General features: G+C 56.7%; 229 protein-coding genes, 1 tRNA gene and 2 pseudogenes (2 of these 232 cut by a window edge). 103 read left to right on the top strand and 129 right to left on the bottom strand.

Annotation, left to right across the window (positions count from 1 at the left end; translation table 11 throughout):
* The 3 genes in view from ilvC to QOY30_RS04140 are tightly spaced (at most 35 nt apart) and all read right to left on the bottom strand, a layout consistent with a single transcriptional unit that may run on beyond the window.
* A protein-coding gene (gene ilvC, locus QOY30_RS04150; RefSeq protein WP_283743370.1) for a ketol-acid reductoisomerase crosses the window boundary here: on the bottom strand, positions 1–929 show its 5' portion. Its footprint begins 88 nt before the window's first position; the window shows 929 of its 1,017 coding nt (coding positions 1–929); it begins with the start codon at positions 927–929; the stop codon falls past the left edge of the window.
* Positions 930–964: 35 nt separating this feature from the next.
* Positions 965–1,456 (bottom strand): acetolactate synthase small subunit, encoded by a 492-nt coding sequence (gene ilvN / locus QOY30_RS04145; RefSeq protein ID WP_283743369.1) that lies wholly within the window; start codon positions 1,454–1,456, stop codon positions 965–967.
* A complete protein-coding gene (locus QOY30_RS04140) occupies positions 1,456–3,162 on the bottom strand; it encodes an acetolactate synthase 3 catalytic subunit (protein ID WP_283743368.1) in 1,707 nt (568 codons plus the stop codon). The genes ilvN and QOY30_RS04140 overlap by 1 nt, the downstream gene beginning before the upstream one ends.
* A 154-nt stretch (positions 3,163–3,316) precedes the next feature.
* Between QOY30_RS04140 and QOY30_RS04135 the strand changes: the two genes are divergently transcribed.
* From QOY30_RS04135 to QOY30_RS04125, 3 genes are all read left to right on the top strand, one after another.
* A complete protein-coding gene (locus tag QOY30_RS04135) occupies positions 3,317–3,886 on the top strand; it encodes an RNA polymerase sigma factor (RefSeq protein ID WP_283746026.1) in 570 nt (189 codons plus the stop codon).
* Positions 3,883–4,218, top strand: a complete 336-nt coding sequence (locus QOY30_RS04130) for a DUF3619 family protein (protein WP_283743367.1) — start codon at positions 3,883–3,885, stop codon at positions 4,216–4,218. Before QOY30_RS04135 ends, QOY30_RS04130 begins: the two co-directional genes overlap by 4 nt.
* 108 nt (positions 4,219–4,326) lie before the next feature.
* Positions 4,327–4,626, top strand: a complete 300-nt coding sequence (locus QOY30_RS04125; protein ID WP_283743366.1) for a DUF3106 domain-containing protein — start codon at positions 4,327–4,329, stop codon at positions 4,624–4,626.
* A gap of 37 nt (positions 4,627–4,663) precedes the next feature.
* Here the strand turns inward: QOY30_RS04125 and lptG are convergent, their stop codons facing one another.
* Together lptG and lptF are read right to left on the bottom strand one after the other, a co-directional pair.
* Entirely contained in the window at positions 4,664–5,740 is a 1,077-nt protein-coding gene (gene lptG / locus QOY30_RS04120) for an LPS export ABC transporter permease LptG (RefSeq protein ID WP_283743365.1), read from the bottom strand.
* Positions 5,737–6,822: an LPS export ABC transporter permease LptF gene (lptF, locus tag QOY30_RS04115; RefSeq protein WP_283743364.1), complete on the bottom strand. Its 1,086-nt coding sequence runs from the start codon at positions 6,820–6,822 to the stop codon at positions 5,737–5,739. The genes lptG and lptF overlap by 4 nt, the downstream gene beginning before the upstream one ends.
* 82 nt (positions 6,823–6,904) lie before the next feature.
* On the opposite strand from lptF, the gene QOY30_RS04110 reads away from it, so the two are divergent.
* From QOY30_RS04110 to QOY30_RS04095, 4 genes are all read left to right on the top strand, one after another.
* On the top strand, positions 6,905–8,392 hold the full coding sequence (locus tag QOY30_RS04110) for a leucyl aminopeptidase (RefSeq protein WP_283743363.1): 1,488 nt from the start codon (positions 6,905–6,907) through the stop codon (positions 8,390–8,392).
* Positions 8,389–8,811 carry a DNA polymerase III subunit chi gene (locus QOY30_RS04105; protein WP_283743362.1) on the top strand — a complete coding sequence of 141 codons (423 nt, stop codon included), beginning with the start codon at positions 8,389–8,391 and terminating at the stop codon, positions 8,809–8,811. Before QOY30_RS04110 ends, QOY30_RS04105 begins: the two co-directional genes overlap by 4 nt.
* Before the next feature lie 3 nt (positions 8,812–8,814).
* Complete coding sequence (locus QOY30_RS04100) at positions 8,815–9,096, top strand: hypothetical protein (protein WP_283743361.1); 282 nt, start codon at positions 8,815–8,817, stop codon at positions 9,094–9,096.
* A gap of 83 nt (positions 9,097–9,179) precedes the next feature.
* Positions 9,180–12,035, top strand: a complete 2,856-nt coding sequence (locus tag QOY30_RS04095; RefSeq protein WP_283743360.1) for a valine--tRNA ligase — start codon at positions 9,180–9,182, stop codon at positions 12,033–12,035.
* A gap of 185 nt (positions 12,036–12,220) precedes the next feature.
* On the opposite strand, the gene QOY30_RS04090 is transcribed toward QOY30_RS04095, so the two are convergent.
* Genes QOY30_RS04090 through QOY30_RS04080 form a run of 3 tightly spaced genes read right to left on the bottom strand, consistent with a single transcriptional unit; the run spans position 12,221 to position 14,089 of the window.
* Complete coding sequence (locus QOY30_RS04090) at positions 12,221–12,448, bottom strand: sulfurtransferase TusA family protein (protein WP_283746025.1); 228 nt, start codon at positions 12,446–12,448, stop codon at positions 12,221–12,223.
* 5 nt (positions 12,449–12,453) lie between these two features.
* A complete protein-coding gene (locus QOY30_RS04085) occupies positions 12,454–12,771 on the bottom strand; it encodes a rhodanese-like domain-containing protein (protein ID WP_283743359.1) in 318 nt (105 codons plus the stop codon).
* A 25-nt stretch (positions 12,772–12,796) separates the two neighbouring features.
* The gene (locus QOY30_RS04080; RefSeq protein ID WP_283743358.1) at positions 12,797–14,089 is read right to left on the bottom strand and encodes a serine/threonine-protein kinase; all 1,293 of its coding nucleotides are present in this window, start codon (positions 14,087–14,089) and stop codon (positions 12,797–12,799) included.
* Positions 14,090–14,215: 126 nt separating this feature from the next.
* Here QOY30_RS04080 and QOY30_RS04075 point away from each other — a divergent pair, with 126 nt between their 5' ends.
* The 5 genes from QOY30_RS04075 (at position 14,216) to QOY30_RS04055 (ending at position 18,760) form a co-directional block, all read left to right on the top strand.
* Positions 14,216–15,637, top strand: a complete 1,422-nt coding sequence (locus QOY30_RS04075) for a M48 family metalloprotease (RefSeq protein WP_283743357.1) — start codon at positions 14,216–14,218, stop codon at positions 15,635–15,637.
* 174 nt (positions 15,638–15,811) lie between these two features.
* The gene (locus tag QOY30_RS04070) at positions 15,812–16,666 is read left to right on the top strand and encodes an FAD-binding oxidoreductase (RefSeq protein ID WP_283743356.1); all 855 of its coding nucleotides are present in this window, start codon (positions 15,812–15,814) and stop codon (positions 16,664–16,666) included.
* Positions 16,667–16,738: 72 nt separating this feature from the next.
* Complete coding sequence (locus tag QOY30_RS04065; RefSeq protein ID WP_283743355.1) at positions 16,739–17,041, top strand: hypothetical protein; 303 nt, start codon at positions 16,739–16,741, stop codon at positions 17,039–17,041.
* A gap of 110 nt (positions 17,042–17,151) precedes the next feature.
* Positions 17,152–18,078: a patatin-like phospholipase family protein gene (locus QOY30_RS04060; RefSeq protein WP_283743354.1), complete on the top strand. Its 927-nt coding sequence runs from the start codon at positions 17,152–17,154 to the stop codon at positions 18,076–18,078.
* A 49-nt stretch (positions 18,079–18,127) separates the two neighbouring features.
* Positions 18,128–18,760, top strand: coding sequence for a 3'-5' exonuclease (locus tag QOY30_RS04055; protein WP_283743353.1), 633 nt, complete (start codon positions 18,128–18,130; stop codon positions 18,758–18,760).
* A gap of 120 nt (positions 18,761–18,880) precedes the next feature.
* Here QOY30_RS04055 and QOY30_RS04050 read toward each other — a convergent pair whose 3' ends face one another.
* Positions 18,881–19,042, bottom strand: a complete 162-nt coding sequence (locus tag QOY30_RS04050) for a hypothetical protein (protein ID WP_283743352.1) — start codon at positions 19,040–19,042, stop codon at positions 18,881–18,883.
* Positions 19,043–19,070: 28 nt separating this feature from the next.
* Positions 19,071–20,528: an NAD(P)/FAD-dependent oxidoreductase gene (locus QOY30_RS04045; RefSeq protein WP_283743351.1), complete on the bottom strand. Its 1,458-nt coding sequence runs from the start codon at positions 20,526–20,528 to the stop codon at positions 19,071–19,073.
* Between the two features lie 938 nt (positions 20,529–21,466).
* Between QOY30_RS04045 and QOY30_RS04040 the strand changes: the two genes are divergently transcribed.
* The 3 genes from QOY30_RS04040 (at position 21,467) to QOY30_RS04030 (ending at position 22,712) form a co-directional block, all read left to right on the top strand.
* Entirely contained in the window at positions 21,467–21,685 is a 219-nt protein-coding gene (locus tag QOY30_RS04040) for an AbrB/MazE/SpoVT family DNA-binding domain-containing protein (protein ID WP_283743350.1), read from the top strand.
* Positions 21,685–22,080, top strand: coding sequence for a type II toxin-antitoxin system VapC family toxin (locus QOY30_RS04035; RefSeq protein ID WP_283743349.1), 396 nt, complete (start codon positions 21,685–21,687; stop codon positions 22,078–22,080). Before QOY30_RS04040 ends, QOY30_RS04035 begins: the two co-directional genes overlap by 1 nt.
* Positions 22,081–22,370: 290 nt before the next feature.
* Entirely contained in the window at positions 22,371–22,712 is a 342-nt protein-coding gene (locus tag QOY30_RS04030; RefSeq protein WP_283743348.1) for a hypothetical protein, read from the top strand.
* A 302-nt stretch (positions 22,713–23,014) separates the two neighbouring features.
* Here the strand turns inward: QOY30_RS04030 and QOY30_RS04025 are convergent, their stop codons facing one another.
* Entirely contained in the window at positions 23,015–24,934 is a 1,920-nt protein-coding gene (locus QOY30_RS04025; protein WP_283743347.1) for an AMP-dependent synthetase/ligase, read from the bottom strand.
* Positions 24,935–25,396: 462 nt separating this feature from the next.
* Between QOY30_RS04025 and pstS the strand changes: the two genes are divergently transcribed.
* The 4 genes from pstS (at position 25,397) to QOY30_RS18080 (ending at position 27,666) form a co-directional block, all read left to right on the top strand.
* The gene (gene pstS / locus QOY30_RS04020; RefSeq protein ID WP_283743346.1) at positions 25,397–26,443 is read left to right on the top strand and encodes a phosphate ABC transporter substrate-binding protein PstS; all 1,047 of its coding nucleotides are present in this window, start codon (positions 25,397–25,399) and stop codon (positions 26,441–26,443) included.
* Positions 26,444–26,954: 511 nt separating this feature from the next.
* Positions 26,955–27,125, top strand: coding sequence for a hypothetical protein (locus tag QOY30_RS04015; protein WP_283743345.1), 171 nt, complete (start codon positions 26,955–26,957; stop codon positions 27,123–27,125).
* 213 nt (positions 27,126–27,338) lie between these two features.
* Positions 27,339–27,434, top strand: a complete 96-nt coding sequence (locus QOY30_RS18085) for a diguanylate cyclase domain-containing protein (RefSeq protein WP_502958704.1) — start codon at positions 27,339–27,341, stop codon at positions 27,432–27,434.
* Positions 27,394–27,666: a diguanylate cyclase gene (locus QOY30_RS18080; RefSeq protein ID WP_502958703.1), complete on the top strand. Its 273-nt coding sequence runs from the start codon at positions 27,394–27,396 to the stop codon at positions 27,664–27,666. The genes QOY30_RS18085 and QOY30_RS18080 overlap by 41 nt, the downstream gene beginning before the upstream one ends.
* Positions 27,667–27,964: 298 nt before the next feature.
* On the opposite strand, the gene QOY30_RS04010 is transcribed toward QOY30_RS18080, so the two are convergent.
* From QOY30_RS04010 to QOY30_RS04000, 3 genes are read right to left on the bottom strand one after another with little or no spacing between them, the layout of a single operon-like run.
* On the bottom strand, positions 27,965–28,399 hold the full coding sequence (locus QOY30_RS04010) for a hypothetical protein (protein ID WP_283743344.1): 435 nt from the start codon (positions 28,397–28,399) through the stop codon (positions 27,965–27,967).
* Positions 28,400–28,431: 32 nt separating this feature from the next.
* The gene (locus QOY30_RS04005) at positions 28,432–29,085 is read right to left on the bottom strand and encodes a HEAT repeat domain-containing protein (protein ID WP_283743343.1); all 654 of its coding nucleotides are present in this window, start codon (positions 29,083–29,085) and stop codon (positions 28,432–28,434) included.
* Between the two features lie 14 nt (positions 29,086–29,099).
* Complete coding sequence (locus QOY30_RS04000) at positions 29,100–29,519, bottom strand: secondary thiamine-phosphate synthase enzyme YjbQ (RefSeq protein WP_283743342.1); 420 nt, start codon at positions 29,517–29,519, stop codon at positions 29,100–29,102.
* 158 nt (positions 29,520–29,677) lie between these two features.
* Between QOY30_RS04000 and QOY30_RS03995 the strand changes: the two genes are divergently transcribed.
* From QOY30_RS03995 to QOY30_RS03975, 5 genes are all read left to right on the top strand, one after another.
* On the top strand, positions 29,678–30,022 hold the full coding sequence (locus QOY30_RS03995; protein ID WP_283743341.1) for a HopJ type III effector protein: 345 nt from the start codon (positions 29,678–29,680) through the stop codon (positions 30,020–30,022).
* Positions 30,023–30,119: 97 nt separating this feature from the next.
* Positions 30,120–31,532, top strand: a complete 1,413-nt coding sequence (locus QOY30_RS03990) for an MATE family efflux transporter (RefSeq protein WP_283743340.1) — start codon at positions 30,120–30,122, stop codon at positions 31,530–31,532.
* A 298-nt stretch (positions 31,533–31,830) separates the two neighbouring features.
* Positions 31,831–32,643, top strand: coding sequence for a DUF6279 family lipoprotein (locus QOY30_RS03985; protein WP_283743339.1), 813 nt, complete (start codon positions 31,831–31,833; stop codon positions 32,641–32,643).
* 129 nt (positions 32,644–32,772) lie between these two features.
* On the top strand, positions 32,773–33,048 hold the full coding sequence (locus QOY30_RS03980; RefSeq protein ID WP_283743338.1) for a segregation and condensation protein A: 276 nt from the start codon (positions 32,773–32,775) through the stop codon (positions 33,046–33,048).
* A gap of 517 nt (positions 33,049–33,565) precedes the next feature.
* Complete coding sequence (locus QOY30_RS03975; RefSeq protein WP_283743337.1) at positions 33,566–33,979, top strand: hypothetical protein; 414 nt, start codon at positions 33,566–33,568, stop codon at positions 33,977–33,979.
* Between the two features lie 163 nt (positions 33,980–34,142).
* Here the strand turns inward: QOY30_RS03975 and QOY30_RS03970 are convergent, their stop codons facing one another.
* Positions 34,143–37,184: a putative bifunctional diguanylate cyclase/phosphodiesterase gene (locus tag QOY30_RS03970; protein ID WP_283743336.1), complete on the bottom strand. Its 3,042-nt coding sequence runs from the start codon at positions 37,182–37,184 to the stop codon at positions 34,143–34,145.
* Positions 37,185–37,190: 6 nt separating this feature from the next.
* On the bottom strand, positions 37,191–38,369 hold the full coding sequence (gene torT / locus QOY30_RS03965) for a TMAO reductase system periplasmic protein TorT (protein WP_283743335.1): 1,179 nt from the start codon (positions 38,367–38,369) through the stop codon (positions 37,191–37,193).
* A gap of 389 nt (positions 38,370–38,758) precedes the next feature.
* Here torT and QOY30_RS03960 point away from each other — a divergent pair, with 389 nt between their 5' ends.
* The 14 genes from QOY30_RS03960 (at position 38,759) to QOY30_RS03895 (ending at position 50,391) form a co-directional block, all read left to right on the top strand.
* Positions 38,759–39,640: a radical SAM protein gene (locus QOY30_RS03960; protein WP_283743334.1), complete on the top strand. Its 882-nt coding sequence runs from the start codon at positions 38,759–38,761 to the stop codon at positions 39,638–39,640.
* 124 nt (positions 39,641–39,764) lie between these two features.
* Positions 39,765–39,923, top strand: a complete 159-nt coding sequence (locus tag QOY30_RS03955; protein ID WP_283743333.1) for a hypothetical protein — start codon at positions 39,765–39,767, stop codon at positions 39,921–39,923.
* Between the two features lie 67 nt (positions 39,924–39,990).
* Entirely contained in the window at positions 39,991–40,212 is a 222-nt protein-coding gene (locus QOY30_RS03950; protein ID WP_283743332.1) for an addiction module protein, read from the top strand.
* Positions 40,209–40,502, top strand: a complete 294-nt coding sequence (locus tag QOY30_RS03945) for a type II toxin-antitoxin system RelE/ParE family toxin (protein ID WP_283743331.1) — start codon at positions 40,209–40,211, stop codon at positions 40,500–40,502. The genes QOY30_RS03950 and QOY30_RS03945 overlap by 4 nt, the downstream gene beginning before the upstream one ends.
* A 56-nt stretch (positions 40,503–40,558) precedes the next feature.
* Positions 40,559–40,804 (top strand): hypothetical protein, encoded by a 246-nt coding sequence (locus tag QOY30_RS03940; RefSeq protein ID WP_283743330.1) that lies wholly within the window; start codon positions 40,559–40,561, stop codon positions 40,802–40,804.
* Positions 40,805–40,812: 8 nt separating this feature from the next.
* Positions 40,813–43,005 (top strand): site-specific recombinase, encoded by a 2,193-nt coding sequence (locus QOY30_RS03935; protein WP_283743329.1) that lies wholly within the window; start codon positions 40,813–40,815, stop codon positions 43,003–43,005.
* A 167-nt stretch (positions 43,006–43,172) separates the two neighbouring features.
* Positions 43,173–43,328, top strand: a complete 156-nt coding sequence (locus tag QOY30_RS03930; protein ID WP_283746024.1) for a helix-turn-helix domain-containing protein — start codon at positions 43,173–43,175, stop codon at positions 43,326–43,328.
* A 302-nt stretch (positions 43,329–43,630) separates the two neighbouring features.
* On the top strand, positions 43,631–44,059 hold the full coding sequence (locus tag QOY30_RS03925; protein ID WP_283743328.1) for a hypothetical protein: 429 nt from the start codon (positions 43,631–43,633) through the stop codon (positions 44,057–44,059).
* Between the two features lie 2 nt (positions 44,060–44,061).
* The gene (locus tag QOY30_RS03920) at positions 44,062–45,066 is read left to right on the top strand and encodes an ABC-three component system protein (RefSeq protein ID WP_283743327.1); all 1,005 of its coding nucleotides are present in this window, start codon (positions 44,062–44,064) and stop codon (positions 45,064–45,066) included.
* A complete protein-coding gene (locus tag QOY30_RS03915; RefSeq protein WP_283743326.1) occupies positions 45,054–45,563 on the top strand; it encodes an ABC-three component system middle component 2 in 510 nt (169 codons plus the stop codon). The genes QOY30_RS03920 and QOY30_RS03915 overlap by 13 nt, the downstream gene beginning before the upstream one ends.
* Entirely contained in the window at positions 45,563–47,428 is a 1,866-nt protein-coding gene (locus QOY30_RS03910) for a coiled-coil domain-containing protein (RefSeq protein WP_283743325.1), read from the top strand. Before QOY30_RS03915 ends, QOY30_RS03910 begins: the two co-directional genes overlap by 1 nt.
* Positions 47,429–47,578: 150 nt before the next feature.
* Positions 47,579–48,466, top strand: a complete 888-nt coding sequence (locus QOY30_RS03905) for a metallophosphoesterase family protein (RefSeq protein WP_283743324.1) — start codon at positions 47,579–47,581, stop codon at positions 48,464–48,466.
* A gap of 230 nt (positions 48,467–48,696) precedes the next feature.
* Entirely contained in the window at positions 48,697–49,197 is a 501-nt protein-coding gene (locus QOY30_RS03900; protein ID WP_283743323.1) for a hypothetical protein, read from the top strand.
* A 504-nt stretch (positions 49,198–49,701) separates the two neighbouring features.
* The gene (locus QOY30_RS03895) at positions 49,702–50,391 is read left to right on the top strand and encodes a glutathione S-transferase family protein (protein ID WP_283743322.1); all 690 of its coding nucleotides are present in this window, start codon (positions 49,702–49,704) and stop codon (positions 50,389–50,391) included.
* A 112-nt stretch (positions 50,392–50,503) separates the two neighbouring features.
* Here QOY30_RS03895 and QOY30_RS03890 read toward each other — a convergent pair whose 3' ends face one another.
* From QOY30_RS03890 to QOY30_RS03865, 6 genes and pseudogenes are all read right to left on the bottom strand, one after another.
* On the bottom strand, positions 50,504–50,848 hold the full coding sequence (locus QOY30_RS03890; RefSeq protein ID WP_283743321.1) for an HVO_A0114 family putative DNA-binding protein: 345 nt from the start codon (positions 50,846–50,848) through the stop codon (positions 50,504–50,506).
* Positions 50,829–51,014 (bottom strand): annotated as a pseudogene (locus QOY30_RS03885) (toxin-antitoxin system TumE family protein); the annotation flags it as partial. The gene QOY30_RS03890 and the pseudogene QOY30_RS03885, both read right to left, overlap by 20 nt.
* A 225-nt stretch (positions 51,015–51,239) precedes the next feature.
* Positions 51,240–53,435 (bottom strand): catalase/peroxidase HPI, encoded by a 2,196-nt coding sequence (gene katG / locus QOY30_RS03880; protein WP_283743320.1) that lies wholly within the window; start codon positions 53,433–53,435, stop codon positions 51,240–51,242.
* Between the two features lie 402 nt (positions 53,436–53,837).
* On the bottom strand, positions 53,838–54,227 hold the full coding sequence (locus QOY30_RS03875) for a S24 family peptidase (protein WP_283743319.1): 390 nt from the start codon (positions 54,225–54,227) through the stop codon (positions 53,838–53,840).
* A gap of 215 nt (positions 54,228–54,442) precedes the next feature.
* Positions 54,443–55,873 (bottom strand): AsmA family protein, encoded by a 1,431-nt coding sequence (locus QOY30_RS03870; RefSeq protein ID WP_283743318.1) that lies wholly within the window; start codon positions 55,871–55,873, stop codon positions 54,443–54,445.
* Between the two features lie 19 nt (positions 55,874–55,892).
* On the bottom strand, positions 55,893–56,570 hold the full coding sequence (locus QOY30_RS03865; protein ID WP_283743317.1) for an OmpA family protein: 678 nt from the start codon (positions 56,568–56,570) through the stop codon (positions 55,893–55,895).
* A 263-nt stretch (positions 56,571–56,833) separates the two neighbouring features.
* Between QOY30_RS03865 and QOY30_RS03860 the strand changes: the two genes are divergently transcribed.
* Positions 56,834–58,246, top strand: a complete 1,413-nt coding sequence (locus tag QOY30_RS03860; protein WP_283743316.1) for a PAS domain S-box protein — start codon at positions 56,834–56,836, stop codon at positions 58,244–58,246.
* Positions 58,247–58,382: 136 nt separating this feature from the next.
* Here the strand turns inward: QOY30_RS03860 and QOY30_RS03855 are convergent, their stop codons facing one another.
* On the bottom strand, positions 58,383–59,714 hold the full coding sequence (locus QOY30_RS03855) for an outer membrane beta-barrel protein (protein WP_283743315.1): 1,332 nt from the start codon (positions 59,712–59,714) through the stop codon (positions 58,383–58,385).
* A gap of 259 nt (positions 59,715–59,973) precedes the next feature.
* Here QOY30_RS03855 and QOY30_RS03850 point away from each other — a divergent pair, with 259 nt between their 5' ends.
* The gene (locus QOY30_RS03850; RefSeq protein WP_502958681.1) at positions 59,974–61,095 is read left to right on the top strand and encodes an RNA methyltransferase; all 1,122 of its coding nucleotides are present in this window, start codon (positions 59,974–59,976) and stop codon (positions 61,093–61,095) included.
* Positions 61,096–61,113: 18 nt separating this feature from the next.
* On the opposite strand, the gene QOY30_RS03845 is transcribed toward QOY30_RS03850, so the two are convergent.
* The 3 genes from QOY30_RS03845 to clpB all read right to left on the bottom strand — a co-directional run bounded on the left by QOY30_RS03845 (position 61,114) and on the right by clpB (position 64,705).
* Entirely contained in the window at positions 61,114–61,383 is a 270-nt protein-coding gene (locus QOY30_RS03845; RefSeq protein ID WP_283743314.1) for a biotin/lipoyl-containing protein, read from the bottom strand.
* Positions 61,384–61,668: 285 nt separating this feature from the next.
* Positions 61,669–61,971: a hypothetical protein gene (locus QOY30_RS03840; protein ID WP_283743313.1), complete on the bottom strand. Its 303-nt coding sequence runs from the start codon at positions 61,969–61,971 to the stop codon at positions 61,669–61,671.
* 148 nt (positions 61,972–62,119) lie between these two features.
* Positions 62,120–64,705 carry an ATP-dependent chaperone ClpB gene (gene clpB, locus QOY30_RS03835; protein ID WP_283743312.1) on the bottom strand — a complete coding sequence of 862 codons (2,586 nt, stop codon included), beginning with the start codon at positions 64,703–64,705 and terminating at the stop codon, positions 62,120–62,122.
* Between the two features lie 312 nt (positions 64,706–65,017).
* Between clpB and nadC the strand changes: the two genes are divergently transcribed.
* The 3 genes from nadC to QOY30_RS03820 all read left to right on the top strand — a co-directional run bounded on the left by nadC (position 65,018) and on the right by QOY30_RS03820 (position 67,174).
* Positions 65,018–65,863, top strand: coding sequence for a carboxylating nicotinate-nucleotide diphosphorylase (gene nadC, locus QOY30_RS03830; protein WP_283743311.1), 846 nt, complete (start codon positions 65,018–65,020; stop codon positions 65,861–65,863).
* Positions 65,864–65,985: 122 nt separating this feature from the next.
* Positions 65,986–66,420, top strand: a complete 435-nt coding sequence (gene trxC, locus QOY30_RS03825) for a thioredoxin TrxC (RefSeq protein WP_283743310.1) — start codon at positions 65,986–65,988, stop codon at positions 66,418–66,420.
* Positions 66,421–66,430: 10 nt separating this feature from the next.
* Entirely contained in the window at positions 66,431–67,174 is a 744-nt protein-coding gene (locus tag QOY30_RS03820; protein WP_283743309.1) for a class I SAM-dependent methyltransferase, read from the top strand.
* On the opposite strand, the gene QOY30_RS03815 is transcribed toward QOY30_RS03820, so the two are convergent.
* The 19 genes from QOY30_RS03815 to QOY30_RS03725 form a co-directional block, all read right to left on the bottom strand.
* The gene (locus QOY30_RS03815; RefSeq protein WP_283743308.1) at positions 67,175–67,780 is read right to left on the bottom strand and encodes an SAM-dependent methyltransferase; all 606 of its coding nucleotides are present in this window, start codon (positions 67,778–67,780) and stop codon (positions 67,175–67,177) included.
* A 35-nt stretch (positions 67,781–67,815) separates the two neighbouring features.
* Positions 67,816–69,051 carry a glycolate oxidase subunit GlcF gene (gene glcF / locus QOY30_RS03810; RefSeq protein WP_283743307.1) on the bottom strand — a complete coding sequence of 412 codons (1,236 nt, stop codon included), beginning with the start codon at positions 69,049–69,051 and terminating at the stop codon, positions 67,816–67,818.
* A gap of 5 nt (positions 69,052–69,056) precedes the next feature.
* A complete protein-coding gene (glcE, locus tag QOY30_RS03805) occupies positions 69,057–70,148 on the bottom strand; it encodes a glycolate oxidase subunit GlcE (protein ID WP_349496677.1) in 1,092 nt (363 codons plus the stop codon).
* A gap of 12 nt (positions 70,149–70,160) precedes the next feature.
* On the bottom strand, positions 70,161–71,615 hold the full coding sequence (locus tag QOY30_RS03800; RefSeq protein ID WP_283743306.1) for an FAD-linked oxidase C-terminal domain-containing protein: 1,455 nt from the start codon (positions 71,613–71,615) through the stop codon (positions 70,161–70,163).
* A 19-nt stretch (positions 71,616–71,634) separates the two neighbouring features.
* Positions 71,635–73,227, bottom strand: coding sequence for a malate synthase A (gene aceB / locus QOY30_RS03795; RefSeq protein WP_283743305.1), 1,593 nt, complete (start codon positions 73,225–73,227; stop codon positions 71,635–71,637).
* Positions 73,228–73,251: 24 nt separating this feature from the next.
* Positions 73,252–74,199, bottom strand: coding sequence for a D-2-hydroxyacid dehydrogenase (locus QOY30_RS03790; RefSeq protein WP_349496676.1), 948 nt, complete (start codon positions 74,197–74,199; stop codon positions 73,252–73,254).
* 4 nt (positions 74,200–74,203) lie between these two features.
* Positions 74,204–75,085, bottom strand: coding sequence for a 2-hydroxy-3-oxopropionate reductase (locus QOY30_RS03785; protein WP_283746020.1), 882 nt, complete (start codon positions 75,083–75,085; stop codon positions 74,204–74,206).
* A 37-nt stretch (positions 75,086–75,122) separates the two neighbouring features.
* Complete coding sequence (locus QOY30_RS03780; protein ID WP_283743304.1) at positions 75,123–76,076, bottom strand: AEC family transporter; 954 nt, start codon at positions 76,074–76,076, stop codon at positions 75,123–75,125.
* A gap of 23 nt (positions 76,077–76,099) precedes the next feature.
* Positions 76,100–77,602 (bottom strand): CoA-acylating methylmalonate-semialdehyde dehydrogenase, encoded by a 1,503-nt coding sequence (locus tag QOY30_RS03775; protein WP_283743303.1) that lies wholly within the window; start codon positions 77,600–77,602, stop codon positions 76,100–76,102.
* Between the two features lie 202 nt (positions 77,603–77,804).
* Complete coding sequence (locus QOY30_RS03770) at positions 77,805–78,527, bottom strand: ABC transporter ATP-binding protein (RefSeq protein WP_283743302.1); 723 nt, start codon at positions 78,525–78,527, stop codon at positions 77,805–77,807.
* 10 nt (positions 78,528–78,537) lie between these two features.
* On the bottom strand, positions 78,538–80,481 hold the full coding sequence (locus tag QOY30_RS03765; RefSeq protein WP_283743301.1) for a branched-chain amino acid ABC transporter ATP-binding protein/permease: 1,944 nt from the start codon (positions 80,479–80,481) through the stop codon (positions 78,538–78,540).
* A gap of 1 nt (position 80,482) precedes the next feature.
* A complete protein-coding gene (locus tag QOY30_RS03760) occupies positions 80,483–81,355 on the bottom strand; it encodes a branched-chain amino acid ABC transporter permease (RefSeq protein WP_283743300.1) in 873 nt (290 codons plus the stop codon).
* A gap of 85 nt (positions 81,356–81,440) precedes the next feature.
* Positions 81,441–82,658, bottom strand: coding sequence for an ABC transporter substrate-binding protein (locus QOY30_RS03755; protein ID WP_283743299.1), 1,218 nt, complete (start codon positions 82,656–82,658; stop codon positions 81,441–81,443).
* Between the two features lie 188 nt (positions 82,659–82,846).
* A complete protein-coding gene (locus tag QOY30_RS03750) occupies positions 82,847–84,385 on the bottom strand; it encodes an acyl--CoA ligase (RefSeq protein WP_283743298.1) in 1,539 nt (512 codons plus the stop codon).
* A 40-nt stretch (positions 84,386–84,425) separates the two neighbouring features.
* Complete coding sequence (locus QOY30_RS03745; protein WP_283743297.1) at positions 84,426–85,439, bottom strand: 2-dehydropantoate 2-reductase; 1,014 nt, start codon at positions 85,437–85,439, stop codon at positions 84,426–84,428.
* Between the two features lie 34 nt (positions 85,440–85,473).
* On the bottom strand, positions 85,474–86,256 hold the full coding sequence (locus tag QOY30_RS03740; protein WP_283743296.1) for a fumarylacetoacetate hydrolase family protein: 783 nt from the start codon (positions 86,254–86,256) through the stop codon (positions 85,474–85,476).
* A gap of 21 nt (positions 86,257–86,277) precedes the next feature.
* A complete protein-coding gene (locus tag QOY30_RS03735; protein WP_283743295.1) occupies positions 86,278–87,738 on the bottom strand; it encodes an MFS transporter in 1,461 nt (486 codons plus the stop codon).
* A gap of 36 nt (positions 87,739–87,774) precedes the next feature.
* Positions 87,775–89,142: a four-carbon acid sugar kinase family protein gene (locus QOY30_RS03730; RefSeq protein WP_283743294.1), complete on the bottom strand. Its 1,368-nt coding sequence runs from the start codon at positions 89,140–89,142 to the stop codon at positions 87,775–87,777.
* A 51-nt stretch (positions 89,143–89,193) separates the two neighbouring features.
* Positions 89,194–91,401 carry a phosphoketolase family protein gene (locus QOY30_RS03725; protein ID WP_283743293.1) on the bottom strand — a complete coding sequence of 736 codons (2,208 nt, stop codon included), beginning with the start codon at positions 91,399–91,401 and terminating at the stop codon, positions 89,194–89,196.
* 167 nt (positions 91,402–91,568) lie between these two features.
* Between QOY30_RS03725 and QOY30_RS18075 the strand changes: the two are divergent.
* The 3 genes and pseudogenes from QOY30_RS18075 to QOY30_RS03710 all read left to right on the top strand — a co-directional run.
* Positions 91,569–91,964 (top strand): annotated as a pseudogene (locus QOY30_RS18075) (IclR family transcriptional regulator); the annotation flags it as partial.
* 37 nt (positions 91,965–92,001) lie between these two features.
* Positions 92,002–92,328, top strand: coding sequence for an IclR family transcriptional regulator domain-containing protein (locus tag QOY30_RS03715; RefSeq protein ID WP_349496674.1), 327 nt, complete (start codon positions 92,002–92,004; stop codon positions 92,326–92,328).
* Between the two features lie 51 nt (positions 92,329–92,379).
* The gene (locus tag QOY30_RS03710) at positions 92,380–93,561 is read left to right on the top strand and encodes a pyridoxal-phosphate-dependent aminotransferase family protein (RefSeq protein WP_283743292.1); all 1,182 of its coding nucleotides are present in this window, start codon (positions 92,380–92,382) and stop codon (positions 93,559–93,561) included.
* A 36-nt stretch (positions 93,562–93,597) separates the two neighbouring features.
* On the opposite strand, the gene QOY30_RS03705 is transcribed toward QOY30_RS03710, so the two are convergent.
* From QOY30_RS03705 to QOY30_RS03680, 6 genes are all read right to left on the bottom strand, one after another.
* On the bottom strand, positions 93,598–94,872 hold the full coding sequence (locus QOY30_RS03705) for a glycerate kinase type-2 family protein (protein ID WP_283743291.1): 1,275 nt from the start codon (positions 94,870–94,872) through the stop codon (positions 93,598–93,600).
* 123 nt (positions 94,873–94,995) lie between these two features.
* Complete coding sequence (locus QOY30_RS03700; protein WP_283743290.1) at positions 94,996–95,901, bottom strand: AEC family transporter; 906 nt, start codon at positions 95,899–95,901, stop codon at positions 94,996–94,998.
* 24 nt (positions 95,902–95,925) lie between these two features.
* Positions 95,926–97,359, bottom strand: coding sequence for a threonine synthase (gene thrC / locus QOY30_RS03695; RefSeq protein WP_283743289.1), 1,434 nt, complete (start codon positions 97,357–97,359; stop codon positions 95,926–95,928).
* A 165-nt stretch (positions 97,360–97,524) separates the two neighbouring features.
* The gene (locus QOY30_RS03690; protein WP_283743288.1) at positions 97,525–98,838 is read right to left on the bottom strand and encodes a homoserine dehydrogenase; all 1,314 of its coding nucleotides are present in this window, start codon (positions 98,836–98,838) and stop codon (positions 97,525–97,527) included.
* On the bottom strand, positions 98,835–99,272 hold the full coding sequence (locus tag QOY30_RS03685) for a GNAT family N-acetyltransferase (RefSeq protein WP_283743287.1): 438 nt from the start codon (positions 99,270–99,272) through the stop codon (positions 98,835–98,837). The genes QOY30_RS03690 and QOY30_RS03685 overlap by 4 nt, the downstream gene beginning before the upstream one ends.
* Positions 99,269–100,495 carry a pyridoxal phosphate-dependent aminotransferase gene (locus QOY30_RS03680; protein ID WP_283746018.1) on the bottom strand — a complete coding sequence of 409 codons (1,227 nt, stop codon included), beginning with the start codon at positions 100,493–100,495 and terminating at the stop codon, positions 99,269–99,271. The genes QOY30_RS03685 and QOY30_RS03680 overlap by 4 nt, the downstream gene beginning before the upstream one ends.
* A 149-nt stretch (positions 100,496–100,644) precedes the next feature.
* Between QOY30_RS03680 and QOY30_RS03675 the strand changes: the two genes are divergently transcribed.
* Genes QOY30_RS03675 through queD form a run of 5 tightly spaced genes read left to right on the top strand, consistent with a single transcriptional unit; the run spans position 100,645 to position 105,475 of the window.
* Positions 100,645–101,013, top strand: a complete 369-nt coding sequence (locus QOY30_RS03675; protein WP_283743286.1) for an Mth938-like domain-containing protein — start codon at positions 100,645–100,647, stop codon at positions 101,011–101,013.
* A 9-nt stretch (positions 101,014–101,022) separates the two neighbouring features.
* The gene (locus QOY30_RS03670; RefSeq protein WP_283743285.1) at positions 101,023–101,940 is read left to right on the top strand and encodes an AAA family ATPase; all 918 of its coding nucleotides are present in this window, start codon (positions 101,023–101,025) and stop codon (positions 101,938–101,940) included.
* Between the two features lie 35 nt (positions 101,941–101,975).
* Positions 101,976–103,073 (top strand): DUF58 domain-containing protein, encoded by a 1,098-nt coding sequence (locus QOY30_RS03665; RefSeq protein WP_283743284.1) that lies wholly within the window; start codon positions 101,976–101,978, stop codon positions 103,071–103,073.
* Positions 103,070–105,004 carry a transglutaminase TgpA family protein gene (locus tag QOY30_RS03660; RefSeq protein ID WP_283743283.1) on the top strand — a complete coding sequence of 645 codons (1,935 nt, stop codon included), beginning with the start codon at positions 103,070–103,072 and terminating at the stop codon, positions 105,002–105,004. Before QOY30_RS03665 ends, QOY30_RS03660 begins: the two co-directional genes overlap by 4 nt.
* 30 nt (positions 105,005–105,034) lie before the next feature.
* Positions 105,035–105,475, top strand: a complete 441-nt coding sequence (gene queD / locus QOY30_RS03655; RefSeq protein ID WP_283743282.1) for a 6-carboxytetrahydropterin synthase QueD — start codon at positions 105,035–105,037, stop codon at positions 105,473–105,475.
* Between the two features lie 3 nt (positions 105,476–105,478).
* Here queD and QOY30_RS03650 read toward each other — a convergent pair whose 3' ends face one another.
* From QOY30_RS03650 to ispD, 7 genes are all read right to left on the bottom strand, one after another.
* Positions 105,479–106,447 (bottom strand): GGDEF domain-containing response regulator, encoded by a 969-nt coding sequence (locus tag QOY30_RS03650; protein ID WP_283743281.1) that lies wholly within the window; start codon positions 106,445–106,447, stop codon positions 105,479–105,481.
* A 77-nt stretch (positions 106,448–106,524) separates the two neighbouring features.
* Positions 106,525–109,764 (bottom strand): PAS domain S-box protein, encoded by a 3,240-nt coding sequence (locus tag QOY30_RS03645; protein ID WP_283743280.1) that lies wholly within the window; start codon positions 109,762–109,764, stop codon positions 106,525–106,527.
* Positions 109,761–110,567 (bottom strand): uracil-DNA glycosylase, encoded by an 807-nt coding sequence (locus QOY30_RS03640; RefSeq protein WP_283743279.1) that lies wholly within the window; start codon positions 110,565–110,567, stop codon positions 109,761–109,763. The genes QOY30_RS03645 and QOY30_RS03640 overlap by 4 nt, the downstream gene beginning before the upstream one ends.
* The gene (gene rimI / locus QOY30_RS03635; protein WP_283743278.1) at positions 110,564–111,001 is read right to left on the bottom strand and encodes a ribosomal protein S18-alanine N-acetyltransferase; all 438 of its coding nucleotides are present in this window, start codon (positions 110,999–111,001) and stop codon (positions 110,564–110,566) included. Before rimI ends, QOY30_RS03640 begins: the two co-directional genes overlap by 4 nt.
* Positions 111,001–111,714 carry a tRNA (adenosine(37)-N6)-threonylcarbamoyltransferase complex dimerization subunit type 1 TsaB gene (gene tsaB / locus QOY30_RS03630; protein WP_283743277.1) on the bottom strand — a complete coding sequence of 238 codons (714 nt, stop codon included), beginning with the start codon at positions 111,712–111,714 and terminating at the stop codon, positions 111,001–111,003. The genes rimI and tsaB overlap by 1 nt, the downstream gene beginning before the upstream one ends.
* Positions 111,714–112,184 (bottom strand): 2-C-methyl-D-erythritol 2,4-cyclodiphosphate synthase, encoded by a 471-nt coding sequence (ispF, locus tag QOY30_RS03625; protein ID WP_283743276.1) that lies wholly within the window; start codon positions 112,182–112,184, stop codon positions 111,714–111,716. The genes tsaB and ispF overlap by 1 nt, the downstream gene beginning before the upstream one ends.
* A gap of 161 nt (positions 112,185–112,345) precedes the next feature.
* Positions 112,346–113,026 carry a 2-C-methyl-D-erythritol 4-phosphate cytidylyltransferase gene (gene ispD, locus QOY30_RS03620; RefSeq protein WP_283743275.1) on the bottom strand — a complete coding sequence of 227 codons (681 nt, stop codon included), beginning with the start codon at positions 113,024–113,026 and terminating at the stop codon, positions 112,346–112,348.
* A 70-nt stretch (positions 113,027–113,096) separates the two neighbouring features.
* Between ispD and mfd the strand changes: the two genes are divergently transcribed.
* Positions 113,097–116,636: a transcription-repair coupling factor gene (mfd, locus tag QOY30_RS03615; RefSeq protein WP_283743274.1), complete on the top strand. Its 3,540-nt coding sequence runs from the start codon at positions 113,097–113,099 to the stop codon at positions 116,634–116,636.
* A gap of 415 nt (positions 116,637–117,051) precedes the next feature.
* On the opposite strand, the gene QOY30_RS03610 is transcribed toward mfd, so the two are convergent.
* The 5 genes from QOY30_RS03610 to QOY30_RS03590 all read right to left on the bottom strand — a co-directional run bounded on the left by QOY30_RS03610 (position 117,052) and on the right by QOY30_RS03590 (position 119,916).
* Positions 117,052–118,047 carry a toll/interleukin-1 receptor domain-containing protein gene (locus QOY30_RS03610; RefSeq protein WP_283743273.1) on the bottom strand — a complete coding sequence of 332 codons (996 nt, stop codon included), beginning with the start codon at positions 118,045–118,047 and terminating at the stop codon, positions 117,052–117,054.
* A gap of 67 nt (positions 118,048–118,114) precedes the next feature.
* The gene (locus tag QOY30_RS03605) at positions 118,115–118,324 is read right to left on the bottom strand and encodes a hypothetical protein (RefSeq protein ID WP_283743272.1); all 210 of its coding nucleotides are present in this window, start codon (positions 118,322–118,324) and stop codon (positions 118,115–118,117) included.
* A gap of 56 nt (positions 118,325–118,380) precedes the next feature.
* Positions 118,381–118,731, bottom strand: a complete 351-nt coding sequence (locus QOY30_RS03600; RefSeq protein ID WP_283743271.1) for a DUF5615 family PIN-like protein — start codon at positions 118,729–118,731, stop codon at positions 118,381–118,383.
* The gene (locus tag QOY30_RS03595) at positions 118,728–118,952 is read right to left on the bottom strand and encodes a DUF433 domain-containing protein (RefSeq protein ID WP_283743270.1); all 225 of its coding nucleotides are present in this window, start codon (positions 118,950–118,952) and stop codon (positions 118,728–118,730) included. Before QOY30_RS03595 ends, QOY30_RS03600 begins: the two co-directional genes overlap by 4 nt.
* Positions 118,953–119,067: 115 nt before the next feature.
* Positions 119,068–119,916, bottom strand: coding sequence for an SDR family oxidoreductase (locus QOY30_RS03590; protein WP_283743269.1), 849 nt, complete (start codon positions 119,914–119,916; stop codon positions 119,068–119,070).
* Between the two features lie 93 nt (positions 119,917–120,009).
* Here QOY30_RS03590 and QOY30_RS03585 point away from each other — a divergent pair, with 93 nt between their 5' ends.
* On the top strand, positions 120,010–120,399 hold the full coding sequence (locus QOY30_RS03585; protein WP_502958680.1) for a winged helix-turn-helix transcriptional regulator: 390 nt from the start codon (positions 120,010–120,012) through the stop codon (positions 120,397–120,399).
* A gap of 174 nt (positions 120,400–120,573) precedes the next feature.
* Here QOY30_RS03585 and QOY30_RS03580 read toward each other — a convergent pair whose 3' ends face one another.
* Both QOY30_RS03580 and QOY30_RS03575 read right to left on the bottom strand, forming a co-directional pair.
* Entirely contained in the window at positions 120,574–121,737 is a 1,164-nt protein-coding gene (locus QOY30_RS03580; protein ID WP_283743268.1) for a MalY/PatB family protein, read from the bottom strand.
* Between the two features lie 62 nt (positions 121,738–121,799).
* Complete coding sequence (locus tag QOY30_RS03575) at positions 121,800–122,255, bottom strand: cytochrome C (protein WP_283743267.1); 456 nt, start codon at positions 122,253–122,255, stop codon at positions 121,800–121,802.
* Between the two features lie 265 nt (positions 122,256–122,520).
* On the opposite strand from QOY30_RS03575, the gene serB reads away from it, so the two are divergent.
* The 3 genes from serB (at position 122,521) to QOY30_RS03560 (ending at position 127,677) form a co-directional block, all read left to right on the top strand.
* Positions 122,521–123,357: a phosphoserine phosphatase SerB gene (gene serB, locus QOY30_RS03570; RefSeq protein ID WP_283743266.1), complete on the top strand. Its 837-nt coding sequence runs from the start codon at positions 122,521–122,523 to the stop codon at positions 123,355–123,357.
* Positions 123,358–123,439: 82 nt separating this feature from the next.
* Positions 123,440–124,006: a hypothetical protein gene (locus QOY30_RS03565; protein WP_283743265.1), complete on the top strand. Its 567-nt coding sequence runs from the start codon at positions 123,440–123,442 to the stop codon at positions 124,004–124,006.
* 848 nt (positions 124,007–124,854) lie between these two features.
* Positions 124,855–127,677 carry an adenosylcobalamin-dependent ribonucleoside-diphosphate reductase gene (locus tag QOY30_RS03560; protein WP_349496702.1) on the top strand — a complete coding sequence of 941 codons (2,823 nt, stop codon included), beginning with the start codon at positions 124,855–124,857 and terminating at the stop codon, positions 127,675–127,677.
* Between the two features lie 217 nt (positions 127,678–127,894).
* Here QOY30_RS03560 and QOY30_RS03555 read toward each other — a convergent pair whose 3' ends face one another.
* Genes QOY30_RS03555 through QOY30_RS03545 form a run of 3 tightly spaced genes read right to left on the bottom strand, consistent with a single transcriptional unit; the run spans position 127,895 to position 133,640 of the window.
* Entirely contained in the window at positions 127,895–131,164 is a 3,270-nt protein-coding gene (locus QOY30_RS03555) for an efflux RND transporter permease subunit (RefSeq protein ID WP_283743263.1), read from the bottom strand.
* Complete coding sequence (locus QOY30_RS03550) at positions 131,161–132,237, bottom strand: efflux RND transporter periplasmic adaptor subunit (protein WP_283743262.1); 1,077 nt, start codon at positions 132,235–132,237, stop codon at positions 131,161–131,163. Before QOY30_RS03550 ends, QOY30_RS03555 begins: the two co-directional genes overlap by 4 nt.
* A 26-nt stretch (positions 132,238–132,263) precedes the next feature.
* On the bottom strand, positions 132,264–133,640 hold the full coding sequence (locus QOY30_RS03545) for a TolC family protein (RefSeq protein ID WP_283743261.1): 1,377 nt from the start codon (positions 133,638–133,640) through the stop codon (positions 132,264–132,266).
* 871 nt (positions 133,641–134,511) lie between these two features.
* Here QOY30_RS03545 and QOY30_RS03540 point away from each other — a divergent pair.
* Both QOY30_RS03540 and QOY30_RS03535 read left to right on the top strand, forming a co-directional pair.
* Positions 134,512–134,730: a hypothetical protein gene (locus tag QOY30_RS03540; protein ID WP_283743260.1), complete on the top strand. Its 219-nt coding sequence runs from the start codon at positions 134,512–134,514 to the stop codon at positions 134,728–134,730.
* A gap of 51 nt (positions 134,731–134,781) precedes the next feature.
* On the top strand, positions 134,782–135,225 hold the full coding sequence (locus QOY30_RS03535; RefSeq protein ID WP_283743259.1) for a Spy/CpxP family protein refolding chaperone: 444 nt from the start codon (positions 134,782–134,784) through the stop codon (positions 135,223–135,225).
* A gap of 24 nt (positions 135,226–135,249) precedes the next feature.
* Here QOY30_RS03535 and QOY30_RS03530 read toward each other — a convergent pair whose 3' ends face one another.
* Positions 135,250–136,869, bottom strand: a complete 1,620-nt coding sequence (locus QOY30_RS03530; RefSeq protein WP_283743258.1) for an OpgD/OpgG family glucan biosynthesis protein — start codon at positions 136,867–136,869, stop codon at positions 135,250–135,252.
* Positions 136,870–136,918: 49 nt separating this feature from the next.
* Complete coding sequence (gene mdoH, locus QOY30_RS03525; RefSeq protein WP_283743257.1) at positions 136,919–138,820, bottom strand: glucans biosynthesis glucosyltransferase MdoH; 1,902 nt, start codon at positions 138,818–138,820, stop codon at positions 136,919–136,921.
* A 388-nt stretch (positions 138,821–139,208) separates the two neighbouring features.
* On the opposite strand from mdoH, the gene QOY30_RS03520 reads away from it, so the two are divergent.
* Genes QOY30_RS03520 through QOY30_RS03510 form a run of 3 tightly spaced genes read left to right on the top strand, consistent with a single transcriptional unit; the run spans position 139,209 to position 141,824 of the window.
* On the top strand, positions 139,209–140,180 hold the full coding sequence (locus QOY30_RS03520; protein WP_283743256.1) for an ABC transporter substrate-binding protein: 972 nt from the start codon (positions 139,209–139,211) through the stop codon (positions 140,178–140,180).
* A gap of 16 nt (positions 140,181–140,196) precedes the next feature.
* Positions 140,197–141,027 (top strand): ABC transporter permease, encoded by an 831-nt coding sequence (locus QOY30_RS03515; protein ID WP_283743255.1) that lies wholly within the window; start codon positions 140,197–140,199, stop codon positions 141,025–141,027.
* A gap of 2 nt (positions 141,028–141,029) precedes the next feature.
* Positions 141,030–141,824, top strand: a complete 795-nt coding sequence (locus QOY30_RS03510) for an ABC transporter ATP-binding protein (protein WP_283743254.1) — start codon at positions 141,030–141,032, stop codon at positions 141,822–141,824.
* 30 nt (positions 141,825–141,854) lie between these two features.
* Here the strand turns inward: QOY30_RS03510 and QOY30_RS03505 are convergent, their stop codons facing one another.
* Positions 141,855–142,751 carry an AEC family transporter gene (locus tag QOY30_RS03505; RefSeq protein ID WP_283743253.1) on the bottom strand — a complete coding sequence of 299 codons (897 nt, stop codon included), beginning with the start codon at positions 142,749–142,751 and terminating at the stop codon, positions 141,855–141,857.
* Between the two features lie 15 nt (positions 142,752–142,766).
* On the bottom strand, positions 142,767–144,131 hold the full coding sequence (locus QOY30_RS03500) for a DEAD/DEAH box helicase (protein WP_283743252.1): 1,365 nt from the start codon (positions 144,129–144,131) through the stop codon (positions 142,767–142,769).
* 121 nt (positions 144,132–144,252) lie between these two features.
* Between QOY30_RS03500 and QOY30_RS03495 the strand changes: the two genes are divergently transcribed.
* The 4 genes from QOY30_RS03495 to QOY30_RS03480 all read left to right on the top strand — a co-directional run bounded on the left by QOY30_RS03495 (position 144,253) and on the right by QOY30_RS03480 (position 146,765).
* A complete protein-coding gene (locus tag QOY30_RS03495; protein WP_283743251.1) occupies positions 144,253–145,506 on the top strand; it encodes a TIGR03862 family flavoprotein in 1,254 nt (417 codons plus the stop codon).
* Between the two features lie 67 nt (positions 145,507–145,573).
* The gene (locus QOY30_RS03490; RefSeq protein WP_283743250.1) at positions 145,574–146,089 is read left to right on the top strand and encodes a cytochrome b; all 516 of its coding nucleotides are present in this window, start codon (positions 145,574–145,576) and stop codon (positions 146,087–146,089) included.
* A 66-nt stretch (positions 146,090–146,155) separates the two neighbouring features.
* On the top strand, positions 146,156–146,530 hold the full coding sequence (locus QOY30_RS03485) for a SirB2 family protein (protein ID WP_283743249.1): 375 nt from the start codon (positions 146,156–146,158) through the stop codon (positions 146,528–146,530).
* 10 nt (positions 146,531–146,540) lie between these two features.
* Positions 146,541–146,765 (top strand): DUF2798 domain-containing protein, encoded by a 225-nt coding sequence (locus QOY30_RS03480; RefSeq protein WP_283743248.1) that lies wholly within the window; start codon positions 146,541–146,543, stop codon positions 146,763–146,765.
* On the opposite strand, the gene QOY30_RS03475 is transcribed toward QOY30_RS03480, so the two are convergent.
* The 11 genes from QOY30_RS03475 to QOY30_RS03425 form a co-directional block, all read right to left on the bottom strand.
* Positions 146,766–147,269 (bottom strand): disulfide bond formation protein B, encoded by a 504-nt coding sequence (locus QOY30_RS03475; protein WP_283743247.1) that lies wholly within the window; start codon positions 147,267–147,269, stop codon positions 146,766–146,768.
* Position 147,270: 1 nt separating this feature from the next.
* Positions 147,271–147,465, bottom strand: a complete 195-nt coding sequence (iscX, locus tag QOY30_RS03470) for a Fe-S cluster assembly protein IscX (protein WP_283743246.1) — start codon at positions 147,463–147,465, stop codon at positions 147,271–147,273.
* Between the two features lie 142 nt (positions 147,466–147,607).
* Positions 147,608–147,952 (bottom strand): ISC system 2Fe-2S type ferredoxin, encoded by a 345-nt coding sequence (gene fdx, locus QOY30_RS03465; protein ID WP_283743245.1) that lies wholly within the window; start codon positions 147,950–147,952, stop codon positions 147,608–147,610.
* 1 nt (position 147,953) lies between these two features.
* Positions 147,954–149,822: a Fe-S protein assembly chaperone HscA gene (hscA, locus tag QOY30_RS03460; protein ID WP_283743244.1), complete on the bottom strand. Its 1,869-nt coding sequence runs from the start codon at positions 149,820–149,822 to the stop codon at positions 147,954–147,956.
* Between the two features lie 2 nt (positions 149,823–149,824).
* On the bottom strand, positions 149,825–150,367 hold the full coding sequence (hscB, locus tag QOY30_RS03455) for a Fe-S protein assembly co-chaperone HscB (protein ID WP_283743243.1): 543 nt from the start codon (positions 150,365–150,367) through the stop codon (positions 149,825–149,827).
* A complete protein-coding gene (gene iscA / locus QOY30_RS03450) occupies positions 150,367–150,690 on the bottom strand; it encodes an iron-sulfur cluster assembly protein IscA (RefSeq protein ID WP_283743242.1) in 324 nt (107 codons plus the stop codon). The genes hscB and iscA overlap by 1 nt, the downstream gene beginning before the upstream one ends.
* Positions 150,691–150,704: 14 nt before the next feature.
* Entirely contained in the window at positions 150,705–151,121 is a 417-nt protein-coding gene (gene iscU / locus QOY30_RS03445; protein WP_283743241.1) for a Fe-S cluster assembly scaffold IscU, read from the bottom strand.
* 89 nt (positions 151,122–151,210) lie between these two features.
* Entirely contained in the window at positions 151,211–152,425 is a 1,215-nt protein-coding gene (locus QOY30_RS03440; RefSeq protein WP_283743240.1) for an IscS subfamily cysteine desulfurase, read from the bottom strand.
* A 125-nt stretch (positions 152,426–152,550) separates the two neighbouring features.
* Positions 152,551–153,024, bottom strand: coding sequence for a Fe-S cluster assembly transcription factor (locus tag QOY30_RS03435; RefSeq protein WP_283743239.1), 474 nt, complete (start codon positions 153,022–153,024; stop codon positions 152,551–152,553).
* A gap of 97 nt (positions 153,025–153,121) precedes the next feature.
* A complete protein-coding gene (gene cysE, locus QOY30_RS03430) occupies positions 153,122–153,853 on the bottom strand; it encodes a serine O-acetyltransferase (RefSeq protein ID WP_283743238.1) in 732 nt (243 codons plus the stop codon).
* The gene (locus QOY30_RS03425; RefSeq protein WP_283743237.1) at positions 153,837–154,574 is read right to left on the bottom strand and encodes an RNA methyltransferase; all 738 of its coding nucleotides are present in this window, start codon (positions 154,572–154,574) and stop codon (positions 153,837–153,839) included. Before QOY30_RS03425 ends, cysE begins: the two co-directional genes overlap by 17 nt.
* A 212-nt stretch (positions 154,575–154,786) precedes the next feature.
* Here QOY30_RS03425 and QOY30_RS03420 point away from each other — a divergent pair, with 212 nt between their 5' ends.
* From QOY30_RS03420 to QOY30_RS03385, 8 genes are all read left to right on the top strand, one after another.
* Entirely contained in the window at positions 154,787–155,584 is a 798-nt protein-coding gene (locus QOY30_RS03420) for an inositol monophosphatase family protein (protein WP_283743236.1), read from the top strand.
* 27 nt (positions 155,585–155,611) lie between these two features.
* Positions 155,612–156,646, top strand: a complete 1,035-nt coding sequence (locus QOY30_RS03415; RefSeq protein WP_283743235.1) for an inorganic phosphate transporter — start codon at positions 155,612–155,614, stop codon at positions 156,644–156,646.
* 9 nt (positions 156,647–156,655) lie between these two features.
* Positions 156,656–157,297, top strand: coding sequence for a DUF47 domain-containing protein (locus QOY30_RS03410; protein WP_283743234.1), 642 nt, complete (start codon positions 156,656–156,658; stop codon positions 157,295–157,297).
* Between the two features lie 29 nt (positions 157,298–157,326).
* Positions 157,327–159,822 (top strand): DNA mismatch repair protein MutS, encoded by a 2,496-nt coding sequence (gene mutS / locus QOY30_RS03405; RefSeq protein WP_283743233.1) that lies wholly within the window; start codon positions 157,327–157,329, stop codon positions 159,820–159,822.
* Between the two features lie 54 nt (positions 159,823–159,876).
* Positions 159,877–160,908, top strand: a complete 1,032-nt coding sequence (locus QOY30_RS03400) for a hypothetical protein (RefSeq protein WP_283743232.1) — start codon at positions 159,877–159,879, stop codon at positions 160,906–160,908.
* 92 nt (positions 160,909–161,000) lie between these two features.
* Positions 161,001–161,255, top strand: a complete 255-nt coding sequence (locus tag QOY30_RS03395) for an AbrB/MazE/SpoVT family DNA-binding domain-containing protein (RefSeq protein WP_283743231.1) — start codon at positions 161,001–161,003, stop codon at positions 161,253–161,255.
* Positions 161,256–161,257: 2 nt separating this feature from the next.
* The gene (locus tag QOY30_RS03390; protein ID WP_283743230.1) at positions 161,258–161,554 is read left to right on the top strand and encodes a type II toxin-antitoxin system RelE/ParE family toxin; all 297 of its coding nucleotides are present in this window, start codon (positions 161,258–161,260) and stop codon (positions 161,552–161,554) included.
* 37 nt (positions 161,555–161,591) lie between these two features.
* Positions 161,592–162,017: a helix-turn-helix domain-containing protein gene (locus QOY30_RS03385; RefSeq protein ID WP_283743229.1), complete on the top strand. Its 426-nt coding sequence runs from the start codon at positions 161,592–161,594 to the stop codon at positions 162,015–162,017.
* A gap of 325 nt (positions 162,018–162,342) precedes the next feature.
* On the opposite strand, the gene QOY30_RS03380 is transcribed toward QOY30_RS03385, so the two are convergent.
* Positions 162,343–162,663, bottom strand: a complete 321-nt coding sequence (locus QOY30_RS03380; protein ID WP_283743228.1) for a DUF3301 domain-containing protein — start codon at positions 162,661–162,663, stop codon at positions 162,343–162,345.
* A 38-nt stretch (positions 162,664–162,701) separates the two neighbouring features.
* Positions 162,702–162,926, bottom strand: coding sequence for a DUF1653 domain-containing protein (locus tag QOY30_RS03375; protein WP_283743227.1), 225 nt, complete (start codon positions 162,924–162,926; stop codon positions 162,702–162,704).
* A gap of 183 nt (positions 162,927–163,109) precedes the next feature.
* Between QOY30_RS03375 and QOY30_RS03370 the strand changes: the two genes are divergently transcribed.
* The 10 genes from QOY30_RS03370 (at position 163,110) to QOY30_RS03325 (ending at position 168,838) form a co-directional block, all read left to right on the top strand.
* Positions 163,110–163,400, top strand: coding sequence for a nucleotidyltransferase family protein (locus QOY30_RS03370; RefSeq protein ID WP_283743226.1), 291 nt, complete (start codon positions 163,110–163,112; stop codon positions 163,398–163,400).
* Positions 163,397–163,759 (top strand): HepT-like ribonuclease domain-containing protein, encoded by a 363-nt coding sequence (locus QOY30_RS03365; RefSeq protein WP_283743225.1) that lies wholly within the window; start codon positions 163,397–163,399, stop codon positions 163,757–163,759. The genes QOY30_RS03370 and QOY30_RS03365 overlap by 4 nt, the downstream gene beginning before the upstream one ends.
* 78 nt (positions 163,760–163,837) lie before the next feature.
* The gene (locus QOY30_RS03360) at positions 163,838–164,371 is read left to right on the top strand and encodes a DUF1697 domain-containing protein (protein ID WP_283743224.1); all 534 of its coding nucleotides are present in this window, start codon (positions 163,838–163,840) and stop codon (positions 164,369–164,371) included.
* 295 nt (positions 164,372–164,666) lie between these two features.
* Complete coding sequence (locus QOY30_RS03355) at positions 164,667–164,891, top strand: hypothetical protein (protein WP_283743223.1); 225 nt, start codon at positions 164,667–164,669, stop codon at positions 164,889–164,891.
* Positions 164,892–165,008: 117 nt separating this feature from the next.
* Entirely contained in the window at positions 165,009–165,602 is a 594-nt protein-coding gene (locus QOY30_RS03350) for a 2OG-Fe(II) oxygenase (protein ID WP_283743222.1), read from the top strand.
* A gap of 125 nt (positions 165,603–165,727) precedes the next feature.
* Complete coding sequence (locus QOY30_RS03345; protein WP_283743221.1) at positions 165,728–166,309, top strand: DJ-1/PfpI family protein; 582 nt, start codon at positions 165,728–165,730, stop codon at positions 166,307–166,309.
* Positions 166,310–166,395: 86 nt separating this feature from the next.
* Positions 166,396–166,776, top strand: a complete 381-nt coding sequence (locus QOY30_RS03340; protein ID WP_283743220.1) for a ribbon-helix-helix domain-containing protein — start codon at positions 166,396–166,398, stop codon at positions 166,774–166,776.
* A 175-nt stretch (positions 166,777–166,951) separates the two neighbouring features.
* Positions 166,952–167,212 (top strand): hypothetical protein, encoded by a 261-nt coding sequence (locus QOY30_RS03335; RefSeq protein ID WP_283743219.1) that lies wholly within the window; start codon positions 166,952–166,954, stop codon positions 167,210–167,212.
* A 187-nt stretch (positions 167,213–167,399) separates the two neighbouring features.
* Positions 167,400–167,882, top strand: coding sequence for a C-GCAxxG-C-C family protein (locus tag QOY30_RS03330; protein WP_283743218.1), 483 nt, complete (start codon positions 167,400–167,402; stop codon positions 167,880–167,882).
* Positions 167,882–168,838, top strand: a complete 957-nt coding sequence (locus QOY30_RS03325; RefSeq protein ID WP_283743217.1) for a PDC sensor domain-containing protein — start codon at positions 167,882–167,884, stop codon at positions 168,836–168,838. The genes QOY30_RS03330 and QOY30_RS03325 overlap by 1 nt, the downstream gene beginning before the upstream one ends.
* A 27-nt stretch (positions 168,839–168,865) precedes the next feature.
* Here the strand turns inward: QOY30_RS03325 and QOY30_RS03320 are convergent, their stop codons facing one another.
* Together QOY30_RS03320 and QOY30_RS03315 are read right to left on the bottom strand one after the other, a co-directional pair.
* Complete coding sequence (locus tag QOY30_RS03320) at positions 168,866–169,531, bottom strand: hypothetical protein (protein WP_283743216.1); 666 nt, start codon at positions 169,529–169,531, stop codon at positions 168,866–168,868.
* Between the two features lie 89 nt (positions 169,532–169,620).
* The gene (locus tag QOY30_RS03315; RefSeq protein WP_283743215.1) at positions 169,621–170,433 is read right to left on the bottom strand and encodes a hypothetical protein; all 813 of its coding nucleotides are present in this window, start codon (positions 170,431–170,433) and stop codon (positions 169,621–169,623) included.
* A gap of 193 nt (positions 170,434–170,626) precedes the next feature.
* Between QOY30_RS03315 and QOY30_RS03310 the strand changes: the two genes are divergently transcribed.
* From QOY30_RS03310 to QOY30_RS03295, 4 genes are all read left to right on the top strand, one after another.
* A complete protein-coding gene (locus tag QOY30_RS03310) occupies positions 170,627–171,532 on the top strand; it encodes a hypothetical protein (protein WP_283743214.1) in 906 nt (301 codons plus the stop codon).
* 191 nt (positions 171,533–171,723) lie between these two features.
* On the top strand, positions 171,724–172,902 hold the full coding sequence (locus tag QOY30_RS03305; RefSeq protein ID WP_283743213.1) for an NAD(P)/FAD-dependent oxidoreductase: 1,179 nt from the start codon (positions 171,724–171,726) through the stop codon (positions 172,900–172,902).
* Positions 172,903–173,028: 126 nt separating this feature from the next.
* The gene (locus QOY30_RS03300; RefSeq protein ID WP_283743212.1) at positions 173,029–174,102 is read left to right on the top strand and encodes a glycosyltransferase family protein; all 1,074 of its coding nucleotides are present in this window, start codon (positions 173,029–173,031) and stop codon (positions 174,100–174,102) included.
* Between the two features lie 59 nt (positions 174,103–174,161).
* Positions 174,162–174,584, top strand: coding sequence for a hypothetical protein (locus tag QOY30_RS03295; protein ID WP_283743211.1), 423 nt, complete (start codon positions 174,162–174,164; stop codon positions 174,582–174,584).
* Positions 174,585–174,599: 15 nt separating this feature from the next.
* Here QOY30_RS03295 and QOY30_RS03290 read toward each other — a convergent pair whose 3' ends face one another.
* Together QOY30_RS03290 and QOY30_RS03285 are read right to left on the bottom strand one after the other, a co-directional pair.
* Entirely contained in the window at positions 174,600–175,085 is a 486-nt protein-coding gene (locus QOY30_RS03290; protein WP_283743210.1) for an FKBP-type peptidyl-prolyl cis-trans isomerase, read from the bottom strand.
* The gene (locus QOY30_RS03285) at positions 175,082–175,564 is read right to left on the bottom strand and encodes a peroxiredoxin (protein ID WP_283743209.1); all 483 of its coding nucleotides are present in this window, start codon (positions 175,562–175,564) and stop codon (positions 175,082–175,084) included. The genes QOY30_RS03290 and QOY30_RS03285 overlap by 4 nt, the downstream gene beginning before the upstream one ends.
* A gap of 75 nt (positions 175,565–175,639) precedes the next feature.
* Here QOY30_RS03285 and QOY30_RS03280 point away from each other — a divergent pair, with 75 nt between their 5' ends.
* The 3 genes from QOY30_RS03280 to QOY30_RS03270 all read left to right on the top strand — a co-directional run bounded on the left by QOY30_RS03280 (position 175,640) and on the right by QOY30_RS03270 (position 177,664).
* Positions 175,640–176,773: a cupin domain-containing protein gene (locus tag QOY30_RS03280; RefSeq protein ID WP_283743207.1), complete on the top strand. Its 1,134-nt coding sequence runs from the start codon at positions 175,640–175,642 to the stop codon at positions 176,771–176,773.
* A gap of 14 nt (positions 176,774–176,787) precedes the next feature.
* Positions 176,788–177,279: a DUF7931 domain-containing protein gene (locus tag QOY30_RS03275; RefSeq protein ID WP_283743206.1), complete on the top strand. Its 492-nt coding sequence runs from the start codon at positions 176,788–176,790 to the stop codon at positions 177,277–177,279.
* A gap of 187 nt (positions 177,280–177,466) precedes the next feature.
* Positions 177,467–177,664: a hypothetical protein gene (locus tag QOY30_RS03270; protein WP_283743205.1), complete on the top strand. Its 198-nt coding sequence runs from the start codon at positions 177,467–177,469 to the stop codon at positions 177,662–177,664.
* Between the two features lie 10 nt (positions 177,665–177,674).
* Here the strand turns inward: QOY30_RS03270 and QOY30_RS03265 are convergent, their stop codons facing one another.
* The 3 genes from QOY30_RS03265 to dapA are packed head-to-tail and all read right to left on the bottom strand — an operon-like array spanning position 177,675 to position 179,972.
* Positions 177,675–178,439, bottom strand: a complete 765-nt coding sequence (locus QOY30_RS03265; RefSeq protein WP_283743204.1) for an MBL fold metallo-hydrolase — start codon at positions 178,437–178,439, stop codon at positions 177,675–177,677.
* Positions 178,417–179,085, bottom strand: a complete 669-nt coding sequence (gene bamC, locus QOY30_RS03260; RefSeq protein ID WP_283743203.1) for an NlpB/DapX family lipoprotein — start codon at positions 179,083–179,085, stop codon at positions 178,417–178,419. Before bamC ends, QOY30_RS03265 begins: the two co-directional genes overlap by 23 nt.
* Before the next feature lie 11 nt (positions 179,086–179,096).
* Complete coding sequence (gene dapA, locus QOY30_RS03255) at positions 179,097–179,972, bottom strand: 4-hydroxy-tetrahydrodipicolinate synthase (protein WP_283743202.1); 876 nt, start codon at positions 179,970–179,972, stop codon at positions 179,097–179,099.
* Positions 179,973–180,081: 109 nt separating this feature from the next.
* On the opposite strand from dapA, the gene QOY30_RS03250 reads away from it, so the two are divergent.
* Positions 180,082–180,315 carry a FeoA family protein gene (locus tag QOY30_RS03250; RefSeq protein WP_283743201.1) on the top strand — a complete coding sequence of 78 codons (234 nt, stop codon included), beginning with the start codon at positions 180,082–180,084 and terminating at the stop codon, positions 180,313–180,315.
* Positions 180,312–182,099, top strand: coding sequence for a ferrous iron transport protein B (gene feoB, locus QOY30_RS03245; RefSeq protein ID WP_283743200.1), 1,788 nt, complete (start codon positions 180,312–180,314; stop codon positions 182,097–182,099). The genes QOY30_RS03250 and feoB overlap by 4 nt, the downstream gene beginning before the upstream one ends.
* Positions 182,100–182,115: 16 nt before the next feature.
* Here the strand turns inward: feoB and QOY30_RS03240 are convergent, their stop codons facing one another.
* The 3 genes from QOY30_RS03240 to QOY30_RS03230 form a co-directional block, all read right to left on the bottom strand.
* Positions 182,116–182,415: a hypothetical protein gene (locus tag QOY30_RS03240; protein ID WP_283743199.1), complete on the bottom strand. Its 300-nt coding sequence runs from the start codon at positions 182,413–182,415 to the stop codon at positions 182,116–182,118.
* A 16-nt stretch (positions 182,416–182,431) separates the two neighbouring features.
* Positions 182,432–182,998, bottom strand: coding sequence for a YfaZ family outer membrane protein (locus tag QOY30_RS03235; RefSeq protein ID WP_283743198.1), 567 nt, complete (start codon positions 182,996–182,998; stop codon positions 182,432–182,434).
* 38 nt (positions 182,999–183,036) lie between these two features.
* Positions 183,037–183,126 (bottom strand) — tRNA-Ser (locus QOY30_RS03230).
* Between the two features lie 198 nt (positions 183,127–183,324).
* Between QOY30_RS03230 and QOY30_RS03225 the strand changes: the two genes are divergently transcribed.
* Complete coding sequence (locus QOY30_RS03225; RefSeq protein ID WP_283743197.1) at positions 183,325–184,014, top strand: Bax inhibitor-1/YccA family protein; 690 nt, start codon at positions 183,325–183,327, stop codon at positions 184,012–184,014.
* Positions 184,015–184,085: 71 nt separating this feature from the next.
* Here QOY30_RS03225 and QOY30_RS03220 read toward each other — a convergent pair whose 3' ends face one another.
* From QOY30_RS03220 to QOY30_RS03210, 3 genes are read right to left on the bottom strand one after another with little or no spacing between them, the layout of a single operon-like run.
* Positions 184,086–185,717: an acetate--CoA ligase gene (locus tag QOY30_RS03220; protein ID WP_283743196.1), complete on the bottom strand. Its 1,632-nt coding sequence runs from the start codon at positions 185,715–185,717 to the stop codon at positions 184,086–184,088.
* Positions 185,718–185,725: 8 nt separating this feature from the next.
* Positions 185,726–186,871, bottom strand: a complete 1,146-nt coding sequence (locus tag QOY30_RS03215; RefSeq protein ID WP_283743195.1) for an HpcH/HpaI aldolase/citrate lyase family protein — start codon at positions 186,869–186,871, stop codon at positions 185,726–185,728.
* A 53-nt stretch (positions 186,872–186,924) separates the two neighbouring features.
* Positions 186,925–187,698: a GntR family transcriptional regulator gene (locus QOY30_RS03210; RefSeq protein ID WP_283743194.1), complete on the bottom strand. Its 774-nt coding sequence runs from the start codon at positions 187,696–187,698 to the stop codon at positions 186,925–186,927.
* A 141-nt stretch (positions 187,699–187,839) separates the two neighbouring features.
* Between QOY30_RS03210 and QOY30_RS03205 the strand changes: the two genes are divergently transcribed.
* From QOY30_RS03205 to QOY30_RS03195, 3 genes are read left to right on the top strand one after another with little or no spacing between them, the layout of a single operon-like run.
* Positions 187,840–188,721, top strand: a complete 882-nt coding sequence (locus QOY30_RS03205) for an HpcH/HpaI aldolase/citrate lyase family protein (RefSeq protein ID WP_283743193.1) — start codon at positions 187,840–187,842, stop codon at positions 188,719–188,721.
* Positions 188,714–189,796, top strand: coding sequence for a MaoC family dehydratase (locus QOY30_RS03200; RefSeq protein WP_283743192.1), 1,083 nt, complete (start codon positions 188,714–188,716; stop codon positions 189,794–189,796). The genes QOY30_RS03205 and QOY30_RS03200 overlap by 8 nt, the downstream gene beginning before the upstream one ends.
* Before the next feature lie 10 nt (positions 189,797–189,806).
* Positions 189,807–190,799, top strand: a complete 993-nt coding sequence (locus QOY30_RS03195; protein WP_283743191.1) for an HpcH/HpaI aldolase/citrate lyase family protein — start codon at positions 189,807–189,809, stop codon at positions 190,797–190,799.
* A 45-nt stretch (positions 190,800–190,844) separates the two neighbouring features.
* Here the strand turns inward: QOY30_RS03195 and QOY30_RS03190 are convergent, their stop codons facing one another.
* From QOY30_RS03190 to QOY30_RS03070, 25 genes are all read right to left on the bottom strand, one after another.
* Complete coding sequence (locus QOY30_RS03190) at positions 190,845–193,028, bottom strand: TonB-dependent receptor (protein ID WP_283743190.1); 2,184 nt, start codon at positions 193,026–193,028, stop codon at positions 190,845–190,847.
* 90 nt (positions 193,029–193,118) lie between these two features.
* Positions 193,119–193,934: a HoxN/HupN/NixA family nickel/cobalt transporter gene (locus tag QOY30_RS03185; protein WP_283743189.1), complete on the bottom strand. Its 816-nt coding sequence runs from the start codon at positions 193,932–193,934 to the stop codon at positions 193,119–193,121.
* 217 nt (positions 193,935–194,151) lie between these two features.
* Positions 194,152–195,495 (bottom strand): ATP-binding protein, encoded by a 1,344-nt coding sequence (locus QOY30_RS03180; RefSeq protein ID WP_283743188.1) that lies wholly within the window; start codon positions 195,493–195,495, stop codon positions 194,152–194,154.
* Between the two features lie 11 nt (positions 195,496–195,506).
* On the bottom strand, positions 195,507–195,950 hold the full coding sequence (nikR, locus tag QOY30_RS03175; RefSeq protein WP_283743187.1) for a nickel-responsive transcriptional regulator NikR: 444 nt from the start codon (positions 195,948–195,950) through the stop codon (positions 195,507–195,509).
* A gap of 12 nt (positions 195,951–195,962) precedes the next feature.
* Positions 195,963–197,411, bottom strand: a complete 1,449-nt coding sequence (locus QOY30_RS03170) for a nickel-dependent hydrogenase large subunit (protein WP_283743186.1) — start codon at positions 197,409–197,411, stop codon at positions 195,963–195,965.
* Entirely contained in the window at positions 197,408–198,427 is a 1,020-nt protein-coding gene (locus tag QOY30_RS03165; protein ID WP_283743185.1) for an NADH-quinone oxidoreductase subunit B family protein, read from the bottom strand. The genes QOY30_RS03170 and QOY30_RS03165 overlap by 4 nt, the downstream gene beginning before the upstream one ends.
* A 105-nt stretch (positions 198,428–198,532) precedes the next feature.
* The gene (locus tag QOY30_RS03160; RefSeq protein ID WP_283743184.1) at positions 198,533–199,981 is read right to left on the bottom strand and encodes a sigma-54-dependent transcriptional regulator; all 1,449 of its coding nucleotides are present in this window, start codon (positions 199,979–199,981) and stop codon (positions 198,533–198,535) included.
* A 47-nt stretch (positions 199,982–200,028) separates the two neighbouring features.
* Complete coding sequence (locus tag QOY30_RS03155) at positions 200,029–201,735, bottom strand: hydrogenase maturation protein (protein ID WP_283743183.1); 1,707 nt, start codon at positions 201,733–201,735, stop codon at positions 200,029–200,031.
* Complete coding sequence (hypE, locus tag QOY30_RS03150) at positions 201,735–202,787, bottom strand: hydrogenase expression/formation protein HypE (protein WP_283743182.1); 1,053 nt, start codon at positions 202,785–202,787, stop codon at positions 201,735–201,737. Before hypE ends, QOY30_RS03155 begins: the two co-directional genes overlap by 1 nt.
* Positions 202,788–202,857: 70 nt before the next feature.
* Positions 202,858–203,997, bottom strand: coding sequence for a hydrogenase formation protein HypD (hypD, locus tag QOY30_RS03145; protein WP_283746016.1), 1,140 nt, complete (start codon positions 203,995–203,997; stop codon positions 202,858–202,860).
* Between the two features lie 36 nt (positions 203,998–204,033).
* Entirely contained in the window at positions 204,034–204,282 is a 249-nt protein-coding gene (locus tag QOY30_RS03140; RefSeq protein WP_283743181.1) for a HypC/HybG/HupF family hydrogenase formation chaperone, read from the bottom strand.
* A gap of 3 nt (positions 204,283–204,285) precedes the next feature.
* Positions 204,286–206,655 (bottom strand): carbamoyltransferase HypF, encoded by a 2,370-nt coding sequence (gene hypF / locus QOY30_RS03135; RefSeq protein WP_283743180.1) that lies wholly within the window; start codon positions 206,653–206,655, stop codon positions 204,286–204,288.
* The gene (gene hypB / locus QOY30_RS18070) at positions 206,595–207,716 is read right to left on the bottom strand and encodes a hydrogenase nickel incorporation protein HypB (protein ID WP_502958679.1); all 1,122 of its coding nucleotides are present in this window, start codon (positions 207,714–207,716) and stop codon (positions 206,595–206,597) included. Before hypB ends, hypF begins: the two co-directional genes overlap by 61 nt.
* A gap of 11 nt (positions 207,717–207,727) precedes the next feature.
* Positions 207,728–208,069, bottom strand: a complete 342-nt coding sequence (gene hypA, locus QOY30_RS03125) for a hydrogenase maturation nickel metallochaperone HypA (protein WP_283743179.1) — start codon at positions 208,067–208,069, stop codon at positions 207,728–207,730.
* A complete protein-coding gene (locus QOY30_RS03120; protein ID WP_283743178.1) occupies positions 208,062–209,144 on the bottom strand; it encodes a nickel-dependent hydrogenase large subunit in 1,083 nt (360 codons plus the stop codon). Before QOY30_RS03120 ends, hypA begins: the two co-directional genes overlap by 8 nt.
* Positions 209,145–209,146: 2 nt before the next feature.
* Entirely contained in the window at positions 209,147–209,671 is a 525-nt protein-coding gene (hybE, locus tag QOY30_RS03115) for a [NiFe]-hydrogenase assembly chaperone HybE (protein ID WP_283743177.1), read from the bottom strand.
* Positions 209,668–209,880 (bottom strand): rubredoxin, encoded by a 213-nt coding sequence (locus QOY30_RS03110; RefSeq protein ID WP_349496701.1) that lies wholly within the window; start codon positions 209,878–209,880, stop codon positions 209,668–209,670. Before QOY30_RS03110 ends, hybE begins: the two co-directional genes overlap by 4 nt.
* A gap of 213 nt (positions 209,881–210,093) precedes the next feature.
* Positions 210,094–210,801: a hydrogenase expression/formation protein gene (locus QOY30_RS03105; protein ID WP_502958678.1), complete on the bottom strand. Its 708-nt coding sequence runs from the start codon at positions 210,799–210,801 to the stop codon at positions 210,094–210,096.
* Between the two features lie 203 nt (positions 210,802–211,004).
* Entirely contained in the window at positions 211,005–211,472 is a 468-nt protein-coding gene (locus QOY30_RS03100; RefSeq protein WP_283743175.1) for a thioredoxin domain-containing protein, read from the bottom strand.
* 3 nt (positions 211,473–211,475) lie between these two features.
* On the bottom strand, positions 211,476–211,778 hold the full coding sequence (hypC, locus tag QOY30_RS03095) for a HypC/HybG/HupF family hydrogenase formation chaperone (RefSeq protein ID WP_283743174.1): 303 nt from the start codon (positions 211,776–211,778) through the stop codon (positions 211,476–211,478).
* A gap of 9 nt (positions 211,779–211,787) precedes the next feature.
* Positions 211,788–212,399: a HyaD/HybD family hydrogenase maturation endopeptidase gene (locus tag QOY30_RS03090; protein ID WP_283743173.1), complete on the bottom strand. Its 612-nt coding sequence runs from the start codon at positions 212,397–212,399 to the stop codon at positions 211,788–211,790.
* A gap of 147 nt (positions 212,400–212,546) precedes the next feature.
* On the bottom strand, positions 212,547–212,909 hold the full coding sequence (locus QOY30_RS03085; protein WP_283743172.1) for a HigA family addiction module antitoxin: 363 nt from the start codon (positions 212,907–212,909) through the stop codon (positions 212,547–212,549).
* Positions 212,910–212,922: 13 nt separating this feature from the next.
* Positions 212,923–213,627, bottom strand: coding sequence for a Ni/Fe-hydrogenase, b-type cytochrome subunit (gene cybH / locus QOY30_RS03080; protein WP_283743171.1), 705 nt, complete (start codon positions 213,625–213,627; stop codon positions 212,923–212,925).
* Positions 213,628–213,648: 21 nt separating this feature from the next.
* Complete coding sequence (locus tag QOY30_RS03075) at positions 213,649–215,505, bottom strand: nickel-dependent hydrogenase large subunit (RefSeq protein WP_283743170.1); 1,857 nt, start codon at positions 215,503–215,505, stop codon at positions 213,649–213,651.
* A gap of 2 nt (positions 215,506–215,507) precedes the next feature.
* Complete coding sequence (locus tag QOY30_RS03070; RefSeq protein WP_283743169.1) at positions 215,508–216,596, bottom strand: hydrogenase small subunit; 1,089 nt, start codon at positions 216,594–216,596, stop codon at positions 215,508–215,510.
* A gap of 504 nt (positions 216,597–217,100) precedes the next feature.
* On the opposite strand from QOY30_RS03070, the gene QOY30_RS03065 reads away from it, so the two are divergent.
* The gene (locus tag QOY30_RS03065; protein WP_283743168.1) at positions 217,101–218,714 is read left to right on the top strand and encodes a methyl-accepting chemotaxis protein; all 1,614 of its coding nucleotides are present in this window, start codon (positions 217,101–217,103) and stop codon (positions 218,712–218,714) included.
* Positions 218,715–218,959: 245 nt separating this feature from the next.
* Complete coding sequence (locus tag QOY30_RS03060) at positions 218,960–220,786, top strand: phosphoenolpyruvate carboxykinase (GTP) (RefSeq protein WP_283743167.1); 1,827 nt, start codon at positions 218,960–218,962, stop codon at positions 220,784–220,786.
* Between the two features lie 679 nt (positions 220,787–221,465).
* Here QOY30_RS03060 and QOY30_RS03055 read toward each other — a convergent pair.
* Together QOY30_RS03055 and rhuM are read right to left on the bottom strand one after the other, a co-directional pair.
* Entirely contained in the window at positions 221,466–222,218 is a 753-nt protein-coding gene (locus QOY30_RS03055) for a metallophosphoesterase (protein ID WP_283743166.1), read from the bottom strand.
* Positions 222,219–222,239: 21 nt separating this feature from the next.
* On the bottom strand, positions 222,240–222,605 hold the full coding sequence (rhuM, locus tag QOY30_RS03050) for a RhuM family protein (RefSeq protein WP_283743165.1): 366 nt from the start codon (positions 222,603–222,605) through the stop codon (positions 222,240–222,242).
* A gap of 211 nt (positions 222,606–222,816) precedes the next feature.
* Between rhuM and QOY30_RS03045 the strand changes: the two genes are divergently transcribed.
* The 5 genes from QOY30_RS03045 (at position 222,817) to QOY30_RS03025 (ending at position 224,620) form a co-directional block, all read left to right on the top strand.
* A complete protein-coding gene (locus QOY30_RS03045) occupies positions 222,817–223,275 on the top strand; it encodes a hypothetical protein (RefSeq protein ID WP_283743164.1) in 459 nt (152 codons plus the stop codon).
* Between the two features lie 130 nt (positions 223,276–223,405).
* The gene (locus tag QOY30_RS03040; RefSeq protein ID WP_283743163.1) at positions 223,406–223,615 is read left to right on the top strand and encodes a SlyX family protein; all 210 of its coding nucleotides are present in this window, start codon (positions 223,406–223,408) and stop codon (positions 223,613–223,615) included.
* Between the two features lie 171 nt (positions 223,616–223,786).
* On the top strand, positions 223,787–224,047 hold the full coding sequence (locus QOY30_RS03035; RefSeq protein WP_283743162.1) for a type II toxin-antitoxin system Phd/YefM family antitoxin: 261 nt from the start codon (positions 223,787–223,789) through the stop codon (positions 224,045–224,047).
* A gap of 172 nt (positions 224,048–224,219) precedes the next feature.
* Complete coding sequence (locus tag QOY30_RS03030; protein WP_283743161.1) at positions 224,220–224,495, top strand: type II toxin-antitoxin system RelE/ParE family toxin; 276 nt, start codon at positions 224,220–224,222, stop codon at positions 224,493–224,495.
* Positions 224,492–224,620 carry a SlyX family protein gene (locus QOY30_RS03025; protein WP_349496673.1) on the top strand — a complete coding sequence of 43 codons (129 nt, stop codon included), beginning with the start codon at positions 224,492–224,494 and terminating at the stop codon, positions 224,618–224,620. Before QOY30_RS03030 ends, QOY30_RS03025 begins: the two co-directional genes overlap by 4 nt.
* A gap of 57 nt (positions 224,621–224,677) precedes the next feature.
* On the opposite strand, the gene QOY30_RS03020 is transcribed toward QOY30_RS03025, so the two are convergent.
* The 4 genes from QOY30_RS03020 to QOY30_RS03005 form a co-directional block, all read right to left on the bottom strand.
* Positions 224,678–225,568 carry a hypothetical protein gene (locus tag QOY30_RS03020; protein ID WP_283743160.1) on the bottom strand — a complete coding sequence of 297 codons (891 nt, stop codon included), beginning with the start codon at positions 225,566–225,568 and terminating at the stop codon, positions 224,678–224,680.
* A 98-nt stretch (positions 225,569–225,666) separates the two neighbouring features.
* Positions 225,667–226,548, bottom strand: a complete 882-nt coding sequence (locus QOY30_RS03015; RefSeq protein WP_283743159.1) for a restriction endonuclease — start codon at positions 226,546–226,548, stop codon at positions 225,667–225,669.
* A gap of 14 nt (positions 226,549–226,562) precedes the next feature.
* Positions 226,563–229,709, bottom strand: coding sequence for a type I restriction endonuclease subunit R (locus QOY30_RS03010; protein WP_283743158.1), 3,147 nt, complete (start codon positions 229,707–229,709; stop codon positions 226,563–226,565).
* A protein-coding gene (locus QOY30_RS03005; RefSeq protein ID WP_283743157.1) for an RNA/DNA-binding domain-containing protein crosses the window boundary here: on the bottom strand, positions 229,702–230,686 show its 3' end. The gene runs 998 nt beyond the window's last position; the window shows 985 of its 1,983 coding nt (coding positions 999–1,983); the start codon falls outside the window, past its right edge; its stop codon occupies positions 229,702–229,704. The genes QOY30_RS03010 and QOY30_RS03005 overlap by 8 nt, the downstream gene beginning before the upstream one ends.

The following is a 230,686-nucleotide window of genomic DNA, read 5'->3' as shown; positions in this document are numbered from 1 at the left end:
ACTGCGTTCAAACGGCGGCGCGCTGTCATCTCCGGATAGTTGGTGCGGCCTTCCAGGATGAACTGCTTCGCATAGGAACCGTTCTGGATGTTGTTCAGGCATTCTTTCATCGCGGCACGGGCCTGGTCTCCGATCACGCGATGACCGGTGACGTATTCGCCGTATTCCGCGTTGTTCGAGATGGAGTAGTTCATGTTGGCGATGCCGCCTTCGTACATCAGGTCGACGATCAGCTTCAGTTCATGCAGGCATTCGAAGTAGGCCATTTCGGGTGCATATCCCGCTTCGGTCAGCGTTTCGAAACCGGCCTTCACCAGTTCCACGGCGCCGCCGCACAGCACGGCCTGTTCGCCGAACAGGTCGGTCTCGGTCTCCTCGCGGAAGTTGGTCTCGATCACGCCGCCCTTGGTGCCGCCGTTGGCTGCAGCATAAGACAGCGCGATGTCCTTCGCTTTTCCGCTCTTGTCCTGATACACAGCGATCAGGGTCGGTACACCGCCGCCCTTCAGGTATTCGGAACGCACGGTGTGGCCGGGACCTTTCGGGGCAATCATGATCACGTCGATATCGGCACGCGGTACGACCTGGTTGTAGTGCACGTTGAAACCATGAGCAAAGGCCAGCGCAGCACCGGCTTTCATGTTCGGCGCCACTTCGCTGTTGTAGACATCCGGAATGTTCTCGTCAGGCAACAGCATCATCACTACATCAGCACTCTTCACTGCCGCAGCCACTTCGGAAACCTTCAAACCGGCGCCTTCGGCCTTTTTCCAGGAAGCACCGTTTTTGCGCAGAGCAACAGTCACGTTGACACCTGATTCTTTCAGGTTCTGTGCGTGGGCGTGACCTTGAGAGCCATAGCCGATGATGGTTACTTGCTTGCCCTTGATCAGGGAAAGGTCTGCGTCTTTGTCGTAATAAACTTTCATGTTGGCCTCGTTGAAAAAATCAGTGAATTAAATCGTTAAAGTTTCAAAATGCGATCGCCGCGTCCGATACCGGATGCACCGGTACGCACCGTTTCCAGGATCAGGCTATGGTCGATCGCCTGCAGGAAGCTGTCCAGCTTTGAGCCGGATCCGGTCAGCTCGATGGTGTAGGTCTTGTCCGAGACATCGATGATGCGGCCGCGGAAGATGTCGGCGACACGCTTCAGTTCCTCGCGCGCCTCACCCATTGCATGCACCTTGACCAGCATCAATTCGCGCTCGATGTGATCGCCGTCGTTCAAGTCCATCACCGAAACCACATCGACCAGTTTATTGAGCTGCTTGTTGATCTGTTCGATCACTTCGTCGGAGCCGCTGGTAACGATGGTCATGCGCGACATGGTCGGATCTTCCGTCGGCGCCACATTGAGCGACTCGATGTTATAGCCGCGCGCCGAAAACAGTCCGGCAACGCGCGACAGGGCGCCGGCTTCGTTCTCCATCAGCAAAGAGATAATATGTCTCATTACAGGTCCTCCGCCAGAATCACTTCGGACAAGCCCTTGCCGCCGGGAACCATCGGATAGACGTTTTCCGTCATGTCGGTGCGGAAGTCCAGGAACACCAGCTCATCCTTGCGTGCGAACGCTTCCTTCAGCGCGCCTTCCACATCGGAAGGCTTTTCCACGAGGATGCCGGCATGCCCGTAGGCTTCGGCCAATTTCACAAAATCCGGTAGCGCATCCATGTAGGAATGCGAATAGCGGTTGCCGTGGAAGAACTCCTGCCACTGGCGCACCATGCCCAGATAGCGGTTATTCAATGCAATGATCTTGATGGGCAACTTGTATTGCTTGCAGGTGGACAGTTCCTGGATGTTCATCTGGATGCTGCCTTCGCCCGTCACGCAGGCCACGGTCGATCCCGGATGCGCCAGCTGCACCCCCATCGCGGCCGGCAAGCCAAAGCCCATCGTTCCGAGACCGCCGGAGTTGATCCAGCGGCGCGGATGATTGAACTTGTAGTACTGCGCGGCCCACATCTGGTGCTGTCCCACGTCTGAAGTCACGAAGGCGTCACCGTGCGTGAGCTTGTGCAGCTGCTCGATCACGTATTGCGGTTTGATGACTTCGCTCGAATTCTTGTATGCGAGCGAATTTGCGCTGCGCCACTCTTCGATCTGTTTCCACCAGTCTTTCAGCGCAGCCGCATCGGGCTTTTGCTTGCTGCTGTTCAACACGGAGAGCAGATCGGCAAGCACATGGGCGACATCGCCAACGATAGGCACGTCCACCTTCACGCGCTTGGAGATGGAAGCCGGATCGATGTCGATATGGATGATCTTGCGCGGCACGGAATTGAAATGTGCCACGTTGCCGATCACTCGATCGTCAAAACGCGCGCCCACCGCCAGCAGCACATCGCAATTCTGCATGCCGAGGTTGGCTTCATAAGTACCGTGCATGCCCAGCATGCCGACGAATTGTTTGTCGTTAGCCGGATAGCCGCCCAGGCCCATCAGTGTATTGGTGCAGGGCGCGCCGATCAGACGCACCAGTTCCGTCAATTGTTTGGAGGCATCCGACAGAATCACTCCGCCGCCCGCATACACCATCGGGCGCTTGGCTTCCAGCAACAGTTGTGCTGCGCGCTTGATCTGGCCGATGTCGCCGTGGGTCTGGGGGTTGTACGAGCGGATATTGACCGTGGCGGGATAGGAATATTCCGTCTTGTGCTGTGACACGTCTTTGGGAATGTCGACCAATACCGGTCCGGGACGACCGCTCTTTGCCAGATAGAAGGCTTTCTTCATCGTGCTGGCGATATCCTTCACATCCTTGACCAAAAAGTTGTGTTTCACGCAGGGACGGGTGATGCCGACTGTATCGACTTCCTGAAAAGCATCTTCACCGATATAACTGGTCGGCACTTGACCGCTGATCACGACCATCGGGATGGAATCCATATAGGCTGTGGCGATGCCGGTGACGGCATTGGTCACGCCCGGACCGGAAGTCACCAGCGCCACGCCGACCTTGTCGGTAGAACGGGCATAGCCGTCGGCAGCGTGCACGGCCGCCTGCTCGTGGCGTACCAGCACGTGTTTGACCCGTTCCTGCTTGAACAGCTCATCGTAGATGAAAAGCACCGCGCCGCCAGGATAGCCAAAAACGTATTCGACCCCTTCTTCCTGCAAACAGCGGATGGTTATTTCTGCGCCTGTCAGTTCCATGAACACGCTACCTTGATAAATCAAATGAAAGACCGCGCAAGATAATGGCTGGCTGCGTTTTGGTCAACCCCTGCAACGCATCAGGAACGGCAAAATCCCTATTTGACGCGGGAATTTGCTAGTATCAGCGCCGAACATCCAGGAGCCACCGAAACTGTCCACACCACAGCAACTTTCCGAATTCCTCGTCCAAGTCGAACGGCGCGCCTATAAACAGGCGCAATATGCCGTGCGCGACGAGCATGTGGCGCTGGACATCGTGCAGGACGCGATGATGAAGCTCGCCGAGCGCTACGGTGACCATCCGGCCGAAGAATTCCCCATGCTGTTCCAGCGCATCCTGCAGAACACCATACGCGACTATTATCGCCGCCAGAAGGTGCGCTCATTCTGGACGACGCTGATGTCTTCGCTCAACCCGCAAAGCGACGGGGAGGATTTCGATCCGCTCGACACCTTGCAGGATGAAGATAATGCCAGCCAGCCGGCGCTTCCGGACGCGGCATTGGCGCAATCCCAGCTTATCGCGGTGATCGAAGAGGCGATGGGCAAATTGCCGGCTCGTCAACGCGAAGCCTTCCTGCTGCGTTACTGGGAGGAAATGGACACTGCGGAGACTGCAGCGGTCATGGGTTGTTCCGAAGGCAGCGTCAAAACACACTGCTCACGCGCCACCCACGCGCTTTCCGCAATACTTAAAGAACGGGGGATAGACCTATCATGAACACCAAATTATCCAACAAGGAAATCGGAAGCCTGCTGAACCGGTCTGCACAGCAACTAGATCGTTCCACCCTGGACGAACTCCGGACAGCGCGCCATCATGCACTGCAAAATCAGCGGGTTGCCTCCCCTGTCTGGGTAAGCCGGAACGGCTTGCTGCACGGGCAGCTGCGACTTTCCCCACGTGCGCTCAATTGGTTCATTGTTGGCGTCGTCGCGTCCCTGCTGGTGATCAACCTGACCTACTGGGAACGCACGTACGAACACGACCACAGCGATATTGATATCGCCATATTGACGGATGACATGCCCGTTGACGCGTTTGTCGACTAGCCGCTCACGGACATCCCGATGCCTGCTTTGCTTCGATATTGTCTTGCTGCACTGATTTTTGTTGCCGCCTGCTTGCCGATGTCTGCCCATGCCAAACCATGGGAGACGATGAATGCACAACAAAAAGAAGCACTTGCCCCATTGTCCGGCACCTGGGGTTCATTGTCGGAACAGCAACAAACCAATTTTCTGGCGTATGCCCAGCGCTATCCCAAGCTCAATGCACAGCAGCAACAGCGGCTGCATTCTCGTCTGGAAGCATGGAGCAAGCTGACTCCGGAGCAACGCAAGCGCGCCAGGGAAAAATACAAGGCATACAAGAAGCTTCCTGCCGAAAAGCGCGAGGCCGTGAAAAAGATGGTTCGCGACCGGCAAGCAGCCAGCGGCGTCCCGCCGACCCCGCCCTAATACAATATCCGAACGAGGCCAGGCATGTGCGCAGCACTCACCTGCGCTCGGTGCGCCACAGCATCCCCATAGCCAGAGCCAGATACAGCCAACTCATCGCCGTGGCGCTCAATACGGGCGACCAATCATTCAAAGCTCCGACGTTGGCGAACAGCCTGCCGATGAAGTGAAAACTCAAGCCCAGCAAGATACCCATGAATATCTTGCCGCTGATTCCTCCCTCGCGACGCTGATAGGCGGAAAACGGCAAGGCCAGTAACATCATCACCAGCACCGCAAACGGGTAAACCAGCTTATTCCACATGGCGATTTCGTAACGTGCTGTTTTTTGATGGTTCTCGCGCAAATGTCCGGTGTATTGATACAAATTCCAGGCCGACATTTGTTCAGGCACGACCAGCAACACACTCAGGATGTCGGGATTCAGGGTGGAACGCCATTCGGCGAGCGGGCGGTTGTCAACGGAGGCGCCCTGCTTGTCAAAGCGGGTCTGCCTCACACCGTCCAATTGCCAGCGCGTCTCTTCCTGATACAAAGCACGCTCCGCCGTTGTGATACTGCGCAGATGATATTGCTCATCGAACTCGTAAATACTCACGTCCAGCAGAGAAGTGTCCGGCAGCACGCTCTTAACATTGATGAAGCTATGTTCGTCTTTCGCCCATACTCCCGATCTGAACTCTTTCACCGAAACTTTTGCATTCTGAGCTTTCATCCGCAATTGTTGCGCCATGCGTTCACTCGGCGGAGCCACTATTTCACCGCAAACAAAAGACAGTACCACGAGAGGAAGGCCGATTTTGAGCAGCGCGACCATCATCTGCTTGAGCGACACACCGGAACAGCGATATACAGTCAATTCGGAATTGGCCGCCATTTGCACCATGGCGAAAATGGTGCCGATCAGCACCGCCACGGGAAACAGTTCATAGATATGTCCGGGAATGGTGAGAATCACGAATAACAGCACATAACCCAGGCGATAGTCGCCGCGTCCCATCGAGCTCAATTCGTTGATCAGGTCGAGCAGGGCGAACAGCATGATGAGTGCCGCAAATACCAGCGCGATACTGGAATATATCTCTCGCCTGAGATAGCGGGTGAGCAGTCTCATTTTCTAAGCCTCCGCCAGGAAGAGGCCGAGGACCGATGGTAAAAAAATATCAGCATCACCGCGAACATCAGCAGGTGTATTCCCAACATACCTGCGGCCACGCTGATATTGCCGCGCCCGACCCAGGAGTTGGTCACGCTGATCATGTTGTTGTAGAACATGTAGATCACCATCGCGGAAATCAGATTGAGCGAGCGTCCCGCACGCGGATTGACATAACTCAGGGGAATGGCCAGCATGGCCAAAATCAAGGCGCTGAGCGGCAAACCGATGCGCCACTCCAGCTCCGACATATTCCATGAGGTCGGGTTCCGCAACAGGAACATCGTGGGGTATGCCTTCAGGTTGGGCAATTCCTGATGCAACTCGGCAGGTTCGATACGCATGGCGTATCGCTCAAATTCGACAACCTTGAAATCCGCCTGACCTGGAATTCCTTCATAACGGGTACCGTTGAGCATGATCAGGAATCGGTCGCCGTTCGGGGCGGTTTCCTGATAACCCTCTTTCGCAACCATCGTGCCTTCCTTGCCGTTCTGCGTGGACTGCACAAAGATATTGCCCACGCGCTTTTTCTGCGCGTCCACATCTTCCAGGAAAAACACGCGATCAGATTGCTTGGATTCGCGAAATGCACCCGGCGTGGCGGCAGACACATCGTCGCGGCTATCCAGCCTGCGTTTGAATTCGTCCGCCTTGGACATTGCCCACGGAGACAACACCAGACTGAGTAGCGAAATGACGATCGCAACCGGAATGGCATAGCCCAACACCGGTCGTATCCAGCGCGTCAACCCGATACCCGAAGTGAACCACACCACCATCTCGCTGTCGCGGTAACTGCGCGACAGCGTCAACAATATCGACAGGAACAAACTGATTGAAAGCAGCACCGGCAGGTAATTGAGTGAAGTGAAGCCCAGCATTGCCAGAATCCCGTCCACCGCCAGCGCCCCGCTGACCGACTCGCCCAACAGGCGGATCAGCTGGGTAAACACGACGATACCCAGCAAAATGGAGGACACCAGCAATCCCGTACTCGCGAACTCGCGCACCAGCGACCAATAAAAGATACCATGCACGCGAGGCTTCTTTGACTTTTGCGGCAGGGATTGCGGATAATCCGTCATCGGAGACAGTTCTGAGATTAATGAGGAGAGGCGCGTGGAATTTAGCATAAAACAAGGCAGTCCGGAAAAACTGAAGAGCGGCTGCGTCGTAGTCGGTGTATTCGACGGCGGAAAATTATCCATTGCGGCACAAGCGCTCGACAAAGCTGCCAAACACGCACTCAGCGATGTCATTGCGCGCGGCGACATGAACGGCAAAGCTGCCTCTACCCTGCTGCTGCAAAAATTGCCCGGTGTTGCTGCCGACCGCGTACTGCTGGTTGGGTTGGGCAAGGCCGCTGAACTCAACAACAAAGCCATCTCGGAAATTCTGCGTGCGACCTTCGGCGCATTGAGTGGCTCGCCCGCCAAAGACGCCGTGCTATACCTTATCGACGAAGGCGTCGGCAAAGATGCGGCTTGGGTCATCAAGCAAGCCGTATTCGCCGCCGCCGAACAAACGTTCCGCGCCGACAGCCTGAAGAGCAAACCATCCAAGCCCGCTACGCTGAAAGACATCACCTTTGCCTCGCTGGAAAAACCCAGCGCAACATTAAAGACCGTGCTCGACCAGGCAGCCGCCACCGCCCACGGCATGGATCTCGCCAAGACGCTCGGCAACCTTCCCGGCAACATCTGCACCCCGACCTACCTCGCCGCCAAGGCTCTGGCACTGGGCAAATCGCACAAGAGCATCAAGACCACCGTGCTGGAAGAGAAGGACATGCAGAAACTGGGCATGGGCTCTTTCCTCTCCGTCACGCGCGGCAGCGAACAACCCGCCAAGCTGATCACCCTGGAATACTTCGGTGCAGCGAAAACGCAGATGCCCATCGTACTTGTCGGCAAGGGCATCACCTTCGACACCGGCGGCATCTCGCTCAAACCTGGTGCCGAGATGGACGAGATGAAATACGACATGTGCGGTGCGGCCAGCGTGCTCGGCACCCTGCAGGCCGTTGCCGAGATGGGCTTGAAGCTCAACGTGGTCGGCGTGATCCCGACCTGCGAGAACATGCCTTCCGGCAAGGCCACCAAGCCGGGCGACATCGTCACCTCCATGTCCGGCCAGACCATTGAGATATTGAACACCGATGCCGAAGGCCGTCTCATTTTGTGCGACGCACTGACCTATTCGAAGAAGTTCAATCCCGACACCGTGATCGACATCGCCACCCTCACCGGCGCCTGCGTGATCGCCCTGGGCCATGTCGCCAGCGGCATGTTCAGCAACGAAGACAAACTGGCACAGGAACTGCTCGCCGCGGGCGAACAGTCGCACGACCGCGTCTGGCAGCTGCCGCTGTGGGAAGACTACCAGCCGCTACTGGACAGCAACTTCGCCGACATGGCGAACATCGGCGGTCGTGCCGGCGGCACGATCACCGCCGCCTGCTTCCTGGCGCGCTTCACCAAGGATTACCGCTGGGCGCATCTGGATATTGCCGGTACCGCATGGTTGTCGGGCAAGCAAAAAGGCTCAACCGGTCGCCCGGTGCCGCTGCTCACGCAATATTTGATCAACCGCACGGCGCCGAAGTGACCAAGATTGATTTCTACACCGGCTCGGAAGACAGGCTGCGCACCGCCTGCCAACTGAGCCACAAAGCCATGCAGAACGGCCTGCGCGTGCTTTTGCACGCGCCGGACGAGGACACCGCCGACAAACTCGACAAATTGCTGTGGCATTACCCTCCTACCGCCTTCATGCCGCACTGCCACAGCCATGAAGCGGATGCAGCCACCATGCCTGTGGTCATCGGGCGCGATGAGACCTTCCCGCACTCAGAGCTGCTCATCAGCCTGCACAACGAGTGCCTGCCGTTCTTCAGCCGCTTCGAACGCGTCATCGAGATCGTCAGCCTGGACGATGCCGACGCAAAGCTGGGACGAGAACGCTATGTCTTCTACAAGGATCGCGGTTACGAACTGCGCCACTTTGATCTACGCAAAACGAATTGACCCATGGCAAAATCCAAACGCACATCAGATGTCCCCATCCTGACCGAAACGGTCGATAGCTCTCCCCTTGATCTGCCCACGCTTACCGATGCAATCGAGGAGCACATCACCACCCTTTCTGCCAAGGAATGCCAGCGTCTGGCGGAAAAACTGTTTCCTGACCTTGAGTCGGCCTTCCTCGATGCAATCAGCTCAACCCCCGATGCCAATTGGGACGCAGCTATGCAGCAAGTCAGGAAAGCACTTCCAAAACTCATCCGCAAAGCCGCGCAAGAATCCCTGTAGCACTGCGTACTGCTCCTTCGAGCACCGTCGATGCCTGTATAATCACGCCCTCCTTGAACCACGCATTCCCCGAAAAGACCGCAATGGAACTCGCAAAAAGTTTTGACCCGAAAGACATCGAAGCGCGCTGGTACCCGACCTGGGAGAACGCCGGCTACTTCAAGGCCGGACTCGACACCGCAAAACAGGAGAATTTCTGCATCCTGCTGCCGCCGCCCAACGTCACCGGCACGCTGCATATGGGACACGGCTTCAACCAGACACTGATGGATGCGCTCACGCGTTACCACCGCATGAAAGGCGACAACACGCTGTGGCAACCGGGCACCGACCACGCGGGCATCGCCACGCAGATCGTGGTCGAGCGCCAGCTTGATGCGCAAAAGATTTCGCGCCATGACTTGGGCCGCGAGAAGTTCATCGAGAAAGTGTGGGAGTGGAAGGAATATTCCGGCAACACCATCACCAAACAGATGCGCCGCCTCGGCACCTCCCCCGACTGGTCGCGCGAGCGCTTCACCATGGATCCCGCGCTGAATAAAACAGTCACCGAAACCTTCGTTCGCCTGTTCAACGAAGGCCTGATCTATCGCGGCAAGCGCCTGGTGAACTGGGATCCAAAACTGCACACCGCCGTATCCGACCTGGAAGTGGTGCAGGAAGAGGAAGACGGTTTCATGTACCACATCCAGTATCCGCTGACTGACGGTTCTGGCCATCTGGTCGTCGCCACCACCCGCCCCGAGACGATGCTCGGCGACGTTGCGGTGATGGTGCATCCAGAGGACGAGCGCTACAAGCACCTTATCGGCAAGCAGGTCACGCTGCCCCTGTGCGACCGCACCATTCCGGTCATCGCCGACGAATACGTGGACAAGGAATTCGGCACCGGCGTTGTGAAGGTCACGCCTGCGCACGACTTCAACGACTATGCAGTGGGGCAGCGCCATGCGCTTCCGATGATCTCCATCCTCACGCTGGACGCGAAGATCAACGAGCACGCGCCGAAGCAATACCAGGGCATGGATCGCTTCGCGGCACGCAAGCAGATCTGCGCCGACCTCGAAGTTGCCGGCTTATTCATCAAGGCCGACAAGCACAAACTCAAGGTACCGCGCGGCGACCGCACCGGCGTGGTGATCGAGCCTATGCTGACCGACCAATGGTTCGTGGCAATGAGCAAGGCTGGCCCTGAAGGCAGGTCCATCACCGAGCAGGCGCTGGAATGCGTGGCTTCCGGCGAGATCAAGTTCCACCCCGAGAACTGGGTCAACACCTACAACCAATGGCTGAACAACATCCAGGACTGGTGCATCTCGCGCCAACTGTGGTGGGGTCACCAGATTCCCGCCTGGTACGGCGTCAATGGCGAAGTGTTCGTGGCGCATGACGAAGCCGAAGCGCGCACGCTGGCCGACAAGGCCGGTTACGCCGGACAGCTGGACCGCGACAACGACGTGCTTGACACCTGGTTCTCGTCCGCGCTATGGCCGTTCTCCACGCTCGATTGGGAAGAAGGAAAATCCTTCGAACAGCAGAACCAGTTCGTCAAGCAATACCTGCCCTCCTCCGTGCTGGTCACCGGCTTCGACATCATCTTCTTCTGGGTGGCACGCATGGTGATGATGACCAAACACATCACTGGCAAGATCCCGTTCAAGGATGTGTACGTGCACGGCCTGATCCGCGATGCGGAAGGCCAGAAGATGTCCAAATCCAAGGGCAACGTGCTCGACCCGATCGACCTGATTGACGGCATCGGCATCGAAGATTTGGTGATGAAACGCACCATGGGACTCATGAACCCCAAGGATGCCGAGAAAATCGAGAAGCGCACACGCAAGGAGTTTCCGGAAGGCATTCCCGCTTTCGGCACCGATGCCTTGCGTTTCACTTTCGCGTCGCTCGCTTCACCCGGGCGCGACATCAAGTTCGACATGCAGCGCTGCGAAGGCTATCGCAACTTCTGCAACAAGCTGTGGAACGCCACGCGCTTTGTGCTGATGAATTGCGAAGGAAAGGATGTAGGGCAGGATGAATCGCTGCCTCTAGAATTTTCTGATGTTGACCGTTGGGTAATCGAAAAACTTCAACAAACCACATCCGAGATGGCATTGCACTTTGCCGACTACCGCTTCGACATGGCCGCGCGCGCAGTGTACGAACTGGTGTGGAACACATACTGCGACTGGTATGTAGAGCTAGCCAAGGTGCAGATGGCCAATGGCAACGAAGCGCAACAGCGTGCTACGCGTCGTACGCTGGTACGCGTACTGGAAACTATCCTGCGTCTGGCACATCCGATCATTCCATTCATCACTGAAGAGCTGTGGCATTCTGTCGCTCCTCTCGCCAATCAGCATGGTAATACCATCATGCTAGCAAGCTATCCGGAACCAAGAGAACGCAGAGGTGGAGCTCGAAGCCATGACGAAATGCCTAGTTGGCTAAATGACATTCGCTCACAGCAAGAAAGCGACGAGTCAATGCGCAAAGTTGATCTGTTACGAGACATCATTACTAGCTGTCGCAGCTTGAGAAGCTCAATGAATATTTCTCCTGCGCAAAAAGTCCCTTTGCTGGTTAATAGCAATGATGAAGGCGTTTATGAGAAATACACCCCATATCTACTGGCACTAGCAAAACTCAGCGAAGTCAAGATACTAGATTCATTACCACAATCCACATCACCAGTTTCAGCTGTTGGAAACTCTATGCTGATGCTGAAAGTGGAAATCGACGTAGCAGCCGAACGCGAACGCCTGGACAAGGAAATCGCACGCCTCTCCAACGAGATCACCAAGGCGAACGCCAAACTCGGCAACGAAAGTTTCGTCGCGCGTGCACCGGCAGCGGTAGTCGATCAGGAAAAGAAACGTCTGGAAGAGTTCGGTGCGACGCTGGTGCAGTTGCAGGCGCAGCGCAAGAAGCTGGGCTAATCACTGTAGGGAGGTCACGTTTTTGGTGCCCAAGCGGACAGCCAAGACACCCAGCCCGCAGACCAATCAGTACGCCAATCTTCAGGCGTACATCATGTAAATCGCCTATTGACGGCAGTTTTGACGAATACCGCCTGAAGAACGCCATCAGACGAGCTTATACGGCGGGGGGTATTTGACAGCGTTCAGCGGCGGCGGATCAGGAAGATGAATTCGCCGCCGGCTTCAGTCGACGAGAGCAATTCGTTCCCCGTCTTTTTGCAGAAATCCACGAAGTCCTTGGGCGAACCCTTGTCGGTCGCGACTATCTTCAGCACCTGTCCCGCGCTCATCCCAGACAGCGATTTCTTGGCACGCAGGATAGGCATCGGGCAGGCCATTTGCCGCACATCCAGTTCGACATCGAAGGCGATGCCGCTCACGCGACGATTTCTCCGCCCGACTGCGCCCAGGCCATGATGCCGCCCTGCAGGTTGTAGACGTCCCCCAGCCCCTGTGCCGCGGCAAATGCGGCAGCCTGCGCGGAACGTCCGCCCACCTGGCAATAGAATACCGTGGTCTTCTTTGTATCCAGGTCCTGCAAACGCAGCGGCAACAGATGCAGCGGCAGACAGATCGCGCCTTTGATACGGCCGCGCGCAATCTCGGCATCGGTGCGCACATCCACCAGCTGTGCCTTGCCGCTGGCGATCAGATTCGGTAATTCGGTTACGGTGATATTTTTAAACTCAGCCACTTCTACGTTCTCCACTTCAAAAAAATCATTGTTCATCCCCATGGTCGCTCAGCAGCCGCGCGATGCGCGTGTTCGCCATGGACAACCGTCTCACCAATATCGCCAGAAATGCCTCGCTGAACTGGTAACGGCAGCTCGCCGTTGCGCGTGCCAGCATCTCGGGATCGACTTCGATCAGCGACACCTCGGTCTTGGTGATCACGTCGGTAGTGCGCCGCGCATTCTTGCCGGAAAGGTGCGCCATCTCGCCGAAGCAATCGCCCTTGTGCAGCAGGCTCAACAACCTGCCCTGCTTGACCACGCGCACCGAACCGTTGGCGATGACAAAGAAGCGATGCCCTTCCTCGCCCTCGTGAATGATCGATTCGTCCTTGTCCACCCTGTGCCATTCGCTGATACGCAACACCTCCCACAGCTCGACATCGCTGAAGTTCCTGAAGAAATTCAAGTCGCGCAAGGTGTCGAACTTTTCGGTATCGAAGATTTCTTCCTGCTGCGGCACGTTGTGGGTGATGAACGCCACCAGGTCGCGCGCGAACTCGTCCCAGGTCTGGTAGCGATGTTCCTTTTCCTTGCACATGGCACGCAGCACGATGGCATCCAGTTCGGCAGGTATCTCCGGGCGATAGGTGCTGGGCGGCGGCGGGTCAATGTTCATGATCTGGTAAATCATGCTGTAGCTGTTGGCCGCTTCGAACGGCAGCTTGCCGGTGAGCAGCCTGTACATGGTCACGCCCAGCGAATAAATATCGGTCTGGTGGGTCAGCGGCTGTTCCTTGATCTGCTCCGGAGACATATAGGCCGGCGATCCCACTCCGCTTACCTGTGTGCTCTGCTGGTTATCAATGACCGCCGCACCGAAGTCGGATATCTTGATATCGCTCTCGCCACTGATAAGGATGTTGGCTGGCTTGATATCGCGATGGGTAACCCCCTGATACTGCGCATATTCAAGCGCCTTGCAGCATTTATAGATGATCTCGGCGATGCGCCCCAGATCCATCAGGTGATCGACCTCGCCGTATTTCTCCAGCGTCTCGCCTTCGACGTATTCCATCACCATATAGTTCACGTCGCCTTCCATCATGGCATCGAAAATTTTTACAATATGGGGATGAGACAGCTTCCCGGCAAGGGATGCTTCGGTGAGAAGAAGCTTGCGATAGGCTTTGGCGCGAGTCCTGTCGTGCAAGACATTAAGGTTGAATACCTTGAGCGCGACTTGCTGCTGGTTGAACGGGTCGAGCGCGAGATAAACGGTGCTGGTTGCACCGCGTCCCAGTTCCTTAACGATCTCGTATTTGCCGACCTTGTCCATAAACCTGAAAACCTTTAGAGGCGCGCATTTTGCGTGCCGGACAGCGCGCTGTCCAGAAAGCACACATTTTACAAGGGATTGCAGTCCGTCATGGAACTCAAAAGGGTCAGTGTTATCATATGGTTCATGAAAACGTCCCTTCTTTCCGTACTCTTCACGTTGCCACTCATTGCTTACGCTGACGGTCTGCCGGACCTGGGCGATGTGTCGCAGGAAATAATTTCTCCTCAAATCGAGCGCCAGATCGGCGAACAGAGCATGTTCCAGATTCGCGCCAGCAATACTTATCTGGACGATCCGGAGATCTCCGATTACCTCAATCACCTTGGCGGGCGGCTTGTGGCAAACAGTACCGAACCCGGGGATTCGTTCGAATTCTTCGCCATCAACGACGATGCCATCAACGCCTTTGCATTGCCCGGCGGCTTTGTCGGCGTCAACACCGGGCTGATACTGCTGGCGCAAGACGAGTCAGAACTGGCTTCGGTATTGGGCCACGAAGTCTCGCACGTCACCCAGCATCACTACGCGCGTATGGTCTACGGCCAGCGTTACGATTCGCTTGCCGCGCTGGCCACGCTTGCGGTGGCCATTCTTGCCGCACGCAACAGTCCGGATGCCGCAACCGCCGGTATCGTCGGCGCCCAGGCGGGGACAATACAGCACCAGCTCAACTTTACGCGCCAGAACGAAAGGGAAGCCGACCGCTTCGGGCTCGCCACCCTCGAAAAATCGGGCTTCGACACGCGCGCCATGCCCGCTTTTTTCGAGCGCATGCAGAAAGCCACGCAGCTTGTGGAAGGAAATACGCCCTCCTATCTGCGCACCCACCCGGTCACCCATGAACGTATCGCCGAGGTGGAAAACCGGGTGGAACAAATCCCCTACCATCTGGTACCGGACAGTCTGGATTTCCAGCTGATGCGCTCGCGCATCATCGCCATTCAGAAGCCGCCGCAGGAAGCCGTTGCCTTCTTCGACGAAGCCCTGGGCGCAAAAAGATTCGGCAATCCGATCGCGCACCGTTACGGTCTGGTATTGGCTTTGCTGCGCAACAACCAGCCGCAACGCGCGGAACAGGAATTCGCCATTTTGCAAAAGCAGGCTCCCGTCAACGCAACCATCGAAACGCTGGGTGGACGGATCATACAACTGGAAAAACCGGACAAGGATGTCATTGCCTACTATAGTACCGAACTGAAGAATTTCCCCGAACACCATGCGTTGATCTACGACTATGCAGAAGTGCTGCTGCAGGACCAGCGTTACACCGAAGCACTGAAACTGCTGGACGACCAGGTCAATCGCGACGGCAACGACCCGAAACTTTACGATCTGGAAGCGCGTGCCTATGCCGCGCTGGGCAGGCGCCAGGAAGAGCATCACATGCTGGCCTATCTTCATATCCTGCACGGCGACCTGGCCGGCACGATCGAGCAGCTTGAACTGGCCAAGCAGGCAGGCAACGATTATTACCAGCTCTCCACCATCGAGACCGAGCTCAAGCAGTACCGCGAAATCGCCGCCGCTTACAACAAGAAAAAGTAGGCTGCGACCGGATTCAAGCGTTGAGCGAAAACTGATGGTCTTGGTCGATGCATGACTGATTCGTTACGCCCCAATTGGCGCAACGCCCTAAATGCCCGAGGGCAAACGATCCCGGTGTGCGCGACAGAGCGCGCCTGCCGGCCGGCAATGTTCAATCACTTGAAGGAGAAAGCAATGTTGAATCCAGTTACAGACGGGGCGGGCGACTCAATGATCTATACCGCAAAGCTAGTGAGCTCAAAGCGCATCACGCCGGAAGCTTCGCGGGAAGAAGTCAGGCAAATGGTGTTCAAAACGAATGATCCTTACTTCGACAGCAGGGTGGGCAGTTGCATCCGCGTCCTCGCCCCAGGCCAATACGGCAACCCCTATCACACGCGGCTTTATTCGATTGCCGACACAGACCAGTCCGACGCCGGAGCGCAATTCGAGATTTGCGTTCGCCGCTGTTTCTACATGGACGACGCCAGTGGCGAAGAGTATGGGGGGGTCGCTTCAAACTACCTGTGCAACATGCAACCCGGAAGCGACATCAAATTTTCCGGCCCGGTCGGCTATCCTTTCGTCGTCCCGAAGAATATGGATGCCAACCTGCTGATGATCGGCATGGGTACCGGCATCGCGCCGTTCAGGGGGCTGATCCGCATGATCTACGAACAGTACGGAGGCTGGAAAGGCAAAGTGCGCTTGTTTCATGGCGCGCGTACCGGACTGGAAATGCTTTACCTGAATGATGCCAACAACGATCTGGGCAACTATTTCGACCAGCCGACGTTCAAGGCCTTCCAGGCGGTGAGCCCTCGCCCCGCCTTCAATGCGCCGATCGCCTTGAATCAGGCTATCGAACAAAATGCAGCCGAAGTTTGGGAAATAGTGAACAGCCCGGACAGCCGCGTCTATGTGGCAGGCATGACGCAGATGCTCGGCATGATCGACAATGCAATGACCGGCATCGTCGGTTCCGAGGCGTGGATGACAAAACGCAACGAGTTGGCCACCGAAGGCCGCTGGCTGGAGGTTCTCTACTAACTTGCGCATAGTGCAAAGGTTGCTTGTTCAAACAACTGATCGATATGCACGGAGTAGCGGAGCAATGAAATCGTGACGAGCGCATGGTTCACCAAAAATCTCGGCGATGCGATGTTGGCTGGAGAAGCGTCGTCACAACTCGAAGCGCTCTTCTTGTCAACATACGAAAAATCCGGCAGCTCGGGCAAAATTGCGATTTTCATGCGGCACGAATCGGAAGGGCACCTCCATTGCGAGGTCAAAGTCTACTTCTCGCCCGACGCGGTTGCATTGGCGAAAGCGGTGGATGCCGATCCTTGTGCAAGGCCCTCGCGGGACGGACTGAGTTTGCTTGTCGGTGCTGAAGATGCCTGGCAGGCGCTCTTTCCTGACTGAAGGGACCGCTTCAAAATGGTCCCCAAATGACATGCGCCTGATGTACCGGAACTTGTTTGAACCGGTAGCATCAGCTTTTTTGGCCGAATACCTACCCTTAAATTGAAACCATGAAGATAAATGCATTCGCAGTCCTTTTGTTGCTCGTCACAACAGCTTGTACCAGCCCCAAAATAACGCCACCTCCGCCCGTGGTGGAGCGCCAGCCCGCCAGGATCGCGATCGCATTGGGCGGCGGCGCGGCACGGGGTTTCGCCCACATCGGCGTGATCAAGGCGCTGGAGGCACAGGGCATCTCCGCCGACATCGTCGTGGGCACCAGTGCCGGCTCTGTCGTCGGTGCACTCTATGCGGGAGGACTCAACGGCTTTCAAATTCAGGAACTGTCGATGAACATGAATGAAGACCAGGTTCTCGACGGTTCGGGCATGTATCAATGCGTTGTCGAAACGGTGATCTCCAATAAAAGGGGATGCATCAAGGGGCAAGCGCTGCAGGACTACATCAACAGGAACGTACACGGCCTGCCTATGGAAAAGCTCGGCAAGACCTTTGCTGCTGTTGCCACCAACCTGCGCACCGGTGAGATGGTCGTGTTCCGCTCCGGCAATACCGGCATGGCAGTCCGCGCCTCGTCTTCAGTGCCGGTGTTTTTCGAGCCCGTCACCATCAACGGACAGGAATACGTGGACGGCGGACTGGTCGCGCCCGTACCGGCAAGTGTAGCTCGTTCATTGGGTGCGGATTTTGTCATCGCCGTCGACATTTCAGATCGTCCAGAAGACAAAAGCACGTCAGGCATCACCGATATTCTGTGGCAAACCTTTTCCATTTTTGTGCAGACCATCAATCGCCACGAGCAATCCAGCGCGGATATCGTCATCTGGCCCGTTACCTCCGGCCTGCCCTCGACCGACATAAGTGGCCGCAACAAGGCCGTACTCGAGGGCGAAAAAGCGGTCGCGGCCATCTTGCCGGAACTGAAGGCGAAACTGGCAAAACTCAATGAGACACGCCATGTGGCAGGGATGCCCTAACTGAGCGAAAGAAAGCAGTTTCGCAATTCAAATACCCCGCTCTCTCCCTATGAAAAAAGTCGCCCCGACCAAGCCCGAGATCTCGCTGCTGGAACCGTTTGACGGTCTCACGCTGGAACGCATCCATGTCCCGATGAGCGCTGAAGAGTTTGCCGCAGCCACTGCCGAAATCAAGGCTGCGGGCATCGTTGGCTTCGATACGGAATCCAGGCCAACGTTTGTCACGGGCGATATCAGTGAAGGGCCGCACGTTGTGCAGTTTTCCCTGCACAACAAGGCCTACCTGTTTCAGGTGCACCGAACCGAGGGACTGCCGTACCTGATCGAGCTGTTGCAATCGGCTCAGATCATCAAGGTTGGCTTCGGACTTAAATCGGATAGCGGACAGATCTTTTCAAAACTGGGCGTCAAGTTTGGCGGGGTGGTGGATCTCAATACGGTGTTCCGCATGAACGGCTACCAGAAAGAAATCGGCGTCCGTACCGCAGTGGGATTGGTCTTCAATCAGCGCTTTGCCAAGTCGAAGAAGGCCACGACCTCCAATTGGTCGCAGCCTCAACTCACCCCGCAGCAAATGCTCTACGCGGCAAACGATGCCTACGCGGCGCTCAAAGTGCTGGCGGCACTCAACCTGCCCCGCGAGGATTTGCCCATCATGGGTTTGCGGGCTGAGTCTGATTGATGAAAAAAGCCCGGCGAACCGGGCTTTCACTTTGCTGCTTTCCGAAATCAACAGATCGTGCAGACCTCTGCTCTATCCAGGTCGGCTGCCAAAACTGATTCCAGAATATTGCGACTGTCCTTAATGATGCGATTTGGCAATCAGCTTGAGCATCTTGATGTTGATGGCCACAAACCGGTATAGCTGCCAGATCAGGCACGTCCGCATAAAACGGGTAAATCCGGTTGGCGCCGGCGGATAGTAGGCCTGTTGGTAAGGTTCTCTGTTGGTGATGTTGCCCATGTTCGATTCCTTGTAAATGTATGGTAGATCAATCCGGTATAAACGACCAGCCCGGACGCAGCTTGGCTTGATAGATGAAGGCATGATGCAGCAGGTACTTCATCCAGTGGCCTGCCAGGCCGATTTCGCCGAAGGTCAGGTTGATGTCGCGACCGAATTCCGGATATTTCTCGTAGTCCGGTACAACCGGAAATACGGTCATGGCTGCCGCGGTTCCCTTGAAAATGTGCGATCCGGTGGAAGCAACGCACGCTGCGCCCATTTCAGCCATTGAGGCGGTGTGGGTGGGCTTCTCGGCACCATTCAGCATGTCTCGAATACTCATGGCCACGGCTTTGGCCATGGCGGCCGAGGGCATGCCGGTTCGCGGCGCCGTAGGATTGATTGCGGTTCCATTGGCACTTTGCATCGGCTTGCTGATCAGGTGGGGTGGCGCGAAAGCGATACCGACCGCGAAGATATTGCGATATGCCGGTGTCTGGTAAGTCCTGGGCCAATCCTTTGCACTCCATTCCATGAACGGGCGCTGGGTGTAGTCGGCATCCACCTTCATGAAACCGTTGGGCGCGAACACCTGGCTGGTGATGTCTTCGTCAGCCTTGTTGAACGCTTTCAATCCCACGCCTGCAAAGGGAGGGATCAGCATGGAGAAGTCGAATCCCAGTTCATGGAACTGGCCGTCCATCGTTTCATAATGAATCTTCCCTGCTTCGACTTTCTTGACGTGCGCGCGGGTGATCCATTCGATGCCGCGCTCAACCATCAGCGATTCGGCGAAGGTCTTGCCGTTGGTGATGTATCCGCCGCGCTTGATATGCACGCCGCCCATACCGAAATCGCCCAGCTCATATTCGTTGCTGAGCCAGACGATGCGCGCCTTGTCGCGAACGCCGGCCTCGCGCAGTACATGGTCCACGTTGTAGATATACTCGAACGCGGCGCCCTGGCAGGTGCACATCCCGTGTCCGGTGCCGATTACGATGGTTTTGCGTTCACCCTTGCGCATCGCATCGATGCAGGCCTGCAGTTTATGGTTGGCTTCCTGTGCATGGCCAACCGTGCAAACGGAAACAGTGTGCCCGTGGTCGGGCCCCAGACCTTCGGTAGCGCCAAAATTCAGCTTGGGTCCGGTGGCGTTCACCAGAAAATCGTAAGTGATCTTTTCCTGCACACCGGTCTTGGCCGGATTGGTGTACTCAACCGTGACAAAAGGCATGGCATTTTCCGCATTGCCTTCCGGATGGATCGACAGCGCCTTGGCTTGGCGAAAATCCACATTGGTTTTGCCGTACAACTCGGCGAGGTCAAAAGTGACATCTTTCTCGGTCATCTGGCCCACACCCACCCAGATATTGGAGGGTATCCAGTTCCACTTTGAATTTGGCGAAACCACAACGATTTCGTGCTGCTTGCCTACCCATTTATTGAGGTATCTGGCGGCGGTATGCCCGGCTATACCCGCGCCCAGAATTACGATTCGCGACATTTTCTCTCCTTCTGCAATTCTCCAAATTCAAACAAGCAACTACTTGAATTTGTAACTTTAAGATGTTGTGTTACGGGTCAAGGAATTCAAAAACATGCAGCCCATCCGACGCAAGATCACAATCACCGTGGCCGCTGAAAAGACCAAGCTGATGCCCTACAGCCGAACTGTTTGGCAATAGCCGCAACCGTGATTGTTTTTATCCAGAGGATGACCAACAAAAAACTGTCCGTAGACCCACCGCGCTGATGCTGTATTTCTCTTACAGAGAACATCATAATATAAGCGTATTCTAATAATCAACCATTATCCAGACAACGCCCAGGCATTGGAGTAGCATAAAAGTGCAGTTTCTTCCTTAACCACTAATAAGGAGTCGAATCATGCCCAAGACACATCATTCCAGCAGGGACATCAAGAAGAAGCCTTTGTTATCGCCAAAGGAAAAAAGAATGGCCAAAAATGCGAAAAAGCATAGCCACGATACGCAGCCTCTAATCACTCCCGTTACCACGCATTGATCGTCAGAGTTTGGCGTAAGACAACAACGTTGAAGGGTCGGCATCGCAATAGTTTCGGCAGTTAACCGCCACCGAGATTAAATCCGGTGCTGGCCTTTTCAATTTCAGGTATCCGTAATCTGCGGTTGAGTTTGGTCAAGAGCCATTCAGCATGCAATTTTGCGTTCGTGTTGATTTGCTACGATTATGAATCGTCTCAGTTGTGCCATCGTAACTTCACATATATCAAATTGAACGAGCGGTATTGATTGCGCAACGGACATAGCCGAGTAACATGTTGGACATCCCGTAGTCGGCCAGAAACAACCGGTCGCGAATCTTCTCCATTGCAGACGTTCAGATACGGCATTTCTTGCCAATTGCATTTTTATTGCATCCTTACTAGAATTCGATATGTAAGGATTAAAGGAGTTTGAGATGACAACCGATGCAACACTTACCAGCAAGGGCCAAACGACAATTCCAAAGGAAATCCGGGATAGGCTTCACATGAAGGCCGGAGACCGAATGACCTTCACGTTGATGCCTGATTCTACCGTCGTCATGCGAGTGAAAAGCAAAAGCGCTGCCGACCTGGCAGGCATGCTGCACAAGAAGGGACGGAAGCCTGTTCCTATTGAGCAATTGTCACGCTAATGCTTGGAATTGACACCAACGTCCTCGTTCGTTTTTTGGTTCGAGACGACGAAACCCAGTTTGAGAAGGCTCGCAAGCTGATCAGGCGTGAAGTTGCGGCAGGTCGCAGCGTTTTCGTAAACCAATTTGTTCTCATGGAAACCGAATGGGTGTTACGTAGCCGATATACCGTACCCAAGAATCAGATCATCGAAGCCATTTCCGGCTTGCTCGATGCGACCGATATTCAATTTGAAAATGAGCCGACCGTTGAGAAGGCTCTTTTCATGTGGAAAGATACAAATGCCGACTTTGCTGATTGCCTGATTGGCGCAAAGAATCGACATCTAGGATGTCGATCAACAGCGACCTTCGACGTAAAGGCTTCTCATTTGCCAGGCTTTATTGCTGCCTAACATATGGCCCCGCTTCCCGCAGTACAAGAGACGCTCGCACGTATGATGGTCGCAAGGCAAAAATCGGCCAATTTCGGCCCTTCAGTAATCCAGTCTAAACAGGTAGTCAACAAATCGCGATGCATGCAATACAACAAGGTAGTGCTAGAACGGTTTTCCTTGTCTTAGTGGCATGCGCAGCCTTGTTCGTTTGGTTTACGAGCCTTGGATTGCCGGAGGTTGCGGCATCACATTTTGTGGGCTCTGGTGCTGCGAACGGATTTATGACGCGGGGTTCTTACGAGAGTTTCATGCTGCTGTTTGTCGTTGTCCTTCCCCTGGTGCTTGTCTTTGTTCCAACCATCAGTTTAAACAACCCTAAAGCCGGTATCAGGCTACCAAACAAAGAGTACTGGTTAGCTCCTGAAAGACAGGCAGAAACTATAGAGTTTCTGCGGCAGCACATGGCCCGGTTCGGTTCTATGTTGGTTGTATTTCTCTGCTATATACATTGGCTGGTTATTCGAGCCAACACCCTAGTGCCACCGCGAATGCCGGCCTCATGGGTTATCGGCGGGATCGTTGTCTTCGTGATTAGCGCCCTGATATGGACAAACATGCTGCTTCGACATTTTAAAAATGTGCCTCGTTAACAACTGTTGTGTATCTTGCTTTCCACAAAAAAGGAAGAACGCTTTTCGTGAAGTAGTCATATCTCCTATGAGTAGAACTGCAACCGTTCGCTGCTAAGATAGGCAAAGGTCGCTGTGGCCGATTGTGTTGAAAGACTCTTTTTTCGCATCCCTCGAAAATTTTTCGAACTGCAGCAGCATTTGTAAATCGCGCTTGCTTGTCCATAGTGATGCAGCTTATTGGTTCATGGTTGAGTTTAAGTGTGGCTACCCGATTTGACGAAGTGACTGTCAGATTAAGTCGCGACTACTACAATTAAACTTTAGTCATTGTCTTTCACTTGCCATTTTTTCAAAGCTTCCACATTCATTTTGTTAATAATGCTTTTTGCTTCAGATGTGTATAAAAATTCCAGTTCAGACTTAAAGTACTCAGTAATTTTTCCGCGCACCATTTTCATGGTCGAGTTAAGCAATTGATTTTGCGGCGTGAATGCTTCAGGCAAGATGACAATGGTGGAGGGAAGCCAGCGCTCTGGAAATGAATATGCAAACTTACCCCCTGATTTATAGGCATCCACTTCATGCTGGATAATTCTTAGGGCTTCATTCAATGCTTCATCCGTTCCGGGTTGCAAACCGCGTTTTTCAATTTCACGATTAATTGCAGGCATGTTGGGTACAATCATTCCGGAGGTGTATGCATTCTGGTTATTGAAAAGCATACATTGATCAATGTACGGCGATTGTTCAATCAAGGCTTCTTCGATTCCTTCAGGACTGTATTTTTCGCCGTCGCTTCCTATCAGCAGACTTTTAAACCGGCCCAGAACATGCAGGAAACCGTCGCTATCCATAAAACCCCTGTCGCCGGTGTATAGCCACCCATCCCTAAGTGTTTCAGCTGTCGATTTAGGGTTATTCCAGTATCCAAGCATCACGTTATCGCCTCTTACAACGATTTCTCCTATCTCGCCTTGTGGTAGCTGATTGTTATCCGGATCGCAGATTTTCAGGTCAAGATTTTTGACCAATCGCCCGGACGTGCCGAATTTGATCGCATCGGGCACATTGGAGGAAATGCAGGGGGCCGCTTCGGATAAGCCATAACCTTGGCACATCGGGATTCCAAGGGCATAGAAAAACCGTTGCAATTCAACATCAAGTAAGGCGCCGCCACCAATAAACAATTCGAGTTTGTTTCCAAAGCTTTCGCGAATTTTACTGAACAGGATTTTATCGTATAGCCACAATAGTGGTTTATAAACGGCCACTGCACCGGGGTTCCGCTTCCATCCTGACCCGTGGTATTCGTAGGCTATTTTCAGGGCGTGTTTGAAGAGTATTTCTACAGCCGGTCCTTTCTTCCTGATTTCGGCCTCAATACCTTTCCTGAAATTTCTTGCAACAGCTGGAACGCTCATCAGAATATTTGGCTGAATTTCCTTTATATTTTTTGGGATGTTTTTCAGGGTTTCCGCAGATGTCTTACCTATTTCAAGCGATGCAACACTTGCCCCGTTGTACATGAAACAATACAAACAGACGGTATGTGCAAACGCGTGATCCCAGGGGAGAAATGCCAGTGTTTTACAGTCTTCCTGAACGCTCATTAAGGTGTCTGCCTGTAACACATTCGCCACATAATTCAGGTGCGAGAGCATTATTCCTTTTGGATCGGATGTCGTTCCTGAGGTGTATGAAATATTGGCAACATCGTTGGGTTGAATATTTTGGCAAATGGCCTCAAACTTTTCTTTGCTTGTCTTTAGGAATTCAACGCCTAAATCCAAAACCTGATCGTAAGAATAGTCATTCAAGCCTGAAGATTCTTTTCCGTCCAAGTAAATTACTATCTCGAGATCAGGCAACTCGCTCCGGATTTCTTCTACTTTTGCAGTCTGACCTTTTGAAACGATAATTATTTTGCATCCTGAATGCAGCAATCTGAATTTGAATTCAGCAATTGAATCGAGCTTAACCGACAATGGAACATTAATACCGCCGGCATAAAGAATTCCTAGTTCTGAAATAATCCACGCATTGCGGCCCTCTGAAATCAATCCTACACGATCACCTTTCTGAAGACCAAGAGCCGTTAATCCCGCACCAAACTTATATACGAAATCATATGTTTGCTTATACGTAGTTCCCTCATATTTACCGTTTTGCTTTTCCCACAGGTAAATGTTGTTTGAAAATTTTGCAACACTGGCTTCAAACAGTTTGGTAATTGTTTTCATAGCGTAAAGATCAGAATTCAAAGGTACGCTCTTCGTAGGTTGCCAGTACATGACTGGACAAAATGGAACGGGACGCAGGAAATATCTCGGTTAGATTGTTTGAATTATATTGAGAAGGTATTTCTGTCAGGTTACAACGAGTCACTTCTCGGCCAGACAAGGAGACGCTGATAATTTCCGAAACGGTCCTCGGTTGAATCTGCCGGAAGGCGCGCTATTCATTTTGTTGTACTCACGCTTTTAACCCACAATGGTTAATTCGGCTTTCCAGAAATCGAACATTCCGACCGTATAGAGACTTTCCTTGCGTCATATTTCTCCACACCCTGGCAGAACACTGTCCAATAAGTCCAATATATTCTTGCTATTCAATGAGTAGTAATTCTGCAATGAAATTGCAATAGGATGTACTTCGTTAACAAAGAGCATCCAAACGAACCATCACTGCTAGAGAAACCCAAAATGAGCATCCTGAAACGTATCCTTGTCAGCATCGGTCTGTACTCCACTCTATTGTCTGCTGTCGTTGCATACGCAATCGACATCAACGGCGCAGGTGCAACCTTCCCCTCTCCGATCTACTCCAAGTGGGCAGAAGGCTACTCGAAACAAAGCGGAACCGGCTTGAATTACCAATCCATCGGATCCGGTGGCGGTATCAAACAGATCCAGGCCAAAATCGTGGACTTCGGTGCAAGCGATGCACCGATGAACCCGAGTGAATTAACGGTCTCAGGACTGACCCAATTCCCAACCGTGATCGGCGGCGTAGTTCCAGTCGTCAATATTGATGGCGTCGACCCCGGCCAATTGAAGCTGGACGACAAAATACTGGCCGACATCTTCCAAGGCAAAATCACTAAATGGAATGACAGGCGTATCATTGCAGATAATCCAAGTCTCGCTTTACCGAATGAAACTATCAACGTGATGTACCGCCAAGATGGTTCCGGCACAACATTCATCTTTACCACCTATCTCTCCCAAATCAGCCCGGACTGGAAGAATAGCGTAGGAGCAGGCAAGGCCGTGAAATGGCCCGTCGGCACCGGTGGCATGGGGAACGATATCGTCGCTTCTTATGTGGGCCGCATTAAAAATTCTATCGGATATGTGGAATATGCCTACGTTTTACAGAATAAGATGGCTTACACCCAACTGAGGAATCGCGACGGTTATTTCGTTTCGCCTACCGATGCAAGTTTCAAGGCTGCCGCTGCTAATGCCCAATGGGATGCCAACAAAGGGTTCTATGAAATTCTGACCAACGAACCGGGCACCGATAGCTGGCCTATCACTGGCGCCACCTTTATCCTAGTCTACAAATCTGCGGAAAAAGCTGAAAGAACGAAGGAAGTGTTGAAATTCTTCGACTGGGCATTTGCCAACGGCGACAAGCTGGCTTCCGAGCTGAATTACGTGCCACTGCCAGCCAAACTTAAGACCATGATCTACAGCGCATGGAAATCTCAAGTAAAAGACACATCCGGCAAAGCACTTTGGAATTAAGGTGCGGACACTATTGATTCGGCAATAATATATTGGACTTATTGGACAGTCTTTTGACAAAGCGTGCATGGAAATAAGATGCAAGGAAACTCCCGATGCATCTGTTATGTTCTCAATCCTTATTCACGCGGTGAATCAAGGTTTAGATTATGAAGAAATGCGCAAAGGGCAGAATATGCAGATAAACCCTTAGATTCACGTACCTCCTTGAATTACGTAATCCGCAGTTATTCGCAATTATGTGCCCTCAATAGGAGAATCCTATGGTAGGCAAAATTAAGGCCGCGCGTGATCTAGCCATCAAAAGACGGTATATATATCCATCGTAAAGATGTAACAAACCAGGGCTAGATTTTTATGCCTGCCAGTAGCGTATCGTTCACTTTTGCTGGCTGGAATTATTCAGTGAATTGGTATTGTCCTTTTTCGTATTGATTGCGCTATTGGGTTCACAAGGGGAAGATTGAATTATCTGTGCCGGTTGTATTTTTTTATTCTGAAGGAAAACGCCATGAGTAGTCAGATACAAGACATTTGGAGTCGTTTTGACGAGCTGATTAAGAATGCTGAAACGCCCGAGGCGCGAATGATCGGTGAAACAACTAAACTACAAACCATGTTGTTGAATCTTCGACTTGCGCCGATTGAACATTTACTTGAAAAAATTCCCGGAAAGGGATGATAGAAATATCAGCCAAACTGCGGAGATCATCATCAATTCCTGTATCAAAGACAACGGGAAAGCGACTCTTTGGCTGATATTGTTGAATACATTTTTGTTTTTTTAAAATAGGGGAATAGAAGTTTCTGATCATGAAAATGAGTGGCGTACTTCTTTCTAAAAGCAACTGTATAAAGGAGTTATTCATGCAAGATATATATGTAGCACGATCAGATATTAACTGCGCTTGCAAATCTTGTACAAGATAACATTAAGCACAAAGATTATTTTGGTCGCTTCGGAGGGGAAGAATTCATCATTATTGCTTAGCGATACTTCTCACTCGAAATGCCTTAGCATGGCAAGCAATCTTCTTTCCATAATTGAGGAAGCTGAGTTGGCTAATGATGGCGAATCAAGAATATCAATCACTATCAGCATCGGACTCACTGAAGTGAATAGAAATGAAAAGTTCGAGGACGTCTACAAGCGGGTAGACAAGCTTCTTTACACGGCAAAGCAGAATGGTCGAAATCGCATTGAGTGTGATCTAATAATTTGATGACATTGAAATCCCCTGACGGTCTGCTTCGGGTCGTAGAAGTGAATATCAGCATTGCATTTTCACTGCCCGATAGACTCTGTCGTCACAGACTGCATTGGGTTAGGAAGAGTCTTTCAAACTCACCAATTTTCATCGAATTGAACGTCCCCTACTTGACGTGAAGCGGCCCCTCAGATTCTCCACCTCAAAGGTCAGGTGTGGGTTGCGATTTGAGATGCTCATCACAAATCTAAATCAACCGCAAATTACGGATACCCTTAATTTTGAATTTGCACAGATCAGCCAGACACAATAATCAGCTATGCCGCCCCTTGTAGCATAGTGCCGCGGCATGAACGACTTGCGAATACGGAATCTCCGCCAGGTCATCCCAGTTCCGGATCGCGCTTTCCAACAACGCGTCCACATTGGCTACCTCGTCGTTGTCATTCAGGACGAACTGCAATCCTTTCAATCCGCCGCATTGAACGCGCATTTCCTGTGCATGCGACAAAACATCGTCGTCATGCACCTTTCCCAGCGCAAAGGCAAAGCTATGCCGCAAATGGACGTGCAATTCCGTACAGCGCGAAAGGCTGGCCGCATTCTGGCAAGTGACGACTTCACGCTCGGCGATCTGCACCCGATCCGAGCGCTCGCAGCCAACGCAGCGGGTCAGCACAGACTTCCCGAACGTACAGGGCCGCTCAATCGCCTCGGCCAGCTTCTGTCGGAAAGCACTCTCGTCCATGAGTTCTGGTTATCCCCGGTTCAGGGTTTGCATTACGATTTCGCGTGTTTCTTCGCCAGCTTTTCCATCGCCTCTTCGGCTATTTCCTGCACTTCTTCATGGGCATCCTTGAGGCAGGCTTCAACATAAGGGCGGGCGGTAACGCTGCCGGTGAGGCCGAGCAGATAGCACGCATCGGCACGCACGCGATGGTCGGAGTGGAAAGTCAATTCGGCCAGTTGCGGCAACAGTGCCTGCAGTTCAGGCATATTGGCATAGGCTTCCAGCAGTGCGCTGACGCCGAGACGCACCGAGATATTGGCTTCGGGGTTGGTAACGATAGCGAGCAGCGGCTTCAGGCGCTGCGTATCCCCGGAGATGAATGCCACGGCCTGCTTGTAGCCGCCTTCTTTCAGCAGATGCTCGACGTAATGCGCAGTCCCTTCGTCCCCGCTCGCCCACTCGGCCCATTGCCTGAGTTCGGCCATGCTTTGCGCGCCGGTGAGCGTGAAAGAACCCAGGCGCAACCACGGGGCGCCGCGCACGTCATATTCCGCAGCCTGCTCGGGATGCGCCGCGATATTGACTACCGTCAGTTTTCCAACCTGCGACTGCTTCACCAGTTCGCTCAACGCCTGCAACACGGAAGGACAATGCGTGCAGACCGGAGTGATAAAAAGCAGGGCATCTGGGGGCGTAGGGGACATGGCTGATCCTTAAGTTATTCACCTTGCACAGTGACTATGATACGCCGACTGCCGCCGTGGTTCCTGTGTTCGCACAGGTATATCCCTTGCCATGTCCCCAGTTTTAGCCGCCCGTCGCTGACCGGGATGTTCAGACTGCTGCCCAGCAAGCTGGACTTGATATGCGCGGGCAGGTCGTCCGTACCCTCGTCCTGGTGACGGTAATAGTGTTCATCCTCCGGCACCGCGCGGTTGAAGTAGCTCTCGAAATCCTGACGCACTGTGGGGTCGGCGTTCTCGTTGATGGTCAGCGATGCGGAGGTGTGCAGGATGAAAACGTTCATCAGGCCGATCCTGACATTACCCAGTTCGGGCAGTTCGCGCAGCACCTCATCGGTGACCAGATGGAAGCCGCGCGGCTTCGGTTTCAGGTGTATCTCTCTTTGCAGCCACATGGTGATCGAGCGTCCGGATTGAAGGTCATCGCATTATCTCAAACTTCAGCTGCCATGCCGGATACCGGTACGTGCGCCCGGAACAATCAGGAAGATAGCGCATGACGGTATACTGACAATAGAATACCTGTTTCCTTTCAATTATCCCGTTACCGCTCATGAAACAATTCCTGCAGACTCTTGAAACCGCACCCGACGGCATCAATTTCAACGCCACCATCTCGGTGATCGATGCGCATTACGATTTCACCCCCACCGCGTTCCGCAATGGCGACCTGCAAAATGAAGCCGGACAGAACAACGGTTCCTGCAAGGTCTTCTCTTTCGCCAGGCTGCATCGCCTGACGGCAGAGCAGACCCTGCATTGCTTCGGCGCCTATTACCGCGAAGATGTGCTCAAGCATCCGCAAGGCACCGACCATCAGAACATCCGCAATTTCATCAAGACCGGCTGGGAAGGGATAGTTTTTCAGGGCGATGCGCTGACGCTGAAGAAACGATAAGCTGTAATGATAAATCGATGCTGAGGGGTTTAATCCTGCACCGCGACATCCATGAAAACGCCGGGCAAGTTCCCTCTCCCAGTGGGAGAGGGGTAGGGTGAGGGATGACTCCTTGAATACTCACCCTATCGCCATAGTTCTCTCCATAACCAATAACCCCGACATGCACCCCGCCTCCTCGACCCGCGAACTGATCCACCTCGGCTGGCCCATGCTGGTCGCGCAGCTGGCGATGATGGCCAATGCCGTCATCGACACTGCGATGGCCGGGCGACTGACCGTCATCGACCTGGCCGCAGTCGGCATCGCCGCATCCATCATGGCCACCATCCTGATGTCGCTGATCAGCGTGCTGCTTGCCGTGCCGCCCATCATCGCCCACTTGCACGGTGCGGGACAGCGCGCCGAGATCGGGCGCGAGATACACCAGGGCATCTGGATATCGCTAGCGCTCGCACTCGTGGCGATCCTGCTACTGCGTTTTCCCGGGCCGATCATTGCCATCTCGCATTTGCAGCCCGCAGTGGAAACCAAAGTGCGCGCCTATCTGGCCGCGTCGGCCTGGGGCGTGCCCGCTGCCTTCGCCCTGCGCTTGTTCTTCGGCCTTTCGACGGGAATCAAGCGCCCGCGTCCGGTGATGTTCTTCAACCTGCTGTCGCTGGCGATCAAGGTGCCGCTGAACGCGCTGTTCATGTTCGGCCTGTTCGGCTTTCCGGAGATGGGCTCAACGGGTTGCGCGGTGGCGACGGCGCTGGATGCCTGGCTGATGGCCGCCTTCGCTTGGGGCTGGTGCCTGAACAACCCGCGATACGCGGAGTTCGGGTTGCGCAGACGCATCACCGCACCGGACTTCGCCGCCATACGCGAATTCCTCAAGCTCGGCCTCCCCATCGGCCTGACGTTCATCGCGGATGTGACCGCGTTCACCTTCATGGCGCTGTTCATCGCGCGCCTGGGCCCCGTCGTTTCCGGCGCGCACCAGATCGCCGCGAATCTCGCGGCACTGGCATTCATGATCCCGCTCTCGCTGGGCAATGCCACCTCGGTGCTGGTCGGCCAGGCACTCGGCGCCGGACAACCGCAGCGCGCCCGCCACATCTGCTGGGAAGCGATACGCTTCGGCATGTCGATCGCGATCGTGCTGTGCCTGACACTCTGGCTGGGCGCGCCGTACATCGCCGCGTTCTACACCAACGACCTTCAGGTACAGGCGATCGCGATCCCGCTGATCGTGATGGTCGGCCTCTACCATCTGGGCGACGCGATGCAAGCCATCACCGTTAATGCCCTGCGCGGCTATAAGAAGTCAGTGGTGCCGATGGTGATCTACACCATCACGCTCTGGGTGCCGGGTCTGGGCGGCGGCATCGCGCTGGGGCTCACGAATTTCTTCGGCCCCGCCCGCGGTGCACCCGGATTCTGGCTCGCCGCGATAGCCAGCATCTGGCTGGTCGGCGGCATGATGGCGCTTTACCTGAATTCCACTTCCAGAAAACATTGCGCCCGTTAGGGCTGCCGGTTTCGCCGCGGTGTCGGCGACAGGAGTACAGTGTTACCAGCAAGATGGAATCGCGACCACGCACGATCTGCGGCATGCTGCCCTAAAACAGACCAACGCTCACCCGTCCAATTCGAAAATGAATATCTGCAAATTATTGATCGGGCACTGTGAAGTATTAACACCGTTCGGGCTGAGCCTGTCGAAGCCCATTCACCTTTCGACAAGCTCAAGGCGAACGGACTTCAGACTTTACCGTGCCGGATCAATATTCATCATTCTCGTCCTGCTCTGCTGCAGCGGTTGCAGCATGGTTACCCTTGGCTACAATCACGCCGACTGGATACTGCGCTACTGGATCAACGGTTACACCTCGTTCAGCACTTCACAGAAAGAACAGATCCATCTCGAGGTCGACAACTACTTGCGCTGGCATCGCAAGAACGCACTGCCGGGATACATCGCGTTCCTGCAGGATGTGGATGCGACGGTCAATCGGGAATCAGGCATGACGGTCGCCGACGTCATGCGCCTGAGAGCCGAAAGCGGAAGGCTATATCAATTGACCATGGAACCGATGATCCGGCCCGCCGCACACATCCTGAGCACATTGGACAGAGACCAGATAACGGAGCTTGCGTACACGCTTGCAGAACGAAGCCGCAAACAAAGACAAAAGATGCTTGATGGCAGCGACCAGGAGATGCTAAATGACCGTGCGGAGAGACATGTGGAACTCGTGGAGAAAATGGTCGGCAACCTGAGCTCCGCGCAGGAAAAGGCGATCACCGAGATGAGCCTGCACATACCGTTTGCCTCAAGAGCCTACATCGAGCAGCGGGAAGCCAAACAGGCCAGTTTGATTGCCCTGTTAAGAGACAAGGCCGGCGAAGACAGGATCGCCGCATTGTTCCGGCAATGGCTCGTCACGCCTGAAACGTCCAGAACACCGCAACAGCAGCAAGCCATCGCCGCTTACGAAAACGCCATGAATGAAATGACAGTCCGGATAGCGGCAACGCTCACAACGCGGCAGAAGCAACACCTGTCTGAAGAAATAGCGTCCTACATCGACGATTTCAGGAAACTCAATTCGAAAGTTGAAACCGCAAGCATCAAATGACGCATCGATCTGCCTCTGTGCACTCCAAGCGTCAATCCACACGACGACAATTGCCCGAAAAAATAATTTGGACCCAACCCCGTCAATTCCAGTAAAGTTATTTCCTGCAATTCACTCCGGTATATATCCATGAACACAGAAGAGTTAAGCAAAGAACAACAGATCCTGCGCCTGATGCGGAAGACACTGGGCAATGTTGTCAGAGACGTCACACCGCTCGGCGGACGTGCCAACCCGCTGACGGATAGCACCATCCAGGACATCAAGGATTGTTTCGGCCTGATCTCGGAACGGGAAAAAGAACTGGCCGAGAAACTCAACTTCGACCAGGCCAAACCCTACTACGCGGATGGCGAGCAACCGAACTCGAACGTCATCAGCTTCGTGAAACCATCCAAAGAGTAGGTCAAATTTCGTTTCCTCTCCCGCAGGCGGGATAACCAGCGACCAGGCTGCAGTTGTTTGCAAACTAGTCGTATGGTTATAACCAATGACTTGGCAGCCTGCTGCCTTATTGATCCGGCACGCTTTGAACCTAATTGCCGTTCGTGCTGCACCCGCAAGGGGTAGGCCGTGGCTGTAAGGGGCATTCGCCCCAACAGCACACGCACAGCCTGTCGAAGCACAAGAATCCATTCACATTTCGACAAGGCCTTTAGTCCTGAGCTCAGTCGAAGGGTCAATGCGTACGGATTCTCGGATAAAGAGTGCCGGATCAATAGTCAGATGGCTAATAGTTTCATCAGTAGTTTCATCAGAGGGCCGGGTGTGGGACGCCTGGCTGCAACTTCAACCAGTCAGCTTCCGCGCCCCGTATCACAGCAAACGGCATGGCGAGCCTCAGCATTCCTGCGCTTTCGCTCCCCTTATATCAATTAGTTATTTTGATGTAACAAACAAGTATTTCCACGACATATGACACATGGCTAGACTTTGCAGCAAGTTGAATGACTCAACTGCTCAACCACAAAAAGGAAGGTGTCATATGTCCACGCTGAAAGACAGATTCGAAAATGTACCCGATAACTGGAAGGTTCTGCGCCTCGCGGCGGGAGACACACCGCACGGCGTCAAGCTGCCGGTCGGGCCGGTGCTGGTGCCGCTGGCGGTATGGCGCGCACGCCGCGCCGAGCTGATCCGCCGCGAGTACGACCATGGCTGGCCGCTCGGCGTCTGGCTGGGTGCCGAGGAAAGCGCAGCGGCCATCGAGCACGACATCGATGACTTCACCGTCATCGGCGTCGAGCCCGACAAGAACGGCAGCCGTTACCTCGGCGTGTGGCAGGCGCTCGAAAATTTCGGCTATCGCGGTGCGCTCACTGCCACGCCGGCGTAACGGGACGACCATGGCGCGGGCAAACTGCCCCGCACCGCCGTTTACGGTTGCAACTTACGCTGATGAAACGGTGCACAAGGAGGCGGGGCAAAGCCCAAGGAGAAGGTGCCGCTCTATACCTGTACCCATGGGAAGAAGAACGGCGGTGTCGATACCGCCGCCTTCAAACCCCTACCTCAGGTACGGCAATCTGCTTCAGCAAGACTTCAAATTGATCGACAGGTTCTGCCTTGCCAAACAGGCACCCCTGAAAATTGGAGCAACCGATTTTCATGAGCAATTGCCTCTGCTCTTCGGTTTCAACGCCCTCGGCGATGACGTTCAGATTCAGATTTTGCGCCATGGCAATGATGGTGCTGACGATGATCTTGTCGTTACTGTCCACGGTGATGTCGCGCACGAATGAACGATCGATCTTGAGTTGATCGAGCGGCAGCCTTTTCAGGTACTGCAAGGATGAATATCCGGTACCGAAGTCGTCGAGCGACAAGCGGACACCGATTTTCTTTATTTCGCTCATGGTGACAATGGTGTCCTCGATGTTCTCCAGCAACAGGCTTTCCGTCAGCTCCAGCTTGAGCAACCTCGGATCGACGGCATGGCGTTGCACCAGGGATCGGATCTGCGCAACGAAATCAGGCTGGCGAAATTGTTTGGCGCTCACGTTCACTGCAAGAATGAGGCTGCGAGTGAGCGCATCCCCCTCCCACGCCTTGAGCTGGATGCAAGCGGTATCCAGCACCCATTGCCCTATGGGCAGAATCAGCCCGATTTCTTCAGCCAGCGGAATGAATTCGGCAGGAGCGACCAATCCGCGCTCCGGGTGCGCCCAGCGGATCAATGCCTCGGCGCCCAATGTCCGATGCAGGCTGTCGACCTGTATCTGGTAATACAAGCGGAATTGTCCGTTCTTCAGCGCGAGCCGCAACTGTGATTCGATAGCCGCGCGGGCATCTATCGTTCTCTGCATCTGCGGATCAAAGAAGTGCAGGGTGTTGCGCCCGAACTTCTTGGATTCATACATGGCGATGTCGGCTTGCCTGAGCAACTCGTCTATCGATTGCGGCCTGTCATCAAATAGCGTGATGCCGATACTGGGTGTGCAGCTGCTACCGCGCAAGGAAGCATCATATGGCACGTTGAGAGCGGCGAGAATCTTGTTACCGACTGTCTCCGCATGCGCTGCAGCCTCCATTGCATCCATGCTCAGGTCTTCCAGCATGACCACAAATTCATCGCCCCCGATGCGCGCGACCGTATCGCCATTCCTCACGCAACCCTCCAGACGTCGCGCAACCTGTTGCAGCAGCAAGTCGCCGCTATCGTGCCCGAGTGTGTCATTGATGGCCTTGAAATTATCAAGGTCGATGAACAGCAGTGCACCGGCCTTGCTATTCCGCGCGCTGGCAGCCAAGGCATGTTTGAGCCTGTCCATGAGCAGACGCCTGTTGGGCAACTGCGTGAGCGGATCGTTGGTTGCCAGTGACTGCAATTGCTGATTCAGTTCCTCCAGCTGGTCATTTGCATGTTTCAGTTCCGCCCGGGAATTATTTAACTCGGTGATATCCCGCCCCACACCCAGCACCGAAGTCACATTGCCTGAAATATCCCGTTCCGCTGTCAGCCGGATGTGGCTATAAATCACCTTCCCATCCTTGCGCGGCCACTTCAATTCGAACTGCGCATTGTTTCCCGTCGAAAAAACCTCCCTGATCCTGGCTTCATAGATCTCGAAATTTTCCCCACCCGGAACCTCCGAGGGCCTCTTGTTCAACAGTGATGCCGCACCTCCCTCGGTGATACGTCCGAAAGCAGGGTTGACATAGACGCGACGGCAGTCTCTGTTGTAGCGGGCAATGGTATCGGGAGAGTTCTCTATCATCGAGCGCAGGTCCTGCTCGCTGCTTGCCAGCGCCGCAGTCCTTTCCTCCACCGTGCGCTCAAGAGATGCGTTGATTTCGTTGATCTGCTGAATCTTCTGGTTGATGGCGTCGTTCATCGCAATAAAGCTCTGCGTGAGGTCGCCCAACTCATCCCCCCTCGCCTTCTCCTTTTCCAACTGCCCGAGCTCGTTGCTCAAATTTCCGGACGCGTCCCCGGCCACGCTCCGGAAAATCCGGCTCAGCGTCGTCAGCGGCTTCGAAATGGAGGTGGCGAAGTACCAGGCAACTGCAAAAATGAACAGCAGGCTGATCGCTGCGATCAAGCCCAGTGTCTTGACCATCTCCCAGGTGTTTTTCTCGACGATGCTTTTGGAATAAAGCGCGGCAATGGACCCGACGATTTTGTCATCCTCGTAAAGCGACATCAGACTCTGGTAATAGCCCTCGCCATCTACCGTTATCTCGTTCAACAATTTCCCGGGTGCTGCGGAACCTTGCTTTGCATTGCTCCAGTCCGGATTCCGGTACACGGGCAAGCTGCCAACACTGAAACCCTGCGGAATAAACACATTGATGCGGGTATCGGTCAACCGGGAGAGCTGGTCGACGAAGGACTGGTCGAACGGATGCTCCATGACAACCAGGCCAAGTTGCTTCAACCTCTGCTTCCCGCTGGAGGCATCGAACGCCTCACCCATGACAGGAACGTAGCTCTCTATCACCAGCATTCCGTTCTTGACGGCGTAATGCATGCTCTCCTGCCGTGGCAGCGGCCCTTCAAATTGAAGACCGATCTTGGGCGTGGACGTTGTTGCGCGCAGATTCTGCCTGCTCAGCTCTTCGCCATCCCTCAAGGTGGCTGCCTGAATCACAGTCGCACGCGAGTGCTCGACAAAGCCTACCTGCTTGCTGTTGCGGTCGAACAGGGCAAACGAGATCAGACGGCCTGATGAGTCGTAAATCGCGATGCGCGAAAGCTGCGCGACCCGCCCTATCTTGTAAGTATCCTTCACCAGTTGCTGGTAAGTGCTGAACAGCGTCTCGCGATCGATGCCCAACTGTGCATATTGCGCGAGGTACCAGATGGTCGACCCGAGATTTTTCTGGTTCGCCAGTTGGCGCGACGCAGTCAAGAGATTCTCTTTGCGATTGGCCAGCTCTTCTTCTATCACGCTGGATGCCTTGCGCAGATGAGCATAGGACTGATCCATATTCTGCTGGCGGACCACCAACGAAACAGTCAGCAAGGTAACCAGCGCCACCGCGACGCTGACGGCCACTGCGCTGAGCAGCAGCTTGTCTTTTAGCCGTTTGAATTTCATCGTCTGCTACTTGCCTTTCCGCGGAGCATAGGAAAGGACGGGCCTGAAACCCGCGGGAGCGGTGGTCGTATCGAACGGGTATGTCGCCTGGTTGCCATAGTCGACCAGTCCCAGTTTTACCAGGATGGTATGCGGCCGCTCTTTGCTTCTTCCCTCCAGGAAGCTCACCACAGCATTGGTGACTACGCGTGCCTGGCTGACACCCTTGGTATCGACAGAGGCGACGATTTCCTTGTTGCGGATAAGTCCGGCGATCTCACGGGTCAGGTCATAGGCAACGATCCGTATCCTCTTATTAAGGCCCGCGAGCTTCAGCGGCAGAATCGCCGCGGGTGCGCAGCCGGTGCAGCCAAGAATGTAATCGAGTTTTTTGCCGTGTTCGGCAAGCAGCTGTTCCGCCAATCGCGATTGCTCGATCCTGTCGCTGTCACCGTACTTGATATCGACGATATTGACCTTGATCGCAGCTTTGGCTGCCGCGTCGCGCGTACCTGCAACTTCACCCTTGACCCATCCCGCATCCGACGGACCGGGCAGCAAGGCGATATTGATCTCCTTCAGCCCGCGCCGTTGTGCGTCGCGAACGACCCATTCCGTGGCGTCGACACCCATACTCTTCAGCGAGGTGGTCACCTTGATCGTCAGGTCGTCGCTGGTGCTGTCGTTCGCCAGCTCGAACACCGGAATGCCCAGTCTGCGCGCTTTGGCAATTGAGGCGTTATTCGCCGTCAGGCTGAGCGGAGAAATGACAATGGCGTCGTATTTCGCCGCGATGACATCGTCCATCTTGCGCAACTGTCCAATCATGTCGTCGTAGCCGTTTGCCGGAAAAATATCCACCGCGACACCCAGCCGTCTGGCTTCACTGATCACGCCATAATCGCAACCCACCCAGTACGGATCCTTGATGTGCGGAAACAGGAAGGCGATACGCCAGGGTTTGTTTGCCCTGTCAGTCATTGCATAGCGGTCGTCTACCACGCGCCCGCTCGCCAGTGCCTCGTCCGCCGTGCCATCGGGTTTGACAGGAGGGTAAATGGAGAAAACCGGAATGGGTTCAAAAGCGCCGGCAGCCGGTGCCGGTGCAGTGTCGGCCGATGCGCGAACCGCGAGTGCGCAGAACAACAACGCGACCATGAAAAATTGCCGTGAGCAACTGCTGCCGAGATCGCTAATGATATTCATTGCGCACACCGTTTTGGTTTTGGATGCTCTAATAACATGTATGGTGCCTATGGATTATATTTGCAAAGGGCAAAGCGCCGCAGGCTTATTAGGGAAACGCAGATTAAGTCCGTTCGCCCTGAGCCTGTCGAAGGGTCGACCAGATAACATATTGAATGTTAATCGTCCTCCATTCATGGTTCGACAAGCTCACCACGAACGGAGGACTTAATCTGCGTTTCCTTAGACTCATATTTATCCGGTGACTGGTACGCGTCAAATGTGCCTGCCACTCGACACATACGCAATTGGTTTTGTTAATACCCCTATTTTTGCAAAGAGATAATTTCCAGCATGAATCGGCCTTGTCGGCATTGCATTAAAAGGGAATAACCCCGTTACAATTCAGCATGAACCTCCACTACGACATGCCGCTGTACCGCCCGCCCTCCGAAGGCGACAACCTGATCATCCAGGCCACGCTGGGCTGCAGCTTCAACCAGTGCAGTTTCTGTGCCATGTATCGCAGCAAGGATTATGTCGAACGCCCGCTGCATGCCGTGTTTGCCGATATCCGCCGTGCCGCCGCCGACTGGCCCGATGCGCAGCGCGTGTTTCTGGCCGATGGCGATGCGCTCGCTCTCCCGACCGAACACCTGCTCGCCATCCTGCGCGAACTGGCGGCAGCGCTGCCTCGGCTGACGCGCGTTTCCTGCTATGCCACGCCCGGCAACATCCAGCGCAAGTGCGCCGAAGAACTGGCCCTGTTGCGCGAACACAAACTGAGCCTGCTCTACTTCGGTCTCGAATCCGGCTCCGACCTCGTCCTGAAAAAGATCACCAAGGGCGCCACGCAACGGCGCATGGCCGAAGTGCTGCACAAGGCACACGCCAGCGGCATGAAAGTCTCCGCCACCGTCATCCTCGGGCTGGGCGGCACGCAGCACAGCGACGAACACATAGACGGCACCATCGCCCTGCTCAACAGCGCGCCCGTGACTTACCTTTCCACGCTGCAACTGTATCTGGACGAAAGTATCGCGGAAGAATTCCGCCGCAAATACGGCGAGCCGTTCGAGATGCCGGACGACCTGGCGATATTGAAGGAACAGGAAAGACTCATCAGCGGCCTCAACCCGCCGCAACCGGTCATCTTCCGTTCCAACCATGCCTCCAATGCGCTGGCGCTCGCCGGAAATCTGCCGAAGGACAAGGAAAAACTGCTGCTGCAACTGCGCGAAGCGATGGCCGGACATCGGCCGCTGCGGCCGGTTTATATGCGCGGGCTTTGAGGCTGTGTTGCCTTAATTCAACCTGGAAGAATCCTTACCCCGCACGGGCTCTGAGCACCCGAAACTGATATAATTCGCAGCAACGAAACTCGCCAAACAGGCGAGATGCTTTGGGGAGTAAACGATGAAAGTCAGCGCCAACCTGAACCAGAAAATCTCCCAAGCTGTCCGGACCTCAATGCAGATCGAAGGCTGCAAGCCGGTACAATCCGATGTGGTCAAAAAGCAGGCGCAAGCCCTGATGGAACAGCACCGTGTCCAGGCATCAGGTCATCGCAAGTAATAATTGGCCCTAGAATAACCGGAGTCTGTCCCCAATAATTTTGGACAGCCATATGAAAGGAAACATGATGAACAGAATCGACGTTCCTATTGCACAGCTTTCATTCACCCAAAAATTGGATTTAATGGAAATGCTGTGGTCAGACATGGCCGGCAACGAAAAGAATCTGGAGTCTCCGGCATGGCATGGAGCGATCCTTAATGATCGCGAAGCTGCCCTGAATGCAGGCAAGGTAACCGTTTCAAATTGGGAAGAAGCCAAAGAAAGAATCAAGAAAAACGTCGCATGAGGATAAAAGTCCTCAGTGCCGCAGAGAACGATCTCGTAGAAGGTCACCACTTCTACGAAGCACAAGCAGACGGCCTCGGCGCTTATTTTCTGGACACGCTCTACTCCGATATTGACTCACTGGCCTACTTTGCGGGAATACACCGCGTAGTGCTGGGCTACCACCGGCTTCTCTCCAAACGTTTCCCATTCGCTGTTTATTATCGTGTCGCTAACGATGAAGTCATTGTATTCGCTGTGCTTGATTGCCGCAGAAATCCAAGCTGGATAAGGAAGAAGCTATCCAAGTGATGCATGGATTTGCTGTGATCCCCCTTTAGAAAAGGAGGACTAAGGGGGATTTGAAAATGCAGAACGTATTCCATCGCCCTCTCAACAGCGCCCCCGTCACCTGTCTCTCCACGCCGTGCCGGTCATCTTCCGCCATGCCTCCGATGCTGGTGCGCGCCGGAAATCTGTCTGGGGCAAATAAAGACTGCTCTTGCAACTTCGTGAAGCGAGGGCTGTCCACCATCCGCTTCGGTCATATCACATGCACGTATTCGATACTGGCCGCCGAGCCGGAGTGGCCCATTCCTCATCACGTAAAGTAAAAATACTTATGGAAGCATTGCTGCAACGCCATCTTCAAGACGATGTCGATGAGATCACGCTGATCGCCGGACTCGTATCAAAGATCCGCCCCAGAAAATCCGCAGACGCGTCTTATGCGGAACACATGATAGGCGCGCTTTGCCACATACTCGGGCGGCGGCCGGACTTGCGCGCCTCGCTGCGCGGTGCGGTGCTCAAGTTGCTGGGCGCCCACAAACCGGTCTCGCTGTATGTGGAATCGGGAATACTCCCCAGTACCGGATTCTTCACGGAGCTGTACCGGCGGGTGAGCCACAAGATACTGCCGGAGGCGATCGACTCCCAATACCTGAAAGACCTCTTCGCGCTAGTCTTCACCCGCGATGACGACGAAGTCTGGGTCAACGCGGTGCCGGATGCCCGCTGGCTGGAACTGCTGGCGGCGCTGCGCTTCGACGAGCTATTGATCGGGCACGCTTTGAACCTAATTGCCGTTCGTGCTGAGCCTGAAGGAACTACTAGCCATTCCACTAGGTTGTCAAAAGACGACAACCAAGTGGCTGGTTATGTCGAAGCACGAGAATCCATTCACATTTCGACAAGCTCAATGCGAACGGATTCTCGGATACAGAGTGCCGGATCAATAGCTGCAGAGACTAGCCTACCCTCACCGGTTCGCGGCATCGTGGATGCGGTGCTGGTGCTGTCCTATCGGATCTCTTCCATCGGCCTGGAGCCGGAGCTGATACGCAACGAACCCTCGCTTGAGGAATTCGCTTCGCCCTTCCTCACCCAGAACGATGAAGTCGGCGAATATCTGGAGCAGTTCTCGCTTGCATGGGCGGACGCTTCGCTTGAGTTTCAGGACGAACGGCACATCCTGGTATTGCTGGACCAGTGCGCGCAGATCATCCAGAAGATCCGGCGCACCGCATCCCGTTCCGGCACCAGCATCAGCCTGACATTCCTGTTGCAGCGGCTGACCCAGCAGCTGGAGCGCATGGAACGGCTGCTTGCGATTCTCGCCGCACTGCGCGAGGACAAAAGCGGTGAGCGAGCACTCCCCCTGTTGGTGGGCTTGTTCAAGACCCTGGTCAGCGGCGAATGCCACAAGAACGACGTGAGGCAACACTGGCGGGAAAGTCTGGAGCTGCTTGCCTTGCGCGTGACGGAAAACGCCAGCCGCACCGGCGAGCATTACATCACCAGCACGCGATCGGAATATTTTGCGCTGCTGAAATCGGCCATGGGTGCGGGGCTGATCATCGCTTTCATGGCGGTGCTCAAGCTGCAACTCTCAAAGGAACACCTGCCACCGCTGACCGAGGCGCTGCTGTTCAGCCTGAATTACGGCCTGGGCTTCATGCTGATCCACATCCTGCACTTCACCGTCGCCACCAAGCAGCCCGCGATGACGGCCTCGGCCATCGCCGCCAGCATCGGCGAGCACGGCGGCAACAGCCGCGACATGGAGAGCCTGACCAGCATCATCGCGCAGACATTGCGCAGCCAGTTGGCAGCGATCCTCGGCAACGTGCTGGTTGTGATACCGATGGCCATGCTGATCGCCTGGGGGGTGATGCAAGCGACAGGTGTGCATTTCATCTCGCCCGAAAAAGCCCATCACCTGATGGAAGATATCGACCCGATCCACAGCCTGGCGGTCTTTTATGCCGCGATCGCCGGTGTATGCCTGTTCCTGTCCGGGCTGATCGCGGGCCACCACGACAACCTCGCCATGTACAACCGCATCCCGCAGCGACTGAAGCAACTGCGCTGGCTGGAGCGACTACTGGGCAAGGCACGCTTGTCGAGGGTCGCCGACTATGTGGAAAACAACCTGGGCGCATTGGCGGGAAACTTCTACTTCGGCTGCATGCTGGGCGGCATGACTGCGATCGGCGTACTGTTCGGCCTGCCGGTGGACATCCGGCACATCACATTCTCTTCCGCTTATCTGGGCTTCTCGCTGATCGGGCTGGATTTCGCGATGCAACCGCAAGAACTGTGGCTCGGCGTGCTGGGCATCGCGCTGATCGGCTTGACCAATCTGGTGGTCAGCTTCACCCTGGCGCTCAGCGTGGCGATGAAAGCGCGCAAGGTCACTTTTACGCAAAGGCGAGCCTTGCTGCAAAGCCTGGGCAGGCGATTCCGGCAGAGGCCGGGAGAATTCTTGCTGCCGCCTAAAGCGAAAAAGACCGACGATTCTGACACCCATTGAGAATGGGTTGACTTCGGATGAGTGATTACTGATTCGGCACTCATTATCCAAAAATCCGTTCGCATTGAGCTTGTCGAAATGTGAATGGACTCTTGTGCTTTGACGGGCCCGGCACGAAAGGCTATGAGCTTCGAAGCGTGCCAAATCAATGGGGATGAAACGATGAAATATGTGCACAGGCTGACGCCGCTCAAGTGCTAGGCATTTCGCAATCGCGCGTCTCCGACCTGATACGCGGCCAGTTTGAGAAATTCAGTCTGGACATGCTGATCACGCTGGCGACCAGAGCGGGAAAGAAAGTTGAGTTGAAGATGGCGGCTTGATAGAGCTTCACATTAATTTTACATAGAAGAAACAGTGCGCCAGCAAGCGCTTATCTATTTCCCTTCCGTTCGCATTGACACACCCCGCCTCGCTCAAATAAAGTCTGCCCCACTTGCACTGCGGAAGGGTGGCGGCGCAGCCGCCGGGTACCCACCGGCGTACCCCTTGCGGGTGAATCTGCACCACGCACATCGCGCCGCACGTACGGAGCGAGGCTCACAGCAGAATCCCCAGAAGCGAGGCTGGCGCAAGACAAGCACCCGCACGACGGGCGACCGGCATTCGAATTGAAGGGGAAGACTTGTCTCACGCATCCAGCGAACAACCTGCGCTCAATCACAACGCTAGCCCCCTCAAACCGGGCGGCAGCATCGCCATCACCACTTGGACACCCGTAGACCAATCGCCCGCCACGCAAACCAAGTTCGGCGCACTGCGCGCCATCAAGCCCGACCTGCCGAAACCGCAACGCGGCGTCACAAAAGCATTCCCCGTCGGCAGCACTGGCGACTTCTGGGACAACATGGTCAGGGGCAGCGCACCGATTCAGATGATGAAGAAATCAATCATGTCCGTTCGTGGTGAGCCTGTCGAACCACATTCCGAAAACATGAGCGAAGCTCTATGGCGCGAGAAGGAGAAGCTTGCGCTGGCTTGGCTGGAAGAGACACTGCCTACGCTGAAGAGGCCGCTGACTTCGGATGCTTGGTTGGGGATGGGGGTGAAATAAACATGGCAAAGAAAAACTATGATCGAGATGTATTGGCTCTTGACGATACGCAGTTGGAGCTGTTTGTACTTGATTGGGTCAAAGCGAAAACCTCTGGCTATTTTGAAACAACTCGTTTTTCAGGTGCAGGCGATATGGGGCGCGATATCGTTGGGTTTCGTACAAAAGAGAGGCACGAGGGCAATTGGGACAACTACCAGTGCAAGCAATATGCAAAGCCCCTTCCAACTGACACTGCGGTTTGCGAAATTGGGAAAATTCTCTATTACGCTTACCTTAAAGAATTTACTGCGCCAGAGCGGTACTATTTTGTCGTACCACGTGGTGTAAACCGCAACTTAGAGACTCTTATATTCAATCCAAACAAATTCAAAACAAAACTCATTTCCGAGTGGGATCAATATTGCGCAGATAACATCGTAGAAAATACAAAGATCGTGCTTGACCAACAATTGAATAAATTTATTGGGAGCTATGACTTCTCATCCATCCATAGGCTCAAGTTAGATGACATTCTGTCTGATCCAGCAGCGAAACCCGTGCTTTATAAATGGTTTGGTGCCGATCCCGGCCCCGCGCCCAAAGGCGCCACCCCAAGCAGCATTGATAACCGAGAGTTACCCTATATTAACCAGCTTATTGATGCCTATGGCCAACGAGAAGGTTTCCCATTTGCGAATCACGAGGATGTCACAAAACATGGTAAGCATAGCCAGCATCTATCTATGCAGAGAGAGCGTTTTTACGATGCTGACGCATTCAAACGTTTTTATCGAGACAACACTGACCACGTTACGCTAGAGAACTTCGAGAGCGATATCTACCACGGAATTATTGATACATGCGAGGCGAAACATACTGATGCGCTGGGTTGCGTAAATGCCGTAATGAGCCAAGCAGCGCAATTAGCGCCTTCTGGTCCTTTAGCCCAACATGCGCGCATTCCGGTAAAACAAGGGATTTGTCATCACTTTGCCAACGATGGGAAAGTCAAATGGAAAAAATAAACTCTCGCGACATGTTGCCCCATATGCCACTGTTTAACAGTCCCATTGAAACCGGCATTCGCACACTAGTAATTTTGAACGCTTCATACCCTATTTCCCTTGATCTGACTCAATTGACTTGGCTCGATCACCTTGTTGTCCATACAGGGGATATTGACGGGCCTGAGAGTCTCCACCCAAATCTACCTCAAAGAAATGGAGAAATACTTGTCCGACGAAGTCTTGTAGAGCAGGGGATTACACTCATGCGCAGACTGCATCTGGTATCTACCGAAGTAAATGAACGTGGTGTTACATACTTTGCTACGGATGAGGCCTACCCGCTCGTTGATTTGATGAAAACAGAGTATGCAGCAAAGCTGAAGGTGCGCGCCACTTGGCTTGCCGACCATGTACTACCACGAGGAGATAAGGCATTGCATGACCTGATCGCAGATAAGCTAGGGCGTTGGAATATTGAGTTCCAAGATGAACAAGCAATGATGGGGAGACAATAATGAACACGCCCAGCCTAACCATTCGACACCTAACCTTCACTGGTCCTAATGTAGCTCCTGCAACACTCAATTTTAGCAACGGTCTAAATCTGGTTTATGGAGCGTCAAACACTGGCAAGTCATTTACTGTGAAAGCCATCGACTTTATGCTGGGAGCAGCAAAAGAACTGCCAGAGATTCCAGAACGTGAAGGTTATGACCAAGTTTGGTTTGGATTCACCTTCAACAACTCAGAGAATTTCACTCTATCAAGATCAGTGAGTGGAGGTGGATTCAAACTCTATAAAGGACTTATCAAATCAACAGATGAAGCAAAGGATCCAGAATTATTGGCTCCAACACAGCAAACAAAAAGTGCAAAAAGCCTCCCTCACTTCCTACTCGAGAAACTCAGCTTCTCGGATAAGCGACTAGCCAAAGATGCCAATGGCAACACGGACCCGATAAGCTTCCGAGACATTGCAGCGATTTCCCTAACTGACGAGACAACAATTCAAAGCGAACAGTCACCCGTAGAAAGCGGGCAACATATCACTAGGACTAAGGAGAGGAGCGTGTTTAAGCTGCTTTTAACAGGCTTGGACGATAGCGCCATAGTGCCTCTACAAGACGGTAAAACATTTAATACTTCAAAGGCCGTTCGCATTGAAGTTATAAATGAAATGCTTAACGGCATCGAATCAAAACTTGCAGACTATCCTGATGTTACTGATTTGCCGTCACAGTATGAAAGGCTCTCTTCAACATTAGATAAACTCGAATCGGAATTCGACAACGTACAGGGCACCGTTCGCAACCTACTAGATGAACGAAGATTTCTATCTACTGAACTTCCAAGAATTGGGCAGAGAACAGAAGAGATTAATATCCACCTTGGTCGTTTTGCTCAACTAGAAAGCGTTTATCAGTCTGACATTGCTCGCCTTCTTGCGCTTGAAGAAGCAAGCTTTTTGCTTTCACTAGATAATGAAAAAGATTGCTCATTATGCGGCGCGCCAGCCAGCGCGCAGAAGCATAAGAATGACCACGAAGATATTTCCGCAATTCGTAATGGCGCAGATATTGAAATAGCTAAAATTGAAAAGCAGCGACAGGAAATCAAATTAGTCATTACAAACTTGCTTGCAGAAGAACGGGCGCTTAAAGAACAATACCCTCAACTAAGCCAGCGACTCGACGAGGTTGAACGAGAAATCAACCAGCTAAACCCGCGAGCCAACGATAGCAGACTTACGATTAGGGAAATCATTGACACACGCGATCAAGTAAAAAATGGACTCTCTCTTCTGGAACACAAGAACAACCTATTAGCGAAGATAGAAGAGTTTAACAGCCTTAAAAAACCTTCCAAAGATGACAAGCCAAATCTAAAAACACCTGACACAGCAACTCATCAACTTGCTTTAACTATAAGCAAAGTACTTAAGGCTTGGAAATTCCCGGGAGACTGCCATGTGAGTTTCGATGACAAAGCGCATGACATCAAAATTGATGGGAAGTTACGAAGCAACAACGGCAAGGGTGTGAGAGCCATTACACATGCTGCCTTCAAAGTAGCCCTTCTCATTTATTGTCGAGAAAATAGTCTCCCTCATCCTGGCTTCATTATCTTGGATTCACCCTTAATTACGTATCGCGACCCGATAAAAAATCCCAAAGCCGGCGCACTCGCGGAGGATGAAAAGAGAATTGCCGCAAGTCCTCTTAAGCAATCGTTTTTTGAACATCTGTCTTCCATTAGCCACTGGGGTCAATTCATCATTCTTGAAAATATCGACCCACCTGCCGGAATTGAAACAATTGCCCATGTCGAGGTCTTTTACGGCAATACCGGAAGCGGACGTAATGGGCTACTGCAAAACTGAGCAAATGGATTTAAACGGGCTAGGCTCGAATTAGTTTTCAGGAAAAGATGCGGAGAGAGATGATATGGGAAAAGATGATTAGAACGAAAAACAATTCGAGCTTGGGTCCTTTAATCCTTTTCTTATGTACAAGGGAAAATTGGGAGCGCAGTGAACAGCTTTAGAATTTCCCATCTTTCTGACTTGCATCTAACGGCGAAGGACAACGCTGCACGCTCAGAACCCAAGCTCTTCGATGCACTCACCGGCATGAATGCCAACTTCCGAAAGATTGTCGCATCAAAGGTGATCCAGGAATCTGATCTGGTACTGGTGACGGGCGATGTCACCGATCGTGGCGATATTGATACATGGAAATTTTTCTGGGACACAGTAGAAAAGGCCAATATCAAAGATCGGGTGCACGTGGTGCCTGGCAACCACGATGTCTGCTGTTTGGGTGCGCGTCTTCCAAAAACAGGTACACAGTACCGAGAAGAGGACATGGCAAAGGTTCACAAGGGGCTGCTGATGGGTGGCCAGCCGACCAGGTTTCCGTGGGCCTATAGTCCTGATCCTCGCGTCGTGGTGTTTGGACTTAACTCGAATAATCTGGGAAATTTCACCGCAGCCACCAATGCCATGGGTGATATTGGATACTATCAACTAAAGGACTTGGCGAGCATGTTACACAAGCATCGGGATGTGCCTGTGAAAATCATTGCCATGCACCACAGCCCGAATATCCCTGAAGAGGAAACGGCGATCAAACGTGGGCAGCGCCCTTTTTCGCAGCTCGATCGTATTGGGCATCAGGTGCCGGAGTCGCAAAGGCGGATGCTCAATCTGCTTTGCGTCACGCACAAGGTTCGGCTGCTGTTACACGGACATCTGCATATGTCGGAGGATCGTCGTATCACTGGCGTGCGATATATTGGTGCTGCCGCTTCGACCGAGCCACAACACAGCCCCCAAGGCCCGATCTTGCAATTTCCCACCTATCAAGTGTCCGCTAAAACACATCGAGTATCCTGCAACAGGGCGGTAGTGCTGATATGAGGAATCAGAGGGGTCTGCATCGGAAATAATTAGCACTGTAGGTCGGGTTAGCAACAGCGTAACCCGACAGCATTGAGGAGTGCCGGCAGCGTCGGGTTAGGCTGCGCTAACCCGACCTACGGAGCTTGGAAACTGTGGCAAAGGCTACCGGTTACCCGCCTTAACCAGCCCGCATCCATTACACTCTCGCCCTCAAGTCCGGACGCACGCTAACTCTGCAAAGGTTCACCATGTACCCCGTTTACGACGACGATGCCGCCCTGCTGTTGTCCCTCACCATTGCGGCCAAGCGTCGCCCGGCCGCGCTGGACGAGATCATCACCGCGCTGGCCATGGCCCAACACGGCGAGATTCCGGCCAAGTCCAAACTGGTGGACGCGTTTGCGCGCATGGGTGTTTGTGGCCTGATCGTCGAGGCAGAGGGTGGCTATACCCTCTCTGCCGAGGGGCAGGCGATGATGACGGGGCAGCGCGCCAAGGACGACAGCGCCACGCGGCTGGCCCACATCAAGCAACAGCTCTCCAACTTTGATCCCAAGGAAAAGCACCCAAGCATTCAGGTCACCCAGGAGCAGTTGCTGGCGGCGATTCAGAGCTACAAGGCGGCTCAACACAGCCATCAGGGGAAGAACATACAGACCGACAAGCCCAAGTCGAAGCGCAGCTGGATTCCGACCAAGGATCTGGTGCAGGGCAAACAGCACCTTCCCTCCAAACGCCGCAAACCGTAAGTCTGCAAGTAAAAATTGGGGACGGATTTATTTCTTAGCTAAGGAAACGCCGATTAAGTCCGTTCGCCCTGAGCCTGTCGAAGGGTTCGATGGGTAACACGCTGAATGTTAGGCGTCCACCGTTCATGGTTCGACAAGCTCACCACGAACGGAGGAGCCCCGTAGGTCGGGTTAGCGTAGCGGTGCGTGTGTTGTTGGGGCTTTAGCCCCGTAGTGTCAATTCCACACGCAGCTTGCTGCGTAGTGGATTGCCTGCCTTTGGTACAACCACGGCCTACCCCTTGCGGGTGTAACCCGACAGCATGAGACGCACGCAGCAGCAACGTCGGGTTACGCTGTCGCTAACCCGACCTACGGAGCTGACTGGATTCCGGCCTGACCGAAGGTCAGCCTGCCCAGAGCTTGTCGAAGGGCCGGAATGACGAGGCAACAGGTTTCTTGTTGTCGCCAAATATGGAAACCCCAATAATAGATTCTTCGGGATATATGGAAAGGCATAGCAATATGTACGAACTCTTCATCGCCAACAAAAATTATTCCTCGTGGTCGTTGCGCCCGTGGGTGCTGATGCGTGAGCTTTCCATTCCGTTCACCGAGACGCTTATTCCTTTTGGCAATTTGCCAGATGGGACGACCATCGCCGATGTGTCGCCGTCGGGCAGGGTTCCCTGCCTGAAAGACGGGCAGCTGCGCGTGTGGGATTCGCTTTCCATCGTTGAATATCTGGCCGAACGGCACGAGCATGTGTGGCCTTCGAGTGCGGCTACGCGCGCATACGCGCGTAGCGCTGCCGCGGAGATGCACTCCGGCTTCTTTGAGCTGAGGCAACGCTGCGGCATGAATTGCGGCATCTGCGCCCCGCTGGTCGATATTGCCGCGCCGCTTGCGCTTGAGCTGGAGCGCCTGAATGCGCTGTGGCTGAAAGGGCTGGAAAAGTTTGGCGGCCCGTTTTTGGCCGGGCCGCAATTCACGGCGGTTGATGCCTTCTATGCCCCGGTCGCCTTCCGCGTGCAGACCTATGGCCTGCAATTGAAGCCGGCTGCGATGCAGTATGTAGCGCGCCTGCTGGAACTGGAGGCTATGAGGGAATGGTACGCGGCGGCGCTGAAGGAACCTTGGCGTGAAGAGCAGTATGAGGCGGCGGTGCGCGGCATTTTGGTTGAGGATCGCCGGAGCGTTCCGCAATCGGCATGACGCACCCAAGTTAGTGGGGCAAGCGTGTGCTGCGCGCCGCTCGTTCCTTCGACAAGCTCAGGACGAACGGAATTGAAGGGCCGGGGCGAACAGCGACTCCCCTTAAATTGTTTCAAGCCGCCTTGAGCATGAAGTCCACATGGATGGCATCGTAGGGAAAGATGATCATTCCATCGTCTGTTTTTGACAGCAGCCCGGCGTTAAGCAATGCGGTCACATCGCCATGAACCGCTTTGACGTCACGCTCCACACGCCGTGCCGCTTCGCGGATGGACATGGCTCCGGCGCCGGTCATTACGTTCAGCAGTTCCCAACGCTTGCCCGACAGCACTTTGAACAGCAATTCGGGCGATTCGAAGCTGACGCGCGGCGCGGAAGATTTGCCGCTCTTCCAGGTCTGGGTGAAATCGCCCAGCGTGTCGGCCAATGGCCGGATATCAATCGTTACTGTTTTCATCGCGCCACCTTTTGACTTCCTCGAAAAAATCCGCCACCAGTTTGTCGACCGAGACGAAACGGTATTTCATTTCCTTGCCGCGCACATGCTTGTGATCGCCCTTGCCTGCTTCGTTGTCATAGCGCAGCACACATTCGCCCGCGACCACAAATGCCAGCCGGTATTTATAGCACTGTAGGTCGGGTTAGCGTAGCGTAACCCGACATCATAGACAGGAGCAGCGATAGCGTCGGGTTACGCCCGCAAGGGGTAGGCCGTGGTTGTACCAAAGGCAGGCAATCCACTAAGGGGCTAAAGCCCCTACAACACACGCACCGCTATCGCTAACCCGACCTACGGATTCCGGGATACCCCGATGCAAGTAGAAGCTGCGCAACCCTACCCATTGAGTTCACGCAATGTCGAACCGATCCAGGTTCATCACCTTGCTCCACGCCGCCACGAAGTCGCGCACGAACGCCTGTTGCGAATCGCTGCAGGCATAGACTTCCGCGAGTGCCCTTAGCTGCGAGTTCGAACCGAAGACGAGATCGACGATGGTGCCTGTCCATTTGAGTTCGCCCGTCGCCCTGTCGCGTCCCTCCAGCACGCCTTCGGCTGTGGCGGATTTCTGCCATGCCGTTTTCATGTCGAGCAGGTTCACGAAGAAATCATTGGTCAGTGTTTCGGGGCGCTTGGTAAATACGCCGTGTTTGGATTGGCCGACGTTCGCATTCAGGGCGCGCAGGCCGCCGATCAGGACGGTCATCTCGGGGGCGGTCAGCGTCAGCAGCTGTGCCTTGTCCAGCAGCAGCTCGGCCGCCGATGCTTCGAGTCCCTTGCGGACGTAATTGCGGAATCCGTCTGCGATCGGCTCCAGCACGGCGAACGAGTGCACATCGGTCTGCTCCTGCGAGGCATCCATGCGCCCCGGTGCGAAGGGAACCTTCACGTCGTGGCCGGCCTTCTTCGCAGCCGCCTCGACGGCTGCGCAGCCGCCCAGCACGATCAGGTCTGCAAGCGAAACTTTCTTGCCGCCGGACTGGGCACTGTTGAACGCGCCCTGGATACCTTCCAGCGTCTTGAGCACCTTTGCCAGCTGGGCAGGCTGGTTGGCTTCCCAATCTTTCTGCGGTGCCAGGCGTATGCGCGCGCCGTTCGCACCGCCGCGCTTGTCGGAGCCGCGGAACGTGGACGCCGATGCCCAGGCGGTGGAAACCAGTTCCGGAACGGACAGGCCCGAGGCCAGTATCTTGCCCTTGAGGGCGGCGATGTCCTGTGCATCGATCAACGCATGGTCGACGGCGGGGATGGGGTCTTGCCAGAGGAGTTGTTCCGCAGGCACTTCCGGGCCGAGATAGCGCGCACGAGGCCCCATGTCGCGGTGCGTGAGCTTGAACCATGCCCGTGCAAACACGTCCGCGAACTGATCCGGGTTCTCGTAGAAGCGCCGCGAGATCTTTTCGTAGGCAGGGTCGAATCGCAATGCGAGGTCGGTGGTCAACATGGCGGGCGCGTGACGCTTGGCGGGGTCGTGGGCATCGGGGATCGTATCGGCGCCCACGCCACCCTTGGGCCGCCACTGGTGCGCACCGGCCGGGCTCTTCGTCAGCTCCCATTCGTAGCCGAACAGGTTCCAGAAGAAGTTGTTGCTCCATTTCGTCGGCGTGCTGGTCCAGGTGACTTCCAGGCCGCTGGAGATCGTGTCGCCGCCTTTGCCTGTGCCAAAGCTGCTCTTCCAGCCCATGCCTTGTTCCTCGATGCCGGCCGCTTCCGGCACAGGGCCAACCAGTGCCGCATCGCCTGCGCCGTGGGTTTTGCCGAAGGTGTGGCCGCCGGCGATGAGCGCAACTGTCTCTTCGTCGTCCATCGCCATGCGGGCGAAGGTCTCGCGGATATCCCGCGCGGCAGCGAGCGGATCGGGGTTGCCGTTCGGGCCTTCCGGGTTCACGTAGATCAGGCCCATCTGCACCGCGGCGAGCGGATTTTCCAGGTTGCGGTCGCCGCTGTAGCGCTCGTCGGCCAGCCACTTGCCCTCGGCTCCCCAGTAGATGTCTTCTTCCGGTTCCCAGATGTCCTCGCGCCCGCCGGCGAAACCGAAAGTCTTGAACCCCATCGATTCCAGCGCGACGTTACCGGTGAGGATCATCAGGTCGGCCCAGGAGATCTTGCGGCCATACTTCTGCTTGATCGGCCACAGCAGCCTGCGCGCCTTGTCGAGGTTGACGTTGTCGGGCCAGCTGTTGAGGGGAGCAAAACGCTGGTTGCCTCTCCCCGCGCCGCCGCGACCGTCGCCGGTGCGGTAGGTGCCCGCGCTATGCCAAGCCATGCGTATGAACAAAGGGCCGTAATGGCCGAAGTCGGCCGGCCACCAGTCCTGCGAATCGGTCATCAGCGCCAGCAGATCCTTCTTCACGGCCTTCAGGTCGAGGCTCTTGAACTCCTCGGCGTAGTTGAACTTCTCGCCCATGGGATCGGACAGCGGGGAGTGCTGGTGCAGCATGTTCACCTTCAGTTGATCGGGCCACCAGTCTGTGTTCGATCTGGCTCCGGCGACCGCGCTTGTGCGCGCATGGCCGGGGAATGGGCACTTGGATTCGGTTGTCATGATCATCTCCTTTGGTTGTTTGAGATAACTGCACGGCCAGCATACGGCGCGAGTGCCGATAGATCCAATTTATTATAGATATCTTGTTGATAGGTTAAATATATTGACCTGATCCACCCTCTTCTCCGCGAAAAATCTTGGGCCGTCGCAGGCCAAGCACGAAGTTGTGATGCGTTGTGCGCCCGTTTCAGGCAAGGGCCACGACTGCTTCGGAAATGAAAAACCGGCCCCATCCCGTTTGAATTCTCAGAGGGTCTATTGATCCGGCCCGCTTTGAACCTCATTACCGTTCGTGCTGAGCCTGTCGAAGCACAAGAATCCGTTCACATTTCGACAAGGCCTTTAGTCCTGAGCCCAGTCGAAGGGTCAATGCGAACGGATTCTTGGATAATGAATGCCGGATCAATAATGCGGCACGTAATATTTGACTGACTTGCGCGAACCGGGCTTCTTCTTGTGGGTGACCACGCCTTTGATCGTCTCCGGACCTGCGATCGCAATATCGGGATAGGCAGGGTTGAGCGCATGCAGCCACCAGCCGCCCCGGTCGTCGCGCTTGAGCTGACGAAAGATGAATTCCCCGTCTGCCGATCCGATCACGAACATGCCATCCGTTGCGGGCGCGCCCGTTTCGATGACCAAAATCTCGCCCTCGATGAACTCCGGCGCCATGGCGTAGCCCAGCACCATCAGCGCAACGATCTCGCTGCCTGAACAACTGCTGTCGGTCATGCCGTTTTCCTGTATGGGGGCGGCAATGACGGGGATGTTGATAGGTTTGCGCGTTTGCATGAGCAGAGTTCCCGAGTGGAATGGTTGGATGATAGCGCCAATTCGCCGACGGATGAACACACTCACGCCTTCGGCCCGGGATGCACTGCCCCGATGGAGTCAGCTGCATAACATTGTCACGCAAGGGGGATCGCCTCGATTCCGGACGTGCGGCTTCCCTGCACTTTGGGTACCCATATCAAAGACGTGGTGCACATGCGAAATGAGGCCGCCAATCAATGCGGCGCCGCAACCGAGCCGGCGTAGATCACATCGCACGCCCCACCGGGCAAGAGATCCCTGCCCTTTTTGAGCAGCTTGATCGCCGGTCCGGCAAGGGATCTGAATATGTTCGGTTGCTCCACCACCGGCTTCACAAAGGGACCGCTGATTTTTTGCCGCACTTCGGCGCAGCCCCCGGAATCGATCAGCGCCAGGGTCACATCAACAAAACGCGCATTGGCGATGTCGAGCCCGCCCAACAGCGCCATGCGGTGCCCGCTGGTTGCCATCGCCACATCCTGCGCATGCATCACGCCGTGTTCGACTTTCCAATGGGAGACGAAGGTGCGAATGGCGCTGGTGCCTCCCGAGCCTTTAAGGACGTTCGCAAAGTTGTACCCTTTGGTGACCGCCAGACCGACAGGCCCGGCAAAGAAAAAGGCGCCCACGTCCACGAGGTTAAAGTTCTGGCTGGACTCGAACCGGGTGAACTCCAACTCGAGATCGTGGCCGACAAGCGTGAGGTTCTCGCCCCGGAGTACGACCTCCCCGCTCGCGCTCTGCTTCATCTGCTGTGCGGTCTTGCCCTGCAGCGACAGATTCATCGAGAAATCCATCGGCCCATCCGCGATCTTTTCCGGTGACTGGGTCTTGAGCAGTTCTTCGATGCGGAACTGCGCCAGCGCAAAGCGAACGTGGTAGAGCGGGTATGCGCCGGAATAGTCCGCACGCATGCTCCCGGAACCTTGCCCGCCAAAGATTCCCAGCGTGACCGGCTTGAGATCGAAGACGCCGTTCTTCGCATCGGCCGAAAGTTTCAGGTCGGATACGGTGTAGTCCCTGGACCGAGTCTTGCCGCAGTGAATATCTGCCGTGAAGGAGATATCCTTCCTGATGTCTGTGCCGCCGCCCGCGAGCAGCAGATCGCGCAGATCCAGGCTGCAATCTCCGGCATCGAATCCCCCTCCGGATCGTTTGTCCGCATAGAAGATCGTCCCGCCCGAAAGTGATAACTTCGGCAAGGCCACGGCCGGCAACGTTGCACCGGCTGCCTGCGGGCTTTCGAAGTCGTATCTGCCGTCGGCGCCCAGCTCGATGGTGAGTTTGGGACGTATCAGCGAGATATTCGTAATGCGGAATTCATCCCGGAGCAACGGAAGCAGTTCGAGCCCGAGCCTGACTTTTTCCGCGACGAGAATCTCTTTGCCGCGGTTATGGATGTGTACATCATCCATCGTGAGCAGCATGCCCGGAAAGAAGCCGATGCCGAGCCGGCCGCCAATGCTGACTTCCATGCCCAACGCTTCCGATGCTGCCGCTTGCAGGCGGAGCTTGTAGGCATTGGCATCCACAAAGAAAATCATGGCAACGGCGATGCAGGCGAGCAACGCAACGAAGCCGCCACTGGATAAAAGAAGGATCTTTACGGATTTTGATATCGCCATGATCCAGTCGTTCAGACCGCTATTGCTTCGCCACGATCTCAAAAAGCACGCGCATGTTGGCCTTTGCTTCCGGCGAGTTGATGTTGCCGGGCGACACTTCATACAAGGCCGGTTTTGTTCTGCCGTATCCGATGACCGAGATCCTTTCGGCCTTGAGACCTTTTTCAACCAGATAGGCCCTGACCGCGTTGGCCCTGTCTTCGCTCAGTTTCTGATTGACCTCTTCCGTGCCTTCAGCGGAGGTATAGCCCGCCATGCGGACGTCCATTTTCGGGTTGTCCTTCAGGAACTGGATATCCTTGTCCAGGAGCGCCTTGGCTTCAGGGGTAAGCGTGGATTGATCGAACGCGAAATGCGTGTCTCCCAATGCGACCAATTTTTCGTCCGCTTTGGGATCAAGCACGAGCATGACGAGCTTCAGTTCGGACAGGCTCTTTTGCGACAGCTCCATTTTGGGCGCCGGTCTGAACAGCATGACCAGAAGGATCGCGATAATGACGCAGATCAAACCCGCGATGAGCGCAAGCAAGTTCGGTCCGCGCTTCTTGAAAACCAGCGGCGGATGCTTCCTCGTCAGCCGTTCCGCTTCGAGCCAATCGACATAATCGTTGCCGTCCTTGAAGCCGTGTTTTTTGTAGAGCTCATAGGCCACGTTCTCGATTTCCTTGTTGTCCTCGTTCAGTTCCTTTTGAAGCATTTTGTCGCCTCTCTCTCTTCGTGATGCAATGGGCATGTAATTCGGTAGCACTTGCCACGGCGGATGCTTTGCACCGGTCAGACTCGGATTCTGGAAGACATGGCTTCCATGTTCTGTGCGTTGTCGAACCTATTTGGCGTGCAAATGAGCGGGATAGCTTGGCTTTGCTTTTTGAGCCAAGTAGGATGCGCAGGCGCGCCCTGCAACCGGGTTCGCACTTTTGCGTGAACGGCAACTTGATCTGTGTTTTATGAAGGACACAAATGGTAAACACCAGCAGCGAACATCGCCCAGGGCGGGTTCTGAAATATTCGGCAACAGCGCTTGTATTGGTGCTGCTTGCTTACGCCGCCTTCCTTGTCTCGCAGTCCTGGCGAGTAGCCAAATCCGGGCAGGCCAGCCAGTTGTCGACGATTGCCGCCCTGAGCGGGAACTCGATCGATATCTACTTTACCCAACTGCAAATCGGCATGCAGAACCTGGGCGCGGATCTGGCCGTCACGCACAAGAAGCCCGATCTCGACCGCGCATTTGCATTGGTCAGGCGATTTCAGAATCTGCACACCGAACTGGACAACGTCATGCTGATCCGTGGTGATGGCCAGATATTGTTGACCGGGACAACGCCTAACGGGCCGGATCTACCTACGCTCGCCGGTGATCCGGTATTCAAGCAGATTCGCGACGAGCTGCTACAAGGCTCACCCTTCGTCATCAGCCAACCCGTGACAGGGCACATAGACACAAGCTGGGTTGTTTCTGCGCGCTATGCCGTGACTGACGAGGCCGGAAAACTGGCCTATATCATCAGTGCCAACCTGCCCGTCGACATGATGCAACGCTACTGGATAGATTCGATCACGCCCAGGATCACCGCGCTGGGTCTGGTGCGCGATGACGGGTATCTGGTGAGCAGCTATCCAGAACCGGATGCCTCCAGCCGGGACAAGATGTATGGCAAGCCGGTCGAGGGGGCAATGGCTGACTATCTGCGCGCACACAACCACCCGCAGCAAGGGCTGGTCGAAATACGCAACAGCGACGGCAAGACAACGGGCTTGCTGGTGATGCGCCGCCTGCAGCACTATCCGCTCACGCTGTTTGTCGAGATGCCCGTGACAGAGATCAGGGCTGCATGGTGGCACGATATGCATGCACCCTACTTCCTGATGGCGCTGGTGCTGGCATGCACCTTCGCTTTTTACAGCATGAGGTTCCAGCGCCGCGCATGGTCCGTGGAAAAGCGCCGCGAGGAACTGCGTCACCACTACGAACACGCCTTGCGCGAACGGAGCCAGAACGAGATATTCATGTTCGATACCGATACATTGCAGGTCACCTACGCAAACGATGCTGCGCGGGAAAAGCTCGGCTACACGCTGGAGCAACTCCAGAAGACGACCTTGCCCGGATTGCAGCCGGAACCGGGCATCGAAACCTTCGGGACGATGCTCGAACAATTGCGCCGTGGCGAACGGGAGTCGATCACCTACCAGACCGTCCAGGCTCGCGTGAATGGCAGCACCTATCCGGTGGAAGTCACCCTGCAATTGCTCACGGCTGAAGATGGCATCGGAAGACTGCTCGCCATCGTCCACGACCTCACCGCACTCAAACAGGCAGAGGAAAACATCCGCAAGTTCAATGCACCCGTTGAACGGCGCGATAGCAGGTAGAGAAAAATTGCCATTGAAAAAGCCCGGCAGTGCCGGGCTTTTTCAGTTTGTCGTCTTCCATTCATGGTTCGATGCACCTTGCTGCGCAAGGCATTTACCACAAACGGATTCAAGCTTTACTCATGCCAAGCTGCAATCAAAACTTGTAAATCGCAGCCAACCCGACTTCAGTGACATTGCCGGTCATCCCGCCGCTTTCGGTATAGGTATCAAACCCGCCGCGTATGCCTATGCTTCTGGTCAGATCATACTGAACCTTGCCCCCCACGACCAAGCCACTGGAGCTCCCCGACTTCGCGCCAGCGCCCAAGCTGTTGATCTTGTAGCTGGACGAGTGCACTCCAAGATTCCCGAGGAGCGACAAATCGCTGCTCAAGCTATAGGTATATTGCCCAGCAACACTGACGGAAGACAGGTCAAAAGTTCCGGTGGTTCCGGGATAGGTCGCAGATAACAAGGTATTGGCATTGGCATTCCGGTAAAGCGAGTTATAAGCAAGCTCTACGCCCCAACTCGAATTGAGTTTGTACCCCGCCAGCAAGCCAAAAGAAGACGAGTTGTTTATGTCGGTAATTTTTCCTGTCTCTCCCATGCTTACGCCAAGTGAAAACCTGGACCAGGAAGATTCGCCCTGTCGCTGCGACGTCGCAGATGGCGCAACGGTGGTCGAGCTTGCTTCGGCCTTGTCCTTTGCCTTGATCTCAGGCTTGCTTGCGGCAGCTGCAGTGGATGGTGCCGGCGCCTCAGGGGCATTTTTTGCATTCGCTTTCTCGTTCTGCTTTGCCGCTGCGTTTTGCATCACCTCTACAGCACGGGCATTTCCCTGTGCCGCTGATTTTGCGAACCACTCATACGCCTGCTTTTCGTCTTTCTGGACGCCTTGCCCATTGTTATAGAAAGCACCCACGTTGAATTGGGCCATGTCATTGCCCTGCTGGGCCAGGGCGAGGAATTTCGAAAATGCAGCGTTGTAATCCTTTTGGGCCAATGCCGCGTTTGCTTCCGTCATAAGAGTCTTCTCATCTGGAGCCGCCGGTGCCTGCTGCGAAGGTACCTGTGCTTGGGCCGGTGCGGATGCCGGTTTGGGCTGAATCTTGTTCAGTTCGTTTTTCGCGCTCTCGTTTCCTTTTGCCGCTGCGTTTTGCAGGATCTGCAGAGCACGGGCATTCCCCTGTGCCGCCGATTTTGCGAACCATTCATAGGCCTGTTTTTCGTCTTTCAGAACGCCTTGTCCATTCAAATAGAAAGCACCCAGGTTGAATTGGGCTGTTGCGTTTCCATGTTCTGCCAAGACAGAGAATTTGGAAAATGCGGTGGTGTAATCTTTTTGGACCAGAGCGGCATTTGCTTCCTTTGCCAAGGAACTGTCGTCTGCTTGCGCATAGCCGCTGACAAGAAGCAGCGCCAAGCATAAAGCGGCGGGCAATTTTGCGGTGTATCTGAATTGCATGCGATGTGTATCTGACACGATATCCCCTTTGTCGTTTATCGTGCGCGGTAGTTCGTTCCATTCGGCGAGCGCACATGACTGACTATTAAACCACGGTCACGAACCCGACACGCACAGTACGTATCCATCTACAGGCTGTCAATAGATGTAATGGCCTAGATATATTGCCAATCTCTCTGCGGCAGTTTCTTGCGTGAGCATGGCGCGCCTGCCATACGCATGAATCAGGCTTGGGTTAAAATTCGGCCTGCTTCTTCGCAATTATTCAGAACCCATCTTGATCCCCGCCTCTCACTCCCCGATGCGCATCTCCCACCTCCGCCAGCGTCTGCACGATCTCGGCGCCAAGCCGTGCCACGAGGATCGTTTGCTGCGCGGTTGGAGCCAGGTGTGCTCGTACGACAGAACGCACAGCCCAGCAGAATCTTTCTTTCCGCTCGCGCTGCGAAATGAGTTGCCCGCCATCGAGGCGGAGTTGAATGGGCTTGCTCACCTGCGCAGCGAACATCCTGCCAACTGTCATGGTAGCCATGACAGTTCCCCCTCCCCAACCCTCCCCCGCAATGCGGGAGAGGGGGCAAACGTCGCGCTACGCGCATCTTCCCATAACGAAGGCGTCGCACGATTGCTGGTGGAACTGGCCGATGGCCAGATGGTGGAAAGCGTGTTGCTGCCGCGCGGCGGTCTGTGCATTTCGACGCAGGTGGGTTGCGCTGTGGGCTGTGTCTTCTGCATGAGCGGTCGCAACGGCTTGCTGCGGCAGCTCGGCAGTGCCGAGATCGTCGCCCAGGTGGTGCTCGCGCGCAAACGCCGCGCGGTAAGCAAGGTGGTATTCATGGGCATGGGCGAACCGGCCCACAATCTCGACAATGTGCTGGAGGCTATTCAGCTGCTGGGCACGCAGGGCAATATCGGGCACAAGAATCTGGTGTTCTCCACGGTGGGGGATCTGCGGGTGTTTGAGCGGTTGCCTGTGGAGAAAGTAAAACCTGCACTCGCCCTGTCGCTGCACACCACCGATGCTGCTCTGCGCGCAAAACTGCTGCCACAGGCACCGCAGATTGCGATCGAAGAGTTGGTGGAACGCGCCGAGGTGTATGCACGCGCGACCGGGTATCCGGTGCAATATCAATGGACATTGATCGAAGGGATGAACGACAACGATGCGGAACTGCAGCGCATCGCCGAGCTCCTTTCGGGCAAATACGCCATCATGAATTTCATTCCCTTCAACGAAGTCGACGGACTGACTTATCGCCGCCCTTCGACCGCACGGATTGCGGCGATGGCGCAACGGCTGAACGGCCAAGGCATCTATTCGAGAGTAAGAGATTCGGCGGGACAGGAAATCGAGGGGGCTTGCGGGCAGTTGCGTGCCAGGGCGGTGAAAGCAAAATAGTCACCGCCTGATCATTATTCAGGCGACTTCGATCAGGGCGATAACTTCGCCTTGGTCTATGGGGTCGAATTCCTGCACGCACACCTCGGTGATGGTTCCTTCGTAAGGCGACGGGATGTCGATCGCGACCTTGCCGGTTTCCAGAACGATGATGGTGTCGTCCCGCTTCACTTTGTCCCCCGGTGATACCAGCACGCTTTGCACGACGATATCGCCGTTGGCGCAGTTTCCGCAGGCGGTCCAGCATTCCGGATACTTCGGCATCTTGATCACGACCGGCGATCCCATCACATCTCTCCATTCCATCTCAGGGACAAAGCGCATCCCCTGCCGTTGCAGTCTACCTGAACAGGGGTTGGCCGAATATCCACTGGTGACTGCCCATGACTCAATTGAAAATCCCCACCGTGTATACGCGTCGAATCGCCCGTCATCGACTGGTCGGGAAACTGCGGCAATCAAGAACGGCGAATGAACTATCACCAGAGCGGTGATTAGCCGGAGCGCCAGACGGCTAACGGAAGGGTGGGTGCGGGTTCCCGGCTGAACTGAAAGATTTGCCGACCTTCATCGTCATTTCACATCCCGCGGCTCGACCACACGTATTACTTCCCCCTCGAATACCTCGTCATTGCTGGCCTTTGCCTCGCGCGCAACCTCGGGCCGGGAAAAATCGCGCATGTGTTTCCGCAGCTCACGCGTTTTCCACCACACATATGCCCAGACCATCGTGCCGATGATCGCGATAACCGCAAGCAACACAGCCGAAAACATCAACGCAAAAACAACCGTTGCCACCGTCAGGATCAATGCCACCAGTTTGCGCAACGGGCTGCGGGAATTTGACGGTGGGTTCAATACGTATTTGATCTGCATTTTTGTTAATCCGGGTGTTTGCAATTAGAAAATAAAACGGGGTGCGCTGGCGCACCCCACAACTCGTCGCACCGGCGAAGGCCGGTGTCCAGCGATATAAATACACTGGATTCCGGCCTTCGCCAAAATGACGAATGGGGCGAACGGCTTAACCCTTATCGAACTTCATCACCCCGCCCTTGCAGTCCACCTTGATGGTGTCCTTGGCGGCAAAACGGCCTTCCAGTATCTGCTTGGCCAGCGGGTTTTCCAGTTGCGCCTGGATGGCGCGCTTCAACGGACGCGCACCGTACACCGGGTCGAAGCCCGCATTGGCGATCTCCGCCAGTGCGGCATCGCTGATGGTCAGCTTCATCTCCATCGCGGCCAGGCGTTTTTCCAGATACTGCAGCTGGATGCGCGCGATGGACTTGATGTTCGTCTCGTCCAGCGCGTGGAACACCACGACCTCGTCGATACGGTTGATGAACTCCGGGCGGAAGTAGTTCTTCACCTCGGACATCACCGCCAACTTGATCACTTGGTAGTCGTCGCCGGACATCTGCTGGATCATCTGCGAACCCAGGTTGGAAGTCATCACGATCACGGTGTTCTTGAAGTCCACGGTACGGCCCTGGCCGTCGGTCATGCGTCCGTCGTCCAGCGCCTGCAGCAGGACATTGAACACATCCGGGTGCGCCTTCTCCACCTCATCCAGCAGGATGACGCTGTACGGTTTGCGGCGCACCGCCTCGGTCAAGCCGCCGCCTTCCTCATAGCCGACATAGCCGGGCGGCGCACCGATCAGGCGCGCGACGGAATGCTTCTCCATGTATTCGCTCATGTCGATGCGGATCAGATGATCCTCGGAGTCGAACATGAAACCGGCCAGCGCCTTGCACAGCTCGGTCTTGCCCACGCCGGTGGGACCCAGGAACAGGAATGAGCCATACGGACGGTTCGGATCGGACAGACCGGAACGCGAACGGCGGATCGCATCTGACACGAGGCGCACTGCCTCGTCCTGACCCACGACGCGCTCGTGCAGCTTGTCTTCCATTTGCAGCAGCTTGTCGCGCTCGCCCGTCATCATCTTGCTCACGGGAATGCCGGTGGCACGGCTCACCACTTCCGCGATCTCTTCCGCACCAACCTGGGTGCGCAGCAACCGGTTCTTGCTCGCGCCACCTTCGGCTTCGCGCTGTGCGGCTTCCTTCAGTTTCGCTTCCAGTTGCGGCAACTTGCCGTATTGGATCTCGGCCACTTTTTCCAGCTTGCCTTCGCGCTGCAACCTGACGATCTCGGCACGCGCGTTCTCGATCTCTTCCTTCACGTTGGCCGCACCTTGGGCTGCGCCCTTTTCCGCCTTCCAGATTTCTTCGAGGTCGGCATACTCGCGCTCCAGCAATTTGATCTCGTTCTCGATCAGGGCGAAACGCTTTTTCGAGCCTTCGTCCTTTTCCTTTTTCACCGCCTCGCGCTCGATCTTCAACTGGATCATGCGGCGTTCGAGCTTGTCCATCACCTCCGGCTTGGAATCGATTTCCATTTTCATGCGCGATGCGGCTTCATCGATGAGGTCAATGGCCTTGTCCGGCAGGAAGCGGTCGGTGATGTAGCGGTGCGACAATTCCGCCGCGGCAACGATGGCGGGGTCGGTGATCACCACACCGTGGTGCACTTCATATTTCTCTTTCAATCCGCGCAGGATGGCGATGGTCGATTCGACGGAAGGTTCGTCCACCAGCACCTTCTGGAAACGGCGTTCCAGTGCGGCATCCTTTTCGATGTATTTGCGGTATTCGTCCAGCGTGGTTGCGCCAACGCAATGCAACTCGCCGCGCGCCAAGGCGGGCTTGAGCATATTGCCCGCATCCATCGCGCCCTCCGCCTTGCCTGCGCCGACCATGGTGTGCAACTCGTCGATGAAGACAATGATCTTCCCTTCTTCCTGGGCAATCTCTTTCAGCACGTTCTTCAGGCGCTCTTCGAATTCGCCCCGATATTTCGCTCCGGCCAGCAAAGCGGCCATATCCAGGCTCAACACTTTTTTGTTTCTGAGCGAATCCGGCACTTCACCGTTAATGATGCGCTGCGCCAGACCTTCGACGATGGCGGTTTTGCCCACACCGGGTTCGCCGATCAGTACGGGGTTGTTCTTGGTGCGGCGCTGCAGCACCTGGATGGCGCGACGGATCTCGTCGTCGCGTCCGATCACGGGGTCGAGCTTGCCCTGGCGGGCGCGTTCGGTCAGGTCTACGCAGTATTTTTTCAGCGACTCGCGCTGGCCTTCGGCCTCTTGCGAACCGACGGACTCACCCCCGCGCACCGCGTTAATGGCCGTTTCCAGCGGTCCGCGCGTCACGCCGTGCTGCTTGAGCAAGCGCCCGCACTCGCCTTTGTCGCCGGTGAGAGCCAGCAGAAACATCTCGGAAGCGATGAACTGGTCACCGCGCTTCTGCGCTTCCTTGTCGGTGAGGTTGAACAGGTTGCTCAGATCTCGCCCGACCTGCACCTCGCCGCCGGTGCCCTCCACCTTGGGCAGACGCGACACAGCATCGTTGAGCGCGGTTTTCAGCGCGTTGACGTTGCCGCCCGCGCGGGCCAGCAGCGAAGCTGCCCCGCTGTCGGCGTCGTTGAGCAAGGCCAGCAGCAGGTGCTGCGGCTCGATGAACTGGTTGTCGCCGCCCACGGCCAGGCTCTGGGCATCGGACAGGGCCTGTTGCAGTTTGGTGGTGAATTTTTCAAAACGCATGGTGCACTCCTCAAAAAGACCTTCGCATAACTACTGATCGAACTACTAGCCATCTGACTAAGTTGGCAAACTACGCCAACCAAGTCATTGGTTATGCGCTTGGTGATACTTCGTCGGAGAATGGCTCAAAATCCTCATGTATAAGGCATACATTCCGGTTTCTCACCACTCTCCGCCTCGTCTGACCTGCGCTCGTAACGTTGTGCGAAGGTCTTTTGGAATATCTGACTAGCGGATAAATGGGGTATGCCGCGGCAATTTCAACCCCCTGCTCCTTCCCTTATACTACGCCCCCATTCACGGATATGTACCATGCCCCACACACCACTCGCACACACCATCCGCGCCAACGTCATCGCAGCCTTGACTGAGGACGGCTATGACAACGACCTCACCGCGCAACTGATCCCGGAACACATGCAGGCGCACGCTACCGTCATCACGCGCGAAGCAGCCGTGCTGTGCGGCACGTTGTGGTTCGAGGAGTGCTTCCTCACTCTCGATCCGGACTGCAAGATCGGCTGGAAGGCACAAGAAGGCGCCAACATTGAGGCGAACCAGGTCCTGTGCGAGATTCACGGCAATGCGCGGGCGATGCTCACCGCCGAGCGACCGGCACTGAATTTCCTGCAGACCCTGTCGGCCGTCGCCACGCTGACTCGACGCTACGTCGAAGCGACAAGCAACACGCAGGCCAGGATCATGGATACGCGCAAGACGCTGCCCGGCCTGCGACTGGCACAGAAACATGCGGTGAGAGTGGGTGGCGGGCATAACCAGCGCATCGGTTTATTCGACGGCGTGCTGATCAAGGAGAACCACATCGCGGCAGCTGGCGGTGTCGGCGAAGTACTGGAGCACGCGTTCCGGATCATCCCGCCCGGCGTGTCTATCCAGATCGAGGTGGAAACGTTGGCACAGCTGGATGAGGCGCTGAACGCGGGGGCACGACTTGTTTTGCTCGACAATTTCTCGATGGCCGACATGCGCCTCGCGGTGAACCATGCCGCGAAGCGAGCCGAGCTGGAAGCTTCCGGCGGCATCACGCTGGAGAACGTACACCTGGTAGCGGAAACCGGGGTGGATCGCATCTCGATCGGCGCGCTGACCAAGGACGTCAAAGCGATCGATCTGTCGATGCGGATAGCGCTGCCCTGAGTCCGTATTCTTGATACCGCCCTGCACGTTCACCATAATTATTTTGTGGCTAATGGATCGGCCGGGTTGAAATTTCGCGACACACTCCGTATATTAGAACTTTCTAATTTACTGAGATCATCATGAGCGACTCCAAACATATTGTCTGCCCGCATTGCGACGCAGTGAACCGCGTTCCTGCCGAAAAGCTTTCCGAACAACCCACCTGCGGCAAATGCAAACAGGCCTTGTTCACCGCACACCCGCTTGAACTGACCGAGCAAAATTTCATGCTGCACATCTCGCGCAACGATATTCCGGTGCTGGTGGACTTCTGGGCGCCGTGGTGCGGCCCCTGCCGCATGATGGCGCCTGCCTATGAAAAGGCTGCACAACGCCTGGAGCCGGAACTGCGCGTCGCCAAACTGAACACGGAAGAAGCGCAGCAGATCGCAGCGCAATACAATATCCAGAGCATTCCGACACTGGCGCTGTTCAGGGGTGGAAAAGAGATCGCACGCAAGTCCGGAGCGATGGACGCGGCACTGATCGAGTCGTGGATAAAATCAAAGTCCTGAATCGAGAACGATGAGTCGGGACCATTTCACTCCGGTTGCCGGACAATATGCCGCGTTCAGGCCGTCATATCCGGATGAATTGTTCGACTGGCTCGCGGGCATCGCGCCGCAACGCAAGATGGCATGGGATTGCGGTGCCGGTAGCGGGCAGGCGACTGTCGCGCTGGCCTCGCGTTTCGCACAAGTGTTGGCGACCGACATCAGCAGCGCGCAATTGGCTTCCGCCCCTGCACTCGCCAACGTCGAGTATCGCGCAACGTCGGCCGAGGCCAGCGGTTTGCCCGATCACTCCGTAGATATCGTCACCGTCGCGCAAGCATTGCACTGGTTCGACCTGCCCGGGTTCTATGGCGAGACACAACGCGTATTGAAACCGCTCGGCATCATCGCGGCCTGGGGCTATAACCGCTTGCGGGTCGATCATCCCGGACTGCAACAGGTGCTGGATCGCTTCTACGACGAAACAATAGGCGCTTACTGGCCGCCCGAGCGCAAACATGTGGAGAATGGATACCGCGATCTTTCATTCCCGTTTTCACGCATTGCCGCTCCGGCATTTTCCTTGCACAAGGAGTGGACGCACGAACACTTGCTCGGCTACCTGCGCAGCTGGTCGGCGGTGGGAAGGTTCCAGACCGCAAACGGCTTCGACCCGGTCAGCGTACTTGCCGAAGAGATCGGTCGGCACTGGCAAGAGGGACAAACATACCAGATCGAGTGGCCGCTGTTCATGCATGCGGGCCGGGCAGACTGATCAGCGGTGCTTGCGTGCCACCAGGTCGATCAATGCCGACATGCCGCTGTGTCCCGAGCCTTCGCTGATGATGTCGTCGTGCTCGCGCAGGTGCAGTATCTGCATGTCGTCGAAAGCGCTGCGCAACAGGGCTTCGGTATAGAGGTTCTCGGCTTGCGACGGCCCGCCGGTGCGGTAGTGCAACTGGCGCGGCGTATAGCCCTGCAGCAATAGCAGCCCTCCCGGTTTGAGGCAGCGCTTGATGTGCGCGAACATCTGCTCGCGCAGGTCGGGCGGGGCGAACTGGATGAAGATCGCCGCGACCATGTCGAAGCGGTTCTCGCCCCAGGCCCATTGCGCCAGGTCGACCTGCTCGAACTTCACCGTGACACCGCGTTCTCGCGCGAGCTTCGCGGCCTTTTCCTGTGCAACAGACGAAGAGTCCACCGACAGCACATCCAGCCCGTGCCCCGCCAGCCACACGCCGTTGCGCCCTTCGCCGTCGGCCACGGCGAGACAGGACATTCCCGGCTTCAGCAGACTTTGCTGAGAGACCAGGAAGGCATTCGGCTCGGTACCAAAATGATAATCATCACCGGCATATCGTTCGTTCCAGATACTGGACATGAGCAACCTCCAACTTTAAGTCATTTTGTTTTAATTCATCTTGCAGCAGATGCCAGCGCATCGTCCAGCAACTCTATCCAGTGACGCACCGGCATGTCGGTGCCACTTTGCAGATGGGTCTGGCAGCCGATGTTGGCACTGGCTATCTGCGCGGGCTTTCCGCTTTGTAGCGCATCCAGCTTGTTGTGCAGCAATTGCTGCGACAGCTCTTTCTGCAGGATCGAATAGGTTCCCGCCGAGCCGCAGCACAGGTGCTTGTCCGGCACCGCAGTCAGCTCATAACCGGCCCTGGTCAGCAATTGCTCAATCACGCCGACGATGCGTTGTCCGTGCTGCAGGGTACAGGGTGCATGGAACGCCACCTTGCCGCGCTGGCCCGGTGTGAGCAGGTTCAACAGACCGTCCTTCTCGGCGGCGAGTATCTCGCTCAGGTCGCGCGTCAGTCCCGAGACGCGTTCCGCGTTCGCGGCATACGCCGGGTCGTTGCGCAGCAGGTGCCCGTATTCCTTGACCATCGCGCCGCAGCCGCTGGCGGTCATGACGATCGCTTCCGCGCCCTGTTCCACAAGGGGATACCACGCGTCGATGTTGCGGCGCATATAGTCCAGGCCGTCCTCATGCGCATTCAGGTGATAGCTGACCGCACCGCAGCAACCGGCTTTTTCGGCGCTGACCAGCGAGATGCCCAGCCTGTCGAGCACGCGCGCTGCCGCGGCATTGGTGTTGGGCGCCAGCCCGGGTTGCACGCAACCTTCCAGTACCAGCATGGTGCGGGCATGGCGCGCCGTCGGACGCGCTGTCGCCTTCTGTGCAACGGGAATGCTCCTGGCCACGCCGCCCGGCAGCATTGGGCGCATCAGTCGTCCGACTGCCAGCAGGGAATTGAAAACGGCCGTGCGCGGCAACACCCTGCGCAGCAACCCGCGCTGGATGCGTTGCCCGATGCTGCGCTCCGTCTTTTCTTCGGCGTAGGCGCGGCCGATGTCCACCAGGCGACCATACTGCACACCGGATGGGCAGGTCGTTTCGCAGGAGCGGCAGGTGAGACAGCGGTCCAGATGCAGCATGGTCTTTTCCGTCACTGCCGCACCTTCGAGCATTTCCTTGATCAGGTAGATGCGTCCGCGCGGACTGTCCAGCTCGTTGCCCAGCAGTTGGTAAGTGGGACAGGTAGCTGTGCAGAATCCGCAATGCACGCAGGCACGCAGGATGGACTCCGCCTCCTGTCCGTCGGCAGTGTGTTTGAATGCGTCGAGAAGATTGGTTTGCATGGCGCTTAGAACTCCGAGTACATGCGACCGGGATTGAAGATGCCGTGCGGATCGAAGGATTGCTTCAAACGCTGGTGCAACTGCAACAAGGAAGGCGACAAGGGATGGAACGGTTCGACACCGGGTACGGCGCCGCGGAACACGGCGGCCTGCCCGCCGAGCGCGGCCGCTGCCTGACGGATGTCCGCAGCAGGAGCATCGCTCGCCAGCCAGCGTAGTGCGCCGCCCCACTCGATCAGTTGCCGTCCCGGCAGGTTCGTAACCGCTGCGGTGGATGGCAACGACAAACGCCACAACGCGTATCCTTGCTTGCCGGTGTCGGCCTGAAAGAATGCATGCTGCTGTTCGCGCACGCTGCGCCAGAAATCGTCGGCATCCGCCACGACTTCGCCGCCGAGTTTCTGCCGCACCGAGCGTATCGCAGCGGCGGCACCCGACAGGCGCACGCTGAGCACGCCGTCGTGATGGCAGGTCGCGGACAGCGAAAGCGGTTGTGCCGCCCAGCGGTTCATCGCCTCGATCGCCTCGTGCTCTGTCATCTGGAACCGCAGGCTCAGTTCCTCGACCGGTATCGGCAGGACTTTCAGCGAAACGTCCAGCAACAGGCCCAGCGTGCCGAACGAACCGGGCATCAGGCGCGACACGTCGTAACCCGCGACGTTCTTCATGACCTGGCCGCCGAAGTTCAGCACTTCGCCCTTGCCGTCTATCATGCGCACGCCCAGCACGTAGTCGCGCACCGCGCCGGTATAGGGACGGCGCGGTCCGGACAGACCGGCGGCAATGCAACCGCCCAGCGTCGCACCCGGCCCGAAATGTGGCGCTTCGAACGCCAGCATCTGCCGTTTGGCCGCCAGCACTGCCTCGACTTCCGCCAGCGGCGTACCGGCGCGTGCCGTGATGACCAGCTCGGTGGGTTCGTAGGAGACGATGCCGCGATATTGCGTCGCGTCCAGTACATCGCCCTGCGTGGTGCGACCGTAGAATGTTTTGCTGCCCGAACCGGCGATGCGCAGCGGGCGGCGATCGCGACCGGCAGCCAGCACGGTCTGCCTCAATTGCTCGATGATGTTCTGCATGGTTTTATCTGTCTTCACAAAAACGGCTGCTCAAAAACGCGGCAGGTCGGGGAACGGGACCTGGCCGTGATGCACATGCTGCGCGCCGAATTCGGCACAGCGGTGCGCGGTGGGGATCAGCTTGCCCGGATTGAGCAGGCCGGACGGGTCGAATGCCAGCTTCACCTCGCGGAACCGCTGCAACTCATCCGGTGTAAATTGCGCGCACATCTGGTTGATCTTCTCGATGCCCACGCCGTGCTCGCCGGTAATCGTGCCGCCCACTTCCACGCACAGTTCCAGTATCTTGCCTCCGAGTTCCTCGGCGCGGTGGAGTTCGCCGGGCTGGTTGGCATCGTAGAGGATCAGCGGATGCAGGTTGCCGTCTCCGGCATGGAACACATTGCCTACGCGCAGACCGTATTCGCGCGACAAGTCCTCGATGCTGTTCAGCACATGCGTCAGTTCGCGGCGCGGGATGGTGCCGTCCATGCAGTAGTAATCGGGCGAGATGCGGCCGGCGGCCGGGAATGCGGCCTTGCGCCCGGCCCACAACCTGAGCCTGTCCGCCTCATTCTCCGAGGTGCGCAACGAGATCGCGCCGCAGCGCGTGAATATCGCCTCCATCCTGGCGATTTCCTCGGCGACCTCTTCGGGCGTGCCGTCCGATTCGCACAGCAGGATGGCTTCGGCGTCGAGCGGGTAGCCGGCGTGGACGAAGTCCTCCACGGCCCTGGTCATGAGTTTGTCCATCATTTCCAGGCCGGCCGGGATGATGCCGGCCGCGATGATTTCGCCCACGGCGACACCCGCTTCCGCCACGGTGGCGAACGCCGCCATCACCACGCGCGCGAGTTCGGGTTTGGGCAGCAGCTTGACCGTCACCTCGGTGATCACGCCCAGCATGCCTTCGCTGCCGGTAAACAGCGCCAGCAAATCGTAGCCGGAAGAGTCCAGCCCTTCCGAGCCGAGTTCCAGCAATTCGCCGTCCATGGTGTAGGCACGCACCTTGAGCACGTTGTGCACGGTGAGGCCGTATTTCAGGCAGTGCACGCCGCCCGCGTTCTCCGCCACGTTGCCGCCGATGGAACAGGCGATCTGGCTGGACGGGTCGGGTGCGTAATACAGGCCATGCGGCGCGGCCGCTTCGGAGATCGCAAGGTTGCGCACACCGGGCTGGACCCGTGCGATACGCGCGACGGGATCGACGGCCAGGATGCGCTTGAATTTCGACAGACTGAGCAGCACACCGTCCACGAGCGGCAACGCACCGCCCGACAGTCCGGTGCCGGAACCGCGCGCGACCACCGGCACGTTTTCGCGGCGGCACAGCAGCAATATCTTGCGCACCTGTTCTTCAGTCTCGGGCAGTACAACCGCCAGCGGTATCTCGCGATAGGCCGACAACCCGTCGCACTCGAAGGGCTTGAGGTCTTCCAGTTCGAACAATACCGAATCCGCCGGCAGGATGTCCTGCAACTGTCTTATCAGTTCTGGTTTTTTCATTTTCTCGTTGCCGCCGGGTTCATTCCATGACTTCGTAGCAATGGTTGGTCAGGAATTCGACGATGGGTTGCTTCGCGATCAACTGATCGAACACTGTCACAGCCTGTTGATAGTCACCCGGGATGAAGCGCTTCTCCTTCACACCGGCAATGATCCCGGAAAATACGCCCGGCATCATCAGGCGCACCATGTCCAGCGTCACCTTGCGCCCGTCGTCCAGCACACCGTGCGGGCTGTGTATCCACTGCCACACTTGCGAGCGCGAGATTTCGGCGGTGGCCGCATCTTCCATCAGGTTGTGTATCGGCACACAGCCGGTGCCGGCGAGCCAGGCGCCGAGATAGCACAGCGCCACCTCGATGTTGATGCGCACGCCAGCCTCGGTGATCGGGCCTTGCGGCTCGAAGCGCAACAGGTCTGCCGCCGTCGTGTGCACGTCGGGGCGCTCCTTGTGCAACTGGTTCGGCGTGGGCATCAAGCGGTCGAATACCTCCTTCGCCACCGGCACCAGGCCCGGATGCGCGACCCAGGTGCCGTCGTGGCCGTCGCTCGCTTCGCGTTCCTTGTCGGCGCGCACCTTGGCGAGCGCAATCGCATTCGCATCGGGGTCGGACTTGATCGGTATCTGCGCCGCCATGCCTCCCATAGCGTGTGCGCCGCGGCGATGGCAGGTCTTGATCAAAAGCAGCGAATAGGCGCGCATGAAGGGAGAGGTCATGCCCACGAGGCCGCGATCGGCAAGAATGAAGTCCGGTCGCGCCCCGAATTTCTTGATGCAACTGAAGATGTAATCCCAGCGGCCGCAATTGAGGCCGGCGGAATGCTCGCGCAATTCATAGAGGAACTCGTCCATCTCGAAAGCGGCGAGTATCGTCTCGATCAATGCAGTCGCCTTGACCGTGCCGCGCGGGATGCCCAGTTGTTCCTGCGCATGGACGAAGACATCGTTCCACAAACGTGCTTCGAGATGGCTTTCCATCTTGGGCAGGTAGAAGTAAGGCGCGCTGCCGCGGGCCAGCAGCGCTTTTGCGTTGTGGAAGAAATACAGACCGAAGTCGAACAGGCTGGCGGACACGGGATGCCCATCCACCGTCACATGCTTCTCGATCATGTGCCAGCCGCGCGGACGCAGAAACAGCACCGCCGTTTTTTCGTTCAGCTGGTATGTCTTGCCGTCCGGATTGACGTGCTTGATGGTGCGGGTGACCGCATCGCGCAGATTGATCTGCGCCTCGATCACGTTGCTCCAGGTCGGAGTCATGGAATCTTCCAGGTCCGCCATGTACACATTCGCACCGGCGTTGAGGCCGTTGATGAGCATCTTGCGCTCGGCCGGGCCGGTGATCTCGACGCGCCTGTCCTGCAACTCGTCCGGCACGGGCGCAATGGTCCAATCACCGCTGCGCACGGCGGCGGTCCCGGCCAGAAAGTCGGGGTTCTTGCCTGCATCGAGTTCGGCCTGACGCCGTACCCGGTTCTGCAGCAGCGACTGCCGCACCGGCCCGAACTTGCGCGCCAGTCCGGCGATGAAGGTGAGTGCTTCCGGAGTCAGGATGCTGCTTTGCTCGGAAACGGCCTTGGTGTTGATTTCTATTCCTGCAGGGTAAGTCATGATGGTTCTCCTTAAAACGATGTTTCAAGCGACACGGTTGTCGGGTGTACCGGCCACGAACGCTTCGATGTTTGAGATGAGCTGGTCGGCAAGGGCCTGCATCGCAGCCCGGCCCGACCAGGCAATATGCGGGGTCATGATGAAATTGGGCATATCCAGATCCAGCAGCGGATGCCCTGCTGTCGGCGGTTCCTTGCCCAGTACGTCGAATCCGGCACCTGCTATGCGGCCCGAGCGCAGCGCCTCCAGCAATGCGGCTTCATCCACCAGGCCGCCCCGCGCCGTATTGATCAGCAGGGCCTGGGGTTTCATGCAGGCAAACTCGTCCGTGCCAATCAAGTGGCGGGTCTGCTCTTTCAGCGGCAAGTGCAAAGTGATCGCGTCGCTTTCGCACAGCACCCTGTCGAACGCGGTGTAACCCGGCCTGACTGCGGCGGCATTTTTATGCTCGGCGAACAATACCTTCATGCCGAATGCCGTTGCGATCTGCCCCACCGCATTGCCGATCGCGCCGCGACCGATGATGCCGAGGGTGGTGCCGTGCAGATCGTAGACCGGATGCGTGAACAGGCAGAACTGTGCAGATTTCTGCCACGCCCCGTTGCGCACGTCGGAACGGAACGCCAGCAGGTTGCGGCGCAGCGCCAGCAGCAACATGAACACGTGCTCGGGCACGGTGTGTACCGAATAGTTGCGGATGTTCGACACCACGATGCCGCGCTCGCGGCAATAGTCGATATCGACATTGTCGGTGCCGGTGGCGGAGATCGCGACCATCTTCAGCTTCGGCAACTGTTCCAGCGAATCGCGGCGCAGCGGCACCTTGTTGGTGATCGCGATGGTCGCATCCTGCAGCCGCGCCACGACCTGTTCGGCCGTCGTGGCCGGATATGATTTCCATGTGTGCGCAAAAGCAGGCGGACGCACGTCTGCAATGATGGTTGCCGAATCGAGGAACACGATTTTTTCCATGATCTTATTTACCGCCCATGCCGGACATGCGTTCGATGACCTTCACCACGGCTGCCGAATCCAGGTTGGCGTCGCCGGTGCCCATCAGTGCGTTGAGGTGCTGGGTAACCAGCGCGGCGGCGGGCAACGCCACGCCCAGCTGGTGCGCCGTTTCCATGACGATGCGCATGTCCTTCTGGTGCAGGCCGACCTTGAAGCCGGGTTTGAAATCGTTGTCCAGCATGCGTTTGCCGTGCACTTCCATGATCTTGCTGCCGGCGAATCCGCCCATCAGCGCCTCGCGCACCTTGGCCGGGTCGGCGCCGTTCTTGCGCGCGAAGGTCAGCGCTTCCGCCACCGCCTCTATGGTCACCGCCACCACGATCTGGTTGCACGCTTTCGCCACTTGTCCCGCGCCGTTGTCGCCGATGTGCACGATGTTCTTGCCCATGCATTCGAACAGCGGTTTGATGCGTTCGAATATCAGGGGCTTGCCGCCCACCATGATGGACAGGGTGCCGTTGATCGCGCCGGTCTCGCCGCCGGAAACCGGCGCGTCCAGCATCTCGACGCGCTGCCTCGCGAGCCGTTCGGCGATGGATTTGGTGGCCGTGGGCGAGATGGTGCTCATGTCGACAATCACGGTGCCGGGGCGCGCCTGCATGGCGATGCCCTGCTCGCCGAAGATCACACTTTCGACATCCGGCGTGTCTGCCACGATGGTGAAAATCACGTCGGAATGCTTTGCCACTTCTGCCGGCGAGGCGCAGGCGGTCGCACCCGCCGCAACCAGCGTCTGCGCGGCGGCGGGGCGGCGCGCATAGACCCACAACTTGTGCCCGCCCTTCATGAGATTGAGTGCCATGGGGCCGCCCATGATGCCGGGGCCGATGAATCCGATATTGATTGTCATAAACTCCTCCAGAGTGATTTTTATTTAGTCTTCAGTGCATCAACCAGGCCGTCACCGGCAAGGCAAACCAGTACAACACCGTGGTCCAGCCTATCATCAGCGCCGCCGCCTCGGTATCCAGATGGAAGCGGTCGGAAAGAATCAGCGCCGACATCATGGTCGGCATGCCTGCTTCGATCACAGCCGCTTGCTGGGGTTCTGTCGTGTGCACGTACAGCAGCGAGGCGGCAACGGCCACCATCAGCGGCATCAGCCCGATCTTCACCGCGGCCACGCCCAGAATCGCCATGCGCGGCTTCAGGTTGCGCCACGGGATGGACAGTCCCAGCACGAACATCGTCACCGGGATGGTCGCCTGTCCGATCAGGCGCGCGGCGTGGATGAGTGGCTCGAACACGAAACCGCTCATCTGCATCAGGGCACCGGCGATGAACGCCCAGATCGGCGGGATCCCCATCATCAATCGCCAGATCGGCGGGTGCAGCCTGGCGGATTCGGGCGGCCCCAGCTTGGTGCATATCCATACTCCCAAGCTCCACATAATGGGCATGGTCATCAGCATGTCGTTGAAGGCAGCATAACGCGAAGCCTCCCCGCCATAGAAATAGACCAGTACCGGCACGCCGACGAAAAACGTGTTGCCGAACATGCCGCTCACTGTCAACGCGGCGCGGGTCCCGTTGTTCATTCCGTTCCCCAGCGGCGAACGATAGAGCAGGATATAGAGCACGGCGCCCGACAGCAGTGTGCCGATGCCGACCAGCAAGGGCACCGACAACAATTCCGGTGTGATCGGCGTGGTGGCGGCGATGGAGAACAGGATGGCCGGGTAGAACAGGTTCAGCACCAGCCGGTTGAGCTGTATCCGCAGCGTCTTGCCGGAGATCTCCCTGAAATAGACCGGCCAGATCGCCCCGGCCCCGACCAGGATGGAGATCGGCATCATCACTTCGATCGCCAGCTTGGACAAATGGTTCAGGTTCATGGCGCCCTCAATCCAGCCGCGGCTCAGCCCAGTGTCGGCATCGTCAGCGTGGATGCGCTGCGCTCCGCCACTTCCGGCCAGCGCGTCGTGATCGCCTTGGTGCGGGTATAGAAATACACGCCTTCCATGCCGTGCATGTGCAGGTCGCCGAACAGCGATGCCTTCCATCCGCCGAAGGAGAAGAATGCCATCGGCACGGGGATCGGCACATTGATGCCAACCATGCCGACTTCGATCTCGTTCTGGAAGCGGCGCGCCGCACCGCCGGAGGTGGTGAAGATGGCAGTGCCGTTGGCATAGGGGTTGCTGTTGATCATGCGGATCGCCTCATCGAGGCTGGCGACGCGCAGCACGATCAGCACCGGACCGAATATCTCGTCCCGGTAGATATCCATCGTGGTGCTGACGTTGTCGAACAGGGTCGGGCCGACGAAGAAACCGCGCTCGTACCCTTCCACCCTGATGCCGCGCCCGTCCGTCACCAGCTTCGCGCCCTGCTTCACGCCGCTGTCGATATAACCCACGATCTTGTCGCGATGCGCGGCCGAGATCACCGGCCCCATGTCGACGCCTTTTCGGTTGCCGGGACCAACCACCAGCTTCTCGGCCCGTTCCTTGAGTTTGGCCACCAGCGTATCGGCCACATCGCCTACCGCGACCACCGTGGAGATCGCCATGCAACGCTCGCCGGCCGAGCCGTATGCCGCGCCCATGATGGCATCGGCCGTGAAATCCAGTGCCGCATCGGGCAGCACCACAGCGTGGTTCTTCGCGCCGCCCAGGGCCTGCACGCGCTTGCCGTTGTGCGCCGCGGTCTCGTAGATGTATTTTGCGATGGGGGTCGAGCCGACGAATGACACGGCACGCACATCGGGATGGACGAGCAAGGCATCCACCGCCTCCTTGTCGCCGGGAACGACATTGAACACGCCGTCGGGCAAACCGGCTTCCTTGAACAGCTCGGCCATGCGCAGGCTGCAGGAGGGCACTTTCTCGGAAGGCTTGAGGATGAAAGTGTTGCCGCAGGCGATGGCGATGGGGAACATCCACATCGGTACCATCGCGGGGAAGTTGAACGGCGTGATGCCGGTGCACACGCCGATCGGCTGCAGCATGGAATGGCAGTCGACGCCGCGCCCGACGTTCTCGGCATGCTCGCCCTTGAGCAGGTGCGGTGCACCAACGGCGAATTCCACCACTTCGATGCCGCGCTGTACGGAACCTGCCGCATCTTCCAGTGTCTTGCCGTGCTCTTCACTCGCCAGTTGCGCAAGTTCGGCACGGTGCGTTTCGAGCAACTCGCGGAATTTGTTCAGAATGCGGGCGCGGCGCAGCGGCGGTGTATCGCGCCAGCCCGGGAAGGCCGCCTTGGCGGCGGCTACCGCGCTGTCGACATCCGCACGATTGGCCAATGGCACCTGGCGGATCACTTCGCCGCTCGCCGGGTTGGTCACGTCCGCGAAACGGCTGCTTGCGCTCTGCGCGCGCTGGCCGTTGATCCACAACGATAAGGTCGGCTTGGTCATTTGGTTCTCCTGAAATATTGAATGTTTTCCTTGCGGCAACTGCAGTGCACGCTGCGCATACGGGGGTGAATCCTGTTGGTGTTCATGGTGGCTTGAGTATTTGTTGCTTTAAATGGAAATCAAAAATTCATCGCCGGAACCAAAGTGCATTTCCACGGCAGCTACACCCGCCATCCGAAAAAATCCGGATGGCTATCGAGAATCAATGCGATGTGCCCAGATACGCCGCCTTCACCGCCGGATCGTTCTGCAGCTGCTGCGCCGGACCGTGACAGGAGATACGCCCGTTTTCCAGCACGTAGCCGTAGTCGGCAACCTCCAGCGCGGCGGCGGCAAATTGCTCGACCAGCAGCATGGTGATGCCCCGCCCCTTCAGTTCACCGATGATGCGAAACACTTCCTTCACCAGCAGCGGTGCCAGACCCATCGAGGGTTCATCCAGCAGCAGCACATCGGGATTGAGCATCAGCGCACGCCCCATTGCCAGCATCTGCTGCTCGCCGCCGGAAAGCGTGCCCGCCTGCTGGGTCGCGCGTTCCTTGAGACGCGGAAACAACTCGAACACCCGCTCCAGGTCGCCCTGCACATCGCCGCGTTCACGGCCAAAGGTCAGGCGGGGAAAGGCGCCCAGCAAAAGGTTGTCGGTCACCGGCAGCGTGGCGAACACACGCCTTCCCTCCGGCGAATGGGCCAGTCCGGCGCGGGCGATCCTGTTCGAAGTCAGGCCTGTGATGGCTTTGCCGTTGAGGCTGATGCTCCCGCCCGTCGGCTTGATCATGCCGGATACCGCGCGCATGGTTGTAGTCTTGCCCGCACCGTTGGAACCGATGAGGGTCACGACTTTGCCTTTCGGCACATCAAGCGAGATATCGTGCAGCACTTCCACTTTGCCATAGGCGGCATGTAAATTCCGGATCTGTAACATCGTTAACTCCTCACGCTGCCTTGGCGCTGCCGCCAAGATAGGCTTCAATGACTTTTTCATCGGATTGAATATTTGCCGGCGTACCCTCGGCGATCTTCTGGCCGAAATCGAGCACCGTCACGGTATCGCAAATGCTCATGACCACATCCATGTGATGCTCGATGAGTATCACGGTAATGCCATGGCCGCGTATTTTGTTGATCATCGCGATCAACTCCTTGATGTCCGGCGCAGTCAGGCCGGCAGCCGGCTCGTCCAGCAGCAGCAGGCTCGGATTCAGCGCCAGTGCGCGGGCGATCTCCAGCAGACGCTGTTTTCCGTACGGCAGGTTGCGCGCTTCCTCGTTGGCGAGATCGGCCAGGCCGACGAACTGCAACAGACTGGCGGCACGCACTTCCGCCGCGTTCTTTTCCCTGCGGCAGCGCGGGGTCTGGAACACGACATCGATCAGGCTGTGTTTGTAAGTGTGATGCAGGCCGACCAGCACGTTCTCGATGGCGGTCATTTCGCCGAACAACTGCACGTTCTGGAAAGTACGCGCGATGCCTTCGCCGGCGATCGACGAGGGCGTCGCGCCGGTGATGATCTTGCCGTTGAATTCGATCTCGCCCGACGTTGGGTTGTAGATGCCGGTCAGCACGTTCATGGTCGTGCTCTTGCCCGAGCCGTTGGGCCCGATGAGGCCGTGCACGGAACCTTTGGCGATCTGCAGATTGACATCATTCAGCGCTTTCAGTCCGCCGAATTGCATCACCAGCTTGTGCGCTTCCAGCAGGAATCCGTTGGCCGTGACCGGATGATCCGGTACTGACCAGACATGCTGCTTGTCGCCCTGCTCCAGGATCGCCACATGCCGGTGTACCCATTGCGGCCTGAATCTCACGACGAGGCTGCGCACGAAACCCATGATGCCGTTGGGCAGGTAATACACCACGAACAGGATCATCACGCCGAATATCGTCAGGCGCTGGTCCGTGATGTTGTCCATCACATAGCCCGATATCGCGAGGGCGACGGTAACAAGCACCGGGATCGCCACCTGCCTCAGCGTGCGCATTCTGACTGCCAAGGCGTAAGCCGAGTACACGACCGCAATCACTGCAATGCCGACGGATATCTTGCGGAACAGGTCAATGTCGGACAGCACATTCGGCAGCATCACGATAATGATAGCCCCCAGGATCGGGCCGCTGCGGGTTTTGCGCCCCCCCATGATGACCGCCAGCAGGAACAATATCGTCAACTCGAAGTTATAGGTATTGGGCGAGATATATTCCTCGGAATACGTGAACAGGCTGCCCGCCAGTCCCGCCAGGCCCGCACTCAATACAAAAGCGTACACCTTGTAGGCGTACACGCTGACACCCATGCAGTCCGATGCGATAGGGCTGTCATGCAAGGCCTCGAAAGCGCGTCCAAGATGCGATTTGAGCACGCGCTGCACGACGATCAGGGCCAGCACCAGGGCAACCAGCACGATGTAGTAATAGTCGGTGCCGGTAATCTGATGACCGAACCAGATCGGTTTGCGCACAGACAAGCCGAGCGGTCCGTTGGTGAGGAAGGTCATCTCGTTGATCAATATCTGGATGATGGTGCCGAATGCCAGGGTCACCATCGCCAGATAGGGACCGTTAACGCGCAGCGCCGGCAAGGCGAGTATCGCACCGAACAGGCCGGTGACGGCAATGCTTGCCGGTACCGCCAGCAGGAACGGCACAGCCAGCTGGAAATGCAGCACACCGGCGGTATAGGAACCGATACCGAACAAGGCGGCATGACCGAGCGAAACTTCGCCCACATAGCCGACCACGATATCGAGTCCCAGCAGCAGGATCGCGTAGATACCGATCACCACCATCAGATGAATATAATAGGGATTGGGCCAGAGCGTGGGCAGCAATGCCGCAACCGCAATGGCGAGAACAATGGAAATATTTTTGACCGCGCTCATGCTATACCTTTTTGATGACAGACTTGCCGAACATGCCGGACGGCTTGATTGCCAACACCAGCAACAGCAGCAACAACCCGGGCACATCCTTGTATCCGGTCGAGATGTAGTAGCCGGTGGTGGTCTCCGCGATGCCCAGGATCAGGCCGCCGACGATCACACCCATGCCGCTGTTCAGTCCGCCGATGATGGCGACCGAAAAGGCCTTGAGGCCGAGTACCACACCCATCGTTGAACCGGTGAGCGTCAGGGGGGCAACCAGCACACCGGCAAAGGCGGCCGTCATCGAGCTCAGCGCGTAGGAAAAAGTGATCACCATGCCGGTATTGATACCCATCAACCCCGCCGCATCGCGATCATTGGAGGTCGCCACGACAGCTTTGCCGTAGATGGATTTGCGGTTGAACAGCTCCACGGCCAGCATGATCGCCAGCGCACCCACCACCACCAGTATCTCCATCGGCAGCACGCGAATACCCATGAATTGCAGCGGCGCTGTCGGCAGCGGCGAGGGGAAAGTCAGGTCGTCATGACCCCAGACGTTTTCGGCGACGTTCTTGAATATGATCGCCAGCGAGATCGTGGTCATGATCCATCCGAATTCGGATTTCGTCTTGATTGCGGGCTGCACACCCACACGTTCAACAAATATGCCCTGCAGTGCCCCGAACACCAGCACCAGCGGAATCATCAGCCAGTAGCTCATGTGACCGACCAATGTGAGTCCGACCAGTGCGCCCAGCATCAGCGCTTCACCCTGGCCGAAATTCAATGTACCCGATGTTGCGAAAGTCAGCTGATAACCAAACGCGATCAAAGCGTAAATCATCCCGAGCGCGATGCCGCTGACTATAAGTTGCGCGAGGATTTCCATAATGTATTACTCCTTCTGTTTGCAATTTGGGCCGGGGACTGCCCGGCCCAAATTCCGACTACCACGACATTGCAGTCCGGGCCAATCAATACTTGGCTTTACCCATATCTTTTTCACGCACCGCATTGGCCTTGTCGGCAGCATTGGCGTAAACCACATGGCCGTCCTGAACCTTGCCCATCACCACCATGTTCATGGTGATCGCTTCGTGATCGTCATGTGTAAACGGATGCTCATACGTAGTCACGACGCCTTCGACCTTGTCCTGCAAATTTTCCAGCGCCTGGCGAATCTTCACGCCATCGGTATTTCCAGCCTGCTTGATGGCTGCTGCCAGGAGATACATGGAATCGTAACCCTGGGCTGCGGAAACGGGCGAAGGGATACGACCATTGGCCGGGTTGTAGGCTTTCAGGTACGCGTCAATGAAGGCTTTGCGCTTCGGCGTATTCGGTTCCTGGATAAAAGTTTGCGGCATGTGTGCACCTTCGCCGTTTTTGCCCGCGTTGTCGATAAAGTTACCCATGGACAGCGTCCAGCTTCCGATCATCGGAACTTTCCAGCCCAGCTTTTCCATGCCGTTCGCGATCTGCGCCAGCTCCGGGCCGATCGCATAGGTCAGGATGGCTTGTGCGCCCGCTTCCTTGGCCTTGAGCAACTGTGCGGTCATGTCCACATCCTTGATGTTGAATTTTTCCACCGCGACCGGGGTGATGTTCTTGGCCGCCAGTGCCTTCTCCAGGTCGGCTCGCCCGAGCTGGCCGTAGTTGGTGGAATCGGCAAGGATCGCCACTTTGGTATATTTGTTCACATCAATGGCTTGCCTGACGATCATCGCCGACTGGATGGAGTCGTTGGCAGCATTGCGGAATATGTAGTTGTCCGCAAATTCCGGCGGCAGGAATTGCTTGGTCACCAGCGAGCCGGTTGCGACATTGTTGATCACCGGAATCCTGGCTTCCTGATAGAAACGCTGCGACGCCAGCGAAACGCCGGTATTGATGTAACCCACCGTGGCAACCACACCTTCCTTGTTGATCAGTTCCTGCGCCACTTGCACGCCGCGTCCGTTGTCAGCCTGGTCGTCGCGCTCTACCAGCTCGATCTTGCGTCCCAGAACACCGCCCTTGGCATTGATCTCGGCAGTCGCCAGCCTTACGCCATCTCGCATGGAAGCGCCCATCGGGCTGGAGCCTCCGGTATAGGGGCCGGATACACCGATCTTGATCGTGTCCGCGGCAAATGCGGAACATGAGGCCGCAAAAGCGATTGCGGCAACTATGATTTTCAATTTGATGTTCATATTTCTCTCCCGGTAATAGTCAATCAAAAAAAACGCTCAGTAACAAAAACACCTGCACACGACTAAACAACTTATAAATGACTGCAGACAATCTACGCGAAATATCCACCACTATGCGAAATTATCCCTTTCGAACCTGACAGAGGGCTGACACAAGGCAAAAAATCAGGCTGATTGTTAAATATAAACTATGCGTTCAAACCCAATTTTGCGGCAAGTCCGATACGCTGCAATTTACCCGTGGCCCCCTTGGGGATTTCCGCCATGAACAGGATTTTTCTGGGTACTTTGAAAGCCGCCAGCTTGGTCGCCGCGAATTCGCGCAATTCATGTTCGTCCAGACTGCAACCTTCCCGCAACACCACTGCCGCAGCCACGTCCTCGCCCAATTTTTCATGCGGCATGGCGAACGTAACAACCTGCATGACAGCAGGGTGATGCATCAGGACTTCATCGACCTCCAGCGGGGATATTTTTTCTCCTCCCCTGTTGATGATTTCCTTCAAACGGCCGGTTAATGTCAAATACCCATCGTCCGTAAGGGATCCCTGATCGCCTGTGCGGAACCACCCGTTAACAAAGGCTTCCGCATTGGCCTTGGGATTATTCTCGTAACCCAGCGTCACATTTTCCCCGCGTATCACGACCTCCCCGATCACGCCGGATTTGAGCAAGTTGCCGTCGTTGTCCATGATGGCGATCTCGGGACCGGCAGCGATGCCCACCGAGCCCGGAATGCGCTTGGCCGGCGGCAAAGGATTGCTTGCCATCTGGTGGGCGGCTTCCGTCATTCCATACGATTCGATCAACGGGGCATTGAAGGTTTTTTCCAGTTCGGCGATGACCTGCGTCGGCATGGACGAAGAGGAAGAACGGATAAATCGCAGCGGATTGCCTGCTATGACATCCAGATTGCCAGCGGCGCGGGACAGAATGGTCTGGTGCATGGTCGGCACGGCGGTGTACCAGGTTGGCTTGCACTCTTTCATCCAGCCATAGAATTTCAATGCATTGAAACCCGGCGTGCAAAATATCTGGCTGCCGACAGCCATCGGAGCGAGTACGCCCGCGATCAATCCGTGAATATGGAACAGCGGCATCACATGCAACTCGCGGTCATCCGGCCGGAGATCGAGCGTCGCGCTGATGTTGCGCGCAGAAGCGCATACGTTCTTGTGGGTGAGGGGAACGATCTTGGGCCGGGAAGTCGTGCCGGAGGTATGCAGGATCAGTGCGATATCGTCGGTTTGTGCAAGCCCGGTTTTTGCACCGGGCGCACCAAGAGTACCTGCACCTGCAATGGTGAAACTGCCCGCACCGTTTTCGGGAGTCGGCGTCAGTTCCAGGATCGCGATGCCCAGCTTTGCCGCGATGGCCCGGGCCGGTGTATCGCTTCCCTCGGCAACCACCAGCGCCTTGGCTTTCAAATCGCCGAGATAAAATTCGAACTCGTCCGCCCGGTAAGCCATGTTGAGGGGTGCCGCCGTGCAACCGCTCGCCACCGCGACAAATGCCGTTGCCATTTCCGGGCAATTGGGCATCACGATCCCGACCCGGTCTCCCCTGCCCACACCCAGCCGATTGAGTGTCTTCACGGTATTGTCCACGAGCATGTTCAAAGCCTGATAGGTCAGGGGCTTCGCCGAGGGCGCCGTGATCGCGATGGCGGAAGGAGTTTCCTTTGCGTGGATCGCGATCATTTCCGAGAGAGTGGTGAGTTTTTTCATGGCTGGCGAAGTGATTGTCCGGGTTGAAAAGGTCGTGTGTTCAGGAGATGCGCAAAGTGCCTTTGTGCTGCTGCAATTTATTCGCCAGCAGCGACACAAGCGCGTAAACGGCATTGATGTTTGGTGTCGGGGTTTCGGTGATCCGCCCCAGTTCCATGACCGAGCCGATCAAAGCCTCGAATTCGAGCGGGCGGCCGAGTTCCACATCCTGCAGCATGGAGGTCTTGTGCTGGCCCACCGCCTGCGCGCCATTGATGCGTTTTTCCAGGCTCACCTTGAACTGGACGCCCAGTTTCTCGCCGATGATCTGCGCCTCCCGCATCATGTTGGCGGCCAGTTCACGGGTGGCGGGGAACACACAGATATCTTCCAGGGTGGCATGCGTCAACGCACTGATCGGGTTGAAGCTCAGGTTGCCCCATAACTTCAGCCATATCTCGGAACGGATATCGCTCGAGATCGGCGATTTGAATCCTGCCCCCTTGAAGGCTTCGCTGATCGCGCGAATGCTCGGCGTGTCACTCCCGTCGAGCTCTCCCAGAGAGAATCGATTTCCTTCGATCACCTTGATCACGCCCGGGCTGATGACTTCGCTCGCCGGATAGACAACGCTGCCGATCACGCGATCGACGTCGATGTATTTTGCAATGTTGCCATCCGGATCGACTGTCTGGACATTGATACCCTGATAACGCTTCCCCATCTCGCCGGGCAGCTTGTGGAAGTACCACCAGGGAATGCCGTTCTGCATCGTGATGATCCGGGTCCCGGCATGCATCAGCGCCGGGAGTTCCGCCGCAACGGCGGCGACCTGGTGCGCCTTGAGCGTCAGGATCACCACATCCTGAACGCCCGCTTCAGCCAGGGCGGAAGTGGCCTTGATCTGCTTGACGAGCAGTTCATTGCCGTCTTCTTCAATCAGCTTCAGGCCGTTTTGCTGCACTGCAGTCAGATTCGCTCCGCGCAGAATCAAAGTCACATCGTGTCCCGCCTGCGCAAACCTGGCTCCCAACATGCCGCCGATGGCTCCTGCTCCTACGATACAAATCTTCATGGCTATCTCTAATCGAGTTTAATTAATCAAAACATCAAACCGGGACTGCCGCCCCGAACTGGTTGCGCAATGTACCAATCCCTTCAATACTGACCTCGATCACCGTCCCTGGCTTCATTGGCATCACGCCCAGCGAGGTACCGCAGGCGATCACATCGCCCGGCTCCAGGGTCATGTCCCGGCTGAGGGCTTGCACGATCTTTTCCGGAGAAAAGATCATGTCGCTGCACGGATAGTTCTGGCGCTCCCGTCCATTGACCATGGTCCTGACACTCAAAGCACTCCAGTCGAGTCCGGTCGCGATAACCGGGCCGATGACACCGAAGCCGTCGAAACTCTTGGCCCGGGTCCATTGCGCGAACGCGGCATCCCTGTTGATCAGGTCCAGCGCGGTGATATCGTTGATACAGGTAAAACCGAAGATGGCCTGCCTTGCCTCTTCCTCATTCAGGCCTTTGCTCTTGCGGCCTATCACGATACCCAATTCCCCTTCATAAACCACCCGGCCATCGTAACTCGCCGGTGACTGCACCACATGTTCGTGCGCGCAGTAACTGTTGGGCGCCTTTATCAGGTAAAGCGGCTCGGCAGGGATAGCGAGATTCTGCTTGGCCGCCTGCGCATGGTAGTTGTTCCACAATGCGATCAGTTTGCCAGGTCGGCAGGGCAGATCGACGCGGACATCGGCCAGTGCGAGTTCGGTGCTTGTCCTGCGCGGGTCGGCAAACATGTCGCCCTCGTAAACAACGACACGGTCACCCTCGACCTGGCCGAAACCGGACTTTCCATGATGGGCAAACGCTATCCACTGTGTCATAAATTTTCCCGGAAAATTTGCTTACATCTGGTTCTTGTGGGCCGCGTCATTGAATCCTGCAATGACTTTGCGTCGCCACGGTTTGAGCACCCCGATCGCAAGCAGGGCAGCCAGGATGTTTGCAGCGGCAGCAAGGATGAACACCATGTCCCAGCTTCCGGTGCTTTTCTGGATAGTGCTGGCATAGGGAACCAGCAAGGCGGCGGTGCCCTTTGCGGTATACAGGATGCCCGCGTTGCACGATGCGTTCTTTGCCCCGAAAGTGTCCGTGCAGGTCGCCGGAAAAAGACTGTATATCTCGCCCCAGGCAAAGAATACGAGACCGCTGAGGATCACGAACCATACCGGATCCGAGCCGAGTTTATAGAGCATGAAGATGCCGATGCCTTCCAGAAAGAAGGCGATGAACATGGTGTTCTCCCGTCCGATGTGATCGGACACCCAGCCGAAAAACGGTCGCGTCAGTCCGTTCAGGGTGCGATCGAGCGTGGCAGCAAAAGTCAGCGCGGGCAGCGTCAACCAGGCAAGGGTAACAGGCACCGTTCCCACTTTCAGATCCAGCGATATCGGCGCCAGATTGGCTGTAACGATGAGGCCGCCCGCCCCGACGATCACGAACATGAAATACATCAGCGTAAAAATGGGCTGCCCCTGGCTCCAGACGATGCTTCCGCCGACAGTAAAAATGTACGCGGCCAGCGCCAATGGAATATAGAAATTGAGGCCCATGGACCACATGGCAAGCCCTCCGGCCAGCGCCACCACGGCGGCGATGATCCACGACCGGTTGGCGCCGATGATCTCCCTGCCGGAGATTTCCCTGAGACTGTGGAACGCAGCATGCTTGACGACGGCAGCACCCAGCTGACCTGCCCTTGGGGCCACCATTGCGAAAGCGAACAGGCAAATCACAACGCCCTGGCCCAATCCGAAGTATAGAAAGGTATTCTGAAATCCTTCGCTTTTGATCATTGCCTGAATGGGAATCACAGTCAAAGCAGAACCGGCGCCGAATCCGGCGGCAGTCAATCCTGCAGCGATCCCCCTGCGGCTCGGAAACCACTTTAGGGCATTGCCTATGCAGGTTCCGTAAACCGCACCGGCGCCGATCCCCGCGATGATTTGCGCGAAATAAAACTGGCCAAGCGTGGTCGCGTAGGAGTTCATGCTCCAGCCGAATGCGCAGGCAAGCCCCCCGATGAACACGACGATCTGCGGGCCGAAGCGATCCACGAACCATCCCTCGATCGGCACCAGCCAGGTCTCAAACAGCACAAACAGCGTGAAGGCGATCTGGATGGCACCCCGATCCCAGCCAAATTGCTTCTGGATGTCGGGCACAAAGAACGTCCAGCCATATTGCAGGTTGGCGATCATCACCATGCAGACGATGCCGATGACGAGTTGCGGCCATGCGGAAGCAAACAGCGAGTGCTTTTGTTGCGACATCGTTCTTTCTCCCACCGCAGCGACTTCGTCCATATTTTCTCCCCCGATATTGACCGTCGACTTGATTGCCTAGGCCTTTATTGTTCGAAAATCTGATTCCGATATCGAATGCTGATTCGCATGTCCGGTCAGCCTGGCATAGGCCGTAGCGACTGCCTGGTCATCGCCGACGTTGCCCGGGAAAATGACCACGGGCAGGTTCGGGTAACGCGGATGATCGGCCGGGCAACACACCACCGAACATCCCGGCAGGATCTGCCCGACTACACGCGATGTCCTCAACGCCAGCCCCGAGCTCAATACGTCATTGGAAGTGATGCCGCCTTTGCTGATCAGGAAACCGAGGGTCGTTGGCAGATTCCGCACCACATCCATCAGGAAGGCCGAAACCATCTCGCCAAATGCCAGACGTGTGGACTGGTCGGGAAATGCCTTTTCCAGGCGGCTAGTAAAAACCACCGGTGTATTGCCTGCCGCATGGCTCTGCGCGCATGACTGCACGACCTCCGCCAGCAGCGCATCGCGGCTGGCGGGTAATTGCTCCACGTTCACTTCGATAGGCGTGACGCCGGGCATCTTGAGCAATTGTTCGAGTTGCGCAGTGGTCTTCTTGACGTGCGAACCGACGATGACTGCACCCGGTTTGCCGCCACGCACATAGCGCGCCATGTCCTGCGCGGCCACGGGCTGTACCGGCAGGCCCGCCAGCGCAGTCAGCAGACTGGCCGCACTGCGGAACAGGAAACGCTTGCCCTGGCCGGCGGCCAAACGCAACTGTCCGGCAAAATGATTCAGGTCGTTCTGCGTTTCGGCATCCACAACACAGCAGGCATTTCCATGCAGTGTCATCAGGCGCGGCAGGCTGTCGCCGCGCACGTCCGCCAGCAGGAAACGCTCGACCTGTTCCGGCTTGATGCGACCACCGGTCTTTTCCCCGATGTAATCGGGCAGGTAACTGTGGCGATAACCGAACACCGAATCGCGCGCGAATTCTGTTTCATGCACCGGCACGGGCTGGCCCTGCACCATCAGGTAATGCACGCTGTCGCGGGTGAAACGACCGCCCTCGAAGAACGCGGGCACCAGGAAATGCGCATCGAACGGACCCAGTTCTTCCGCGATCACATCGGTTTCCACCGGGTAGTGGCCGCGCAGCGTCGAATCCGAACGGCTGACCAGGATGGGATTGATGTCGCGCCCGTTTTTCTTGAGCTCGGCCAGCACCTGCTTCAGGTTGCGGCACACCTCGCGCGTGATGTCAGCCGCGGGCTTGGCGGCCATGCCTCGGGTGTTGGTCAGCACGAAGAACAGCGGAGACTCATCCAGGATGGCCTCGCGCAAAGTCGCCGCATCCCAGCGCGTCAAGAGCAGACAACTGTGTACTGTCTGCGACCCCGTGGGGTCGTCATCCAGGACGATGATCTTTGTTTCTGACATGTATCGTTACCCAAAAAAGCCAGGCTCAAGAGCCTGGCATCATCGTTATATTCAACCCGCCATGGACTTGACGCGCTTGGTCATTGCCTCGGCGGTCAATCCGTTGAACTCCATGATCTCACCCGGGCTTGCGGTCGTTTCACCACGCTTCCAGGCGAACGTGTCGCGCTTGTTGGCCCGGGTACGCAGCAGAATCGGCTCCAGCACCGCGCTCGGTCCGCCGCTCACGGCCAGCAGCACATCGCCGTCAAACAAGGCATTGAAATGGGCATCATCCATGAACTTGTTGTCCGGCTCCGCCACGGTATCCCACGCGATGTCGGTCGGGCGATACAGGCGGCGCGGATTCACGACGGCCACGATGCGCACCTTGTAACCCTCGGCTTCGAGCCTGTCCCTGGCCTCGAACACCGGCAGGAAAACCATGTCGCCGGTCACCCCGAACACCACGGTCGCCTTGCCCGCATTCTTGCTTTCGTAAATGATCGACGCACCCGCTTCCATCGCTTGCCGTGCCTCGTCCACACTCATGTAGACCGGCAGCGGGCTCTTGGACGCAATGATCACCATGCACTTGTTGAAACTGTTGGTGGCGTACTCGTATGCCACCTGGATCGCGTTCGCATCGCACGGGAACAGCGGGTAGGTGTTGCCGTTGCGCATCTGGGCGGCAAAGTAGTTTTCGATCTCGGGACGCTGGTGCGTCCAGCCGTTGCGTCCCTGCTCCAGCGCACCCGCGGTGAACATGGTCACGATGGAAGGCGTCGGGCGGCGCAGTTCGGCCATCGCCTGCGTCACCGTCTGCACGATGGGCCAGCCGTTGATCGCGAAGCTTTCGTACGACAGCCAGAGTGCACGCGAACCGAACAGCGTCAGGGCCGAGGCCAGACCGGCACAGGCATCTTCGTTCAGCGGCTCATACACCTGGCCTTCCGGCTCCTGGTTGTACAGCGGATCAATGGTAGGATGGCGGATCTTCAGGGCATCGTTGATGTTCTTCATTGCCGACGCTTCATTGCCGTCGGCATTGGTCACGACGAAACGCTTGTCCTGGGTGCCCACATAGGCCACCAGCGCACCCATCGCGGTTGCCGGCACCGCCTTCTCGCCCTTGGGGAATTCATGGATCGGCATCTTGCCCAGCGGCGCCATCTCCAGCACATGTTCGGTCACGGCCGTTTTGGCTGCAGGGCCGCCGCCGGCACGCACAAAGTTCTCGCGCACGATGGACCACGCCTCGGGGGGCAAGGCGCGACGCTTTAATCCGTCTATCATGTGCGGCTTGTCCAGACTGTCGGCCGGATACAGGTTATGCGACTTGGCGCCCACCGTATGCACGCCCGTACCCTTCATCTGCTTGATGATGAACGCGGTCAGCGTGCCGCCCAGCGCGGATTTGGCCGCCCTGTCCACGCCCGCGAGCACGGCGCCGGCAAAGGCCAGGCGCTGTTTGTGCGAGAAATAGGAACTGTCCGCATAGGCGCTGGTCTGGTTGGTGTCGTCGAACTCCTTGGCATCGACCAGCACCACTTCCTTGAAACCGTGCCCCTTCCAGTAGGCGATCATCTGCTCGTTGGTAAAGCGCGACACCATGGAATGGTGCTCCTGGCTGTAACCGTTCCAGATCAGCGTCGGCAGGAAGTTGGTCACCTTGGGATAGGCGGTGTTGAAGTGCAGCATGGAGTTGAGCACGTAGGGTTCGCCCATGCCGCCGTCGCCAATGGTGACCGGGAACAGCTTGCCGGGATGCAACAGCGCACCGGCCATCGCGAAGTGCTGCCCCTGCCCCAGCGGACCGGCGGGCGCCAGCAGCCCGGGAATGGCGCCCGACAAGTGGCCGAGCAGGCCGTGCTTCTCGCGGAAACGTGCCATCATGTCGGTCACCGTCTCGATACCCATTTCTTCCAGCGAAGTGTCGAGGAACATCGCGCTGTAGAATCCGGGGGCATGGTGCCCCACCTCGGTCACGATATTGGTGTGGCCCAGCATCACCAGCGAGGCATACGCCTCGGCGCTGCTGGCAAATCCGCCCGGATGGCCGGAACCCTTGGAACCGCAGGTTTGCAGGGTCAGATAGCGCAAGGCATCGGCCATCAACAGTGTCTGGTACGCGGCATCTGCTGCATGCGGGTCACTGATCGCCGACTTGCCTTCCTTGATGACTGCAGACCCGGCGTGTTGCGAAAAACCCTCCCAAACCGGTCCGAAATGTTGAATACCCTTGCAAAATTCTGGCGTAGCGGATGCGCTCGTTGTCATTACTATGTTCCTTAAAGTTAATTCCGAGAAATGGGTGCTGCATTAACGGGTGACGATTAATAATCTCCGCCACACATGATTTGATGACTGGTAGTTAAATTATTTGATCGCAGAATACTTGCTGTACTATAATTTCGCAATACACAATCGATTTCACAATACGAAATATGAAAGAATCTTCCAATTCCATACAGGTCATCGAACGACTGGCGCAATTGCTGGACGTCATCGCTGCACATGACGAGCCGGTGAGTCTCAAGGTGCTCTCGGCAGAAACCGGGCTGCACCCTTCCACCGCCTTCCGCATCCTCTCTTCGCTGGCCGAACAGGGCTTTGTAGAACGCAGCACGAGGGGAAACTACCAGCTGGGCATCAAATTGATGCAGCTGGGCAGCCGCGTCAGAACCGGCGTCGACATCAGGAAGATCGCGCTGCCATTGATGGAAAAACTGCGCGACCAACTGGACGAGACTGTCAACCTAACCGTGCGCGAGGAGGATGAAGTGGTGTACATCGAGCGCTCGCTGGCCAAGCGCATGATACGGGTGGAGCAGGTGATCGGCAGTCGCGCCCCCCCTGCATGTGACTGCGGTGGGCAAGATGATGCTGGGCGACCAGGGCGAGGCAGCCTGCCGCAGTTATGCCAAGCGCAGCAAGTTGCCCGCCTATACAGTCAATACCCATACCAAAGTCACCGAGCTCTTGCAGGACTGCGTCGCCGCCGTGAATCGCGGCTACGCTCTGGACAATGAAGAAGCCGAGCTTGGCGTGGGCTGCATCGGTACCCTGGTGCGCGATGCCAGCGGCAACGTTGTAGCAGGCATCTCCGTATCTGCCCCTATAGAACGCCGCAAGGATGAATGGATTGCACATGTCGTGGAAACCGCCGGGCGGCTTTCGACGCTGCTCGGTTATCATCCGGTATAACGAAATCACACCCGTCTGCCCTTAACCCTGACAACATAAAGGATCGGTCGCATGAAAATAAAATCATTTCATCCTCCTCAACGCGTTCTGATGGGGCCCGGACCTTCCGATGTCAGCGCGCGCGTGCTAGCTGCGATGGCTCGCCCCACCATCGGCCATCTCGACCCAAGGTTCGTGGACCTGATGGATGAAATGAAATCCCTGCTGAAATACGCGTTCCAGACCGAAAACGAACTGACCATGCCGGTTTCCGCGCCCGGTTCCGCGGGCATGGAGACCTGCTTCGTGAATCTGGTCGAGCCGGGCGACAAAGTCGTCGTGTGCCAGAACGGTGTGTTCGGCGGGCGCATGAAAGAGAATGTCGAACGCTGCGGCGGCATCGCGGTGATGGTGCAGGACGACTGGGGACGCGCGGTCGATCCGCAAAAGCTGGAGGATGCGCTGAAAGCCAACCCGGACACCAAAGTGGTCGCGTTCGTGCACGCGGAGACTTCCACCGGCGCGCTGTCCGATGCGAAGACGTTGGTCGAGGTCGCGCACCGGCACGGCTGCCTGGTCATCGTCGACGCGATCACTTCGCTGGGCGGCTCACCGGTCAAAGTCGACGAATGGAACATCGACGCCATCTATTCGGGCACGCAGAAATGCCTGTCTTGCACCCCCGGCCTCTCGCCCGTCAGCTTCAGTCCCGAAGCACAGGAAAGAATCAAGAACCGCAAGAGCAAGATCCAGAGCTGGTTCATGGACCTCAACCTGGTAATGGGTTACTGGGGCGGCGCGACCAAGCGCGCCTACCACCACACCGCGCCGATCAATGCGCTATATGGCCTGCATGAAGCACTGGTGATGCTGCAGGAAGAAGAACTGGAAAACGCCTGGGAACGTCATCACCGTAACCATCTCGCGCTGCGCGCCGGGCTGGAAGCGATGGGACTGGAATTCGTCGTCCCGGAAAACGAACGCCTGCCGCAACTGAATGCGATCTCCGTGCCGCAAGGCGTGGACGAAGCCGAGGTGCGTGCGCTACTGTTGTCGGACTATCAACTGGAGATCGGCGCCGGCCTCGGGGCGATGGCCGGAAAGGTGTGGCGCATCGGCCTGATGGGACACGCCAGCAACCCGCGCAACGTGCGGCTCTGCCTCAGCGCACTGGACGATGTGCTCGGCCGCATGAAGGCGCCGATCCAGAGCGGCGTCGCACTGGATGCCGCGAACCGGTACCTGGCTGCCTGATTCGACCGGCGCGCACCAAGGCCCTCCCGCCGACATTTACTTCGTGATAAGGATGGCGCGAAAGTCGTTCACATTGGTCAGCGTGGGCCCCGTGATGAGCGAATCGCCCAGCGCCCTGAAGAAGCTGTGCCCGTCATTGCGGGCAAGACTGTCTGCCGGACGGATGCCCTGATCCCAGGCACGCGCGAGCGTGTCGGGCATGAGATAGGCACCCGCGATCTCCTCGCTTCCATCGACGCCGTCGGTATCACCTGCAATAGCATAGATCCCCGGTTCGCCCTGCAGAGCGATGCCGAGAGACAGCAGGAATTCGACATTCCTCCCGCCACGGCCGTCGCCGCGCACGGTCACCGTGGTCTCGCCGCCGGACAGCAGCACGCAAGGCGGTTGGAACGGCTGCGCGCGCCGGCTTACCTGCAGCGCAATCCCCGCCATGACCTTGCCCACGTCGCGCGCTTCGCCTTCGATCGAATCGCCCAGGATATGGCACGCGATACCGTGATTGCCAGCGACCTTTGCGGCCGCCTCCAGTGCCATCTGCGGCGTGGCGATCAGGTGCGTCTTTATCTGCGGCAAGCGCGGATCCCCCGGTTTGACAGACTCTCCCGCGCCGCTTTCCAGCAGGTCGATCACTCGCTGAGGGACATCGATCGCGTAGCGGCGCAGGATGGCAAGCGCCTCGCTGCAGGTGCTCCTGTCCGCGACGGTCGGCCCCGAGGCGATGTCGGCGGGGTTATCGCCGGGCACATCCGAGATGATCAGGTTCACTACCTTGGCCGGGTGGCAGGCGGCGGCCAAACGGCCGCCCTTGATCGCCGACAGGTGGCGGCGCACGCAATTCATCTCCGAGATCGTGGCGCCGCTCTTGAGCAGGTTGCGATTGATCGCCTGCTTGTCTTCCAGCGACAAACCGGCTGCAGGCAGCGGCAACAGGGACGAGCCGCCGCCGGAGATCAGGCATAGCACCAGGTCGTCCGCCGTGAGACCCGAAACAAGTTCGAGCATGCGTCTGCTGGCCGTTTCTCCCGCTTGGTCCGGCACCGGATGCGCTGCTTCGACGATCTCGATGTGCTTGCACGGCACCGCGTAACCGTAGCGGGTAACGACCAGCCCTTCGAGACGCGACGGCCAGCAGTCTTCCACCGCGCGCGCCATCGCCGCCGAGGCCTTGCCGGCGCCGATCACGATCAAACGCCCCTTCGGTGGCTGCGGCATGTAGCGGGGAATGCAAATGCCGGGCTGGGCCGCGGCAACCGCAGCGGCGAACATCTGTTGCAGCAACTCGCGCGGATTAATTTGTTCGTTATTCATTCTCGATCAACTCAAAGTACAGCAACGAAGAACCCGAAAAGCTAAGACTTGCGCTGTGCCGTCATTATCAACTCGTATCGGAAACTCTGCCGCACCAGAAATCGCGTCCGGAAGCTATCCGCCTTACACACCCTGCATCAGCCACCACCAGCCGGTCAGCGTGACAAATGAAAGCATCAGCCCCACGGTCACCATCAGTGTCGCCAGCGGCGGATCAAGGTCATGCTCGGTCGCCAGGATCGCGGCAGTGATCATCGGCGGCATGCCCGCCTGGAACAAGGTGATCTGTATAGCCTGACCATGCGCGCCCAGCAGCGGCACATACAGCAGGAACAAGACCAGCGGTACCAGCACCAGCTTGAAGCCCAGGCCGATGGCCAGGTTCCTGCCATTGCCGGCGAGGTGGCCCAGCCGCAATTGGAAGCCGACCGCGAGCAAGGCCAGCGGCGCCATCGTATCGCTCAGGCGCTTGAGCACGATCGTGAGCCATTCCGGATATTCGAAGGGGATCAGCACCAGCGCGACCAGCAATGCGATGAATGACGGGAAGCGGAAAACGCGCCTCGCCATTTCAGCGACACCGGGACGCCCGGACGAATAGATGCCGGCAAAGGTGATGCCCAGGGTAGACAGTGCCAGAAACGAGCCGAGCTGGTCGACGATGATGCCGCTGGCAAGTCCCCCGTGGCCGTAATAAGCCTCGATCATCGGCAGTCCGAAATAGGCGGTATTCCCCAAGCCTCCGGTCAGTGTCAGTGCGCCTACGGTGGATCGCGGCAGATCCAGCCAGCGCCCGACCAGCCAGAAGAAACCGGCCGACATCGCGAAGACCAGCCATCCCATCGCCGCCATCAGGCCAACGTCGCCGCCGATCTTCAGCCCGTGCACGGACAGCAGCGTCAGCGCAGGGAGAGAGACATGCAGAATGAAGGAGTTGAGCACGGCCGGCGTATTGACCGGCATGCGCTTGAAGCGGTGCAGCAACATGCCTGCGACGAAGCAGAGAATGAGGAGGATGAGGTTATTCATGCGGCTGCTTTGCGCAACGCGAGATCACTGCGGGATATTCGATGAAATGTACGCCTTCAATTTCGTCACATCCGCATCCATCACTTCGCAGCGCTGCGGCAGCTTCTCGATCCCTTCCATTGCCACGGGGCGTTCCGGCTGGCGCCCCAACGCTTCCTGGATGGTCTCGGCGAACTTAGCCGGGAGCGCGGTCTCCAGACAGATCAGCGGCAAGCTGGGGCGGCGCTGCTCAAGGCCTACCTTCAGGCCATCGGCGGTGTGCGTGTCTATCATCACGCCGTATTCCTGCCACACTTCGCGTATGGTCTTGAGACGGTCCTGGTGCGTGCTCTTGCCGGAAGCGAAATCGAATTTCGGCAATGCATTCCAGTAATCAGTGCCCTTGATGTCGAACGCACCGCCCGCATCGACCTTGCTCCAGAACTCGCGCACTTTCGCTCCGTCGCGGCCGACCAGGTCGAACACGAAGCGCTCGAAGTTGGATGCCTTGCTGATGTCCATCGACGGACTGCTGGTCTCGTAGGTGTGGTCGGTACCACGGGGGCGGTACACGCCGGTGCGGAAGAACTCGTCGAGCACGTCGTTCTCGTTGGTGGCGAGGATCAGCTGGCCGATGGGCAGACCCATCATGCGGGCGATGTGCCCTGCGCAGATGTTGCCGAAGTTTCCGCTTGGAACCGAGAACGCCACTTGCTCGTCATTCGATTTGGTCGCCGCGAAGTAGCCCTTGAAGTAGTAAACCACCTGCGCAGAGACGCGCGCCCAGTTGATCGAATTGACCGTGCCTATCTTGTATTTCGCCTTGAACGCGTGATCGTTGGACACCGCCTTTACCATATCCTGCGCATCGTCGAACATGCCGTTGATGGCGATGTTGTGGATATTCGGGTCCTGCAACGAATACATCTGCGCACGCTGGAACGCACTCATCTTGCCGTTCGGCGACAGCATGAACACGCGGATGCCGCGCTTGCCGCGCATCGCGTATTCTGCGGCGGAGCCGGTGTCGCCGGAAGTTGCGCCGAGGATGTTCAGTTCCTCGTGCTTCTTCGCCAGCGCGTACTCGAACAGGTTGCCGAGCAACTGCATCGCCATGTCCTTGAACGCCAGCGTCGGGCCATTGGAGAGCTCGAGGATATGCACGCCATCGGCCAGCATGCGCAAGGGCGTGATGTCGGCGGCATTGCTGTCGGTGCGGCCGTTGCTGTAGACAGTCGCTGTGTATGTCTTGTTGATAATCGCCTTGAGGTCTGCCGCCGGGATGTCGGTGGCGAACTTGGACAGCACGGCAAATGCGAGGTCGGCATACGACAGTTTGCGCCAGGCATCCAGTTCAGAGCGCGTCACCTGAGGGTATTGTTCGGGCAGGTACAGCCCGCCATCCGGCGCGAGGCCCCCCAGCAGGATTTCGGTGAATGTTTTGGCAGGCGCATTGCCTCGTGTCGAAATATATTTCATCGTATTACTTTCTATCCGTTCCACAGAACGTTAAATAGTCTCTACCAAAACCGTAGCGAGCAGTTGGAGTGCAAGGCGCACGGAGCACAGAAACCGGAATGCACATGTGAGTGCATGAGGATTTCGAGCACCGCGCAACGCAGCAATCCGGCTGCGCAGTAGGTTTTATTTGCCCAATTCTTCCAACCGCAACTTCGTCACCTTCCCCGCCACCACACCCAATGCCTCGATCTTCGCAATGGCCGCCTTGATGCGCTTCTCGCGCGTCTGGTGGGTAAGCATGATCAGGTCGGTCTGGTCTTCGCCTTCGCCCGGTTCCTTCTGGATCACGGCGTCGATGGAGATCTGCTCATCGGCCAGGATGCGGGTGATGTCGGCCAGCACCCCGGGTTTGTCCTGCACACGCAGGCGCAGGTAGTAACTGGTGATCACGTCATCCATCGGCAGCACCTTCAGGTCGGCCATGGCGTTCGGCTGGAACGCGAGGTGCGGTACGCGATTCAGCGGATCGGAGGTTGCCATGCGCGTCACGTCGACCAGGTCGGCGATTACCGCACTGGCCGTCGGCTCAGCACCTGCACCCTTGCCGTAATACAGCGTCGCGCCGACGGCATCGCCCTGCACCACGACCGCGTTCATCGCGCCTTCCACATTGGCAATCAGGCGCTTGGTCGGGATCAGGGTGGGATGCACGCGCAGCTCCACGCCTTCCGCTGTGCGCTTGGTGATGCCCAGCAGCTTGATGCGATAGCCTAGTTGTTCGGCGTACTTGATGTCGGTCGCATCCAGTTTGGAGATGCCTTCGATGTAGGCCTTGTCGAACTGCATCGGAATACCGAACGCCAGCGCGGACAAAATGGTGATCTTGTGCGCAGCATCCACACCTTCGATGTCGAAGGTCGGGTCGGCCTCGGCGTAGCCCAAGCGCTGAGCTTCCTTCAGCACGGTATCAAAGGAGAGGCCTTTGTCGCGCATCTCGGACAGGATAAAGTTGGTAGTGCCGTTGATGATGCCCGCGATCCACTCGATGCGGTTCGCGGTGAGTCCTTCGCGCAGCGCCTTGATGATGGGGATGCCGCCCGCCACGGCGGCCTCGAACGCCACCATCACGCCCTTGTCCTGCGCAGCCTTGAATATCTCGTTGCCATGCGTGGCCAGCAAGGCCTTGTTCGCGGTGACCACATGCTTGCCGTTGGCGATCGCCTTCAGTACCAGTTCCTTCGCGACGCCGTAGCCGCCGATCAGTTCAATGACGATATCCACTTCCGGGTCGGCCACCACCGAGAACGCATCGTCCGTCACGCGGCATGCTCCGCCCGTGACTCTTTTCGCCAGCTCCACATTCTTGTCCGCCACCACCGTGATGCGGATGGGACGGCCGGCACGGCGGGTGATCTCTTCCGCGTTGCGTTGCAATACGGTGAAGGTGCCGCCGCCGACTGTGCCGATACCGAGTAGACCTACATTAATTGGTTTCATGAGAATGATTTCTTAAAGTTAAAAGCGGGAATGACAAAACCTTCGCGAAAATAGAACTTGTGCGCCTGCGTGCGTTGCGTGCCGGAATCCAGCACCAGGCCGCTTGCACCCAGTTTCCTGGCAACCTCTTCCAGATGCGCGATCAAAAAATGACCCACACCCTCCGATCGGCGAACACTGTCGGTAACGAGATCGTCGATGTAGAACTTCAAGCCATCGAAAGTATTCTCGTGCCAGCGATAGACCGCCAATCCAAGAACTGTGTCGCCCTCGACCGCCAACACCATGCGCGCACCTTTCAGTACGCGTTCCATTTTTGCAGCATAGTCGGTCGGAAGATGCGGGCGCAACTGGCGATGCACGGGTTCTGCTCGCGCCAACCATTCAGCGCCGGCGACCCCACCGCCTTCCGCAAATACCTCGACGATCCTCATGTCCCGTGCCGCTTGCGATAGCTCTCCAGGAAACGTGCTATGCGCCCGATCGCTTCGGTCAGATCATCGGAATTGGGCAGAAACACCACGCGGAAGTGGTCGGTGTGTGGCCAGTTGAAGCCGCTGCCTTGCACGATCAGCACCTTTTCCTGCTCCAGCAGTTCGAGGATGAATTTCTGGTCGTCCTCTATCGGGTACATCTTCGGATCGAGCTTCGGAAACAGGTACAGCGCGGCCTTGGGCTTGACGCAGGTCACGCCGGGAATGGCGGTGAGCAGCTTGTAGGCAAGCTCGCGCTGCTTGTACAGCCTGCCGCCGGGCGCGACCAAGTCGTTGATGCTCTGGTAGCCGCCCAGTGCGGTCTGGATCGCGTACTGCCCGGGCACGTTGGAGCACAGACGCATCGAGGCGAGGATGTTCAGGCCGTCCAGATAGTCCTGCGCGGTCTTCTTTGCACCGGAGACGACCATCCAGCCCGAACGGTAACCGCATGCGCGATAGTTCTTGGACAGCCCGTTGAGCGTGACGAACAACACATCGTCCGCCAGCGAAGCGATGGATGTGTGCGTGATGCCGTCATACAAAACCTTGTCGTAGATCTCGTCGGCGAAGATGATCAGTTGATGCTCGCGCGCGAGCTGGATGATCTCCCTGAGTATCTCGTCGGAATAGACGGCACCCGTCGGGTTGTTCGGGTTGATCACGACGATGGCCCTGGTATTCGGCGTGATCTTGCTGCGCATGTCCTTGAGGTCGGGGTTCCACTCGTTGGCCTCGTCGCAGATGTAATGGCGCGGCGTGCCGCCCGCCAGCGTCACCGCCGCCGTCCACAAGGGATAGTCGGGCGCGGGCACCAGCACTTCGTCGCCGGGATTGAGCAGTCCCTGCATGCACATCACGATGAGCTCGGAAGCGCCGTTGCCGATATAGATGTCGTCGATCGTGACGCCCGCGATCTTCTTCAGCTGGGTGTAGTGCATGATCGCCTTGCGCGCGGCGAACAGGCCTTTGGAATCGGAATAGCCGGACGAATTCGGCAGATTGAGGATCACGTCCTGCTGCACCTCTTCCGGCGCATCGAAGCCGAACGGGGCGAGATTCCCGATGTTCAGCTTGATGATGCGCTGCCCCTCTTCCTCCATCTGCTTGGAACGCGCCATCACCGGGCCGCGGATGTCGTAGCAGACGTTGGCCAGCTTGGCGGATTTCAATACCGGTTTGATGACGGGGATATCTTTTTCGGATTTCACTTGAGTGCTTCCTAATCTGCCAGGCTGGTGCCGATGGTAGAATCACCGGCATACGGACAAGGCGTTGCAAAGGCCGCGATTCTACCGCGCCGCCGCTGCCCGCCGCAAATGGAGGGATCCCTTTGGCACTGCATCTGGACACAAATACCAATCTCTATCTGTTCACCGGGCACGGCAAAGGTTATGTCGCGGTCAACAATCACCACTATCAGCAGCCCGTGGTCGTGATGGCCGGAGAAGTCCGTACCGACTGGGCTGCCGCGGATTTTTCCGCGCTGACTGCAACACATTTCGAGTATTTTCTCGCACTCAAGCCTGAAGTGCTGCTGCTCGGCACCGGTGCGAAGCAGCAGTTCGCCCATCCCAATCTGTACCGCGAGCTCATCAAAGCCCGCATCAGCGTCGAATTCATGGACACCCCCGCCGCCTGCCGCACCTACAACATCCTCGTCGCCGAAGACCGCAAAGTGGTTGCGGCGGTGCTGTTATAAGGAAATCGAATGTCCCACCCCCTGCACGCCGTCATCACTCAAACCGAACAAGTCATCCTCGGCAAACCTCGCCAGATCAGGCTGGCGCTCACCTGCCTGCTGGCGCGCGGGCACTTGCTCATCGAGGACCTGCCCGGTGTGGGCAAAACCATGCTGGCGCATGCACTGGCCAGGACGCTCGGCCTGCAGTTCCAGCGCATTCAGTTCACCAGCGACATGCTGCCCGCCGACATCCTCGGCGTCTCGATCTACCAGCGCGACAGCGGCGAGTTCAGGTTCCACGCGGGGCCGATCTTCGCCCAGATGATCCTGGCCGACGAAGTGAACCGCGCCACGCCCAAGACGCAAAGCGCGCTGCTGGAAGCGATGGAAGAACACCAGGTCACCAGCGAGGGCGAGACGCGCCCGCTGCCGGTGCCGTTTTTTGTTATCGCCACGCAGAACCCGACCAACCAGATCGGCACCTTTCCGTTGCCCGAATCGCAGCTCGACCGCTTCCTGATGCGCATCCAGCTGGGTTATCCGGATGCCCAGGCGGAACGCGGGCTGCTGGCCGGCGTGGAGAGGCGCGACCTCATCGCAAAGCTTGCGCCACAAATGGAAACCGCCGAGCTGATGAACTTGCAGCAACAGGTCAGGCAGGTGTTCGTCTCTCCCGCCCTGCTCGATTACGTGCAGTCCATCCTGCGCCACACCCGCGAATCGGCGCGATTCGTGCACGGACTCTCGCCGCGCGCCGGACTTTCGCTGCTGGCCGCCGCCCGTGCCTGGGCCTTGCTGGACGGGCGCAACGCCGTCATCCCGGAGGATATCCAGGCGGTATTGCCGGGTGTCGCCAGCCACCGCCTGCAAAGCGTGCAGGATGTGCAAACCTCCGACGGCGACAAGCTGGCACGAGAGTTGATCGAGGCGGTAGCCATCCCCTAGCTGGCACGACAATTAGCCGTCCTTCAATATGAAAATTGCCGTGCCCGCCCCCTCACCACAATCCTCTCCCGCTTGCGGGCGAGGAGGCGATCGAACCGCTGCGCGGGATTCTCGTTAAAGCTGTGCTTGCCACTTTCAGAAAGCTATTCCGCAACTGGGCGTTCCGCCGCGGCGTCGAGACCGGCACGCTGGTACTCAACCAGCGTCGCATCTACATCGTTCCTTCCAGTCAGGGATTCGGCTTTGCCTTTGTGCTGGTGATGATGCTGCTGGGCGACATCAATTACAACCTGAGCCTGGGTTACGTCCTCACCTTCCTGCTGGCCACGACTGCCGGCATGTCCATGTTGCACGCCTTCCGCAACATGGCACAGTTGGAGATACACGCAGGCTACGTCGAATCGGTGTTCGCCGGGGAACAGGCAAAGTTCGTGTTCCATTTCAACAACCCCGGCAGATTGGATCGCCACCATCTCCATTTGCATGACGACGACGGGCACCGCACGGTGTTCGATCTTCCCGCACAGCATTCCACCCGGGTCGAGCTCGCTATCCCCGCACCCCGGCGCGGCTGGCTGGATAGCGGACGGCTGACGCTGTACACCCGTTACCCGCTCGGGCTGTTTTATGCCTGGACATACATCCATTTCGACGTGCGCTGCCTGATCTATCCCAAGCCGGCCGCACCGCAACCTTTGCCCGCTGCGTCCACTCAGGACGGAATCGGCAAGGTAAAGGCAGCAGGCGACGAGGATTTTTCCGGCTTGCGCAACTACGTCGCGGGCGATGCCATGCCGCGCATCGCATGGAAAGCGCTGGCACGCGAACAGGGCTTGCAGGTGAAGCAGTTCTCGGCTTTTCAGGGGCGGGAGTTATGGCTGGACTGGTCGCTGCTGCCGAACATCGGGCCGGAAGCAAAGCTGGAACTGCTCACGCGTTGGGTGCTGGACGCCGATGCACTGGGCTTGATGTACGGCCTGCGCCTGCCGCAAAAAGAAGTGTCACTCCGGCGCGGCGAGACAGAGTCTGCCGGTGCGGGATCTGCGCCGGGGCAATTGCTGCCGCAGCATAGTGCAGCGCATCGCGCCGAATGTCTGCGCAGATTGGCGTTGTTCGGACTGGGCGAAACATGAAACTCACCGCCCCGCTCATCTACGGACTCATCGCCTGCATTCTGCTTGTCAGCGCGCCCCATGCGGAACATCTGCCGTTGTGGGTCAGCGCGATCTGTTCGGCGTTGCTGGCCTGGCGCGCCTACCTCACCTGGAGCGGCAACCCCCTTCCGCCACGCTGGCTTTTGCTCGTCGTCACCCTCGCCTGCGTGCTTGCCATCGCCGCCACCTTCCGCACGCTGTTCGGGCGCGAAGTCGGCGTCACGCTGCTCATCCTGCTCGCTTCGCTCAAGTTGCTTGAGATTCGTGCAGTGCGCGATGTCACGGTACTGATCTATCTTTCCTGCTTCGTCATCATCACCAATTTCTTCTACTCGCAAAGCATCCCCACCGCGCTGTTCATGCTGGTCACTTTGCTGGTCATCATGGCAACCTGGGTACATCTGCAAACAGGCACTCTCGCGTTCAAGCCGCGCCTGCGCGTCGCCGGGGTGTTGCTGCTACAGGCCATCCCGCTGTCGCTCATCATATTCGTACTGTTCCCGCGCGTGCAGGGACCGTTGTGGGGAATGCCGCAGGACGCCTATGCCAGCAGCGGCCTGTCCGACTCGATGGCGCCTGGCAGCCTGAGCAAACTTTCCCTGTCCGATGCGGTGGCGTTCCGCGTGGTTTTCAACGGCAAGGAACCGTCTCGCGATCAGATGTACTGGCGCGGGCCGGTGCTGTGGGATTTCGACGGCACAAGCTGGAAGCGCGGACGCAATGCGACGCTGCAACGCCCTGTGCTTACCGATGCAACCACACCGGTCGACTACACGGTGACGCTGGAAGCACACAACAAACCCTGGCTGTTCGTGCTCGACATGCCGGCGAAGATTTCCATCCCGGCCGATCTCGCGCCGGACTTCCAGGTACTCAGCAGAACGCCGGTGAATGCGCGCACACGCTATAGCGCCACTTCGCTGCTTTCCTATCGCGCCAACCTCGGCGAACCGCCGCAACAGCTCCAGCGCGCACTCGCCTTGCCGCCGGGATACAACCCGCAAGCCAGGAAGCTCGCTGCGGAATGGCGCACACGCAGCGACAGCGATATGGCACTGGTGCAGACCGCACTCGACTATTTCAACCGGAACGGTTTCGAGTACACATTGGAACCGCCGCTGCTCGGTACAAACAGCGTGGACGATTTTATGTTCACCACCAAAAAAGGATTCTGCGAACACTACGCCGGCAGCTTCGTGTTCCTGATGCGTGCGGCGGGCTTGCCGGCGCGTGTAGTGACAGGTTACCAAGGGGGCGAATATAACGATCTGGGGGGTTATTACGTCCTGCACCAGTACGATGCACATGCCTGGGCGGAAGTCTGGTTGCAGGATCGTGGCTGGGTTCGCATCGATCCGACTGCAGCCATTTCCCCGGCGAGAATACAAAGCGGCCTGAACGCAGCCCTGCCGGACAACGCCACCCTTCCTTTCTTTGCACGCACACAGTCGCCGTTTCTGCTCAAGCTGCGCTTCAATCTCGACGCACTGACCAACCAGTGGAACCAGTGGGTCCTGGGCTACAACACGGAACGCCAGTTCGCCTTCCTGACGCGCCTGGGCATGGAAGACATCACCTGGAAAAAGCTGGCGATCAACATGTTGTCCGGCGTTGCGCTGCTGGTGGGCATCTTCACGCTCCTCATGCTGCGCCGCCTCTCCGTGCGCCAGACGGATGCGGTACAGGCCTTATGGCTGAAAGCCTGCCGCAAACTGGAGAAAGCCGGCTTGCCGCGCGCGCCGCATGAAGGTGCTATGGATTACGCGACACGCATCGCTGCCGCGCGGCCGGAACTGACTGAAGAAATTTATGACCTTGCGGCACGCTATGCGTCGCTGCGCTATGGCGGGGAAGCCGAAAAGGATGGCCTGGCCGCTTTCAGGAATGCGGTGCGCGCCTTCAAGTTATAATCCGCGCCTCACACAATCAAGCAGCCTATCATGCAGATCACCCGCCGCCTGGAATTCGATGCCGGACACCGCATCCCCAACCACAACAGCCAGTGCAAACACTTGCACGGCCATCGCTATATCATGGACATCACACTGGCAGGCGATGTCATCACCGTCGAAGGCGTTTCGGAACAGGGCATGGTGATGGATTTTTCGGATGTGAAGCGCATTGCCAAAGAGCAGGTCGTGGATGCGTGGGACCACGCCTTTCTGGTCTATCGCGGGGACAAGGTCGTCCTGGATTTTCTGAATACCTTGCCCAATCACAAGACCGTGGTACTGGAAGTCATCCCGACGGCGGAGAATCTGGCCAAGGTTGCTTTTGACTTACTATCGAATGCCTACCGCGACACTTACGGCAACCATCTGAAGCTGGAACGTGTGCGCCTTTACGAAACGCCAAACAACTGGGCTGACTACACGCGCTAGCAGTCAAACCTGTCCGTATTGATTCACCACCACCCGGTCGCGCCCGTCAGCCTTGGCCTGATACAAAGCCCGGTCTGCGGAACGCAGCAACGTTTCAAACGAGAGGCCGCTTGCCGGGAGAACTGAGGTCACACCGCAACTGAGGGTGACATGGCGTTTGGGCGTGGCATGCAAGATATGGAGTTCGCTCACATGCTGGCGCACGTTCTCCGCCACCCAGCGCGCGCCATCGGCATCGGTCTCGCCCAACACCAGGGCAAACTCCTCGCCGCCATAGCGTGCAGCCAGGTCTGCTGCGCGCGGCGCGGCGCGCGCCACCTGGCCGGCTACGGCGCGCAGGCACTCGTCTCCGGCCTGATGCCCGTATGCATCGTTGAACAGTTTGAAATTATCGACATCCAGCATCACCAGCGCGATGGGTTTCTTCATGCGCTCGCAACGGCGCCATTCGCGCAGGGACAATTCGTCGAACATGCGGCGGTTGGGAATTCCCGTCAAACCGTCGGTGGTGGACAGGCGCTGCAATTCCCTGTTGGCGGCATTCAGCTGATGGGTGACATCGACCAGCGAGCGCTGCATCTCGATCAGCCTGCGCATGGCGCGTATCTTGGAATGCAGAACCACCTCGCTTACCGGCTTCATCAGGTAGTCATCTCCGCCCACTTCGATGCCGCGCGCGAGATCCGCATCTTTGGTCATGCTGGTCAGGAAGATGATCGCGGTCCAATCTTCCTTCCGTTCGGTTGCGCGTATCTCCTTGGCGATGTCGAAGCCGTCGATATCGGGCAGTTGCGCATCAAGCAGGATGATATCGGGGCGTTCCTTGCGATAAATCTCGATGGCTGCAGCGCCGGTCTCGGCGGTCAGGGGATGTTTGATGTCCATGCGTTCGAGGAAATTGCAAAGGACTTTCATTGTGACCTTGCTGTCTTCCACCACCAGCACTTTTAGAGCGTCTGTTCTTTTTTTCATGCCCGACCGTTCTGTTATTTTCGGGCATTATAAAGCGGAAACGCCGGGCTTCGCATGTATGTATATGACATCAGGGACTAATCTGGGACCGTCAGGGGCTGCGTCTCCCAGTTTTGCTGCATCTGGGCGTCGTAAAAACGCACATTGTTGCGTCCCGCCTCTTTTGCCTGATACATCGCGGCATCGGCCTGCCTGATCAGGGCGTCCATCGATTCTTCATTGCCGTGGTACAGGCTGATACCAATACTGGGCGAGCTATGGCATTCCTGCCCGTTCAGGTGATAGGGCTGCGACAGCGCTTCGCGTATCTTCTCTGCCACCCCACCCGCCTTGTGGGACGCATCCAGCCCGTCCCCGCTGATATTCTCCAGCAGCACGACGAATTCGTCCCCGCCGAAACGGGCCACCGTGTCCACTTCGCGCACGCACGACTTGATGCGCGCCGCCACTTCGATCAGCAACAGGTCGCCGTAATCGTGCCCGAGCGTGTCGTTCAGATGCTTGAAACGGTCCAGGTCGACGAACAGGATCGCCCCATGCCCGCCGTAACGCACCGAGGTTGCCAACGCAGTCTGGAAGCGCTCAATGAACAAACGGCGGTTGGCCAACTGCGTCAGTGCGTCGTAGAACGCCAGATTGCGTATCTCTTCCTCTGCCCGTTTGCGCTCTGTGATATCGCTGAAGATGGCAACGTATTGCGTCGTCTCGCCGCGCTGGTTCTTCACGGCGGTGATGGTCATCCATTTCGGGTAGATCTCGCCGTTCTTGCGCCTGTCCCATATCTCTCCCGCCCAGGAACCCGTATCCAGTATCTGCCCCCACAGTGCGGCGTAAAACGCCTTGTCATGGCGCCCCGAACTCATGATGCGCGGATTTTTGCCGATCACATCCTCGGACGAATAGCCGGTGATGTCGGTGAATGCGCTGTTGACGCGGACGATGCTGGCCTGGGCATCGGTGATGAGTATGGCCTCATGCATCTCGAAGGTCGCCGCAGCCACACGCAACGCCTGCTCGGCCTGCTTGCGCAACGTGATGTTGTGGCTGAACACAAAGAACTTCCCTGCTTCCGGCAGGAAAGTTACCGACACTTCCACATCGAACACGCGACCGTCCTTGCGCCGGTGCTGCGACTCGAAGCGGCCGTATCCCTGCGCCATGAGCCTGTCGGTATGCACCCTGACTTCAGCCTCGTTTTCGTTCGCATCCAGCTGGCTGATGTGCATGCCCACCAGCTCACGCATGGTGTAGCCGGACATGTTGGCATAGGCCTCGTTGACCTCTTCCAGGATGCCGTCCGTATTGACCATCCAGTAGCCATCCATTGCAGCGTCGATCACCTGCTTGTATCTTTGCTGGGCAATCTGCAGCTTCTTGCGTTCGGTGATATCCCTGCTGGAGGCAAACAGGTAGGCCTTGTCATCGATCACCACCCCATTGACGCAAATCTCGACATCAATCACGCTGCCGTCTTTGCGCCGGTGCATCGTATCGAACATGTCGCTCCTGCCGATGAACGAGCTGATCCGTGCACGCAATTCCTCTGCCGGGTAATGAACGTCCCAGTCACGCACATTGAGCTGCAGAATCTCTTCCCGCGTGTAACCCAGCATGCTGCAGAAGGCATCGTTGGCCTCAAGCACATTGCCATCGATATCCAACACATGGATACCTTCCATTGAGTTTCGCATCAGCGTCTGATTCCGCCGCAACTGGGTTTTAGCCTCGCGCAGACTCTCGCGCTGCCGGGTGATATCCAAACCCAGTCCGACCAGCACTGGCGCACCATCTCGTTCCACGCGCCGCCCGTTCAAATGGTACGGCGTCCTCGTGCCATCCTTCGAGACCAGCTCCGCTTCCACCTCTCCGTCGCCTTTTGCAAACACCTGACGGATCGTGCGCTCGATATTGGATTTATCTTCCCCGCCGAAGAAATCCAGCGGGTGACTGGCCGCCATCTCTTCCGGGCCGAGTTGCAGCACCCGTTCCAGATTGTGGTTCCACAGCAGAAAACGTCCCTGCGCATCGATCATATAAAAGACACCGGGCAGCGCTTCAATCAGCTCTTTGCGGAACACGCTCTCCTGTTTGATCTGATCGCTGTCCGACAACTTGTCCAGCATGGTATTCAGTGCCTTGGCAAGCTTGCGGATCTCGCCCTTGCCCGTTTCTTCCAAACGAACACTTCGATTTCCGGCAGCAATCTCGTGAGCGGCAACGGTTATACGATTGAGCGGAGAGAAGGTGCGGCGCAAAACCAGCATGAACACAACGCCCACCAGCAGCATCACCAGCATCGTATCCACCAGGTCGGGCTGCGAAATCTCTTTGAATCCCTGGACGGCGGCATTCGCGGGTAGATGACAGGCCAACAACAGGAATCGCGAAGGATCGCTGACATCGAAGTACACGCGCTCTGCTGCCAGATAGCCGCCATTGCCATCGCTTACAGTCTGGAACGACGGGTCATTGTGTTTGGTCTGCGGCTCGAACATCGGTTTGAGCGCCGGAAAATCCCCGGCGACATTGTCCTTGCCACCCGGCTCCGAAGACTTGGCATCCGCATGAAACAGATAGTGCCCGTACTGATCGGCCATATAACTCTGCACTGCAGACGGCAGCCCCTCCGAGATGGAGGCAAACAACGAGTGCACATCCTTGTTAATCACCACCATGCCGAATACGCGACCGCTCGCATCGAACACTGTCGTGACGGCATGTAAAGCTGGGCGATGCAATTCTTGAGTTCCACCCTGTTCAAGATCGGGAGCAAAATCGGAAAGATACACACGACCAGCAGTCAGCATCAGACCCGCTTTGAAATAATCCCGGTCACCCCTGGCTTGTAATGCGTCGTGCGGTGCCACCACAACATGCCCGTCGCGGTTTTCCACCTGCACCAGCTCCCGCCCCTCGCCTGCCGCGCCGATATAACTCGCCTGATAATATTCCGGATGTGCACGCAGAAAGGCGGCAAGAATCTCTTGCAGACGCACCTCCCATTCGGCATAGGTTGATTTGTCGCGGGGATCGATCCCATTGTTCGCGCTGGCACGCACGATCCCGGAGACAGACGGCAGAGAAGCCAGGAACAGCACATCCTGACGCAGCGAGTCGATGGACTGGGTCAGTCGCACTTGCTCAAGATGAATATCCATCTTGAGGTCGGCACTGCGCTCGCTGAGATAGACTTCCCGGTCATTCTCCAAATCCTTGTTCATCCACAGCAACCCACCGGCCACCACGAGCAGCAAAGCCCAGAAGGTGATGCGCGCGGAAAGGCCGATGTCGCTGAATTTGATGTCGCTGAATTTCACGTCATCATCCTCTGTTGTGCGAAACACAGATCCTGCCAGGCCTTGGCTTTTTCAGCCGGACTGCGCAGCAGGTAAGCGGGGTGATAGGTGACGATAAGGGGCGTTCCATGGTAGTCGTGGATTGTGCCGCGCAACGAACCGAGCGTCGCATCGCGTCCGAGCAAGGACGTTGCGGCGGTCTTGCCCAATGCAACGACAAGTTTCGGTTTGATCAGGGCGATCTGCTGTTGCAGATAGGGCATACAGGTGGCGATCTCGTCCGGCTCCGGGGTGCGATTGTTGGGCGGACGGCATTTTACGACGTTGGCAATGTACACATTGCTGCCGCGCTTCAGATTGATCGCCGCCAGCATGTTGTCGAGCAACTTGCCGGCCTGCCCCACGAACGGCTCGCCCTGTGCATCCTCGTCGGCGCCGGGACCTTCGCCGACGAACAGCCAGTCGGCATTCTCATCGCCCACACCGAACACCGTCCGCGAACAGCCGACACGCAGCTTGCAGGCGGTACAGTCGCGGACTTTTTGCTTGAGTCCAGTCCAATTCAGGAGGCTTAAGCCGGACGGGTTGAGCCCTTCGTCTGCGCTCGGGACAGGCTTCGCGAAACCCGCAGCAGACTGCCGGGTATCGGTTTGGTCTTCAGTCGGCTTGCTTATTACTTCGTCGGGAACCGGAGCAGCTGCTTGCGATTCCGCCACTGAAGCAGAAGTCGCGGGTACGGCTTCAACCGCTGCAGGTATCCCGCGCCGCACCCACAGCGGGTAAAGATTGAGTTCGCGCAGAGCAGCTTCGTCTCGAATATTCACAGTTCCCGCCCCATCAGAATTGCATCTTCGCGCCCATTCTGCGCCTGGTAATAGTCCCGGCGCAATCCGATATCGCCAAATCCGGCCTTGCGGTAAAGCGCGATCGCTGCCTTGTTGCTTGCACGCACTTCCAGCACCATGCGATGCATGCCAAAGTGGCGCGCCAGCGCCATTATTTCGTCCAATAATTTCCGCCCCCAGCCCTGGCGCTGGTGCCCGGCATCGATCGCGATGTCGAGCAGCTCGGATTCGTCTACCGCCAGCATCAGCACCGCATAACCGAGTATGACTCCGTCGGCTTCGAAGACTTTGCACTGATATTTGCTGCGCAGGGCATCGCTGAAATTTCCCGGTGTCCAGGGATGCGTATGCACCTCGCGCTCGATGCGCAGCACAGCATCCAGATCGGCCCCGGTCATGTCGCGCAGAATCATCAAAGACCCGTCCGCGCTGCAGCGGCTCCGGCACGGGCGTCCTCGCGTTCCCTGGTCTTCAGCGCGACCTTGTCGCGCAGATAGAGCGGCAGCGCCAGCGCCGCATCCACCGCATTGCCTTTGGCAAATTCGACGGCTGCGATCTGCGCGATAGCAGCGGCCCGGGGCACTAGCTGCGCATCCATGCCGGACAACTGCTTGCCGTAACGTGCCGATAACGCCGCCTGGCTCACCGCAAAGCCGCTGCCTGCACCGAACCAGCCATCCCCGTCGACCTCTGGGGCCGTGTCCGCCCTGCACAGGCAGGGCGCGACCACCTCGATCCATCGGTCGTTTCGCTTCTCGTACGCGGCGAGATACAACTCGCCCATGCGCGCATCTAGCGCCGCGACGACTTTGTCCTGTCCGCTGGCCTGAGCCAGCGCTTCCAGCGTGCACACCCCGACAACTTTCACATCGGCGCCGAATGCCAAACCTTGAGCGACGCCGCAGGCGATACGCACCCCGGTAAAGGATCCCGGCCCTTTGCCGAACGCAATGCCATCTATATCCTGAATCCTGCATCCCGAATCCTGCAATACTGCATCCAGCATCGCCATCAGCACTTCGGAGTGTTTCTGCCCCACCAGTTCGCAGCGTTCGTTCACCTTGCCGTCCCGCCACAGCGCAGCCGAGCAATACTCGGTGGAGGTCTCAATCGCGAGGATATCCATCAGACCAGCAGCAGTGCCACTGCCTGCGCAGCAATTCCTTCGCCGCGCCCGGTGTAACCGAGTTGCTCGGTCGTCGTCGCCTTCACGTTCACCGCGTTATGGGCGATACCGAGATCGGCTGCGATGTTGGTGATCATCTGCGGGATATGCGGTGCCATCTTCGGCGCCTGCGCGATGATGGTGGCGTCCACGTTGCCGATACGGAACCCGGCCGCCTCAATCTTTCGAGCGACATCGCGCAACAAAAGCCTGCTGTCGATATCCTTGTATTTCGCATCGGTATCGGCGAAGTGCTTGCCGATATCGCCCAGCGCCGCCGCACCCAGCAGCGCGTCGCAGATGGCGTGCAGCAGCACATCCGCATCGGAATGGCCGAGCAGCCCCTTTTCATATGGAATATCCACCCCGCCGATAACGAGTTTGCGTCCCGCAACCAGTTGGTGAACGTCGAAACCTTGTCCGATACGCATATTGCTTTCCCTGTTATATTTCGCAGGTCGGGTTAGCGGCATCATCGCGTAACCCGACATAATGTTCTCGCGGCAGGTGTCGGGTTACACCCGCAAGGGGTAGGCCGTGGTTGTAAGTGGCTAAAGCCGCAACAACACACGCACCGCTGCGCTAACCCGACCTACCTATTCTTATCAAGCAACAACTCCGCCAACTCGATGTCCTGCGGATAGGTCACCTTGAAATTGCTGGTATCGCTCGCCACCAGCCTGGGCTGCAGACCCATCGCTTCGATGGCCGAGGCGTCGTCGGTGACGTTGTTGCTGCGCGACAGCGCTTCTGCCAGCAATCCGGCACGGAACATCTGCGGCGTCTGTGCCTGCCACAAGCCTTCGCGCGGCTCGGTGTGCGCGATGCGCTGCTGGGCATCGGCGCGCTTCAGGGTATCTGCCACCGGCACCGCAAGGATGCCGCCGACCGGATCGTCGCGCAGTTCGGCGATCATTCGCGCCAGCAGATGTGCGCTCAGGCAGGGCCTCGCGGCATCGTGCACCAGTACCCAGTCGTCCGGTTCCAGTTCCGAAACCAGCAAACCGTTTGCCACACTCTCGGCACGTGTTTTTCCGCCGCAATGCAGCGGTGCCAGCTTGCCCGCGCAATGCGACCAGTCATAGCGCGCGAAATATTCGTCGTCCGGCGCCAGCACCACGAACACGGTCTTGATGTTGGGGTTAGCGCACAAGGTGGACAGCGCATGCCAGATCATGGGCCGACCGGCCAGATCGAGGTATTGCTTGGGCAACTCGTTACCCATGCGTGCGCCGAAACCGGCGGCGGGGACTAAAGCGTGGAATTCAGACATAACCGAATTGTAAAACAGGAATGCAGGCCGGGTGGCTTATAATGCGCGCCTTTGTTTCAGGCCTGTTTCAATGCTGTTCACCTCCAAAAATTCCCGCCCGCGCTATACCAACCTCCAGGGTTCATCCGACGCATTGGCCCTGGCGCAATATGCTGCGCTGCACTCCCCGCTGGTGGTGATCGCCGCGAATGCGCTGGAAGCGCAACGACTGATGGAAGAGATCCCGTTTTTTGATCCCAAACTGCGAGAGGGTAACGGCGAAGCCGTTGGGCACCCTTCGGCGTCCCCCTTGCGGGGGCTGCGTGTCCACCTTCTTCCGGACTGGGAAACACTGCCCTACGACCACTTCTCGCCGCACCAGGACTTGATCTCCGAGCGACTCGCCACGCTGCACCACATCCGCAGCCATGCCAGCGACGTGGTCATCGTACCGATCACCACGGCCCTGTACCCGCTGCCGCCGGTGGAACACCTGGCTGCCTACACCTTTTTCCTCAAACGCGGCGAAAAGCTGAACGTCGCACAACTGCGCGAGCAAATGACATTCGCCGGATACAACCATGTACAGCAGGTACTCACACCCGGTGAATACTGTGTGCGCGGCGGCATCATTGACCTGTTCGCCATGGGCAGCGTGCTGCCCTACCGCATCGACCTGTTCGACGACGAGATCGAGACCATCGCCACCTTCGATGTGGATACGCAGCGCACCTTGTACCCGGTGCCGGAGATACGCATGCTGCCCGCGCGCGAGTTTCCGATGGACGAGAAAGGCCAGGCGACCTTTCGCCAGAACTTCCGCGATCGTTTCGAAGGCGACCCGTCCAGGTCGCGCATCTACAAGGACGTGAGCAAGGGCATCGCCCCGGCAGGCATCGAGTATTACCTGCCGCTGTTCTTCGACAAGACCGCGACGCTGTTCGACTACCTGCCGAAGAACGCCACGCTGTGCCTGCACCACAACGTGGACGAGGCAATCGCCACTTTCGGCAAGGATGCGGCCTCGCGCTACAACCTGCTCAGAGGCGATCCGCAACATCCGCTGCTGGAAACGAAGGAATTGTTTCTGGATGGGGAGCAGTTTTTTATTCGGGCGAAAGAGTTCGCACGCATCGATATACTCCCCTCGCCCGCGGGCGGGAGAGGGGTTGGGGGAGAGGGTTTATCCGATGACACCCTCTCCCTAACCCTCTCCCGCGAGCGGGAGAGGGAACCGAGAACGGTGACCCCCTGCTCCACTGCCGCCATCCCCCCCATCGCCGTAGACCGCAAGGCAGAAGTCCCCACCCACGCCTTCCAGAACTTCCTGCAAACCTACGCCGGACGCACCCTGCTGCTCGCCGACAGCCTGGGCCGCCGCGAGATCATGTCCGGCTACCTGAAGGAATACGGCCTGCTGCCCGCCGTGTGCGAAGACTATGCATCCTTCCTCGCCAGCCATGAGAAATTCATGCTCGGGGTCGGCCCCATCCAAATCGGCTTCAGCCTGCCGGATGACAAACTCGCCATCGTCACCGAAACCGAGCTTTATGCCGCCCAGCCCAGAAGCCGCGCCGCGCGTGCCGCGAAGAAGAGCAACGTGGAAGGCATGCTGCGCGACCTGTCGGAGCTCAAACCGGGCGATCCGGTGGTGCATGAGCAGCACGGCATCGCGCGCTATCAGGGTCTCGTGAACCTCGATCTCGGCGAAGGCGAGAATGAATTCCTGCTGCTGGAATATGCGGGCAGCGACAAGCTGTATGTGCCTGTGTCGCAACTGCACGTCATCAGCCGCTACAGCGGCGGTGCGCCGGAAGCAGCCCCCCTGCACAAACTGGGAAGCGGCACCTGGGACAAAGCCAAGCGCCGCGCCATGCAACAAGTACGCGACACCGCCGCCGAGTTGCTGAACATCTACGCCCAGCGCGCCACGCGCAAGGGCCATGCCTTCAAGCTCACCTATCACGACTACGAAGCGTTCTCCGCCGGTTTCGGTTTCGAGGAAACTCCCGATCAGGCTGCCGCCATCGAAGCGGTGCTGCTCGACCTGCAATCCGGCAAGCCGATGGACAGGCTCATCTGCGGCGATGTGGGTTTCGGCAAGACCGAAGTTGCGTTGCGCGCGGCCTTCGTTGCGGTGATGGACGGCAAGCAGGTGGCGGTGTTGGTACCCACCACGCTGCTGGCCGAACAGCACTTCCAGAATTTCTCCACCCGCTTTGCCGACTGGCCGATCAAGATCGCCGAACTGTCGCGCTTCCGCTCCGCCAAGGAGGTGACGCAGGCGCTGAAGGACCTGGCCGATGGCAAGCTGGACATCGTCATCGGCACGCACAAGCTGATACAGAAGGACGTGAAGTTCCACAACTTGGGCTTGGTCATCCTCGACGAGGAACATCGCTTCGGCGTGCAACAGAAAGAACGTCTCAAGGCGCTACGCGCCGAAGTGGACGTACTCACGCTCACCGCCACGCCGATCCCGCGCACGCTGGCGATGTCGCTGGAAGGCCTGCGCGATTTCTCGGTGATCGCCACCGCGCCGCAGCGGCGCCTGTCCATCAAGACCTTCGTCGCCGGTTTCAGCCAGGGCATCATCCGCGAAGCCGTGCTGCGCGAACTCAAGCGCGGCGGGCAGGTGTACTTCCTGCACAACGAAGTCGACACCATCAACAACATGCTGGAGAAGCTGGAGACCCTGCTGCCGGAAGCGCGCATCCGCGTGGCACACGGCCAGATGGGCGAACGCGACCTTGAAGCGGTGATGCGCGACTTCACCCACCAGCGCTTCAACGTGCTGCTGTGTTCCACGATTATTGAAACGGGCATTGACGTTCCGACCGCCAACACCATCATCATGAACCGCGCCGACCGTTTCGGCCTCGCGCAACTGCACCAGTTGCGCGGCCGCGTCGGGCGTTCGCACCACCAGGCCTATGCCTACCTGCTGGTGGACAGCATGGACGGCCTCACCGCGCAGGCGAAGAAGCGCCTGGAAGCGATCCAGGCCATGGAACAACTGGGATCGGGATTCTTTCTCGCCATGCACGACCTGGAGATACGCGGCGCGGGTGAAGTCTTGGGTGAATCGCAAAGTGGCGAGATGCAGGAGATCGGCTTTTCACTCTACAACGACATGCTGAGCGCCGCCATCTCCTCGCTCAGGCAAGGCCATGAACCGGACATGGCGCACCCGCTGGGCGTGACTACCGAGATCAATCTGCACACCCCAGCGCTGCTACCCAGCGACTATTGCGGCGACATTCACCAGCGCCTCGTCATCTACAAACGCCTCGCGAACTGCAACACGCAGGAAGACCTGGATGATATGCAACAGGAACTCATCGACCGCTTCGGCCTGCTACCCGACCCCGCGCAGACCCTGCTCGACAGCCACCGCCTGCGCATCCTGGCGAAGCCGCTCGGCATCAGCAAGGTGGATGCATCATCCGAGGCCATCGTCATCCAGTTCGTACCCAACCCGCCCATCGACCCGATGAAGGTCATCACCATGATTCAGAGCAAGCGGCATATCAAGATGGGGGGACAGGACAAATTGCGGATCGAATTGAAGTATGGGGATTTGCAGCAGCGGGTGCTGGCGGTCAGGAATTTCTTTGGGGAGTTGAAGTAATCTCTCGGACCGTTCGTCCTGAGCCTGTCGAAGGATGGGCGAACCCCGCTAATTATGGCCGTTCGTGCTGAGCCTGTCGAAGCATAATATTCCGCAAAACCAACATCGTCGGGGGTAGCCCGACAGCTAGTCACTTTTTCTTGCTTCGCCAAAGAAAAAGTAACCAAAAAGAAGGCGACCCCAGCGCACCGCCCTTTCGGGGTTCCCTGCGTTGCTCGACTGGTCAGGCCTCCTCATAAACTCGCACGATCCGCTGCGCGGCCACGTGCTCAAACATATTCGTCAGATTTCCCTGACCAGCCTCCGCTACTCGGCGGCGCACAGGGGAAAGAAAACCCAAAATCTAAAACCACTGGGGGGTGGGCACTTCGTGCCCACCGTACTTAGCTAATCTACAGCTATAGACTTCTGATATTTATTGTTTTGAAAGTATCTTTTTTGAACTTTTGACATAAGTTGGGGCATTCCCAAGTGGGGGTTCATTGTCTCGATCGTAAAGGAGTAGGACAAGGTCTTTGAGGGCTTGTTCATCAATTTGCTCTTTCTTTCCCCAGTTCAATGCATATTTTGAACGCATATAGATCGGCAAAGCTTTCTCTATCTGCTCTTCCCGGACAAGCGCGATGTATTTGGTTTTGGTATCGCCTTGGGCTAGCATGTCTCCTTGAATGATCATTGTCTCCCAACCAACCCCACCTTTTCTAAAATCGGCTTTCTCCATATAGAAGCTATCGCAGACCAAGAGAATCTTGTCCGCCATGATGACTTCGTTGGTCATCCACTGCGGAAGATCGTAGCCTGGCTTGAGGTGATACTGGTCTAGACGCGCATCCACTCCGCATTCTCTTAGCGTCATAGCGAGTTTCTTTACCCACAATGCGTTTTCCTTGTCGTTGCCGGCGTAGCTAATAAATACGCGAGGGTGTTCATCCTCTTCTACTTCATCTATTTCTTCTCTTTTTACGGCTAGATTTCTGAAGGCATCCGATGTAAAGCAATAAAAGACGTAAGTGGTAGATTGATCTTTCTCAAAATGGCCTCTCATGACCTCAAATGATTCACCCGGGGTCATGCCTCCCGCGCCAGTCCCAAGTAATGGAATGTTCACGCGGCTTATCTGATTACTCTGGCAGTAAGTAACAATCTCTTTCGCGATATTGCTCAGGGTATTGGAATCCGATCCGCGCCCACCACCATACACTGATGCAGCATACGCTAGCACACTTGCATTCTCATATTGCACATTGCGAAAGTGAACAGAGCCATAAGGAATAGTGCCAAGTTCAGTTGGTAAACGTCGACTTTGTAGTTCACTAAACACCGAACTGGTAACGCTCCCGCCACTGCTACAGGGAATAACGAGCAGGTCGCACTTGTTTTCAAAAATACTACCTTGAGTGATTTTGATCATGATTGCCTAAGAATAATCAGGGACGTATCACAGTATTTTTTCAAGCCATCAACCATCCCAACGGGATTCATCGAAGCTTGCGCCGGATGTCGGTAAATACCTCAGTGGCAGGAATCAACTCAACATCGCCTCGTTCGATCTCCGCCCAGCGTGATTTCATTTCTTGCTCAAGTTTCCAAGCGCTGACGTACTTGACGGCGACTGCGGTCGCTTCGTCCAGCATCGAGTTCTCGGACAGGAATTCATCAAAGTTGCTGCCGATGTTTTTCTTGCTCATGTTCAATTCCTTGCTTTAGTCGCTGTTAACGAAACGGGCCAGCATCGCAATTGCTTTCATTCATGCACCACCAGCGCATTGCCAGTAATCTCGACAAACCGGCTGGATACAAATGCAGCTTCAATGCCAGCCAGATTCGCACGCAGCACCTTCTCTAGTTCTGCGTTGCTGATGTTGCCAGTGGAGATCAACAACAGCGATGGATCGCCGGTAACCAGGAAGGTCTGCACAAAGTCTGCATCTTTGCTGACCACGATGCGGCCATCCCGTTTGGCACGGGCAATGACTTCTTGGTCTGTTGTGCGGTTCTTGCGGGGAAGTTCGAGGGTGTGCAATGCGTCGTGTCCCGCTTCGTTCAGCCAGTTGGCGAAGCGCTTGGGGAGTTGCGCATCGACCAGGAATTTCATGCAGCCAGACGATCCAGTCGTTTGACGTGCGTCAGACGTGCGGCATAAGACAGCGCCGCCAGAATGTCTTCGCGTTCAAGGTCTTCGTAATCGGCCAGTATCTCTTCGATGGTCATGCCGCTCGCCAGCCACTCCAGCACATTTTCCACCGGATAACGCAAGCCGCGAATGCAGGGCTTGCCGTGGCATACCAATGGGTCAACTGTAATTCGGTCCGTCATTTTTAGGTCTCCTGCTTTCCTGAGAAACATTTACGTGGCCTCAATCATGGTCAGCAACAGTATCTTACACCAGCCCGCAACAGTGCGGGCTGGTCGCAGCCTGGCCCCCCAGATACTAGATTGCCGCCTTAACCACCGTCGCCAACGGCGTCGTCGGCCTGCCGATGAGCTTGCTCAGTTGGTGACTATCGTCGAACAGCCCGCCCTTGGAAACACCCGTGTCGGAATCGGAGAGCAAGTCTGCTACCGCTTTCGGCAATCCCACTTTAATCAGGACGTTCCTGTATTCTGCTTCCGGCAGGTTCACGTAGCCGATGTTCTTGCCGGATTGACGAGAGATTTCTGCCGCCAGTTCGGCCAGCGTATAAGCAGTATCGCCCGCCAGTTCATAAACCTTTCCTGCCTGGTTGTCTGCAATCAGCACGGCCGTATCGGCTTCGGCATAGTCGGCGCGTGTGGTCGAGGCAATGCGGCCATTGCCCGCACAGCCATAGACGGCGCCGTGCGCCAGCGCGCCGGGAATGCCAGCCGTGTAGTTCTCGGTGTACCAACCGTGGCGCAGCAATACGAAGGGGACGCCGGATGCACGGATATAGTCCTCGGTCTCTTTGTGTTCCGCGGCCAGCCCTAACGGCGATGTGTCGGCACGCAGCACGCTGGTGTAGGCCAGCAGCTTCACGCCTGCCTTTTTTGCGGCATCGATGACGGCGCGATGCTGTTTCGCGCGTTGTCCGATCTCGCTGGACGAGATCAGCAACACCTTGTCCGCACCTTTCAGCGCGACATCCCAGTTTGCTGGCTGGCTGTAATCCGCGTGGCGCACTTGCACGCCCAATGCCGCCAGGTCCTTGGCTTTTTCCACATTACGCACTGCGGCAACGATGCTCGAAGCAGGGACTTTCTTCAGCAATGCCTTGATGACCAGTTGGCCCAGTTGGCCGGTAGCTCCGGTAACGACGATCATGATGCTTCCTTTCTTTGACGATTGTTAATTTGGGGAAGCGAAGAATATCCGTTACAATTACTTTTAGTAAGTACGCACAAAAAGGTAAGTGTAATGACCAGAATGGATAATGGAAGACTGGGCGCCAAGATGCGGCGCGGCGAGATCTTCGCAGTGGAATGCCCTTCGCGCGACATACTCAAGCATGTGACCAGCCGCTGGGGCGTACTGGTGCTGGTCGCATTAATGGAAGGCACGCACCGCTTCAGCGACCTCCGGCGCAAGGTGGGTGGCGTGAGTGAAAAGATGCTGGCGCAGACGCTGCAACAACTGGAGCAGGATGGCTTCATCAACCGCGTCCCGCATCCGGTGGTGCCGCCGCATGTGGAGTACACGCTTACCCCGCTGGGCGAAGGGATCGGCAAGCAGGTGGAGGCGCTGACCGACTGGATCGAGATCAATCTGCCGAAGATCGCGACTGCGCAACAAAAACGTGCGGCGTGAACCTGGACGATCATCTTCTTTCTCACCTGACGTTAGCGCTCGACATCCCAGCACGCAGGCATAAGTGCGATGCATGGCATCATCTTCGTCAACGTGCAGACGCCGGGATCATCTTTCAACACTCATCTGATTCTGTGCGATGTACGACAGTTCATTTCAAACCATCTATAACGCTCAACCTGACGCTTTCCTGATCCTTCCGAGCGCCTCCGCAAGTATGTGCCTTGGCGACGCGATGTTCAGCCGCATGAAACCGCTTCCGTTCTTGCCGAACCCGATGCCTGGGTTCATGCCCACCTTGGCCTCCCGCACAAAGAAGTCGCGCAGCTTCACATCATTCAAACCCAGACCGCGACAATCCAGCCAGAGCAGGTAGGTGCCCTGCGCCTGGATGACTTTGATGACGGGCAGGTGCTGCGCCACGTAGTCGTAGACAAAATCGCGGTTGCCTTGCAGGTAGACCAGCAGGCTATCCAGCCATGCTTCACCGCCACGATAGGCCGCTTCGAAGGCCGCAATGCTGAACGGGTTCGTGTTGCCTACGTGCAGGATGTCGAAAGCTTGCTGGATGGCAAGACGATGAGCGGCATTCGGCGCGATGACGCAGGACAGGCCGAGACCGGGGATGTTGAAGGTCTTGCTTGGGGCGACGGTGGTGATGACCTTGTCGTTTTCTTCTGCCAGCGTGGCGAGTGCTATGTGGCATTCGCCGGGATAGACTAGGTCGGCGTGTATCTCGTCCGCAAGGATGGTGACGTCGTAACGACGTGCGATGCGCAACAGTTCGGTGAGTTCTTCCTTGCTCCAGACCCGCCCCACCGGATTGTGCGGCGAGCAGAACAGCATGAGCCTCGCGCCGTCCGCGGCGCATTGTTCGAAATGCTTGAAGTCGATCTCGTAACGGTCCCCCGCAAGGCGCAGCGGATTTTCAATAACACGCCGATGATTGGTGGTCACTGCCGAGAAGAACGGAAAATAGACCGGCGGCTGGACGATGACTCCCTCGCCTTCCTTTGCAAATGCCAAGACACTGGCGAACAGCGAAGGCACGACTCCGGGCGCCATGACTATCCATTCGCGCTGTACTTCCCAGTCGTGGCGCTTCTTCAGCCAGACAATGAGTGCTTCATAGGCGCTTTCCGGGTACAGGGTGTAGCCATAGACCGGATGTGCTGCGCGTTCCTGCAGGGCGCGCGTCACCGCCTCGGGCGAGGCAAAGTCCATATCCGCCACCCACAACGGCAATACATCGGCGGTGCCAAAATAGGCAGCGCATCCGTCATGCTTGACGGAGTTCGTTCCGTTGCGCGGTACTGACTGGTCGAAATCCATGGTCAAAAGATGCTCCCGATGTTTTTCCGTGGGGGCAAGCAGTTATTGCCCGTTATGTTTCTGTCAGCTTAGTTCGTGCTTTCTGATCCATGTCCCTTGTGGCAAGCAACGCAGTCCACCAGGCTTTTAACGCGCCCCTTTACCACCATGCTGATAGCCGCTTTGTGTTTGCGCACGAACCCGCTGGTTTCGGTAATACGGTGCGAATCCGACGAACGATTCCAGCCTGTTCCGCAATTTCGCTCAAGGAACGCGGTGATTTCATCTCGCGACTTTGTATCCAGGCTGGCATCTACGCCAAAATGCTTATCGAGATCTTCCATCAAAAGATGCCAGTCGGCTTTGGAAAGCATGGCGGGCGGGAAAGCCATGTGGCAACTTCCGCACTCGCTCTGCCACAGGGGGCTGGCCTCGCGCGGCTGCCACACATCCTCGGCAGCGAACGCCCCCTGACTTGCAATCAACAAGGCGAGCAAGCCCGCACGTTTCAGCGATGTTTTTACCGCAGGTATCAATCCGTACATATATCTCCTACCAGGTGCAAAACCGTCCTCACGTTATTATTGAAACCTTAAACCTGCCTTAATCCCTTATGAAAACGCGCTTGGCAAGGGTGCCCATGGCATTGACATACCTATTATAGTTGCGCCCCGCGACAATCCCGCTTTCAGTTCGATCGGCCGGTTTCGGCATTTCGTCCACAGATCCGGCCGCCGATTGATTTAAAATGCAGCGCTTTCGATATTTCCGCTCCCAAGTCGAATGGCTATAACCAATGATTACTAGAACATGAATCTCATCCTCCAGGCTCTGCACGACATCCCTTCCGCTCAGGTTGAGCATCTCGCCAAACTTTCCAGTGCCGCGCGCATCGAACAGGTCGCACCGCACCTGTATTGCCTGCGCGACGCAAAACCGCATGCCGAGATTGCTGCCTATTGTTTTGAAAACCGTCTCGACTATGGATTCGTGCCACGGGACAAGCATTTGTCCGATTTCGGGCTGTTGGTGATGGATATGGATTCGACGCTGATCAGCATCGAATGCATAGACGAGATCGCAGACATGCAGGGACTGAAGCCGCAAGTGGCGGCGATCACGGAATCGGCGATGCGCGGCGAGATCGATTTCGCCGAGAGCCTGCGCCGCCGCGTTGGCCTGCTGAAGGGGCTGGACGAAGGCGCCTTGCTGCGCGTGCATGACGAGCGATTGCAGCTCAATCCCGGCGCGGAGATCATGCTGGCAGAATTGAAGAAACACGGCATCAGAACGCTGTTGGTGTCCGGCGGATTCGTGTTCTTCACCGAGCGCCTGAAGGCGCGTCTCGGCCTCGATTTCGCCCAAGCCAACGAACTTGAGATCGTGAACGGCAAGCTTACCGGCAAGGTGTGCGGCAAGATCGTGGACGCACAAGGCAAGGCGGACTGGCTGAACCGCGTGCGCGAAGAACTGGGATTGAAGCGGGAGCAAGTCATCGCAATGGGCGACGGTGCGAACGATTTGAAGATGATGGCGCAAGCTGGCGTCAGCATTGCCTATCACGCAAAGCCCGTGGTGCGCGAACAGGCCAGCTACTCGCTGAATTTCGTGGGGCTGGACGGATTGGTCAATCTGCTGGGTCACTAGACCGTCCGGGTCGCGCGATTTCAACCGGGTTTCGGTGTGCTAAAGTGCCAGCGGATTTCCAAACTGGGCAGAAAGGATAGTCATGCAGGATGTCATCTTGAAGCTGGTGGACGTACCCATGGTGCGCATGTTTGTTCTGGCCGGCATCATCTTCCTGATGATCGCGGTGCTGGGCAAGATCGAGGGAAAGATAGAACCGGGTAGCATCGGCCGCATCGGATCGGCGATCCTTGGCGTTGTCCTGATCGCTATCGGAATCATGATGCAATACGGCGAAACGCATGATGTGTACGCCAAGCTACCGCCAAACATGATCGCGGCACTTCCTTCGCAAACTGTTGTTGCCGCCTCTCAGTCCAGCGCTCCAGCCAATACTGAAGCAGTCTCCATCAAGGTCGTTTCCGGCACCTATGGCCGTAACTGCAATGCCAAGGCAGGCAATGCGACTGCTCCTCTATCCGGGGCATGCGACGGTCACAGCACTTGTGATTTCATCATCGATACCATCATGCTGGAAGATCCGGCCCCGAATTGCAGCAAGGATTTCACTGCCGAATGGAAATGCAGCAATGGGAATGCGGTCTATTCCGCAGCCCTGTCCAGCCTCAGCGGCAAGAATGACAAGCTGCGCCTGAACTGCGTCAACTAAGAATTTAGCCCATCGCGGCATATGGCCGCCTCTAAAAATTTAAAGTTCTAAGCAAGACAAGGCGTGAACAAAAAATTGCGACGCAGCATATATTTAATATGTGAGGAGTAATTTTTTGTGAGCAACGCAGTATTGCGACGAAATTTGGATTTTTAGAGATGGTCATAAGCCTGTATTGCTCATAGCTGACCTATACAAGCGAGATTATCTCGCGTACCAAACAATGTTTCTGTCCGATCCAACACGCACGCAAGATACTTGCCTCGCACTCCCGTTACGACGATTTTCTGGATTATGGCGATGGACAGGACTTCCAACGCAAACTTGAGGAATTTCGTAAAGCACTCGCCAGGGAAGAAACCGGCCTAGCTGCATCGGCCGAACCCAAACCCTAATATAGGCGAAGTGCCTGATATGGATGGCCTAAGTGCACTTTTAACCAGCTCTACCTCATGGTTATTGGCGCAACAGCGACCCAACTTCCGACTCAAGTCAAGACATTGCTGCAATGTTTCACTTAATATTCCACTTGAAAAAAATCCCCCAGAGCACTACAGTTAGTCACAAATCAGACGACCAACCACTAGATATAGTGGTTTTGTTTTTCCTGCCAATCAGGCAGCGCCATCAAAGGGAGTAATATAATGTTCGACACCGAAAGCGTTTCGCCTTCAACTTCTTCCCAGAACGATCCCGAGCAAAGTACAAATTCCAGTCATAATCCGGAGCGACACAAGCACAAACCGGCTCAAGCCGAGGCAGAACATGCTTCCAAGCGCGGGCAAGATTCGCACAATAAACTTGCCAAAGGCTTGAAAGATGATTCGGCATTTGAAGAAAGCGCAGCAATGACACAAGAGATCAGCACCGAAGTGCTGCTGGAAAAATACGCGGAAGCCGACGAAAAGTCGGTACAGGACGTGCGTCGTCGTGTAGCCCGCGGTCTGGCGCAGGCCGAAAAGGCCGATCAGCGCGCCAAATGGGAGCAGGCCTTTTTTGAAGCACAGGAAAATGGTTTCGTTCCGGCCGGCCGCATCAACTCGGCCGCCGGCTTGAAGATACAAGCCACGCTGATCAATTGTTTCGTGCAGCCGGTGGGCGATGCCATTTCCGGCACCAACGACGGCAAGCCCGGCATCTATGACGCCTTGCAGCAAGCTGCCGAAACCATGCGCCGTGGTGGCGGCGTCGGTTACGATTTTTCTTCCATCCGCCCGGAAGGCGCGCACGTCAAAGGCACCAACTCGCGTGCCAGCGGCCCCATTTCCTACATGCGCGTATTCGACCGTTCCTGCGAAACCGTGGAGTCCGCCGGCGCGCGGCGCGGCGCACAGATGGGCGTGTTGCGCTGCGATCACCCGGACATCGAAAAATTCATCAGCGCCAAGGACCAGGGCGACCTGCGCAACTTCAACATCTCCGTGGGCGTGACCGATGCCTTGATGCAGGCAGTGGAAAAGGACCAGGATTTCGAGCTCGTGCACATGGCCGAACCTTCTCTAGCGATCAAGGAAGCGGGAGCGACGCGACGCGACGACGGCAAGTGGGTTTACCGCAAAGTGCGTGCTGCCGATCTGTGGAAACAGATCATTGCCAGCACTTACGACCATGCCGAGCCGGGTGTGCTGTTCATCGACCTGATGAACCGCGACAACAATCTGTCCTATTGTGAAATCATCGAGGCGACCAATCCCTGCGCCGAACAGCCTTTGCCGCCTTATGGCTGCTGCTGCCTCGGCTCGATCGACCTGACGCGCATGGTAAAGAATCCGTTCTCCAAGCATGCCGGTTTCGACTACGAGCCATTCAAGCAAATCGTGCGCGTCGCGGTACGCATGCTGGACAACGTTCTGGACGTGACCGCCTGGCCGTTGCCTGAGCAGCAAAAGGAAGCGCAAAACAAACGCCGCGTCGGCTTGGGTTTCACCGGGCTGGGCGATGCGCTGGTGATGTTGGGCTTGCGCTACGATACCGACGAGGCTCGCAACTTTGCTGCCGACATTTCGCGCATCATGCGCGACGAGTCGTATCTCGCGTCAGTGGACCTGGCCATCGAGCGCGGCGCTTTCCCCTTGCTGGACGCCGACAAGTATCTCGCCGCACCACGCTTCGCATCGCGCCTGCCGGACGAAATCAAGAACAAGATACGCAAGCACGGCATCCGCAACAGCCACCTGCTTTCCATTGCGCCCACCGGTACCATCTCGCTGGCTTTTGCGGACAACGCTTCCAACGGCATCGAACCGCCCTTCTCTTGGTTCTACACGCGCAAGAAGCGCATGATGGATGGCACCACCAAGGATTACTCCGTGGAAGATCACGCCTGGCGCGTGTTCAAGCAGCAGGGCGGCGACGTGTCGAAACTGCCGCCTGCCTTCGTCACCGCACTGGAAATCTCCGCCATCGACCACATGAAGATGGTCGCGGCCGTCGCTCCCTTCATCGACACCTCAATCAGCAAGACCGTCAATGTGCCCGCCGATTATCCGTATGAGGATTTCAAGGACCTCTATACCGAGGCATGGAAGGCCGGCCTGAAGGGGTTGGCGACCTATCGCCCCAACAGCGTGCTGGGCTCGGTGCTGTCGGTCACACCGGAAAAGAAGGAAGATCAGCCGCAGGATTTCGTGTTCGACCAGGATAGACGCATCGTGCTGGAAGCCGCTCCCAATCCCGCTCTCGCCTCCTTGCGCTGGCCTGGACGTCCCAACCTGACGGCGGGCAGTGCCGGCTGGGTATCGCAAGTCGTAAAGCATCCTCTCGGCAGTTTCGTGACCTTCGTATCGCATACCACCAACGGCCGCAACCATCCGTTCGAGGTGTGGGTGAACGGTTCCGAGCAACCGCGCGGACTGGGCGCGCTGGCCAAGTCATTGTCGATGGACATGCGCACACGCGATCCGGTATGGGTACGCATGAAACTCGAGATGCTGATGAAGACTACGGGCGACGACGCCTTCGACATGCCAATGCCGCCCGATGGCGAAGTGAAACGCATGCCGAGCCTGGTCGCCGCGTTCGCGCACTTGCTCAAATATCGCATTGAAGAATTGGGCGCCCTGGAAGTTTCGGAAGGCGAGACCACGCCGATGATGGATGCGCTGTTCGCCAAGAAGGAACCGAAGACCGGCACCGACGGCACCATGAGCTGGACCGTGGATATTTCGAATGGTGGCAGCGGTGATGATTTCGTACTGGGTTTGAAGGAACTGGTACTGCCGGACGGGCAGCGCCGCCCCTACTCGATGTGGCTGTCCGGCGTGTATCCGCGCGCCTTGGACGGATTGTGCAAAGTGTTGAGCCTGGATATGCGCGTGATCGACCCGGCCTGGATCGGCATGAAACTGCGCAAGCTGCTCAACTTCGGCGAACCGCTCGGCGATTTCATGGCGCGCGTGCCGGGCAGCGTCAAGATGGAAAGCTACCCGTCGACCGTGTCTTACGTCGCCAAGCTCATCATCCACCGTTACGCGATGCTCGGCATCCTCGATGAGCACGGCTATCCGGTGCAACAGATGGGCGTGCTCGAAATTCCGGAAGGTCACATCAAGCCCACAGGTATCAAGCCTATCGTCGGCAAGATGTGCAAGGAATGCGGCAACGCCACACTGATCAAGAAAGACGGTTGCGAATTTTGTACAAGTTGCGGAGCGATAGGTGCGTGCGGTTAAGCTTGTTGTGAGCTGAATGTAGTCGTAAAAAAATCCCCGGTGTTTTTCACCGGGGATTTTTCTTAATAACCAATGAATTTATTGTGGGATCGATTGCGATAAATGCTTTGATTGTTTAGCGCCCGTTTTCTGTTTGACTCCCTAGCGCGACAACAACGTTAAATTAGCTTCGGTCTAATTGAAAATTCCGAATAAATCTGCGTTCCTTTGGATCTTCCTACACCGCACCACTTCGTTTACGCCAGAGGAAGTAAAGCAGTGGTATCACTAACAGCGTCAATGCGGTGGATGCGAATGTTCCGAAAATAAGCGATACAGCCAGCCCGCCGAACACGGGATCGGTCACCATAATCGCCGAGCCCAGTATGATTGCCAATGCAGTCAGCAAAATAGGCCTGAAGCGTATCGCACCCGCTTCGATCACGGCTTCATCGATGCAGCATCCGCGACCTTCGTGTTCAATGATGAAGTCTATCAGGAGCAGTGAGTTTCTCACCACAATACCTGCCAACGCGATCACCCCGATCATTGACGTTGCCGTGAAAGCCTGATGTGTAATCCAGTGACCGGGAAATACGCCGACCAGTGTCAGCGGTATGGCTCCCATCACGATCAAGGGGATCACGAATGATTTGTAATAGCCAACCAGCACCAGATAAATCAGCACCAGCGCCACAATGAAGGCACTCCCCAAGTCGCGGAACACATCCAGGGTGAGTCGCATCTCACCACCCCACAACACTTGGTATTTGGTGAGATCATTGGGTTGTGCTTCGTTAAATCCCAAATTGGCAGTGGTGAAATGCTCGCCGGCCAAGGTTTTGTCATCCAGCATCTTGTCTAGCGCAAGTACGGCATAGACCGGGCTGGAGCGCAGCAATTCTGCACCAACCATAACCTCTTGATGTTGATCGCGGTCGTAAATCGGTTTGGCGGCGACAACACGGCGCATTGTGGCGATCGACGATAATGGCACTTGCTGACCCATGGCATTGACGACCGTCAGTGACAGCACCTGGCTCGGCGATTGACGTTCCGAACGAGGCAGACGCACGGTCAAGTTGATCGGCTCTCTGGCATCTTCGATATGCAATGCACCAAGCGAAAAGCCACTTACATAATCATGTACCAACTTGGCAACTTGTGCCGGTGCAACACCCGCAAGCGCCGCCTTTTCGGCATCAACGTACAGCTCGTAACTTTCCACTGCCGCAGTTACCGAATCGTCCGCATTGATAATGCCGTAAATATTGTTGAAGTCTTCCCTGACAATGGCAGCGGCTGCGCGCAGTTTGTTGTAATCGGGGCCATATAATTCCGCAAGGATTTGCGCCTGTACGGGGGGGCCCGGTGGAGTCTCATACAGCTTGATCTGCGTATCAGGGTATTGCTTTCTGACTGGCATCAATGCTTCATTCAGTGAAGATACGATCTCGTGCGAGCTTTCCGAACGATCATGTTTATCAACCAGATTGACGCGTATCTGTGCAAGATTGGTTCCTCGCTTGAGTATGTCACCGCGCACCAGTGCCGCAAAATCGACCGTGGCGGTAACGCCCAGAAAGGTCTGATAATCGACGACATGCTGGGTGCGTGCGAGAACATCACTGACTGCACGAGCCACTTCGTCGGTACGTGCCAGTGCGGTCCCCGCGGGTGTGTCTACTTCAAGCAAAAATGTGTTGGTATTGTCGTTCGGCAACATTTTCAGCTCCACACCCAGAGCAGAAAGCGGGCCATTGATGCCTGACGGACGAACAAATTGCCATAACGGTTGCAACATCGCCAAAACGAGCAGGATAAAGACAATCAGAAAAAGCCAAGTGCGGCGTTTACTGTCGTTGAGCAGGGGGGTAATTACCTTGACATAAGCACGATGCAATGAATCTTTGGGTTGAGCGTCCCGTTCTTCCAGGTTCGGTGTATTTGCAAGTTCAACCAATGCCTTACCCTTGAGCATACGATAAGCCGCCCATGGCACCACCATATAAGCGATCAAGAGCGAGGCAATCATCGCTACGGGTACGTTGAAAGGGATAGGCTGCATGAATGGCCCCATCATGCCAGTGACGAAAGCCATCGGGATGAAAGCCAAAATGACGGCTATCGTGGCCACATTGGTGGGGTTACCAATTTCATTGGTAGCGAGTATCAATGCTTCTTTAAAATTCGTAGAACGATGATGCAGATGGCGATGAATGTTTTCCACGACCACAATCGCGGCATCAACCAAAAGACCCAATGACAAAATGAATGCGAACAGTGTGATGCGGTTCATGGTCTGACCCGCAACCAAACCGACGGCCAGCACAACAAACAGGATTAACGGTACAGTCAGGGTCACAATGGCAGCTTCACGCCAGCCTAGAAAATACAGCAGCACCACGACCACTGAGGCGATGGCAATTCCCAAATGTTCAACCAGTGTATTGACGGCATCGTTCGCCTTGGCACCATCATCACGAGTGACTGTAACGCTAACGCCTTCCGGGATGGCTTCATGTTTGAGTGCTTCAAGTTTGGCAAGTACTGCGTTGGCAACGACGACAGCGTTGGTGCCGGACTTTTTTGCGATGGCAATGGTGACTGCCGGTGCTTCACCCTTGAAGTCAGGATGTTGTTTTGCCGGTCCGAAGGCGAAGTGTGAGGATGAATCCACTTCAGATGGACCATCTTCGATACGCGCCACATCTTTGAGAAATACTGGCCGGCCTTTGGGAGCGCCCAGCACGATGTTCCCGACTTCGTGTGCATCTTTGAGGAACCCGTTAAATCGCAAGGGGATACTCTTGTTGTTGTCGACCAACTCGCCGGCAGGCATCGAAATATTGGTGGCATTCAGCATGCGATCCACCTGATCAAGCGAAAGACCCGCAGCAGCCAGTTTCTGCGCGTCAATGTAGATGTTGACCGCGCGAGGACGTCCACCCACGATCTCGGTGAAAGAGACGCCCGGAATGTTGCGCAATTGCTCCAGTACATGCTGCGTCAAATCGCGCAGTTCAAAGTCACTGTGCTTGGCTGAAGCGAGTGTCAATGTCATGATCGGCACATCGTCAACATTGATGGGTTTGACCATGGGCTGCATTGCACCGGAAGGCATGCGATCCATGTTTTGCATCAATTGGTTGTATAACTTGACCAGACTTTTCTCCTGGTCTTGACCGACATCAAACTGTACGGTTACCACGCCATAGTCGTTGACTGCGTAACCAAAGGTATGTTTCACCCCGGCCTGTGCGTTCATGATGGCTTCGAGCGGCTTGACGATGGTGTTCTCAACCTCGTCGGCTGTCGCGCCCGGTTTTGCAACAATGATATTGGCAGCGGGTACGACAATCTGCGGGTTGTATTCACGCGGTGTCACCATGACCGCCACGAGACCAACCAGCGTGATGGCCAACATGATCATCGCAGTGATTTTTGATGAAAGGAAGGTCTTGGCCAGTCGCCCGGCGATGTTCATAGGCTGTTGATTTTCGTTCATGGGTTGCTTTCAGTCAGATTGACCTTGTCACCCGAGTTGATGTCGGAAGTGTTGCTGACCACGACCTTATCTCCCGGATTGAGTCCAGCTTCAATCCCGATCACCCCATCCTGCGCGCTGCCAGTCCTGACCATCCGATAGTGAGCAGTGCCGTCACCGTCCACCACGAAAACACCGGTTATACCTGCGCGCTCAAGCAGTGCGGATTTGGGCACGCTGATCCCTTTCCTGCTGCCTACTGTGAATCGCACACGGGCGAAAGTCCCGCTACTGAATCCCTTAATTCCCGGGACATCAAGTTTCACGAGATGAGTATGTGACATCGTGTCAGCGGCCGAAACCAGTCGCACAATCTTGCCCGGTAGTGCATCTCCCCCGACTTCAACCGTTGCGCTTCCTCCCATCTGCAGATGGGAGTAGGTTTCGTCGCTGACTGATGTTTGTACCGTTAGCTTGGCAGGGTTTTCCACCACCAGCACTGGCCGTCCAGGTGCGGCAAGGTCGCCTTTGTTAGCCATTTTTTGCGTTACAACACCATCGATAGGTGAACGCACTTCAGCATAGTGCAATTGCGATTCAGCAGTATTCAAACCAGCCTGTGCGGCATTGGCCTGACTTTGCGCAATGTTGTACTGCAGTTTGATCTTGTCGTATTGCGCCTTAGGTATGGACTCTTCCTTGTACAGGTTAGAAAAACGCTCATAGTCAGTCTTGGCATCATTCAGCGCTGCTTCTGCCTGAGCAAGTCCCGCACGGGCTTGGTCTACCTGACCCTTAATATCCGTCGGATCAATGCTAAACAGCAATTGGCCCACTTTGACAGTTTCGCCCTCATGAACTGAAATGTCACGGATGTAGCCCATCAACCTTGATGCCACCTGAACTTGCTGTTCGGCAATTATCTCGCCGGGTGCAGCATCTGCGACAGGGATGTCAGTCAAACTGAGTACGATGATTTGTCCGTTGACTGTTTTGATCTGTGTCGCCGCAGTTTGATCGTGAGGCTTACAACCGGCCAGCGACAAGAACAGCGTTGCAGCTACTGTCAGCATTGATATCTCTTGCACTTTCATCATGTTTCTCCCTCATCCCAAGTGCATCACAATTGATCGCTATTAAGTTTTCCCACTGCAAGACGCAATGCAGCGCGTTGTAACGTCAACTGGTAATGCGCAGCCACTTCTTCCGCGCGCGCCTTATCAAGCTGGGCTTGTGCGGATAACACTTCGACCATGGTGGTGACACCGTTTTCATAGCGTTTGGCGACTAGCCGTTGCGCTTCTTCCGACTGCGTTACCGCGGCAGCCCGCGCATTGACTCTTGATTCTGCTTCGACTGAACCACGCCATGCGTCAGCAACCTGGAAGCGAACCCCATCCTCAGCTTGTTTGAGTTTGGCCTGCAACTCCGCCCGCGAGGCCTCGGCGCGCCCCACGGCCCCGCGCGTCACGCCCATATCGAATATGCGCCAGGAAAGCACGCCTGCTATGGTGTATGAGGGCGCCACCTGCTGGAATGTTGGGGAATTCCAGTCTTGTCTGAGCATCGCATTGAAATGCGGATAATAATCAGCGCTCGCCACTTGCACTCCGGCAATCGCCGCATCCAGTTGATGGTGCATCGCCAAAAGGCCGGGGTTGCTTGCGACCGCCTCCTCTTGCAGTTTTGCAACACTGTCGGTCAATGCGGTCGGTATGTAATCAGAACCAATATCAAGTTTTTCATCCAGTGACATGCCCAGCAACAGGTGTAATTGGTCAATCGCGGCTGCCTCCCCCCGCCGCGCCTCTTCCAGATTGACCTTGACGTTCTCCAGATTTACTTGTGCGAACAACAGGTCACTCCTGACGACCAAACCTTGTTGCAGTAAATTCTGGGTGGTCTTGACGTAGGCTTCTGACGCAGCCAGTGCCTGTTGCGCCACGGTCACATAGGCATGTGCGGTATGCGCCCCCTGATAGGCTTGTATGACATGGAAAATCACTTGCTGGCGCGCTTCCTGGTCACCCTCTTGAGCTGCTTTCACGTAAGCATGAGCCTGATCGACATAGCCGGAGATCATCCCGCCGTTATATATCGGAATCTGTAACTCCAGGCTCGTATCGTAATTGTTGACAGGATTCGGGTAATTAAGTGCCGAGGGTGCAACCGATCCAACTCCGGTATATTGGCCTAGTCCAAAGTCATTGAACGTGGCGTTATGTTGCGCGAGTTTGAGGCCGAAAACGTTCAGCGGATCATTGGTACGTGTGGCTGTAACCCCAGCCGAGAGCTTGGGAAAATATTGCCCCTTCGCTTGAATCAATGCGGACTCTGCCTGGTCTAGCTGAGACTGACTGACGATGATATCCGGATTCTGCCTGAGGGCGATGCCGACACATTCCTGAAGGTCCGCGCCAAAAGCGGAAACAGCTATACAGCCTATGAGTGTCCCACTTGCCAACTTGCTTATGCGTACCTTACGAGATAAAGACATCTGTATATCCCTATTCTGCAGTGCAGTTCGTGATTCAAAGTCGTATCAATATATGATTATGTTCTAATATTTAAAGTTTAGGCAACTTGTCAGCTCGCGCATGAGGTGCGAACGTGAAATTAAGCGGCACGACTTACGCTGGCTTGAGATTAGATGCGTTTGCAGTGTTGAAGTTATTACGCCTATCGCTACAATATATATAACACCATTGCACGGAGTTGAAGTATCCATATTGGGCGTAGCACTGGCCTCAAGCCATGCAAATTGACTCCACTCCACATCAGAAGTTGTATCAGCCCCTCACCAGAACTAGAGTGTTGCGAACTCCATGTATCTCACGATGACTTTATTCATATTCATTTGCACCATGCATTGTTGATGGTAGCTGCAATGTATTGCATCAAGGTGAGAATTTCAGTGACATTTGTCACACAGATCAATGGCAAGTTTGGATGGTAAGTGTGAGTTGGAAATTTTGAAGCAGGACTCTCATGTTGGCTACATCGACGGCCTTCCTCAAAACACGAGGATCAAACGTACAAGAACCCGCCCTTGCGTCAAATCAGCGCGATATCCCAATAACAACAACCGACACACTCTGCGACAACCGTGGTCTTGGCCATCCTTCTTCTTCAACTTTCGACTCAACATGCCCGCAGACCGGCGAATATATCGAGCCAAGTTTGGCGAACGACCCATTGAGATCGCAATGCCATATTCCTACAACACCATCAGGAAGCGACACCAAAACATGAATCCGGGAAATGAATTTTTATTAATAATAAATTGACACAGTAATGCTTATATTATCCACGTCGTATCGTAAGCGGTTTGGAGACAGTCAATTTTCTTTCTAACTGTGGGGACTTAAATGAGCAAATTGATATTGATGAGTGTCCTGATATTGGCATTGGCCGGCTGTGAAGGTATGCCCATGGGTGGTGATTATCGCGAATCCGGCTTCGGGAATTTCAATGAAATGGGATTCGGCGGCATGGGTTTTGGTGGCATGGGCTTCGGCGGTATGGATGACGGCGGCTTTGGTGGCTTCGGGGATGGTGGCTTCGGCGGCATGGGCGATGACGATTGAATCCAGGCCGAAGGATAAACAACCACTTTGAAAAAATTTAAGGAGTTATTCATGAAAAAAATGCAGCCTAGGATATTACTAATTTCCGCCCTATTTTTGACCAGCCTAGCCGCACCGGCATATGCGGACGATCATGCATCAAATAATGAATCCGGCTGCAAGGAGCATCGGCACTCAGACCCCGTGGCAAATTCAGAACGGCACCTTTTGGCTTTCAAGAAAGAGCTGAACATCACAAACGATCAGGAGCAAGCCTGGAATACTTATGCCGAGAAAACCAGGAGCAATGTCAAAGACATAAGGGATCGCACGAATGAAGCGATGCATGACCAGCCCCAGACTGCGCCTGAGCGCTTCGACCGCCATATCGAATTGATGAGGAAACGTCTGGCGAACTTCGAAAATATGGACGAAGCGTTCAAGCAGCTTTACGCGGTATTGACGCCCGAACAGAAAGCCATAGCCGATCGTCATTTTTCAAGATTGAGTCATTGAATCGAACTTGAGCGAGGCCGGAGTTCAGGCGGGCTGAAACTGGTATAGCCACGTTTCGGTGATCGTCAGTTCTCCGCTACGCAGAAAGAGACGTATTTCAACCGGCTCTTTTGTCGGCCCCAACTCGCCAAGGTCGAAAAATGTACGCCAATGCCCAAGGATACCGTCGGGCACAGCCTCGGCCGCTATCCTGCTTATCTTTCCGCGAGAGGCCGACACGACCACTTCGGGAATGGCACCTGATGCAAGCTGATCGAGTGTTCCGCCCTGGAATTCGACCACGAATTTATGCACTCCCGGCGGACGCTTCGCCGGCTCGCCGCCTCGTCCGATACGAGTCGCCACACAACGCGCCAGAGCGGTCTTGAACGGCTCTTCCGCCGTCCAGTGCAAGCGATAGCGCAAACGGTAACGGGAACCTGCGGTCACCTTTTCGCGGGGGACCCACATCGCGGCGACGTTGTCGTAAAGCTCTTCGTCGGTGGGTTGTTCCACTAGTTGCACCGAACCTTCGCCCCAATTGTCGAGCGGTTCGACCCACAGGCCGGGGCGTCGCTCGTAATGAACGGCATCCAGATATTCGCCGAAATCGCGCTCGCGCTGCATCAGGCCGAATCCGCGCGGATTGTTGTCGGCAAAGGCTGATACGGTAATACCGTCGGGTTCGTTGAGGGGGCGCCAGACATGTTCATTGGCGCCGGTCCACAATGCCAGGCCATCCGAATCGTGAACTTCTGGCCTCCAGTCTGTCTGCTTTGTCTTGTCTTTCCCGGAAAACCAGTACATCGAAGTGGCGGGTGCAATCCCGAAGCGGGAAACGTCCCGCCGCATGAACAAGTTTGTCTCGACGTCCATTACCACACCCTTCTCCCGCGTCAGGACAAAACGATAGGCACCGGTAATGCTGGGGCCGTCAAGAAATGCATAGACGATAACTGCGTTGGAATTGTCGCTTGCGGATTCAAAATAAAAGCGGGTAAAAGCCGGGAATTCTTCTGTCTTGCCAAATACCACTGTATCGATGGCAATACCGCGTGCCGACAGGCCGTATTGGTACTCGTCGCCGATGGCGCGAAAATAGGAGGCGCCCAGAAATGCAGCCCAGTCGTTGTGTTGCCAGTCGAGACGCGACTGATCGCCAAGGCGGCTTTCCTGGATACGAAAGCCAGCGAAGTGCGCCTGCGGCCCAAGGTGATGCGCGGGACTGTCGCCAGGCATTTCAAAATAACTTTTATCGAACAGAATTTCACGTGCAAGGGTGTGTGTCTGTTTTTCCCCCAGTGAACTGTCAAGCCGGTACATCCTTACCGCGTTCTGAAAGAAACATCCCGGATGAAAGAATTGGACAGGGTACTGTCCGGGTCCACCGGCAAAGAGTGCATCATCGGGCTTGAAGTGGATCTTACCGTGAGCCTCCCAATCGATCTGAGCCAGGACATCCTGATTTGGTTGCATCTCTGGCTGGTAGGGTTGTTTCGACAAGCGCCTGGCTTCCTCGATCAAGCCGTCCCAGGAAAAAACGGCAGTTTTGCCCAGTGCCAATCCCGAATCGGCAGCCATGGCACTGGACCAGGGGAGTGCGACAGAGGCTGCGGCGGTGGCCAGCAGGCCAAGGAATTTTCTGCGATCAAATTCGGGCGACATGGATATCACGCTGCTTGTTCGGAAATGCCGGTAGAACCGGCATTCTAGCTTATGCCCAGGCGCGCACCAGCACGTACGGAGTAGTACGCTCTTCGGGAGTGAGCAACCAGTTTTTACGGCGCAGGGAAACACCCAATTTTGATTCGCTCGTTAACACGGTGATGGGAACCGCAAGCAGCAACGGCAAACCTACAGGCAACAACCACCAGACAGCATTTTGATGGAGCAGGAATATGGCTAGCAGCGTTAATGCAACAACAGCCATGACGGGCATGAAGCGGTGTAACGCATCGCGCCACTGAACCGATCGGGTTTCGCGCATGGGGGACTTCCATTCCAGATCCAGTCCGGTCAGCGCTGTAATAACGAAGAGAGTATGGGCTACCATGCGAATCGGGGCTTGCAGGGCAGAAAGGATGGCTTCAAGCGCGGCACTTTTGATCAATGCAGCAGCACCGCCATATGCCGCCTGTTCGCCGTGCTTCATGATTGCCACCACGGCCATGACCCTGGGCAAAAACAACAGGGTCAGCGTCAGAGCCCACAGCAATTCCAGCGTGGAAGAAATGCCCAGCCAGGGGAACAAAAGTGCAGCGGAGGTCTGCGGTTCCAGCAGCCGCAGGCTCAAGCTCACCAGCAGAAAACCGAGCCACAATGGAGCGGATACATAAGACATGGCGCCCGTGAACAGCATGGCGCGGTGGATGGCTTGGAAACCCGGTTCGGTGATCAGGCGGAAGTTCATCAGGTTGCCCTGGCACCAGCGACGATCGCGCTGCAGTTCCTCCATCAGATTGGACGGTTGCTGCTCGTAACTGCCTTCCAGATCGGTCGTAAGCCAGACGTGGTAACCCGCCCGGCGCATCAAAGCGGCCTCCACAAAATCGTGCGAAAGAATTTCGCCCGAGAGACCGCCCTGCCCCGGCAACAGATCCAGCGCGCAATGTTTCATGAACGGTTCGACGCGGATGATGGCGTTATGCCCCCAGTAATGGGATTCACCCAATTGCCAGAACTGCATGCCAGCCGTGAACAGGCGACCAGCCACCCGTCCGGCAAATTGCTGCAATCTGGCATGCAACGATTGCACGCCGCAAGCCCGTGGTGCAGTCTGGATGATTCCCGCTTTCGGGTTCGCTTCCATCATGCACACCAGCGTGGTTATCGAGTCCCCGGTCATCACGCTGTCGGCATCGAGCACTACCATATACCGGTAGTTGCGCCCCCAGCGACGGCAAAAGTCCGCCACGTTGCCAGCCTTGCGGCGGGTACGGCGCTCGCGCAGACGGTAATAAAGTCTGCAGCTATCCCCCATCTGTTCGCGCAAAGTCGACCAGGCTGCCAACTCTTGCAGACGCAAACCCGGATCATAGGTATCGGAAAGCACATAGACATCGAACAGTCCGGCAGCTTCACTCCTGGCCAGCGATTCACAAGTGGCACGCAATCCCGCAAACACGGAGTCAACCGGCTCATTGCATATCGGCATGATGATGGCGGTACGCGCATCGCGATCCAGGGTGCGCGGATCGAGGCCTGCGAGCGGCAGCGCGTGCGGGTCCGGATGCGACTGCACCCTGAATCCCATCATCGCGGTCACGAATCCGGCCGTCACCCAGCCGAACAGCACGACAAACAAGGCAAGCTGGATGAAGTGCAGAACCGGGTGACCGCTGCTTGCGGTCTGGGTGCAGAAAAGCAGGATCGCCGCCACCGCGGTGCTCGCGAACACGATGGCCAGCAAAGCCGCCCGCCGCCTGGATGCGGCGGCTTGCCACGCGGGAGCGTTTACGCCCAGCCGCGAAACGTCGGCACCGGACAGCGCCAGCCAGAGCCCGCGCCAGAATCCTGTCCAAGGACGTGGCACCATGCTGCCGCGGCGGATCGGGGGAGCTGTCGTCGTTGACCTGATTACATTCGGGATATCGCAAGGTTTCATCTGTGAGGTCACGCAGTCATTGCCATGACCTCAAAGTGAGCAACTATCATGCCGCCTCTGGAGGAAATTTTTATCCCGTTGATTTATTGATTTGTTATTGCCAATCATCGAGGCAAAATCGGTCGTGCATTCCATTATTCGAAAATCGTCTGTCGCCCGCCGACGACATGCGAGCCGGAAATATTCATGGTTTCAGGATAAGCAAATGAAACCTAACAAAATTGCACTGTCTCCCGGAAGAGACGACTGAACCGCGCGCAAGATCCACCTCTCCCCTCGCAATAACCTTGCAGCTCAAAGGCCGAACCAGGCAAGAGTCGCCACTCCCGCAATCCGGGGCAGTGCAGAAGGTATAATTTTCAACCGGCGGCCGATGCGCTTCTTTTTTTCAGGGGGTTACATGAAGTCTTCAAAAATAATTCTGATCGCATGTGCTTTGTTCCTTTCGCTGGGCGCGCAGGCCGCACCGGATGTCGTCAGGCTGGGCAACCTGAAGTTCGCCCATTACGGGGCGGTCTCTTACATGAAGGAGATCGCGTCCAAATACAACCTGGTGATCGAGGAAAGAGTCTTTGCCAAAGGTCTCGACATTCTTCCGGCAACCATAGCGGGTGAGATCGACATCGCCGCCAGTGCGCTTGATGCCGCTGTCGCGGGGCGCGCCAATGGAGTACCCATCTACGTGGTCGCGGGCTTTGCCAAAGGCGGCGCACGCATTGTCGGCCGCCCTGACCTGAACATCAAATCGGTAGCCGATCTCAGGGGCAAGAAGGTAGGCGTGGCGCGCGGAGGTGCGCAGGAATTGTTGCTGGCTGCGGAACTGTCCAAGAACAACCTGACATGGTCAGATCAGCCGGGCAAGGATGTGCAGATATTCTTCATGCCGTTTGCCGACCTGAACCAGGCATTGATGCAAAAGAATATCGACGCCATGTGCCAGTCCGAGCCGCAATCTTCACAAGCAATCAACAAGGGCTACGGCGTGGAAGTGGTGAAACCCTACGACACGCCGATCGGCGAGCCGGTGCGGGTACTGGTGATGACGGAAAAGATGTATAACGAAAAACGCGATGTCGCCGAACGGGTGCTCAAACTGTTCGTGGAAGCAACCAGGACTTTCCAGGAAAATCCCAAACTGGCAGAAAAATATGTACGCGAACAGATGTTCAAGAATCAGATCTCCCATGAAGACTATCAGGATGCCATGAGCAATGCGTCATTCACTTATGACGTCAGTCTCGAACATGTGCAGGTCACTGCAGACCTGATGAAGAAATACGGTGTTGGCAAACTGGCGATCGTACCGGCGGCGAAAGATTGGGTACGCCTCGATCTGCTCGACAAGGCAAAAAAAGAAATGAAGATCAAGTAGCGCGGCGTAGCCACCGATGAAAAATATACTGGCAAGATTATATGCATCCCTGCAGGGACTTCTGGTGCCCGCCATTTTACTGGCGATCTGGCAGTACCTGTCCACACACGCCATCGTCAATCCGCAGATACTGCCGGCCCCCACGGCAGTGATCGCGAAATGGTGGGAATATCTGCTGCCCACGGAAGCGTTCGATCCGTCACAATCCGGCTACCTGACCTGGCTGTTTTCCGGTGAAATGATCCGCGATGCCTATGCCAGCATGTATCGCGTTGTGGTGGGCTTTCTGGTTGGTACTGCCCTGGCATTGCCACTGGGCCTGCTGATGGGAGCGAACGACCGCATCTACAAACTGTTCAACCCCTTGATCCAGATCCTGCGCCCGATCCCGCCCATCGCTTTCATCCCGCTATCGATACTCTGGTTCGGATTGGGCAACCCGCCCGCGATCTTCCTGATCGTGATCGGCGCGTTCTTCCCCGTGCTGATGAACACCATCGCGGGTGTGCGCCACGTCGACGGCATCTACATCCGCGCCGCCCGGAGTCTGGGAGCGAGCCAGACCACCCTGTTCCTGCGCGTGATGCTGCCGGCCGCGACCCCTTATATCCTGACGGGTGCGCGCATCGGTGTCGGCACCGCTTTCATCGTGGTGATCGTGGCCGAAATGATCGCGGTCAACAACGGCCTCGGCTACCGCATCCTGGAGGCGCGCGAGTTCTTCTGGTCGGACAAGATCATCGCCGGCATGTTCACGATCGGATTGCTCGGTTTGGCCATCGACTCGGGCATGAACCGACTAAACAATTATTTGCTCAAGTGGCACAGAGGAATCGAAAGCAATTGACCATGCAGCCACAAATCCATATCAGCAAAGTAAGCAAAGTATTCAGCACAGGCGGTCGCGAAGTCGTTGCACTGGATGACATCAATCTGGAAGTCATACCCGGAGAATTCATCTGCCTGCTCGGTCCGTCCGGTTGCGGCAAATCCACCCTGCTCAATGCGATCGCGGGCTTTTCGCTGCCCACTGCCGGCAGCGTCATCGTTGACGGCAGGCTGGTGCAAGCGCCGGGGCCGGACCGCGGCATGGTGTTTCAGGAATATGCCCTGTTCCCGTGGATGACTGTGGAGAAGAACATCGCCTTCGGACTCGAGATCAAGAAGCAGCCCAAGGCGCAGATCAGGGAGAATGTGAGCGCTTTGCTCGAAATGCTCAACTTGCAGGACTTTCGCGACCGTTACCCGAAAGACCTGTCCGGCGGCATGCGCCAGCGCGTTGCGATCGCCCGGGTGCTGGCACTGGATTCCCCGATCCTGCTGATGGATGAACCCTTCGGCGCGCTCGACTCGCTCACCCGGCGCAATCTGCAGGACGAACTGTTGCGCATCTGGACGGAATTCAGGAAGACCATCATCTTTGTCACGCACAGCATCGAAGAATCCATCTACCTTGCCGACCGCATCGTCGTGATGACCTATCGCCCCGGTACGATCAAGAAGATCGTGAGCGTTACCATGCCGCGCCAGCGCGATCCGAGTTCAGTCGAGTTCAACAACCTCAAGAAGGAACTGGCGTTGCTGGTGATGGAAGAACAGACCCGGCACAACCAGAATGAGATCAAGGTGCCTGCTGCAGACTGAAACGCTGTTGCTTTGCCCGGAATTTCTTGCTCACAACCCCATCAACAGCAACCACAACGGTAGCGTCAACGCGGCCAGCAATGTGCTCAGCATCACCTGGGCGGCGATAGTATCTCCATCGCCGCCCATGCGCCTCGCCAGCACGTAGGATACGGTGGATACCGGCAGTGCAGCCATCAATACGGCGATATTGAAATACACGCCGCTCAATCCGAACGCCCTGGCCAATCCCCACGCGATTGCGGGCAACACCAGCAGTTTGATCACCACGCCATACCACAAGGTACCAAGATGACTGTGCAAGCCCTGCAAACGCAGTCCCGCACCGACGGCGATCAACCCCATCGGCAGCGAGGCCTGCGACAACAGACCCAGCGTGGCATTGAGCAGCACAGGCAACTCCAGACCTGAAAAACTCACGGCGATACCGCTTGCGGTGGAGAGGATCAAGGGATTGCTCAATATCTCCTTGAGCCAGTGGCTTTCACTGTGGCGTGCCAGCGCCAACACCGCTGCAACATTGGCGACGGGGACCATGAAACCCATCAGCAAGCCGATAGCGGCGAGACCGTCTTGTCCGTGCATGCCTCCCGCGATGGCGAGACCGACATAACTATTGAAACGAAATGACGACTGGAACGTTGCAGCGAATACTTTGGACGGCGCATGAAACAGGAATTTCGCGGCGTAACCCAACGCTATACCTGCAAGCATGTACAGCATGGCAACGATCAGCATCGGCATCGCAGCGCCCAGATCGATCTTGAAATGAGAGAGGGAATTGAACAGCAGCGCGGGAAAGAACACGTAATAGATCAGGCGTTCCAGTTGCGGCCAGAAATCTTCGCGCATGCCGAACCAGTGGTGCATGGCAACACCGAGCAGGATCAGCAAAAAGATCGGAATGATGGTTTGCGCGACGGACATTCCAGCAGTGGAGTATCAGCTAGAGCGGCGCACGAATAACGCAGGGATCTGCGCTTTGGGTTTGCTTGCCGCCGGTTCGGCAGGCTTCTTTACGGGTGCAGGTGCACTGGTACTCGGTTCGTAAGGTTTATCGAACCAGGGATCATGACTGGGCTTCTTCGGCGCCGGAGCATGGTGTTCGCGGCTGCGCTCCGCGGGTTCTGCACGCGCCGCCCGGTGCGGCTTTGCGGCATGCTCAGGAAAATCGGCACGTTCTCTCTTGATCTCGGTCTTGATCAGTTTTTCGATATCCGCCAGGTATTTTTCTTCTTCCGGCGAAACCAGCGAGATCGCGGTGCCGGATGCGCCCGCCCTGCCCGTGCGTCCGATACGATGCACATAATCTTCGGCAGCATGCGGTATTTCGTAGTTGATGACCATGGGCAGGCTGTCGATATCCAACCCGCGCGCAGCCACATCGGTGGCGATCAGCACGGCGATCTTGCCCTGCTTGAACGCATCCAGCGCCTGCATGCGCTCCAGCTGGCTCTTGTCGCCGTGAATGGCATCGGCAGACACGCCTTCGCGCTGCAACTGCTTGGCGAGGCGGCTGGCAGTGATTTTGGTCTTGGTGAACACGATGGCTTGTTTCGCATCGTCGCCGCGCAACAATTGCGCCAGCAGTTGATGCTTGTCGGCGTGAGCGACCAGATAGACTTTTTGCGTGATGTTCTCGGCCGAAGCGTTGCTGCGCGCGACTTCGATCAAGGTCGGGTAGTTCATGAAATCTTCAGAGAGCTTCTTGATCTCGTTCGAGAATGTGGCGGAGAACATCAGACTTTGGCGCTGTCTGGGCAGTAAGGCCAGGATGCGCTTCAGCGCCGGCATGAAGCCCATGTCCAGCATTCGATCCGCTTCGTCCAGCACCAGCATCTGCACCAGATTCAATTGCACTGTCTTTTGTTCGATGTGATCCAGCAAGCGCCCGGGCGTCGCCACCAGAATCTCCACACCGGTTTTCAGATGCGGCGTCTGCGTTTTAATATCCACGCCGCCGAACACCACCAGCGAACGCAGGTTGGTATGCTTCGCGTAAGTCTTGACGCTCTCCTCCACCTGGATCGCCAGCTCGCGCGTCGGCACCAGGATGAGTGCACGCACCGGATGCTTCGCAGGTGAGGTGCTGGAACTGGCATGGGGCAGCAATTTTTGCAGCATGGGCAGCGCGAACGCCGCGGTCTTGCCCGTGCCCGTCTGCGCACCCGCCATCAGGTCGTGGCCTTCCAGCACCACTGGAATGGCTTGGGCTTGGACCGGGGTGGGTATGGTGTAACCGGATTCGGTGAGTGCCCTGAGAATTTCGGGCGCCAGCTTCAGATCGGCAAAACTAACGGTGTTCAATATATCGTTCTCTTCGTATTATTCGGGGTCTTGATTGTCACATTATACGCTCCTGCGCCAATACCGGCCGGAGCAGCCGTTAAGCCCTATAATCGCCTGCCATAACAAGACCTTCCCGCATATGACTTCGAGCAATTCTTTGCCTGCCCCTGTTGTCGCCATCATAGGCGGCGGCCCTGCCGGATTGATGGCGGCGGAAGTATTGGCTAAAGGCGGAGCGCGCGTCGACTTATATGACGCGATGCCCAGCCTGGGGCGCAAATTCCTGATGGCAGGCAAAGGCGGCATGAACATCACCCATGCCGAACCGTTTGATATATTCCTCACCCGCTACGGCACACGTCGTCCGGATATCGAACCGCTTTTGCGCGATTTTCCTCCAGATAAATTGCGCGAATGGGTACACGGTCTCGGTATCGACACTTTCGTCGGCACGTCCAGCCGCGTCTTCCCTGCCGACATCAAAGCCGCGCCTCTGCTGCGCGCCTGGCTGCATCGTTTGCGCGAGAGCGGCGTGCATTTTCATGTCCGGCATCGCTGGTGCGGATGGAATGATACGGGTGCGTTGCGTTTTGCCACACCGGAAGTCGAACACACTGTAAATGCAGATGCCGTGGTATTGGCCTTGGGTGGAGGCAGTTGGCCGCAACTCGGTTCGGACGGGGCATGGGTGCCCCTGCTGTCGCAACGCGATATTCCCATCGCACCGTTGCGCCCGGCCAACTGCGGCTTCGATGTCGAGTGGAGCCCGTACTTCCGTAAACACTTTGTCGGCGAACCCCTCAAGTCTGTCGCTGCCGCTTTTGGCGACGTGCGCAGACAAGGCGAATGCGTCGTTACCGAACAGGGCATCGAAGGCGGTTTGATCTATGCGCACTCTGCCGCGCTGCGCGACGAGATCGAACGCACCGGCCATGCGACATTGCATCTCGATCTGTTGCCGGATTGGTCGCTGCAAAGAGTGCAAATCGAAGTGTCGCATCCGCGCGGTTCTCGCTCGCTTTCCAGCCACCTGCAAAGCCGCCTTGGATTGAAAGGCGTGAAGGCAAACTTGCTGCGCGAAATATTGAGTGCCGGGCAAATGCACGATCCGGTATTGCTGGCACACACCATTAAAGACTTGCCGCTCCTCCTCATTTCAGCGCGTCCGTTGAGCGAAGCCATTAGCACTGCCGGCGGCATCACTTTTGCAGCCTTGGATGAAAAGATGATGCTCAAAAACCTGCCCGGCGTTTTCTGCGCGGGTGAAATGCTGGATTGGGAAGCACCCACTGGCGGTTATTTGCTCAGTGCGTGTTTTGCCAGCGGCTTTGCCGCCGGCAAAGGCGTCTTGGACTGGTTACGGCAATCCGGCCAAATGCAAGGCGATTCCTGAAGAATTTTGCAAGCCTTGCCCATGCGCTACAATGCGAAAAAGCAATCTCCAATACAAGGACAGAATCATGAAGCAATACAGCAAACGCAGTGCCTTCATCCATTGGCTGATCTTTCTGCTTGTGATAGCAGCCCTCTATCTCGGCCATAATCTGGATGAAAGCAAGAACACCGCGCAGAAACTTTCAATGTTTCCGGTGCATTTCCTGATCGGCGATCTGGTTTTGCTGCTTGTCCTGCTGCGCATCTATTTCAGGAAAAAGGACGGCGAACCCGCTCCGGCCAACGCCAATCCTTTGTTGAACAAGATCGCTGCGGGAACCCACGTGCTGCTGAACCTTTCGCTCATTGCCGTTGCGGTCTCAGGTGTTGCAACAGCCGCGACCTCCGGGGTGATCGAAGCGCTGAAGAAGGGCGACCCCAATCTGATTCCGGACTTCGACAAGGTCGATGCCAAGGAATTCCACGAGCTGTTCATCGGCCTCATGCTGTTGCTGGTTGCATTCCATGTCGTCGCGGCGCTGTATCACCAGTTCGTCGTGAAAGACAATCTGCTGCGCCGCATCATGGTCAGGCGCTTCTAGAAACCGTTCTTGCACATTTGGCACCGGGCGGCATGATCGCCGCCCTTCGGTAATTTGGATACCTCAATGCTCAAACACATCCACATCACATGTGTGGCACTCAGTTACTCGCTGTTTTTTCTGCGCGGAATATGGATGTTGCGCGACTCTTCCTTGCTGCACCGGCGATGGGTCAAGATCGCACCGCATATGGTCGACACCTTGCTGCTGGCAAGCGCTATTGCACTTGCGTGGCAGCTCGGCATTTCGCCGCTCTCCAGCCCGTGGCTGGGTGCCAAGATCATCGCCCTGCTGTTTTATATCGTCATCGGTGCGTTTGCGCTGAAATACGGCAAATCGAAGCGCATCCGGCTCCTTGCCTGGCTGGCGGCACAACTGGCGTTCTTTTACATCGTGGGCGTGGCCGTGACGCACAACCCGGCACCCTGGCATGCTCTATAGGAAATCCCAGATGAAAATACCGGCGCGCTACAGCAATCTGCTTTTCGGGGGCATGCTCTCCATCATCATGGTCACCATCATTTCGGGCACGGTGACACTCATCAATCAGGGGTATGACCCGCAATTTTTTGCGCGCTGGTTCAGGGGGTTCATCACAGCGTGGCCTGTCGCCTTTCCTTCCGTGCTGGTGGTCGCGCCGTTCGTGCGACGCGTGGTGGCGAGAATCACCGCCTGATCAGCGTTTTTTCCAGCCGACCAGAATAGAGAATATCCCCAGCAACACGAACCAGACCAGCGACCACTCCGGAATACCGAGGGTCAGGAATGTCCATCCCTTTGCGGCACATTCGCCCGAGCCGTGCATCAGCTCCTGCCATACTTCGGACATCGGGAAGTGCTTCAGCATGAAATCGAGACCAGGCCCGCACGCTGGTACCTGGTCTTTGGGCAGATGCTGTATCCAGATATGCCGCGAAGCGACTGCCACGCCTCCCAGGGCAAAGAGAGCTATGAGGACCGAATAGATCCGGCTGCCGATCGGCCCCGAGTTGAGCAGGGCGGCGATGAAGAAAAGCGCACCGATGGCAATGAAGATTACCCGCTGCACCATGCACAACGGGCATGGATCCTGGCGCAGCACATATTGCAGGTAAAGCGCCGAACAAAACAGGATGGCCACGACCAGTGCGCCGATCAGATACAGCCAGCGCCTGGATATGGCGTCCCAGATTTTCAGCATATCATTCCGCCTCGTCCATCCACGCAGTCTGAATGGCTTCGAGCACCTTCTCGCCGCCGCGGCTGTGGTCGTCATCGAACCCTTCGAGGTCGACGACAAAGTTATGCAGGTCAACAAAGCGGACCTTGCTCGGGTCGATATCCGGATGTTTCTCAGCCAGTGCGATCGCTATGTCGCGCACGTCTATCCATTTCATATGAGAGCCCCAGTAAATTGTAACGAGCAATTCGAGAGCAAGGCGCACGGAGCGCAATGAACGAAACCTATCAAATAGATAGGTGAGGAATGAGCACCGCGCATCGCGGCTATCGGATTGCGCAGTAAATTTATGGGTGCTCTCATTTGGAGTGTCCCTCCTTCGCCATGTTTATGGTGTACTTGGGTATCTCGACCACCAGATCCTGCTTGCCGACCAGGGCCTGGCAACTCAGTCTCGAATTGGCTTCCAGCCCCCATGCCTTGTCCAGCAGATCTTCTTCCTGGTCCGTTGCTTCTACCAGACTTTTGAATCCTTCGCGCACAATAACGTGACAGGTGGTGCAGGCGCAGGACTTTTCGCAGGCGTGTTCGATCTCGATATTGTGCGCCAGCAATGCATCGCAGATGGATATGCCGGGTTCGGCCTCGAACAACGCGCCCTTGGGGCACAACTCCACATGCGGCAAGACAATGATCTGTGTCATATCAGTCCTCCAACTCCGATAGTTTGTGCCCGGCCAGGGCATGTTTTACGCTTTTATCCATACGGAGTTGCGCGAATTCGGTCGAAGCCAGGTTCAATGCCTCTACAGCACGTTTGATAGTCTGCTGATTGTCTCCCTCAAGCACCGCACGCAATGCATCCATGCTGTTGCGGATACGCGCCTGAGAGACTTCATCCAGCAGCGCGTCGCCATCCTGTTGCAGGGCATTTCCCACAGCATCCAGTAATTGAGCCGCCTCGGTCTGCAATTCGCGCAATGCGCGGACCACCATGTCATCGCGCGCATGCCGGGTTGAGTCCTGCAGCATGCGGGATATTTCCTCGTCGCTCAAGCCATAAGAGGGTTTCACCACGATACTTGCTTCAGTTCCGCTGGCCATCTCCCGCGCTGAGACACTGAGCAGGCCGTCGGCATCCACCTGGAAAGTGACACGGATGCGCGCGGAACCGGCCACCATGGGCGGGATGCCGCGCAGCTCGAATTTCGCCAGAGAACGGCAATCGCTCACCAGCTCGCGTTCACCCTGCACCACATGGATGCTCATCGCGGTCTGGCCATCCCTGTAGGTCGTGAATTCCTGCGCACGCGCATTGGGTATCGTGCTATTGCGCGGGATGATCTTCTCCACCAGCCCGCCCATGGTCTCGATGCCCAGACTGAGCGGGATCACGTCCAGCAACAGCCACTCGTCCGCACTGCGGTTGCCGGCCAGCACATTCGCCTGTATGGCGGCACCCAAAGCCACGACTTTGTCCGGATCCAGATTGTTCAGCGGTGCCTGCCCAAAGAATTCGCCCACCGCATGCTGCACCTGCGGCATACGGGTGGAGCCGCCCACCATGACGACACCCTTGATGTCCTCGACTTTCAGTTTGGCATCGCGCAAAGCGCGGCGTGTCGCCTGCAGGGTGCGGGCAACGAGGTTCTGCGTCATCTCGTAGAATGCCTCGCGCTTGAGCGTCAGATCCACGAGGTCGCCACCGCCCAATATCGCGGTGATCTTCGCCTGCGGATACTCGGTAAGTTGCTCCTTGGCAGTGCGCGCATTCGTGAGCAAAAGACGCGTGTCATGCGCACTCAGTGCAGATATGCCGCCGTTTTCCAGCATCCAGCAGTAGATGCGATGGTCGAAGTCGTCGCCGCCCAACGCCGAATCACCATTGGTGGACAGCACTTCGAACACGCCTTTGGAAAGCCTCAGGATGGAAATATCAAAGGTGCCGCCGCCCAGGTCAAACACCGCATACACGCCTTCGGCAGCGTTATCCAGGCCGTAGGCGATGGCTGCGGCGGTGGGTTCGTTCAGGAGGCGCAGCACGTTGAGTCCGGCCAGCCTGGCGGCATCCTTGGTGGCTTGGCGCTGCGCATCGTCAAAGTAGGCAGGCACGGTGATCACGGCACCAACCAGTTCTCCGCCCAGTGAAAGTTCCGCGCGCTCACGCAATACCTTGAGTATCTCGGCCGAGACTTCTACCGGGCTCTTCGCACCGGCAATTGTGCGCAATTGCAGCATGCCGGGCGCATCGACAAAGCGATAAGGCAGGTTGCCGACCTCACCCACATCTTTCAGGCCGCGCCCCATGAAGCGCTTCACCGAAACGATCGTGTTTTGCGGGTCTTCACTCTGCACGGCCTGCGCCGCATGGCCGACCTGAACGCTGCCGTCAGTTGCGTAACGCACTACCGAGGGCAGCAATGCACAACCTTCGATGTCGTTGAGCACGGTACTGATACCGTTGCGTACTGTTGCCACCAGGGAATTGGTCGTGCCGAGGTCGATACCGACCGCCAGCCGGTGTTCGTGGGGAGCGGCGCTAAGGCCGGGTTCTGCAATCTGCAACAGTGCCATTTTTAAGAATCTAATTCGTCGAATGCGGAGCCGATTTCTTCCGCCAGTTTCTCAAGAAATTTGAGCTTGCGCACTATACCGGAAGCGGCCGCGTAATCGCGAGTGTCGTCGATATCAATGCTGAGTTGTTGTTGCAAAATCCGCACTTGATGTTGCATGCGCTGTTCCAGTTCATCCAGCGCCGAGGTGTCTTTCGCCTGTTTCGCGGCTTCCAGCGCTTCGCGCCATTCCATCTGCTGCATCAAAAAATCGACAGGCATCGCGGTATTGCTTTCTTCCTGCGTATCCACCCCATGCTGCAGCAACAGGTAGCGAGCGCGATTCAGAGGATTGCGCAGAGTCTGGTACCCTTCATTCACGCGCGTCGCCCACTGCATGGAAAGGCGGCGCTCCGCATCGGAGAGATGGGCGAATTTGTCCGGATGGACTTGCGCCTGCAGCCCAAGGAAACTCCGCTCCAGCGCGGCGCTATCGATTTTGAATACTGCTGGAAGGTTGAAGAGCTGGAAGAAGTCCTGCTGAAAATCCGAGTTAAGGATATCCATCAAACCTTGAAACTTTCCCCGCAACCGCAAGCATCCTTGACATTCGGATTGTTGAACTTGAAACCCTCGTTCAATCCCTCACGGGTGTAATCCAGCTCCATGCCGTCGATGTAAGGCAGACTGTGCTGATCCACCAGTACCGTCACACCGTTGCTGACGAATTGCAGGTCTTCACTATCAACCGCGTCGGCGAACTCCAGCTTGTAAGCCATGCCGGAGCAACCGCTGGTACGCACGCCAAGGCGCAGGCCTACGCCTTTGCCGCGCTTGGCCAGGAAATTTTGCACATGTTGTGCCGCACTTTCTGTCAACGAGATCGTCATTTCGTATCCCTAATTTATTTATTGCCGTTACAAGCCGCGGTCTCCACCGTCGCGCCATGTTTGGCCTTGTAATCCGCAACGGCCGCCTTGATCGCATCTTCAGCCAGAATGGAGCAGTGTATCTTCACCGGCGGCAACGCCAATTCTTCGGCGATGTGCGTGTTCTTGATCCCCAATGCCTGATCCACTGTCTTGCCCTTCACCCATTCGGTGACCAGCGAACTGGAAGCGATAGCCGAGCCGCAACCGTATGTCTTGAACTTGGCATCTTCGATAATGCCGTCCTTGCCCACTTTGATCTGCAACTTCATCACATCGCCGCATGCAGGCGCGCCGACCATGCCGGTACCCACATACTCGTCCTCTTTATCCAGCGTGCCAACATTGCGTGGATTTTCGTAGTGATCCAATACCTTATTGCTGTAAGCCATAAATTTCTCCTAGGATTCAGGATACGGGATAAAGGATTCGGTAATACCAGCTTGGCTGTATCCCGTATCCTGAATTCCGTAACCTGCTTTTAATGTGCGGCCCATTGCACTGAATTCAAATCCACTCCGTCTTTGAACATCTCCCACAAAGGAGAGAGGTCGCGAAGTTTGGCAATCTTTTCCTGCAATAGTTTCACTGCAAAATCCACCTCTTCTACAGTGGTGAATCTCCCCACAGTGAAACGAATGGAGCTGTGCGCCAGTTCGTCGTTGCGTCCCAAGGCGCGCAATACATATGATGGCTCCAGGCTGGCGGAAGTACAAGCCGAGCCGCTGGAAACCGCGATGTCTTTCACCGCCATGATGAGCGATTCGCCTTCGACGAAGTTGAAGCTCACATTCAGATTGTGCGGCACACGCTGTTCCATGTCGCCGTTGAGGTAAACCTCTTCCATGCCGGACAGGCCTTTCCACAAGCGGTCGCGCAGCATGCGCACGCGCTCGTTCTCGGTCGCCATCTCCATTTTGGCGATATGGAATGCCTCGCCCATGCCGACGATCTGGTGTGTCGCCAGCGTGCCCGAGCGAAAACCGCGTTCATGCCCGCCGCCGTGCATCTGGGCTTCCAGACGAACGCGGGGCTTGCGGCGCACATAAAGCGCACCGATGCCTTTCGGGCCGTAGGTCTTGTGTGCCGAGAAGCTCATCAGGTCGACCTTGAGCTTTTGCAGATCGATCACCACCTTGCCGGTCGCCTGCGCCGCATCAACATGGAACAGAATGCCGCGCTCGCGGCATATTTCGCCGATAGCCGCGATATCCTGTATCACACCGATCTCGTTGTTCACATACATCACCGAAACGATGACGGTGTCGGGGCGCAATGCCGCCTTGAGCTTCTCCAGATCGATCAGACCGTTCGGTTCCGGATCGAGGTAAGTGGCCGTAAAACCCTGACGCTCCAGTTCACGCACCGTATCGAGCACAGCCTTGTGTTCAGTCTGAACTGTAACGATGTGCTTGCCCTTGTCGGCGTAGAAATTCGCCGCACCCTTCAGCGCAAGATTGTTGGATTCAGTTGCACCCGACGTCCACACGATCTCCTTCGGATCGGCGTTGACCAGAGCCGCGACCTGGTCGCGTGCCCGTTCCACCGCCTCGTCCGCGACCCATCCAAACGAATGCGAACGCGAAGCTGGGTTGCCGAATTTCTCGGTCAGGTACGGAATCATCGCCGCTGCAACGCGCGGATCGACCGGCGTGGTTGCGGAATAATCCATGTAGATAGGCAGGTGCAACGTCATTTCATCTTCTCCTAATAACCAGCGACTTACCCGGCGTTAAGCAACAACGCACTGGCGCAGTTTGCCAACTTGGCGTGACAGCTGTGCAAAGCCTTTTGCCAGGCCGTCAAATGACCGGTTGTCTATTACGCGGTCACACGCGATGAGGTTTCGCTTTTCGGCATCATGATGGGAGACGAATCCGAAGCACCGGCTTTGCTCTGTCCATCCACCAGTTGCTGCAGATTGATCTTGCCCAGATATTCGTGGATCGACTCGTTCAGGCCGAACCACAAATCATGTGTCAGACAAGGTTTGCCGTTATCGCAATTACCTTTCGTTCCGCAATTTGTGGCATCCAGCGCCTCATCTACGGCAGTGATGATATCGACCATGGAAATCTTGTTCGCCGGACGTGCCAGACAATAGCCGCCGCCCGGGCCGCGCACACTGGCCACCACATTATTCCTGCGCAGCTTGCCAAACAATTGCTCCAGATAAGAGAGCGATATCTTCTGCCGCTCGCTGATGCCTGCCAATGTCACAGGACCTTTGCCGCCACGCATTGCCAGATCAACCATTGCTGTTACCGCAAACCGTCCTTTGGTTGTGAGTCTCATAACTTTCCCCTATTCTCAAAAATTCAAACAAGATGGACAAACGACTGTCCGCTTAATCCCTCAAAAACTTACGGACATCATAGAATACCCGATTCTTTTAATCAACAATTTTATTCAAATGTTTTGGATCGAACTTATCGGCGGTCGCCCGCTCTTCTTCTACACGCACACCCATCTTTTCCAACTGCTGCAGAATAAATTCTATGCGCTGATCAACCGTGACGCTATGCCCCAACAGGCCGTGGATGGCTTTGGAAAGTGGATCGTCTTTGTCATTCCCAACACCGTATGCATTGAATCCAGAGGGAATTTTCTTTTCTTCATCCAGAATTCGCGCAGGAATCCCTGCCGCTGTGGCACCTGCCGGCACATCTTTAACTACCACTGCGTTGGACCCGATTTTCGCGCCGTCGCCAATATGGATAGGGCCCAGAATCTTCGCACCCGCCCCGATCACCACGCCGTTGCCCAAGGTCGGATGGCGCTTGCCCTCTTTCCACGACGTTCCGCCCAGCGTAACACCATGATACATAGTGACATCGTCGCCAATCTCTGCAGTTTCCCCGATAACCACACCCATTCCGTGGTCGATGAAGAATCGCCGCCCGATAGTCGCGCCCGGATGGATCTCGATGCCGGTAAATCCGCGTGCAATATGCGAAATAAAACGTGCCAGCCACTTGAAATTGGCGTGCCACAGCGTGTTGGTTAAGCGATGGAAGATGCGCGCGTGCAAGCCGGGGTAGCAGGTGATCACCTCAAAGGTGGTGCGCGCCGCCGGATCGCGGTCGAATACGCTGGAGATGTCTTCTCTAATGTTCTTGAACATCCGGATGCTCTTCCGCATAACGTTTTTTCAGACGGGCATTGTACTCGGTTGCCACAGTCAGCATACCGCGCAGAATGTTGATCTCCTCATCCTCCAAGCGGGTACGCGAGTACAGGCGGCGCAGGCGCTGCATCAGCCGCGCCGGGTTCTGCGTGGTGAAGAAACCGATCTCGAACAGCGTCTTTTCCAGATGGGCATATAAACCTTCGACCCGCTCATGCGTGGCAGGTTCGATCTCGGGCAAGACCAGCCTGTAGCTTTCCGCCGCCACACTCAGTTCATAAGCGACCACCTGTACCGCAGCGGCGATGTTGAGCGAAGAAAAGTCGGGATGCGCCGGAATGTTCACCCCCAGCTGTGCTTTACCCATCTCCTCGTTGGTCAGGCCGGACATCTCGGTGCCAAACAACAAGGCCACAGGGTGCGTCGCGGCCTGCAGCAACACTTCCGGCATCGCCTCACGCGGCGTTTTCACCGCGATGGAGATATCGCGCAGGCGCGCCGTCATCGCCACGGTGAACACCACGCCCTGCAATGCCTCGTCGATCGATTTGCACACCACGGCATTCAGCAGGATGTCGTCCGCCCCAGCTGCCATTGCAGACGCCTGCGGATCGGGGAAATAACGCGGATTGATGAGATACAGATGTTGCAGCCCCATCGTTTTCATCGCCCGTGCAGCTGCACCGATGTTGCCGGGATGGGTGGTGTGACTGAGCACCACACGGATGTTGTCCCCGTATCCCCGCAGTGGGGAGGCCGAGGGGGACCCGATGCTTTCAGCATCACCCTCTCGCACATGGGGAGGCCGAAGGGAACCCCGCTGCTCTGCAGCGACCCCCTCGCACCCAAAACTATTAGGTTTATTCAAAACGCAATACCAACTAAAATACGCGCCGGATTTCCCCAGCTCATTAAAAAGGTCGTACTGATATGCACCCCATGCTCAACATCGCGGTGAAGGCCGCTATTCGCGCAGGCAAATTGATCTACCGTGCCGGCGATAATCTCGACCACCTCACCGTGACCAAAAAATCCCATGCGGATTACGTCAGCGAAGTGGATCGCGCCGCCGAGCGCATCATCATCGAAGCCCTGCATGACGCCTATCCGAGCCACGCAATTCTAGCAGAAGAGAGCGGCGCCCAAGGCCAGTCGGAATACGTCTGGATCATCGACCCTCTCGACGGTACGACCAATTTCCTGCACGGCGTTCCGCAATATGCCGTCTCCATCGGACTGCAGCACAACGGCGTGCTGACCCAGGCTGTCATCTACGACCCGACCAAAAACGACCTGTTCACCGCCACGCGCGGCCGCGGCGCCTTCCTCAACGACAAGCGTTTGCGCGTGAGCAAGCGCAAGGAAATGGCCGACAGCCTGATCTGCACCGGCTTCCCCTATTCGAATATGCAGCATATGGACGCCTACCTCGGCGTCTTCAAAGACGTCATGCAGAAGAGTGCCGGACTGCGCCGGCCCGGTGCAGCCTCGCTGGACCTGGCATGGACAGCAGCAGGCCGTTATGACGGTTTCTTCGAGACAGGTCTCAAACCCTGGGACATGGCCGCCGGATGCCTGCTGATTACCGAAGCGGGCGGCATGGTCAGCGACCTGCAAGGAACGGATGGCTTCCTCCAGAGCGGCCATGTATGCGCGGGCAATCCCTTCATCCACCCGCAATTGCTCGAGATCATTGCGCCGCACCTGACCCCGGGACTCAAAGCCTGACGCTGAACAAGCCCTCCTCCCGCCGACATGGAGTCCACCCTATTCGTCCTCGCGATCGCGACCATCCTCATCGTCCTGATCTTCGAGTACACCAACGGCTTCCATGACGCCGCCAACATCATCGCCACGGTCATCGCCTCGCGCGCGATGACGCCGGTGCAGGCCGTTGTGCTGGTGGCCTTCTTCGAATTCCTCGGCCCGCTGCTGGGTGGCACGGCGGTCGCCAACACCATAGGCAAGCTCATCACGCTGGACGATCTCGACCGCGAACTGTCCCTGACCATCGTGCTGTGCGGCCTGGTCGGCGCCATCGCATGGAACCTGCTGACCTGGTGGCGCGGCATCCCTTCCTCTTCGTCGCATGCCATGGTGGGCGGATTGGCCGGCGTGGTGGTGGTCGCTACCGGGGCCGACCATGTCGCCTGGGGATTCGGCGACCTGTTGCACGGCGAACTGAACGGCGTCACCAAAGTGGTCGCCGCCCTGATCCTTTCGCCCATCATCGGTTTCTGGGTCGGCTTCGTGCTGCACAAGATCATGCTGCGCTTGCTGCGCGGCGCCCATCCGTCCATCAACCGCGACCTGCGCCACCTGCAATTCGTCACCTCGGCCGGACTCGCTTTCTCGCACGGCGCCAACGATGCTCAGAAGAGCATGGGCATCCTGACGCTGGTGCTGCTGCTAGGCGGTTTCATCCCGACGTTTGAAGTGCCGCTGTGGGTGATCGTCGTCTGCTCCTGCGCCATCACGCTGGGCATCCTTTCCGGCGGATGGCAGATCGTGCGCACGCTGGGCTTTTCCATCTACAAGATCCGCCCGCTGCATGCGCTGGATTCGCAGATGACTGCGGCCACTGTCATCTTCAGCTCATCGCTGTTCGGCGCACCCGTCTCCACCACCCACGTGGTCGCCTCTTCCATCATGGGCATCGGCGCCTCCGAACGGCCCAAAGCCGTGCGCTGGAACAAGGCCTTCGAGATCGCCACCACCTGGTTGATCACCATACCCGGCGCGGCATTGATGTCGATTTGCTGCTATCTTCTCGTCCGCGCATTTACCTGAGTGAACCCCATGCCCGAAGCTTCCAAAACCCTGCTTGCAAGAATCCTGGACAGGGTCTTCCCCAAGGTGCCCGACTTCTTCCACATGCTCACCGAACAGACCATCATGGTCGCGAAGACCGTCAACCTGCTGGTCGAATACATGGAACACGGCGACCCGAAGATCGCCGAGACGCTCAAGCTGGACGTGCATGAAGCCGACCTCATCAAGATGCGCAACCTGCACGAACTCAACGACGCCTTCTCCACCCCGATTGACCGTGAGGACATCTACCGTGCCATCTTTGCACTCGACGAGATCGTGATGTACTGCAAGACCACAGTGCACGAGATGGACGTGCTCGGCGTCACGCCGGATGCATTCATGCGCGACATCTCGCATTGCATCAAGGAAGGCGTCGATGCGCTGGCCAACGGCTTTGCCAAACTGGGCACTACGCCCGCCACCGCCGCACTGAACGCAGACGAGGCGCGCAAGGCCGAACGCCACGCCGAGAAGCTGTACCGCGTGGCACTGCCCATCTTGTTCGAGGGCAGCGACTACATCAACATGTTCAAGCGCCGCGAGATCTACCGGCACCTGACCAATGCCGCCGAGAACATGGCGCTATGCGCCAACCGCCTGCACGACATCGTGGTTAAAATCTCCTGACTGACCGAACGAACCATAAAGAAACCGCAATGATCGAAATAACCAATCTCACCTTCGACTACCCCGGCCATCGCGCACTCAACGATGTGACACTGACCGTCGCCAACGGCAGCGTCACCGCACTGGTCGGCCCCAACGGTGCGGGCAAGACCACGCTGATGCGCTGCATCGCCGGACTGGAGACACCGCTCACGGGCACCATCACGGTTGCCGACATGGATGTCAGCGACCGGACTCGCGACGTGCACCGCGTCATGGGTTACCTCTCGGATTTCTTCGGTCTCTACCAGGACCTCACCGTGGCACGCTGCCTGGAATACGCCGCTGCCGCGCAAGGCCTGCCGGAAGCCGACATCCCCGCCGCGATCGAGCGCACGGCACGGCAGCTTAACCTGATCGACCGCCTGCAGCAGACCAGTGGCAGCCTGTCGCGCGGCCTGCGCCAGCGCGTCGCCATCGGTCAGGCCATCATCCACCAGCCCAAAGTGCTGCTGCTGGACGAACCCGCGTCCGGCCTCGATCCCGAAGCGCGCGCCAGCTTGGCCACATTGTTCCGCCAGCTGCAGGCCGACGGAATGACCCTGCTGGTGTCTTCGCACATTCTGTCCGAGCTCGACGAATACTCCACACACATGCTGGCGCTGCGCGACACCTGCGCCACCAACATGGGCAGCCGTCTGCTGGCAAACTGGTTGCATCATCCGCTACGCGACCGAGCTACGCTGCAAGCCAGACTGGATGCGGTGGAACAACTCCTGCTCCCCTCGCCCTCCGGGAGAGGGGCTGGGGGTGAGGGAAGAAATGGTGAGGTACTCACTGAACATTCCCTCACCCCAACCCTCTCCCAAGGGGCGAGGGAGCTTTACCCCCAAGTCCACGACCACCTGAATCCTAGCGTCGACGTAGAACGCATCACCGCCCGCATCGCCCTGCGCAGCGCCCGTCCGCGCGACCTTTCGGGTCTGCGCGATACGTTGCTGACCTTGCCTCAACTCCACGCCGCGCTGGGGAAGAGTGATGCCACACTCATCCGGCAACTGGCCGATGCGTTCCTTCTGTCCGTTCGTCCTGAGCCTGTCGAAGGATCGGCGCAACGCGCCGGCGGACCTGAGAATTCCCTCCCGGCGGGCACGCCCGTCAACCCTTCGACAAGCTCAGGGCGAACGGGAAATGAATTGGTCGAGTTGCTCCAAAAAACCCTCAAACCCGAACCGTCCTCCATCCTCCGCGAAGGCGGCGTAATCGCCGACGGCTTCGACCCCGAACTGGACGAACTGCGCGGCATCCAGACCAACTGCGGCGATTTCCTGATGGAGCTGGAACTGCGCGAACGCGCCCGCACCGGCATCGACAAGCTGAAGGTGGAATACAACCGCGTGCACGGCTTCTACATCGAGGTGAGTTTCGCCAACGCCGACAAAGTGCCGGACGACTACCGCCGCCGCCAGACGCTGAAGAACGTCGAGCGCTACATCACGCCGGAACTGAAGGCCTTCGAGGACAAGGCGCTTTCCGCCAACGACCGCGCTTTGGCGCGCGAAAAATTTCTCTACGAACAATTGCTGGACCAGCTCGCGCCGTTCATCCCGCAACTGCAGCGCATCGCCGCCGCCATCGCCGAACTGGACGTGCTCGCCACCTTCGCCGAACGCGCCGCCACGCTGAACTTCAGCGCTCCTCAATTCGCCGACGATGCGCGGATCAACATCGCCAAAGGTAGGCATCCGGTAGTGGAAGCGCAAGTCGATCAGTTCACGCCGAACGACACCACGCTCAACGACGCGCGCCGCACGCTGCTAATCACCGGCCCCAACATGGGCGGTAAATCCACCTACATGCGTCAGGTCGCCATCATCGCGCTGCTCGCGCATGTCGGCTGCTTCGTTCCCGCACAGGCTGCGGTGCTGGGCGAGATCGACCAGATTTTCACGCGCATCGGCGCATCGGACGACCTCGCCAGCGGGCGCTCCACCTTCATGGTCGAGATGACCGAGGCCGCCAACATCCTGCACAACGCCACCGAGAAGAGCCTGGTGCTGGTGGACGAGATCGGGCGCGGCACCAGCACCTTCGACGGCCTCGCCCTCGCCTACGCCATCGCGCGCCACCTGCTGGAAAAGAACCGCAGCTACACCCTGTTCGCCACGCATTATTTCGAACTCACGCGGCTGGCCGAAGAATTCGCTCAGCTCGCCAACGTCCACCTCGCCGCCATCGAACACCAGCACAGCATCGTCTTCCTGCACTCTGTTAACGAAGGCGCTGCCAGCCAGAGCTACGGCCTGCAAGTCGCCGCATTGGCAGGCGTGCCCAACGACGTCATCCGCGCCGCGAAGAAGCAACTGCTCAAACTGGAACAGAACAGCGCCGCGCAAAATCTGCAGGGCGACCTGTTCGACAAGAAACCGGAACTGCCGGAACCGGAAGAGCATCCGGTGTTGCAATCACTGCGCGATTTGCAACCGGATGAGTTGAGTCCGAAGGAAGCGCTGGAGCTGATTTATCAGTTGAAGAAGCTGGTCTAAGTAGCTCGGCTGAATTAGTTAGTCTTAGTCGTTTTAACTCTCGGTGGAACAACTATGGAAAAAATGACGAATGGGTTTACTACTGAACTTCGCCGAATGGAATTTGAAAATCATGGTGTTTGCGTGGCGTGCGGTTATAAGTTTAAAAAAGGTGATACGGCCAATCTTGGATACGACAACTCCGATGCACCATTGTATGTCTGTGATAAATGCACTCGATTACTCAAAGAACCCACCATAAAGCGATACTATTCACCTCGGCCGTATGATGTACCAACGCCACAGTGCAAACTCTGGCGCTATATGGATTTCACAAAATATGTAAGCTTACTTTCGTCTCGTGGATTGTATTTCACTCGCACAGACTGCTTCGAGGACACCTTTGAAGGAGCTAAAGGCTTAAGGAAAAATAAAGAAAAATGGGATGCTCACTATTTTGATTTTTTTTGTAGCGCAATCAAGAATCCGCCTGAAGGAAATAAGTGCGAACTTTCCGAGAAAGAAGTAGAACAACTTGCGAACAAGCTTCTCAGCGATCTTGAAAGCGGCGGAGAAGCACACAAGAAAAGAGTTTTCGTCAGCTGCTGGCATGAGAGCGAACATGAATCAGAAGCCATGTGGCGACTCTATTCGAGTTTCTTGGCCAACGCCGTTGCTGTTAGAACAACATATAAGAGTCTATACAGCGCACTTGGCCGGGACCCCTCGATAAGCATCGGTCGTGTGCGATACATAGACCTAAAGAAAGAATACGCTGGGGTAAATGACGCATTCTGGAGGAAAAGAAAATCCTTTGAACATGAAAGAGAAGTACGAGCTTTGATCATGGACTTTGAGTGCAAGGACATGGGCAAGGTGGTGCCCTGCAATCTGGATGTTCTGATTGAGGAAGTCTTTGTTTCGCCCAAAGCTCCCGATTGGCTCATCGGTTTAGTAAACGATGTGAATGAGAAATACGGCATTAAAGTAAAAGTAAGTACGTCGGAACTAAGCGAGGTACCTTTTTTTAAAGAACTATTGGGGGCGAAAATATTCAGGGACAGACCACTATTTCTGATTGAAGAATTCCTCTTGTTAGAACAATAGGGGACGTACCACGGTTTCCACGTTTTCCGCTGTTGCCCTCCCCTCTGCTCCGGTGTAAATTGCCCCCACCCCCTCGGTCAAGGATATACGAAATGATCACCGCCACTGTCACCAGCGACTACAAGATCACACTTCCCAAAGAGTTACGTGAGTCTATGCACCTTCAGCCCGGCCAGGAGTTCGTACTGATTCAGAATGGCTCGGGTATACAAATGGTTCCCAAACTTTCCGCCGAACAATTGAAGGCTGCTGTCGCACAAGGTCTCGCAAGCGGGCCAAGTATTTCCGCCACCGAGGTCTTTGACCGTCTGGAAGACAAATACCGCAAACTCGCCACGGGCAAGTAAGCGTGGCGCGTTACCTTGTTTCGCCGCTCGCCGAACAGGATATTGAAAGCATCGGCGACTACATCGCCCTCGACAACCCTCACCGCGCTTTGACCTTTGTCACCGAACTGCGCAACCAATGCGCCAAAATCGCGTCCTCACCCAAAGCATTTCGCGCCCGTCCGGAATTGGGCGAAAACATCCGCTCCTGCGCCTATGGCAATTACGTGATCTTCTTTCAGGATGTCCAGACTGTCTGCATCGTGCGTGTACTGCACGGGGCAATGGATATTGAAGCGCGCTTCGTTGAAAAGCAGTGATCTGAGCCGGCGTGGCTAGAAAAAGGAGTAAACAAAAATGAGCATAGTTGACCGTCATCTCGATCTCGCCTCGGTGCAATCTGCCTGGCAGGACTTAAACAAACTCGTCCCGCTCGGGGCTATCACCGGCGAAAAAGATTACAAACGCCGCGTGTCGGTGATGGACGAATTGCTCGACCGCATCGGTGCGAATGAATCGCATCGCCTGATGCCGCTACTCGATCTCGTAACCAAGGATGTGGAAGCCTACGAAGCCAAGCAGCAAGCCCTGCCCGAGGCAGCACCTGCCGATGTGCTCGCCTTTCTAATGGAAGAGCACAACCTGAAGCAAACGGATTTGGCTGAAGAGCTGGGCGGGCAGAGTATTGTTTCTGCCATTCTGAACGGAAAGCGCGAACTCAATACGCGCCAAGTGAAGGCACTGGCAGCGCGGTTTAATGTCTCGCCTGCTGTGTTTCTGTGATGAGTGAGACCACCAGAAAAGTCATTGAGCCCGGCAATTACCGCAGCGCCGGGGACTTGATCGCAGAACTGGGCCGCCGACTCGCAGAGGACGATGTCAATCCCAACGATACCGTCAGTTGGGAAGCTATCCGAACCGAGGCTCAGACTCGATGGAAGGCACAATCAATCTGAACATTTAACCGTCTTTCCGCACCAGTATCTTCCCGAACGATTGCAGCACCGAAGCCCGTAGGTCGGGTTAGCGGTTTCATCGTGTAACCCGACGTTCTTTTGAATTCATGTCGGGATGCGCTACGCTAACCCGACCTACGGATTTTGCTTCTTCACTCCACAATCTGATACGGCTCCATAGCCACTCTTTCAACCCGGTCGCCGAGCATGACCACTTTTCCTTCCCGCCTGCTGTTTCCCGTTTCGCTGAATTCGAAGCGATAGGTGCGGCGCAACACCCTGCGTCCATATGCATTGCGCGCCAGTGACAGTTTGGTACTGGCGACGGTGTCATCCAGAAATTGAACGTCCATCCTGTTGCAGGCTTGCCTGCCCGCTTCGCACGCGATCTCAAGGATGCGGATGCTGTGCAGCCAGAACCAGAACCCCAGGCCCAACACTGCCAGTAGCAACAAGCTCGCAAAGTCCACCATGTATCCTGTTATGAAAAGTTTGATCGGCAGGCCGTGCTTCAACCCAAGGGGGCGAAGCGCGGGACGGTCTGGCCCTCGTGCTGCACCTGTTCGAAAAAGGCAGCCTTGGGGCGCGTCCAGATCAGGCCTTCTTCGGACTTGTAGACCATCATGATGACGTCGGGATCGGCCTCCAGCTTCGCCTCGCAGACGATCTCGTAGATGCCACCTTTGTAGTGCCGATATTTCATTGCCTGACCTCCTTGCGCTGTTGCTCCATTCATTCCGGTACAGCATTAATCCTTGCCCTATTGTGCCCGATCGAGACCGGAAATAATCGAGTTGCCATTCTAAGGAACAATAAGGGACCCACCACGGTTTCAGCCCGCTTCGCATCTACCTGTGCCACCATCAAAAAAGACGGCATAATAAGCGCATCAAATTCCGGTCATTACTCGACATCGACCATGAAGCCCTCCGAAGCACTCCACACACATCGCGCCGCCATTCGCCGCGTGATCGAGCAAAGCAGGATGCGCAACCCCCGCGTGTTCGGCTCTGTGCTGCACGGAGAGGATACCAGTAACAGCGATCTCGACATTTTGGTTGATCCGCTACCCGGCACAACCTTGCTCGATCTTGGCGCCGTCCAGTTCGAACTTGAAGAGTTGCTCGGCGTATCGGTCGATGTGCTCACCCCCGGCGATCTGCCCGCCAAATTCCGCGACCAGATACTCAAAGAGGCTGCCCTCGTATGAGCTCCGGGAAGCCGTTGCGCCACAACGACTATCTCGACCACATGCTTGAGGCCATCGGACTTATCCGCAGTTACGTCGAAGGCTTTTCCAAGAAAGATTTCCTGGCCGACAGGCGAACCCAACAAGCGGTCATCCTGAATATTGTGATCATCGGCGAAGCCGCCACCAAGCTGGCAGACGAATATCCCGAATTCGTTGCCCTCCATCCCGATGTGCAATGGAAAAGCATGCGTGGTATGCGCAACCGTATGGCGCATGGCTACTTTGATATCAATCTGGATATCGTCTGGGACACGATACAACAATCCATTCCCGCCCTTGGGCTGCAGATTCAACAGCTTCGGCAACACAAAGGCTGAAGTAATCAAGGGGGCGGCCTCGAATTGTTTTTCGATAAACTAGCCGCCTGACCAATTTGCATTTTCATCTGACAACCCATGACCACGCTCATCGCCCTGCTGCGCGGCATCAATATCGGAGGCAACAACCCGTTGCCGATGAAGGAGCTCTCCGCATTGCTGACGGGCATGGGATTGCGCGATGTGCAGACTTACATCCAGAGCGGGAACGTGGTGTTCCGCTGCGACGTGAAAAATCGGGCGGCGCTGGCCACGAAGATCAGCGCTGCGATCGAGGCACAGCACGGCTTTGCTCCGCATGTGCTGCTGCTTGACGCCGCGGAGTTGCGCAAGGCGATGGCGGGCAATCCTTATCCGGAAGCGGAGGCCGATCCCAAATCCCTGAGCCTGCTCTTTCTGGATGAAGCGCCGCCGCATCCCGACTTGAAGTCGCTGGAGGCCATCAGGGCCGACAGCGAACGTTTCAAGCTGGCGGGCAAGGTGTTCTACCTGCACGCACCGGAGGGTTTCGGCCGTTCGAGGCTCGCCGCTCGCGCAGAAAAGCTGCTGGGCGTCGCGGCCAGCGGACGCAACTGGAGCACCGTGTGCAAGCTGGCCCAAATGGCCGGCTGAAAGCTTCCCGGTGCCATAGCCGCCCGGCCCGCATGCCAGGCGGATACCCCCAATGACTTCGGCGGAGTGAACTGAAGGAGTCAGCCTCAGATAGCCCATTGGGGCCATTCTTCCTTTGCTTGTCATCCATATACTATCCAGGCACGTTAAGTAATGTGCACGTGAGCAATTTTCAGGTGCAGTTGCCATAGCGGCTGCTGACGACGCAAGAGCTTGTACTTATATTTTTCATCAGCATGATCCGGTAACTTGGCAGATAGGGGCTGTGCTGCTACCCCAAGCAAGGAGAAGTGAAATGAGTACCCTCGTGATAGATATGAACGGCAGCGATATCGAGCATGCAGTGCCCGCAATCGAAGAGTACGGCGACGAGGTGATGTGTGCGGGATGGAACCCGCAACTCACCCTGGTGGGCGAAAGCCCCGTTGCGCAGACGAACAAGCACGTCAACCTGACAGCCGATCTGGCGAGCGTTGATGTGGATGCTTTTCTGAAAAAGATGTACGAGCTTGAGTGCTGATATCGAGTAGTTCAAAAACGGGCCAAGGGATTTGGCTCCGCAGTGGTAGTCGTGCGACTTGATCGCCCGCAATCAGTAACAGTCCCCTGAACCATAGGTGCTAGACTCAATGCACCTATGGACATCGCAAAAATCGCTACAGAGCTTGAACACACCGGTTACATCGTACTGGCCAGACCGCTGGTGGATAAGCTGCTGGCAGAGTTGTTCACGCGTTGCCACGATGACGACCCCATACGCTTCCATGCCGCGCAGGTGGGCAGAGGTGCGGCAAAGCAGCAAATAGATTCGATACGCGGCGATGTGATCGATTGGCTGGATGCACGCAACAGCACCGACCAGGCTTATCTCGCCTGTATGGAAGAGTTGCGTCTTGGGTTGAATGCGGCACTTTTTCTTGGCTTGTTCGATTTCGAAAGTCACTACGCCATCTACGGCTCGGGCGATGGCTATGCAAAACATTCCGATGTATTGCAGGGCAAGAAGAACCGGATACTTTCCACCGTGCTGTACCTGAATGAAGACTGGCATGCCTGCGATGGGGGTGAGCTGGTTGTCTTCGAGGCGACGGGCAAGACGATCGTCGCGACCGTGAACCCGACCTTCGGCACGATGATCATTTTCCTGAGCGAGTCTTTTCCGCATGAGGTCCTCACCTCTCACGCCACCCGCCGCAGTATCGCCGGCTGGTTTCGCGTCAGCGGCAGCTGATCCTGTCTGGCCGTAAAACTTGCTTTTTCAGCATGCGTTAGCCGGTTACCACCCGGTTTTTGCCGATTGCTGCAAGAATGAATCCTCGGCATGAAGGTGCATGCCCCTACAACAAGGAGAGAAACATGGCTGCCAAAAAGATATTGATGCTGGTCGGTGATTTCGTCGAGGATTATGAGGTGATGGTTCCGTTCCAGGCGCTGCTTGCGGTCGGCCACACGGTGCATGCGGTGTGCCCGGACAAAAAGGCGGGCGACAGCGTCGCCACCGCGATCCATGATTTTGAAGGCCAACAGACTTATTCGGAAAAGCGCGGGCACAACTTCGGGCTCAACGCCACGTTCGCCGATATCAAGGCGGAATCCTACGATGCGCTGGTGATACCCGGCGGCCGCGCCCCGGAGTATCTGCGCCTGAATCCGCGGGTGCTGGATATCGTGCGCCACTTCTTCAGTGCCAACAAACCTGTCGCGGCGATCTGTCACGGTGCGCAGATCCTGGCGGCGGCGGGCGTGCTCAAGGGCAAGCGTTGCTCGGCCTATCCGGCTTGCAGCCCCGAAGTGGTGCTGGCCGATGGGAAGTTCGCCGAGATCGCGATTGACGCCGCAGTGACCGACGGCAACCTGGTGACTGCCCCGGCCTGGCCCGCACATCCGGCCTGGATCGGCCAGTTCCTCAAGGTACTGGGAACCCGCATCGAACTCTGACGCTTTCATTCGCAGCTGAAACAGTGCTAAATTGCCCCGTGGGAATACAACGGTATTCCCACTGATCCTGACAGGGAGATTAGGCAATGTGCAAAATTTTCATCAGCGCAGACCCCGAGTTGTATCGTTGTCGTTCAAGGTCATTGAGGCTCTCCGGCGTCGCCACGAGCATCCGTCTGGAGAACCAGTTCTGGCAGGTGCTGGAGGAGATCGGCCGACGCGATAGTCTGAGTATCGCGCAGCTCATCTCCCGCCTGTACGACGAGCTGGCCGATACCGGCGGCGACTGCACCAACTTCAGTTCATTCCTGCGCGTCAGTTGCCTGCGCTACCTGGCGCTGCAATTGTCCGGCCGTATTCCTGCCGATATCGAGGTGCCCATACGATCGCTGGACGCAGACTGGGTTCTTGCCGGAGAGAAACGATCTCAGCCTTTGGGTGAAAAGATCGCTTTCTGCGCTCCATAGCGATCGATGGATCAATAGTCTCCAGCAACACCCGTCGTATTGGCTCGCACAACATCAATGCTTCTACCGTAACGACTACTGCCTGAATACCGGTTTGTACGTATATATTTCATTTACATAATGGACTAGCTTGTATGCAGGGCGTGTGTTGGTGCGCCCCGCTAGGAGGTGTGACATGGCTAGCATCGTATTGAATGTAAATGGATGCGATACCGAGCATGATTCGCTTATGCTCAAAGAGTACGGCGAGGAAGTGATGTGTGCAGGGTGGAATCCGCAACTTGCACTGGTGGGCAAAGACTCCGTCGAACAGATCGGCAAACACCCGGATGAACGAGTACTTGTCGCGGCTCCCGATGTTGCCGATTCCGCTCCGGAGGAAGTGATCGATAGCGTCAGATTCCTGCGATCGGGAATTATCCCGCAATGCCCGTAAACAGAAGATCTGAAGGCTATTGAACATCCGAAAGACAGCGCGACTGACAAGTCGGGCCGACATATTCCCTTCATTTGTGTGCCGTAACCTATTCCGGCACTGCACGATCCCTGAGCCAGTCCATTGCGGATCGGTCAGGTTAGACGTACCATAATATTAGTAATTTCTAATATTTAAGGAGTCGATCATGGATATGGAGCAAACAAGCACGCTCGGCGAGCAAGCCTACGAGAAAGCCCTCGAATACGAGCTGGCCTACGGTTGCTGCCCGCAGTGTGTTCTGGCGACCGTGCAGGAGACTGTCGGGATCGTTGACGACCAGACGGTGAAGGCCAGCCACGGCCTTTCGGGCGGCGGCGGCCTGCTCGGCGAAGGCGTCTGCGGAGCACTCACGGGCGGGTTGATGGCATTGAGCGCAAAGTACGGTCGCGACCGCGACAAACTGGGCAGTGGACGTCACATCAACAATTTCATGAAGGCTAAAGAACTCACCGAGCGTTTCCGCCAGGAGTTCGGCGGCGTCACTTGCCAGCAGTTGCAGCAGCAGTTCACAGGGCGCACCTATGACATGTGGAATGCCGAAGAATACAAGGCGTTCGACAAGGCCCGCGGTCAGCAATGCGCCCATGCAACGGGGACGGTGACGAAGTGGGTCGTCGAGATGCTGTAATGCCCCAGACAAAAGATACATTGCAGGAGAGCATTGCGCAGCAGCGCACTGAGCTTTTGCAAATCATGCAGGAGCCGCTGCAGCAACTTGCGGCACGTTGTCACCCAGCCTGGTCTGACCGCGCAAGACTCGATCAGGTATTGAGCGAAGGATTGAAAACACTGCCTTTCGGCAGGTCGCTTTATGCACTGGATACCAATGCGATCCAGATCAGCAGCAATGTCAATGCCGAAGGATTGATACTGGCCTCCTTCGGCCGGGACCGTTCAAGGCGACCTTACATGAGCGCAGTGTTGCCGATTGCAGGCACGCTGCTTTCGGAAGCTTATATCAGCCTGCTCGGGCGGCGCCCTTCGCTGACTGCCGTGCAGATCGTGCGCGATCTGTCGGGAACGGTGCTGGGATTCATCGGCGCCGATTTCGATCTGCGCGACCTCCCGCTGACGCGCAAACTGTACGACGAGCCGGTATTCTGGCAACAACTCAAGGGCGACCCTTCCATACGCAACACGGTCTTTCACCAGAATCGGGCCGAAAGTGTGATGGATCAGCATATCGAAACCGTGCTGGGGGTGATCGAGGAATTGATGGTTTATCACGGTGTCTATCATGTGATCTTGCACTTCTCCAGCAGCCGGGCTGTTATCTGGGTGATGGAAGATCCTTACCGTTACCGCCTGCTCGACATCGACGCATTGAACGACCCGGATATCTGCCTCGCCTACCCCAGAACACCTTATCCGGATAATGCGCTGGTGCCGCGTGACCGTATACGCCCCGTGCTGGATTTGTTTCGCAAGCTGCGATACATGGACGATATGTTCTACCTGCGTTCAGGCACCCTGAATCTCTTTAACGGCATCGTCGGCCTCACTTTTTCGTGCGACGGTTCGCATTACATTCCCCACGATGAGTTTTTGAGTGCGGGATATGATTTCTGGATCGGCAACAAATAACCGACGAAGACAACGCGCTGGCCCGGCTCAGTCTATGCTATCCAGCTTCCCGCCCGTGGCAAGACTTGATATCTTGGCCAGCACAACGGAAAGTTCTTTTACTTTGGTTTCCAGCACGGCCAGCTTGTTGGCCATCTCGATCTTTTTTTCCTGGTCCTGCCTGACGTTTTCCCTGAGCTGCTCAATCATCTTCATGTATTCGATGAGTTTCTGCTTTTCTTCTTCAAGCTGGGCATTTTTTCTGGCGAGCTGGCTCTCTTCAACTGTGGTCAATTTATTCAGTTGAGCCTGCTGCTCGGCCATCTTCCTGACCATCTCGGTGCTCTTTTCCTGCTCCTGCCTGGTGCTTTCCCTGAGCTGCTCGATCATTCTCATGTATTCGAGCGATTTTTTCTTCTCGTCTTCAAGCTGGATGTTTTTCTTGACGAGTTGGCTCTCTTCCACTTCATCCAGCTTGTTCAATCTGGCTTGCAGTTCGGCTGTCTTTGCCTGTTCCTGCTTGAGGCTCTCACGCAGTTGCACGATGGTTTTCAGAAGATCGAGCGACTTGCTGCGCTCTTCTGCGAGCAGCGCATCTTTCTTGGCAACAAGTTGCTGAGCTTTGTTTTCATCCGCAACATTGCTTTTCTCGACATCGTTTTTGGCGGCATCGGTGAAAGTGCGAAGTTTAAATGTCTTATCCATATCAGCCATTTTCGTCAATTCCGGATTGATACGCAACACGGCGCAAACTTGAATGCTTGCGAATGTTGGACCTGTTCAAGCACATGAGCAAGTCTCATCTATTTGCTTTGCACATCGACCGGAGCGGACAACTGATCGATTGCTGCCGGTGGTGGAGTCGCGGCACCGTGCGTGCCCAAGGGAGCCGTCAATTGAATGATGTCGGCCGGGCTGCTTGCAGACTGCGACGGTGCAACCGGAGGTGTCGCAGTGACAGGGGCAACGATCAGCTTCGGCGGCGGCAGCTTGACCGGCGGCGACGCCTCTATCGTATTCGGGGATGCGTTGATTGCCGCAGGTTGCGTTGCTTGAGGCTTGCCATCTGCCAACGGCTGGGGTTTGACGGGCTGAGCAACCACAGGTCTCCTTTGAACCATACGCGGTTTTGGTTGCAGCGCAGGCGGTTTCTCAGTCTGAGTCTCATTTTTCTGCAAATCTATTGCCGATTCTGATGCACTCTTCGTGACGATGGCCGGCTTATCGGACTCGACTTGAGCCTGTCTTTCAGGCTCTTTCCTTGCCGCCGGAGGAATCTCGGGCGAGGCGATGTTCTCAGACTGGAATGTCGGAGAGCTGACCTTCGCTTTTGCCCGAACAGGCGGGGTGAGGTCTTCGCTCTGCACCGGTTCCGTTTGTTGCGGGGCAAGCAGGCCCTGCCAGACAACAGCAGCCGAGATCACGATGGCCATTATCCCGGCCAGCCACAATACGCGGCGGGTATTGTCATGCCTGCGGACGATGCGAACCTTGGCCTTGCCAAAGATCGTATGGGTGATTTTCGCATCGCCAATCTCTGTCCAAATGCTCGGTCGTGCATTGCTTGTCAGCAGTTGGCGGTCTGGAATATCGAGCTGGTTGACATCTTGACTCATTGGTTCTGCTCCGTGAATAGTGCAGTTCGGCAGTCACATCATAGCAAGTAATGGAAGGGTTACAACCGGGGAGTCGATAACGGTTTTTCTGGCGCCCTGCGGGTCCGTAATATCCAAAGCATTCAAGCCGGAATCGCATAGGCGGGCTTTCCGGTTTTAGGATATTGTCCGGCTAATTCGACAAGGGGACGATATGAAGCATCGCGTATTGATTCTGGGGCATGGCAAGATGGGGCATGCCATGGAATGTCTGGTGTCCGGGCGGCACGATGTCCGCATCTGGTGCATGGAAGAGAAAGGCGAAGCACCGCTGGAGGATCTGGTCGCATGGGCGCAGGTGATCCTGTTCTGCCTACCGGTGAATCCGCACCATGAAATCGTCACTCGAATCGCGCCATATCTTGCGCAAGGCAGCCTGTGCCTGACTATCGCCAAGGGACTGGATGAATCGGGACGGACTGCAGCTCAGGTGTATGAGTGCGTGCTCACGGGCGGTCATCACTACGGCGTGATCTACGGTCCGATGATCTCGGAGGAGATCAGAACGGGGCGCCATGCTTTTGCCGATGTGGTGTTGTCCGACACTGCGGACTTTCAAGTAATATTCGATCTGTTTCTGGGAACCAAACTGATTTGCGAACAGGCATCGGACATGCACGGCAGGAGCTGGTCGGTGATCCTGAAGAACGTGTACGCGATCATGTTCGGTGTCGCAGACGAACTGAAACTGGGAAACAATATGCGCGGTCATCTGATGGTGACCGCCATCTCGGAGTTGTCCGGTATCGTGCAATCGTTCGGCGGTCGGGCGCACACACCCTACAGTTATGCAGGACTGGGAGACCTGCTGACGACGGCCACCAGCGAAGATTCTCATCACCATGCGCTCGGTCGTCAATTGGTACGCGGCGAGTGGTCCAACATCTCCGGTGAGGGAGTGCATACTTTGCAGATGGTGGTGAAGCATCATCTTTTCGATTGGCGAGCTTTTCCCCTGTTCACCCTGGCACACGATATCGTCACTGCACCGGAAACACTGCATGAACGGGTCGAGGATTATTTGAAGCAATTGAGGGAAAGGGTAAGTTGCGCGATATGAAGACGGTCGTTTTGCACCGCTTAAAAACACAGCCAGAAGGGTCAATCCGGCGTGTGCGCCAATCCGGACATTACGGCGTAAGATGATGCGTTCATTTTGGTGATTCAACCTGCGTTACTTTAGATGCAGCGAGTTAGGTATGTTTGTTTTGGCAAACGGTTTAACGAGCCTGACAATTAGAAGGAGCGGACATGAAGCATCACAAATACATCATAGTCGGCGGCGGCATGACTGCCGATTCAGCCATCCACGGTATCCGGAAAATCGACAATAGCGGCAGCATTGCCTTGTTCTGCGATGAAAGCGATCCTCCCTATGACCGCCCTCCCCTGTCCAAATCGCTATGGACGGGCAAGCCCTTCTCCTCCATCTGGCGCAGTCCCAATGGCCTGGATGTCGACATGCATCTGGGCAAGAAAGTGGTCGCGCTTGATGCTTCCAAAAGGACGGTGACCGATGATGCGAGAAACACCTGTTCTTATGAAAAGTTGTTGCTCGCCACGGGTGGCACGGTACATCAACTGCCGGACGCAAACGGGAGCGTGATCTATTTCAGGACCGCGGGCGATTACCGCAAGCTGCGCGCGTTGTGTGAACACGGCTCGGAGTTTGTCGTGATCGGCGGAGGCTTTATCGGTTCGGAAGTGGCTGCCGCACTTGCCATGCAAGGTAAACAGGTCACCATGATCTTTCCTTCAAACGGGATCGGATCGCGTGTCTATCCGCCGTCGCTCGTGGCGTTCCTGAATTCCTATTACGAAATGAAGGGAGTCAAGCTGCTCGATTCGGAAAGCGTCAAATCGGTGCGGACAGCGGGAAGCAAGACGATAGTGACCACGGGAAAAGGCGTCGAGATCTCTGCCAACGGCGTGGTGGCCGGCCTCGGCATCCAGCCCAACACCGCGTTGGCCGAGCAAGCCGGTCTCATCGTGGACAACGGGATCGTGATTGACGAGCTGCTGCGCACCAGCAATCCCGACATCTATGCAGCGGGAGACGTGGCGAATTTTTACAGTGCCGCACTGGACAAGCGCATGCGCGTGGAACATGAAGACAACGCCAATGCCATGGGAGAATTGGCGGGCAGGAACATGGCCGGGCAATCCGACATCTACAGCCATCAGCCCTACTTCTATTCCGACCTGTTCGACCTGGGCTACGAAGCGGTGGGTGAACTCGATTCGACACTTGATATCGTCGAAGACTGGAAGGAGCCGTTCCGCAAGGGTGTCATCTATTATTTGCGCGACGGCCGGGTGCGCGGCGTCCTGTTGTGGAACACCTGGGGACAGGTTGCCGCCGCGACACAGTTGATTGCGGAAAAAAAACAGCATTCCAGTTCAGCGCTGGTGGGGAAAATAAGCGATTAGGCTCGCTTCCGAGATAGTGTAAATTACCGGACGGTCGCAATCGGCATGCACCGACTCAGTCGGGTGGCCCCATTGCGTCGCATTTGAACATTCCCTGCGCCACGGTAATTGAAAGCTATCCAGGACATGCCCCATCTCGTTGTTTCCATCTCCGGCCACGGCTTCGGCCATGTCGCACAGACCGCTCCCATCCTGAACCTGCTGCATGAACGCGTACCGAAGTTGCGCCTGACTGTGCGCTCCACGGTACCGCTCGCACATCTGCGTTCGCTCATCCGCATACCTTTCGATCATCTGACCAGCGAGGGCGACATCGGCATGCTGATGTCGTCGGCGCTGGACGTGCGCGCAGAGGATAGCCGAGCGGCTTACCGGGCTTTCCATGCGGATTGGGACCCGCGCATCGCCGATGAGGCACGTCTGCTGCACGATCTCGGTGCGGATATGGTGTTCTCCAACGTCGGTTATCTGCCGCTGGCCGGAGCGCAGCGGGCAGGCATTGCAAATGCGGCACTATGCTCTTTGAACTGGTTCGATATCTATCGGCACTATTGCGGCGACGACGCCATTGCTGCGCAAATGCTTTCCTGCTACGCCAATGCCGATGCCTTTCTGCGCACCACGCCGGGCATGGCGATGAGCAATCTGCCCAACCTCGTTCCGGTCGCACCCATCGCGGCCGTTGGCACCAACCGGCGCGATGAATTGAGTCGCCATTTGAAATTGTCGCAGGAAGAAAAGCTGGTGCTGGTCAGTATGGGCGGTATCGCCAGCCGTTTGCCTGTCGAGCGCTGGCCGCGCATAGACGGCGTGCGCTGGCTGGTGCAGGAGAGCTGGCAAGTTGTGCATCCGGACGCCGTCGTGCTGGAATCGCTGCCGATGAATTTCATCGATCTGCTGGCCAGCTGCGATGCGCTGCTGTGCAAACCGGGTTATGGCAGTTTCGTCGAAGCCGCATGCAGCGGAAAGCCAGTATTGTTCGTGACTCGAGAGGGTTGGCCCGAAGCACCGCCCTTGACCGAATGGCTGGGACAGCACGGTGTATGCCGGGAGGTTACGCGCATACGGATGGAAAACGGGGATATCGCGGGCGCGCTGTTGGACCTCTGGTCTGCACCTGCGGCCGTCCCGCCAAAGCCGGATGGCGCGGCACAGGCGGCGGACTGGATCAGCCGCCGACTATCTCTTTCGGGGTATTGATTTCGCCCGGCCTGCACGGCAGGATGAAGCTATTCTAACTTCCAGAGGCGGACGCCATCATGATCGAGTACATTTTTTTCGACATCCCACTGCGCGACAAATTCGTATCCTATGTCGAAAAACGAGGAGTGCAGTACACGGCCCCCGAGGACAACATGGGAATGGTGGTGGCGATCCCCGAGGACATACCAGAGCGTGTATCGGACGACATCGAAAAATATTACACAATGCTCGAAGACGAGCAGGAAACGCAGAGCGAGACGGAAGGCGACCTGAACCGCCTGGCCGGATTCAATTTCACCCTGCCGAACGGCGAACCGCGCATGCTGCCGCTGCAAATCGAAATGGCCAACCGACTGCTGGCGCATTTCAGTCTGGATGAGATTCAGTATTTGCTGAATGCCGTGGCGGAATGCACGGTGAACCCGAACGACGACCATCTGTGTCACATACTCGCCGCCCGGAGCCAGAAAAACGGTTAGGCCGGTTCGGCCTGCTTAGTGGTGGTGTCCACCGTCGCCATGCACGTGACCATGTGACAATTCTTCGGCTGTGGCCGCGCGCACGCCGGTCACCGTGCCGGCGAATACCAGAGCCTTGCCGGCCAGCGGATGGTTGCCATCCACGGTGACTTCATCGTCGGTGACTTCAGTGACGGTATAGAGCACATAGTCTTCATCGTCGTCGCCTTCAGCGCCGCCTTCAAATTGCATGCCGACAGCGACATCCTTGGGGAACATGGCGCGCGGTTCGGCGCGCACAAGATCGTGTTCATATTCGCCAAAAGCGTCGTCCGGTTCCATGCTGACGGAGAATTTATCGCCCACGGCTTTGCCGTGCAGGGCTTCCTCGACAAGGGGGAAGATGCCATCGTAACCGCCGTGCAGGTAGCTGATAGGGTCGCCATTCTTTTCCAACAGGGCGCCGCTGGCGTCGGTCAGTTCATAAGTCAGCGAGACAACGGCGTTCTTTTCAATCTTCATTTCATTTCCTTTATCAGTTTAAGAATCTCCTGGGGGTGTCCGTGGGCATGGACACCGTACAAGACATGGCGCAGCTCGCCCATTTTGCCGATGACGAAAGTGGAGCGCTGGATGGAGAGTTTCTTGTGACCATCCACTTCCTTCTCGTACAACACGCCGTATTTCCTGCAAACACGCCCGTCGGTGTCGGACAACAACTGCACCGAAAGACCGTACTTGTCGCGAAAGGTGGCGTGGCTGATGCAATCGTCGCGGCTGATACCGACCACGATGGTGTCGTACTTGGCAAACTCTTCTTCGCAATCGCTGAATTCGTTCGCCTCCATCGTGCATCCCGGCGTATCGTCCTTGGGATAGAAATACAGCACGATGTTCTTGCCGCGTTGCTCGCTCAGGCTGAACATCTGCATGTCTGCATCCGCCAGCTCGAATTGCGGCGCATCTGTTCCTGTTTGTAGCTGTACTACCTGTAGTGGCATAGCGCCCTCCTGCCGGAGCATTCTAACCGAGTTTCATTTTGTACCAAACGGTTTCGCGGAGATTATAATTACCAGATGAATATTAAATTAACCCTGCTCGGCGGTCTGACCGTCAACGAATTTCTGCGCGACTATTGGCAGAAGAAACCTTTGCTGATCCGCCAGGCTGTGCCCGGTTTCAAGGGCCTGCTCGATCCGCAACAATTGATCGATCTGGCATGCGTTGCCGATGTGCAGGCACGTCTGGTTACGTACCAGCGCAAACAGTGGAAATTGCGCCACGAACCTTTCGAACCGGCAGATTTCGAGGGGTTGTCGAACAAGGGAAAATGGTCGGTGCTGGTGCAGGGTGTCAATCACTTCCTGCCGAAAGGCGCCGAACTGGCAAAGCAATTCAACTTTATCCCGCATGCGCGGTTCGACGACCTGATGGTGAGCTATGCGCCCAAAGGCGGAGGGGTCGGCCCGCATTTCGATCCTTACGATGTTTTCCTGCTGCAAGGTCTGGGGCATCGGCGCTGGCAGATATCCACGCAAAAAGACCGCACACTGGTCGAGGGTGCGCCGTTGCGATTGCTGCAAAATTTCAAAGTGGAACAGGAATGGGTATTGGAGGCGGGCGACATGCTGTATCTACCGCCCCAATGCGGCCATAACGGCATCGCAGAAGACGACTGCATGACCTATTCCATCGGTTTTCGCACTCCCTGGTACCAGGAGTTGGCGGAACAGTTTCTGGTTTATCTGCAAGACCGCATCGAGATTGAAGGCATCTATGCCGACCCTGGCCTGAAAGCACAGAAGCATCCGGCCGAGATCAGTGCGGACATGCTGCAACAAGTCGGACGCGCTATCCGCAAGGTGAAGTGGGACGACGAAGATGTTGCCAACTTTCTGGGTTGCTACCTCTCCGAACCCAAACCCCACATTTTCTTTGACACGCCCGTCAAGCCCTTGGCCGAAGAACGTTTCGGGCAGGCGGTACAAAAGAACGGAGCCACGCTCGATCTCAAAACCCAGATGCTGTGCCATGACAGCACAATATTCATCAATGGCGATGCGCATCAGGTCGGCATGGGCTGCTACCGCATACTGCGCGAACTGGCCGACGCAAGGAGCCTGCCAGCCGCATGCAAGCTCACGCGGGAAGCCACGGATCTGCTATATCAATGGTATCTGGATGGATATCTGGTACCGGGCAAAAGATAATACGGGATTCGATCTTGAGCAACGACGCCCTGCAGCATTCAACGTTTGACGGTGTGGCCGACTACATCGCCGCGCTCGATACAGTGTGTTCATCGGCACAACGTACGCTGAATATCTTCGAACAGAACTTTGAAGGCATCGGTTTCAATACCGAAGCGCGTTTCGATATGTTGCACCGCTTTCTGCTTTCCAGCCCGATCAACCGCCTTAACCTGCTGGTTCACGATCCGCAATATCTGATCCGCTATTGTCCGCGCATGATGATATTGCTCCGCCAATTCGGTAACAGCATGTCCATCTACCAGACAACCAAAAGCCTGCTGCACATTTCAGACCCTTTTGCTGTTGCGGATAATGCCAATTACGTGCGCCGCTACCACTTTGACGATATGCGCGGACTGTTAGCCAGAAACGATCCCGAAGAGGCACGCCGACTCAATTCACGCTTCAACGAAATGTGGACTTCGTCCCATCCCTGTGCGTCAGGTACAACGCTTGGGCTATAGTAAGCGCATGTTCACTGATATTTTGCAGGGATGGTGGTAGAATACCGCGCCTTTCGCAACGAGGGAGACTTTGGCGAATGGGTACCAAACAAATTTAGCACTCCCGTAATTTTTAAATCAACCGAAGGAAATGAAATGAAATTGACCTCTCTGATCGCTGCCGTTTTGGCTCTGTCTTTGGCCGCTTGTGGCAAACAAGCTGAAGCTCCCGCACCTGCTCCTGCTCCTGTTGCCGCTCCTGCACCAGCTGCTTCAGCTCCTGATGCCGCTTCCGCAGTTGCTGCTCCTGCTGCTTCCGAGCCGGCTGCCGCCGCTCCTGCTGCAAAGTAAGAAGCTGATCCAGCTTGATAAAAAAGCCGACGCAAGTCGGCTTTTTTGTTTCTGAAAATTCCTAATCAGGAAATCTCGCACCAGTCCAATCCCAATTCCTGCGTAGCCACGGCGATCCGGTCCGTAGTGCAGCCTAATGCTCTGCTTAGCGCTTCCACTGCCAGATCGATCGCATTGTTCTTGCGGCTCAGATGCGCTGCAACAATATGCTGCAATCGGCTGTTGTCCAAGCGCGCCAGCAAAGCAGCAGCATCGTCATTGTTAAGGTGTCCGTAACGCCCGCCGACACGCTGTTTCAGATTGTAGTGATAATCGCCCTCGGCAAGCATCCGGGCGTCGTGGTTGCATTCCAGTACCAGCGCATGACAACCGCTCAAGGTCGCTTCGATATGCGGCGTTGAACTGCCGGAATCGGTGAGCACTCCCAGCCTGAAAGTTCCATCACTGAACACGTATTGCACCGGTTCCGCCGCATCGTGCGGCACGGGATAAGGCTGCACCCGAACCTCACCGATCTCAAATGGCAGGTGCGGATTGATCTCGGTGATGGAAAGTTCGTCGAACGAAGTGTTTTGGGTGCGCAAGGTGCCGTGGGTCAGCCATACCGGAATGTTGAATTTGCGAGCCAGACGCGCCACGCCGGAAATGTGATCGCCGTGTTCGTGCGTGACCACGATTCCGTTGAGTTGTTCGGCTTGCAGTCCAAGACGCGCCAATCGCGACATTGTCTCGTTTAGCGAAAAACCGCAATCGAGCAGGACATGGGTTTGCCCGACTTGTACAACGAGGGCATTGCCCTCGCTGCCGCTACCGAGAAGTGCGAACCGCATCTCCGCGAGGAGGGCGAGACTGGTCGCCGGTATTGCTTTTGTCCATGTTTTGGAACAGCACATCTACGAGTCGCGTAGTTTCCGCGCTGCTCTTGCCATCTTGATCCACAATGGTGACTTCACTGCCTGAGCCAATTTCACGCACCACGACCTGATAGTCAGGCTGCTTCTTTTTATCTTTATCAGGCGCTGCCGCAACAAAATAGATACCTTTGCTTCTGTCCTTGTCCGTTGTAACGAGACGAGCATGATCCAGTGCCAACCCGACCCTGCGCCAGCTTCGATCGAACGGATCATCCAGCAATATACTCTTTGTGCCATTGCCTTCCTGCAACTTGGCAGTTGGCGCCTTGACCGGTTGCGGAGCCGGAGTTGCCGCAACCGGTGCACTCGCCGGGTTCACGCAAGGCTGTTCCGCCTTCCTGGTATATTCCGAATAGCTGGCGACCTTTTCCCCGTCTGTCCCGGGAATGATGTAACGCTGTTCCGTCTCTGGAACAGTCAGATCGGGAGGGACTTCCAGCGACGGTGTTTGCACCGCTCCAGCTTTATAATCCACCGGTTTCCGGTCGAACATGCTGAACATGCCGCATCCCGCGAGTAACGATGTTGCAACGAATCCAAATACGACGTTCCTTAACTTCATGTTTTTTCCTATTAAATGACGCCAGCCTGACGCATGGCGGCTTCCACCGCCGGTTGCGCTCCGGCAGTCAGCGGAGTCAATGGCAAACGCAGGGCATTCTTCATCTTGCCCATGCGCGCCACCGCCCACTTTACCGGTATCGGGTTGGCTTCAACGAACAGGTTGCGATGCAAGCCGAGCAGGCGGAAATTGATCTCGCGTGCTTTGGCGAGTTCGCCATTCAATGCAGCAGTACACATCTCGTGCATCAGCCTGGGCGCGACGTTGGCAGTCACCGAAATCGAGCCATGTGCCCCAAGCAGCATCAACGCCAGCGTGCTGGCATCATCCCCGCTGTATATGGCGAAATCCTTGGGCGCTTTCTGCAACAGGTCGCTGCCGCGCGAAATATCGCCGGTCGCCTCCTTGATGCCGACGATGTTCCTGATCTGCGCAAGGCGCAGGACTGTGTCATTGTGCAAGTCTGCACCCGTGCGTCCCGGCACGTTGTACAGGATATGCGGCATGTCCACCGCTTCGGCGATGGCTTTGAAGTGCTGGTAAAGACCTTCCTGGGTCGGCTTGTTGTAATAGGGAACCACGGTGAGGGATGCGTCCGCTCCGGCCTTCCTGGAAAAAGTGGCCAGCTCGATCGCTTCCTTGGTCGAGTTCGCGCCGGTTCCGGCGATGACAGGGACACGCTTGGCAGAATGCTTCACCGCTTCGGCGATGAGCAACTCGTGCTCTGCCACATCGACAGTGGGGGATTCGCCGGTGGTACCGACCACCACGATGGCGTCGGTGCCTTCGGCTATATGGAAATCGATCAACGCGCGGAAGGCCGCCAAATCCAGGCTGCCGTCCTCTTGCATCGGCGTGACGATCGCTACGAGACTACCTTTGATCATGTTTCTCTGCCACAAAAATAAAGATGGCATTCTACCCTATTCGCCCCGCCCTACGCGACAAGAGCGGCACCCGTGTGGAATAATGCAGGCAACTGGAATCCATTTGATCATGCCCTCCCTCACCTTGGCCCATCTGCAACCCGGCGATATCGCCACCATCGTCTCCATCCAAGCCGAAGAAGCATTGCATCTGCGTCTGCAGGCACTGGGATTCCGCAGCGGGAAGCAGATCGAGCTGATACGCAAGGCCAGTTTTTCCGGTCCTTTGCAGGTGCGCATCGGCACCACCGACATCCTGCTGCGCCGCAACGAGGCCGAGAAGATCAAAGTGTGCCAGGCATGAAGCGCATCGCTTTACTGGGCATGCCCAACACGGGCAAGTCCACCCTGTTCAACCGCATGACAGGCGGTGCCGCCCGCGTGGGCAACTGGCCAGGCATCACTGTTGAACTTCTCAGCGGCAGGATTCTTCTCGGTTCGGACATGGTGGAGATCATCGATCTGCCCGGCATTTACGATCTGCATGGTTTTTCCGACGACGAGCAGGTGGTGCGCCATTTCATTCATGACAACGTACCCGACCTGGCGCTCGTCATACTGAATGCCACGCAGATCGAACGCCAGATGAGCCTGCTGCTGCAACTCAAACAGCTCAACATGAACCTCGTGGTCCTGCTCAACATGGCGGACGAGGCCAAGAAATACGGCATCAGCATCGACAGCCGAAAAATGACAGAAATGCTGGGCATACCTATCTTCCTGCTCAGCGGAAAATACGGCACAGGCTACCAGGAAGCACTGCAGGCCATCGCCAAGGCATTGCGCTACCCCACGCCCGGCATGGCGGAAGAACTGCGCAGCCAGCTGGAAGTGGACGAACACATCGAATCCGAGATGGCGCGCATCTTGAAGCATGCCGTGCAAGTTCCGGCGCAATTGCCGGAGAACCTTACGGACAAACTCGACCGCGTGATGCTGCATCCGTGGCTCGGGCTGCCGATCTTCTTCGCCATCATGTACCTGCTGTTCCAGGGCATCTTTTTCCTCGGCCAACCGCTGCAAGCCTGGGTGGCCGAGGCGCTCGGCTGGCTGCGCGAGACCGCGCTTAACCCCGCCCTCTCCGGCTTGCCTGTCTGGCTTTCCGGTTTGCTGCTGGACGGGATTTACAACGGCGTTGCCACCGTCGCTGCCTTCGTGCCCATCATCATCCTGTTCTTCCTGTTCATGGCCATGGTTGAAGACAGCGGTTATTTGTCGCGCGCAGCCTTCCTGATGGATGCGCTGATGGCGAAGATGGGATTGGACGGACGCGGCTTTGTGATGCTGCTGATGGGTTTTGGTTGCAATGTGCCCGCACTCATGGGTACGCGTGTGATGCGTTCGCGCAGCCTGCGACTCCTCACCATGCTGGTGATTCCGTTCTCGCTTTGTTCGGCGCGCTTGCAGGTATTCGTGTTCATCACCGCCGCGTTGTTTTCTTCCAAAGCCGCGCCGCTAGTACTGTTCAGCCTCTACTTGTTCAGCTTCGCCACGGCCATCGTCACCGCCTTGCTGTTCAAGAATAGCTTCAAGAACAACGAACCCTTCGTGCTCGAACTGCCGCCGTACCGGTTTCCCACTGTGCGCCAGATGCTGCTGCGCGGTTGGCTGGAAGTGACTCACTTCTTGCGCCGGGCCACGCAATTTATCGTTGCCGGCGTCGTGCTGGTATGGCTGCTCACGCATTTGCCGACCTCGGCTGCTCCCGCAAGCTCAGGCACACTGGCCGGAATGATAGGCAGCCTGCTGCACCCGATCTTCGCCCCCATCGGCATCAACGACCAACTTACCATCGCTTTGATCTTCGGTTTCGTCGCGAAGGAGATCGTCATCGGCTCGCTGGCTGTCATCTACGGATTGAGTGGTGATGCACTGGGCAGTGCGCTGGGACAACAACTGGATTGGGTACAGGCCTACAGTTTCATGCTGTTCACCCTGATTTACACGCCCTGCCTCTCGGCGATCGCCACCTTGCGCAGCGAATCAAAAGACCTGCGTTACACACTGTTCGCGCTCAGCTGGTCGCTGGTTCTGGCATGGGTAGTCAGTTTTGTCTTTTACCAGGGAGCGCGCGCGCTGGGGTATTGAACGTGCGAAACCGGAATTACGGTTTTTTCCAGGCTTGATCGAGCAATTCCTGCGCTCTTGAATATTTCGCCTTGGCCTCGTCCAGATTCTTTTTTGAAACTGCCGCTTTCTGTCTGTCGTCAGACAAACGGTTCTGCGCCTCGGTCAACCGCTTTTCAGATTCGGACACATGTTGCAGGTTGTCCTTGTACTCCGCATCAGCCTTGTCCAGGTTCCCGCGAGCGTATTCGACACCTATTTGTTGTGCCGAAACATCCTTGGCTTGTGCCAGGGATGTCATCGAAAGCAAAGCGAGAATCACAGCAAGTTTCAGCACGTTCTACGATCGGCCATTAAAACGTGAACTGCACACCGGCGAGCACTCCGCTTACCAGAACCGCGTCCGCATTCGTTGCCTTTACCGTAAATACTGTTTTGCGATATCCGGCATAAACCTGAACCTGCGGAGAGACGGAGAACTCGGCGCGCGCGCCGTATTGCTGGAATTGCTTGGCATCGCCGAAAGTAATGATCTGGGGACCGTAATAGAATTCACCCGCAAATGCCAGACGGCGCTCGGCAGGTAGCTCATAGCGAACTTGCGCCCCCAGTGCGACTGCGGAAGTATTTTGCCTGCTTGGTGTTTCCCTGATCGTGGCAGCAACCGCTTTTGCGCCAATACCGATGGTTAGCCCCGGTACCTTAACCTCGTCATTCGCCACCAGCAGTCCCACACCGCCCATGACACTGTTGACATCGTTGTACAGCAAATCTGCATAAACCTCGGACTTGCCCGCAAGCGTGGTGGGAACACCGTACTTGAACTCGGCGGCATGATTACCCAGCCCAATGTCCATGGTATCCGCTGCGGCGATGGTAGTCACAGACATCAACGAGATTGCCAGAATTTTGCGCAACATAACTTTCACTCCCAAGAGATTACAAGATGATTCGAATTTGGCGGAGGCGGTGAGATTCGAACTCACGGAGGACTTTCATCCTCGCTAGTTTTCAAGACTAGTGCCTTCAACCGCTCGGCCACACCTCCAAAAACCTGCAAGGTGCCAACCTAAGGTTTTGGTTTCACTCGAAAGTTCCATTACCCGATAAATGGCTGGCACACAATGGCGCGCATGATACCTGAAATACCCCGTGTTCCCAAAGCACTAAGGTTGCAACTTTTACACTGCTTCTGTAGTCTCACTCCCGTAATTGAATCAGAACTGTCTTTTAAAGGAGCAACTCAATGCAATACGAAACCCCATCCGTACTACCAACCTCGGCGCAAGTAGCCGACCAGAACAAGGTTCTGCGCAACACTTACATGATGCTGGCGCTGACCATGATCCCGACGATCATCGGCGCTTTCGTTGGCACCTCGATCAACTTCTCGTTCATGGCGGGACACCCCATCATGGCCTCGTTGCTGATGTTCGGCACAATGATGGGGCTGCTGTTCGCCGTCACCGCCTTGCGCGACAGCGTTTGGGGTATCGTTGCCCTGCTCGGATTCACCTTTGTCGCAGGCGTATTTCTGGGCCCCATCCTGCAAGTAGCGCTGCACCTGAAGAACGGCGCACAACTTATCGGCCTGGCAGCAGGCGGAACCAGTGTGATTTTCTTTTCACTGGCCACCATTGCCACTACGACGAAGAAGGACTTCAGCTTCATGGGCAAGTTCCTGTTCATCGGATTAATCCTGCTCATCGTGGCTTCGCTGGCGAACATGTTCTTCCAGATTCCTGCGTTGTCGCTGACTATTTCCGCAATCGCAGTCATGATCTTCTCGGCCTACATTCTTTTCGACGTAAGCCGGATCGTTCAGGGCGGGGAAACCAACTACGTGATGGCAACGTTGTCTCTGTATCTGGACATCTACAACCTGTTCATCAACCTGCTGAGCCTGCTGATGGCCTTCAGCGGCGAACGGGATTAATTAGCAGACCGCAAAAAAGGCGACCGTCTGGTCGCCTTTTTTTTGGCCTGCGCTCCTGCAAAGGTGAAACGTCAACGCAGAGTGGATTTTGAAATCGCGATTGCCGGATTCACATCCCGGCGCAATATCTTTCCGTTCTTTGTACGGGGAAAGTCCTTAGCAAGATAGATGGTCTTGGGTGCCTTGTATGCCGCCAGATGTTCACGCCCGAAGGCCAGCAGTTCGTCTGCCGTCGTTTTGCTGTCCGGCTGCATGATCACATAAGCCACCACCAGCACCTTGTCCTTCTCGATTTCCTCACCGACTGATGCGCAATCGGCAACGGAGGGATGAGACTTCAGCACGCGCTCGATCTCGTACGGAGAAACGCGGTAACCAAAACTCTTGATGATGTCGTCACGCCGCCCCAGGAACCAGATGTAGCCGTCTTCATCGTAACGAGCATAGTCGCCGGTGAAAAAGAAGCCGTCATGCCGCAGCTTGGTCGTTTCCTCCGGCAGGTTCCAGTAATTCAGGAACAGCCCGGGGTCGTCATCCGGCACGCAGATCATGCCCTCTTCGCCAGCCGCAACCGGTTGCAAGGTCTCCGGATTCAGCAGTTGTATCTTGTGGCCGGGTTGCGGAAATCCAGCAGATCCCGGGCGTATCGGCTGCGACTTGGTCTGGCACAGATAGTAGGAAAACTCCGACATGCCGACCGCCTCATAGATGTCCACACCGAAGCGCTCGCGCCATTGCGTCAATACCTCATCCGACAGATGCTCGCCCGCACTCATGCAGTGGCGCAGGCTGGGAACATCCGCTTTCGTGAAATCGCTCTTCTGCACGATCTGGCGGTAGATGGTCGGTACACCGACAAAGATGGTCGCCGAATGTTTCTTGATCAGGCGCGGCCAGGTGTTCGAGTCGTTCTTTCCCTCGTGCACGATCACCGTCTTGCCCAGGTACAGGGGATCCATCAACCCCGAGCCCAGCACATAGGTCCAGTTGAACTTGCCCGAATGCATGATGCGATCGCCTTCCTTGGCAAAATCGAACCAGTAAGTAGATGCCGGCGTGCGACCGATCAAGGCGCGGTGCGCGTGCAAAACACCCTTGGGATATCCGGTGGTGCCCGAGGTGTAAACCAGATAAGCCGGATCGTTGACTTTGGTTGGATATGGCGGCTCACATTTTTGTATTCCCGCCAGCGCCGAATCCAGGTCCTGCACATCCAGTCCTTCGACTTTCTGCACTTCGCCCGGACCGGACAGCAAGACATGGCGCAGATTGACTGCATCATGCAGTTGGTCCTTGAGAGTAGCCCAAGCCGCCTTGTCGGTCACCAGCACTGCAGCTCCCGAGTCCTGCGCGAGATAGACCACCTCTTCGCCAGTCAGCAGGGTAGATGTCGGCACAGAAATGGCGCCGCATTTCATCGCGCCCAGAAATGCGGTTGGATAATCCAGTGAGTTGGGAAGCCGGATCAGGATGCGTTCGCCGGGGCCAACCCCGAGATTACGCAGAATCTGGGCGAAACGGCTGGTGCGCTCGGCCAGCTGCGAGAACGTGATTTGCGACGTGCCCAGTTTGTCGTCTTCCACGATCATCGCGATGTTTTCCGCGGCAGGCGTATTCAGATGTGCGTCGGTACAGGCGACACCGATGTTGAAATGCTCGGGGATTTGCCATACCCAGGGGGCGAACGGTTTGAAATTTGACATGGTTACTCCTACAAAATTACGCCGTATGGCCAGTTTTCGCGAATGACTTGTGCGGGCATCAGCTGCAGCACCGTCATGGCAAACTCGGTATCCGCGGGTGTGAGTGCGCGCAGTGCGTGTGCCCGCAGCAGTGTCTGCAAGGCCTTGCCGAACATGGGCGGATCCAGCATCTCGCCTTCGAACTTGATGGCACCTCCCAGCAGCGCATCCGCCTCGATGGCTGCCTTCAGTATCCGGATCTTTTGCGAGACCTCCGTAGGCGACGGGGTGTACGCCACCTTGCACAGATGGATATGCGCCGGATGAATGACCTGCTTCCCGGTCAGACCGTTTGCCGCTTCCTGGCAGGCATGCTTGTAGACAATGTGCGATTCATTCTCGCCGTGCAGGTCCAGCCAGCGCCGCACGTCGTGCGGCTCGACGAAGTTCTCCGGCATGCTGCTGGAGCCGATCAGCGTTTCCACCCCGCCGATCACGCCTTTACCGGCGATACGCGCCTCGAACATGATCTGGTTGAGAAAGTATTTAAGCTCTTCGGTCCAGTGCTCGGGCGTGATCTGGATACCCATTGCTTTTGAAAAATCGTGAATGCCAAACACCACATGCTTGACCGTGCTGTATTGCATCAGGTCGGGCGCAATCTTGAGCGATTTGGGATGCTCGATGATGGGCTGTATGCTGATCGGATGATTCAGGCCCACCAGAAAATTGGACAAGTCCCGAACCTCGGGCGCGCCGTAAGCCTCTCCCGCCTTGGCCAGCATCACCACATCGATATGCTCGGCCAGGTCCTTGACCAGTTTCATGTCAAGTTCGTACTCTTCGGTGCGGAAAGGATTCACCCGGATGGCAATGGCGACTTCATGCCTGCGTTTGAACTTGGGCAATTCCTGCCTGAGCAAAGTCCGGCTCATTTCCTTCTGGCGGCAACCGTCTTCCAGGTCGAAGATCAGGGTATGCGCGTGCGTCTGGTGCGCATGCTTCTTCATGCGCTGCGCCGCCGCCTCGAGGTCTTCGTAGATGCCCAGCGAAGGCGCATATTTGACCGGCGGATAGTACAACTGGATCCCTGGCCAGAAGCCGCCCAGCACACTTGCGTCCGCACTGCCGGACGAGCCCTTGTCGGCGATATGCTCGTTTTGATTTTTTACCATGATCCCTCCTCAGCCTCTATTTCACTACACCGGACATCCCAATCCGGCCATTCCTACTCAAGGTGATTCAAATAATAATGATCATCCGTCAGACATAGCCCCAGGCGCCATTCCATCGGCTTGTCGCCATAGGTATAGGACACGCGCTCTATGCTCAGCAGCGGCGTTCCGGATTTGAGATTCAGCGCCGCTGCAACATCCGCATCCGCTCCCACAGCAGTCAGTCGCTCCTCGGACCTCACCATATGTATACCCAGCAGCGTTTCGTACATGCGGTACATCGAACCGTTGAAAGCCTCGATCCGTTCGGTGTTAATTCCCTTGAACGCTGCGGCAGGAAGAATGATGCGATCCAGAATCTGCGGTTTGCCTGAAAACAGCAACAGCCTCTTGATCTCTATCACCGCACTGCCGGTCTTGATATCCAGCAACCGCGCAATATTGGCCGGAGCCTTGGCGCGCTCGCAGCTCAACAACTTGTTATCCAGCAACTCGTTGCTGCCGTCGGCCGCCACCAACCGCAGGAACCTGAGTTTCACGGTCTCCTCGGAGTGGGTTGCCACATAGGTACCCTTGCCCTGGCGCCGCACCACGATGTTTTCCGCCGCCAGCTCGTCTATCGCCTTCCTGACCGTCCCCTGACTCACCCCGAACCGTGCCGCCAATTCCATCTCGCTGGGAATGGCAGCCCCGGGGCCCCACTCGCCCGAGATCAGGCTTTGCGTGATGAGCGCCTTGATTTGCTGGTACAACGGCTGAAATATCGGAGATCCCATTGCTTCGTTCCTGTCGGTGCCGGTCATCATTAGGTAGGGGGAATTTATCATGCCAATTTCCCTTAATCAAGTGTTATATATCTTATATAAGACATAAGAATTTTGTTGACACTGAATTTTGCCCCCGATAGAATCAACTGACGATTTCTTGATAACGATTAAATAAAACATGACACTTCAAGAGGGGGAATCATGAACAAGCACTTTCGACCGCGCCGCTCCATGCTGTATGTGCCGGGTTGCAATACGCGCTACCTGGAAAAGGCGAAGGGCCTGCCGGCGGATTCCGTCATCCTGGATCTGGGTGATCCGATATTGATTGCCGCCAAGGAAGACTCCCGACGCAATGTCGTGAACGCCGTCAAACAGGGCGGATACGGCGCACGCGAGGTGGTTATCCGCGTCAACGATCTGGAGTCCCCCTGGGGACATGAAGACATCAAGGCCGTCGCAAAGATAGGCGCCGACGCGATCCTTTTCACCAATATCGAGGGGCGAGACGATGTGCTGACCGCGCTTGAAGCTCTGGATCAGGCAGGCGGCAAAGATACGCCGGTGATGGTGATGATAGAAAGTCCCCTGGCAGTCCTGCATGCCGAAGAAATCGCCAGTGCATCGGATCGCATCGCGTGCATGATCATGGCCACGTCCGACCTGATCTCGCAGATGCATGCCCACAGCACGAAAGACCGCTTTCCTTTGCTGACCAGCCTCTCCATGGTGATCCTGGCGGCCAAAGCCTATAACCGCGGCGTGGTAGACGGCATCAACAGCCATATCAAGAATATGGAAGCCTTCGAGTATGCGTGCCGACTGGGCCGGGACATGGGTTTCGACGGCAAGTCGCTGGTGCATCCTTTGCAGCTCACCTATGCCAACGACGCCTTCACCCCCAAGACGGCCGAAGTGAACACGGCCAGGGAAATCATCAGCGCGTTGTCTGCAGCCAATGCCGCAGGACGCGGCACGGTAGTCGTGAACGACCGCCTGGTGGAACACCACCACGTCAAGGCCGCCCAGCGCCTGTTGAACCTGAGTGAAATGATCGCAAAACTGGAAAGTTCATATGTCTAAACAGACCAACAAACAGGAGCCTGGTCGCGGCAACTTTTTTGAAGACTTTCATGTCGGCCAGGTGTTCCGCCACGCAACGCCTCGGACCGTCACGGAAGGCGATTGCGCTTTCTACATCGCGCTCACCGGGAGCCGCCATATCCTGCACTGCGCGCAACCGGTGGCGCATGCCATGGGATATCGCGATCGCACCGTGGACGATTTGCTGGCGTTCCACATCGCCTTCGGCAAAACGGTACCGGATATCTCGGTCAATGCCGTGGCCAATCTGGGTTATGCCGATGTGCGTTTTCTGTCGCCCGTCTATCCCGGCGACACCCTGAGCACTTCGTCCACGGTCATCGGGCTCAAGCAGAATTCCAGCGGCAATAATGGTGTGGTCTATGTACATTCGGTATCGCGCAACCAAAGCCACGAACCCGTGCTGGAATGGAAGCGCTGGGTGATGGTGCACAAGCAGGACATCACTCGCCCCGCTCCGGCGACAGTCATTCCAGAACTGCCTGCCGTCGTTCCCGTCGAGCGCTTGCACGTACCCGCATTCGTGGACTGTCGCCAATTCGAAACAGCATTGACGGGCGGTCAACGACTATGGGATGACTACGAACCGGGCGAACGCATCAACCACCCGGCGGGGATGACGGTGGATGATAGCGATCACACCCTGGCCACCAAGCTCTACCAGAACAATGCGCGCCTGCATTTCGACGCCCAGATGATGAAGGACACGCCATTCGGTCGTCGCCTCATGTACGGCGGTCACGTCATCTCGATTTGCCGCGCGCTGTCCTACGACGGACTGGAAAATGCAATGTGCGTCGCAGCCATCAATGCCGGCACCCATAGCAATCCGAGTTTTGGCGGCGACACCTTCTATACCTGGACGGAAGTGCTGGAGCGCTGGGAATTACCCGGTAAAAAAGGCATCGGCGCTTTGCGTCTGCGCATGGTCGGCCTGAAGAACCTGCCAGCCAGGGAATTGCCCGACACCCATATCGAGCAGAACGGCAAGAAGGTCTACCACCCCAACGTCGTGCTCGATCTCGATTACACAATCTTAATGCCGCGCAGATAAGGAAAACATCATGTCAACATCCGTACATCCAAACCAGGCCCTTTTCGGGGGAGAGAAACCGTTCCCCGTCATTCCCAGCTGCGAGCATTTCGCGGGCAGCGAAAAACTCATACTCAAAGCGCTCGCATTGCAGGACACCCTGGGACCGATCTTCGACATCACCTGTGATTGCGAAGACGGCGCCGCGGCAGGACAGGAACGCGAACACGCGGAGATGATCGTCCGCGTCCTTAATTCCGATGCCAACAAGCATCGCATGGCGGGCGCGCGCATACACGACTACACACATGCTTCATGGAAGCAGGATGTGGATATCCTGGTGGGGGGCGCCGGTAAAATGCTGGCCTACATCACCATCCCCAAGTCCACTCGTGCGGCGCAGACCGCAGAGATGATCGCCTACATCCAGAAGGTCGCGGCTGCCCGCGGCATCAGCCGCGAGATCCCCGTCCATGCACTGATCGAGACGCACGGTGCCCTGCACGATGCCTACGAGATCGCAGCACTGCCCTGGGTGCAGGTGCTGGATTTCGGGCTGATGGATTTCGTCAGCGGTCACCACGGAGCCATTCCCGCCACAGCCATGCGCAGCCCGGGACAGTTCGAGCATCGCCTGCTGGCGCGCGCCAAGGCCGAAGTGGTCGCCGCCGCATTGGCACATGGCGTAGTACCCGCACACAATGTCACGCTGGACCTGAAGAATGCCGAGACCACATTCTCCGATGCCAGCCGCGCACGCAACGAATTTGGCTTCATGCGCATGTGGAGCATCTATCCGACGCAGATCCAAGCGATCGTGGACGCGATGAAACCGGATTACCACGAGGTGACGGATGCGAGCAACATCCTGCTCGCCGCGCAAGCGGCCGGATGGGGACCCATACAGTACGATGGCGAATTGCATGATCGCGCCACCTACCGCTATTTCTGGGAAGTGCTGCAAAAGGCGAAACTCACCCGGGTCGAGATACCTGCCCAAGCGGATGCCGCATTTTTCAGTTAAGGGCGGGAGAGGGGCCGGGAGCAACCCGGCCAGCATCCTGCTGCCTCAGAGCCTGAGTTCCAAAGTCACCCGCAATTGACGCGGCTCTCCCGGATGCACCGTGATTCCGCTCGGCACCACTGGACTCGTGGGTGATACCCGATAATCCTGCTGATAGGCGATATCGTAGTACTGGCGGTTGAACAGATTGAGTGCGTCCAGCGAGACTGCCATGCGCGAAGAAATCTCGCGCTGCACCCTCACATTGGTCACGATCACCGAGGGCGCCGTCAGACTGCCATCCTGGGCGAGGGTATATTGCCCAATGTATCGGGTTTCGACTCCCACCATCCAGGGGCCAGCATCGCGGATCGCGGCCCTGAGCAGCGCAACCTTGCTCACCGCATTCGGAATCAGGTCTCCGGCGGCACCGTTGTCATTCATGATTGCATAGCGCGCATGGGTCCAGGCAAGATCTGCATCGATGAGCAGCCAACGATTGGCATTCCAGCGATTGTTCCACTCCACCCCGGTGCGCTTGCTTGCGCCGTTCGGTGTCGTGCTGCCGATCGCAGAGTCGGCCGCATAGACGATCTCCGAATCGCTATCCAGACTCCAGAATGCAACCGAACTTTGTATACCCTCGATCATTTCCGTGCGCGCCCCGATTTCCTTGCCTGTACTGCCAACCAGGGCCGGCACCCCAGTCGCGGGCACACCGGTAGTCGGGTCTACCCTGTCGATCACGCCACGCGCATCGTTGCTATGAAATCCCTTGCCGGCATTGAAGAACAATTCCGTCCGCTGCCAGGGGCCAAAGATCGCCGAGAACTTGGGCGAAGGACGGGAACCTCCGGCTGTGCCCGAATTCTGCGACTGCACATACGAAGTCATGTCCATGGAAACGGCATCTTCGCGAAATCCAACCAGGATGCGTATCCAGCTGGCCCAATAGGTAGTGTTTTGCAGATACAGGCCGGTCAGGGTCTCTCCAACCCGGTTGTTGCTTACTGCTGCAAAAGGTATGCGTGCCTGCGTGTTCTGCAGGCTGACGTTTATGTTGTCGTGGCGCAACTGCAGGCCCAGTTCTGTAAACGAATCGTGTTCCAGCAGGCCATGGTTCCATCCCCTGACCGCCTGCCCGCCAACGATGTTCCGGTCTTCCGCCTGTTCGAACTGGTCGCCTGTTGCCGGACGCAATTCGAAAAATGTGAAGTTCGACCAAAGTTGCAGATGGTAATGTTCAATGAAGGTGGACAACTTCGTATACCCCGCGGAATCGCTGCTGCGCCATTCCCCAGAAGCGATATCCCGGCTGGAATTTCCGCCGTCGGTGGGATCCAATGCCGAATAGCGTCCCAACTGCCCCGAAGCGATCAAATCCAGCGGCACTTGGTCAGTTGAATTCCACTTCGCATCGTAATGGATCGCATTGAGCGACCATCCGTTTGTGGCACCGCCACCGCTGAGACGCAACAGAGCATTGGTCTTGTGCATATCCTCGTTGACCGCCCACGGACCGTTGTTGCTCATGAGCTCCACTGCGCCAAGCAGGGTCGGGCCGGTTTTGTTGAGTGAAGATGTATTCTGGGAATCCCGACCTTGTGGCGCCAACACCGTCGACCCCGCCATAAGCACGCGCCGGTAGCCATAGGCTCCGACGGTCATGTCCGCAAAATTGTGATCAAGACTGTTCCGGTATTTGATGTCTGCGGAACCGGCTGACGAAAAATCGCTGTTGTCGGCGAAATACGGGCCTTTGCGGTAATCGATGCGTTCCACCAGCTCCGGGATCAGGAAATTCACGTCGGAATAGCCCTGACCATGGGCATTGGTGGGCATGTTCGTCGGCACGCCGTCAACGTTGGTGGCGAAATCGGAGCCATGGTCCAGGTTATATCCGCGCAAAAAGTACTGGTTGGCCTTGCCGTCGCCCGAGTGCTGGGTGACCACCATACCCGGCACGGTCTCCAGCACCTCGCCCGGCCTGAGCAGAGGAATGTCCTGCAATAACTTGCCGCGGATGACGCCTTGGGAAGCGGCATCGGAGGTTCCGATCGCATTGTCGTAATGCCCTATGACCGTCACCTCAGGCAGTGCATTAATCGTTTCGGATCGGGATAACGATGATTTCCTGTGATCGGCCTGGTCATTTACCGTAACCTCAGGCGGTTCATTACTGCCCGGATCAGCCGCGAGAACATCCGCCGCAACAGCAATCGAAATCAATATGCAAATGAGCTGCTTCATGAACATCCGGGACTACTTGCAAGTACGAAATGGAATTCCCCATGACAGACGCCATCAGGCCCCAGGGAGATTCCTCTGCGGGAATACGGGTCAGGCTGTAGCGAACACGCGCTGTTGCGCGTAGCGCGCGAACAGGAAGCAGACAGCGACCACGACGACGATGGACACGCCAATGAACAACTCGCGCCCGTCCTGCCACGCTGCCGCTTGCGGGAAGAACCTGCGCGACAACCCCAAACCAGCCACCGCCAGGCTGAGCAGGGCCACGGTGACGCCCATGACGCGCGAAGCGGCACGCGCCGTCGCATCGGCACGCTGCAACAGGTGGGATATCCACAAGCCGTTTGCCGCGTCGGTCAGCATCATGCCGAACATGAAACAGACCGCCAGCAGCAAAGCCTGGAGCATGCCGCCGTATTGCGTGGCCGTGGCCGAAAACAAGGCAGCCTGCGAAAGCGTGTCGAAAGAGAATGCAAACAGTGCGCCCACCAGCGCGATCATCGCCGGATGCCCCGCATGCCTGAGTTTGCCCAGCCAGCGCCCTTTGATGCCCACCATCCGCACCATTTCGTGCGAGGGGGTCGTCAGCACGGCATGCAGATTCAGCGCCCCCAGCAACAGCAGGAAGAACGCCGACACCCAGGCACCGACATCATCCATCCATGCCGGCACCGCACCATGCTGGAACAGATAACCGGTTGCAACGGCCACGATGCACACCACGCAGCCGTGCCCCACCGAGAACAGGAAACCGCACAAGCGCGCCAGTCCGTGGCGACCGGCTGCCGCATTGAACCGCGTCAATCCATCGATGGTGGCAAGGTGGTCGGCATCCATGCCGTGCTTCATGCCCAGCACGAAAGCCAGTGCGACCAAGGGAAGAATGCTGCCGTGTATCGATTCCATAACACCCCCGTAAGAAGAATTTATATATTCTCTTAACAAGAATTATGCCAACAATCAAAAGAATCGATAGCTGCTAACAGGTATTCATTTCGACACTGCAACCTGCTAATTTATAATAAAAATAAGCTGACGAATAAGCGGGTTGCCGAGTGCAGGAACTGCAACAATCAGATCTGCCCAGATTTTGCGCAAGAACGCTGGAACTCGGCTTATCGCTTTATTTCCGGTTTGAATGCGGCAAGCACAGCTTGAACTCAGCGCCACCATCCGCGGCATTGCTCACCGACAGCAGCCCGCCGTGACGCTCGATGATGCCGTAGCTGATTGACAACCCCAGCCCGGTGCCTTTTCCGACAGGTTTGGTGGTGTAGAACGGATCGAATATCTTGCCCATCGCTTGATCCGAGATTCCCGGTCCGTTGTCGCGGAACAAGATGCAGATACCTTCCCCGTCCATCCTGGCAGTAATGGTCAGCATCGGGTCGGGCAGGCTCTCCGTGGCATCCGACGCGTTCTGCACGAGGTTGGTAATGACCTGCTGTATCTGCCCGGGCGAACCATAAAACGGCATTTCTTTCGGCACGTCGATCACAACACGGAAGTTCGTCGGCGCTGCACGTGTCACCCAGTGCACGGTGCGCTCGATGGTTTCGGCCAGGTTGAACTCGATATTCTCGTCGCGATCCGCCGCGGAGAACCGTTTCAGGCCGTCCACGATGTCGCGCGTACGTTCCGCACCTTCCACCGCACCCGTCAACAACGGCGCCAAGTCGTCCAGAATATGGTCGATGCGCAACTCGGCCCGCAACTTCTCCAGCTCTTCACTCGGTGCGCCGATGTGTATCGCATCCAGATAACGCTTGAAACGCGGCGTGTAGCGCTGCATCGCGTGCATGTTGCCCAGCACGAAGCTGATCGGGTTGTTCAGTTCGTGCGCCACCCCCGCCACCAGCTTGCCCAGCGATGCCATCTTCTCGGATTGCAGCAGTTGCTGCTGGGTGCGCTTGAGCTGGTCGTGCGCTTCGCGCAACTTGTGATAGGCACGCCGCAACTCGCCCAGAGGTCGTCCGGTGATCACCACGCCCAGCAGCTTCTGGGTGGCGGAGAGGCGCGGCGTGAAATTGAGCGCGACGGGCGTTGCGTTGCCCTCGCGCGTGCGGAATTGCAATTCCACATCGTTCGCCGGCTCGGTCGTCAAACTTGAGATCACGCTTTTTGCGGTCGCGCAGTCGTTCTCGTCCGCAAACAGCGAAGACAGTTTCGCACCCTTCAGTTCCTGCTCTGTCTTGCCGGTAAACGCGAGCAGCGCATGATTCACTTCTTCGATCACGCCGTTGCGGTCGCACACCAACAGCAGATCGGACATCGACGTCAGTATGCTGAATATAAACTGTTGCGACTCTTCCAGTTCCGAGTTCTTCTGCTCCAGCACGACCTCGTATTGCAGCAGTTCGTTGTACACCTCGTCCATGGAACGCACGACATCTATCCAGGCCGATTCCGAAAATGTATCCAACTCATTCGGCAATGGAAGTCTGCTTGGTGTCTGACGTGTCGTCATCGCTTATTCCCTCATGTCCTGGGGTGGCTGTGGACATGCCTATGCCCTGCATCCACATCGACGGGAACGAGGTTCACCTGCCCGTGCCGCACACCGCGCTCGGCGATCAATGTATCCGCGAAGCGCCGCACTGTTCCCGTCGCCCCGCGCAGCATCACCGTTTCCAGGCAATTGTCGTGATCGAGATGGACATGTGTAGCCGCCACGACCAGGTCGTGATGATGATGCTGAAGCTCAGTCAGACGCTCGGCCAGATCCCGCTCGTGGTGGTTGTACACATAGGACAGGCTGGCGACACAGAACGGCGCCTGGGATTCCTGCAAGCGCAGTGCGTCCAGCTTGCCGCACAGCATATCGCGCACCGCCTCGGAGCGGTTCAGGTAACCGCGCTCACGGATCAGACGGTCGAATTCGCTGGCCAGTTTTTCATCCAGCGAGATGGTGAAGCGTTCCATGAGTTCCCCCGGTTAATGTACGGTGCACACCATGCACGGATCGAACGACCGAACCACATGCTGCACTGCCAGCGGCGCGGCATTACCGCCCTCGTCCGCTTCCAGGCCGACCAGCGCCTGTTCCAGCGCACCCGGCTCGCCCGCCGCATCACGCGGGGAAAAGTTCCACGTCGTGGGCGCGATGATCTGGTAATTGTGGATTTTTCCGTTGCGCACATCCAGCCAGTGCCCGAGGCCGCCGCGCGCAGCTTCGATCAGGCCGATCCCGCGCACATTTTCTATCTCAAGGGCAGGCAGACAGTACGCATCACCGGGCAGGAACTGGCGCAACCATGTCTCCATGACCGGCAACACCAAAGCAAGTTCCAGCATGCGCGCCACCACTCTGGCGGTCACGCTGGCACCGTGGCGTCCCACCATATCGCGTATCAGGGGGTGTCCCGCCACCATCTGTCGAGCCAATGCTCCCGTCTCCACCACCTGCCCCGACAATCGCGGCGCCTTGCACCATGAATACGCCTCTTCCTTGTCCGGCTGCGGCAGGGTAAATCCTTCGCTCGGATGCAGGGAGTGATCGCCCGCCATCCAGCTACAGGTCACATCTTCGCGTATCGCGCCGATGTCCAGTGCCTGCAACTGGTCGTCCGCCCAGAGTCCCGCCGGAAACAACGCAGCCTCGCCGTCGGAATAGGCACCGTAACTGATGAATCGATCCGTGGCCCTGCCGATATGCTGCAATCCCAAGTCGCGCGCGATGTTCAAGAAGCGCGGGAAGTCGGCACGCTTCGCGCGCGGTTTCATCCATTTGTATAGTGCGGCTTCGGAATCCAGAGAAGTCACGGCTTCCAGCCTGTCGCCGAACAAAGTCTGTTCCAGGAATCCGCGAAACTCCGCCAGCAGGATCTTCAAACGCAATTTTTCCGCTTCCTCGAGCGCGCGCGTCGAGCCCCCGGGTTGCAGGGACAGTGTGTGCGGCCACCTGCCCGCGAGATAGCCCATCACGTTCATGAATTTGGCGCGCACCGGCAATGCATCCGCGGAGGCTGAGCCTGTCACCGACTTGAAGCGCGCTTGCGCATCGGCGAACCAGGGACGGTCGCCATAGCCGTCGCGCGCAAAGTCCGGCATGAAGAACAGATAGAAATGACTCAGGTGATCGGCCAGATTCTCCGCAGCCAGGGTAAGGTTGGCCGCCAGACGGCCATTGACCGGCGGCTGTATCCCCATGCATTGCGCCAGCGCCTGTGCGGCGGCAGCGGATTGCGCCACCGAGCATATCCCGCAGATGCGCGGCACGAAGACCAGCGCATCGAGCGGATGCTTGTCCGCGAGTATCTGCTCGAAGCCCCGGTACATGGGCGAATTCACATAAGCGGCGCGAACTCGCCCCGACTCGATGTCCAGCGTCACTTCCAGATCACCCTCGACGCGATTGAAAGGCCCGATGATGCGACGGCTCATTTCAGGCCCGTCCTCTTGTTTGCTGGCGTGACCACCTGATGGTCGGCGACCGCATTCTCCTTGACGCGCTTCGGCGTGGCCGACTTGGACAGCGCCGCCAGCGCCACGAACCACGCCTTTGGCATGTCAGTCGGCAAGCCGATCGGAATACCCGCGATCTTGGGCGTCACACCGAACGCATGACCCGGTTCCTCGAAACCCGGCTCGGTACAGGCGATGCAGGCATAGCCGCCGCGCGTGCACGAGCCCTCGCCGTTCCACAGGCGGATATTGCAATCGGCATGCACCTGCGTGCCCTTGCATCCCATGTGCTCCATCATGCAGCCCAGATCGGATGGTTTGCAGGCGCTGGCCTTGAACTCATAGAATTCATTGCGAGTACAACCGTGATGTACCAGATGATCCGAGAATAGGCGTGGGCGACGGAACGCATCCAGATTCTCCTCGTACATCTCGCCCTGGGCGACCGCAAGCAGGGTCTCGATCACCCAGTTGGGATGGGTCGGACAGCCTGCGATATTAATCACCGGCAAGCCGGCCGCCGCCCTGTATTCCTCGCCGAGCAGACCGCCTTGCGCTTCCCCGTCGTACTGCAGGCCGCAGGCGTCCGCAGGATTAATCCCGGCTGCCGTCACGCCACCAAAGGCAGCGCAGCTGCCGACTGCCACAGTGTGCTGCGCGACCTTGGCCAGGCGTTCGATCATGCTCATCATCGAAACACTGCCAGTCCTGCGGTGGAAGCCTCCACTTCCGAACGGCCCCTTCAACACCGAACCTTCGAGGCAGAGTATGTCCAGCCGTGTTGCCCCACTCGCGCATGCCTCGATGATAGCCATTGCCTCGTCTGCACTTTGTTCGGACAAGGATGGATGCCACAACAGATTGATGCCGAATCCTCGCAGAGTATCGAACAGATTGCGGCAATCCGCATTCAAAAGCGACAAGGTGCAGCCGCCGCAACCGCCAGACTGCAACCAGAGCAGGTTGAGCGGCTCGTGTTGAAAATTGTCTCTCACGATTGTCCTTTCTGCTGCTTGCGGGAGATAACCAGCGACTTGCCCGCTTGCGCGCTTAGTCGAATGACCAGTAGCCCCATCAGAGTTATAGAGAGGAAAGTAATGTCATTCTCCCTTCTTCTCCAGCCCGTATCGCGCCAGCTTACTGCGCAGGCCGACGCGCGACAGCCCGAGTTCGGTCGCGGCACGTGTCTTGTTCCAGCGGTGCCGGATCAGACTTTCGCGCAGCACGCGCGCCTCCAGCGCTTCCATCCTGTCCTTGAGACTGCCGTCCAGCCCAGCGAGTATGCTCATGTCCTGCACCTGCTCTTCCGGCGCCGCGCGCAGCACCTTGGGCGAAAACAGATGCGCGCCTATGTGTTCGGCATCACACAGCAATATGGCGCGCAATATCTCGTTCTGCATCTCGCGCACGTTGCCCGGCCACTGGTAATTGCACATGCAGTCCAGTGCTTCCGGCGTGAATCCCTGTATCGTCTTGCCCATGGCTGGCGCGGCTTCGCGCAGCAGGGAGAGCGCGATCAATGGTGTATCCATCTTGCGCTCGCGCAGAGCCGGCATCGGCAACAGGAACTGCGTCAACCGGTAATACAGGTCTTCGCGGAAACGTCCCTTGCGTACTTCCTCATCCAGGTCGCGGTTGGTTGCCGACAGGACGCGCACGTCGATCTTACGCGAACGCGAACTACCGACAGGGCGTATCTCGCCTTCCTGCAGCACGCGCAGCAACTTGACCTGGAACGAAGGCGAGGTGTCGCCGATCTCGTCCAGGAATATCGTGCCACCATCGGCCTGCTCGAACAGGCCGATCCGGTCCTCAAACGCGCCGGTGAAACTGCCGCGCTTGTGTCCGAACAGTTCGGATTCCAGTAACTGGTCCGACATTGCGCCGCAGTTCTCGATGACAAAGGCACGCGTCGCCCGCGGGCTGGAATAGTGGATGGCGCGACCCAGCAATTCCTTGCCGGAGCCGGATTCGCCAGAGATATGCACGGCTATGTCGCTGCTGGCGACCCGCGCCGCCAGCTCGATGACCTGGTTCATCGGACTGGATTCCGCGCGTACGATGCGCGAAAACTCATAGTGGTTGCGCAGCTTCTCGTGCTTTGCCGCCACACGCTTCTGCAACACCGGCTGCATGGTGTGCAACTCCAAGTTCATACGGTTGCTCTGTTGCTGCAGGTCGTACAGCTGCGCAGCCGCGCGCACGTTCAGCAGCAGCGACTCGGGATGCCAAGGCTTAAGGATGTACTGGTAAATACCGGCATCGTTGATACCCGCGATGATGTCCTCGACATCGGTGTAACCGGAAATGATTATCCGTACCACATCCGGCCAGCGTTCGCGAACCTCTTTCAGGAAATCGATCCCGGTCACGCCGGGCATGCGATGATCGCACAGCACGACGCTTATCCGTTCCCGCTCCATCACCGCGCGTCCCTCCTCGGTGCTCGATACGGTCAATACATTGAACTCCTCGTCCAGGGTACGGCGTATCGACTCCTGCGAGCGTAGCTCATCGTCGATGACCAGGACGGTGGTTTGATTAGCCATAAATCAGTAGCCTCTTTCTATATCCGGTCGTTGTTGCGATTGTCCCGTCATGCACACTCCCTTACTGACGACGACAATTCACGATGCCCTGCGAGATGACGCGGCGTAAAGGCGTGCGCAACCTTGTAAACGAAAAAATGTCGTGCGTAATGATAACTGGGGTCGAAGCCATAAAAATTGCGGCGCATCTCGTTCAATTCAGCAGCACGATACTCGGCCAGCGGTTTCTTCGCCTCATCCCACGCACGTCGTGCGCATTTATCGGCCAGAAGCTTGGTATATTCTGGCGATGCTGCCATTTCAAACGCCATGTGTTTTACTCTGGCTCGAAATGCAACTGGATCGTCGGCGAAACAGGCATCGATTAGTCTTTCCTGCACGGCGCCAGCAGCCGAAATAGGCAAGCGGCTTTGCATGATGGCCTGCGCACGTTCCTTACCTACTCGTGCCGGTAACAAGTAGGTCCAGTATTCGGAACCGTACAGATTCCCCATATTTCTGTAGTGTGGATTGAGTACCACCGACTGCCGCGCCCACACCTGATCCGCTGCCAACGCAAGGAAACATCCGCCCGCACCGGCATTGCCTTGCATCACGGCCACAGTGAGCTTGTCGGTGGTAAGCAATATTTCCAGCGCCAGATCGTCCATTGCCTCGATATTGCGCATCGATTCGTCGGCCGGGCTATCGGCGGCCTCGATGCGATTGAGATGTATGCCGTTGGACCAGAAATCCTCGCCGCCCATCAGCACCAGCACGCGAGTCGGCCGCCTGCACGCATCCAGATAGGCAAGGCGCAACGCCGAACACTGTTCAGTGGACATCGCGCCGTTGTAAAAATCGAAATGCAGGAAACCGGTGCTGCCGTGTTCTTCGTAACGTATCTCTCCCGGCACGGAACGTGCCAGTGACGGCAGAGCCGCAGCTTCCGTGGCGAAAGCCACGGCCGCGGGCAACTTGAATCCGGGATCGTGTTCGGGTCTGCGCACATGGCCGATCCAGACCGCGCCGTCCGCGGTGGCGCGCAGCAAGGCATCGCCGCAACGCCCGAGCACTTCACCCGCCGCACCTTTGTATCCGGTTTCGGCACGCGCATCGAACAGGTGACACGGCTGGCCGAACAGCATGTCCTTTACGCCCGGACAGCCGTCGGCTGCATTCAGCTTGCGCAGCACGGTGAGGGTATCGTCGTGCCGCCAATCAATGGCGCGCTGCACCTGCTTGATGGGAGGGCGTTCGACGCCAAGCACCGGTGTTTTAAGCTCGTGCAGCGGAGTGGGCTTCCAGCTGCCGCGCACATAATCCGGATAATGCACCAGCGCCTCCAGCACGCCGCGCACGGCCGCATCGGCCACCACCCCGCGATACAGGCTGGATTTTTTTTCGGCATGCATGGCGAAGGTCTGCGCCGACCAGATGTCGCCGCCATCCATCACGGCATTGGCCTGCAACACGGTCACACCCCATTCCGCGACGCCTTCCTGTAACGCCCAGTCCAGCGACGACGGGCCACGGTCTCCGACGATACCCGGATGCACGATCAGACACACGTGCCGCGACCAGATCGAGGCGGGGATGGCGCGTTTCAGGAACGGCGCGACGATCACATCCGGCCGCCATAGAGCCACTGCCTCCTCCGCCACCGAATCTGCGATATCGAGTTCAACACTGACTTCGTGGCCGCACGCCCTCAATTCAAGCCACAGACGCTGGGAGAGGCTATTGAACGAGTGGGTCAGCAGCAGGATGCGCATCAGCAGATTCGCGGTAACTGTTCGCCAGCCAGCCAGTCCACATTGCGGCGGCCGCCGAAGGCCGTTTTCATCTGGACGAAATGATGCGAATCGGCATGCGCCGAGCCGATGATGGCCGCGTCGCCGGCCAGCGGGTGCGCCCGCATCACGGCCAGCAGGCGTTCGGCATCGGCTGCCGCGCAGATCGCGATCAATTTGCCTTCGTTGGCGACATACAAAGGATCGAGCCCGAGGAATTCGCACGCGGCCGCCACCACCGGCTTCACCGGAATGGCTTCCTCGTTGATCATCAGGCCGACGGAAGACTGTTTGGCGATCTCGTTCAGCGTCGTGGCCAATCCCCCTCGCGTGGGATCGCGCAGGCAGCGGATACCTGCGCCGCTTTCAAGCATGGCGGCGATCAGGCCGTGCAAGGCGGCGGTGTCCGATTCGATGGGGACGTCAAAGGCCAGGTTTTCGCGCCGGCTCATGATCGCCATACCGTGATCGCCGATATCGCCGGAGAGCAGTATGGCATCGCCGGGCCGCACGTTGGCACCGGACAGTTCCACCCCATCCGCCACCACGCCCACGCCCGTGGTGGTTATGAACACACCGTCGGCCTTGCCTTGCTCGACCACCTTGGTATCGCCGGTCACCACCGGCACACCCGCCTCCCGCGCCGCCGCCGCCATGGACTGCACAATGCGCTGCAGGTCGGCCAGCGGGAATCCTTCTTCCAGGATGAAAGAAGCGGCCAGGTAGAGCGGCTTCGCCCCCATCACCGCCACATCATTGATCGTGCCGTGCACTGACAGACACCCGATATCGCCGCCGGGAAAGAACAAGGGCGACACCACATGCGCATCGGTCGCCATCACTAGGCGTCCCTGTGCCAGCGGCAACAATGCACCGTCATTGCCCTGACGCAGATATTCGTTATCGAAAGCGGTGGCAAACATTTCTTCGATCAACTGCGCCATTGCCCGCCCGCCGCTGCCGTGGCTCATATCCACTCGCCCGTTCTTGATGTCCAGTCCGCGCACGTAACCTTTTTTTACTTCACCATTCATAATTTATTCTGTTCATTCGTTTAGATTAGTGCGTAGGGTGGGCACAGAAACGTGCCCACCCTAAAATAGCTCATTTCGAAACCAACTCCATATCCTTGAATCTTCCGTAGCTGTAATGCGCGGCGCAGGCACCTTCCGACGACACCATGCACGAACCCAACGGGTTCTCTGGCGTGCACACCGTGCCGAATACTTTGCAGTCCTGCGGTTTTTTCACGCCGCGCAGGATCGCCCCGCATTCGCAGGCCTTGTTGTCGGCCACCGGCTTGTAGCCGATGCCATAGCGCGTTTCCGCATCAAACAGCGCATAAGCCGGACGTATCTTTAGCGCGGAATACGGCACCTCGCCCAGGCCGCGCCATTCGAAACTGCGCCGCAGTTCCAGCACCTCCGACACCATGGCCTGCGCCTTCACGTTGCCCTCGCGCGTGACGGCGCGCGTGAACTCGTTCTCCACTTCGGCGCGGCCCTGGTTGATCTGGCGGATCAGCATCAGGATGGCCTGCAACACGTCCAGCGGTTCGAAACCCGCGATCACTACCGGCTTGCGATACTCGTGGGCGAAATGTTCGTACGGCTGGCTGCCGATCACCACGCTCACATGCGCCGGCCCGATGAAGCCGTCCAGCGGCACGGTCCCGTACTGGCGCACTTCCGGCGATTGCAAAATGTGCGTGATCGCTGCCGGAGTCAGTACGTGATTGCACAGCACGCTGAAGTTGGCGATTCCTTCTTCCCTGGCCTGCTTGATGATCAAGGCGGTCGGCGGCGTTGTGGTTTCGAAGCCGATGGCAAAGAACACCACTTCGCGCTGCGGATTCTCGCGCGCGATCTTCAATGCGTCCTGCGGTGAATAGATCATGCGCACATCGCCGCCGCGCGCCTTGGCCCGCATCAGCGAAAGATTGTCGGAAGCCGGCACGCGTAGGGTATCGGCATAAGTGCACAGGATCACGCCCTGCTCCAGTGCGAGGCGGATCGCCTGGTCGACGCGCCCGATGGGGAGCACGCATACCGGGCACCCCGGGCCGTGGATCAAGTGCACATTGGCGGGCAACAAGTCGGCGATGCCGTAACGCGAGATCGCGTGGGTGTGCCCCCCGCAGAATTCCATGAAGTTGTAGCTTTTGCCGCCCGCCGCTTCGCGCAGGATGTTGGCGACGATGTTCCTGGCCAGTTCGCCATCGCGGAATTCGTCGACGTATTTCATGCTATTTTTGGTGTGAGTCTGCCCGATGTTCATGCGTCAACCTCCTGCCAGCTCGGCACGCAGCTCGTCCAGCTGCCCCATCTCGGCGAACATCTCGAGCGTGCGTTCGGCTTCCTCCTGATCCAGCTTTTGCAGGGCATATCCGACATGCACGATGACGTAGTCACCGACCCCGGCGTCATCCACCAGCGCCAGCGATATCTCCTTGCGGACTCCGCCCAGGTTGACGATGGCGTTGCCCGGAGTCGTCAGCTCTTCGATGCGGGCGGGTATGGCGAGACACATGATTCAGGCTCCTTTGTTGATACGTTGCAGGGCGATACTGGCTTGCCCGAATGAGATTGCACCGTCGTTGGGCGGCAATTGCTGCGCTGTCAGCACGTGCAAGTCCTGCTCCGACAAACTTTCGATCAACGCTTGCGACAACAGATTATTGAGGAAACAACCGCCCCCCAGCGCGACATGGGCGATGCCGGAGCGACCGGCGGCGCGCTGCACCCATGCGCATAGACCGGCGGCCAGCGTGGCATGGAACAGGGCAGCGCCGTAGGCGGCGTCCTTGCAGTCGGCAAGGGCGGCCAGCAGCGGATGGAAATCCAGATCGTTCTGCGCGGTGTGGATATAACCGAGGGCCAGCGGATCAGTCTTGCCGTGGCGCTCGGCGAGCCCCTCCAGCAGCATCGCCGCCTGGCCTTCGTAGCCCTGCACCTCGCACACCCCCAGCAGGCCGGCCGCCGCATCGAACCAGCGTCCCATGCTGCTGGTGGGGACGCAATTCAGGCCGCGCTGCAGCATGTCCGTCACGATCCCGGCACCCGCCTGTTGCGGGAAACGGCGAGCGATCTCGTCGGCACGATTCATGTCAAACAACGCCGCAGCCGCCATGCGCCAGGGTTCGCGCGCGGCCCGGTCGCCGCCGGGCAAAGTCAATGGAGAGAGATGTCCCAGGCGTTCGCATTGAGCGCCCGTCACCTGCAACAACTCCCCGCCCCATGCACCGCCGTCCGTCCCCAATCCCACCCCATCCAGCGCCAAGCCGAGCACAGGCTCGGTGACGCGATGCTCGGCGCAGATGGCCGCGATATGCGCGTGGTGATGCTGCACGGCGATCAGCGGCAGGTTGCGCCGCGCCGCATAGGATTGCGCGAACTGCGTGCTGTAAAAATCGGGATGCAGGTCGTGTGCCACGGCTTGTGGCTGCACATCGAGTATGTCGCACAGGTAGGCGACAGTCTCGTCCAGCATCTGTCGCGTGCCCGCATGATCGAGGTCGCCGATGTGCTGCGACACGAAGGCCTCGTCGCCGCGCGTAAGACATATGGTGTTCTTCAGCCATGCCCCGCAGGCCAGCACTGACGGGCCCGAGAACGGCAGTTTGATGCGGCGCGGCGTGTAGCCGCGGGCACGGCGCACAAAAGTTGGTGCCTTGCCCTGCCACTTCATCACGCTGTCGTCGCAGCGATGCAGGATGTCGCGGTCATGCGTGAGGAAGGCATCTGTCAGGCCGGATAGCGACTCGCGTGCTTCTTCATCGTCTTTCACCAGGGGTTCGCCGCCGGGATTGGCGCTGGTCATCACCAGTGCCAGCGGCGTCGCCTGATGCAGCCAGTCCGTACCCTCGGGTTTGCCGAGCAACTCGTGGAACAGCAGGTAATGCAGTGGCGTGTAGGGCAGCATCAAACCGATGCTGGACAAACCGGGCGCGATACCGTGCAACTCCGCATTGCAGATCGAGGATTGCCGCAGCAATACGATGGGGCGTTCGCTCGTCTCCAGCAATGCCCCGTCCTGTTCGCGGAAATGCGCATAATGCCGGGCAGACCGCGAATTCAGAACCATCACCGCGAACGGCTTCTCTTCACGCTGTTTGCCGCCGCGCAACATGGCCACCGCCGGAGCATTGCGCGCATCGCACACCAGGTGGAATCCGCCGATGCCCTTGATCGCGACCACCAGCCCGGCCCCGATACGAACGGCGGTTGCGGCGAGAGGATCGGCGCTTGCAACGGGCTGCCAGTGAGCATCGAACAGGCTCAGACGCGGGCCGCATTCGTTGCAGGCATTGGGTTGCGCGTGAAAGCGGCGCGTGGTGGGCGTATCGTATTCGCGTTGGCATGCGGGGCATTGTGTGAACTTCGCCATGCTCGTGTTGGCGCGGTCATACGGCAAATGTGCAGTCAGCGTGTAGCGCGGGCCGCAGTGGATACAGTTGATGAAGGGATGTCGGTAGCGCCGGTTGGCGGGATCGAACAATTCAGCCAGGCATTCGGGGCAGATCGCCATGTCCGGTGCGATGCCGGTCAGCACCTTGCCCTCCCGGCTCTCCGCGATACTGAAACCCTGCAACCCCGTGATCACATGCGCCAGATCATGTGTGACCTTCTCCACCCGCGCCAGCACCGGCGGTTCGTTCTGCAGGCACTCAATCAGGCGCATCACCTTCGGACGCTCGCCCTCGACCGCGATCTCCACCCCTTCGCTGTCGTTGCGCACCCAGCCCGCGAGCCCAAGTTCATGCGCAAGCTTGTAGACGAAGGGGCGGAAACCTACACCCTGCACTTGTCCGGTGACTCTGATTTGCGCGTGGACCATTGCTTTCAATCTTCCTGTTTTGCTGCCACCGCTTGCTTGCACCCCGTCCTGATCCAGTCCAGCCATTCCTCCATGCCCTCGCCGCTGGTGGCCGAGATGCGTATCACCCGGATGTCCGGATTGACGCGGCGTGCATTGGCCACGGCCAGGTCGGCATCGAACGTCAGGTAGGGCAGCAGATCGCATTTGTTCAGCAGCATCAGGTCGGCGGCGCGGAACATGTCGGGATATTTGAGCGGCTTGTCCTCGCCCTCGGTCACGGAAAGGATCGCGACCTTGTGTGCCTCGCCGAGATCGAAACTGGCGGGACATACCAGGTTGCCGACGTTCTCGATCAGCAGCAGGCTGTCATCGCGCAATTTGAGTTGGTGCATGGCACGCCCGACCATATATGCATCCAGGTGGCAGCCTTTGCCGGTGTTGATCTGCAACGCGGGCGCGCCGGTGGCGCGGATGCGCGCGGCATCGTTGTCGGTTTGCTGGTCGCCTTCGATGACGGCGAGCGGCAGGCTGCCGTTCAGTGCGCCGATACTCTTCACCAGCAGCGTGGTCTTGCCGGAACCGGGGCTAGACACCAGATTCAGCGCGAAGATGCCGTGCTCGGCAAGATAGCCGCGATTCTCTTCGGCATAGCCGTCATTCTTGGACAAGATGTCGCGCTCGATCTTCACCATGCGCGACTGGCTCATGCCTGGAGCGTGCGCGCCGGCCGGGCCGAGGCCGTAGTGCACCGCGGGGATTGAAGGATTGCCCTTCCCGTTTGCCCCCTCGCCCGCTCGCGGGAGAGGGTTGGGGAGAGGGCTGCCGTGCGTATGACTGGGCCCATGGTCATGGTCGTGATCATGCCCGTGCGTATGCTCGTGCCCATGGTCATGATCGTGCATATGCTGATACGCAGTGCCGTCTGCATGCAGGTGATAATGCATATGTTTGCCGGTCGACTCCAGCGCGGGATCAAGTTCGCGATGGAGATTTTGATCATGGTCATGCGAGTGGTCGTGATCGTGGGCGGTGCCGTCGGCATGCACATGGAAATGTCCGCCGTGACCGTGTCCATGCTCATGATGCTCCACGGCCTGGCCGTCGATGGTCGTTTCTCCTGCGCCGCAGCCGCATACGTTACACATTGATATACTCCTTATTCCACTTCGAGTTCTTTGACCCGCATTTCATTCCCGCCGGTCACCTGCACCTGATGGCTGCCGCACTTGGGGCAGGCGTCGTACAGGACCCGTACATTCACGACTTCGGCACAATGCAGGCACCACGCCTGACCCGGTATCTCGATGACCACCAACTGTGCACCTTGCGCAATGCTATCGTTCACTACCGCTTCGAAACAGAACTTCATCGCCTCGACTTCCACACCCGCCAACTGGCCGATCTCCAGCCAAACCGTTTTGACACGGCTGAAACTCTGCGTCTTTGCCGAATCTTCTATGAGTTGCAACACTCCCTCAGCCAGCGACATCTCATGCATGGTGAATCTCCACTTCGTAAGCCACGCAGGGATCGAGCGACAACGCCGCGACATGCGCCAATTGCTGCAAACGCTCCGGGTCGCGCTCTTTCAATCCGCGCATATCCCGGGCATATGGACCGTCGGGATGGAAATTCCACTCCGTGGGCGCCACAATCGCATAATCCGCCACCAAATCCCCCTCGAGACGCACATGATGCATCAGCAACCCGCGTGCCGTGCGCACAACTGCAATACCGATATTAGCTTCCGGACTGGCCGCATCCAGTCGCGGTGCGGAAGTCCCGCTTGCCATCGCTATCACATCGATCACCCTGGCCAGCAAGCGCGACAACACTTTCGACCTGCTCTGTTGCCACACATCATGCAGCAGGCCGTCGTCTGCGTAGTAAGTCCACGCACCCGTTTCCGCGGTATCTCCCAGCCAGTCCGGACAGGCGGAAAAATCCATATCCCATCTTCCCTCACATGCACGGCCCGCCTCTGCAGCCGTCCACGCGGGCAGCAACCTGCTATCGGATACCTTATGCCTGCCGCGCTCCAGTTCGTCCAGCCTGGACAGCACTTGTGCCGACGGACTATGCACCTTGAGTGACCATGTTTGCAACGCCTGATAGTCACCCAGTGCACGCCATTCCGCCACCGGCATTTCCAGACAATCGCGCTCGAATTCACGCAGGAACACGTCCATGCCGATCTCGCCCGCGCCGATCTTGCGCAGCAGCGCATACCACCCAGCAAAGCGCTGTTCCTGCCGCGGCAGACCCATCAACTTCGTCCAGTCGAGCATCAGGCGCCACAGGTGTTCCTGCATGGCCTCGCACACGATCATGTGTTCCACCGTTGCAGAGGCAGCACCACTGCCCTGCTGTGCCGCCTGCAAAGCCGCGTTGGCAGCCGCACCCTGCGCCCTGCCGCACACGCTGAAAAGCAATGGAACGATCCTGGCGACCTGCTCAGGCGTCTTGCCTTTTAATATTTGCGCCGCCATCGGGCGCGTGGAACGGATATCGATCGTGCTGACCGTATCGCCATCCCAGAACACGCCCAGCGTCAATTTGCCGACATCATCCAAACCTACATCCCCAGAAAACTTCCGCGCAGAAAATCACGGCGCGAAAGCGTCTTGTCCTTTAATGGTACCGGCTCGCCGCTGAGTCGTGCCGCTTCCAGTTTCACCTTGCGCTCCGCATCGCGTATCTCGTCGGACTGCTCGGACGAGAACAATGCCGCCATCACTTGTTCGGCGACGCCCACCGCATCTTCATGGCGTCCGATCTCGGCGACCGGAGAGATCAATGAACAGATCTGGCAAGTGCCCAGTGCCGGGTCGTTCAACCCCATGAACTCATAACTGCCCGAAGGAAATGCCCAGATCATTTTCTCGTCTGCACCCAGCGCCTTGAGCGGGGCCTTGTCGCCCGGCATCAGCACCAGGCTGATCGTCCACGGCGTGATCAGCACGCCCACCCAATGCTCCTGCCATGCACGAAAACCCACCGCCTGTACCCGCAACGCCGTATTGCATATGGGCAGACCCGCCATGCGCGTGTCCGCGATGTCGTTGAATACCGCTTCCAGCTTGCTCTTGACGGCATTCATTCGCTTAGCACCATGAACTTGAGTTTTGCCGCATCGCAATTGGGGCAGGTCCAGTGATCCGGCAATTTCGAGAAGGGCGTACCGGGATCGATTTGCCACACCGGATCACCCAAGGCAGGATCGTACACCTCCCAGCAGATACCGCATTCCATCCGCATATTGTCATCGGACAGTTTGTCGTTATCGCCCAGAAAAGAACCTTCAAACATGCTCAAGGGTACCTCCAAAAATCCAAAGTTCCGATGGAACGACTAGCCATTCCACTAGGCCACCAAAAAACGGTAGCCAAGTGGCTGGTTATAAGCAAGACAAGGCGCGAGTGAAAAATTTGCGCGCCGCATATGTGGCAATATGCAAGCGACAATTTTTCGCGAGCAACGCAGTATTGCGACGAAATTTGGGTTTTGGGAGATACCCGCATTTTAGACACCCAGTTTCTCCGGCTCTTGCATCACTTGCAACCATTCGCCCAAGCGCTCGATGCTGTCTTCGTAGTCTTCCTGCGACGCCAACGCCACTTCGGGTACCTCACTGACTTCGAGGGTATTCAGGATCAGTGTGTCCATGCTGTTGAAATATTGCACCCACCACACATTCTGCAACTGGGTACTGGTGATGCGGCAATTGCCGTAGCCGCGCGACAGGATGGTGACTGCACCCACGCCCAAGGTCTGCGCCAGGCACTCCAAGTCTTCCGGCGACATCGGCAGCAACGTCAGGTTGAATACATTCGCCACCTCACCAGTCTTGTAAGCCCTCGCTTTGTCCACGACTTCCGTCAACACTGACAGCGCATTCATAATGCCTGGGGTTTTTTCCGGTATCGTGCAATCCAGAAACACATCTTCCCGTGCCCATTGTGTCACTATCGGCGGTATCGCGCAGGCCATGATCGAATCGCGCGCCAGGCGGCCATCAGCGGCGAACTCATGCAGTCGCCACACACCGGCAAACACGGTTTCCTGGATACGGTACGCACTTGATCCGCGCACCGAGATGCTCACCTCGCCCTCGCCCATGGTCTGATTCAGTAAGCGTACAACATCCGTATCCATTTCCTGCAACTCGATGACGGGGATCGTCTGTGATCCGAGGGGCGTCGCTTCCATTTGATCGCGCAACTGTGCCACCACGTTGCATGCTACCGCCAGCAAGGTAGGATCGGCCTCCTCATTGAGGACCGGCAACGCAAAAGTCATCATCGAACTGGGCAAAGGCAGGTATTGAAGCTCTTCGTCTTCTTCCGGCTGCGAACCAGGGCCTACTGCAACGACCGGAATGGGAAAATCTTTCATATTGGAACGCTCCTTGAATTAAGTTAATGACAATCGGATTACGCATCGGTCGACATAACTGGAATGCCAATCGATGGTGCACGCCCAGTTGGTTTTTCTAGCATGGCCGCAATCTCGCGTATGTATTCATCCCAGTTACGCATGCCATCGATCACGCCGACATAACCGCCGTCGCGCACGAATACCAGCGACGGCCAGCGGGTGACACCGTAGCGGTTCTTTTCCTTGCGCGCCAGCTCAGGCGAAATGATTGCGGCGCGCAAACGGTTTCCGGTCAGCTTGAGCACTTCCGGCAGGATCACCGCCACATCCCATGTTTCCGGTTGCTGGTCAGGCTCCTGCGTGAACAGCACCATGCCGTCGCCCGCTTCGGAAATAAATGCCTCAAACGCAGCTTCACCCAGCAAATCAATCTGGCTTTGCTTTTGCAAACGTTCCAGCAATTGGCTAAAACTTTCGTTGATCTCTGCCGTGCGCTTTACTGAAAATTCTACCGTTTCATTCATGCCTCATCCCTTTCTTAAAAAATCTGGCAACATGGGTTCTCGATTGATCAGATCGGAAAAATAATGATCCAGATCGACTTCCATACCATCGGATATTGCTTGCAGACCATCCAGTGCAGCATTCACTAATACCGCTCTTTCTTCACCAATAATCTCCCGCCCTGAATTCATGAATGTTAGTAGCCACTGCCCAGCCTGAACCTTGCCTAATAGCCAAGTTTCTATCATCTGCCTACCATAGCGCCCCTCACAGATTGCGTAATCTTCCTTGACTTCCACCACCTGCATTGGAATTCCTATACACATGAAGCCCCCTTAAGCTGGAAGTACTAAGAAGCGCTCATCACCTACACGACAAGCTATCTCGGCAGAGGGGCGCTCTGCTTCATAACGCCCTATATCCAATTCCTGCTGACGGCTTTCGGTCTGCTCAGCATTGCGCGATATATATGGTATTGACCATTGTTCGATTTGCGCAATCGCTATGCTCAATGCAAGCGGGATCTGCGCCTTGACCACACCGCGTAAGCTACCGCCAAAATCTTCCAGCTGTTCCGGCTGCACACCGATCAAAATCATAGTTTCCGGCAATTTGTTGACCAGCGAGGCACAGGCAATGACTTCTTGAAAACCGGTCTGGTGCAGACTCATTTTTTTTGCGCCCATGAATCGCGGAACTTCCTCATCTTTCGCAATTACCATTTCGCCCGGCTGCATGCCGTAATCCACCGCGTCGAACACGATTAGCCGACTCGCTTCTTCAAGATACGGTAAGAGGTACATGCCCTGCGTGCCGCCATCCAGCACGGTCACGTCATCACCGAATTGATAAGCAGCATTCAGTGCCTCCACGCACCGTACGCCAAACCCCTCGTCCGCCCACAGGATGTTGCCGATACCCAATATCAAAAGCTGAGTCTTCTTCATTTCTTTCCCCTATTGTTACTACATCCGTAACAGCAGAACTCATGCCAGTGGCTGAAAATAAAGTTAATCAAATAAATTATTGGGTTACAAAATTTGCGAGTTATCCGACAATTTTGTTGTGGACATAGACTTTGCAGTTTAGGAGAGCTAACGTGTTGTCTTGACCTGTTTGTAATATAGCTGTTGCGTCTGGTGCAAATCCCAGGCGAACTGCAACTCCAGCCAGAATGCCACATCTGTGCCGAAATGCTGGGCCAGGCGTACAGCCGTATCAGCGGTAATAACACGCTTGCCACGCACCAATTCATTGACGCGCCGACGCGAAATGCCAATCGCCTCAGCCAAGGCTTCCTGCGATATCTTGCCCGGCCGCAGATAGCGGGTTTCGAGGAAATGCCCGGGTTGCACCGGAGTGCGCGGGGCAGCCCAAAAAAAACGCGGGTGTTTGCCCGCGTTTGACCTAACCTCAGGTGAGGTTTCCAAAGCACCCAAGGCGGGGCTTTGTGTCAACTCAACCTCCCGCCTACTTACGGAATGTGCGCTTACCGTCGATGATGGCGCTGATCATGGTCTGCCGCGACATGATGTCTTCACGGACCGCCGTATAGACATGCAGGATCACGAAACACACGATGCCCCAGGCAAACAGGTGATGCCAGGAATGCACACTCTGGCTTTGCCCGAACAGCGGGATCACCCAGCTGGTAAACAGCATGTTCGACCAGCTGCCCGCCTGCGCACCCTCGCCGTACAGCGCGAAGCCGGTCACGATCATGAAGGTGCCGCCCAGCGTGATGGCGAAGAACATGAACAAGTGGCCGAGCGGGTTATGGCCCACATATTTCTTCGGATACTTCTCGATGAACATGTACCAGCGCAACTCCTGCAGCAGCCCCGACCACCATTCCTTGTCCGTGACCGGCAGCATGAACAGCTGCCTCGCATGATGGTTGCCCGCAAACGCCCAGTACAGACGCACCAGCAATCCGATGGCAAAGACGTACCCAGCCGCAAAGTGCGCGAAGCGGATATATCCCATCAGGAAATTATCGCTCGCCTCGCCCGCCACACTCGGCAACGGGCTGGCGATGAACCAGCCGGTGATGGCCAGCGTCACGATGCTCAACACATTGATCCAGTGCCACGCGCGCACCGGGGCTTCGTAGACGTAGACCGTATTACCCGCAGCGGTCAACGCCGACTCATCGACTTCAGTTTTGACAGACATGACAGTCTCCTTTTGAGCGCGTTAGCGTACGGTGACCTTGCTCAGCTCCTGCCCGTCCGGCGACATCACATGCGTAGAGCATGCCAAGCAGGGGTCGAAACTGTGCAGGGTACGCAATATCTCCAGCGGTTGGTCTGCGTTTGCCATGGGTGTATTCATCAGTGAAGCCTCGAACGCACCAATTTGACCTTTTGGATCGCGCGGACTCCCGTTCCATGTGGTAGGCACTACACATTGGTAATTTTCGATTTTGCCGTCCTTAATGCGTATCCAATGCCCTAACATGCCGCGGGGTGCAGCTACCGTACCCACACCTTTAGCTTCTTTCGGCCACGTAGATGGATCCCACTTCTCAATATTGGCAGTAGAGCTATCACCCGATTTAAGATTGCCGATTAGTTGATTAAAGTCATCCAGCATCATTTCAGAAGCATATTGACTCTCAAGAGCGCGCGCTAACGTACGTCCAATGGTTGTTGGCAACAGTTGCTTCAAACTGTAATGAGTTTCGGGCATGCCTAACGCTTTCGGGATCGCGCTGTTGATTGCCTGTGCCGCATCGTCCACTTGCTGCTTGACACGCTGGCAGTATTTATTGCCCTTTAATGCATGTGCATAACCCAAGGTATAGCGTGCCAGCGGCCCTACTTCAACCGCATGTCCACGCCAGCGTGGCGATTTAATCCAAGAGTACTTGGCATTTTCATCGAGTTCTTTGATCGCGGTGCGCGTACCTTTTGTATTTTCACCCAATTGATAGTTAGCTTCAGTGACACCATCCCAAGGGTGTAGCCCTTTGCTTTCGTCTGGATATTTATACCAGCTATGATTGACGAACTCCTGAACTTGCTCTGGATCACGTGGATCAATCGGAAGGATTTCGTTCCAATTTCCGCCCAGAATTACGCCACCAGGCAACTGCCGCGTGCTGTTGTCATAAGGCACTTTCTCATAGCCGCCGTAATCAGCCACGTTTGTGGCCGACAAGCCTCCACCAAAAAGCCACCCTCCTTGTTTGTATATTGTGCCAATTGCCAAGACATCAGGAACATAGACGTTGTTATTGAACTCGATCATTTCCTTAATAAGAGATTCAATAAAATTCAGCCTCTCCATGTTGATAGGCGCTCCAGCTGCGCCTGTGCCATCTATGTTGATTGCACAAGGCACCCCACCAACTAAGTAGTTAGGGTGAGGATTCTTGCCGCCAAAAATAGTATGCACCTTTACCCATTCTTTCTGAAGATCAAGCGCTTCCAGATAGTGCGTCACCGCCATCAAATTTGCCTCGGGTGGCAATAAATAGGCTTTATTACCCCAATAACCATTCATAAATGGTCCGAGCTGGCCTGATTCGACGAACTTCTTCAATCGATTTTGAATATCGCGGAAGTAACCCGGCGACGATAACGGGTGAGCCGGAGAAACCATTTGTTGCAATTCACTAGTTCTTTTCGGATCGGCCTTTAACGCTGATAACACGTCAACCCAATCCAAAGCGTGGAGGTGATAGAAATGCACTGCATGGTCGTGGACTTGCAACGTTTTAGCCATCATCTCGCGGATCAGATGGGCATTCAATGGAATTTTGATATCTAGAGCGTCCTCCACGGCACGCACAGAAGCGAGTGCATGGCAACCTGTGCAAACACCACAAATTCGCTCGACAAATGCCCACGCATCACGCGGATCGCGGCCTTTAAGGATCACTTCCAGACCACGCCACATGGTGCCAGTGGAAACCGCGTTGGTAATTACGTTGTTGGCATTCAGATTGACCTCGACACGCATGTGTCCTTCGATGCGACACACAGGATCTACCACCACGCGCTTGCCGCTGTTGTCGAGCTTGTAGCCCTGAGTTTCATAAGCTGACATGATTATTTGCCTCCCTTGTTCTCTTCATTCTTCCCACTGCGCGCTTTAGTCAAAGCGCTGACTGCCGCATGTGCGACCACCGCTGCACCCGCGACAGCAGCCACCGTGCCACCGATTTTGTCGGCATTGGCTTCGACGCCGAACTGGTTGATGTTGGTGACGCGATTGTAGAAGCCGCCCTTGTCCCAGAAGCCATCCTCGGAACAGCCGATGCAACCGTGGCCGGATTGGATCGGAAACGATACCCCGCCGTTCCAGCGCGTGGTGGAGCAGGCATTGTAGGTGGTCGGGCCTTTGCAACCCATCTTGTACAAGCAGTACCCTTTTCTCGCAGCGTCGTCATCCCATTCCTCAACAAACTGCCCTGCATCGAAATTCGGGCGGCGATAGCATTTGTCGTGGATGCGCTGGCCGTAGAACATCTTCGGGCGCCCCTGGCGATCCAACTCGGGGATGCGGTCGAACGTCAGCATGTAGGTCACCACGGCCGTCATCACCTCGGCGATGGGCGGGCAACCCGGCACCTTGATGATGGGTTTGTCGGTGATGACTTTGTGCACCGGAGTGGCACGCGTCGGATTCGGCTTGGCTGCCTGCACGCAGCCCCAGGAAGCGCACGCGCCCCAGGAGATGATGGCCTTGGCGTCAGCCGCCGTCTCTTTCAGCACTTCCACGAACGGACGTCCGCCGTGAATGCAGAACATGCCGTCTTCATTCAGCGGCGGGTTGCCTTCCACCGCGAGGATGTAATTGCCTTTGTATTTCTCGCGGATGGTGGCAATGATCTCTTCCGCCTGATGTCCAGCTGCGGCCATCAGCGTGTCGTCATAGTCCAGCGAGAGCATGGACAGCACCACGTCTTTTGCCAGCGGGTGCGCCGAGCGGATGAACGATTCGGAACAACATGTGCATTCCAAGCCGTGCAGCCAGATCACAGGCGTGCGCGGTTTGGTTTCCATCGCCTCTGCGATCTTAGGCGCGAACGTCGGAGCCAAGCCCAACGATGCTGCAGTCAAACTGCAATATTTCAAAAAACTGCGGCGCGATATCCCTTGCCGCCGCATCACCTCATAAAATGTTTCTGTGGACATTTCTCTCTCCCTTGTCTGTCAGTACAGGCTCTCTCTGCACGATCAACCGTCCGCCCTGACGGAAAATCATCGTTACACAGGGCATAGATCAAGTTTCGTGCCACATACCATAGCGCCCGCCGATTCCTTATAAATCGGGGGTTACAGGCAGGCGCGACAAGAAAGACCACTATTTAAAAGAGTGACCGATTCAATCGGAATACAAATTTAAATGGAAGGGTGATGTCCGTATTTTTTATACGGCTAAACATTTGCGGGCGAACGTATCCAAAGAAAAATTAACGCCAATTTAACAATTTTCTCTGGCATCACAATGAATTGGCTGCTTTTTGTGTTGCTGTTTCCCTAAATAAATACTATATGTTGCCGCTAGAGTGTTCATGTACGGGAAGCTCGATTGTTTGCGGAGGTCGACGACTTGAAAGTTTGCCAATTTGACAGAAAGTCGAAAGCTTTTATTTACCAAACAGACGATTAATAACAATTTTCAGGGAGATGCCGCCAATGCCGAATTTCATCACATCAAGTATTGCCGTCAAAGTCCAGCTATCCGTCCAGTTCCTTCTGTTGATCGTGAGCATCGTGGCCGCGATCTCGTTTTACAACATTGAACGCAAAGCTCAGGAACGCGGTGCAGAGAGCAAGATCAGGGCGCTGGCGGACGGCGTGATCAACGGCGCGAACATGCTGATGCTGAACGGCATCATCAGCGATGTCGAGCAGCGCAAGCTGTTCATCACCAAGATGGGCTCCGGCGAAGACGTCAAGTCGCTGCGGATCATCCGCAACAAGCTGGTGCAAGAGCAGTTCGGGATGGGCCTGCCCGAAGAACAACCCACAGGCGACGAGGAGCGCAAAGCGCTGGACGACGGCCATGAAATTTTTGAACAACGCGGAGATGTGCTGCACGGGATCGTGCCCTACACCGAAAGCACGAATTTCAGGGGCACCAACTGCCTGATGTGCCACACCGTGCCGGTGGGTTATCACAGCGGCGCCTCCGTGGTCGACCTGGATATCTCCGCCAATAATGCCGAACTGCGGATGCTGGCGTGGATGTCAGTCGTCGTCATCCTCGCAGTGCAGGTGGTACTCTGGCTGTTGTTCAAATATATCCTGCACAAATTGGTATCCGTCCCGGCAGGCCAATTGCGGACCGCGATCATGGAGATCAGCAGCACCGGCGACTTTACCCGGCGCGTCAAGGTGAACAGCAACGACGAGATCGGCCAAACGGCCAGTTCATTCAACGACCTGATGGGCAATCTGCAAACCGCATTCCGCCAGGTGCACGATGACATCGCAAAAGTCTCCGATTCATCGCACTCGCTTTCGACAGCTTCGCAACAGGTGGCCACCGGCTCCAGCAGCCAGAGCGAAGCAACATCGTCGATGGCGGCAACGGTGGAACAAGTCACCGTCAGCATCGCACATGTGTCGGAAGGCGCCCGTGAAGCGCTGAAGATATCCCAAAGTTCCGGCCAGCTCTCCGAAAAGGGCGGCGAAATCATTCACAATGCAGCGGAGGAAATGCGCAAGATCGCCAATACCGTGCGCGAGACTTCCGTTTCGATCGCCAATCTGGGTGAACAATCGAACAAGATTTCTTCCATCGTGAAAGTCATCAAGGAAATCGCCGACCAAACCAATCTGCTGGCCCTGAATGCCGCCATCGAAGCAGCCCGTGCCGGCGAGCAAGGCCGCGGTTTTGCGGTGGTAGCAGACGAAGTGCGCAAACTGGCAGAACGCACCACCCAATCCACGCAGGAAGTCACACAGATGATCGCCACCATCCAGCAGGCTTCCAACGCCGCGGTGGCCGGCATGGACGCGACGGTGATGCAAGTCGACAGCGGTGTGGAACTCGCACAGCAGGCCGGCAACGCCATCAACCAGATCAAGACAGAATCCGGCCAGGTGATCCGCACGGTCAGCGACATCTCCGCCGCACTTGAAGAGCAAAGCCGCGCCAGCAGCGACATCGCGGCGCATATCGAGAAAGTGTCGCAGATGACGGAGCAGAACAGCGCTTCCGCCGACCAGACCGCCGCAGCCGCCGAACTGCTGGCGAAACTGGCGGACAACATGCAGGCGACGGTGAACCGCTTCAAGATCTGATCCGACAGATCAGTGACGCAAACAAGAAAGCCTCGCAGCGATGCGAGGCTTTTTCTTTTTCCGCGGCGTGGGATTCTCCAATTGCCAAAAGCACGACACAACCCGGCGGCGTTTGCTTAAGTATTACAGCGCAAGACAATCCCGCTACAATGTCCGAAATGTTTTGAATCCGGTACTGTCTTCCGGGCGCTGTCACCAAGTATTGCATCAACTGTCACAGGTTTTCACAAGCCAAGGAGATTTGATTGATTAATACAGACATCGCTGCACCCGCATACGTCAAACATTCAAAACTCAAGGCCTGGGTCGCCGAAGTCGCGGCCCTGACCGAACCCGGCCGCGTCGTCTGGTGCGACGGCTCACAAGAAGAATACGATCGCCTGTGCGCCGAGATGGTAGCCGCAGGCACCTTCGTCAGGCTCAACCCTGCCAAGCGCCCCAATTCCTTCCTGGCCTGTTCCGATCCTTCCGATGTGGCACGCGTGGAAGACCGCACCTTTATCTGTTCCGCACACAAGGACGATGCGGGCCCGACCAACAACTGGGAAGAACCGAAAGTGATGCGTACGAAGCTCACCGGCCTGTTCAAAGGATCGATGTGCGGCCGCACGATGTATGTGGTTCCCTTCAGCATGGGACCGCTGGGTTCGCCCATCGCGCATATCGGCATCGAGATCTCCGACTCGCCCTACGTGGTCGTCAACATGCGCATCATGACGCGCATGGGCAGGCAAGTGTTCGACGTGCTCGGCACGAACGGCGAATTCGTGCCCTGCCTGCACAGCGTGGGCGCGCCGCTGCAACCGGGACAGCAGGACAGCAAGTGGCCGTGCAATCCGACCACCAAGTACATCGTGCATTTTCCCGAGACGCGCGAGATCTGGTCATACGGCTCAGGCTATGGTGGCAATGCACTGCTCGGCAAGAAGTGCTTCGCCCTGCGCATCGCTTCCACCATGGCGCGTGACGAAGGCTGGCTGGCCGAACACATGCTCATCCTCGGCATCGAATCGCCCGCCGGCGACAAAAACTACGTCGCCGCGGCCTTCCCTTCTGCCTGCGGCAAAACCAACCTCGCCATGCTGATCCCGCCCAAGACGTTCAACGGCTGGAAGATCACCACCGTGGGCGACGACATCGCCTGGATCAAGCCCGGCAAGGGCGGCCAGTTTTACGCCATCAACCCCGAAGCCGGATTCTTCGGCGTGGCGCCGGGCACTTCCGAGAAGACCAATTTCAACGCGCTGCAGACTCTCAAGGAAAACATCATTTTCACCAACGTCGCGCTGACGGACGACGGCGACGTGTGGTGGGAAGGCATGACCAAGGAAGCCCCGGCCCACCTGATCGACTGGCAGGGCAAAGACTGGACACCCGCGGACGGTGCGAGTGGTCGCAAGGCAGCGCATGCCAATTCTCGCTTCACCGCGCCGGCGAACCAGTGCCCGTCCATCGATCCGAACTGGGAAGACCCGAACGGTGTGCCGATCTCCGCCTTCATCTTCGGCGGTCGCCGTGCCACCACGGTGCCGCTGGTGTACGAAGCGCTCAACTGGAATTTCGGCGTCTACATGGCCTCCACGCTCGGTTCCGAAACGACCGCCGCCGCGGTCGGAGAGCAGGGCATCGTGCGGCGCGACCCGTTCGCCATGTTGCCGTTCTGCGGCTACCACATGGGCGACTACTTCAATCACTGGTTGAAGATGGGACACGTGGTCGAGAACGCGCCCAAGATTTTCTGCGTCAACTGGTTCCGCCTGGACGAACAGGGGAAATTCATGTGGCCCGGTTTCGGCGACAACATGCGCGTGCTGAAATGGATAGTGGATCGCGTAAAGGATCGCGTTCCCGCGACCAAGACCGCACTTGGCTGGATGCCGCGTTTCGAGGATATCGACTGGACCGGAATCGAGATCAGCAAAGCCGAGTTCGACAAACTCAACCAGGTGGACGCGGACGAATGGAAACAGGAACTGGCCCTGCACAAGGAATGGTTCAGCAAAATGGGTGAAAAGTTGCCGAGCGAACTTTTGCAGAATTACGGTTTGTTCGAGCTGTCGCTGGTGGACTGACGGAATAACCCGTTCGCCCATCCGCTCTCCATCCCGTTCGTCCTGCACCCGCAAGGGGTAGGCCGTGGCTGTAAGGGGCATTCGCCCCAACAGCACACGCACAGCTTGTCGAAGGATTCAACGGCGCTCCGGTCATCCGGTGCAATGCGCTTCGCTTATTACGCCCTGTGAACTAACTGACCGCGCTAACAGTGACGATTGCCGGCCACACGATCAAGTATACGAATAAACCGGCGATGAACCACCGAAAGCACCACGCACAGGCTCTATTGGTTTTACTCATTTGATCACCTCATTCCTGAATTTGATCAAGCTGTAAGTGTGGGCAATGTCGAGATACCCACGATTGCATACTATGCGCAACAAGCGGCACAAACAATGGGGATTACTCTGTAGCAAGACAGAATCAAATGGCCTCCGGCATAACCAATGACCTGTCGCCAAAGCCGGTGGCTTACTGGGTGAGCCCATCACAGGGGCCGATAAAACTGTGAGCCGTCCGAAGCTGCTGAATTTCACTCCTTCCCCTTCTCAGGGGGAAGGTTGGGATGGGGGTACAAACGCTAACTGCGCGCATATTCAATTTCCCCCCTCCCTGACCGTCACCCTGCAGAAGAGGGAATGATGTTACTGAATTGCACGCCGCTCTTTATTCGCTCATTTATGACCATCTGAACAGTCAAACCTCCACAACCAACCCCGGATCGAATTCCAGATTCTCCGGCCTATCCGGATTCCGGCAGTAACCGCGCGGATTGCACACGACTCGCGTGCCGTGCAACACATAATCAAAGCTGTCATGCGTGTGGCCGTGTATCCACAGCGCGCTCGCCCCCAGCAATTCGTCCAGGTGAGATGCAAAGCACGCGGAAGTAAGACTGGCCTTGTATCGCTCGGCGACGGATCGCGCGCTGGGCAAGTGGTGTGTGATGACCACGGTCTTTCCGGGAAAGGGTTGCTGCAGTCTTGCCGTCAACCAGACGCGGGAGGTTTTATGCAGCTGCGCAGATCGAGCGGGGGTGAACACCCTGAAACGCTCGCGAATCAAACGGAAATCATTCAGGTACTTTTTACCCTCGGCCATCGCGCTCTTTTTCAATTCCTCGCCAAACAGATTGAAATCGGTCCACAGCGTGCTGCCCAGGAAACGTACACCCGCAATCACCACCTCATCGTTATCCAGCAAGTGCACACCCAACTCTCTCGCGCGAACACGCATCTGTTTCAGTGTCTCTATCCGCCCCAGCCGATAGAACTCGTGATTACCCGGCACATACAGGATCTCCTTGTCCGGCCAGATGTACCGTCCCCATTCAATTCCCTGCACATGATTCCCGATATCGCCGGCCAACACCACCACATCGCACTCGACGGGCTGCGGTTGATAGGCTGCGATCTCAATATGCAGATCGCTTAGGACGTGGATGCGCATACGCTCTCCATGCATGTCATTCTACGATTCACAACGGAACTGGTCGAAGCGTACGGCATAATCACTAAAGCCGTTTGCCGTTTGCCGTTTGCCGACCGAGATAATCACATCCAGGTTGTAATGCTCAATCTCACGCTCCACCTGACGCTTACCCTCCTGGCGAACTATTCGGAATTTCCGAATAGTTGACGCGGGCTCCAATTCCCCCTCGGAATATAAGTTGGAAATGTGCTCATTGATGTTCGGCACATTCTTATCAAACAGATCAGCCATCTGCTTCTGCGACAGCCAGACTGTTTCCCCTTCCAGTCGAACCTCGGTTGCAATCGAACCGTCCGCGGACTGATAAATGGCTATGGGTGTTTGAGGATCGGTATGGGATTGCATGGTCAGGACTCCTTGATCTAAGGATGACAGGCTGCCGCATGGTAGAGAACGTTCGTTCTGTTGTCAATCCGAAGATTCAAACGTGGATATTGAGCCGTGTGGGAGCGCCAACAATCAACTCCAAACCCACCCCACCGCAAAACTTTGACGCCCGCGCCCACTCTGCCATACTCGCCACGAGCCATATAAAATCCTGGCAAGGAGTTCAATAATGAAAAATATCTTTGCGGCGATAGTGCTGGTGTTACTGGCCGCTTGCCACAGCGCGCCCAAGCTGGAAGAGGATGCGCGCTATGTGAAGTTGGCGACGGTGGTGGACAGGCATGACTTTACCGACGTGGAGCGCAAGCAGGCGGCAGCGCACACGCCCTCCGACACCCACGGCAGCATCGGCATCGGTTTGGGCGTTGGCAGCGGGGGCGGTGGTGGATTCGGCTTTGGCTTCGGCGGGATCATGATGGGCATGGACGACCAACCCACCAGGCACGATGAACCGCCGCAGGTCGCCAAGGGCGCGAACCGTTACACCGTGCAACCGCTGCACAGCACGGAGCGCATCGAAGTGATGAGCTACGGGCAATACAAGGTAGGCGATTGCGTAAAAGTGCTGGCAGGACATCCCACCGAGTATCCGCGTTTCTTTGAACTCAAGCCGGGCGAGCACTGCTAAGTGATATCCCCTCTCCCGCAGGCGGGAGAGGGTTAGGGTTAGGGTGAGGGGCGTTGAGTTGAAAAACGTTTTGAGGCAGTGCACAGTCCCTCATCCCCACAGCCAGTCGCAAAACTCACAGGATCACCTCATGATTGAAAAACGCCTAGAAAACATCGAAACAAAGATCAGCTACCAGGAAGACCAGATCGACGAACTGAACAAAGCGGTCTATCAGCAACAACAAAAGCTGGACCAGCTAGAAGAGATTTGCAGGGCGCTCGCAAGGCACGTCCAGGCACTGGCTGAAGCGGGGAATGAAGGCAAGTCTCAAGCGAACGAAAGGCCGCCACATTACTAACAAGCAGTTCCCTCGCTGAAATCACCCCACGATCTATTGGCTGCTTATGCGCCTCCAGCTTGGAACTGTTACTTAACAGCCTGAAACAACAACACCTTTTGGCCGTTGATGAATCGCACTCTTAAGCGTATTATTCGAAACACTGTAAACAACTCCACAAGGAGATAAGTCATGTCCAACCTGACTGCCAATGATTTAAAAACAAAAGGCATCGCCGCCATTGAAGCGGTGCTGGCGGACCGGCCGGAAGCGATCGTCTCGGTTCGCGGCAAAGAGCGTTTCGTGGTGATGGAGATCGCGCAGTATCACCACCTGCGCGAATGCGAATTGGAAGCCGCATTGGCCGAAACCAAAACCGACATCGCCGCCGGCCGGTTTAACAAGGGCACCGCGGCAGCGCATGTGAAGCGGGTGAAAAAGACTGCCGCATGAGCAGGGATCTGACACTCGCGCAGCCTACCGTTGCCCCCTCGCCCGCAAGCGGGATAACCAGCGACTTGGCTGCGGTATTTTGCAGCCTAGTCGAATGGCTAGTTGTTTTACCTAGAGGGTTGGGGAGAGGGAAAGGTTATGGCAACTTCATAATCATATTTGGTTACTTGCCATGACCTTTCAGCTTATCTATACGGAGCAGTACGAAAAACGCGCAGCGCGTTTTCTAAAATGCCATCCCGAGCTGGAAAACCAATACCTCAAGACACTGCAACTGCTGGAGTTGAACCCGCACCATCCCTCTTTGCGCTTGCATGCCCTGAGCGGAAGGTTGCAGGGGCTGCACTCGGTATCCATCAACCTCTCTTACCGTATCACGCTTGAGCTGTTAATTAAGGACGAAGAGATCATTCCGATCAATGTGGGTGATCATGATGTGGTGTATTGATCACACAGCAACAAAAGCTGGACCAGTTGGAAGAGAGTTGCAGGGCGCTCGCGAGGCACGTTCAGGCGCCGGCTGAAGCGGGGAATGAGGGAAAGTCTGCGAACGAAAGGCCGCCACATTATTGACGTGCAGCACGCCGCTAGAGTCACCTCTCAATATTGCAGAAGCATTGGCGGAAAGTTTTATTCATTTGAATACTTCGCTAGTTCCCGTTCGAACAACTGCCTTGCGCCCGTTTTGATTCCCGAATCCATGAAACCCTCCTCTTCAAGCGACAACCAGAGCTTCAAACCAGATTCAATACCAAAATTATTTCGCTCAGGGTCAACACCATCAAGAAATGCATCGGGCTGCAGAGACATATCTTCCGGATACCATCTCTCTCCCCTAAGAGCCCAGATACCGTCGCCCCGCCAGCCAAGCAGAGTTTCACCCTGAATCAACTGTGCGATTTCCTTATTGGGCCGAGTAACTCCATGGATAAAAGCATGGCGCTTCCATGCAATTGCGATACAGGCGGTCACATAGCCACGCGCTTTCCAATAGCCTAATGGCCAGGAGTCACACAAGTAATAACGATAAATTGGCTTTTCACCAACATGGCCGATAGTTTCCTGCAATATAAGGAGCGATTCTGCATGCGGCCCATCTTTCTCAGCGGGAGAAACCAAGACGCCGTGTAGATTTCCCTCTCGATTATTCAATTCCAAATCATCCAAGAATTCCACAAAATTTTTCGGATATTTGTAGAACTCATGGTACGGATAAATCTGCTTCTCGGCACCATCGAGCCATTCGCGACGTACTGCAAACTTTTCACAGACATCGTCAAGCAGTGATTCATCGAGTTTGGCAAGTAGCGAAATATCATCCTGCACGTCCTTCAACGTCAAGCCATGGCCGATGAAGCGCGGTATCTGGTTGCGGTGTACGCCGTGACTTTCAAACAAACGGATGAAACGGGTAACGACGGTTTCGGGTTTTGTAGATTGCTTGCCGCGCAGCCAATTCCAGAATTTCCCGAGTTTTTCAAGGATATTCAGCCCGACTAACAGTTCTCCCAGCCCTGTCATTTAGTCACCTCGAATACCTATGCAGCAACACGGCACTACTTTTATTGGCGAAGGCAATTCAGCGGAACTATTCATCATTCACTTCTAGTTTCATAAATTCATTCTTCAGGTGCAAGAAAATAGATTGGCTTCAATGGCAATGCATCGCGTTTATCAAGAGCAACCTTATCCTGATACTCAATCCACAGATCGACCAATCGTTCCCGATTAATAAGCGTAATCCTTCTTCGCTCTTGATGCCTTGCAAGTTCATCAGCATCTTTAGTGAAGCCACCAGTCGTAACAAAAATACCTACGTCATCTTCATTAATCAAAGCGATGAACGAACGAAGTTCATCAACGCGAATCGAGTCTTTACGCCGTTTCACTTGGACTTTAATTCGCGGTAACTTGGTGCCTAGCGGGTCAGAATACGCAACAATATCAAGACCACTATCTTTCCCGGGCGGAGAAATCCAGTTCACGTGATATCCCATCGCCTCTAGTAGCGCAGCAACAAGATCCTGCAAGACATATGGGTCGATGTTCTCAAGAAAGGCAGATATCTCATTCCATGCCTGTTCCTCTGCCTCTTCAAAAGTGATTGTTGCACCACGTTCATCGGCAGGCTCCTCTGGCTCAACCTCAATAGGATTTGCTCGACGCCACTTCCAATAAAGCCGAGACGCTTCCCGATAAAATTCTTCCGGCTTAGGGAAAGTTTTTAACGCTTCTTTACCTGCCTCTGTGATTTCCCATGTCCCCTTTGTTTTAATCATCCACCCGGCTTTCACTGCATCGACAGTGGCAAACCGCAAAATCTTATCGAAACGCCGCCCACCGGTTTCGTATAAGCCTGCCTCGTGCTCTGTAAGCTGAGTTCGTCCTGCTACTACTTCAAGTGCATCCTTTGCGGGCAACCCCTCTGGTTGCTCACTCAACACCTTAAAAAGTGTTTGAAGTAGAAGCCCTGTTCGTTCTCTCGTTATCCCCTTGCCCATCTCAAATCCCCCGTTTAGTCGTGAGACCACTCCTCAGACAACCGCTCCGCCTGCTCCAGCACCAACTGAATTGCCGCCTCTTGCATATCCGGTGGGTACTTGTAACGGCGCAACGTGATCCGAACCAAATTACGCAGCCGGGCACGCACGCTGTCGCGCTTCTGCCAATCGACCGTCGTGCTGTTTCGCAGCTTGTCGGTTAACTCGTGCGCGATTTGTTTCAGGATATCGTCGCCCAATTCCCGCACTGCACTTTCGTTATCCGCCAGCGCATCATAAAACGCGAGTTCTGATTCGTTGAGACCGAGTTCATCGCCGCGCTTTGCCACCTCGCGAAACTCCTTCGCCATCGCAATCAATTCCTCAATCACCTGCGCGCTTTCGATAGCGCGGTTGCGGTAGCGGTTCAATGCTGCCAGCAGGCGGTCGCTGAATTTCTTCTCAAGCAGCACATTGGTCCGACAGCGCGACTTGATCTCGTCGTTTAACAGTTTTTGCAGCAGTTCCACGGCAAAATTGCGCTGCGGTAGTTGCCGCACCTCTTCGAGAAAACTATCAGATAGGATGCCGATATCCGGGCGATCCAACCCCGCCAGCTTGAAAATATCTTCCACACCTTCGGCCAGCACTGCATTGTCGAGTATCTGCTTGAGTACTGCGTTCTTATGCTCTTCCGCCAGTTTCTTGTCAGTCTCTGTCGCCTTAGCGATCACAGCCTTAATCGCCTGCAGGAAAGCGATCTCCTCGCGCAACTGAATTGCCTCATCCAGCGTACCGCACAGTGAAAATGCCTTAGTGATTTTCAGCACTACATCGAACCAGCGCTTCTTTCCATCCTCCAGCCCCAGCACAAAGTTTGCTGCAGGCAAGAGCAAAGCGGTCGCCTTGGTGCGATATGCAGCGTAGTCGAAGCCGTTCAACAACCCGTGCGCTACTTCCATGTATTCCTTCAGCTTGGCCAAAGCCTCGGCGGCGTCCAGTGTTGGCATGCCCTTGCCCCAGCTTTCGGTGTATATCTTTAAAGCTTTGCGCAGTTCGGCGGCGATGCCGATGTAATCCACCACCAGCCCTCCTTCCTTATCATGGAACACGCGATTCACCCGTGCAATCGCCTGCATCAAGTTGTGCTCACGCATCGGCTTGTCCACGTACATCGTGTGTAGGCACGGCACATCGAAGCCGGTAAGCCACATGTCGCGCACTATCACGAGTTTCAGTGGGTCTTTCGGGTTCTTGAAGCGCTTCTCCAACTGCTTCTTGGTTGTTGCGTTGTAGATGTGCGGGCGTAGCAATTCGACATCCGCCGCCGAGCCGGTCATCACTACCTTGATCGCCCCCTGCGCGGGATCGTCGCTGTGCCAGCCCGGCCGCAGCTTCACAATTTCCTTGTAAAGTTGCGCGCAAATCGTGCGACTCATGCACACGATCATGCCCTTACCTTCCATCGCCGCATTGCGCGCCTCGAAATGTTGCACGATGTCCGCCGCTACCTGCTCCAGCCGCGGTTCGGCACCCACCAGTTTTTCCAGCGCAGCCCACTTGGTCTTGGCGGCTTCGCGCGTCGCGGCGTCCTCCTCGTCCTCGAACACTTCGTCAACGTCATCGTTAAGCTGCTCGATCTGCGCCTGGTTGATGTCGAGTTTGGCGAGGCGGCTCTCGTAATAGATCGGCACGGTCGCACCGTCATCTACCGCATCCTGAATATCGTAGATGCTGACGTAATCACCGAACACCGCGCGCGTATCCTTGTCGTCGTTTTCCACCGGTGTGCCGGTGAAGCCGACGAAGGTCGCGTTTGGCAACGCATCGCGTAGGTGCTTAGCGAATCCGTATTTGTACTTTCCCGTCTTCTTATCCAACACCGCATTCAAACCGTACTGCGAACGGTGTGCTTCGTCGGCGATCACCACGATATTGGTACGTTCAGTCAGTTTAGGAAATACATCTTCGTTTTTACCCGGCGCAAACTTCTGCATCGTTGTAAAAATAATCCCACCTGATGGCCGCCCATTCAGCAGCATGCGCAACGCATCTCTATCTTCCGCTTGCTGCGGCATTTCCTTCAGCAGCGAACGCGCCCCGGTGAAAGTCTGGAATAACTGCCCATCCAGATCATTGCGGTCGGTCACAACAACAATCGTCGGGTTCTGCATTTCCTGCTGCTGCATCAGCTTACCAACGAAGCACACCATCGAAATACTCTTGCCCGAGCCTTGCGTATGCCACACGATGCCGCCTTTGCGCGAGCCGGGTTTGACTTCCTTGCCATAGGTCGCTCGCTCTAACTCAGCCTTATCAGGTAGCGGCCCCGTCGCAGCAATCACCGTCGCCCTCACCGCCTCGCGCACCGCGTGGAACTGGTGGTAGCCCGCGATCTTCTTGACGATGCCATCCTCGCCTTGTTCGTACAGGATGAAATAACGCAAGTAATCCAGCAACAGGTCGGGCGCAAAGAATCCGCGCACCACTTTCTCCAGTTCGAATTCCAGCAAGGGCTTGTCATTCTCGCTGCGCAGCGTGCGCCAAGGCATGTAGCGCTCGCGGTCTGCGGTAAGCGAACCCACGCGCGCCAGTAATCCATCCGAAATCACTAGCGCCTCGTTGAATACAAACAGGTCGGATATTTCCGCCTTATAGGTTTCCAATTGGTTGAACGCTGACCAGATATCCGCCTGCTCGGTAGCTGGGTTCTTCAATTCGATCACCGCGATGGGTAGGCCATTGATGAAGCACACCAGGTCCGGTCGGCGCGGCTGCCTGACACCCTGGATAGTGAACTGGTTCACCACCAGAAAGCGGTTGTTCGCGAGATCCTCAAAATCCATCAGCCGCACACGGTCGCCGCGCTTCACACCGTCGGTTTCCACCTCTACCGCAACGCCATCCAGCAACAACTCATGAAAACTGCGGTTACTCTTGAGCAATGAAGGCTCGTGCAGCTTGCCCAACCGATGCACCACCTCATCCAATACTGCCTCCGGTATCTCAGGGTTCAGGCGGCCCAACGCATCAAGCAAGCGCTCCGCCAACACCACCTGTCGGTAGTCTGCGCGCTCGGGCTTCGTGCCATCCGGCGCAATATCCGGTCCGTAGCAATACTCCCAACCAGAGTCCTGAAACCAAGTGAGGGCGAGTTGTTCCAGATGGTCTTCGCTAATCATTGCCACTTCCCTTATTGCTGGTATACGCCTGCTGCGGATGCGTCGGCACCGTTGGGAATGCCAAAGCCAGAAGGCCGCTATCCACCAAGGGCCTCAAAGTATTCTTTCGCAAAGCTTCCGGTTTGCGATTCACGAGTTCTGCCAACACCTGCTGCGTCAAATAAACATCCTCGCATAGCCTTGTAAGAATTCTTGTCATGTCTTCCGGCGCCAGTCGGGGTTTATTTCTAGCCTCCTCGGCTACGGACATTAGCTCCTGTCGTAGCGTATCCGGCAATAGCTCAATGTTATCTATCAAGGGCTTGTTAAGCCCTTTTACCAGTAGGTGTCCATCTTCATGGCGGGCAGAATTGGACTGCAAGCGGTCGCTACGTCCGGAGCTCTGGTCGTTATGTCCGGAGCTCGAATCTGACGGCAAATCCTGAGCTCCGGACATAAAGTTACCGTAACCAAACGCCTGATCCGGGGTTGGCAGATTTTGGCCCGGAAGGTGGTAAACCGTGCCTTTACCATGCCCGCTGGATACCAGAATTCCTGATTTAACAAGTCGTTGGAAAGCCAGCGTCAGGTCATGAGCATGTTCCGTGGAAATTTCCGCCATGCGCCGATGAGTAACGGTTTGCTCAGTCGCTGCCGCTGCAAGAATCAATTGCTCCAGATGTGGCAATCCGTCGAACAACTCGCCCAAGTTCTCCCGCAATTCACGAACCACCTCTTCCGGCAACAAACTCAACATCCTGAGCTCAAGCAGCGTTTGCTCCGAAGGCTGTTCTTTTTCCACCAACAATGGCGCACGCCAATGCTGGCTGTTCCATCCCTGGTATATCTTCGGAATCCCCGACCCAGCCTGCTCGCCGAGACCGATATAGCGGAACATCTGATGCAGCAAACGATTTCGGCAATCACTATCGCCGCCAGTAACGGCAATCTCCTGCGGCACCCGCATCAAACCCGGATTGCGGAAGCCGAACATATCC

Source organism: Sideroxydans sp. CL21 (assembly GCF_902459525.1).
GTDB lineage: Bacteria > Pseudomonadota > Gammaproteobacteria > Burkholderiales > Gallionellaceae > Sideroxyarcus.
Note: the sequence above shows the minus strand (reverse complement) of the source record. Positions and strands in the feature narration are given on the sequence as shown.

Coding starts and splice junctions, on each gene's coding strand:
- ilvN (WP_283743369.1), bottom strand. CDS start 1,456: ATGAGACATATTATCTCTTTGCTGATGGAGAACGAAGCCGGCGCCCTG.
- QOY30_RS04140 (WP_283743368.1), bottom strand. CDS start 3,162: ATGGAACTGACAGGCGCAGAAATAACCATCCGCTGTTTGCAGGAAGAA.
- QOY30_RS04130 (WP_283743367.1), top strand. CDS start 3,883: ATGAACACCAAATTATCCAACAAGGAAATCGGAAGCCTGCTGAACCGG.
- QOY30_RS04125 (WP_283743366.1), top strand. CDS start 4,327: ATGAATGCACAACAAAAAGAAGCACTTGCCCCATTGTCCGGCACCTGG.
- lptG (WP_283743365.1), bottom strand. CDS start 5,740: ATGAGACTGCTCACCCGCTATCTCAGGCGAGAGATATATTCCAGTATC.
- QOY30_RS04100 (WP_283743361.1), top strand. CDS start 8,815: ATGGCAAAATCCAAACGCACATCAGATGTCCCCATCCTGACCGAAACG.
- QOY30_RS04095 (WP_283743360.1), top strand. CDS start 9,180: ATGGAACTCGCAAAAAGTTTTGACCCGAAAGACATCGAAGCGCGCTGG.
- QOY30_RS04080 (WP_283743358.1), bottom strand. CDS start 14,089: ATGGACAAGGTCGGCAAATACGAGATCGTTAAGGAACTGGGACGCGGT.
- QOY30_RS04075 (WP_283743357.1), top strand. CDS start 14,216: ATGAAAACGTCCCTTCTTTCCGTACTCTTCACGTTGCCACTCATTGCT.
- QOY30_RS04070 (WP_283743356.1), top strand. CDS start 15,812: ATGTTGAATCCAGTTACAGACGGGGCGGGCGACTCAATGATCTATACC.
- QOY30_RS04060 (WP_283743354.1), top strand. CDS start 17,152: ATGAAGATAAATGCATTCGCAGTCCTTTTGTTGCTCGTCACAACAGCT.
- QOY30_RS04055 (WP_283743353.1), top strand. CDS start 18,128: ATGAAAAAAGTCGCCCCGACCAAGCCCGAGATCTCGCTGCTGGAACCG.
- QOY30_RS04050 (WP_283743352.1), bottom strand. CDS start 19,042: ATGGGCAACATCACCAACAGAGAACCTTACCAACAGGCCTACTATCCG.
- QOY30_RS04045 (WP_283743351.1), bottom strand. CDS start 20,528: ATGTCGCGAATCGTAATTCTGGGCGCGGGTATAGCCGGGCATACCGCC.
- QOY30_RS04040 (WP_283743350.1), top strand. CDS start 21,467: ATGACAACCGATGCAACACTTACCAGCAAGGGCCAAACGACAATTCCA.
- QOY30_RS04035 (WP_283743349.1), top strand. CDS start 21,685: ATGCTTGGAATTGACACCAACGTCCTCGTTCGTTTTTTGGTTCGAGAC.
- QOY30_RS04030 (WP_283743348.1), top strand. CDS start 22,371: ATGCTGCTGTTTGTCGTTGTCCTTCCCCTGGTGCTTGTCTTTGTTCCA.
- QOY30_RS04025 (WP_283743347.1), bottom strand. CDS start 24,934: ATGAAAACAATTACCAAACTGTTTGAAGCCAGTGTTGCAAAATTTTCA.
- pstS (WP_283743346.1), top strand. CDS start 25,397: ATGAGCATCCTGAAACGTATCCTTGTCAGCATCGGTCTGTACTCCACT.
- QOY30_RS04015 (WP_283743345.1), top strand. CDS start 26,955: ATGAGTAGTCAGATACAAGACATTTGGAGTCGTTTTGACGAGCTGATT.
- QOY30_RS04010 (WP_283743344.1), bottom strand. CDS start 28,399: ATGGACGAGAGTGCTTTCCGACAGAAGCTGGCCGAGGCGATTGAGCGG.
- QOY30_RS04005 (WP_283743343.1), bottom strand. CDS start 29,085: ATGTCCCCTACGCCCCCAGATGCCCTGCTTTTTATCACTCCGGTCTGC.
- QOY30_RS04000 (WP_283743342.1), bottom strand. CDS start 29,519: ATGTGGCTGCAAAGAGAGATACACCTGAAACCGAAGCCGCGCGGCTTC.
- QOY30_RS03995 (WP_283743341.1), top strand. CDS start 29,678: ATGAAACAATTCCTGCAGACTCTTGAAACCGCACCCGACGGCATCAAT.
- QOY30_RS03985 (WP_283743339.1), top strand. CDS start 31,831: ATGGTTACCCTTGGCTACAATCACGCCGACTGGATACTGCGCTACTGG.
- QOY30_RS03980 (WP_283743338.1), top strand. CDS start 32,773: ATGAACACAGAAGAGTTAAGCAAAGAACAACAGATCCTGCGCCTGATG.
- QOY30_RS03975 (WP_283743337.1), top strand. CDS start 33,566: ATGGCTAGACTTTGCAGCAAGTTGAATGACTCAACTGCTCAACCACAA.
- QOY30_RS03970 (WP_283743336.1), bottom strand. CDS start 37,184: ATGAAATTCAAACGGCTAAAAGACAAGCTGCTGCTCAGCGCAGTGGCC.
- torT (WP_283743335.1), bottom strand. CDS start 38,369: ATGAATATCATTAGCGATCTCGGCAGCAGTTGCTCACGGCAATTTTTC.
- QOY30_RS03960 (WP_283743334.1), top strand. CDS start 38,759: ATGAACCTCCACTACGACATGCCGCTGTACCGCCCGCCCTCCGAAGGC.
- QOY30_RS03955 (WP_283743333.1), top strand. CDS start 39,765: ATGAAAGTCAGCGCCAACCTGAACCAGAAAATCTCCCAAGCTGTCCGG.
- QOY30_RS03950 (WP_283743332.1), top strand. CDS start 39,991: ATGAACAGAATCGACGTTCCTATTGCACAGCTTTCATTCACCCAAAAA.
- QOY30_RS03945 (WP_283743331.1), top strand. CDS start 40,209: ATGAGGATAAAAGTCCTCAGTGCCGCAGAGAACGATCTCGTAGAAGGT.
- QOY30_RS03940 (WP_283743330.1), top strand. CDS start 40,559: ATGCAGAACGTATTCCATCGCCCTCTCAACAGCGCCCCCGTCACCTGT.
- QOY30_RS03935 (WP_283743329.1), top strand. CDS start 40,813: ATGGAAGCATTGCTGCAACGCCATCTTCAAGACGATGTCGATGAGATC.
- QOY30_RS03920 (WP_283743327.1), top strand. CDS start 44,062: ATGGCAAAGAAAAACTATGATCGAGATGTATTGGCTCTTGACGATACG.
- QOY30_RS03915 (WP_283743326.1), top strand. CDS start 45,054: ATGGAAAAAATAAACTCTCGCGACATGTTGCCCCATATGCCACTGTTT.
- QOY30_RS03910 (WP_283743325.1), top strand. CDS start 45,563: ATGAACACGCCCAGCCTAACCATTCGACACCTAACCTTCACTGGTCCT.
- QOY30_RS03900 (WP_283743323.1), top strand. CDS start 48,697: ATGTACCCCGTTTACGACGACGATGCCGCCCTGCTGTTGTCCCTCACC.
- QOY30_RS03895 (WP_283743322.1), top strand. CDS start 49,702: ATGTACGAACTCTTCATCGCCAACAAAAATTATTCCTCGTGGTCGTTG.
- QOY30_RS03890 (WP_283743321.1), bottom strand. CDS start 50,848: ATGAAAACAGTAACGATTGATATCCGGCCATTGGCCGACACGCTGGGC.
- katG (WP_283743320.1), bottom strand. CDS start 53,435: ATGACAACCGAATCCAAGTGCCCATTCCCCGGCCATGCGCGCACAAGC.
- QOY30_RS03875 (WP_283743319.1), bottom strand. CDS start 54,227: ATGCAAACGCGCAAACCTATCAACATCCCCGTCATTGCCGCCCCCATA.
- QOY30_RS03870 (WP_283743318.1), bottom strand. CDS start 55,873: ATGGCGATATCAAAATCCGTAAAGATCCTTCTTTTATCCAGTGGCGGC.
- QOY30_RS03865 (WP_283743317.1), bottom strand. CDS start 56,570: ATGCTTCAAAAGGAACTGAACGAGGACAACAAGGAAATCGAGAACGTG.
- QOY30_RS03860 (WP_283743316.1), top strand. CDS start 56,834: ATGGTAAACACCAGCAGCGAACATCGCCCAGGGCGGGTTCTGAAATAT.
- QOY30_RS03845 (WP_283743314.1), bottom strand. CDS start 61,383: ATGGGATCGCCGGTCGTGATCAAGATGCCGAAGTATCCGGAATGCTGG.
- QOY30_RS03840 (WP_283743313.1), bottom strand. CDS start 61,971: ATGCAGATCAAATACGTATTGAACCCACCGTCAAATTCCCGCAGCCCG.
- clpB (WP_283743312.1), bottom strand. CDS start 64,705: ATGCGTTTTGAAAAATTCACCACCAAACTGCAACAGGCCCTGTCCGAT.
- nadC (WP_283743311.1), top strand. CDS start 65,018: ATGCCCCACACACCACTCGCACACACCATCCGCGCCAACGTCATCGCA.
- trxC (WP_283743310.1), top strand. CDS start 65,986: ATGAGCGACTCCAAACATATTGTCTGCCCGCATTGCGACGCAGTGAAC.
- QOY30_RS03820 (WP_283743309.1), top strand. CDS start 66,431: ATGAGTCGGGACCATTTCACTCCGGTTGCCGGACAATATGCCGCGTTC.
- QOY30_RS03815 (WP_283743308.1), bottom strand. CDS start 67,780: ATGTCCAGTATCTGGAACGAACGATATGCCGGTGATGATTATCATTTT.
- glcF (WP_283743307.1), bottom strand. CDS start 69,051: ATGCAAACCAATCTTCTCGACGCATTCAAACACACTGCCGACGGACAG.
- QOY30_RS03800 (WP_283743306.1), bottom strand. CDS start 71,615: ATGAAAAAACCAGAACTGATAAGACAGTTGCAGGACATCCTGCCGGCG.
- aceB (WP_283743305.1), bottom strand. CDS start 73,227: ATGACTTACCCTGCAGGAATAGAAATCAACACCAAGGCCGTTTCCGAG.
- QOY30_RS03790 (WP_349496676.1), bottom strand. CDS start 74,199: ATGGAAAAAATCGTGTTCCTCGATTCGGCAACCATCATTGCAGACGTG.
- QOY30_RS03780 (WP_283743304.1), bottom strand. CDS start 76,076: ATGAACCTGAACCATTTGTCCAAGCTGGCGATCGAAGTGATGATGCCG.
- QOY30_RS03775 (WP_283743303.1), bottom strand. CDS start 77,602: ATGACCAAGCCGACCTTATCGTTGTGGATCAACGGCCAGCGCGCGCAG.
- QOY30_RS03770 (WP_283743302.1), bottom strand. CDS start 78,527: ATGTTACAGATCCGGAATTTACATGCCGCCTATGGCAAAGTGGAAGTG.
- QOY30_RS03765 (WP_283743301.1), bottom strand. CDS start 80,481: ATGAGCGCGGTCAAAAATATTTCCATTGTTCTCGCCATTGCGGTTGCG.
- QOY30_RS03760 (WP_283743300.1), bottom strand. CDS start 81,355: ATGGAAATCCTCGCGCAACTTATAGTCAGCGGCATCGCGCTCGGGATG.
- QOY30_RS03755 (WP_283743299.1), bottom strand. CDS start 82,658: ATGAACATCAAATTGAAAATCATAGTTGCCGCAATCGCTTTTGCGGCC.
- QOY30_RS03750 (WP_283743298.1), bottom strand. CDS start 84,385: ATGAAAAAACTCACCACTCTCTCGGAAATGATCGCGATCCACGCAAAG.
- QOY30_RS03745 (WP_283743297.1), bottom strand. CDS start 85,439: ATGAAGATTTGTATCGTAGGAGCAGGAGCCATCGGCGGCATGTTGGGA.
- QOY30_RS03740 (WP_283743296.1), bottom strand. CDS start 86,256: ATGACACAGTGGATAGCGTTTGCCCATCATGGAAAGTCCGGTTTCGGC.
- QOY30_RS03735 (WP_283743295.1), bottom strand. CDS start 87,738: ATGGACGAAGTCGCTGCGGTGGGAGAAAGAACGATGTCGCAACAAAAG.
- QOY30_RS03730 (WP_283743294.1), bottom strand. CDS start 89,142: ATGTCAGAAACAAAGATCATCGTCCTGGATGACGACCCCACGGGGTCG.
- QOY30_RS03725 (WP_283743293.1), bottom strand. CDS start 91,401: ATGACAACGAGCGCATCCGCTACGCCAGAATTTTGCAAGGGTATTCAA.
- QOY30_RS03715 (WP_349496674.1), top strand. CDS start 92,002: ATGATGCTGGGCGACCAGGGCGAGGCAGCCTGCCGCAGTTATGCCAAG.
- QOY30_RS03710 (WP_283743292.1), top strand. CDS start 92,380: ATGAAAATAAAATCATTTCATCCTCCTCAACGCGTTCTGATGGGGCCC.
- QOY30_RS03705 (WP_283743291.1), bottom strand. CDS start 94,872: ATGAATAACGAACAAATTAATCCGCGCGAGTTGCTGCAACAGATGTTC.
- QOY30_RS03700 (WP_283743290.1), bottom strand. CDS start 95,901: ATGAATAACCTCATCCTCCTCATTCTCTGCTTCGTCGCAGGCATGTTG.
- thrC (WP_283743289.1), bottom strand. CDS start 97,359: ATGAAATATATTTCGACACGAGGCAATGCGCCTGCCAAAACATTCACC.
- QOY30_RS03690 (WP_283743288.1), bottom strand. CDS start 98,838: ATGAAACCAATTAATGTAGGTCTACTCGGTATCGGCACAGTCGGCGGC.
- QOY30_RS03685 (WP_283743287.1), bottom strand. CDS start 99,272: ATGAGGATCGTCGAGGTATTTGCGGAAGGCGGTGGGGTCGCCGGCGCT.
- QOY30_RS03670 (WP_283743285.1), top strand. CDS start 101,023: ATGTCCCACCCCCTGCACGCCGTCATCACTCAAACCGAACAAGTCATC.
- QOY30_RS03660 (WP_283743283.1), top strand. CDS start 103,070: ATGAAACTCACCGCCCCGCTCATCTACGGACTCATCGCCTGCATTCTG.
- queD (WP_283743282.1), top strand. CDS start 105,035: ATGCAGATCACCCGCCGCCTGGAATTCGATGCCGGACACCGCATCCCC.
- QOY30_RS03650 (WP_283743281.1), bottom strand. CDS start 106,447: ATGAAAAAAAGAACAGACGCTCTAAAAGTGCTGGTGGTGGAAGACAGC.
- rimI (WP_283743278.1), bottom strand. CDS start 111,001: ATGATTCTGCGCGACATGACCGGGGCCGATCTGGATGCTGTGCTGCGC.
- tsaB (WP_283743277.1), bottom strand. CDS start 111,714: ATGGATATCCTCGCGATTGAGACCTCCACCGAGTATTGCTCGGCTGCG.
- ispF (WP_283743276.1), bottom strand. CDS start 112,184: ATGCGTATCGGACAAGGTTTCGACGTTCACCAACTGGTTGCGGGACGC.
- ispD (WP_283743275.1), bottom strand. CDS start 113,026: ATGTCTGAATTCCACGCTTTAGTCCCCGCCGCCGGTTTCGGCGCACGC.
- mfd (WP_283743274.1), top strand. CDS start 113,097: ATGCTGTTCACCTCCAAAAATTCCCGCCCGCGCTATACCAACCTCCAG.
- QOY30_RS03610 (WP_283743273.1), bottom strand. CDS start 118,047: ATGATCAAAATCACTCAAGGTAGTATTTTTGAAAACAAGTGCGACCTG.
- QOY30_RS03605 (WP_283743272.1), bottom strand. CDS start 118,324: ATGAGCAAGAAAAACATCGGCAGCAACTTTGATGAATTCCTGTCCGAG.
- QOY30_RS03600 (WP_283743271.1), bottom strand. CDS start 118,731: ATGAAATTCCTGGTCGATGCGCAACTCCCCAAGCGCTTCGCCAACTGG.
- QOY30_RS03595 (WP_283743270.1), bottom strand. CDS start 118,952: ATGACGGACCGAATTACAGTTGACCCATTGGTATGCCACGGCAAGCCC.
- QOY30_RS03590 (WP_283743269.1), bottom strand. CDS start 119,916: ATGATCGTCGTTACCGGAGCTACCGGCCAACTGGGCCAACTGGTCATC.
- QOY30_RS03585 (WP_502958680.1), top strand. CDS start 120,010: ATGACCAGAATGGATAATGGAAGACTGGGCGCCAAGATGCGGCGCGGC.
- QOY30_RS03575 (WP_283743267.1), bottom strand. CDS start 122,255: ATGTACGGATTGATACCTGCGGTAAAAACATCGCTGAAACGTGCGGGC.
- serB (WP_283743266.1), top strand. CDS start 122,521: ATGAATCTCATCCTCCAGGCTCTGCACGACATCCCTTCCGCTCAGGTT.
- QOY30_RS03565 (WP_283743265.1), top strand. CDS start 123,440: ATGCAGGATGTCATCTTGAAGCTGGTGGACGTACCCATGGTGCGCATG.
- QOY30_RS03560 (WP_349496702.1), top strand. CDS start 124,855: ATGACACAAGAGATCAGCACCGAAGTGCTGCTGGAAAAATACGCGGAA.
- QOY30_RS03555 (WP_283743263.1), bottom strand. CDS start 131,164: ATGAACGAAAATCAACAGCCTATGAACATCGCCGGGCGACTGGCCAAG.
- QOY30_RS03550 (WP_283743262.1), bottom strand. CDS start 132,237: ATGAAAGTGCAAGAGATATCAATGCTGACAGTAGCTGCAACGCTGTTC.
- QOY30_RS03545 (WP_283743261.1), bottom strand. CDS start 133,640: ATGTCTTTATCTCGTAAGGTACGCATAAGCAAGTTGGCAAGTGGGACA.
- QOY30_RS03540 (WP_283743260.1), top strand. CDS start 134,512: ATGAGCAAATTGATATTGATGAGTGTCCTGATATTGGCATTGGCCGGC.
- QOY30_RS03535 (WP_283743259.1), top strand. CDS start 134,782: ATGAAAAAAATGCAGCCTAGGATATTACTAATTTCCGCCCTATTTTTG.
- QOY30_RS03530 (WP_283743258.1), bottom strand. CDS start 136,869: ATGTCGCCCGAATTTGATCGCAGAAAATTCCTTGGCCTGCTGGCCACC.
- QOY30_RS03520 (WP_283743256.1), top strand. CDS start 139,209: ATGAAGTCTTCAAAAATAATTCTGATCGCATGTGCTTTGTTCCTTTCG.
- QOY30_RS03515 (WP_283743255.1), top strand. CDS start 140,197: ATGAAAAATATACTGGCAAGATTATATGCATCCCTGCAGGGACTTCTG.
- QOY30_RS03510 (WP_283743254.1), top strand. CDS start 141,030: ATGCAGCCACAAATCCATATCAGCAAAGTAAGCAAAGTATTCAGCACA.
- QOY30_RS03505 (WP_283743253.1), bottom strand. CDS start 142,751: ATGTCCGTCGCGCAAACCATCATTCCGATCTTTTTGCTGATCCTGCTC.
- QOY30_RS03495 (WP_283743251.1), top strand. CDS start 144,253: ATGACTTCGAGCAATTCTTTGCCTGCCCCTGTTGTCGCCATCATAGGC.
- QOY30_RS03490 (WP_283743250.1), top strand. CDS start 145,574: ATGAAGCAATACAGCAAACGCAGTGCCTTCATCCATTGGCTGATCTTT.
- QOY30_RS03485 (WP_283743249.1), top strand. CDS start 146,156: ATGCTCAAACACATCCACATCACATGTGTGGCACTCAGTTACTCGCTG.
- QOY30_RS03480 (WP_283743248.1), top strand. CDS start 146,541: ATGAAAATACCGGCGCGCTACAGCAATCTGCTTTTCGGGGGCATGCTC.
- QOY30_RS03475 (WP_283743247.1), bottom strand. CDS start 147,269: ATGCTGAAAATCTGGGACGCCATATCCAGGCGCTGGCTGTATCTGATC.
- iscX (WP_283743246.1), bottom strand. CDS start 147,465: ATGAAATGGATAGACGTGCGCGACATAGCGATCGCACTGGCTGAGAAA.
- fdx (WP_283743245.1), bottom strand. CDS start 147,952: ATGACACAGATCATTGTCTTGCCGCATGTGGAGTTGTGCCCCAAGGGC.
- hscA (WP_283743244.1), bottom strand. CDS start 149,822: ATGGCACTGTTGCAGATTGCAGAACCCGGCCTTAGCGCCGCTCCCCAC.
- hscB (WP_283743243.1), bottom strand. CDS start 150,367: ATGGATATCCTTAACTCGGATTTTCAGCAGGACTTCTTCCAGCTCTTC.
- iscA (WP_283743242.1), bottom strand. CDS start 150,690: ATGACGATCTCGTTGACAGAAAGTGCGGCACAACATGTGCAAAATTTC.
- iscU (WP_283743241.1), bottom strand. CDS start 151,121: ATGGCTTACAGCAATAAGGTATTGGATCACTACGAAAATCCACGCAAT.
- QOY30_RS03440 (WP_283743240.1), bottom strand. CDS start 152,425: ATGACGTTGCACCTGCCTATCTACATGGATTATTCCGCAACCACGCCG.
- QOY30_RS03435 (WP_283743239.1), bottom strand. CDS start 153,024: ATGAGACTCACAACCAAAGGACGGTTTGCGGTAACAGCAATGGTTGAT.
- cysE (WP_283743238.1), bottom strand. CDS start 153,853: ATGTTCAAGAACATTAGAGAAGACATCTCCAGCGTATTCGACCGCGAT.
- QOY30_RS03420 (WP_283743236.1), top strand. CDS start 154,787: ATGCACCCCATGCTCAACATCGCGGTGAAGGCCGCTATTCGCGCAGGC.
- QOY30_RS03415 (WP_283743235.1), top strand. CDS start 155,612: ATGGAGTCCACCCTATTCGTCCTCGCGATCGCGACCATCCTCATCGTC.
- QOY30_RS03410 (WP_283743234.1), top strand. CDS start 156,656: ATGCCCGAAGCTTCCAAAACCCTGCTTGCAAGAATCCTGGACAGGGTC.
- mutS (WP_283743233.1), top strand. CDS start 157,327: ATGATCGAAATAACCAATCTCACCTTCGACTACCCCGGCCATCGCGCA.
- QOY30_RS03400 (WP_283743232.1), top strand. CDS start 159,877: ATGGAAAAAATGACGAATGGGTTTACTACTGAACTTCGCCGAATGGAA.
- QOY30_RS03395 (WP_283743231.1), top strand. CDS start 161,001: ATGATCACCGCCACTGTCACCAGCGACTACAAGATCACACTTCCCAAA.
- QOY30_RS03385 (WP_283743229.1), top strand. CDS start 161,592: ATGAGCATAGTTGACCGTCATCTCGATCTCGCCTCGGTGCAATCTGCC.
- QOY30_RS03380 (WP_283743228.1), bottom strand. CDS start 162,663: ATGGTGGACTTTGCGAGCTTGTTGCTACTGGCAGTGTTGGGCCTGGGG.
- QOY30_RS03375 (WP_283743227.1), bottom strand. CDS start 162,926: ATGAATGGAGCAACAGCGCAAGGAGGTCAGGCAATGAAATATCGGCAC.
- QOY30_RS03370 (WP_283743226.1), top strand. CDS start 163,110: ATGAAGCCCTCCGAAGCACTCCACACACATCGCGCCGCCATTCGCCGC.
- QOY30_RS03365 (WP_283743225.1), top strand. CDS start 163,397: ATGAGCTCCGGGAAGCCGTTGCGCCACAACGACTATCTCGACCACATG.
- QOY30_RS03360 (WP_283743224.1), top strand. CDS start 163,838: ATGACCACGCTCATCGCCCTGCTGCGCGGCATCAATATCGGAGGCAAC.
- QOY30_RS03355 (WP_283743223.1), top strand. CDS start 164,667: ATGAGTACCCTCGTGATAGATATGAACGGCAGCGATATCGAGCATGCA.
- QOY30_RS03350 (WP_283743222.1), top strand. CDS start 165,009: ATGGACATCGCAAAAATCGCTACAGAGCTTGAACACACCGGTTACATC.
- QOY30_RS03345 (WP_283743221.1), top strand. CDS start 165,728: ATGGCTGCCAAAAAGATATTGATGCTGGTCGGTGATTTCGTCGAGGAT.
- QOY30_RS03340 (WP_283743220.1), top strand. CDS start 166,396: ATGTGCAAAATTTTCATCAGCGCAGACCCCGAGTTGTATCGTTGTCGT.
- QOY30_RS03335 (WP_283743219.1), top strand. CDS start 166,952: ATGGCTAGCATCGTATTGAATGTAAATGGATGCGATACCGAGCATGAT.
- QOY30_RS03330 (WP_283743218.1), top strand. CDS start 167,400: ATGGATATGGAGCAAACAAGCACGCTCGGCGAGCAAGCCTACGAGAAA.
- QOY30_RS03325 (WP_283743217.1), top strand. CDS start 167,882: ATGCCCCAGACAAAAGATACATTGCAGGAGAGCATTGCGCAGCAGCGC.
- QOY30_RS03320 (WP_283743216.1), bottom strand. CDS start 169,531: ATGGCTGATATGGATAAGACATTTAAACTTCGCACTTTCACCGATGCC.
- QOY30_RS03315 (WP_283743215.1), bottom strand. CDS start 170,433: ATGAGTCAAGATGTCAACCAGCTCGATATTCCAGACCGCCAACTGCTG.
- QOY30_RS03310 (WP_283743214.1), top strand. CDS start 170,627: ATGAAGCATCGCGTATTGATTCTGGGGCATGGCAAGATGGGGCATGCC.
- QOY30_RS03305 (WP_283743213.1), top strand. CDS start 171,724: ATGAAGCATCACAAATACATCATAGTCGGCGGCGGCATGACTGCCGAT.
- QOY30_RS03300 (WP_283743212.1), top strand. CDS start 173,029: ATGCCCCATCTCGTTGTTTCCATCTCCGGCCACGGCTTCGGCCATGTC.
- QOY30_RS03295 (WP_283743211.1), top strand. CDS start 174,162: ATGATCGAGTACATTTTTTTCGACATCCCACTGCGCGACAAATTCGTA.
- QOY30_RS03290 (WP_283743210.1), bottom strand. CDS start 175,085: ATGAAGATTGAAAAGAACGCCGTTGTCTCGCTGACTTATGAACTGACC.
- QOY30_RS03285 (WP_283743209.1), bottom strand. CDS start 175,564: ATGCCACTACAGGTAGTACAGCTACAAACAGGAACAGATGCGCCGCAA.
- QOY30_RS03280 (WP_283743207.1), top strand. CDS start 175,640: ATGAATATTAAATTAACCCTGCTCGGCGGTCTGACCGTCAACGAATTT.
- QOY30_RS03265 (WP_283743204.1), bottom strand. CDS start 178,439: ATGCGGTTCGCACTTCTCGGTAGCGGCAGCGAGGGCAATGCCCTCGTT.
- bamC (WP_283743203.1), bottom strand. CDS start 179,085: ATGAAGTTAAGGAACGTCGTATTTGGATTCGTTGCAACATCGTTACTC.
- dapA (WP_283743202.1), bottom strand. CDS start 179,972: ATGATCAAAGGTAGTCTCGTAGCGATCGTCACGCCGATGCAAGAGGAC.
- QOY30_RS03250 (WP_283743201.1), top strand. CDS start 180,082: ATGCCCTCCCTCACCTTGGCCCATCTGCAACCCGGCGATATCGCCACC.
- feoB (WP_283743200.1), top strand. CDS start 180,312: ATGAAGCGCATCGCTTTACTGGGCATGCCCAACACGGGCAAGTCCACC.
- QOY30_RS03235 (WP_283743198.1), bottom strand. CDS start 182,998: ATGTTGCGCAAAATTCTGGCAATCTCGTTGATGTCTGTGACTACCATC.
- QOY30_RS03225 (WP_283743197.1), top strand. CDS start 183,325: ATGCAATACGAAACCCCATCCGTACTACCAACCTCGGCGCAAGTAGCC.
- QOY30_RS03220 (WP_283743196.1), bottom strand. CDS start 185,717: ATGTCAAATTTCAAACCGTTCGCCCCCTGGGTATGGCAAATCCCCGAG.
- QOY30_RS03215 (WP_283743195.1), bottom strand. CDS start 186,871: ATGGTAAAAAATCAAAACGAGCATATCGCCGACAAGGGCTCGTCCGGC.
- QOY30_RS03210 (WP_283743194.1), bottom strand. CDS start 187,698: ATGATAAATTCCCCCTACCTAATGATGACCGGCACCGACAGGAACGAA.
- QOY30_RS03205 (WP_283743193.1), top strand. CDS start 187,840: ATGAACAAGCACTTTCGACCGCGCCGCTCCATGCTGTATGTGCCGGGT.
- QOY30_RS03200 (WP_283743192.1), top strand. CDS start 188,714: ATGTCTAAACAGACCAACAAACAGGAGCCTGGTCGCGGCAACTTTTTT.
- QOY30_RS03195 (WP_283743191.1), top strand. CDS start 189,807: ATGTCAACATCCGTACATCCAAACCAGGCCCTTTTCGGGGGAGAGAAA.
- QOY30_RS03190 (WP_283743190.1), bottom strand. CDS start 193,028: ATGAAGCAGCTCATTTGCATATTGATTTCGATTGCTGTTGCGGCGGAT.
- QOY30_RS03185 (WP_283743189.1), bottom strand. CDS start 193,934: ATGGAATCGATACACGGCAGCATTCTTCCCTTGGTCGCACTGGCTTTC.
- QOY30_RS03180 (WP_283743188.1), bottom strand. CDS start 195,495: ATGACGACACGTCAGACACCAAGCAGACTTCCATTGCCGAATGAGTTG.
- nikR (WP_283743187.1), bottom strand. CDS start 195,950: ATGGAACGCTTCACCATCTCGCTGGATGAAAAACTGGCCAGCGAATTC.
- QOY30_RS03170 (WP_283743186.1), bottom strand. CDS start 197,411: ATGAGCCGTCGCATCATCGGGCCTTTCAATCGCGTCGAGGGTGATCTG.
- QOY30_RS03160 (WP_283743184.1), bottom strand. CDS start 199,981: ATGGCTAATCAAACCACCGTCCTGGTCATCGACGATGAGCTACGCTCG.
- QOY30_RS03155 (WP_283743183.1), bottom strand. CDS start 201,735: ATGCGCATCCTGCTGCTGACCCACTCGTTCAATAGCCTCTCCCAGCGT.
- hypE (WP_283743182.1), bottom strand. CDS start 202,787: ATGAATGGTGAAGTAAAAAAAGGTTACGTGCGCGGACTGGACATCAAG.
- hypD (WP_283746016.1), bottom strand. CDS start 203,997: ATGAAATACGTCGACGAATTCCGCGATGGCGAACTGGCCAGGAACATC.
- QOY30_RS03140 (WP_283743181.1), bottom strand. CDS start 204,282: ATGTGTCTCGCCATACCCGCCCGCATCGAAGAGCTGACGACTCCGGGC.
- hypF (WP_283743180.1), bottom strand. CDS start 206,655: ATGGCTGGACTGGATCAGGACGGGGTGCAAGCAAGCGGTGGCAGCAAA.
- hypB (WP_502958679.1), bottom strand. CDS start 207,716: ATGTGTAACGTATGCGGCTGCGGCGCAGGAGAAACGACCATCGACGGC.
- hypA (WP_283743179.1), bottom strand. CDS start 208,069: ATGCATGAGATGTCGCTGGCTGAGGGAGTGTTGCAACTCATAGAAGAT.
- hybE (WP_283743177.1), bottom strand. CDS start 209,671: ATGAATGCCGTCAAGAGCAAGCTGGAAGCGGTATTCAACGACATCGCG.
- QOY30_RS03110 (WP_349496701.1), bottom strand. CDS start 209,880: ATGTTTGAAGGTTCTTTTCTGGGCGATAACGACAAACTGTCCGATGAC.
- QOY30_RS03100 (WP_283743175.1), bottom strand. CDS start 211,472: ATGAATGAAACGGTAGAATTTTCAGTAAAGCGCACGGCAGAGATCAAC.
- hypC (WP_283743174.1), bottom strand. CDS start 211,778: ATGTGTATAGGAATTCCAATGCAGGTGGTGGAAGTCAAGGAAGATTAC.
- QOY30_RS03090 (WP_283743173.1), bottom strand. CDS start 212,399: ATGAAGAAGACTCAGCTTTTGATATTGGGTATCGGCAACATCCTGTGG.
- cybH (WP_283743171.1), bottom strand. CDS start 213,627: ATGTCTGTCAAAACTGAAGTCGATGAGTCGGCGTTGACCGCTGCGGGT.
- QOY30_RS03075 (WP_283743170.1), bottom strand. CDS start 215,505: ATGTCAGCTTATGAAACTCAGGGCTACAAGCTCGACAACAGCGGCAAG.
- QOY30_RS03070 (WP_283743169.1), bottom strand. CDS start 216,596: ATGTCCACAGAAACATTTTATGAGGTGATGCGGCGGCAAGGGATATCG.
- QOY30_RS03065 (WP_283743168.1), top strand. CDS start 217,101: ATGCCGAATTTCATCACATCAAGTATTGCCGTCAAAGTCCAGCTATCC.
- QOY30_RS03055 (WP_283743166.1), bottom strand. CDS start 222,218: ATGCGCATCCACGTCCTAAGCGATCTGCATATTGAGATCGCAGCCTAT.
- rhuM (WP_283743165.1), bottom strand. CDS start 222,605: ATGCAATCCCATACCGATCCTCAAACACCCATAGCCATTTATCAGTCC.
- QOY30_RS03045 (WP_283743164.1), top strand. CDS start 222,817: ATGAAAAATATCTTTGCGGCGATAGTGCTGGTGTTACTGGCCGCTTGC.
- QOY30_RS03040 (WP_283743163.1), top strand. CDS start 223,406: ATGATTGAAAAACGCCTAGAAAACATCGAAACAAAGATCAGCTACCAG.
- QOY30_RS03035 (WP_283743162.1), top strand. CDS start 223,787: ATGTCCAACCTGACTGCCAATGATTTAAAAACAAAAGGCATCGCCGCC.
- QOY30_RS03030 (WP_283743161.1), top strand. CDS start 224,220: ATGACCTTTCAGCTTATCTATACGGAGCAGTACGAAAAACGCGCAGCG.
- QOY30_RS03020 (WP_283743160.1), bottom strand. CDS start 225,568: ATGACAGGGCTGGGAGAACTGTTAGTCGGGCTGAATATCCTTGAAAAA.
- QOY30_RS03015 (WP_283743159.1), bottom strand. CDS start 226,548: ATGGGCAAGGGGATAACGAGAGAACGAACAGGGCTTCTACTTCAAACA.
- QOY30_RS03010 (WP_283743158.1), bottom strand. CDS start 229,709: ATGATTAGCGAAGACCATCTGGAACAACTCGCCCTCACTTGGTTTCAG.